This window comes from Pseudomonas putida (genome assembly GCF_005080685.1).
Lineage (GTDB): Bacteria > Pseudomonadota > Gammaproteobacteria > Pseudomonadales > Pseudomonadaceae > Aquipseudomonas > Aquipseudomonas putida_V.
The window spans coordinates 6,289,584-6,495,886 of sequence record NZ_CP039371.1 but is presented as its reverse complement, the minus strand read 5'-3'; the positions used below and the strand labels follow the sequence as shown (position 1 = coordinate 6,495,886).

The window sequence follows — 206,303 nt, the reverse complement described above, 5'->3', positions numbered from 1 at the left end:
GGATATCCCCTGAGTTGAAAGCCGGATGAGGCAAAAACAAACCGCCATTGTACCGGTCGGGAGCGCAGTTATCCACATGTGGAAACGCTAGGAGTCGCGACAAAACAGCCATTTAGCGACCGAAATGTCTTTTAGCCCATGTGAATAAGCTCTGTGGATAACCGACCATAAGGGCTATGCACAACCCTGGGTGCCTGCCTGTTGATAACTGGGCTGTGGATAAACAGCCATTCGATCCACAGGTTCTACCCATGTCCAGCACAAGCGCAGCACCTGTTACCGACAAGGTTTAAAATTTCTGTACAGCTCGTGGATAAAGGGCTACAGCCAGTTATCCACAGAAGGTTATCCACCTAAGATCTATAAGTTCTTCAGAAAAGCTTTTATATGTCTCTTCTTTTTTTAAGTGTTTGTCGATCTGCGTGCTGTCTTCAAGCCCTTCTCGGCCTGATGCCATTCAGCGCTCATCGCTCGCCTTCCCTGTACACCGTCCAGTAAGGAAAGGTTGGTTGGAAATTGACCTATTGGCTTGCTTTCTCTAGAATCGCCGATCTCTTAAAAAGGGGGCCATTCCGGCCCGTAGTCGACAAACCCAGGTAACAACGCCATGAAACGTACTTTCCAACCAAGCACCATCAAGCGCGCTCGCACCCACGGCTTCCGTGCCCGTATGGCTACCAAGAACGGCCGCGCTGTTCTGTCGCGTCGTCGTGCCAAAGGCCGTAAGCGTCTGGCCATTTGATTTTTCGGCACAGGTGGTGAGTCAGGACTTCAGTCGGGAAAAGCGACTGCTTACACCCCGGCACTTCAAAGCGGTCTTCGACTCCCCAACCGGCAAGGTTCCAGGGAAAAACCTGCTGATCCTTGCTCGCGAGAACGGCCTCGATCACCCACGCCTCGGCCTGGTGATCGGCAAGAAGAGCGTCAAGCTCGCTGTTCAACGCAATCGCCTCAAGCGCTTGATGCGCGATTCCTTTCGTCTGAACCAGCAGTCTCTCGCTGGCCTGGACATCGTGATCGTCGCGCGCAAGGGATTGGGTGAGATAGAAAACCCGGAATTGCACCAACACTTTGGCAAGCTCTGGAAACGCCTGGCTCGCAGCCGGCCAAATCCAGAGGCAAGCGCCAATTCCGCAGGGGTAGACAGCCGAAATGCGTAAACTGGCCCTCGTTCCGATCCAGTTTTACCGTTATGCCATCAGTCCCCTGATGGCCAGCCACTGTCGTTTCTACCCCAGTTGCTCCTGTTACGCTTATGAAGCCATCGAAAACCATGGCCTCTTGCGTGGTGGGTGGCTAGCCGTTCGTCGCCTGGGGCGTTGTCATCCGTGGAACGACGGCGGTTTCGATCCCGTTCCACCCGCTCCTTCCTCCCGAACTTCTTCGATAGCCGAGTAATCATGGATATTAAACGCACGATCCTGATCGTCGCCCTGGCAATCGTGTCCTACGTCATGGTCCTCAAGTGGAACCAGGACTACGGCCAGGCTGCTCTGCCGACTCAGAATACTGCTGCCAGCACCAAAGCCCCGGCCTTGCCCGATGGCGTGCCGGCCGGTACCGCCGGCGCCAGCGCCGATGTGCCGAGCGCGAATGCCGAATCCAGCCCTGCTGAACTTGCGCCGGTCGCGACCAGCAAGGACCTGATCCGGGTCAAGACCGATGTCCTGGACCTGGCTATCGATCCGGTCGGTGGCGACATCGTCCAACTGACCCTGCCGAAATACCCACGTCGCCAAGACCATCCGGACATTCCGTTCCAGTTGTTCGACAACGGTGGCGAGCGTGTCTACCTGGCACAGAGCGGCCTGACCGGTGCCAACGGCCCGGACGCACGCCCTTCCGGTCGTCCGCTGTACGCTGCCGAACAACGCAGCTACCAGCTGGCAGACGGTCAGGAACAACTGGTGGTCGACCTCAAGTTCAGTGACAACGGCGTCAACTACATCAAGCGCTTCAGCTTCAAGCGCGGTGAGTACGACCTCAACGTCACCTACCTGATCGACAACCAGAGCACCCAGGCGTGGAACGGCAACATGTTTGCCCAGCTCAAGCGTGACGCCAGCTCCGACCCATCGTCGAGCACCGCCACCGGCACCGCGACCTACCTCGGCGCTGCCATGTGGACCGCTTCGGAGCCGTACAAGAAAGTGTCGATGAAAGACATCGACAAGGGCAGCGTGAAGGAAAGCGTCGCCGGCGGCTGGGTCGCCTGGCTGCAGCACTACTTCGTGACCGCCTGGGTGCCTGCGAAGTCGGACGCCAACCTGGTCCAGACCCGCAAGGACAGCCAGGGCAACTACATCATCGGCTACACCGGCCCGGTAATCAGCGTCCCAGCTGGCGGCAAGGTCGAGACCAGCGCCATGCTGTATGCCGGTCCGAAGATCCAGTCCAAGCTCAAGGAATTGTCCCCAGGCCTGGAACTGACCGTCGACTACGGCTTCCTGTGGTTCATCGCCCAGCCGATCTTCTGGCTGCTGCAACATATCCACAGCCTGCTGGGCAACTGGGGTTGGTCGATCATCGTCCTGACCATGCTCATCAAGGGCCTGTTCTTCCCGCTGTCGGCCGCCAGCTACCGTTCGATGGCGCGCATGCGTGCCGTTTCGCCGAAGCTTGCCGCGCTGAAGGAACGCTTCGGTGACGATCGCCAGAAGATGTCCCAGGCGATGATGGAGCTGTACAAGAAAGAGAAGATCAACCCGCTGGGCGGCTGCCTGCCGATCCTGGTGCAAATGCCGGTCTTCCTGTCGCTGTACTGGGTACTGCTGGAAAGCGTCGAGATGCGTCAGGCTCCTTGGATGCTGTGGATCACCGACCTGTCGATCAAGGATCCGTTCTTCATCCTGCCGATCATCATGGGCGCGACCATGTTCATCCAGCAGCGTCTGAACCCGACCCCGCCGGATCCGATGCAGGCCAAGGTGATGAAAATGATGCCGATCATCTTCACCTTCTTCTTCCTGTGGTTCCCGGCTGGTCTGGTGCTGTACTGGGTTGTGAACAACTGCCTGTCGATCGCACAGCAGTGGTACATCACCCGCAGCATCGAAGCAGCCAGCAAAAAAGCTGCTGCATAACGGGCTACTGCGCTAGCCTGTGAATAAAAACGCCCCTTCGGGGGCGTTTTTGCTATCTGTCGTTTTGTCGTAGAGGCTCTCGAGCATGAACACTGTGCGTGAAACCATTGCTGCCATCGCCACCGCCCAGGGCCGCGGCGGGGTCGGCATCGTCAGGCTGTCCGGACCGCTGGCGAGCCAGGCCGGGCAGTTGATCACTGGCCGTACGCTGACGCCACGCCATGCCCACTATGGGCCGTTTCGCGACGAGCAGGGGTTGGTGCTGGACGAAGGCATCGCGCTGTTCTTCCCGGGGCCCAACTCATTCACCGGCGAAGACGTGCTCGAACTGCAGGGTCATGGCGGCCCGGTGGTCCTGGACATGCTGCTGCAACGCTGTGTACAAGTGGGCTGCCGCCTGGCGCGTCCGGGCGAATTCAGCGAGCGTGCGTTTCTCAACGACAAGCTCGATCTGGCCCAGGCCGAAGCCATCGCCGACCTGATCGAGGCCAGCTCCAGCCAGGCAGCCCGCAACGCCTTGCGTTCGCTGCAGGGCGAGTTCTCCAAGCGTGTGCACAGCCTGACCGAGGCATTGATCGCGCTGCGCATCTACGTTGAAGCGGCGATCGACTTCCCCGAGGAGGAAATCGACTTCCTCGCCGATGGTCACGTGCTGTCGATGCTCGATGCCGTGCGCGCGGAGTTGTCCACAGTCCAGCGTGAGGCAGGCCAGGGCGCCTTGCTGCGTGACGGCATGACCGTGGTCATCGCCGGCCGTCCCAATGCCGGCAAATCGAGCCTCTTGAACCAGCTGGCTGGCCGCGAGGCGGCGATCGTCACCGATATCGCCGGCACCACCCGGGACATTCTGCGCGAACATATCCACATCGACGGCATGCCGCTGCATGTGGTCGACACCGCCGGTCTGCGCGATACCGACGACCATGTGGAAAAAATTGGCGTGGAACGCGCGCTCAAGGCCATTGGCGAAGCGGATCGTGTGCTGCTGGTGGTGGACTCGACGGCGCCCGAGGCCGACGACCCTTTTGCCCTGTGGCCAGAGTTTCTCGACCAACGGCCAGAGGCGGCCAAGGTTACGCTGATTCGCAACAAGGCCGACCTCAGTGGCGAGCAGGTAGGGCTCGAACAGTGCGATGACGGCCATGTCACCATCACCTTGAGTGCCAAGGGCGACGACCAGGGCCTGCAACTGCTGCGCGATCACCTCAAGGCCTGCATGGGTTATGAACAGACCGCCGAGAGCGGTTTCAGCGCCAGGCGGCGGCATCTGGATGCCCTGCGCCAGGCCAGTTCGCACCTGGAGCATGGTCGTGCGCAGCTTACCCTGGCGGGTGCGGGTGAACTGCTGGCCGAAGATCTACGGCAGGCGCAGCAGGCGCTGGGAGAGATCACCGGTGCGTTCAGCTCCGATGACTTGCTGGGACGCATCTTCTCCAGCTTCTGCATCGGAAAATAATCCACAGACGTTGGCTGCCACAGAGCCGCTCCTTCGGGAGCGGCTTTTTTTTGCCTGTGAGTTGTTCACCTGGGAGGTGGAAAGGAAAAGTGCTTCAAGATTTTTCATGCACAGGAGGGAAAAGTCACCCGGGAGGTCTGTGGAAAAGTCGCCTTCAGCCCCGTTGATAACAGGGCTTTTTTTCTGAGGACAATCCTGCCTGTGGGTAAACAGGCATTTAATCCACAGGCTCAACGGCGTTATCCATAGCCCCCAGGGTCACTAGACCACAGGGTTTAATTTCTCTGTACACCATGTTATTAAAGGGATCCAGAGCGTTATCCACAGATAGGCCTGTGCATAAGAATAAACATAAAAATAAAGCTTTTTTAAATTTCTCTTCTTTGATTTCTGTTGTCTGCCATTCATCCACAGCCTGGTCAAATTTTGCGCAGAAGGTTCCTTTGAGGGGGGTTAAGTCCCTATACTTGTCCGCTTATCTTCTCTATTCGCAAAACAGGCACGAGGTGCGTGGTGGATTTCCCTTCCCGTTTTGAAGTGATCGTCATCGGCGGCGGCCATGCCGGTACCGAGGCTGCGCTTGCGTCCGCACGCATGGGTGTGAAAACCCTGCTGCTGACCCACAACGTGGAAACCCTCGGTCACATGAGCTGCAACCCGGCCATCGGTGGCATCGGTAAAAGTCATCTGGTCAAGGAGATCGATGCGCTCGGCGGCGCCATGGCGCTGGCCACCGACAAGAGCGGCATCCAGTTCCGTATCCTGAACAACCGCAAGGGCCCGGCAGTACGTGCCACCCGTGCGCAGGCCGACCGCGCCATCTACAAGGCGGTGGTGCGCGAGATCCTGGAAAACCAGCCCAACCTGTGGATATTCCAGCAGTCCTGCGACGACCTGATCGTCGAGCAGGACCAGGTCAAGGGCGTGGTCACCCAGATGGGCCTACGTTTCTTCGCGCAGTCCGTGGTATTGACCACCGGCACCTTCCTCGGCGGGCTTATCCACATCGGTCTGCAGAACCATTCCGGCGGACGCGCCGGTGATCCGCCTTCGATTGCCCTGGCTCACCGCATGCGTGAACTGCCACTGCGCGTCGGCCGCCTGAAGACCGGTACCCCGCCACGTATCGACGGGCGCTCGGTGGACTTCTCGGTGATGACCGAACAGCCAGGCGACACGCCGATCCCGGTGATGTCGTTCATGGGCAATGCGCAGATGCACCCCCGCCAGGTCAGCTGCTGGATCACCCACACCAATGCGCGCACCCACGAGATCATCGCCTCGAACCTCGATCGTTCGCCGATGTATTCCGGTGTCATCGAAGGCGTGGGCCCGCGTTACTGCCCGTCGATCGAGGACAAGATCCACCGCTTCGCCGACAAGGAAAGCCACCAGGTGTTCATCGAGCCGGAAGGCCTGACCACCCATGAGCTGTACCCCAACGGTATTTCCACTTCGCTGCCGTTCGATGTGCAGCTGGAGCTGGTGCGCTCGATCCGCGGCATGGAAAACGCCCACATCGTGCGCCCGGGCTACGCCATCGAGTACGACTATTTCGACCCGCGGGATCTCAAGTACAGCCTCGAGACCAAGGTCATCGGCGGCCTGTTCTTCGCCGGTCAGATCAACGGCACCACCGGGTACGAAGAAGCCGGCGCCCAGGGCCTGCTGGCCGGGACCAACGCGGCGCTGCGTGCGCAGGGCCGTGATAGCTGGTGCCCGCGTCGTGACGAAGCGTACATCGGGGTACTGGTCGACGACCTGATCACCCTCGGCACCCAGGAGCCGTACCGCATGTTCACCTCGCGCGCCGAATACCGGCTGATCCTGCGCGAGGACAACGCCGACCTGCGCCTGACCGAGAAGGGTCGCGAGCTGGGCCTGATCGACGATGAGCGCTGGGCCGCCTTCTGCGCCAAGCGCGACGGCATCGAGCGTGAGGAACAACGGCTGAAATCCACCTGGGTTCGGCCCAACACCGAGCAGGGCCAGGCCATTGTGGATAAGTTCGGCACGCCGCTGAGCCACGAGTACAGCCTGCTCAACCTGCTGGCCCGCCCGGAAATCGACTACGCCGGGCTGATCGAGGCGACTGGCGCAGAGGTCATCGATCCACAGGTTGCCGAGCAGGTCGAGATCAAGACCAAGTACGCCGGCTATATCGACCGCCAGCAGGACGAAATCGCCCGCCTGCGCGCCAGCGAAGATACCCGCCTGCCTGTGGATATCGACTACACCACGATTTCCGGCCTGTCCAAGGAGATCCAGGGCAAGCTCGGCCAGACCCGTCCGCAAACCCTGGGCCAGGCTTCGCGCATCCCGGGCGTGACCCCGGCGGCGATTTCCCTGTTGTTGATTCATCTGAAAAAACGCGGCGCTGGCCGCGAATTGGAGCAAAGCGCTTGAGTTCCCTGGTCACCCCGCAACACGCCGAAGAGTTGTCCACAGGTGCGCGCCAGCTCGGAGTCGAGCTTGGCGCCGAGCAGCAGGAGAAGCTGCTGGGTTACCTGGCCCTGTTGATCAAATGGAACAAAGCCTACAACCTGACCGCGGTGCGTGATCCGGACGAGATGGTTTCCCGCCACCTGCTCGACAGCCTCAGTGTCATGGCGTTTATCCACAGCGAGCGTGAGCGCTGGCTGGATGTCGGCAGCGGCGGTGGCATGCCCGGCATCCCATTGGCGATCCTGCATCCGCACAAGCAAGTGACGGTGCTGGACGCCAATGGCAAGAAAACCCGCTTCCTGACCCAGGTGAAAATGGAGCTCAAACTGGACAACCTCACGGTTATCCACAGCCGGGTCGAAGCCTTCCAGCCTGCGCAACCGTTCGACGGCATCATCTCCCGAGCCTTCAGCAGCATGGAGAATTTCACCAACTGGACCCGCCATCTGGGCGACACCGGGACGCAATGGCTTGCAATGAAGGGGCTGCATCCTGCCGATGAACTGGTAGCATTGCCCGCAGACTTCACAGTGGAAAGCGAGCAGGCCCTGACCGTTCCGGGTTGCCAGGGCCAGCGCCATCTGCTGATACTGCGCCGCAAGGCATGACTGGGAACACACGCAACAATGGCTAAGGTATTCGCAATCGCGAACCAGAAAGGTGGTGTGGGCAAGACCACCACCTGTATCAATCTCGCTGCATCGCTGGCTGCGACCAAGCGTCGTGTGCTGCTGATCGACCTCGATCCGCAGGGCAACGCGACCATGGGCAGCGGTGTGGACAAGCACGAGCTCGAGCATTCGGTCTACGACCTGCTGATCGGCGAATGCGATCTCACCCAGGCCATGCACTACTCCGAGCACGGCGGCTACCAACTGCTGCCGGCCAACCGCGACCTGACCGCCGCGGAAGTGGTGCTGCTGGAGATGCAGGTCAAGGAGAGCCGCCTGCGCAACGCACTGGCGCCGATCCGCGAGAACTACGACTTCATCCTGATCGACTGCCCTCCGTCGCTGTCGATGCTGACGCTGAACGCGCTGGTCGCCTCCGACGGCGTGATCATCCCCATGCAGTGCGAGTACTACGCACTGGAAGGTCTCAGCGACCTTGTGGATAACATCAAGCGGATTGCCGCCCGTCTGAACCCTGAGCTGAAAATCGAAGGCCTGCTGCGGACCATGTACGATCCGCGTTTGAGCTTGAACAACGATGTTTCGGCCCAGCTCAAGGAACATTTCGGCGAGCAGCTGTACGACACGGTCATCCCGCGCAACATCCGCCTGGCCGAGGCGCCGAGTTTCGGCATGCCGGCCCTGGCCTACGACAAGCAATCGCGCGGCGCGCTGGCCTACCTGGCCCTGGCTGGGGAAATGGTCCGCCGGCAACGCCGTCAGTCACGCACTGCACTAACAACTTAAGGAATCCGCATGGCCGTTAAGAAACGGGGACTCGGACGTGGGTTGGATGCACTGCTCAGTGGTCCTTCCGTCAGCGCGCTCGAAGAGCAGGCTGTCAAGATCGACCAGAAAGAACTGCAACACCTGCCAGTCGAGCTGATCCAGCGCGGCAAATACCAGCCGCGCCGCGACATGGACCCGCAGGCGCTGGAAGAACTGGCGCACTCGATTCGCACCCATGGCGTGATGCAGCCGATCGTGGTTCGCCCCATCGGTGACAACCGCTACGAAATCATTGCCGGTGAACGTCGCTGGCGCGCGACCCAGCAGGCCGGCCTGGACACCGTCCCGGCCATGGTCCGCGAGGTGCCTGACGAAGCCGCCATCGCCATGGCGCTGATCGAGAACATCCAGCGCGAGGACCTCAACCCGCTGGAAGAGGCCTTGGCCCTGCAGCGCCTGCAACAGGAATTCGAGCTGACCCAGCAACAGGTCGCCGATGCCGTGGGCAAGTCCCGGGTCACCGTGGCCAACCTGCTGCGCCTGATTTCCCTGCCGGAGGCGATCAAGACCATGCTCGCCCATGGCGACCTGGAGATGGGGCACGCCCGTGCTTTGCTCGGCCTGGAGGAAGATCGCCAGGAAGAGGGGGCGCGTCATGTTGTCGCACGTGGGCTCACCGTGCGCCAAACCGAGGCACTGGTGCGCCAGTGGCTCAGCGACAAACCTGATCCGGTCGAACCGAGCAAACCTGATCCGGATATCGCACGCCTTGAACAGCGGCTCGCAGAGCGCCTGGGTTCCGCCGTGCAGATTCGCCACGGGAACAAGGGCAAAGGCCAATTGGTTATCCGTTATAACTCGCTTGACGAGTTGCAAGGCGTCCTTGCTCACATCCGCTGAAACAATTCCCGTTGTAGCGCGCAGTCGGAAATCACTACCGAAGAGTTGAATAGGGGTTAATCCACCCCTATACTCTGCGCGCATTTTGTCGGCACAAATTATGCCAAGTCATAGCTGACTTGTTGGTCGACTTCGAAGGAGCAGTTGTGATGGAAATCCGCACGCCAAACCGCTTGCCTTTCCATCGCTGGGCGGTTTTTCCCGTACTGCTGGCCCAATGCATCGTGTTTCTGCTGGCAACCTTGGTGTTGTGGCAGTGGCAAGGGGTGGTCAGTGCTTATTCAGGTCTCTGCGGAGGTCTGATCGCCTGGTTGCCCAATGTGTATTTCGCCTGGAAGGCTTTTCGCTTCAGCGGAGCCCGGGCAGCGCAGGCCATCGTCAAGTCGTTCTACGCTGGCGAGGCAGGCAAGATGATTTTGACGGCAGTGCTGTTCGCACTGACCTTTGCAGGAGTGAAGCCATTGGCGCCGCTGGCAGTATTCGGCGTCTTCGTGCTGACCCTTTTGGTCAGCTGGTTCGCGCCCCTGCTGATGAATAAAAGACTTTCGAGACCTTAGGGCGTTTGAGGCAACCATGGCAGCAGAAACCGCTTCGGGCTATATCCAGCACCACTTGCAGAACCTGACCTACGGTCAACTACCAGACGGCAGCTGGGGCTTTGCCCATTCGGCTGCAGAAGCCAAGGCAATGGGCTTCTGGGCGTTCCACCTGGACACCCTGGGTTGGTCCGTCGCGCTGGGTCTGATCTTCCTGTTCATTTTCCGCATGGCAGCCAAGAAGGCGACTTCCGGCCAACCAAGCGGTCTGCAGAACTTCGTGGAAGTGCTGGTGGACTTCGTCAACGGCAGCGTGAAGGACTCCTTCCACGGCCGCAGCCCGGTGATCGCCCCACTGGCACTGACCATCTTCGTCTGGGTGTTCCTGATGAACGCCATCGACCTGGTACCGGTCGACTGGATTCCTCAGCTGGCCATCCTGATCTCCGGTGATCCGCACATTCCGTTCCGCGCCGTGTCGACCACCGACCCGAACGCGACCCTGGCCATGGCCTTCTGCGTGTTCGCCCTGATCATCTTCTACAGCATCAAGGTCAAGGGCCTGGGCGGCTTCATCGGTGAACTGACCCTGCACCCGTTCGGCAGCAAGAACATCTTCCTGCAGATCCTGCTGATTCCGGTCAACTTCCTGCTGGAATTCGTCACCCTGATCGCCAAGCCGATCTCGCTGGCACTGCGTCTGTTCGGCAACATGTACGCCGGCGAGCTGGTGTTCATCCTGATCGCCGTGATGTTCGGCGCCGGCATCCTCTGGCTCAGCGGCCTGGGTGTGGTGCTGCAGTGGGCGTGGGCTGTGTTCCACATCCTGATCATCACCCTGCAAGCTTTCATCTTCATGATGCTTACCATCGTCTACCTGTCGATGGCTCACGAAGATAACCATTAAGACCGCCTGGCGTGTCTGAATAGCCTTCCCCGCTCGTTTGGGGGGAAGGCTTTATAAAGTCCGCAAGGGCAGCTGTACCAAACGATTTGTTTTACCGCTTCAAACTAAAAACCTAACCAATACGACGTAAAAGTCGGGAGGAAAGATGGAAACTGTAGTTGGTCTGACCGCTATCGCTGTTGCTCTGCTGATCGGCCTGGGTGCTCTGGGTACCGCCATTGGTTTCGGCCTGCTGGGCGGCAAGTTCCTGGAAGGCGCTGCTCGTCAGCCTGAGATGGTTCCGATGCTGCAGGTCAAAATGTTCATCGTTGCCGGTCTGCTCGACGCCGTAACCATGATCGGTGTTGGTATCGCTCTGTTCTTCACCTTCGCGAACCCCTTCGTTGGTCAGATCGCCGGCTAATCACTCGTTACCACGAGTTGATGGCTGTGATGAATTAAGACCGAGCGAGGTGTTGGCGTGAACATTAATGCAACCCTGATTGGCCAATCCGTTGCTTTCCTGATTTTTGTACTCTTCTGCATGAAGTACGTATGGCCTCCGGTCATCACTGCCCTGCAAGAGCGTCAAAAGAAGATTGCCGACGGCTTGGACGCTGCCAACCGCGCAGCTCGCGACCTGGAGCTGGCCCAAGAGAAAGTGGGTCAGCAACTGCGTGAAGCTAAAGCACAGGCAGCCGAAATCATTGAGCAAAGCAAGAAACGCGCTGCTCAGCTTGTCGAGGAAGCCCGTGATCAGGCCCGCGTCGAAGCTGACCGTGTGAAGGCTCAGGCTCTGGCCGAGATCGAACAGGAACTGAACAGCGCTAAAGACGCCCTGCGTGCTCAAGTGGGTGCTCTGGCCGTTGACGGTGCTGAAAAGATCCTTGGCGCCACAATCGATCAAAACGCGCATGCGGAGCTGGTTAACAAACTGGCCGCTGAAATTTAAGCGAGGGCGATCATGGCAGAACTGACCACGTTGGCCCGACCTTACGCTAAGGCTGCCTTTGAGCATGCCCAGGCCCATCAGCAACTGGCCAATTGGTCAGCCATGCTCGGCCTGGCTGCTGCGGTGTCGCAAGACGACACCATGCAGCGCCTGCTCAAGGCCCCGCGACTGACGAGCGCAGAAAAGGCCGCCACGTTCATTGACGTGTGCGGTGACAAGTTCAATGCACAGGCACAGAATTTCATTCATGTTGCCGCGGAAAACGACCGTCTCCTGCTTCTGCCGGAGATTGCCGCCCTGTTCGACCTGTACAAGGCCGAGCAAGAGAAATCCGTGGACGTGGAAGTCACCAGTGCCTTCGCGTTGGACCAAGAACAGCAAGACAAACTCGCCAAGGTTCTCAGTGCACGGTTAGGCCAGGAAGTGCGCCTGCACGCGTCGGAGGATGCCAGCCTGATCGGCGGCGTCGTCATCCGCGCAGGTGACCTGGTAATCGATGGCTCTGTTCGCGGCAAGATCGCGAAACTGGCCGAAGCATTGAAATCTTGAGTTTGAAGGGGCAGCAGAGCAATGCAGCAACTCAATCCTTCCGAAATTAGTGAAATTATCAAGGGCCGCATCGACAACCTCGATGTGAGCTCCCAAGCCCGTAACGAAGGTACCGTTGTTTCGGTATCCGACGGTATCGTGCGCATCCACGGTCTGGCCGACGTCATGTACGGCGAAATGATCGAGTTCCCTGGCGGCGTCTACGGCATGGCCCTGAACCTGGAGCAAGACTCCGTAGGTGCAGTGATCCTGGGTGCCTATGACACCCTCGCCGAAGGCATGAGCGCCAAGTGCACCGGCCGCATCCTGGAAGTTCCGGTTGGTAAGGAACTGCTGGGTCGCGTCGTCGACGCACTGGGCAACCCGATCGACGGCAAAGGTCCTCTGGGCAACACTCAGACCGACGCGGTCGAGAAAGTAGCCCCAGGCGTGATCTGGCGTAAGTCGGTAGACCAGCCTGTACAGACTGGCTACAAATCCGTCGACGCCATGATCCCTGTCGGCCGTGGCCAGCGTGAGCTGATCATCGGTGACCGTCAGATCGGCAAGACCGCCATGGCCATCGACGCCATCATCAACCAGAAAGACTCCGGTATTTTCTGTGTTTATGTTGCTGTCGGCCAGAAGCGTTCCACCGTTGCCAACATCGTTCGCAAGCTGGAAGAAAACGGCGCCCTGGCCAACACCATCGTGGTCGTTGCCAGTGCTTCGGAATCCGCCGCGCTGCAGTTCCTGGCGCCTTACGCCGGCTGCACCATGGGCGAGTTCTTCCGTGACCGCGGTGAAGACGCCCTGATCGTTTACGATGACCTGTCCAAGCAGGCCGTTGCCTACCGTCAGATCTCCCTGCTGCTGCGCCGTCCACCAGGACGTGAAGCGTACCCAGGTGACGTGTTCTATCTCCACTCCCGTCTGCTGGAGCGTGCATCGCGCGTTTCGGAAGAGTACGTCGAGAAGTTCACCAACGGCGCAGTCACTGGCAAGACCGGTTCCCTGACCGCCCTGCCGATCATCGAAACCCAGGCTGGCGACGTTTCCGCGTTCGTTCCGACCAACGTGATTTCCATCACCGACGGTCAGATCTTCCTGGAATCGGCCATGTTCAACTCGGGCATCCGCCCTGCAGTGAACGCCGGTGTTTCGGTATCCCGCGTAGGTGGTGCCGCTCAGACCAAGATCATCAAGAAGCTGTCCGGTGGTATCCGTACCGCTCTGGCTCAGTACCGTGAACTGGCTGCATTCGCCCAGTTCGCTTCCGATCTGGACGAAGCGACCCGCAAGCAGCTGGAACATGGTCAGCGCGTAACCGAGCTGATGAAGCAGAAGCAGTACGCGCCGATGTCCATCGCGGACATGGCCCTGTCGCTGTACGCCGCTGAGCGTGGTTTCCTGACTGACGTAGAAGTCTCCAAGGTCGGCAGCTTCGAGCAAGCTCTGATCGCCTTCTTCAACCGTGATCACGCTGAACTGATGGCGAAGATCAACGTGAAGGGTGACTTCAACGACGAAATCGACGCAGGCCTGAAAGCCGGTATCGAGAAGTTCAAGGCCACCCAGACCTGGTAAGCCGCAGCGGGGGCCCAGGCCCCCGCTTGCTAACCTGATAGGTGATACATGGCAGGCGCAAAAGAGATTCGCAGTAAGATTGCGAGCATCAAAAGCACGCAAAAAATTACCAGCGCCATGGAAAAAGTGGCGGTCAGCAAGATGCGCAGAGCACAACAGCGCATGGCTGCTAGCCGTCCTTACGCGGAGCGTATCCGCCAGGTGATCGGTCATCTGGCCAACGCCAACCCGGAATACCGCCACCCGTTCATGATCGACCGCCCTGTAAAGCGCGCCGGTTATATCGTGGTGAGCAGTGACCGTGGTCTGTGCGGTGGCTTGAACACCAACCTGTTCAAGGCCCTGGTCAAGGACATGAACGCAACCCGCGAACAGGGCGTCGAAATCGACCTGTGCGTGATCGGCAGCAAGGGTGCGGCATTCTTCCGCAACTTTGGCGGCAACGTCGTAGCCGCGATCAGCCAACTGGGCGAAGAGCCATCGATCAACGATCTGATCGGCTCCGTCAAAGTGATGCTGGACGCCTACCTGGACGGCCGTATCGATCGCCTCTCGGTGGTTTCGAACAAGTTCATCAACACCATGACCCAACAACCGACGGTCGAGCAATTGGTACCGTTGGTGGCAACCCCGGATCAGGATCTCAAGCATCACTGGGACTATCTGTACGAACCCGACGCAAAAGAGCTGCTGGACGGCTTGATGGTGCGTTACGTGGAGTCGCAGGTCTACCAGGCGGTGGTCGAGAACAACGCTGCTGAACAAGCGGCCCGGATGATCGCCATGAAGAACGCCACAGACAACGCCGGTGATTTGATCAAAGAGCTGCAATTGATCTACAACAAGGCGCGTCAGGCTGCGATCACCCAGGAGATCTCGGAAATCGTCGGCGGCGCTGCCGCGGTTTAACGGTTCACATATTCAGAGGATCCAGCTATGAGTAGCGGACGTATCGTTCAAATCATCGGCGCCGTCATCGACGTGGAATTCCCACGTGACGTCGTGCCGAGTGTATACAACGCGCTGAAAGTACAAGGCGCGGAAACCACCCTCGAAGTCCAGCAGCAGCTGGGCGACGGCGTGGTTCGTACCATTGCGATGGGCTCCACCGAAGGCCTGAAGCGCGGTCTGGATGTCGTCGACACTGGCGCTGCCATTTCCGTTCCTGTTGGTAAGGCCACTCTGGGCCGTATCATGGACGTCCTGGGCAACCCAATCGACGAAGCCGGCCCGATCGGCGAAGAAGAGCGTCGCGGTATCCACCAGCCAGCGCCTTCGTTCGCTGACCAGGCAGGCGGCAACGACCTGCTGGAAACCGGCATCAAGGTTATCGACCTGGTTTGCCCGTTCGCCAAGGGTGGTAAGGTGGGTCTGTTCGGTGGTGCCGGTGTCGGCAAGACCGTGAACATGATGGAACTGATCCGTAACATCGCCATGGAACACAGCGGTTACTCCGTGTTCGCTGGTGTGGGTGAGCGTACTCGTGAGGGTAACGACTTCTACCACGAGATGAAGGACTCCAACGTTCTCGACAAAGTAGCGCTGGTCTACGGTCAGATGAACGAGCCACCAGGAAACCGTCTGCGCGTAGCGCTGACCGGCCTGACCATGGCCGAGAAGTTCCGTGACGAAGGTAACGACGTTCTGCTGTTCGTCGACAACATCTATCGTTACACCCTGGCCGGTACCGAAGTATCCGCACTGCTGGGCCGTATGCCTTCGGCAGTAGGTTACCAGCCGACCCTGGCTGAAGAGATGGGCGTTCTGCAAGAGCGCATCACCTCCACCAAGGAAGGTTCGATCACCTCCGTCCAGGCCGTATACGTACCTGCGGACGACTTGACCGACCCGTCGCCAGCCACCACCTTCGCCCACTTGGACGCCACCGTCGTTCTGTCCCGTGACATCGCCTCCCTGGGTATCTACCCAGCGGTCGATCCACTGGACTCGACTTCGCGTCAGCTGGACCCGAACGTGATCGGCAACGAGCACTACGAGACCGCTCGTGGCGTTCAGTATGTTCTGCAGCGCTACAAAGAGCTGAAGGACATCATCGCGATCCTGGGTATGGACGAACTGTCCGAAAGCGACAAGCAACTGGTAGCCCGTGCTCGTAAGATCCAGCGCTTCCTGTCGCAGCCGTTCTTCGTGGCCGAAGTCTTCACCGGTTCGCCAGGCAAGTACGTTTCCCTGAAAGACACCATCGCTGGCTTCAGCGGCATCCTCAAAGGTGACTACGACCACCTGCCAGAACAAGCGTTCTACATGGTCGGCAGCATCGACGAAGCGATCGAGAAAGCCAAGAAACTGTAATCCCGGCGCCCCGCAAGGGGCGCTAATCAGGTTGAGGCAAGCAGATGGCTATGACAGTCCATTGCGATATCGTCAGCGCGGAAGGAGAAATCTTCTCCGGTCTGGTTGAGATGGTGGTTGCGCACGGCAACTTGGGCGATCTGGGTATCGCTCCAGGCCACGCGCCGCTGATCACCAATCTGAAGCCAGGTCCGATCACGCTGACCAAGCAGGGTGGCGATCGCGAGGTGTTCTACATCTCTGGTGGCTTCCTCGAAGTGCAGCCGAACGTGGTCAAGGTTCTTGCCGACACCGTGCAGCGCGCTAGCGACCTGGACGAAGCTCAGGCTCAGGCAGCCCTCAAGGCTGCTGAGAACGCCCTGAACGCGAAAAGCTCGGACTTCGACTATGGTGCGGCTGCCGCACGTCTGGCCGAAGCTGCAGCTCAGCTGCGTACCGTCCAGCAATTGCGCAAGGGTAAGTAATCCGGTCCAGGCCGCTTACTTCCGTTGCGATTGAGTTAAAGGGTAGCCTCGGCTACCCTTTTTCTTTTTCTGAATTCTTCTCAGGTCACGTCCCTGACCGCCCAGGATTGGTAGCCAGTCAATGTCCCTTGATATCGTTATTCTCGCCGCAGGCCAAGGCACCCGCATGCGTTCGGCGTTGCCCAAGGTACTGCATCCGGTAGCCGGCAATTCCATGCTCGGCCACGTTATCCACAGCGCGCGCCAGCTTCAGCCCCAAGGCATTCACGTGGTCATCGGCCACGGTGCCGAGCTGGTACGTGAACGCCTGGCAGCCGACGACCTGAATTTCGTCATGCAGGACAAGCAACTGGGCACCGGCCACGCCGTGGCCCAAGCCTTGCCTGCGGTCACTGCCGACACCGTGCTGGTACTCTACGGCGATGTACCGCTGATCGAGGTGGACACCCTGAAGCGCCTGCTGGCCAAGGTCAGCGAGCGGCAACTGGGCCTGCTCACCGTCACCCTGCAGGATCCGACCGGCTATGGCCGCATCGTGCGTGATGCCCAAGGGCAGGTGACCGCGATCGTCGAGCACAAGGACGCCAGCGAGGCGCAGAAGGCGATCAAGGAAGGCAATACCGGCATCCTGGCCTTGCCAGCAGCGCGCCTGGCCGATTGGATGGGCCGCCTGTCCAACGACAACGCCCAGGGTGAGTACTACCTGACCGACGTCATCGCCATGGCCGTGGCCGACGGCCTGGTGGTGGCCACCGAGCAGCCGCACGACCCGATGGAAGTGCAGGGTGCCAACGACCGTCGCCAGCTGTCCGAGCTCGAGCGCCACTACCAGTTGCGTGAAGGCCGCCGCCTGATGGCCCAGGGCGTGACCCTGCGTGACCCGGCGCGATTCGATGTGCGTGGCGAGGTCACGGTCGGTCGCGATGTGCTGATCGACATCAACGTGATTCTCGAGGGCAAGGTGGTCATCGAGGACGACGTGCAGATCGGCCCGAACTGCGTGATCAAGAACAGCACCCTGCGCAAGGGCGTGGTGGTCAAGGCCAACAGCCATCTGGAAGGCGCGGTGATGGGCGAGGGCAGCGATGCCGGCCCGTTCGCTCGCCTGCGCCCGGGCAGCGTGCTGGAGGCCAAGGCCCATGTGGGTAACTTCGTCGAGTTGAAGAATGCCCACCTGGGCGAGGGTGCCAAGGCTGGCCATTTGACCTACCTGGGCGATGCCGAGATCGGTGCGCGCACCAACATCGGGGCCGGCACCATCACCTGCAACTACGATGGCGCCAACAAGTTCAAGACAGTGATGGGCGAGGATGTGTTCATTGGCTCCAACAACTCGTTGGTGGCGCCTGTGGATATCAAGGATGGCGCGACCACGGCAGCGGGTTCGACCGTGACCCAGACCGTGGAAGCGGGCCAATTGGCGGTGGCGCGTGCGCGCCAGCGTAATATCGATGGCTGGAAGCGGCCGGAGAAGATGAAGAAGAGCTGAGTTATACACAGCTGTTTCGATCGAAAGCCGACTTATGTGAATAAGTCGGCTTTTTTGTTGCTTTACCCGGCCCCTGTAGGAGCGGGTTTACCCGCGAAGAAGACGCCTCGGTGTATGGCACGGGCCTTGCCCGTGTTCGCGGGTGAACCCGCTCCTACAAAGGACGAATTCGTCTTTAAACTTATCCACAGCTTGACGAATCGGCGATCTTAGGTTTTGATTGCAACCATTATCTTTCGAATCGAAACTTAAGCGCCCATGTCGAAACGAAACACCCCCCAGCGCCGTCACAACATCCTGGCCTTGCTCTCCGAGCAGGGTGAGGTCAGCGTGGACGCCCTGGCCCGCCGTTTCGAAACCTCGGAAGTGACCATCCGCAAGGACCTCGCCGCCCTGGAGGCCAACGGCCTGTTGTTGCGTCGCTACGGTGGCGCGGTGCCCGTGCCGCAAGAGATGCTCGGCGAAGCCGCCCAGCCGGTGTCGGCCTACAAGAAGGCCATCGCCCGCGCCGCGGTTGCCCGCATCCGCGAACACGCCCGCATCATCATCGACAGCGGCAGCACCACCGCCGCGATGATCCCCGAGCTGGGCCGCCAGCCTGGGTTGGTGGTGATGACCAACTCGTTGAATGTCGCCCGCGCCATCAGCGAACTCGAACACGAGCCGGTGCTGCTGATGACCGGCGGCACCTGGGACCCGCATTCCGAATCGTTTCAGGGCCAGGTCGCCGAGCAGGTACTACGCTCCTACGATTTCGACCAGCTTTTCATCGGCGCGGATGGCATCGACCTTACCCGCGGCACCACCACGTTCAACGAGCTGCTCGGCCTGAGCCGGGTGATGGCCGAAGTGGCCCGTGAAGTGATCGTGATGGTCGAGTCCGACAAGGTCGGGCGCAAGATACCCAACCTCGAGCTGCCCTGGGGCAGCGTGAACACCCTGATCACAGACGAACGCCTGCCCGCAGCGGCACGCGAACAGATACAAGCCCGCGGCATCAACCTGATCTGTGCCGCGATCAGCCAGGAGCAATGACCATGTGTGGAATCGTCGGTGCAGTAGCCGAGCGCAACATCACAGCCATCCTGATCGAAGGCCTCAAGCGCCTGGAGTACCGCGGGTATGACAGCGCCGGCCTGGCCGTCTATACCCAACAAGGCGAACTCCAGCGCCTGCGCCGCATCGGCAAGGTCGCCGAGCTGGAAGCGGCCAATACCGCCAACCCGCTGGTCGGCCAGCTGGGCATCGCCCACACCCGCTGGGCCACCCACGGCGCGCCGACCGAAGGCAATGCCCACCCGCATTTCTCCGGCAACGAAGTCGCCGTGGTGCACAACGGCATCATCGAGAACCACGAAGAACTGCGTGAAGAGCTCAAGGGCCTGGGCTACGTGTTTGCCTCGCAGACCGATACCGAGGTGATCGTCCACCTGATCCACCACACCCTCAAGAGCATTCCGGATCTGGCCAGCGCGCTCAAGGCGGCGATCAAGCGCCTGCACGGTGCCTACGGCCTGGCGCTGATCAGCGTGAAACAACCCGACCGCCTGGTCGCAGCCCGCAGCGGCAGCCCGCTGGTGATCGGCCTGGGCCATGGCGAGAACTTCCTGGCTTCCGACCAATTGGCCCTGCGCCAGGTCACCGACCGCTTCATGTACCTGGAGGAGGGCGACATCGCCGAGATCCGCCGCGACCAGGTGACCATCTGGGACCAGGCTGGTGCCCAGGTACAGCGTGAAGTGGTGCAATACCACGAAGGCGCCGAGGCCGCCGACAAAGGTGCCTATCGTCACTTCATGCTCAAGGAGATCCACGAGCAGCCCGCCGTGGTGCAGCGCACCCTGGAAGGCCGTCTGGGCAAGGATCACGTCTTGGTGCAGGCATTCGGCCCGCAGGCGGCCGAGCTGTTCGCCAACGTGCGCAATGTGCAGATCGTCGCTTGCGGCACCAGTTACCACGCCGGCATGGTCGCCCGTTACTGGCTGGAGAGCCTGGCCGGTATTCCGTGCCAGGTCGAAGTCGCCAGCGAGTTCCGCTACCGCAAGGTGGTGGTGCAGCCCGACACCCTGTTCGTTTCGATTTCCCAGTCCGGCGAAACCGCCGACACCCTGGCCGCCTTGCGCAACGCCAAGGAGCTGGGCTTCCTCGGCAGCCTGGCGATCTGCAACGTCGGCATCAGCTCGCTGGTACGTGAGTCCGACCTGACCCTGCTGACCCTGGCTGGCCCGGAAATCGGCGTAGCCTCGACCAAGGCCTTCACCACCCAGCTGGTGTCGCTGATGCTGCTAACCCTGGCCTTGGGCCAGGTGCGCGGTACCCTCGAGGCTGGCGTGGAAGCCGAGTTGGTCGAAGAGCTGCGTCGCCTGCCGACCCGCCTGGGCGAAGCCCTGGCCATGGACAGCACCGTGGAGAAAACCGCCGAGCTGTTCGCCGACAAGCACCACACCTTGTTCCTCGGTCGCGGCGCCCAGTATCCGGTGGCGATGGAAGGCGCGCTGAAGCTCAAGGAGATCTCCTACATCCACGCCGAAGCCTACCCGGCCGGCGAGCTCAAGCATGGCCCGCTGGCGCTGGTGGACAGCGACATGCCGGTGGTGACCGTGGCGCCGAACAACGAACTGCTGGAGAAGCTCAAGTCGAACCTGCAGGAAGTGCGCGCGCGAGGTGGTGAGCTGGTGGTGTTCGCCGATGAACATGCGGGCATGACCAATGGCGAGGGCACCCATGTGATCAAGGTGCCGCACATCATCGATGCGCTGGCGCCGATCCTGTACACCATTCCGTTGCAGTTGCTGTCGTACTACGTGGCGGTGCTCAAGGGCACGGATGTGGATCAGCCGCGTAATCTGGCGAAGTCGGTGACGGTGGAGTGAGGGACTGGCGTTAGCGTCCCGGTAGGTCGCATCATCGTTTGAAAGCCCCGCAGGTTCTGGCCTGCGGGGCTTTTTCGTTAACGGGTCCTGGCTTGCATCATCCCGATCTCGGCATCGTCGAGCAGTGCCTTGGCCAGGGCATTGAGGTAGTACGAGGCCCAGATCAGCGTGTGGTTTCGCTCCATCAGGCCGTCCAGGGTCATGTCCCGCGCGTAGCCCATCAATTCCGAGGCTTGTTCGCGGGCGAACTGGCAGTGGATGCCCGGTTCGATACGAAACAGCGGTTGGGTTTGGCCTTCGCCTTGGTAGAAACGGGTTTCGCCCGGTGTTACGGCGTCTTTGGTCATTGTCGATCTCCCTTCGAAAATTTGGCTGTCTGGGCGGGGCCCTTTCGCGGGCAAGCCCGCTCCTACAGGTGCCCCACTGTTATTGAGGACTGTGCTGACCCTGTGGGAGGGGCTTGCCCGCGAAAGGGCCCGCCCTGACAACACATCACTTAATGCAGTGTTCGCGGCTCGGCTGGCAGATGCGCTCGCATCTGCGCATGCTCTTCAGCAAACGCCAACAAGGCCTGCACAGTCGCCATCTCATGGATCACGGCTCGCATGATCTTCGAGCTTGGGCTGGCAGGGTTGAGCATCACGGATTGACTGGCCACGGAAAGGGCGCAGATGACGTGCTCTGATGCCTGCGTGAGTGTGTCTTGCAGAGCGATGAAGGATTCGAGGGAGGAAGCGGGTGGATCGGGGATATTCTTGCGCATATACAACTCCGGAGTCGATTGGGCTGCAACCAACGAGCTGTCAAACAAGAGGGTGGCAGCGGTACGCGGGTTGACAGACCGAGGACTCCGGAGGCTCGGCGCACACGAGGTGCCCCACGTACTGCCGCCATGAAGCGTGTACGTGCTCGGAGAGAAGGATCGGCCTGTCAAAGCCGGTCGCCGATTTGGCAGCGACGCCCCGAGACTAGGCCCCCATTCCAGCAGTAGCAATGGTTTGGCAGGCCTAGGAGTATGAATCGGAAATGCCCTACAAGAAATCGGGTTAGTCTGAAATAGAACTGGCGTTTTGTTTAATGTTCAATGGTTTCGAATCTTTGGTGCCGGGTCCGAACGAGTATGAGTGAACCGATTCGTCCAGAGGCGGCTCGGAAACGCTCACGAGCGAGTGAGTCGGCCGATCTGCGACCTTCCTATTGATCTCGTTGTCCTATGCCAAGAAAAGCAGGCCTGATCAATTTAAGGTAAGCGATGCATCCAAAGGACGTAGTGTTCATTGATCCCATTGAGGCAATCGTCTATGGGAATATGGAAGAGAATGCTATCATTTTGATCATGTTGGTGACCTCCCAATTCGATTGAGCCGTCTAAACGCCATCATTTCATCTGCGTATTTACCCACGGAGGGCTGAGCATGACTGACATTCAGAGCATCTATTCCGCCCTCCACAGCTACGGCCTGTCCAAGAGAAATCTGGCGAGTCTTATGCCTGAGTGGTGGTCGGCTGAAATTGAGGCGACTCCCGGGGCTGCCCAGCGAGCTAAGATCTATCTAGCTAAGGCATTGAGCCTCCAGATCAGAGCATTCAGCGAGAATCCCCCTCGGGTGGCGTTCGATTTGCCAAACGAAAAGCGCTTCAAGCTCTCTGCGAAGACTTCAGAGGACGATGTTGCTGTAGCAGTTGCATTAGCTAAGAGTGGTTCCCGTATCGCCCTCAATGCAATGGATGGCAAGTATTCGCCGCTCCCAGCGAGCGCTGCGCAGATTCGTGCTCGGATTCTCGGCGGCGGCGCTCAGTGGGTCGGGCTAAAGCAGATTTTAGATCTGTGCTGGGAGAGTGGAATCCCGGTTCTCCACCTTGCCTCTCCGTTGCTGGGTCGCAAGAAAATGGATGGCATCGCCATGTCGATCAAAGGTCGGCCTTCTATTGTGCTGTCGAACGTTCGCAAGCAGGGATTTCTGTTGTTCCACCTTGCTCATGAATTGGGTCATATCGCATTGGGGCACCTTTCAGAGAACGGTGCAATCGTTGACGATGAGATCAAGAAGCATGAGTCCGAGGAAGGGCGGAACTACCAAGAAATCGAAGCCGACCGATTTGCTATCGAGTTGTTGACAGGGAATGCGGATACACGATTGACACTACCTCGGCTTATGCAGGCCCGCCCGCTTGCTGATACTGCCATCCGTTTCGGAAGGGAGCGTCAAATTGACCCGACTCATGCTGTATTGAACGTTGCCCACAACGCTCCCAAGCTTTTTCCACTCTGTGTGAGCGCAGTGAAAGAAATATCGGGGCAGACCACCGACCAAGATGTGGTACGTGAGCGTGCGCTCGGCAATTTGGCTGATGGACTTGATCCTGACAGCGAGCACCTGCTTCGGAACCTTATCGCATAGATGATCGTGCTCGCTGACAATGATGTCCTGGTAGCACTGGCCCAATGCGATCTTGTCGATGAAGCGTTAACAGTGCTCAATTGCAGCTTTGCGGACTGCTATGTGCTTGGAGATGCCCCGTATTCCCTTTACCTGAACAACCCGGACAAATGCCTGGATAAGCGCCTGGGCAATCCGACTGCTTTTGATCGACTGTGTCAGATGGTCGATTCCTGCCAAAAGCTGGGGGCGGCCCAAGAAAATATCGACTTGCTTGAGCAACTGATGCTTCTTGATGGGGTTCACGACGGGGAGCTGCAGTTGACACTCCACGCTGAAAACTTTCACTCGCAAAGCGAGAACTTTACCCTTACCACGGGGGATAAGAATTTTCTCAGCGCGATTTACAAATCTGATTGCGAGCTTGCCAAGGCTATCCTGTATCAAAGGGTTGAATGCTTGGAGTCGTTGCTAGTGAAGGCCATCGATATGTACGGCCATGGACACATCACTTCGAAGGTCGCTTACGGCAAGGAAACGACCACGAATGCCAAAAAGTTTGATACCGTCCTGAGCATGGCATTCGGCAACGGGCGAGCTGAGCAGCACACCCTTGAGTGCCTGAATAACTACATGCCAGCACGTAGTTTTTTGCGACCCTGAGACGATTGGAATCACCGCTCAACGGGGCGTGCCGGTGGCAATGTGCAGTCTGCATCACCAAATTGACTGATATACGGAGCGCCGCTCGTGTTGAAACAGGGTCATGACTCCATGGAAGGGATTCAGACGCTTGGATATAGCAACTCGACCGGCTCGGGCTCCGGCCAGCCGAAACCAAGACGTCGCGTACACAAGGGAAAACTCGATTCTGTCGCAGTAATGTCGGCGGCCGCCCACTTTGGCAATTTACGCTTCCAACACTTCGTCGAAACCGGCAAGCTTGAGCGCTCCCCTCGCTCTTCAGAAGCTCGTCCGACAGAGCAGCGAGGGTGGCAGGAGCCATCTTTCTAAGTTAGCAATTACTGCGCGCTCAGTGTCAGTACTTTCACCGAGACGTTTAATCAAGGCACTTGGGCATACACAGCCGAAGTGTGCGCTCACATGATGAGCGTCAGAATGCATGCGACGCGTTAGCTGGGACAAAGTAGGTTGTTTGATTGATTTTCCAACGACCATTCCTTCTAATTGATCGCATCCACGCATCAATCGATGAAAATTCAGCGATTATCCTCAACCCCACTTTCGCCGATCATTCCAGCAACAAGCACTTACAAATTTTAAAAAAAGCTGGAGATCCACCATGAGTCTGCCGTCACATCCGGCGCCCAAGGGCACGTCAAAAGCCGGTATGGTCTTCCGGGTCACGTCCGGAAACTTCCTCGAACAGTTCGACTTCTTCCTGTTCGGCTTCTACGCCACCCACATCGCGGCCGCGTTCTTCCCGGCCTCCAACGAATTCGCCTCGCTGATGATGACCTTCGCCGCCTTCGGCGCAGGGTTCCTCATGCGCCCGCTCGGCGCGGTCATCCTGGGCGCCTATATCGATGATGTCGGCCGCCGCAAAGGGCTCATCGTCACCCTCGGCATCATGGCCAGCGGCACCCTGCTGATCGTGCTGGTGCCTGGCTACACCAGTATCGGGCTATGGGCGCCGGCGTTGGTGCTGCTCGGGCGCCTGCTCCAAGGGTTCTCGGCGGGTGCCGAGCTCGGTGGCGTGTCGGTGTACCTGGCAGAAATGGCCACGCCCGGGCACAAGGGCTTCTACGCCAGCTGGCAGTCGGCCAGCCAGCAGGTCGCGATCGTCGTCGCCGCCGCCCTGGGCTTCGGCCTCAATCAGTGGCTGTCGGCCGGCGAGATCGCCGAGTGGGGCTGGCGCGTGCCATTTGGCGTGGGCTGCCTGATCATCCCGATGATCTTCATCTTGCGCCGCAACCTGCAGGAGACCGAAGAGTTCACCGCCCGCAAGCATCGGCCGAGCATGAAGGCCGTGCTCGCCACGCTGTTCGCCAATGCCCGCGTGGTCGTGCTGGGCATGCTGATGGTGGCCATGACCACTACCGCCTTCTACATGATCACCGTGTATGCCCCGACCTTCGGTAAGACCGTGCTGCAGTTGAGCACCAGCGAAGCGCTGATCGTGACCCTGCTGGTAGGGGTGTCCAACTTCTTCTGGTTGCCCATCGGCGGCGCCTTGAGCGATCGTTTCGGGCGTAAGCCGCTGCTCAGCGCCATGTCGCTGCTGACCGTGCTCAGCGCGTATCCGGCGCTGTCGTTCCTGGCCCAGGCGCCGACCTTCGGCCACATGCTCGAAGTCCTGCTGTGGTTCTCGTTCCTGTATGGCCTGTACAACGGCGCGATGATCCCGGCGCTGACCGAAATCATGCCGGTTGAAGTGCGGGTAGCGGGCTTCTCGTTGGCCTACAGCCTGGCGACCGCGATTTTCGGTGGCTTCACCCCGGCCATTTCCACCTGGATGATCCACGCCACCGGCGACAAGGCTGCGCCGGCCTATTGGCTGATGTTCGCCGCGCTCTGTGCATTCGTCGCCACCTGGATGCTCTATCGCCGGCTGGGCAACCGCGCACCGGTGGCAGCATGAGCCGCCCGATGAAAGCGCTGCTGGCCGCTGCCCTGGTCGCCAGTTGCGGTCTCGCCCAGGCTGCGGAACTGACCGTGATGACCTCGGGCGGCTTTACCGCCGCCTACCAGCAACTCGGCCCCCAGTACGCCAAGCGCAGCGGCGACACGCTGGTCACCGTGCTGGGACCCTCCATGGGCAAGGCGCCCGAGGCGATCCCGAACCGGCTGGCGCGTGGCGAGCATGCCGACGTGGTGATCATGGTCGGCTATGCCTTGGACGAGTTGATTCGCCAAGGCAAGGTCGACCCGGCCTCACGTGTGGAGCTGGCCGATTCGCGCATCGGCATGGTGGTCAGGGCAGGGCAGCCCAAGCCCGCGATCGGCACCGCCGCCGAACTGAAGCAGACCTTGCTGGCGGCCAAGTCGGTGGCCTACTCGGACAGCGCCAGCGGCGTGTACATCGAGAAGCAGCTGTACAAGAAGCTGGGCATCGCCGACCAGCTTGTCGGCAAGAGCACGATGGTGGAGCGCATCCCCGTGGCCTCGCAAGTCGCCAAGGGCACCTATGAAGTGGGCTTCCAACAAGTCGCAGAATTGCTCCCGGTGCCTGGCGTGACCTACGTGGGCAAGATACCGGAGAGCCTGCAATCGGTGACGCGCTTCGCTGCGGGTATTCCCAAGGCGGCCGAGCACCCGGCCGAGGCCCGGCAGTTGCTAGACTACCTGGCGTCGCCCGCGGTGCAGCCGGCGGTGCAGGCCACAGGCCTGGACTCAGTCGCCCGCTAGCACGCCGGGCAGCTCGCGGATCAGCCGCACCATTTCCAGCGCCGCCGGTGTCAGCGTGCGGCCGCGGCGCTTGATCAGCCCCATCTTGCGGGTGACCTCCGGCTCGACCAGCGCAACGCTGGCGAGCACCGGGTGGGGCGTCAGCGGCAGGGCGATCGAAGGGACTGCGGCAATGCCCAGTCCCGCTTCGATCAGGCCCAGCAAGGTGGTCACGTGCCTGGCCTCGCACACGCTTTCCTTGGGCACCGGCATACCGGCCAGGGCCCGGTCCAGCACCAGGCGATTGCCCGATGATTTGCCCAGGGTGATGTAGTCATGCTGGTAGGCTTCTGCCCAGCTCACGACCTCGCGCTGCGCCAGTGGGTGATCCTGCCTGCAGGCGATGACGTAGCGTTCCTCGAGCAGGGTACTGAATTCGATCTCCGGAGCCAGGTTGCCGGTGAAGCTCAGGCCGAAGTCCGCTTCGCCCGAGGCTACCGCGGCACTTACCTCGTTTGCGGAAGCGTCATACAGGTTGATCCGCACTTTCGGGTATTGCCCATGAAAAGCGCGGATGGCGTGGGGCATGAAGTAGTAAGCGGCTGATGGGACGCAGGCGATGGTCAGGGTGCCGGTCCGCAGCGCGCCACCGTCGCCGACGCTGAGCAGGGCCAGGTCGAGGTCGTCGAGCAGGCGTTCGACCTGGGGCAGGAAGGCGCGCCCGACATTGGTCAGCGAAACCTTGCGCGTGGTGCGCTCCAGCAGTTTCACCCCCAGTGCCGACTCGAGCTTCTCGATGCGCCGGCTCAGGGCCGACTGGGTGATACGGATGGTGTCGGCGGCGCGGCGAAAGCTGCCTTGCTCGACAACGGCGCGGAAGGCTTTCAGGTCGTTCAGGTCGAAATTGATGCTCACCCAAGGGCTCCGCTGGTTTGATCGAAGGCGCGCACGAATGGTATTGGGAAAACAGCGACCCCGCCAGTTAACGTCCCTTTTGCGCAGGAACCGCTCTAGACCATGGTCTGGTAAGCAGGAAACTCCCTACGAATGAACTACCCTGTTCCGGTGGCGTTCAAAATGCCATGGGTCGTGCCCGTAAATGGATAGGAGGGTCGTTCATGCTTGCGCAACTTCCACCTGCACTGCAGAGCCTGCATCTGCCGCTACGTCTGAAATTGTGGGACGGTAACCATTTCGACCTCGGGCCGAGCCCGCAGGTGACCATCCTGATCAAGGAGCCTCAGCTGATTACCCAGCTGACCCATCCCAGCATGGATGAACTGGGTACCGCCTTCGTCGAAGGCAAGATCGAGCTGGAAGGTGATATCGGCGAAGCCATTCGGGTGTGCGACGAGCTGAGCGAAGCCTTGTTGAGCGACGAGGACGAGGTGCTCCCCACACGTCAGTCGCACGACAAGGACACCGATGCCGAGGCCATCTCGTACCACTACGACGTTTCCAATGAGTTCTACCAGCTCTGGCTCGACCAGGACATGGCCTATTCCTGCGCCTATTTCCGTGAGCCGGACAATACCCTGGATCAGGCCCAGCAGGACAAGTTCGATCACCTGTGCCGCAAGCTGCGTCTGCAGGCCGGCGACTACCTGCTGGATGTCGGCTGTGGCTGGGGTGGGTTGTCGCGCTTCGCTGCCCGCGAATACGGCGCCCAGGTGTTCGGTATCACCCTGAGCAAGGAGCAACTGAAGCTTGGCCGCCAACGGGTGCAGGACGAAGGGCTGGCCGACAAGGTCGACCTGCAAATTCTCGACTACCGCGACCTGCCGCAGGATGGCCGTTTCGACAAGGTGGTCAGTGTCGGCATGTTCGAGCACGTCGGCCATGCCAACCTGGCGCTGTACTGCCAGAAGCTGTTCGGCGCCGTGCGCGAAGGTGGACTGGTGATGAACCACGGCATCACCGCCAAGCACGTCGATGGCCGGCCAGTAGGGCGGGGTGCCGGTGAGTTCATCGATCGCTACGTGTTCCCCCACGGCGAGCTCCCGCACCTGTCGATGATCAGCGCGAGCATCTGTGAAGCCGGGCTGGAAGTGGTGGACGTCGAGAGTCTGCGCCTGCACTACGCCAAGACCCTCCACCACTGGAGCGAGAATCTCGAGAACCAGCTACACCGTGCCGCCGCGCTGGTGCCAGAGAAGACCCTACGGATCTGGCGCCTGTACCTGGCCGGGTGCGCCTATGCCTTCGAGAAGGGCTGGATCAACCTGCACCAGATCCTGGCTGTGAAGCCTTTCGCCGATGGGCACCACGATCTGCCCTGGACCCGCGAAGACCTCTACCGCTGATCCGAACCCCTCGCCGCAAGCCCGCTCCGCACATCCTGTGGAGCCGGCTTGCCGGCGATAGGGCCGCAGAAGCCCGTTAGAGAATCGGCGAAATCAATCGCGCAATGCGCATCCCCAACTGCTGGATCCGATGGGTGTCCTGGCTGTCCTCGGCGGTAATCTCCCTCGCCAGCTCGAAGTCATGAAGCAGCATCGTCTCCACCTGGTCGGCGAACGTCCGGTCGACGGTGAGCAAGGTCATCTCGAAGTTGAGCCGGAACGAGCGGTTGTCCAGGTTGGCACTGCCGATGGCGCTCACCTCGTCATCTACCAACACCACCTTCTGGTGCATGAACCCGGGTTGGTAACGGAACATGCGCACACCCGCGCGCACCGCTTCGAAGGCGAACAGGCTGGATGCCGCATAGACGATCTTGTGGTCCGGCCGGGACGGGATCAGCACCCGTACATCGACCCCGCGCAGCACCGCCAGGCGCAGGGCGGCGAAGATCGCCTCGTCGGGGATGAAGTAGGGGCTGGTGATCCACACCCGTTGGGTCGCGGAATGGATGGCCTCGAGGAAGAACAGCGAACAGGTTTCCTGCGGGTCGGCCGGCCCGCTGGCCAGTGCCTGGCACAGCACGCCGTCGTCGGGGTAGCTATCAGGCAGGATCAACGGCGGCAGCTCCCGCGCCGCCCAGTACCAGTCCTCGGCGAATGATTCCTGCAGGCAGGCCAGTACCGGACCGCTGACCTCGACGTGAGTATCGCGCCAGGGTGACAGGTGCGGGTTGCCACCGAGGTATTCGTCGCCCACGTTCAACCCACCCAGAAAGCCGACCAGACCATCGACCACGACGATCTTGCGGTGATTGCGGAAGTTGACCTGGAAGCGGTTGAACCAGCCGCGTCGGGTGGCGAACGCATGGATCTGTACACCCCCCTCACGTAGCGTCTGGCTGTAGCGTGCTGGCAGGGCATGGCTGCCGACCCGGTCATACAACACGTACACCTTCACGCCCTCGGCCGCCTTGCGCAGCAACAGCTGCTGCAGCGACTTGCCCAGGGCATCGTCGTGGATGATGAAAAACTGCACCAGCACCACTTCACGCGCATCGGCGATGGCGCTGAAAATGGCGTCGAAGGTGGCCTCGCCATCGATCAGCAGCTTGACCCGGTTGTTGGCCAGGCATGGCATCCGCCCCAGTTTCGGCATCGCACGCAGGGCTGCGTAGCTGGCGGACTCGCGGGCGGTGAGCGCTTCCTCGACCCACGGCCGCCAGTTGAGGTTGGCCATGGCCACGTGCATTTCCTGGTTGGCCTGGCGCCTGGCCTGGATGTAGGCATAAAACGAACGGGCGCCGAAAACCAGGTAGGGAATGAGCGTGAAGTAAGGTATGAAGAACAGCGACATCGCCCAGGCGATGGCACCCTGGGCGGTGCGCACGGTGAACAACGCGTGCAGGGCGGCGATGATACCCAGCAGATGAATAAGGCCGAGTACGTAACCGAAGAAATACGGGCTGTGATAATCCATACGCATCCTGCTTGGCGAATACACTATGGGTAACAGAACACGTTCCCGTGACGGCTTGCAACCCACCTGCGGTATTGGCGTCTAAGACTCAGCCCGGCCGGTTGGCCGGCTTATTTCGAGGAGCGTTCATCCATGAAGAATCGTCTGCCCGTGTTGGCATCACTGTTGGCTTTGCCCCTTGGCCTGAGCAGCGCGTTGGTGCAAGCGCAGATGTTGCAACCTGGCTTGTGGGAGCTGACTACCAGCAACATGCAGGTCGATGGAAAGCCATTACCGGACATGGAGTTCATGCTCGGGCAGTTGAAAAATCTGCCGCCCGAGCAACGCGCGATGCTGGAGGGGACCCTGGCCAAGCAGGGTGTCACCGTCGGCGGCAAGGGCGTGCGCTCGTGCCTCACGCCTGAGCAGGTCGCGACCAATGACATCCCGCTCCAAGACCCGCAGTCGGGCTGCACCCAGAAGATCACCGACCGCACGGGCAATGTCTGGAAGTTTCAGTTCAGCTGCCCCAAGGCACAGGGCAGTGGGCAGGCCACTTTCCTCAGCGACAAGGAGTTCACCACTCAGGTCAGCGGCACGTTCAATGCCTCGGGCGTTCAGCAGCAGGGCAGCATGAATACCCGTGCCGTGTGGTTGGGCAATGACTGTGGCACGGTCAAGCCACGAACCTGACCGGCCTCACCACTGCCAGCGGCTGACCGCAACCGCGTCGTGGGCATGCAGGCTCTCTGCATGTTCCACACGCACGGTGAACCCCGTTACCCAGGTTTGCTGGCGCAGGGCATTGTGTACCCGTCTTGCCGCATCTTCGCAAAACATCAGGTTCTGTCCATTGGCCAAGGCGAAGGCCTGCTCGTCGGCGCGCTTCACGGCGGTCTGTACCGCCGTGCCCAGGCTGCCCTCGATCTCATCGATCAAATCAGTGAGCGGCAGTTGGGTCTGATGGTTGCGTAGTCGTACCTGAACCCTGGCCTGGCTGCGCTGGCTATGCGGCGTTGCCACGATGCCTTGGCTGCTGCCCAGCCAATCCAGCACCTTGTCGCGGTCCAGATTTTTTCCGGTGAAATCGGCTTCGAACTGTTGCTGGATCAGTTGTCTGGCGAGAGCCGCCGAGCATGGGCAAGTGGATGAATAGGGAACGTCGACCGATAGTTCCACGTGGAACATTTCATTTTCGATCCTCGCATCTAATGTGACGGCGTAACCTTTCCAGCCTGCCAGCGGACTGACGAGTGCAGGTCTTTTCAGGGGGAAATCGAATGTCAGGCGCACATAGGCCGAGTCGGAAAGCCCCTCATGAGTAGCGAGGAAGTCAGCCAGCAGGTGGCGAAGGCTCAGCGAGGTGAGCGGCTGTTGCTCGATGGATTCGAGCGCGAGATAGAGCCGCGACATATGAATGCCACGCGATTTGCCATCCACCAGGCTGACGCCAGCGTCGGCCTTGGCCAGCACGCTACACCCGTCGATCTGGATGGGTAGCGCGATGCCGCACATGCCGACCCAATCCAGAGGGGTGGCTTGGGCTTGTGACTGGATGGCGATGTCGGGAAGCGTGAGGCTGGTCATCTGGAGTACCGGTAATGAAGGGTCAGCGGCAACCGCCAACCAGGCTGCAATGCAGATTGAAGCGTTGGCCGCTGGAGCTGGAGACGCGGTTAAGCGTGGTCCAGCCAACGCGTCGGCTGTAACCGAACCAGGCTTCGCCATCGCTGGCCAGGCCTGTGAAAAACGTCAGCGTGCCGTAACGGCTGTTGGTTTGTGCCCAGAGCCTGCGGGTCTCGCTGTCGAAGCCGCGCAGGTAAAAGTGGCTGCCTTCGGTGCGCACGCTGTAATAGCTGCCGTTTGCGCCCTGGCATGCCAATAACGTTGCGCTTCGGGTGCAGAGCGCTAAGCCGTTCGCGGGCGCCATTGCCAGAACCGGTAAAGGGCACACGAGCATCAACGACAGGACGGCTCGGACCAGGTGGTTTTGCATGTGCGGATACGCTCGCGACGAATGTGGCTTGGCGAAATTGTATTGTTACTTTATAACATTGTGCAATGCATCGTTTCGAATGCGTCCGCCTGACGAGGTCTTGCCAATGTCCAATCGCCTTCCTGTTACCGTACTGTCCGGCTTCCTCGGAGCCGGCAAGAGCACCTTGCTCAACCACGTCTTGCGCAACCGGGACGCGCTGCGCGTCGCGGTGATCGTCAACGATATGAGTGAAATCAACATCGATGCCAGCGAGGTGCAGCGCGACGTCACCCTTAATCGCGCTGAAGAAAAACTGGTGGAGATGAGCAACGGCTGCATCTGCTGCACCCTGCGTGAAGACCTGCTCGAGGAAGTGGCTCGCCTGGCGCGTGAAGGCCGTTTCGATTACCTGCTGATCGAGTCCACGGGCATATCCGAGCCACTGCCGGTGGCCGAAACCTTCACCTTTCGTGACGAGCAGGGGCGCAGCCTGTCGGACATGGCGCGGCTCGACACCATGGTTACCGTGGTCGACGGCCTGAACTTCCTGCGTGATTACCAGGCCGCCGATGCCTTGGCCAGCCGGGGAGAGACCCTTGGTGAAGACGATGAGCGTTCGATCAGTGACCTGCTCATCGAACAGGTGGAGTTCGCCGATGTGCTGTTGCTGAGCAAGATCGACCTGATCAGCCAGCATGAACGTGAAGAGCTCACGGCGATTCTGCGCAGCCTCAACGCCCGTGCGCAGATCGTGCCGATGGTCATGGGTCAGGTGCCGCTCGCGCGTATCCTCGATACGGGGCTGTTCGACTTCGACCAGGCCGCGCAATCGCCGGGTTGGCTGCGCGAGATGCGTGGCGAACACGTGCCGGAAACCGAGGAGTACGGCATCGCTGCAAGCACTTGGGTAGCGCGCCGGCCCCTGCATCCACAACGCTTCTTCGATTTTATCCACAGGGACTGGAGTAATGGTCGCTTGCTGCGTTCCAAAGGCTTTTTCTGGCTGGCCAGCAAGTTCCAGGAGGCCGGCAGTTGGTCCCAGGCCGGCGGCATGATGCGCCACGGTCTGGCTGGCCGCTGGTGGCGTTTCGTACCGCGTGAACATTGGCCACAGGATGAGCAGGGTAGCGCCGAGATCCTCAAGCACTGGAGCGCCGAAACCGGCGATTGCCGCCAGGAGCTGGTGTTCATCGGGCAAAATATCGACTTAGCAAAGTTATCCACAGAGCTGGATGCCTGCCTGTTGAGCGATGAAGAGATGGAGCAGGGCCCCATGGCCTGGCTGCGCCTGGAAGACCCCTTTGGCCCATGGCTTGCCGAGGAGGCTGCATGAAGCTGGCGCAGCGCCCTGTGGATATCCGCCAGATCTACGGGGAATCGCCGAAGGTGATGGCGGAAATCTTCCACGACGGCGTCAACATGGCTGTTTGGCAGCGACGCCTGCCGGCGCAGCTTGAAGACTTCGCAGCCCTAGTGATCAGCCTCGGCCAGCCACTGGCGGACCAGCGGGTCGTTGAGGTAAGCGAGCATGAACCGGTGCTGCTGCCCGGCTTGCTGCCGGAAGCTGCGGACCTGCACGGTTACGAGGCCTTCGTGGCCGACGTGACCTGGCTGGTTTCGGCCTACACCTACCTGCTCGGCGCCCGGCGCGTTGGCTTGCGCTTGCGCGTACTGCAAGGCGCCATGTGCCCACGCTTCCATGTGGATAACGTCCCTCTGCGGTTGCTGACCACTTATGTCGGCCCTGGCAGCGATTGGTTGGAGGAGGGCGCGGTGGAACGGGTAGGTTTGCACCTGGCTCCAGCGCCTGTGGATAACATTCAACAACTGCAAACCGGCGACGTGGCCTTGCTCAAGGGCGAGAAATGGATCGGTAACGAAGGCGCTGGACTTATCCACCGCTCGCCGCCCAGCCAGCAGCCCCGCTTGCTGCTGAGCCTTGACTGGTTGGCATGACGGGGCATAGTGGGGGCAAATCCGCTGCGAAGTGACCCCATGCTGCAAAACATCCCCACCCACGTGATTGCCGGACCCTTGGGTGCCGGCAAGACCAGCCTGATCCGGCAGTTGATGGCGCAGCGCCCGCAGGGCGAGCGTTGGGCAGTGCTGGTCAACGAGTTCGGCCAGGTCGGGCTGGATGCTGCCTTGCTCAGCCGCGACGAGGACGGGATCGCCATCGGTGAAGTGGCGGGGGGTTGCCTGTGCTGCGTCAACGGCATGCCGTTCCAGGTCGGGCTCGGGCGCCTGTTGCGCAAGGCTCGCCCGGACCGGCTGTTCATCGAGCCGTCGGGGCTTGGGCATCCGTTGCAACTGCTGCGGCAGTTGGGCCAGGCACCGTGGCTGGGCGTGTTGGTGGTGCAGCCTTTGGTGATTGTGCTGGATGCCCAGGCGATGGGACGTGGCGAGCCGCTGCCGGAGGCTCAGCGTGAAGCCCTGGCGGTGGCCGGGATGGCTGTTGTGAACAAGAGCGAGGCTGTGGATGAATGTTCCAAGCTGTTGATAAATAAGCAGATAGGCGATGTTCCAGCGATCTGGACCGAGCAGGGAAAGGTGGAATTCGACCTCCTTCCAGTTTCATCCACAGGTGTTGTCGAAACTGCTGTGGAACCCGCTTGGGCTGTGGATAGCGGCGCAGTGGCTGCCGGCGCCCTGTGGACAAATCCACAGGTGCCGATTTGCCTGGCCGAGGCAGGTGAGGGAGGCTGGAGTATCGGCTGGCGCTGGCACCCGAGTCGGCAATTGGATCCACAGCTGTTGCAAGCGTTTCTGCAGGACTTGCCCTGGAAACGGGCCAAAGGAGTTATCCACAGCGCGGGGGGGTGGCAGTCCTTTAATGGCTTGAATGGAGAGCTACCGGCCTGGCAGTCCAGCGATTGGCGCAGGGATTCGCGCATCGAGCTGATTTTCGATCAAGCTCAGAACCAGCAGGCACTGCAGGATGGGCTAAAGCGCTGCGTACAGGGGTAGCTGCCGCTCCCCACGGCGCGACCTCAGTTGTGCCAGCGGTTGTGCTCTTGTCGCCACTGCTGCATTTCGATCACATTGTCGGCCCGAGGCGGTGTCTTGATCTCGAACGGGTAGGGCGCCAGTTCTATCTGTACGCTATGGGCCCCGAACTGGGTCACCGTGCCTGGATGGCGTTGTTCACCTGTGACGGTGAACTCGAAGGCATAGATGCGCGCCAGGCGCTTGCGGCCATTGGCATCGCGCACGAAGGCGATACGCTTGAGGGCAACGGCATCGTCGAGCAGTTCGAGGTCGAGCTTGGCACAATGTTGCTTGACCCGTTCCAGGGCCTTTTCGCGCAGCCCGTGGTTATGCCATAACCAAGCGCCAGCCGTGGCCACCAGCATCAGGACGAAGAGGTTCTCCAGGGTCAACATTTGCATATGCTCCAAACAGGTTGAACCAGCTTAACTGCGTCCCTGGCCTGTCGTACAGGTGGTAATCGCGTTCATACTGCGCTGCGTACAATCCTTGAAACAGCTTTGGAATCTTCCCACATGAAACGTACCCCTCACCTACTCGCTATCCAGTCTCACGTGGTGTTTGGCCACGCCGGAAACAGCGCCGCGGTGTTCCCCATGCAGCGGATCGGGGTGAACGTGTGGCCGCTCAACACCGTACAGTTCTCCAACCACACTCAGTATGGCCAGTGGGCTGGCGAAGTGCTCGCGCCGGCGCAAATTCCTGCGTTGGTGGAAGGCATTGCCAACATCGGCGAGCTTGGGCATTGCGATGCGGTGCTGTCCGGCTACCTGGGAAGCGCCGAACAGGGCCGGGCGATCCTCGCGGGCGTCGAGCGAATCAAGGCGGTCAACCCGAAGGCCCTTTACCTGTGCGACCCGGTCATGGGGCACGCGCAGAAAGGCTGCATCGTGCCGCAGGAGGTCAGCGACTTCCTGCTCGAGGAGGCTGCCGCCAAGGCAGACATCCTTTGTCCCAATCAACTGGAACTGGACAGCTTCTGTGGCCGCGCCGCGCAATCGCTGGAAGACTGCGTGGGCATGGCCCGCTCGCTGCTCGAGCGCGGGCCGCAGGTGGTGTTGGTCAAGCACCTGGCCTACCCGGGGCGTGGTGAGGATCAGTTCGAGATGTTGCTGGTGACCCGCGAGGCGAGCTGGCACCTGCGTCGCCCGCTGCTGGCGTTCCCGCGCCAGCCGGTCGGGGTCGGTGACCTGACCTCGGGCTTGTTCCTCGGCCGCGTGCTGCTGGGCGACAGCTGGTTGCAGGCGTTCGAGTTCACCGCCGCAGCCGTGCACGAGGTACTCCTGGAAACCCAGGCCTGCGCCAGCTACGAACTGCAGCTGGTGCGTGCCCAGGACCGCATCGCGCACCCGCGGGTGCGCTTCGAGGCGCAGCGCCTGGCGATCTAGACCGCGTCGGTCTTGAGGTTCTGGTAGCGCTGCTCGAGCTCCTGGCGGATCAGGCGGCGCTGCTGGCCTTGCAGGAAGCGACGTTTCTCCTCGCTGCTGTGCGGCTGCAGCGGCGGTACCGCTACCGGACGGCGGTTGTCGTCGACCGCGACCATGGTGAAGAAGCAGCTGTTGGAATGGCGCACCGAGCGTTCGCGGATATTCTCGGTCACCACCTTGATGCCCACCTCCATGGAAGTGTTGCCGGTGTAGTTGACCGACGCCAGGAAGGTCACCAGTTCGCCGACGTGCACGGGCTCGCGGAAGATCACCTGGTCGACGGACAGGGTCACCACGTAACTGCCGGCGTAACGGCTGGCACAGGCGTAGGCCACTTCGTCCAGGTACTTGAGCAAAGTGCCGCCATGTACGTTTCCAGAGAAGTTGGCCATGTCCGGGGTCATCAGGACGGTCATGGTCAGCTGGGCGTTTCCAGGTTCCATAGTGTGCTCACGGTGAGGTTGCGCTGAATCGGGGCGGGTATCTGCGGACACTTCTGTTTCCCCTCTCGAAATCTTTGCCTTCCTGGTACGGGACGTTGGCTGACGGTCCATCGTCACGCTTCGTTACAGGATAAAACGCCGCCTTGATTGGCCGTTTACCTGCCGATCTGTTTCTACATATTGCACCGCCTTTCGCCGGCGAGGTGCGATGTTACCCTGAGTACGCCCATGCAACATGGGCTTTCCTCCATTCAATACAACAAGTACTAGCTGCTCGCCCGGGTTGCCCTGGCTGCGGAGCGGACTGTCCAGGGCCTCGACACAAGGAGTATCGCGCCATGCATGCCATCAGCTTCATCCAGGACCTGGCCGTGATCATGCTGGTGGCCGGGGTGGTGACGATCCTGTTTCATCGGCTCAAGCAACCGGTAGTGCTCGGCTACATCGTCGCGGGCTTCATCATCGGCCCGCATACCCCGCCTTTCGGCCTCATCCATGACGAAGACACCATCAAGACCCTGGCCGAACTGGGGGTGATCTTCCTGATGTTCTGCCTGGGCCTGGAATTCAGCTTGCGCAAGCTGTTCAAGGTGGGTGCAACGGCGTTCATCGCGGCGTTTCTGGAAATCGTCCTGATGATCTGGCTGGGCTTCGAAATCGGCCGCTGGTTTGGTTGGAACACCATGGATTCGCTGTTCCTCGGCGCGATTCTGGCGATTTCCTCGACCACCATCATCGTCAAGGCGCTCAATGACCTGAAGATGAAGAACGAGCGCTTCGCCCAACTCATCTTCGGCGTGCTGATCGTCGAGGACATCCTCGGCATCGGCATCATCGCCCTGTTGTCGGGCATCGCGGTCAGTGGCACGGTGAGTTCGGGCGAGGTGTTCTCGACCGTGGGCAAGCTGTCGCTGTTCATGATCGTCGCGCTGGTCATCGGTATCTTGCTGGTCCCGCGGCTGCTGGCCTACGTGGCGAAGTTCGAAAGCAACGAGATGCTGCTGATCACCGTGCTTGGCCTGTGCTTCGGCTTCTGCCTGTTGGTGGTCAAGCTGGAGTACAGCATGGTGCTGGGCGCCTTCCTGATCGGCGCGATCATGGCCGAGTCGCGCCAGTTGCTGAAGATCGAGCGGTTGATCGAACCGGTCCGCGATCTGTTCAGTGCCATCTTCTTCGTCGCCATCGGCCTGATGATCGACCCCCAGGTACTGGTCGACTACGCCTGGCCCATCGTGGTCATCACCCTGGCGGTGGTGCTGGGCAAGATGCTGTCCTGCGGCATGGGCGCGTTCATCGCCGGCAACGATGGCCGTACCTCGCTACGCGTGGGCATGGGGCTTTCACAGATTGGCGAGTTTTCCTTCATCATCGCGGCGCTTGGCATGACCTTGCAGGTGACCAGCGACTTCCTCTACCCGGTCGCGGTAGCCGTTTCGGCCATCACCACGCTGCTGACGCCGTACCTGATCCGCGCCGCCGACCCGCTGTCGATCAAGCTCGGCAATGTGATGCCAAGCCGCCTGGCGCGGGTGCTGTCGCTGTATGGCGAGTGGTTGCGCAGCATCCAGCCGCAAGGCGAGGGGGCGATGCTGGCGGCGATGATCCGACGCATCCTGCTGCAGGTAGGGGTCAATCTGGCCTTGGTGATCGCGATCTTCTTCAGTGGTGGGTATTTTGCCGGGCGTATCGGCGCCTGGCTCAGCGAGTGGGTCAGTGATGTCAGCCAGCAGAAGGCGCTGATCTGGGGCGCCGCGCTGTTGCTGTCGCTGCCGTTCCTGATTGCTGCGTATCGCAAGCTCAAGGCGCTGTCGATGCTGCTGGCGGAGATGGGCGTCAAGCCGGAGATGGCCGGTCGTCATACCCAGCGGGTACGGCGGGTGGTGGCCGAGGTGATCCCGTTGCTTTCGCTGCTGGTGATCTTCCTGCTGCTGTCGGCGCTGTCGGCCAGCATCCTGCCCACCAGCGAGCTACTGGTGGTGATTGCCGTGGTGGCGGCGGTGGTGGTGGCATCGCTGTGGCGCTGGTTCATCCGCGTGCATTCACGGATGCAGATCGCCTTGCTCGAAACGCTGGAAAACAACCGCGATCATTCGCACTGATCCAGCGGCTTGGCCCCCTGGTACCAGGGGGCCGACTGCAGGTCGTCAGCTTTCCAGCCACACGTCCCGAACCCAATGCCACACCGATTCCCAGCTTTCCTCGGTGACGATCTCTTCTTCGCCGGACCACAGCACGACGGTGCCGTCCTCTTCGACGCAGTAGTAATCGTCGCCATCCTGGCACAGCGGGATCAGGTCGCGCGGCACGCCGGCATCCCAGGCATTGGCAGCGACGTCCGGCAGGTAGGTATGCGATTGCGGGTCGGTGACCGTGACCGGCTCCAGGGAGCCATAGATCACATCACTGACGGTCAGCAGGTATTCCTTGAACACGAACGGAATGTTGATGAACAGCTGTTCCTCGATTTCGACCAGCTGGTCTTCGTCGGGCAGCTCCAGCGGTACCGGTACCGGCTCGTTGGCTTCCCTGAGTTGTTCGATCACTTCTTCCACAGTTCACATCCTCTGACCTTGATGACAACGCTGCGCGTTATACCGTAGTAGCCCGCTCTGGCAAAAGCAAAAACCCCAGGCCAGGCCTGGGGTTTTTTTGACAACGTGCGATGGTTAACCGTTCTGACGGATACCGGCTACCAGCCAAGGCTGGTTCTCGCCCTGGGCGCGAACCATGTGCCAGCTTTCGCTGAACACTTCACCCTGGTCGAAGCGCGAGGTCTTCGACACGCCACGGAAGGTCAGGGTGGCGTCGGTACGGTCTGGGCGATCGTCGACACCGTCCAGTTGCACTTCGAGGTTATCGATGTAGGTGGACTGGAAGCCATCACCCAGGTCGGCCCGCTCGCGCTTGAGGAACTCGAGCATCTGCGGCGTGACGAACTCGGAGATCTTGTCCATCTCGTTGGCGTCCCAGTGCTGCTGCAGCGACTGGAAGTGGTCGCGGGCGGCGGCGAGGAAGCTCTGCTCGTTGAACCAGGCCGGGGCGTTGATGGCCGGGGCCGGGGCGGCGGCAGGTGCGGCCGCGCCACCGAAGATCGACGGCTGGGCAGGCTGGCCGTGGGCTTCACGCTGGAATGGCGCGTGGCCTGGAGCGGCCATTTGTGGCTGCTGCTGGCGGCGGCGCGCGGCGATGAAGCGGAACACCAGGAAGGCGATCAGCGCAACGATCAGGAAGTCCATGATCTGCAGGCCTTCGAAGCCGTCACCCATGAACATGGAAGCCAGCAGGCCACCGGCGGCGAGGCCGGCCAGTGGGCCCAGCCAGCGCGAAGCACCGCTGGCGGCGGCCGGGGCACGGCCTGGCGCGGTTGGCGCGGCGGCCGGCGTGGTTGGCGTAGCCTGGCGGGTCTGGTGGATAGGCGCGGAGCCCGAGCTCTTGCCGCCGCCGAAACGTTTGGCGTTGGCGTCCAGGCTCAGCGTCAGGCCGACGCAGAGCGCCAGTGCGATGCTAAGAAAACGTTGCATAAATGGGATTTCCCCTGTTGTGGATTGCACGCGCGTCATGGTGCACAGGTTCATGTGCACATGACCAGCGACATAATGTTTCGAGCTTTTGCCTGGATGTTACAGGCAGTTGCCGGCGCGGCGCAGCCGAACGCCGGCAACCCTGCCGCTACAGCGCCTCGAGCTTGGCGTAGCCGAGCATCAGCCACTTGCTGCCTTCGGCGAAGTTGACCTGCACCCGCGCCTGAGCGCCGGACCCCTCGAAGTTGAGGATCACGCCCTCGCCAAACACTGCGTGCTGCACGCGCTGGCCCAGGTTGAACTGGGTCTGCGGGATGTTGGCATTGGCGAACAGGTTGCTCGTGGTGGCCTTGGCGCCGCCGAAAGGTCGGCTGACGCTGTTGGAAAGGCGCACTTCCTGAACCAGCCCAGCCGGAATCTCGCGTACGAAACGCGACACCTTATTATAGGTTTCGCTGCCATACAGGCGTCGGGTCTCGGCGTAGGTCATCACCAGCTGGCGCATGGCGCGGGTAATGCCCACGTAGGCAAGGCGTCGTTCCTCTTCCAGGCGGCCGGGTTCTTCCAGGCTCATCTTGTGCGGGAACAGGCCTTCTTCCATGCCCACCAGGAACACGTACGGGAATTCCAGGCCCTTGGCGCTGTGCAGGGTCATGAGCTGGATGCTGTCCTCGTGCTCGTCGGCCTGGGCATCGCCCGCTTCCAGCGAGGCGTGGCCGAGGAATGCCGACAGCGGCGAGAGGTCGGCATCTTCCTCGGTGGACTCGAAGTTGCGCGCCGCGCTGACCAGTTCCTCAAGGTTTTCTACCCGTGCCTGACCCTTTTCACCTTTTTCTTCCTGGTGATAGATGATCAGCCCGGACTGCTCGATGGTGGTCTGGGTCATGGTGTGCAGGGGCATGTCGGCGACCTTGGCGGCCAACCCCTCGATCAGCTCGATGAACGCGCCCAACGCGCTGGCAGCGCGGCCCTTTAGGGCCTTGTTGGCCAGCAGCTGGCACATCGCTTCCCACATCGACACCTGGCTGTGGCGGGCATGCTCGCGGATGCTCTCGACGGTTTTCTCGCCGATCCCACGCGGTGGCACGTTGATTACCCGCTCCAGGGCCGCGTCGTTGCCACGGCCTTCGAGCAAGCGCAGGTAAGCCATTGCGTTCTTGATCTCGGCACGCTCGAAGAAGCGCTGGCCGCCATAGATGCGGTAGGGAATGCGCTCGCGCAGCAAGGCTTCTTCCAGCACCCGTGACTGGGCGTTGGAGCGATAGAGAATGGCCATGTCGTTGCGCGAGTTGCCCTGCTTGATCAGGCTCTCGATGGTCTCGACCACATAGCGCGCTTCGTCGTGCTCGTTGTAGGCGGCGTACAGCGTCAGCGGCTCGCCTTCGCCCAGGTCGGTCCACAACTCCTTGCCCAGGCGCCCGCTGTTGTTGGCGATCAGGGCGTTGGCGGCCTTGAGGATTCCGCCAGTGGAGCGGTAGTTCTGCTCCAGGCGGATCATCTCGGCATCGGGGAAGTCGGCGGTGTACTGGTGGATGTTCTCGATCTTGGCGCCGCGCCAGCCGTAGATCGACTGGTCGTCGTCGCCCACCGCCATCAGACTGCCGCCGTCCCTGCCGGCCAGCAGGCGCAGCCAGGCGTACTGCACGGCGTTGGTATCCTGGAACTCGTCCACCAGCAGGTGGCGGAAGCGCCGCTGGTAATGCTCGAGCAGGCCAGGGTGGTCGCGCCACAGGTCGAGGGCGCGCAGCAGCAGCTCGGAAAAGTCGATGACCCCGGCGCGCTCGCACGCTTGCTCGTAGGCCTCGTAGATGCTGCGCATGGTCGCCAGGAACAGATCGCCACCGGCCTGGATATGCTGCGGGCGCAGGCCTTCGTCCTTCTGCCCGTTGATGAACCACTGGGCCTGGCGCGCCGGCCAGCGTTGCTCGTCGAGGCCGAGTTCGCGGATCACCCGCTTGACCAGGCGCTGCTGGTCGTCGCTGTCGAGGATCTGGAAGTTCTGGTTCAGCCGCGCCTCTTGCCAGTGCGCCCGCAACAGGCGGTGCGCCAGGCCGTGGAAGGTGCCGACCCACATGCCCGCCGGGTTGATGCCCAGCAGTTGTTCGATCCGGTGGCGCATCTCGGCCGCCGCCTTGTTGGTGAAGGTCACCGACAGGATCGAATGCGGCGAGGCCTGCTCCACCTGGATCAGCCAGGCGATGCGGTGCACCAGCACGCGGGTTTTACCGGAACCGGCGCCAGCAAGCACCAGCTGACGCCCGAGCGAGGCCGCGACGGCCTGGCGTTGGGCATCGTTGAGGGAGTTCAGCAGGAGGGAGAGGTCGTCTGTGTGCATCGCGCCATTCTAGGGCGAGGCGGGTGAAGGGGCAAACATCCACTGTATAAATGTTCACCCCGCGGCTGCCTTCCGTCGCCTGGGCAGCGGCTGCGGTCAGCTGTGCCAGTGCCGGCCATGGCGGGCCAGCAGGCCGTTGGCCTGTTCCGGGCCGTTGCTGCCGGCGGCATAGGGGCGCGGCGGCTGGAAGTGCTGCTCCCAGCCGCTGATGATCGGATCGATCCAGGCCCAGGCCGCTTCCACTTCGTCGCGGCGCATGAACAGCGTCGAATCGCCGGCCAGCACGTCGAGCAACAGGCGTTCGTAGGCATCCCAGCGGCGCGTCTGGCTGAACACCTGGGCCAGGTTCAGGTCCAGATCGACCGGCTCCAGGCGCATGCCCTTGCCCGGGCTCTTGGTCATCATGCGCAGGCTGATGCGCTCGTCCGGTTGCAGCTGGATGAGCAACTGGTTGACCTGGCCCCCACTGAACAACTCGTGGGGCACCGGCTTGAACTGGATGACGATCTGCGACGAGCGCCGCGCCATGCGCTTGCCGGTGCGCAGGAAAAACGGCACGCCGGCCCAGCGCCAGTTGTCGATGTGGGCGTGGACGGCGACGAAGGTCTCGGTGTCGCTGTCGTTGTCGACATCCTTCTCGAAGTAGTAGGCCGGCACTTCCTGGCCGCCGATGTGCCCGGCGCCGTACTGACCGCGCACGGTCTTGTCCTGCACGTCCTGGCCGCTGATCGGCTTCAGGGCGCGCAGTACCTTGACCTTCTCGTCGCGCACCGCTTCGGCCTCGAACTGCGCGGGCGGCTCCATCGCCACCAGGCACAGCAACTGCAGCAGGTGGTTCTGCAGCATGTCGCGGGTGGCCCCGGCGCGGTCGTAGTAGCCACCGCGGTTCTCTACGCCGAGGGTTTCGCAGACGCTGATCTGCACGTGGTCGACCTGGCCGTTGCGCCATACTGGCTCGAGCAGCGCATTGGCGAAGCGCAGGGCCATCAGGTTCTGCACGGTCTCCTTGCCCAGGTAGTGGTCGATGCGAAACACCTGCGGCTCGTCGAACGCCAGGCCGATCGCTTCGTTGATGGCAGTGGCCGACTCCAGCGAATGGCCGATCGGCTTTTCCAGTACGATGCGCGCCTCGTGGTCGGCCAGCCCGGCGATGCGTAGGTGGTTGGCGATCGGCACGAACAACTTGGGCGCGGTAGCCAGGTAGTAGATGCGGGTCAGCCCGCCGGGCTCGCCGAGGTAGCGCGCCAGGCGGCCGAAATCGGCGCTTTGCGTGGCGTCCATGGGGAAGTAGTCGAGCCTTGCGGTGAAGCGCCGCCATACGTCTTCGTCGAAGTCGCTGCGGGCGATCTGCGCCCGGCAATGGCGTTCGGCAAGCTTGAGGTAGTCGTCACGCGAGAGGTTGCGCCGGGCCAGGGCGATGATGCGCACGGCGGTGTTCAGGCGCGCCTCGCGATACAGGTGATAGAGCGCCGGCAGGAGCTTGTGCAAGGCCAGGGTGCCCGTGCCGCCGAAAACCACGATGTCGCAAGGAATAGTCAAACCACCACACTCCACGTTCGTTTAACTGGGCGGGTTGGCGTCCATGTAGTATAACTACAAGAAAGCTACATCCCGGCCAGCCGATCATAACCGAGTCCAGACCGTGAATCTGTTGCAACATATCGCTCAATCGCGCCACCTGCTGCGCAAATCGGAACTGAAAGTGGCCGACCATGTGCTGCTGGACCCGGCTGCGGTCATGCACAGTTCAATGGCGGACCTCGCGCACAGCGTGGGCATCAGCGAGCCTACCATCGTGCGCTTCTGTCGCGCGATCGGTTGCTCGGGATTCCAGGATCTCAAGCTCAAGCTGGCGCAGAGCCTGGCGGCCGGGGCCAGTTTCGGCCAGTTCGCGATCCACGAGGACGACTCGGTCGCCGACTATAGCCTGAAGATCTTCGACACCACGCTGCACACCCTGATGGAGGTGCGCGAGCATCTCGACCCGCAGGCGCTGCAACAGGCGGTGACCGCCATGGCCCATGCTCAGCGCGTGGAGTTCTACGGCTTCGGTGCCTCCGGCGCGGTGGCGGCCGACGCCCAGCACAAGTTCTTCCGCCTGCTGCTCACTGCGGCGGCCTATTCCGACCCGCACATGCAGGCGATGTCGGCGGTAACCCTCAAGCCTGGCGACGTGGCCGTGTGCATCTCTCAGTCGGGTCGTTCCAAGGACTTGCTGATCACCGCCAACCTGGTGCGCGAGAGCGGCGCCAACCTGATCACCCTGTGCCCGAGCCAGACGCCGTTGGCGGAGCTTTCGACCGTCAACCTGGCGATCGATGTGCACGAGGACACCGAGATCTATACCCCGCTGACCTCGCGCATAGCCCACCTGGTGGTGATCGACGTGTTGGCCATGGGCGTGGCCATGGCGCGTGGGCCAAGCCTGGTCAACCACCTCAAGAGCGTCAAGCGCAGCTTGCGCAGCCTGCGTTTGTCGCCCAAGTCGATCAAGGCTACAGAAGACTGATTTGCGTGTGGGTCGGCCCTTTCGCGGGTATTGGCCACGCAAATTCATCGATTTGTCACCATTTCACAGCCAAACCGTAAACCCCCGGCGCCAGTCTGAAACTCCCCGCATCCTCTCTGGGAGACAGGCAATGACTCGTGACTTCGACGGTTCGTACCAACCCAGCGCCAAGGCTCGCAAACAACAGGAAAAAGACCAGCGCCGCATGGAATACCGCCGCGCGATCGAATGCTATTGCGACCAGCGACAACTGCTGCGTGACCTGGCGGACTACCCTGACTTGCAGGAACTCACGGCGTGGCGGGCAGCGTCGGCAGCTTCCCAGAAAAGCGCTCAACAAGCCCGCTGATCATTGCACGTTCGCTGCGGATGAACGCAAGAAACGCCAAGGCCACCGGCGACTGCCGCTTGGCCTTGGACTGCACCACGCACCAGCTGCGGTACAGGGGCAGTTCCTCCACCGGCAACTCCTTGAGCACGCCCGTGGCCAACTCCAGGTTCAGCGCATGGCGGGTCAGCAGGGCGATGCCGAGCCCGGCGATCACGCATTCACGCTGGGCATCGGCCGAGGCCACTTCCAGGGTCTGGGTGAAGTGCACGCGCTTGTCCTTGAAGTATTCCTCGCAGGCCTTGCGCGTGCCTGAGCCCTGTTCGCGCACGAGCAGGGTATGAGGTTCCAGGTCCTGCAGGCGCAGGTGCTCGAGCTTGCTCAGCGGGTGATCGGGCGGTGCCACGGCGACGATCGGGTTGTTGAGGAACGGCAGGAACTCCAGGCCCATGTCCTGGGGCACCATGGACATGATGATCAGGTCATCGCGGTTATCGGAAAGCCGGCGGATGGCCTGGGCGCGGTTGACCACCGTGAGCGTCAGGTTGACCTCCGGGTGACGCTGCTTGAAGGCGGCGAACAGGTGTGGCACGAAGTACTTGGCGCTGGACTCGACCGCCAGTTTCAACTGCCCCTGCAGTGAGCCCTGCATGTCCGAAAGCTGCATGTCCAGGCTCTCCAGGCGCCCGAAGATGTCGCGGCTGGCGCGTTGCAGGGCCTCGGCGGCGTCGGTCAGGTAGAGCTTCTTGCCCACGTACTCGAACAACGGCTGGCCAATCAGCTCCTCGAGCTGGCGGATCTGTAGACTTACGGCGGGTTGCGTGAGCGCCATTTCCTCGGCCGCACGGCTGTACGAGCGCAGATCGCACACCTCGTTGAAGATCTGCAATTGACGCAAAGTCATACGCATCAAGGACTTACGCATTTTTATCCGCCCTGCGGCAACAGCTTGTTACCAGACTATAAGCTTTTGCTAATACAGCCCCTAACAAATATTGATTTTTGTTTATCGACCATCGGCGCTAGCTTGAATAGGCGACTGGCCAACAATGTCTGGTCACGCGCCGACCGGTAGAACCGGATCGTCTGTTCCTACGGCTTTGGGAAGACTCCAGTGATAAAAAAAATCCTGATCGCCAACCGGGGTGAAATCGCAGTTCGGATCGTGCGTGCCTGCGCCGAGATGGGCATTCGCTCTGTCGCGATCTACTCCGACGCCGACCGTCACGCCTTGCACGTCAAGCGCGCCGACGAGGCCTACAGCATCGGTGCCGAGCCTCTGGCCGGCTACCTGAACCCGCGCAAGCTGGTGAACCTCGCTGTGGAAACCGGCTGTGACGCCTTGCACCCAGGCTACGGTTTCCTGTCGGAAAACGCCGAACTGGCAGAGATCTGCGCCGAGCGCGGGATCAAGTTCATCGGCCCGGCCGCCGACGTCATCCGCCGCATGGGCGACAAGACCGAAGCCCGCCGCACCATGATCCAGGCCGGCGTACCGGTCACCCCAGGTACCGAAGGCAACGTTGCCGACATCCACGAAGCCCTGAGCGAAGGCGACCGCATCGGTTACCCGGTAATGCTCAAGGCCACCTCCGGTGGCGGCGGCCGTGGTATTCGCCGCTGCAACAGCCGTGAAGAGCTGGAACAGAACTTCCCCCGCGTCATCTCCGAGGCTACCAAGGCCTTCGGTTCGGCGGAAGTGTTCCTCGAGAAGTGCATCGTCAACCCCAAGCACATCGAGGCGCAGATTCTCGGTGACAGCTTCGGCAACGTCGTGCACCTGTTCGAGCGCGACTGCTCGATCCAGCGCCGTAACCAGAAACTCATCGAAATCGCCCCGAGCCCCCAGCTCACGCCCGAGCAGCGCGCCTACATCGGTGACCTGGCGGTGCGTGCGGCCAAGGCGGTGAACTACGAGAATGCCGGTACCGTGGAGTTCCTGCTCGCCGATGGCGAGGTGTACTTCATGGAAATGAACACCCGGGTGCAGGTGGAACACACCATCACCGAGGAAATCACCGGCATCGACATCGTCCGCGAGCAGATCCGCATCGCCTCGGGCCTGCCGCTCTCGGTCAAGCAGGAAGACATCCAGCACCGTGGCTACGCGTTGCAGTTCCGGATCAACGCCGAAGACCCGAAGAACAACTTCCTGCCAAGCTTCGGCAAGATCACCCGCTACTACGCCCCCGGCGGCCCGGGCGTGCGTACCGATACGGCGATCTACACCGGCTACACGATTCCGCCGTTCTACGATTCCATGTGCCTGAAACTGGTGGTCTGGGCATTGACCTGGGAAGAAGCCATGGACCGCGGCCTGCGGGCCCTGGACGACATGCGCGTGCAAGGGGTGAAGACCACCGCCGCGTACTACCAGGAAATCCTGCGCAACCCGGAATTCCGTAGCGGCCAGTTCAACACCAGCTTCGTCGAAAGCCACCCTGAACTGACCAACTACTCGATCAAGCGCAAACCCGAAGAGCTGGCCCTGGCCATCGCCGCCGCCATCGCCGCCCACGCAGGCCTGTGAGGAACCTAATAATGTCCAAGAAAATCCACGTAACCGACACGATCCTGCGCGACGCCCACCAGTCCCTGCTGGCCACCCGCATGCGTACCGAAGACATGCTGCCGATCTGCGACAAGCTCGACAAGGTCGGCTACTGGTCGCTGGAAGTCTGGGGCGGCGCCACCTTCGACGCCTGCGTGCGCTTCCTCAAGGAAGACCCATGGGAGCGCCTGCGCAAGCTGCGTGCCGCGCTGCCCAACACCCGCCTGCAGATGCTCCTGCGCGGCCAGAACCTGCTGGGCTACCGCCACTACAGCGACGACGTGGTCAAGGCCTTCGTGGCCAAGGCTGCGGTCAACGGCATCGACGTGTTCCGCATCTTCGACGCCATGAACGACGTGCGTAACCTGCGCGTGGCCATCGAAGCGGTGAAGGCCGCCGGCAAGCACGCCCAGGGCACCATCGCCTACACCACCAGCCCGGTCCACACCATCGACGCCTTCGTCAAACAGGCCAAGCAGATGGAAGCCATGGGTTGCGACTCGGTGGCGATCAAGGACATGGCCGGCCTGCTGACCCCATACGCGACCGGCGAGCTGGTCAAGGCGCTGAAGGCCGAGCAGTCGCTGCCGGTGTTCATCCACTCCCACGACACCGCTGGCCTGGCCGCGATGTGTCAGCTCAAGGCTGTGGAAAACGGTGCCGACCACATCGACACCGCCATCTCCAGCTTCGCCTGGGGCACCAGCCACCCGGGCACCGAGTCGATGGTCGCCGCGCTCAAGGGTAGCGAGTTCGACACCGGCCTGGACTTGGAGCTGCTGCAGGAAATCGGCCTGTACTTCTACGCCGTGCGCAAGAAGTACCACCAGTTCGAGAGCGAGTTCACCGCCGTGGATACCCGCGTGCAGGTCAACCAGGTACCGGGTGGGATGATTTCCAACCTGGCCAACCAGCTCAAGGAGCAGGGCGCGCTCAACCGCATGAACGAAGTGCTGGCGGAGATCCCGCGGGTGCGTGAAGACCTCGGCTTCCCGCCGCTGGTGACGCCGACTTCGCAGATCGTCGGTACCCAGGCGTTCTTCAACGTGCTCGCCGGCGAGCGCTACAAGACCATCACCAACGAGGTGAAGCTGTACCTGCAGGGTGGCTACGGCAAGGCTCCGGGCGTGGTCAACGAGCAACTGCGCCGCCAGGCGATCGGCAGCGAAGACGTCATCGACGTGCGCCCGGCCGACCTGCTCAAACCAGAGATGGCCAAGCTGCGTGCCGACATCGGTGCCCTGGCCCGTTGCGAAGAAGACGTGCTGACCTTCGCCATGTTCCCGGACATCGGCCGCAAGTTCCTCGAAGAGCGTGAAGCCGGCACCCTCATCCCCGAAGCCCTGCTGCCGATCCCGGAAGCCGGCGCTGTTGCCGCCCCAGGCGGTGAAGGCGTACCGACCGAGTTCGTCATCGACGTGCACGGCGAGACCTACCGCGTCGACATCACCGGCGTGGGCGTGAAGGCCGAAGGCAAGCGTCACTTCTACCTGTCGATCGACGGCATGCCGGAAGAAGTGGTGTTCGAGCCGCTCAACGAGTTCGTCGGCGGTGGCGGCAGCAAGCGCAAGCAGGCCAGTGCCCCCGGCCACGTCAGCACCACCATGCCTGGCAACATCGTCGATGTGCTGGTCAAGGAAGGCGACATGGTCAAGGCCGGCCAGGCCGTACTGATCACCGAAGCCATGAAGATGGAGACCGAAGTCCAGGCGGCCATCGCCGGCAAGGTCGTGGCCATTCACGTAGCCAAGGGCGATCGCGTGACGCCGGGTGAGATCCTGATCGAGATCGAGGGCTGATCGAAGCCCTCATCTACAAACGGTTTACCTCTGGGGGGCGGATGCTCCCCTTTTTTTTTATTGCCTGCCGTAAGGTATTTGGCGCCTGTGAGATCGAGCGCCGCCCGCGCGGCGCTCGATTTACGAACCACCTCAACCTCCAAGACAAGCACCTGGTGGCTCTCACCAACATTCCGTGAAGAACCTTTTTTGTGCAGTAAAATGCATGTGCCACGTCGAAAAGTTGCCCGAATATGCATTAAAATGCATAAATTAGGCTGTTAAGGTGGCAGAGGGCATTACCCGGACGACCAAATGGGCCCCTGGTATCGAACGTGCTGGCGAGATCGACTGGCGTGCGGCGTGCAATAGCCTTGGGGACTTGATCGATCCGCAGCTTGCGTTCGAGCGCCTGAGTCAGGATGCGGCGCGATTGCTGGCACTTCCCGATCTGCTTAGCGCATCCGGCTTACCAGCGACCGTCATGGATCACCCGGCCATTGCTTTGCGGCATCTGGAGAAACGTATGAAAGAGTGGCAACTGATATGAGTCTGACCCCGGAACAACGTGCCCAGATCATTGATGACGTACAGCAGGCCATTGCTCAAGGCACCTGCGAACTGGGCGCGGCCGTGCGGCATTTGCGGGTGACCGTTGCGAACCTGCAGCAGGCCCAGTTCGCGCGTATGTGCAAAGTGTCTTTGCGTACGCTCATCCAGATCGAGCAGGGTGAAGGTAATCCGACACTCAAGTCGTTGAACGCAGTATTTCGCCCTTTTGGCCTGCAAATGGGTGTAGTGAGGCGCCAGCGTCAGGTGATTTGAACGCAGGCACCTTGGCTTTTCAGTGCTGGGCTCGGCAGTGTTCCAATTTGTCGATTTGCCCCCCAGGCCGCTGGTTCTCCTCACTCAACCACCGCTCGAACCCTGCTGCCACCTGTGGCCACTCCTCATCGGTAATCGAGTACCAGGCCGTATCTCGGTTATGGTCCTTGACCACCATGTGCTTGCGGAACACGCCCTCGTAGACGAAGCCGAAGCGCTCGGCCGCACGCTTGGAGCGGGCGTTGTCGTTGTTGCACTTCCATTCCAGGCGTCGGTTGCCCAGTTCGAAGCCCAACTTGCCGAGCAGGTAGATCGCTTCTGTGCCCTTGGGCGTGCGCTGCATGATGGCGCCAAAGGCGATGTGGCCGATTTCGATGCGGCCCTGTTCGGGCACGATCGACAGCAGGCTGAGGATGCCCTGGGCCTGGCCGTTGGCACGGTCGATGACGGTATAGAACAGCGGGTCGCGGCTGGCGGCGTTGCCCTCCAGCCAACGGTCGAACGTACTGCGCTCGGCAAACGGGCCGTAGGGCAGGTAGTCCCACAGGCGCGGGTCGCTGCCTGGACCCTGAAGTACCTGCCAGAGGTCATCGCCATGGCCTGTAGGGTCGAGTTTTTCCAGGCGTATGAAACGGCCTTCAAGGGTTTGCGCCAGTGGTGGCGTAGCGGGCTTCCAGTGCAATGCGTCAGTCATGATCGGCCTACAACCCTTTGCGGAATTGAATGAAGCCAGGGCGCTCGGCAACCTGCTGGTACAGGCTGATGGCGGTGGCATTGGTTTCGTGGGTCAGCCAGTGCACCTTGATGCAGCCGGCAGCCTTGGCCGTGGCGTACACATGTTCGATCAGCTGGCGACCGATGCCCAGGCCGCGCTGCGTGCTGTCCACGTACAGGTCCTGCAGGTAGCAGGAATTCTCGATGCTCCAGTTGGAACGATGGTAGATCCAGTTGACCATGCCGACTGCCTTGCCATCGACCCAGGCCAGGGCCGAATGGGTAGGCTCGTTCGGGTCCAGCAGGCGCTGCCAGGTGCTGGCGCTGACGTCATCGGCCAGTTCGGTTTCATAGAAACGCAGGTAGCCCTGCCATAGGCCGAACCAGGCGGCGTGGTCTTGAGCGGTGACGGGGCGCAGGGTAACGCTGGGCATGGGCTTATCCTTCAGAGTCGGCGCATCTGCGCCGCAAGTTGGTTATCCAGATAGTCGGGGCTGGCGTCCAGGCCGTCGCGCACGCCGGCGATATCCTCGGCAGAGCGGTTCTGGCTGAGTTTTCGCGCACCTTGCAGGCGGGCAATGGGCAGGCGGACGCCGACGATGGCGCGGAGCATTGCGTCGAGGTAGTCGCGGGGAGCGTCGGAAACCTTCCACGGCGTCTCGCGGCCCTGTTCATGACGATCGGTCAGGCGGCTGACGATCTCCAGCAGCGACTCCGGGCTGTGGATAACTTCCGCTGGGCCATAGGCGTGTACCGCCAGATAGTTCCAGGTGGGTACTACCTTGGGATTGTCGGCCTTGCTTGGGTAGTAACTGGGGCTGACATAGGCGTCTGCGCCTGGGAACACCAGCAGCGCTTCGGCGCCTCGCTCGAGGTGCTGCCATTGGCGATTGGCCCGGGCCAGGTGGGCGTAGACGGTGCCGAACTCGCCCTCCTGGGTATCCACCAGCACGGGCAAGTGCGTGGCCAGCAGGCCGTGTTCGCCGTGACTGACCAGCATGGCCAGGCGGGTGCCCTGCATGTGCTGGTGCAAACGCTCGAGGTCGTGTTCCTGATGGGGTTTGCTGTTGTACATGCGGAGTTCCTTGTCGAATGGCTCCATGCTAGGCAGGCTATTGGTCCAGGTTAAGAGCCATTTATGACTGTTTTGACAGGTCCAATCCCATGAGCGAACGCCCCCTCGTATTGCCATTCGACCCTGCCGGGATCGTTCTCGACCGCCGACGCCGCCTCAGCCAGCAGCTTTACCAGGCCTTGCGAGCGCGGGTTCTGGATGGGCGCTTGAGCAGTGGGACGCGACTGCCGGCGACCCGTGAACTGGCGAACATGCTGGGGTTGTCGCGCAACAGCGTGGTGCGCGCCTATGACCAGTTGTATGCCGAGGGCTACATTGAAAGCCGGGTAGGGGATGGCACCTATGTGAGTCGCCTGCCAAAACTATCCACACAACTGTCCACAGGGTTATCCCTGGGGTTATCAACAGGTTTATCCACATTTGAGCAAGAAAATACTGGTGATTTGTCCAGCGGCGCACGTACTAGCGAGCCGCTGCGGCGGCTGAAAAAACACCATTTGGCGCCTCCAAAAAGCGGGGCCCCCCGCGCTTTTCGTGTCGGAATTCCGGCGTTCGATCTGTTCCCGTTCGACGTCTGGGCCAAGCTGCAGGCGGGTTTCTGGCGCAATCCCGATCCTGCGCAACTCGGTTACGGCGATCCGGCGGGTGAGCCGGTATTGCGTGAACTGATCGCCGCTTATTTGCGTCGTTCGCGGGGCTTGTCGTGCGTGGCTGAACAAATTGTGATCACCAGTGGCGCGCAGCAGGCAATCAGCCTTTGTGCACAGTTGCTGTTGCAGCCTGGTGACGCGGTGGCTGTGGAAAACCCGGGTTACCGAGCCGCCGGCCACGCCTTCGCGGTGGCCGGGGCCAAGGTGGTGGGCGTAGCGGTAGACCACGACGGCATGGATTGCAGCCGCCTGGCGCAGGTGGCCGATTGTCGGCTGGCCTATGTCACGCCGGCGCACCAATACCCCACCGGAGTGACCATGAGCCTGGCGCGGCGCCTGGAGTTGCTGGCCTGGGCCGAGCGCGGCGATGGCTGGATCATCGAGGACGACTACGATGGCGAGTACCGCTATAGCGGTGCGCCGCTGTCACCCCTGGCGGCGTTGGACCGGGGAGGGCGGGTGTTGTACGTCGGTACCTTCGGCAAGATCGCCTTTCCGGCACTGCGCCTGGGCTACCTGGTGCTGCCGCCGCGGCTGGTGGAGGCGTTCAGCCAGGGCAGGGCACTGGCGGTTCGACATTCGGAGGTCGGCAGCCAGTGCGTGATGGCCGAGTTCATGGCCCAGGGGCACTTCCAGCGGCATATCCGCCGCATGCGCAAGGCGGCGTTGAGCCGGCGCAACGTGCTCAAGGCGGGGTGGCCGTTTGACGTGGCGGGTCTTGGACCGATGCCGGAGGTGGCGGCAGGGCTGCACGTGAAGGTGGATGTGGATAACTTTGCACGTGAGCAGGAGCTGGTGGCCAGGGCAGAAGAGGTGGGCGTGGAAATGTCGCCATTGAGTGGATACTGGTTGCCGGACAGCGAGGTGCCTGTGGATAAGCGTGCTGGATTGGTGCTGGGGTTTGCAGCGGTGCCTGAAGGGGAGATTGCCGAGGCGTTGATGCGCTTGCGCAAGGCTTGGCGGCGCTGAGAGGGAGCCGCTTTGCGGCCCTTCGCGACGGTTCGGCGCCCCGACAAGCCCGCTCTCATAGAACAAAACATAACTCATTGATTTGGCAGAGATCTGTGGGAGCGGGCTTGTCCCGCGAACACCGGCGAAGCCGGTGCCATCCACCGCGTCGCCCCATTCGCGGGACAAGCCCGCTCCCACAGGGGCCACAGTTCTCTGCGCGACAGCGCAGCGCAGAAGGGCTGGGTGATCTCCCACAGGATCATCGCCAACCTTGAGGCAGCGACCAACCTGTGGGGGCGGGCTTGTCGGGGTGGCGAACCGCCGCGAAGGGCGCGACTCAGGTCCCGGACTTGATCCGCGTCCAGGCCCGGGTCCGCGCCCGCTCGGCATCTCGCGCCAATGGCTTGAGGGTATACAGCTTGGTCATCGCCTCGGCCGTCGGGTACAGGTTCGGGTTGTTGCGAATCGCCGGGCTGACCCTGTCGGTGGCGTCCTTGTTCGGGTTTGGATAACCGACGAAATCACTGATCGGCGCGATCACCTCCGGTCGCAGCAGATAGTTGATGAACGCATGGGCATCCTCCGGGTTGGCCGCGTTCTTCGGAATCGCCAGCATGTCGAACCAGATCGGCGCACCTTCCTTGGGCAACCGCATGTCCACCACCACGCCGTTCTTGGCATCGCGCGCACGGTTGGCGGCCTGCGAGAAGCTGCCGCTGTAGCCCACCGCCACGCAGATATCGCCATTGGCGATGTCGGCCATGTATTTGGAGGAATGGAAGTAGGTGATGTACGGCCGGATCTTGAGCATCAGTTCCTCGGCCTTCTTGTAGTCGGCCGGCTTGTCGCTGTTCGGCGGCAGGCCCAGGTACTGCAACGCCAGTGGCAGGATCTCCGACGGCGAATCGAGCAGCGCCACGCCACATTGCTTGAGCTTGGCAATGTTCTCTTCCTTGAAGATCAGATCCCAGCTGTCCACCGGGGCCTGGTCGCCGAGCGCCGCCTTGACCTTGTCCGGGTTGAAGCCGATCAGCACCGTGCCGTACATGTAGGGCACGGCGAACTTGTTACCGGGGTCGTTGGCTTCGATCAACTTCATCAAGGCCGGGTCCAGGTGCTGCCAGTTGGGCAGCTTGCTGCGGTCCAGCGGCTGGAACACGCCCGCCTCGATCTGCTTGGCGAGGAACACGTTGGACGGCACCACCACGTCATAGCCGGAGTTGCCGGTCAGCAGCTTTGCCTCCAGCGCTTCATTGGTGTCGAAGATGTCGTAGATCAGCTTCACGCCGCTGTCGGCCTGGAAGCCGGTGAGGGTCTGCGGGGTGATGTAGTCGAACCAGTTGTAGACCCGCAACGTACGTTGTTCGGCCTGGGCCGGCAGGGCGCCGGCGACCAAGGCAGTGGCGATGAGCGGGGCGAACAGGCGCTTGAGTCGAACCATTACCGGGCTCCTGGCTGGGCATGCTGGAAACCTTCCAGCACATTGACCGCGTTGATACCGATTTCCTCAACAGCGTAGCCGCCTTCCATCACGAACAGGGTCGGTTTGCCGAGCTGGGCGATGCGCTTGCCCATCTCCAGGTAGTCGGGGCTGTCGAGCTTGAACTGCGAGATCGGGTCATCCTTGAAGGTGTCCACGCCCAGCGATATCACCAGCACGTCGGCATCGTAAGCGGCGATGCGCTGGCAGGCGTCTTCCAGGGCCGCGCTCCAGGCCTGCCAGTCGCTGCCGGCGGGCAGCGGATAGTTGATGTTGCAACCCTCGCCCGGGCCTTCGCCGGTTTCGTCGGCATAGCCGAGGAAGAACGGGAATTCCGCCTGCGGGTCGCCGTGGATCGAGGCGAAGAACACATCGTTGCGGCTGTAGAAGATGTCCTGGGTGCCGTTGCCATGGTGGTAGTCGACATCGAGGATCGCCACTTTGGCGCGGCCCTGGTCGAGGAAGGCCTGGGCGGCGATGGCGGCGTTGTTCAGGTAGCAGTAGCCGCCCATGACCTCGGCGGCGGCGTGGTGCCCCGGTGGCCGGCACAGGGCGAAGGCTGCGTGGGCGCCTTGTTGGATGGCGGCCTGGGCGGTGAGGGCGACCTGCGCGGCGCTGTAGGCGGCCTGCCAGGTGCCGGCGGTGATTGGGGCGCCGGCATCGAAGCTGTAGTAGCCCAATTCGCCATGCAGGCCGGTCGGCTTGACCTGGCGCAGGGTACGCGCCGGCCAGGTGAAGGGCAGCAGGTCGCCTTCCTGGCCCAGGGCCGCCCAGCGCGCCCAGGCGCCTTCGAAGAAGTCGAGGTAGTCGTTGCCGTGGATGCGTTGCAGCGGCGCACGCCCGAAGTCGGTCGGGCCCTCGACCGGGCCGAGGTTGCGTTTGTTGACCCGCTCGAGCACGTGGTCGGCGCGCGAAGGCATTTCGAAGCAGGGCATCAGCTTGCCGTCGATCAGCTCGCAGCGGCCGTGGTGCAGGCGATGATCATCGGAATAGATCGTCAGCATTTTGTTGTTCTCCGGTGGGACTGGCGTAGGGCCATTTTCACGGGTGGGGTGGGGACGGAGAACGACACGAACGGCCAAAAGGGGATCGATGTGGCCAAGATCGGTGGCCGGTCAGTACCGGCCAGTTCGCGCTGAACCGCCGCGAAAGGGCCACAACAGATCAACCGCGAAAATGACTAGGTGCCACCCCACTCCAACGCTGAAACGCATGCCGGAAACTGGCCGTCTCGCTGAACCCCAGCGTCTCGGCAATCCGGTAGATCGGTATCTGCTCGTCGGCCAGCAACTGCTTGGCCCGCTCAAAGCGCAGCTCATCGAGCAACTGTTGATAACTGCTGCCCAGCGCCTGCAGATGCCTTCGCAAGGTGCGCGACGAGCAGTTCATCTGCCGCGCCAGCCCTTCGAGACCCGGTGCCGAATCCAGTTGCTGCAGCAACAACTGACGAATCCGCCCCAGCCAGGCCTGGCGCCCGGTGAACTCCAGGTTCAGGCGCCGGCAGCGTTCGCTCATGGCCTGGTGGGTGATCGGGTCGGCCAGTGGTAACGGCATGTCCAGCCAGCGCCGTTCGAAGGCGAAGGCGTTGTCCTCGGCGGCGAAGCGCAGGGGGCATTGGAAGGCCCCGGCGTACAAGGCGTGGTAGCCCGGGCGTGGGTGCTCGAAGCGTGCGCCGAGCAGCGGCAGGGTGCGGCCCAGCAGGTCGTCGCAGATGACCTTGAGCGACACCAGGCAGAACTCGGCGTTGAAGGCGGCCAGCGCCGGGGCTTCGTGAGATTCGCTGGCGCTGAACCAGACGCGCTGACCATCGTCGATCAGGCGCAGCTTGAAGACTGTTCCCAGCAGTGCCGGATATTGCAGCGCCAAGCGCAAGGCGTCACCCAAAGTGGCACTGGAGAGCAGCGCGTAACCGAGCATGCCATAGCACGACACATGCATGCGCCGGCCCAGTTCCAGGCCGATGTCCTCGCGCCGGGCCACGGCGTTGGCGCACACCTGCAGTTCCTGCTGGGTGGTGATGCGGGCATCGGCATGGCCCAGCTCTGCCGGGCCTATGCCGCTGCCGGCGAGCAGCGACGCGGCCTCGCAGCCTTCCTCGCGGAACACGTTGAGAATCAATGAAACCGCGTTGAGGGTGGTCAGGTGGCTGTGCAGCATGCTCGGTCGTCCCGTTGGGCTGGGAGCATTATGGAGCAAGTTGTGTGCCGATAGCTGGGGCTGGGTGCCAACCTTGAATTGCGCCAGGCAAAAAAAAGGCCCGGAGCTTGGGCTCGGGCCTTTGAAAGGTTGAGAGGTGTCTAGTCCCTCGACCTGGTGAGACGGTTGCAGCGGTCTGGTTTACGCCTTCAGCGGAACCAGACGTGGAGCGATCATGTTTTCCGGACGCAGGATGTCGTTGAGCATCGCTTCGTCCAGCAGGCCTTCCTCACGCACCAGTTCCAGTACGCCGCGGCCGGTTTCCAGGGCGACGCGGGCGATACGGGTGGCGTTTTCGTAGCCGATGTACGGGTTCAGCGCGGTGACCAGGCCGATCGAGTGCTCGACCAGCTCACGGCAGCGCTGTTCGTTGGCGGTGATGCCGACGATGCAGTGCTCGCGCAGCATGTCCATGGCGCGCTGGAGCAGGCGGATCGAGTCGAAGATCTTGTAGGCGATCAGCGGCTCCATCACGTTCAACTGCAGCTGGCCACCTTCGGCGGCGACGGTCAGCGCCAGGTCGTTGCCCATGATGGCGAAGGCCACCTGGTTGACGGCCTCCGGGATCACCGGGTTGACCTTGCCTGGCATGATCGAGCTGCCCGGCTGGCGCGCCGGCAGGTTGATCTCGTTGATGCCGGTGCGTGGACCGCTGGACAGCAGGCGCAGGTCGTTGCAGATCTTCGACAGCTTCACCGCGGTACGCTTGAGCATGCCGGAGAACAGCACGAAGGCGCCCATGTCGGAGGTGGCTTCGATCAGGTCGGCGGCCGGTACCAGCGGCTGGCCGCTGATGGTGGCCAGGCGTTGCACGGCCAGGGCCTGGTAGCCCGGGTCGGCGTTGATGCCGGTACCGATGGCGGTGCCGCCCAGGTTGATCTCGGTGAGCAGCTCCGGCGCCAGCGAGCGCAGGCGCTGCAGGTCTTCGGTCATGGTGGTGGCGAAGGCGCGGAATTCCTGGCCCAGGGTCATCGGCACGGCGTCCTGCAGCTGGGTGCGGCCCATCTTCAGTACGTGGTCGAATTCCTTGCCCTTGGCCGCGAAAGCCTGGATCAGGCTGTCGAGGCTGGCCAGCAGGGCGTCGTGGCCCAGCAGCAGGCCCAGGCGGATGGCGGTCGGGTAGGCATCGTTGGTCGACTGCGCCATGTTCACGTCGTTGTTCGGGTGCAGGTACTGGTACTCACCCTTCTGGTGGCCCATGGCCTCCAGCGCGACGTTGGCGATGACTTCGTTGGCGTTCATGTTGGTAGAAGTACCAGCACCGCCCTGGATCATGTCCACCACGAACTGTTCGTGGAAGTCGCCCTTGATCAGACGTCCGCAGGCCGCGCTGATGGCGGTGTGCTTGGCATCGCTCAGGTGGCCCAGTTCACGGTTGGCGTCGGCAGCGGCCTGCTTGACCATGGCCAGGGCCACGACCAGCTTGGGGTAGTGCGACAGTGGAACACCGGAGAGACGGAAGTTGTTGGCAGCGCGCAGGGTCTGGATGCCGTAGTAGGCATCGGCAGGAACTTCAAGGGTACCAAGCAGATCTTTTTCGACGCGGAACGATGCAGCGGAGGACATGATGGATATCATCTCGATTTTGACCCGGCACATGCCGGAATGGCGCCAATCCTAGGCCTGAAGGAGATTTTGCGGCCAATGCTGTTGCACGCTAACCTATGCACAAACGGCATAATGAACCATGTGACGCCAATTGACATTCGAGCGTGTTCCATTTTGGTGCATGCCGGGAGATCCGCTTCATGAACCTTGAAAGCAAGTGGCTCGAAGACTTCAGCGCGCTCGCCGCCACGCGCAGTTTTTCCCAAGCCGCTGAGCGTCGTTTCGTCACCCAACCCGCCTTCAGCCGGCGCATTCGCAGCCTCGAGGCGGCACTGGGGCTGCAACTGGTGAACCGTTCGCGCACGCCGATCGAGCTGACCGAAGCCGGACAGCTTTTTCTCGTCACTGCGCGCACCGTTGTCGACCAGTTGAGCGAAGTTCTCCGACATTTGCATCATCTTGAAGGCGGGCAGGGCGAAGTGATCCAGGTCGCGGCCGCGCACTCCCTGGCGTCGGGCTTTTTCCCCCGTTGGGTAGCCCAACTTCGCAACGATGGGCTGAACATCGCCACACGCCTGGTTGCGACTAACGTAGGGGATGCCGTGCATGCATTGCGCGAGGGTGGCTGCGACCTGATGCTGGCCTTCTACGACCCGGACGCGGCCTTGCAGATGGATGCCGAGATCTTCCCGTCGCTGCACATGGGCACCACCGAGATGCTGCCGGTGTGCGCCGTGGGCGCCGATGGCAAGCCGATGTTCGACCTCGAAGGCGACGCCAGTGTGCCGTTGCTGGCCTACAGTGCGGGCGCCTTCCTCGGCCGCTCGGTCAGCCTGCTGCTGCGCCAGCGCAATCTGCGCTATACCACGGTGTACGAAACCGCCATGGCCGACAGCCTCAAGAGCATGGCGCTGGAGGGCATGGGCATCGCCTGGGTGCCACGCCTGTCGATGCGCGGCGAGCTGGAACGCGGCGAGCTGGTCATCTGTGGCGGCAGCCAATGGCACGTGCCGCTGGAAATCCGCCTGTACCGCTGCGCCCTGGTGCGCAAGGCCAACGTGCGGCTGTTGTGGCGCAAGCTCGAGGGTGCGGCGACGGTTGACCCAAAAGTCAGCCAAAGCCCCGAAAAATAAGGGGCGACAGTTGGTCGCCGGGGTGCCTTAAACCCACCGCCTTACGGTATACTGCGCGGCCTTTCGACCGGATGCGTCCGGTCCTGATCAGCAAACAAGCCACGCCGGTCGTCCCGCGTGGCTTGTTGTTTTTTGACGCGCCTGCGGGCGCACAAGCGAAAGAGGCTCGACGATGAGTGCACTGGTTGGCGTGATCATGGGCTCCAAGTCCGATTGGTCCACCCTTAGCCACACCGCCGATATGCTGGAAAAACTCGGCATTCCCTACGAAGTGAAGGTGGTTTCCGCCCACCGCACCCCGGATCTGCTGTTCCAGTATGCCGAGGAGGCCGAGGGCCGTGGCATCGAGGTGATCATCGCCGGTGCCGGTGGCGCAGCCCACCTGCCAGGCATGTGCGCCGCCAAGACCCACCTGCCGGTGCTGGGCGTGCCGGTGCAGTCGTCGATGCTGTCGGGCGTCGATTCGTTGCTGTCGATCGTGCAGATGCCTGCCGGCGTGCCGGTTGCCACCCTGGCCATCGGCCGTGCCGGCGCGGTCAACGCCGCGCTGCTGTCGGCCAGCATCCTGGGCGCCAAGCACCCGCAGTTCCACGCCGCGCTCAAGCAGTTCCGCACGGAACAGACCGACACCGTGCTGGACAATCCTGACCCACGCCAGGCCTGAGGCTGACGACCATGAAGATCGGTGTAATCGGTGGTGGCCAACTGGGCCGCATGCTGGCCCTGGCGGGCACCCCGCTGGGCATGAACTTCGCCTTCCTCGACCCGGCGCCTGACGCTTGCGCCGCGCCCCTGGGTGAGCACCTGCGTGCCGACTATGGCGACCAGGACCACCTGCGCCAGCTGGCCGACGAAGTCGACCTGGTGACCTTCGAGTTCGAAAGCGTCCCGGCCGAGACCGTGGCCTTCCTCTCGCAGTTCGTCCCGGTATACCCCAGCGCTGAAGCGCTGCGCATTGCCCGCGACCGCCTGTTCGAGAAGAGCATGTTCCGCGACCTGGGGATTCCGACCCCAGCCTTCGCCGACATCCTCTCCCAGGCCGACCTGGACGCCGCGGTGGCCAGCATCGGCCTGCCGGCCGTGCTCAAGACCCGCACCCTGGGTTACGACGGCAAGGGCCAGAAGGTCCTGCGCACTGCCGAGGACGTGGTCGATACCTTCGCCGAGCTGGGCAGCGTGCCGTGCCTGCTGGAAGGGTTCGTGCCGTTCACCGGCGAAGTGTCGTTGGTGGCCGTGCGTGCCCGCGATGGCGAAACGCGCTTCTACCCGCTGGTGCACAACACCCACGAAAGCGGCATCCTGCGCCTGTCCGTAGCCAGCGACGCGCACCCGCTGCAGGCCCTGGCCGAAGACTACGTCGGTCGTGTGCTCAAGCAACTGGACTACGTTGGCGTGATGGCCTTCGAGTTCTTCGAGGTCGACGGTGGCCTGAAGGCCAACGAAATCGCCCCGCGGGTGCACAACTCCGGGCACTGGACCATCGAAGGCGCCGAGTGCAGCCAGTTCGAGAACCACCTGCGCGCCGTTGCCGGCCTGCCGCTGGGCTCGACCGCCAAGGTAGGCGAGAGCGCCATGCTCAACTTCATCGGCGAAGTGCCGGCGGTGGACAAGGTCGTGGCCATCGAAGATTGCCACCTGCACCACTATGGCAAGGCGTTCAAGGTCGGCCGCAAGGTTGGCCATGCCACCCTGCGTTGCAAGGATTTGCCAACGCTTCGCAGCAAGATCGCCGAAGTTGAAGGCCTGATCACCAACTGATCGAACTTCTCCCCGCCGTTTGCCCTCTGAAATGGCAACAAGCCAGAGCGCTGTCTAGGCTTTGGCTTGTTCCATCTTCACTGCAGAGGGATCGCACATGGGTATCATCGGCACCATCTTCATCGGCCTCATCGTTGGTCTGCTGGCGCGCTTCATCAAGCCGGGCGACGACAGCATGGGCTGGATCATGACCATCCTGCTGGGTATCGCCGGCTCCCTGCTCGCCACCTATGGCGGCCAGGCCCTGGGCATCTACCAGGCTGGCCAGGCTGCAGGGTTCCTGGGTGCACTGGTCGGCGCGGTGATCCTTCTGGTGATCTACGGATTCATCAAGAAGCGCTGATTACTGGTTAGAATGCTCGACAATTCATTCGAGTTGCCGAGCATTGCCATGCGTGCCTTTTTCCTTGTTTCCCTGCTTCTGGCCAGCACCCTGGCCCATGCCGAACTGCCTGAAACCGACTGGTTGGAGCTGATGCCCAAGTCGGACCAGAAGGCCCTCGAGCAGATGCCCGAAATCGATCACAACTCCCCCGAGGCCCAAGGCACCTTCACGGCCAAGGGCGGCCTGAAGCAGAGCAAAGGTCTGCCGGCGGTGATGTATTCGACCAAGACCGTAGCGGCCATGAATGGCAAGCAGATCCGCCTGGGCGGTTATCCGGTGCCACTGGAGAGCGACGCCAAGGGCAATAGCACCCTGTTCTTCCTGGTGCCGTACCCAGGCGCCTGCATCCACGTGCCGCCGCCGCCACCGAACCAGTTGGTGCTGGTGCGCTATCCGAAAGGGTTGAAGATCGACGACATCTACCTGCCGCTGTGGGTCAGTGGCACGTTGAAGGTGGAGAAGGTCAGCAATGACCTGGCCGATGCGGCGTATGCGCTGGATGCCGGGCAGGTGAGGGCGGTGGAGGATGCTGATCTCTGAAGATTCTGTTGCACTTGCTGGCCTCTTCGCGGGTAAACCCGCTCCTACAGGTATTCCACCGTATCTGAAAACGGTGAAGATCCTGTAGGAGCGGGTTTACCCGCGAACAAGCCAGCACCAGATTCAGATCCTTTCGCTCGCAACCCTGACAGCGAGCGCACTGCTCGCCCCAGGCGCGATCGTCACCACATCGTCCCAGACATTGGCCGTCTCGATGCACAGCATCCGCTGCCAGCCATCATCGGCCATGTCCGCAAGCTCCCGTGCCCGCTCGGTCCATGGGTTCCAGATCACCGCCGAGCGCGACCCCGAGGCGGTCAGGGTAATGCGTCGGCCCCATTGCGGGTCGACGATGCTCAACTGCGCTGGCGTGTTCAGGTAGATGCGGTCGGTTTCCCCGGCAAAGCCCAGCGCGCCCTGCTGCTGGCGCTGCTCCCAGTCCGCCAGGGTCTCGATGTAGCCAAGCCCCTCGACGCCTTCGACGCGTGCCTGGCGAACATCACTCACCGCGAAGTAGCTGTGCAGCGCCTGGCTGAGGGTCACCGGGGCGTCGCCCAGGTTGCGGCTGGTCAGGGTCAGCTCGAGGTCGTCGCCCAACACCATCGACAGCTTCAGCTCGACCTTGTGCGGCCAGCCCGGCAACGCGCCCTGGGCCTCGGGCAGCGCGAACTCGATGCGTAGCGTGGCGCCCACTTCCTCGATGCCCAGCAATTGCCAGTCGCGCGTGCGCGCCAGGCCGTGGGCCGGTGCCTGCTCGCCCTGGTACATGGCTTGAACGGTTGCGGGGTTGCGCTGCAGGTTGCCGAACCACGGCCAGCATACCGGCACACCGGCGCGTACCGACTTGCCCTGGCGGAAGATGGCCTGATCGCTCAGCCACAGCAGCGGCGGTTCGCCGATGCGCTGGTAGCTGAGGATCTGCGCACCCTGTTGGGCGATCAGGAGGTCGGCGTGCTCGTTGCTGATGCGCCAGCAGTTGAGTTCGCCGTGTTGCTCGGTTACGACCTGGAAGGTAGCCATTGCAATGGTCTCATTGATTGCTGTGGGCCTTGGACCCACTACCAGCCAATGAGTTTACCGCCGGCAAGGCTCAGCGACGAGGCACCGAGCGGGTGCGGCCACTGCCATCGATGGCGACGAACACGAACACCGCCTCGGTGACTTTGCGCCATTCGCTGGACAACGGGTCGTCGCTCCACACCTCGACCATCATCTGGATCGAGCTACGGCCGATCTCCAGGGTCTGGGTATAGAACGACAGCTGCGCGCCCACGGCTACCGGCACCAGGAAGGCCATGCGGTCGATGGCCACCGTGGCCACTCGGCCACCGGCGACGCGGCTGGCCATGGCGGTGCCGGCGAGGTCCATCTGGGCCACCAGCCAGCCGCCGAAGATATCGCCGAACCCGTTGGTTTCACGGGGCAGCGCGGTGATCTGCAAGGCCAGGTCACCCTGCGGGATAGGATCTTCTTGTTCGAGCTCAATCATGCGATGGGGCCTCTGACCCGTGACGTGGGGAAACTCTGCGAAACCGCCTGACGATAGAGACCGACGTTTTCGCACAACATCCCATATCGAGAGCAACCTTTTCCTACGAATGGGCAGTATATAGAGGCCAACCGCCAGCGACGACCGTACATTGGTGAATATCTGTAGGGATTTTGTACCGCTATCGTCAGATATCGGCTATTTGCTATCTTCGCCGCTCTCCGCAATCCAGAAGCCGCACCTCAAGCGGCCTGCATGACCCACAAAGAGAACAACAGCATGACTTCCGTGCCCAGCAGTATCGAGCAGCCCTCGCGGCCACTGACCCGCAGTGACTACAAGACCCTTTCCCTGTCTGCCTTGGGCGGCGCACTGGAATTCTACGACTTCATCATCTTCGTGTTCTTCGCCACGGTGGTCGGCAAGCTGTTCTTCCCCGCCGACATGCCCGAGTGGCTGCGCCTGATGCAAACCTTCGGCATCTTCGCCGCCGGCTACCTGGCGCGCCCGTTGGGCGGGATCATCATGGCGCACTTCGGCGACCTGCTCGGGCGCAAGAAGATGTTCACCCTGAGCATCTTCATGATGGCCTTGCCGACGCTGATCATGGGCCTGCTGCCCACCTACGCGCAGATCGGCCTGTGGGCGCCGCTGCTGTTGCTGCTGATGCGCGTCATCCAGGGCGCGGCAATCGGCGGCGAGGTGCCAGGGGCCTGGGTGTTCGTCTCCGAGCACGTGCCGGCGCGCAATACCGGCTACGCCTGTGGCACGCTGACCTCGGGCCTGACTGCCGGCATCCTGCTCGGTTCGCTGGTGGCCACGCTGATCAACAGCGTCTACAGCGCCGACGAAGTCGCCGATTACGCCTGGCGGATCCCGTTCCTGCTCGGCGGGGTGTTCGGGCTGTTCTCGGTGTACCTGCGCCGCTGGCTGCACGAGACCCCGGTGTTCGCCGAGATGCAGCAGCGCAAGGCGCTGGCCGAGGAGCTGCCACTGCGTGCGGTGCTGCGTGACCACCGCGGCGCGATCATCCTGTCGATGTTGCTGACCTGGATGCTCTCGGCGGGCATCGTGGTGGTCATCCTGATGACCCCGGCATTGCTGCAGAGCGTCTACCACGTCAGCCCGACCGACTCGCTCAAGGCCAACAGCCTGGCGATCGTACTGCTGAGCGTGGGCTGCATCGCTTCGGGCCGCCTGGCCGACCGGTTCGGCGCCGGCCGGGTGTTCATCATCGGCAGCCTGGCCTTGCTGGCCACTTCCTGGGCGTTCTACCACAGCCTGGCCACCCGCCCCGAGCTGCTGTTCCCGCTGTACGCGGTGACCGGCCTGTGCGTGGGGGTGATCGGCGCGGTGCCTTACGTGATGGTCAAGGCGTTCCCGCCGGTGGTGCGCTTCAGCGGGCTGTCGTTCTCCTACAACGTCGCCTACGCGATCTTCGGCGGCCTGACGCCGATGGTGGTGACCGCGCTGCTCAAGTTCAGCCCGATGGCGCCTGCGTACTACGTCGCTGGGTTGTGCGTGCTTGGTTTGTTCGTGGGCCTGTACCTGCTGGCCAACAAGCGCTGATCGGCTGGAGGCCATGACAGACAATCGAATTGATCGGAGATCTATGTAACGCCTGCACGCGTTAGCTAAACGGCAATTTGCGCCACACAGAAAAGGAGAATCTGTGTGGCTCAAAATACATTCAACGACAACTCAAGGGGCGATGTCGTCATCACCCCTGGCTCCTCCGGTTTTGATGCCGGCGGAGGCGGTTTTTTCAGTATTGGTGGCGGTGGGGGATTCGGTGGGGGCTTTTCCAGCTCCAGCCGACGCCGCGCCAAGAAACGCGCCAGGGCCCGTGCCGCCGCGCTCGCCCAGGCGCAGGCCGAAGAACAGGCGCGCCAGGGCGCCGCAGCGCGGGCGCGTGCCGAGGCGCTGGCCAAGGCCCATCGCCAGCGCGTCGATACCCATGCCCAGGCCCGTGAAGCGCGCCGTGCGCAACTCGACAGCCATTTCGCTGCCCTGAAACGCGGCTTGGCTCACGCCCTGAGCCAAGAGATCGACGCTGCCCGGACCCGCCCCGTCCACGATCCCAGTGAACGCTGGCAGCTCTACCAGATCACCAAGGCGCGTAGCGAAACGCTAGGGCTGATTGCCGCCAAGCAGCGGGAGCTGGCTGGGCGCCAGGCGCTGGCAGGTAAGTTCGCCAGCCATGGCATGACCGCCCAGGCCTACGCTGCACGCCTCGCGGGGCTCCCTACCGCGCCTCAGATGCAGCAGCTGTACCGCGACTGGGAAGCGGCCTATCTGGCGGGCCAGCAGGCAGCACTGCTGCAGGAAGCCATCAAGCAGTTGTCCGCACGCGCAGCGACCCTGCTCGCCGAACATGGGCGGCAAACGCAGCTGTGGCGTGAACGAGAAGCGCAATGGGCTCAGCAGCGGGCGTACGCCGAGCAGCGTGAAGCCCGGATCCGTTTCAAGCAGCAGGCCGATGAGGACCGGCGCTTTGAGCGACTGAAGCAGGCCGCGACACTGACGGCACCGGTTGCTGCCGCTCATGCCGGTGGCGTGTTGCTCACTCAGGCAGGCGCCCAGGTGGCAGCGGACCTGGCCAGAGTGATCGAGCAGGCCATTGGCAATGCCTCCAAGGAGGTGTTCCGGGTCGCGGCGATTCGCGCAGGCCAGACCGTCAGCCTGAGCGCCACGGCCATGCTCTATTCGCCGGAGTTGGGCAATGGCGAACTGACTGACGCGCAACGCAGGCGGCACCTCGAAGGCTTAGGCCTGCGTGCGGACTTGCTGGGCGTCCAAACCGGCCAGAACCTGCAGGCCATCGCCGATGCTGGCGGCTCTGCGCGTTTGAACCAGCGCATCAAGATCGAAGCTGTTGCCGGCGGCAGTGGCGTGGCCGTGGTGTCTACAGGGGCCGGGGTCGCCGCTGAAGTCCCTGTGAGAAATGCCGTTTTCGACCCGCTGACCGATACCTACCGGGTAGAAGCCGAATCGTCTCTGGGCAAATCCATTGTTCTCGGCAGTGGCGCCGCGCGCGGAACTGCTGGGGCCCACGCTGTTACCAGAGGCGCCTACCATTCCGGGGATTCTTCCGGGATCTTCGGTCGAACCCGTACTGCCAGGTATTGAAATACTTCCTGGGGAGAGCCCGGACGAGACGGGTGCGATAATCCCCGGGTTTGGTGGCGAGACGGATCTGCCGGCACCAGGGCTGGTCAACTACGAGCCCGCCAAGCCGTTGGAGGTTGGGAACTATAATGATCTGAGTCGTCGGAGCGTGAATGATCAAATGGACGTTGATCATATTGTGTCTCGGAAGGCGTATTTGCGTTTCTTATCTGTGGATAGACCGCATTTGAAAGCACATGAAATCAAAAAACTTTTGGAGTCGGCGCCGAGCATAGTTATACCGACAGAGGTGCATCGTAAATATAGCGAGACCTATGGTGGTAGGAATTCTAGGTCTAAGCAAGAGCATGACGCCTCCGATTTGCGCGCAGCTGTGGACAGTAATTTAAATGCGTTGAAGCCGGGCTTGTTGGAGTACGGCTTTACCGAAGACGATATTGAACAAGCGCGCCAGCAGTTGCTTGCGCTCCATGACGGTCTGGGATTGAACTAATGAATATTACTCAGCTGAAAACGTACCTTGACAACTTAGGTCGGCCACTTGATGAATTGGTTGCCGAAAGCATATTTCCGTCCGGGCCGATTTTGGAGCCTTTTCCTGAGTCTTTATCCATCTTCATCGAGCCAGTCCCCGGCCTTACGGCAAGTTTCTGGGCTGAGACACGAGCGTTCGAGTCGATCAGCGTACTGTTGGTCGAGGGCTTTTCAGAGGCCCCAGTCTATGCACATGCACTCCCTGAACCATACTCTGTGTGCAAATCGCGTGAGTCGGCCTTAAAGATCTTTGGTGAACCGATGCTTTCGAAAGGCCCATTCAAAATGCCGATAGTGCTGCAGGAACTTGGAGGTTGGGATAAGTTTGCTTTAACAAGCATGGGCTATCCAGAGTTGGCTATTGTTGTAGATTATGATGTTCAACTGAATGTGACCGGCTTTGCTTTTACTGTAAAAGAAACCGGCTATGAACGCGATCGTGCCGAGGCTCAATCACTGATCGCTGCCTCTGAACCTCATCGTTCTTGAACTGGAGAAAGTATTTGCATGGAGCTCAAGAAGCAGTTGAACCACTACGACGAACGCGAATTCTCCGCGTTCGTCCACGCTATTTGGAACGTGGAGGTCGATCAGTCACATCACGATACGCTCATCGCCCACTTCGACAAAATTGTCGGCCACCCCTCAGGCAGCGACTTATTGTTTTATTCGGAGGCAGAGAGAACCGGGAGCATCAATTCACCCGATGAAATCGTCGAAACGATCAAATCATGGCACCGACGAAACGGCCGGGCGGCATTCAAAGGCCAGGCTGCACCGCCAGCGCCACCCGCGCGTCAAACGCTGACCCGCGAGCAGCGTGCGGACCAGACAGCCAAGCGCAATCTGGAACGGGTGCGCAAGCTGGCCGCCGAGATCCAGGCGGGCGAGCGTGATTTCAAGCACAAAGCCACCCTGTTGGAACGCGCACTGTCGCAGGGTCCCATTGCCGGGACACCTGCCCAGCAACTGGCTGCAGCAGTCTCCGTGCTGCGCGTGTTGGAGGCGGCCCAACACCAGGCCAAACAAGCCCTGGGTTCATTAGAGCGCTTGCAGATGTCGGTAAAGTTCGCACTGGATGCGGCAAAGCGGGACGTCAAAAGCCCCTTTTCCAACCCCGCGACCCAGGCTGTGGTTCTGCGTGAAATGACAACGGCCAGTCAGCAGCACGGCGCCGCACTCGCTGCGGCGCTGACGCGGCATCCTCCTTTATACGAGCGAGGCGTAGCCCTGATCGAGCGACTCAAAGCGCAGATCGCACAACTGGCCAAGGCCACGAGATCCGGGCCAGGCCATGGGTCCCTGACCTTGGCGGCCTCTGCCCATGTGGCAAGCCTGTACCCCCAGCTGCTGACGGCCCAGGGGTTGAAGCGCGAGACTGCCGAGTACCAGCGAGGTCTGATCAAGACCTTGCGCTCGGCCGTGGCAGAACTGGAGTGGCAGGGCACCTCCGTGCAGGGCGAGCACCCTGGTAGTTACGCGGATGTGCTGGAGTTCGTGCTGAGCACGCCAAGCGACGACCCGCGCTTCGCCTTCACGGTGCCGCTGACAGCGATCAGTGATTTGGAGCCTCTGGACTGGGCGGCGTTGGCTGCAAGCCGTGCGCAGGTATCCCTGCCGATGCGCCTTTGCTCCAGGGTGAAGGAGCGCAGCACGGGTTTGGTGACGGGTATCAAGCCTTGGACGCGCTACTCCCATGTGGTGATGACGTCGACTCAGGGCTCGGTTGTTCCCTCGCACGTACGTGTCCGGGCAGCTCGCTGGGATGCCTCGCGACAGGCGTTCGCATTCACCAGCGAGGGAGAGGCGCCTGTCAGCGTGGTTTGGCAGACAACGCAGTCTGCCTATGCTGACCGGGACCGCTCCAGGCCAAGCAGTGTCGGGTATCTCAACATCCCGCGAGTACCGCAGCTTGAAAACTTCCCTGCGCTGACCCACGCCCGATTCGACGACTACATCGTGGTATTCCCCGAGGGCTCGGGTATGAGCCCGTTGTACCTGATGTTCAGGGACCGAAGAGAGCTCTAGAATAACGCCCCCGTCGCCTAGACCCGTGCGAAGGCCATCCTCGTTTTCCGATGATGGCCTTTCATCCAACTGTCACATTGAAGTCATATCGTATTCATGCGGCCTGCAGATACTGGGCCCCGTTCCATCCAACCCCAATATTCCTGCTAGGAGCAAGGCATGAAACTGAAGCGTTTGATGGCGGCCCTCACCTTTGCCGCCGCGGGCGTTGCGACCGCCAACGCGGTAGCCGCCGTCGACCCTGCGATCCCGACCTACACCAAGACCACCGGTGTTTCGGGCAACCTCTCCAGCGTCGGTTCCGATACGCTCGCGAACCTGATGACCTTGTGGGCCGAGGCCTACAAGAAGGAATATCCGAACGTAAACATCCAGATCCAGGCGGCCGGTTCCTCCACCGCGCCACCCGCGCTGACCGAAGGCACCGCCAACCTCGGCCCGATGAGCCGCAAGATGAAGGACGTCGAGCTGCAGGCCTTCGAGCAGAAGTACGGCTACAAGCCGACCGCCATTCCGGTTGCCGTCGACGCCCTGGCCGTGTTCGTGCACAAGGACAACCCGATCAAGGGCCTGACCATGGCCCAGGTCGATGCCATCTTCTCCTCGACCCGCCTGTGCGGCGCCAAGGCCGAGGTCAAGACCTGGGGCGACCTGGGCGTGACCGGCGACCTGGCCAACAAGCCGGTGCAGCTGTTCGGTCGTAACTCGGTATCGGGCACCTACGGCTACTTCAAGGAAGAAGCCCTGTGCAAAGGCGACTTCAAGGCCAACGTCAACGAACAGCCCGGCTCGGCGTCGGTCGTACAGTCGATCAGCTCCTCGCTGAACGGCATCGGCTACTCCGGCATCGGCTACAAGACCGCCAGCGTCAAGACCGTGGCCCTGGCCAAGAAAGAAGGCGGCGAGTTCGTCGAGGACAACGAAGCCAACGCCCTGAACGGCTCGTACCCGCTGTCGCGCTTCCTGTACGTCTACGTCAACAAGGCACCGAACAAGCCTCTGGCGCCGCTGGAAGCCGAATTCGTCAAGCTGGTGCTGTCGCAGGCGGGCCAGCAGGTTGTGGTGAAGGATGGCTACATCCCGCTGCCGGCCAAGGTGGTCGACAAGACCCTGGCTGACCTGGGCCTGTCCCACGCCGGTAACGTTGCAAAGAAGTAAGTAACTGAAGAAGTGGGCTGGCATATCGCCAGCCTCCTTCCAGTATTTTCCGGTCCGAGGCCAGGCTTGCTGCGCTTCGGGCTTCGTCGCGTCACTGCATTGTCATGTTTTTGTCATACGGGACCGCTAGGGTGTGCGCATGAATGATCTGGCCAATTCCACAATGACCCAAAATTCCCCGCCCGAGCGGATCGATTTCAACACCCCCGAGCTGCAACGCAAGCGCCGCATGCGCGCCCTCAAGGATCGCCTGACCCGCTGGTATGTACTGGTGGGCGGGCTTGCCGTGCTGGCTGCGATCACCCTGATCTTCTTCTACCTGGCCTACGTGGTGCTGCCCCTGTTCCAGGGCGCCGAGCTGACCAGCAAGAAGGCCCTGGAGCCGACCTGGCTGCAGCAGGATGCCGGCAAGCCGCTGATGATCGCGCTCGAGGAGCAGAATCTGGTCGGCATGCGGGTCTCGGACAAGGGCCAGGCGTTGTTCTTCGATACCAAGAGCGGCGCCGAACTCAAGCGCGTCGACCTGCCGCTGCCGGCAGGCACCCAGGTCAACTCGATCGGTACCGACCAACCGGGCAGCGCACTGGTGGTGCTGGGCCTGAGCAATGGCCAGGCGCTGGTGTTCCACCACACCTACAAGATCACCTACCCGGACAATAAAAAGACCATCACCCCTGGCATCGACTACCCGTATGGCGAGCAGCCGTTCCTGCTCGACGAACAGGGCCGTGCCCTCGACCATGTGAGCGTCAACCTCAACGGCGAGACCTTGGTGCTGGCCGGCTCCACCGGCGCCCAACTGCAGGTGCTGCAGCTGTCGAGCAGCGAGAACATGCTGACCGGCGAGGTCAGCACCGAGCAGAACCGCATCGAGCTGCCGCAGATGACCGAGACGGTGAAGAACATCTTCATCGACCCGCGCCAGCAGTGGCTGTACGTGATCAACGGTCGCGCCACCGCCGATGTCTTCAGCCTGCGCGACAAGCGCCTCAATGGCCGCTACAAGCTCACCGAGAGCGCCGATACCGAAATCACCGCCAGTGGCCAGCTGGTGGGGGGGATTTCGCTGATCCTGGGCGATTCCAAGGGTGGCCTGGCCCAGTGGTTCATGGCCCGCGATGCGGATGGCGAGTCGCGTTTCAAGCAGATCCGCACCTTCCAGCTGGGCAAGGCGCCCATCGTGCAGATCGACGCCGAGGAGCGTCGCAAGGGCTTCATCGCTCTCGACAGTGCCGGCGAGCTGGGCGTGTTCCACAGCACCGCGCACCGCACCCTGCTGGTCGAGCCGGTCGCCGAGGGCGCGGGCGTGCTGGCCCTTTCGCCGCGCGCCAACCGCATCATCATCGAACAGGGTGGCAAGCTGCTGCCGCTGAGCCTACGCAACCCGCACCCGGAAATTTCCTTCAGCGCGCTGTGGGGCAAGGTCTGGTACGAGAACTACGATGAGCCCAAGTACGTGTGGCAGTCGACGGCCTCGAACACCGACTTCGAGCCCAAACTGAGCCTTTCGCCCCTGACCTTCGGGACCCTCAAGGCGGCGTTCTACGCGATGATTCTCGCGGCTCCGCTGGCCGTCGCCGCGGCCATCTACACCGCTTACTTCATGGCCCCGGGCATGCGCCGCAAGGTCAAGCCGGTGATCGAGCTGATGGAGGCGATGCCGACGGTGATCCTCGGCTTCTTCGCCGGCCTGTTCCTCGCGCCGTACCTCGAAGGCCACCTGCCCGGTGTGTTCAGCCTGTTCGTGCTGCTGCCGTTTGGCATCCTCCTGGCCGGCTTCGCTTGGAGCCGCCTGCCGGAATCGATCCGCCTGCGCGTGCCGGACGGCTGGGAAGCCGCGATCCTGATCCCGGTGATCCTGTTCACCGGCTGGTTGGCGCTGACCCTGAGCCCGCACATGGAGAACTGGTTCTTCGGCGGCGACATGCGCTTGTGGATAACCAATGACCTGGGCATCACCTACGACCAGCGCAACGCCCTGGTGGTCGGTATCGCCATGGGCTTCGCGGTCATCCCGAACATCTACTCCATCGCCGAGGACGCCGTGTTCAGCGTGCCGCGCAGCCTGACCCTGGGCTCGCTGGCGCTGGGCGCGACGCCCTGGCAGACCCTGACCCGCGTGGTCATCCTCACCGCCAGCCCAGGTATCTTCTCGGCGCTGATGATCGGCATGGGCCGTGCGGTGGGCGAGACCATGATCGTGCTGATGGCCACCGGCAACACCCCGGTGATGGAAATGAACCTGTTCGAAGGCATGCGCACCCTGGCCGCCAACGTGGCCGTGGAAATGCCCGAATCGGAAGTCGGCGGCAGCCACTACCGCGTGCTGTTCCTCGCCGCCCTCGTGCTGCTGATGTTCACCTTCGTCATGAACACCTTGGCCGAGCTGATTCGCCAGCGTCTGCGCAAGAAATACTCGTCGCTTTGATAGAAAGGTAGAGATCCGTGAAAAAGGATTCCCTCAAGGGCTGGTTCAAGAGCGGCGCACCTGGCGTCTGGGTCAGCGGCGGCGCCGTGGCCATGGCGGTGATCATGACCGTGGGCCTGCTGGCGGTGATCGCCGTGCGCGGCCTGGGGCACTTCTGGCCGGCCGACCTGATCCAGGCCACCTATAAAGTGCCGGGCCAGGCCGACCACGTGGTGATCGGTGAAGTGGTGCAAAAGGAAGAGGTGCCGCGTGCCCGGCTCAAGGGCGCCGGCTTGCCGGTGCCGGACGAAGGCCCGGAATTCATGACCCGCGAGCTGATCAAGGTCGGTAACCGCGACCTCAACGGCAGCGATTTCACCTGGGTGGTCGGCGACTGGCTGGTGGACGAACAGCACCCGGGCGAGCTGATGGCCCTGGAGCGCCGCGAGTGGGGCAACTTCTACGGCTACCTGGTCAGCGTCAAGGAGAACGGCAAGGTGGTCGCCGAAGGCACCACGGCCTGGCCCGAGCTGCAAGCCCGTCTCAAGCGTGCCAGCCAGCTCAACGACCAGCTGACGCAGCTGGAGAAGAAGGATATCGGTGCCATCAACCATGGCCTCGAGCGCCTGCGCCTGCACGCCCGCAAGCTTGAGCTGGACGGCAAGCTGGACGCCCAGGCCCAGGCCGACATGGATGCCGAGCGGGCCGAGCTGACCAGCCGCTACAAGGCCATCGAAGACCGCCTGATGGGCCTGCACCAGGACTTCGCCCGCGATAGCCTGGTAGCCCGCGACGGCAACGGCCGCGAAGTGGAGATCAACCTGAGCAAGGTGGTGCATGCCATCCAGCCGAACGGCATGTCGGCCTTCGCCAAGCTCGGTAACTACTTCGCCAAGGTCTGGGAATTCCTCAGCGACGACCCGCGTGAAGCCAACACCGAGGGCGGGATCTTCCCGGCCATCTTCGGTACCGTGATGATGACCCTGATCATGGCCGTGATCGTCACGCCATTCGGCGTGCTGGCGGCGGTCTACCTGCGCGAGTACGCCAAGCAAGGCCCGGTGACCCGCCTGATCCGCATTGCGGTGAACAACCTGGCGGGCGTTCCGGCGATCGTCTACGGAGTGTTCGGCCTGGGCTTCTTCGTCTACGTGCTGGGCGGCTCGATCGACCGGTTGTTCTTCCCCGAGGCGCTGCCGGCGCCGACCCTGGGCACTCCGGGCCTGCTGTGGGCGTCGCTGACCCTGGCGCTGCTGGCCGTGCCGGTGGTGATCGTGGCGACCGAAGAAGGCCTGGCGCGTATCCCGCGCACGCTGCGCGAGGGCTCGCTGGCGCTGGGCGCGACCAAGGCCGAGACCCTGTGGAAGATCGTCCTGCCGATGGCCAGCCCGGCGATGATGACCGGCATGATCCTCGCCGTGGCCCGCGCCGCGGGCGAGGTGGCGCCGCTGATGCTGGTGGGTGTGGTGAAGCTGGCGCCGTCGTTGCCGCTCGATGGCAACTACCCGTACCTGCACCTGGACCAGAAGATCATGCACCTGGGCTTCCACATCTATGACGTCGGCTTCCAGAGCCCCAACGTCGAGGCCGCGCGGCCGCTGGTGTACGCCACCGCATTGTTGCTGGTGCTGGTGATCGCCACCCTCAACCTCTCGGCGGTGTGGATCCGTAACCACCTGCGCGAGAAGTACAAGGCCCTGGACAGCTGAACCCGATCGCAAGCGCGCCGCTCCAAGCGAGCGGCCCTTTGAAACGAATTGATAGCGTATGGAGTTGACCATGCAGCAAGATTCCCACACCCGCGGCATCGACATGTCTGCCCTGGGTCGCAACAAGCAGGGCCTGCGCCTGGCCGAGGAAACCGTGGCCATCGAAGTACCTGGCCTGTCCCTGTTCTACGGCGACAAGCAGGCCCTGTTCGACGTGCAGATGAACATCCCCAAGCAACGCGTGACCGCTTTCATCGGCCCGTCCGGTTGCGGCAAGTCGACCCTGCTGCGTACCTTCAACCGCATGAACGACCTGGTCGATGGTTGCCGGGTCGAAGGCGCCATCAACCTCTACGGCCACGACATCTACCGCAAGGGCGAGGACGTGGCCGAGCTGCGCCGTCGGGTCGGCATGGTGTTCCAGAAACCCAACCCGTTCCCCAAGACCATCTACGAAAACGTGGTGTACGGCCTGCGCATCCAGGGCATCAACAAGAAGCGTGTACTGGATGAGGCGGTGGAATGGGCGCTCAAGGGTGCGGCGCTGTGGGACGAGGTCAAGGACCGCCTGCACGAATCGGCCCTGGGCCTCTCCGGCGGCCAGCAGCAGCGCCTGGTGATCGCCCGCACCATCGCCGTCGAGCCCGAAGTGCTGCTGCTCGACGAACCGTGCTCGGCCCTGGACCCGATCTCGACGCTGAAGGTCGAAGAGCTGATCTACGAACTGAAATCCAAGTTCACCATCGTCATCGTCACCCACAACATGCAACAGGCGGCCCGCGTTTCGGACTACACCGCGTTCATGTACATGGGCAAACTGGTCGAATTCGGTGATACCGACACCCTGTTCACCAACCCGGCGAAGAAGCAGACCGAAGACTACATCACCGGTCGGTACGGCTGATTGGCGCCCCGATATACCCGCCCGTACCGGGTCGACCGATTCCAACGCTTTGCGGAGCGACAGCATGATCAACAAAGAAAGCCTTACGCACCACATTTCCCAGCAGTTCAACGCTGAGCTCGAGGAAGTGCGCAGCCACCTCCTGGCCATGGGCGGCCTGGTCGAGAAACAGGTCAACGACGCGGTCACCGCACTGATCGAGGCCGACTCGGGCCTGGCCCAGCAGGTGCGCGAGGTCGACGAGCAGATCAACCAGATGGAGCGCAACATCGACGAGGAGTGCTTGCGCATCCTCGCCCGCCGTCAGCCGGCCGCCTCCGACCTGCGCCTGATCATCAGCATCTCCAAGTCGGTGATCGACCTGGAGCGCATCGGCGACGAGTCGACCAAGATCGCCCGCCGCGCCATCCAGCTGTGCGAGGAAGGCGAGTCGCCACGCGGCTACGTCGAAGTGCGTCATATCGGCGACCAGGTACGCAACATGGTGCGTGACGCACTGGACGCCTTTGCCCGCTTCGACGCCGACCTGGCGCTTTCGGTGGCCCAGTACGACAAGACCATCGACCGCGAGTACAAGACCGCGCTGCGCGAGCTGGTGACCTACATGATGGAAGACCCGCGCTCGATCTCGCGGGTGCTCAGCGTGATCTGGGTCCTGCGTTCGCTGGAGCGGATCGGCGATCACGCCCGCAACATCTCGGAGTTGGTGATCTACCTGGTACGCGGTACCGACGTGCGCCACATGGGTCTCAAGCGCATGAAGGCCGAGGTCGAAGGCACTGCGGGCGAGGCAGGCGAAAGCGCTAATGTTCCGGGCGAACCTGACGATAAATAAGGTTGCTCCCGAGCCTCAACGCCCGGCCTTTGCCGGGCGTTTTCGTTTGCGATCGAGCACTGAGCAGGCACCCGCGAACGAACACAGAGGTCCCGGCCTGACCAGGGGTTTGGCAAATGGCCATCAGTCGGCGGTATGCTAGTCGGGATCAAGAGGAGTATCGATGAGTAAAGTGAATGTACTGGTTGTGGATGATGCCCCGTTCATCCGCGACCTGGTCCGCAAGTGCCTGCGCAATGCCTTTCCAGGCATGGTGATCGAAGATGCGGTCAACGGCCGCAAGGCCATGGCCATGTTGGCCAAGGAACGTTTCGACCTGGTCCTGTGCGACTGGGAAATGCCGGAGATGTCCGGCCTCGAGCTGCTGAGCTGGTGCCGTCAGCAGGAAGAGATGAAAGCCATGCAGTTCATCATGGTGACCAGCCGAGGCGACAAGGAGAACGTGATCCAGGCCATCCAGGCCGGTGTGTCCGACTTCGTCGGCAAGCCGTTCACCAACGAGCAGCTGTTGACCAAGGTAAAGAAAGCCCTGACCAAGATCGGCAAGCTCGAAAGCCTGGTGGCCGGTGCTCCGGCACGGGTCAACTCGGCGTTCGCCAACGATTCGCTGAGCGCCCTGACCGGCGGCAAGCCCGAGGCGGCCAAGGTCGCAGCGCCCATGGCCGCGGCCAAGCCGTTGATCAACGCGCCGGCACCCAAGACCGCCGCCGCCCAGGCCCAGGCCGGCCGGGGCCAGGGCCAACTGCGTCTGGCCAGTGGCACGCAACCCTGCGTGATCAAGGCACTGAGCCTCAAGGAGGCGCTGTTGGTGGTGCGCCGTGGCACTGTGCTGCCGCAAGTGCTCGAAGGCGCGGTGCTGGACCTGGAGCAGGGTGAGAATGCCGAGGTGGCGCGCCTGAACGGCTACCTGCACGCCATCGCTGCGTTGGAGCCCAAGCCCGAGAGCGACTGGCTGCAATTGACCTTCAAGTTCGTCGACCAGGATGCACAGAAGCTCGACTACCTGTCGCGCCTGATCGCCCGCGGCACGTCGCAGAAGCATTTCACGCCTGGGGCCTGAACCTCGGCTGCCCCCATCACCGGCCAGCCAGCTCCGACAGACCGATGGGGGCACATCCGACCAACTGCAATCGCGCGTCGAAAACCCGCTGCTAGGCTTCGACAGATACTAACTGTCAAAAAGCCACTATCATGCTCACTCGCCCGCTGCTGTTCTGTGCCTTGCTCACGGCTTCGGCGTCGAGCCTGGGCGTGACCCTTTACACCACCACCGACACCTTCGGCGTGGTGTCCTATTCCTACCGACCCAGCCCCGGTGCCCGAGCCGCCGTGTTGGGAGACCCGGGCCTGACGCCATTTCCGCACGCCTACCGTTACCCATTCCCATGGCGCGGCGGGCCGTTTCGGCTGAGCCAAGGGCCCAATGGTCGCTTCAGCCACAGCGGCCCCAAGGGCCGCTACGCCATGGACATCGCCATGCCCGAAGGCACGCCGATCGTCGCGGCGCGCGAAGGCGTCGTGGTGGAAGTGGAAAACCGCCAGTGGGGCAGGCGCGGCAACCCGGCGGGCAATTTCGTGCGCATCCGTCACCCGGACGGCACCTATGGCGGCTATATGCACCTGCAGCGTGGCTCGGTGCTGGTGCGCAAGGGCCAGCGCGTGGCACGCGGCCAGCCGCTGGCCAGATCAGGCAATACCGGCAACAGCAGCGGGCCGCACCTGCACTTCGTGGTGCAGCGCAGTGCAGGGGAGGACTACGTGTCGATCCCCTACCAGTTCGACCGGCCGCTGGGTGGCTTGCCGGACTTCACCGCCGGTAACCCGTGATGCCGGTCAGTCGAGCTTGAGTACCTTGGCCAGGACGATCTTGGGCCCTTTCATCTTCTTGATGATGATGCGCAGGCCTTCGACTTCCAGCACTTCCTCTTCCTCGGGCACCCGCTTGAGGGTCTCGTAGACCAGCCCTGCCAGGGTTTCCGCCTCGATGTGATCGAGGTCGATGCCGAGCAGGCGCTCGACCTTGAACAGCGGCGTGTCGCCTCGTACCAGCAACTTGCCGGGCTGGTAGGCGAGGATGCCGCGCTCGGTCTTGCGGTGTTCGTCCTGGATATCGCCGACCAGCACTTCCAGTACGTCTTCCATGGTCAGGTAGCCGATGACCTTGCCGTCGGCTTCCTCGACCAGCACGAAGTGCGCGCCACCCTTGCGGAACTGCTCCAGCAGCTGGGCCAGCGGCATGTGCCGGGATACTCGCTCCAGGGGGCGGGCGAGGTCCTCGAGGTCGATGCTTTGCGGCAGGTGTTCGAGCTCGGCCAACTCCAGCAGCAGGTCCTTGATGTGCAGCAGGCCGGTGAACTCTTCGCGCTCGGCGTCGTACACCGGGTAGCGGCTGAACTTGTGGCGGCGCACCAGGGCGAGGATTTCCTTGAGCGGGGCATGGGCGTCGATGCTGACCATGTCCTCGCGCGAATTGGCCCAGTCGACCACTTCCAGCTCACCCATCTCCACCGCCGAGGCCAACACGCGCATGCCTTGGTCGCTCGGGTCCTGGCCACGGCTGGAGTGCAGGATCAGCTTGAGTTCCTCACGGCTGTAGTGGTGCTCGTGGTGCGGGCCGGGCTCGCCTTGGCCGGCGATGCGCAGGATGGCGTTGGCGCTGGCGTTGAGCAGGTAGATGGCTGGGTACATCACCCAGTAGAACAGGTACAGCGGCACCGCCGTCCACAGCGACAGCAGCTCGGGCTTGCGGATCGCCCACGACTTGGGTGCCAGCTCGCCGACCACGATGTGCAGGTACGAGATGACGAAGAAGGCGACGAAGAACGACACCGCCTTGATCAGCTCGGGGGTGTCCACGCCCAGGTAGGCCAGCAGTGGCTCGAGCAGGTGGGCGAAGGCCGGTTCGCCGACCCAGCCCAGGCCCAGGGAGGCGAGGGTGATACCGAGCTGACAGGCCGACAGGTAGGCGTCGAGCTGGTTGTGCACCTTGCGCAGGATGCTGCCGCGCCAGCCGTGCAGTTCGGCGATGGACTCGACGCGGGTGGAGCGCAGCTTGACCATGGCGAACTCGGCGGCAACGAAGAAGCCGTTGAGCAGCACCAGGAACAAGGCAAACAGGATCATGCCGAAATCGGCAAAAACAGAGGCGAGGGTGATACTAGGGGAAGGGTCCATGATGGGGTTTTAACGGGGTCCGTCTTCAGTCAGGAAAAGAAAAAGTGCCAGCGCTTGCTGGCACAAGGGATCCAATGTAGCGGCTGGAGCCCTTCGCGGGCAAGCAGGCCTGTTCTCAACCCTTGCCGTTGGCCAATTGTGCCGGAGCAAAATGACAGGTGAAGGTACTGCCATGGCCCGGCACGCTGCTGATCTCCAGGCGCCCACGGTGGCGCAGCAGCACATGCTTGACGATCGCCAGGCCCAGCCCGGTGCCCCCGGTATTCGACGCGCGGCTGGAGTCCACCCGGTAGAAGCGTTCGGTCAGGCGCGGCAGGTGCTTGGCATCGATGCCGATCCCCGAGTCCTGCACGCTCAGGTGCGCACCTTGCTCGTCGCTCCACCAGCGGATGCGGATGCTGCCCTCGTCAGGGGTGTATTTGACGGCGTTGAACACCAGGTTGGAAAACGCACTGCGCAGTTCCGCCTCGCTGCCCTTGAGGCGCACGCCGGGGGCCACTTCCAGGCTGATGCGTTGGTTGCGTGAGCCGGACAACGCCTGGGCATCGCCCTTGATCGACTGCAATAGCGCGTCGACCATCACCGGCTGGTTGTCCGAGGGATAATCGGTGGCCTCGAGCTTGGCCAGCAGCAGCAGGTCGTTGAGCAGCGTCTGCATGCGCGAGCCCTGCTGGCTCATCTGCTGCAGGGCTCGGGCCCAGCGCGGGTTCACTTCGTCGACGTTGTCGAGCAGGGTTTCCAGGTAGCCGGTGATGACGGTCAGCGGCGTGCGCAGTTCGTGGGACACGTTGGCGACGAAATCCTTGCGCATCTGTTCGAGCTGATGGATGCGGGTGACATCGCGTACCAGCATCAGGTGCTCGCTGTTGCCATAGCGGGTGATGTGCAGTTGCACGCGCAGGCGGTCGTTGATCGGCGAGGGGATTTCCAGCGGCTCGGCGTAGTTCTCGGCCTCGAAATACTCCTTGAAGCGCGGGTGGCGCACCAGGTTGGTGACCGGCTGGCCGCCATCCTGGGGGGTCTTGAAGCCCAGCAGGGTCTCCGCGGCGCGGTTCCACCACTCCAGGTTGCCGTCGCTGTCGAGCATGATCACCGCGTCACGCAGCGCCGCGGTGGACTCCTGCACGCGGTCGATCACCGCCTGCAGGCGACCGCGCACGCGCTGGTCGCGGCGTTGCAGGTGGTAGATGCTGTCGAACACCTCGCCCCACAGGCCGTAGCCGTCGGGAGGTGCTTCATCGGGTTGATGGTTGCGCAGCCAGTGGTGCAGGCGCAGCAGCTGCTTGAGGGTCCAGCCCAGGTAGAGCGCCAGGCCGATGGCCAAGCTCCAGCCGTAGTACCCGCTGACCAGGCCGCCGATCATGCAGACGGTGATCAGCAGCAGCAGGTGACGAATCAGTGTCGCGTGCCAGTTCTGGTTCAATTGACGGTCCTTGTACAACGGCTTGCAGCTTGGCGCTCGAGTACTCGATCAGCTCTTGGTCGAGAAGCGGTAGCCGGTGCCCCGGACGGTTTGTACCAGATTTTCATAGACTTCACCCAACGCTTTGCGCAGGCGACGGATGTGCACGTCGACCGTGCGTTCCTCGACGTAGACGTTGCCGCCCCACACCTGGTCGAGCAGTTGGCCACGGGTGTAGGCGCGCTCCTGGTGGGTCATGAAGAACTGCAGCAGGCGGTATTCGGTCGGGCCCATTTCCGCCGGCTTGCCGTCGATGGTCACGCGGTGGCTGATCGGGTCGAGCAACAGGCCGCCGACTTCGATCGGCGCCTCGCTGTCGTTCGGGCCGGTGCGGCGCAGCACGGCCTTCAGGCGCGCCACCAGCTCGCGTGGCGAGAACGGCTTGGTGATGTAGTCGTCGGCGCCGACTTCCAGGCCCTGGATCTTGTTGTCCTCTTCGCCCTTGGCGGTGAGCATGATGATCGGGATGTCGCCGGTCAGTTCGTCGCGCTTGAGGCGGCGCGCCAGCTCGATGCCCGAGGTGCCCGGGAGCATCCAGTCGAGCAGGATCAGGTCGGGCTTGCGGTCGACGATGATGGCGTGGGCCTGCTGGGAGTTTTCGGCCTCCAGGCAGTCATAGCCGGCCATTTCCAACGCAACGGCGATCATCTCGCGAATGGGCGCTTCGTCGTCGACGATCAGAATGTTCCTGCCAACCATGCTCAAAACCTCTCCTGGGATATCGTGTCTTGGCCCGCATTAGATAACGGAATTATTGCAGCTGTGTGACAGAGTCTTGGCCGATATGGCGACATTCCGTGTCTGAACTAGGCTTCAAAAAGCCACCATTGCGGTGAGCAGAACCTCAATACCCCCGAATTCACGGTGACTCCAATGACACGACATACGCTGAGCTGGATGGCCCTTCTTGCTGCATTCGCGCTACCGGGGGTGGCCTCGGCGCACCATGCCATGGAAAAGGACGGCATGTGGGTCGATCATGCCGGCATGACGCTTTATACCTTCGACAAGGACTCCGGGGGCAAGTCGATGTGTAACGGCGAGTGTGCCAAGAATTGGCCGCCGCTGATGGTCAAGTCCGACGACGAAGCGCCGAAGGACAAGTGGACGGTGGTGATGCGTGACGATGGCAGCAAGCAATGGGCCTACGACGGCAAGCCGCTGTACACGTTCGTCAAGGACAAGAAAGCCGGGGATACCACCGGCGATGGCATGAAGGACGTCTGGCACATCGCCAAGCCTTGAGATTGCCGGGGCCGCTGTGCGGCCCATTCGCGACACGAGGCCGCTCCCACATGGACCTGCACACGCCGACCCCTGTGGGAGCGGCCTCGTGTCGCGAATGGGCTTTACAGCAGCCCCAAAGACCTAGCGCAGTGCGTAATCCAGCACCACCCCGATGAACACCAGCAACCCCGCCCAATGGTTGTGCAGGAACGCCTTGAAACACGACTCGCGGTCCAGCTTGCGCGTCGACCAGAACTCCCAGGCGAAGCACGCCGCCGCACCCAGCACCCCGAGGTGGAACCAGCCACCGAGTTCGAAGCGGCTCCCAGCCAGCAGGAGGCAGCCCAGCGACAGCAGTTGCAGGGTCAGGATGATCACCCGGTCGGCCTCGCCGAACAGGATCGCGGTGGATTTCACCCCGATCTTCAGGTCGTCGTCACGATCGACCATGGCGTAGTAGGTGTCGTAGCCCACCGTCCACAGCAGGTTGGCGATGTACAGCAGCCAGGCACTGGCCGGCAGCTCGCCGCCGGCAGCGGTGAAGGCCATGGGGATGCCCCAGGAGTACGCAGCGCCCAGCACCACCTGCGGGTAATAGGTGTAGCGCTTCATGAACGGGTAGCACGCCGCCAGGGCGACGGCGCCGAACGACAGCCACACGGTGCGGCTGTTGGTGCACAGCACCAGCAGGAAGCTCACGCCGACCAGCAGGGCGAACAGTGCCAGCGCCTCGCGTGGGCGCACCCGGCCGCTGGCCAGGGGACGGTCGGCGGTGCGCTTGACGTGGCCATCGACCTTGCGATCGGCGAAGTCGTTGATGCAGCAGCCGGCGGCGCGCATCAGTACCACGCCGAGGCCGAAGATCAGCACGTTGGCCAGGCTCGGCGAGCCAAGCCCTGCGATCCATACCGCTGACAGGGTCGGCCAGAGCAGCAGGTAGATGCCGATCGGCCGGTCCATGCGGCTGAGCTGGATGAAGTCCCAGGCGCGTGGATGCAGGCGGTTGAACGACTTGAGCAGTTGCAGGTACATCAGCGGGTCTCCTCCTTGGCCGCGTGCCACAGCGTGGGCAGGAACACCTCGGCCACCAGAAGCTCCAGGCCGTCCCGCTCGAAGCGCGAGCGTCGGCCCCATAGGCCAGCATAGGCGTTGTCGGCGGGTAGCCAGGGCTGTGGATAACTGCACACTTCGATGGGGTGGCGGACGAAGGCCTGGTCGCAGAACAGCAGTTCGCCCAACGAGCGGCTACCCAGGGTTTCCAGGTCGAGCCCGCCGCGTTCCAAGGCCTGGCGGCTGGCCACGCTGCGGGCGAACACCCAAGGCTCGCCGTGGCCACGCAGGAATACCTCGCGCACCCAGCCTTCGGCACCGGGGGCGATGCCCAAGGCCTGGCATTCGTCATCGCGCAGCGCCTGCCAGCCCTCGAACAGGGGCGTGACGCTGAAGTGATCATGGGAGAGGCGGGTGAGGCGGCGGGTCAGCGAGCCTTCGTCGAACAGCCAGTCCAGGGTGGGCGGGTCCAGTTCGGTCGCCAGCTGTGAATACGCCAGCCACGCGACAGCGGCTGCTTGCGGGGTTTCGTACGGCACGTCGGTATGCTTGTGACAACCAGAGAGGCGCCGAGCTTAGCATGATTGCCCCGTTCGCTTGCATACTGGGGGCAGGGCCGTTAAAAAGCCCGCACAGATTGCGCGTTGGTCCTTTCGCTGGGCAAGCTCACTCCCATAGGTACGCTGCAGCCCTGATTGGGTATGCAAATTCTGTAGGAGCGGGCTTGCCCGCGAAAGGGCCGTCAGCTGCAACACACAGCCTGAGTCCGTACCGAGGAACAACACCCATGAAAAAGTGGCAATGCATCGTATGCGGCTTGATCTACGACGAGGCCGAAGGCTGGCCTGACGACGGCATCGCCCCCGGCACCCGCTGGGAAGATGTGCCTGAAGACTGGCTATGCCCCGATTGCGGCGTAGGTAAGATCGACTTCGAAATGATCGCCATCGGCTGATTGAGGAATGCCCCACATGACGTCTCCCGTGGTAATCGTCGGTACCGGCCTCGCCGGCTACAACCTGGCCCGCGAATTGCGCAAGCTCGACCAGCAGACCCCGCTGCTGCTGATTACCGCCGATGACGGTCGTTCCTATTCCAAGCCCATGCTCTCCACCGGCTTCGCCAAGCAGAAGGACGCCGATGGCTTGAGCATGGCCGAACCCGGTGCCATGGCCGAGCAGCTCGACGCCGAGATCCGCACCCATACCCGCATCAGCGGCTTCGACCCCGGACACAAGCGCCTGTGGATCGGCGAGGAGGCCGTGAGCTACCGCGACCTGGTGCTGGCGCTGGGCGCCCAGACCGTGCAGGTGCCCATCGAAGGCGATGCGGCCGAGTGGATATTCCCGGTCAACGACCTCGAGGACTACGCCCGCCTGCGTGCAGCCGCTGCAGGCAAGCGACGGGTACTGATTCTCGGCGCCGGCCTGATCGGCTGCGAATTTGCCAACGACATGCGCCTGGGCGGCTTCGAGGTCGATGTGGTGGCGCCTTGCGAGCAGGTCATGCCGACCCTGCTGCATCCAGCAGCCGCGGCAGCGGTGCAGGCCGGTCTGCAAGGCTTGGGCGTGCGTTTTCACCTCGGGCCGGTGCTGACCCGTTTGCAGCAGGTGACAGACGGGCTGGAGGCGCATCTTTCCGATGGCCGGGTGATCGCCTGCGACCTGGTGGTGTCGGCCATCGGTTTGCGACCGCGCACCGAACTTGCCGCGGCAGCCGGTTTGCAGGTCAATCGCGGCGTGGTGGTGGACCGCGAACTGCGCACCAGCCACCAGAACATCTTCGCCCTGGGCGATTGCGCCGAGGTCGATGGCATCAACCTGCTCTACGTGATGCCCTTGATGACCTGTGCCCGCGCCCTGGCCAAGACCCTCGCCGGCAACCCGACGGCGGTCAGCTACGGGCCGATGCCGGTCACCGTGAAAACCCCAGCCTGCCCGCTGGTGGTATCGCCTCCTCCGTTGGGGCGCGAAGGCAATTGGCAGGTCGAAGGGCAGGGCAGCGACCTCAAGGTGCTCTGCCACGGCGCCGATGGGCAGCTGTTGGGTTATGCGCTGACCGGCGAGGCGGTCATGGAGAAGCTGGCGCTGAATCGGCAGTTGCCACCCCTGATGGCGTGAATAGCGGGCGTTCTGTCGGAATTGTCCTGTTATTGCCTGCACAATGGCCGCGCAGATACTGGCGCAGCCCCCGATGGCGTGCCATTCTCAGTCGCGTCTGCCGCAGTTTAGAGCCTGCGGCGCCTTGGACGCCGCCCTTCGGGTGGCACGGCAATAACAACAAGAATTCCCGTCAAAGAGGCTTCACTATGCGTAAACCAGAACTCGCCGCCGTCATCGCCGAAAAGGCCGATCTGACCAAGGAAAAGGCCAATCAGGTGCTGAACGCGATTCTCGACAGCATCACCGGTGCCCTGAACAAGGACACCGTGACCCTGGTCGGCTTCGGTACCTTCGAAAAACGTCATCGTGGTGCCCGCACCGGCAAGAACCCGCAAACCGGCCAGCCGGTGAAGATCAAGGCCAGCAACACCGTCGCCTTCAAGCCGGGCAAGAACCTGCGCGACAGCGTCAACACCCCAGCCAAGCCGGGCAAGAAAGGCAAGTGATCGCCTAGCGGGCCATCCTCCAGCCGACGGGCGCCCCCGGGCGCCTGTTGCAGCTTCATGCAGATAATTCGTTCAAAAAAAGGCTAAACTCCGCGCTTCAGTCATTTTTCAACCGAGGCGCGTTGATGAAGTTTCGTTTCCTGCTCTGGGCCATGGGGCTGTTGATGGCCAGGGCCAGCCGTAACAACCCCGCATTCCAGCAGCAGCTCAAGGACAAGGACCTGGTGTTCCAGATGCAAACGCTGGACGGTAAGGTCGCGCGGCATTTCATCGTCAGTGACGAGCGCGTCAGCAGCAAGGGCGGTACCCATCCGCAACCGGCGTTCGCCATCGCCTTCAAGGACGCCGCCTACGGTTTCGCCACCCTGCAGGCCAGCAACAAGCAGCTGGCGTTCATGCAGGGCATCCAGGACAAGCACATCCAGATCAAGGGCAATCCGGCGTTGGTGATGTGGTTCCAGGGCCTGATGAAGTACCTGAAACCGAAAAAGAAGGGCTGAAATCCCTGGGGCCGCATGGCGGCCCCAATGACCTCACTGCGGGGTGTTGAACTGCGATGCCAGTTCGCGCAGCAGCGCTTCGGCTTCCAGCACCTTGCTCACCACTTCCTCGGCCTTGTCGCGGGTGATTCCCAGGCGATCGAGCAGCTCATCAGGAATCGCCGCCTGCGGCCCCGAGCCGATACCCCGGGCGCGCAGCAGGCGGGTAGCCAGGCACACCAGGTTGGGGAAGGCCGCGTACTCGCCGTCGTAGCTCGGGTCATGCTGGAAGCGCAGGGCCTTGGTGAGTTCCTCGGGCATGTCCCACAGGTTCATCAGCCAGGCGCCGATCTGTTCGCGGCTGATGCCCAGCAGGTGCTGTTCGACGAACGTGTGGCACAGGTGCGGGTTGACCTCCAGGTGCCGGCAGATCAACGAGAAGTGTGGCGGGAACACGTGCGCCAGCAGCAGGTAACCGAAGTTGTGCAGCAACCCGGCGAGGTAGGTCAGGCCCGCTTCCGGCCGCTCTGCGCGTGGCATTGCGCGGGTCAGGCCTTCGATCACGGCGGCCGTGTAGATCGATTGCTGCCAGTACGGGGTGGCCTGTTGCGGGTGATCCTTGGGCAGCGTCAGGGTCTTGTCCAGGGCCAGGCCCAGGGCCAGGTTGATCACCAGGTCGAAACCCAGCACACGCACGATGGCGTCTTCGACCGAGCGGATCTTGCCGGGCGAGGCGTAGTAGGGCGAGGCCGCCCAGCTGACCACCTGGGCGGCCAGGGCCGGGTCGGTCTCGACCACGCCGGTGATGTCGTCGATGCTGGCGTTGGGGTCCACACGCAGCTTGATGATCTTTTGCGCGGTGTCGGCCAGCGGTGGGATCTCGATGGTTTCTTCCAGGCGCTTCTGGATGCGCCGGGCGGTGAATGCCTGCACCGCCTGGGTGATTTCACGCGGGTCGTCATCCGGGCGGTCGAAGTTGGGGCGGATATCGCGAATCGGCTGGCCGAAGCTGCCGGCGCTGGCCTTGCTGAGCATGCGCTGGAAGGCGCTGCGCTCGATCTCGAGCAACAGGCCGGCCTCGCCGGACTCGATCAGCAGTGTTTCTTCTTCCAGCAGCCGGGCCTCGTACAGGCACGGCGAGCTGGTCAGCGCGGGAATCGCCGGCAGGGCCTTGAGGTGGTGCTTTTCCAGCATCTGCTTCAGGCGCGCCACCGGCACGGCCTTGAGCTTGCGGCCGGTCAGTTCTTCCAGGCGCTGCAGGTCCAGCAGTTTGCTGCGCGGGAACAGCACCAGCAAGGCGCCGACCTCATCGTCGACGAGGATCGCCTGGACCCGCGATGCCGCCGGCAAGCCCGGCTGCTCAGGCACCTCGCGGTAGGCGACCTTGAGCTTGTCGAGCAACAAGCGGATGACAGACGGGGCGTGTGGGGTTGCGGTGTCCAGGGCAACTTCAGTCATGGCCTGTATCCAGTGAACGTTTCAAACGCGAAGTATAACCAGCCTGCCCGGCAAGCTGGATCCAATATGAGACGATCCTCACACTTGTCCATATTGCTGCCCATGGCGCAGCCAGCGGTCGAGCAATGGGCTGACGTGGTCGGGCCAGTGCGCCAGCAAAGCTTGTGCGGCATCGCGCACGGCCGGCAACAGGTCGGCGTCGCGCATCAGGTCGGCCACCTTAAATTGCAGCAGACCGGTCTGGCGTGTGCCGAGCATCTCGCCCGGTCCGCGCAGCTCCAGGTCTTTCTCGGCGATGACGAAGCCGTCATTGGTTTCGCGCATGATCCCCAGGCGTTCGCGGCCAATTTGCGACAACGGCGGATGGTAGAGCAGCACGCAGTGGCTGACCGCGCTGCCCCGGCCAACCCGACCGCGTAGCTGGTGCAACTGGGCAAGGCCGAGGCGTTCGGGGTTCTCGATGATCATCAGGCTGGCATTGGGTACGTCCACGCCAACCTCGATGACCGTGGTGGCGACCAGCAACTGCAGGTTGCCCTGCTTGAACTCGGCCATGACCGCGGCCTTTTCCGCAGGCTTCATGCGCCCGTGGATCAGGCCCACACGCAGTTCGCCCAGGGCGCTGCCCAGTTCCTCGTAGGTGCTTTCGGCGGCCTGGCAGGTGAGTTCTTCGGATTCCTCGATCAAGGTGCATACCCAGTAGGCCTGGCGCCCCTCGGCGCAGGCGGCGCGCACCCGCTCGACCACTTCGAAGCGGCGGCTGTCGGCGACCAGCACGGTATTGACCGGCGTGCGCCCCGGCGGCAGTTCGTCGAGCACCGAGGTGTCGAGGTCGGCGTAGGCGCTCATCGCCAGGGTTCGCGGAATCGGCGTGGCGGTCATGATCAACTGGTGCGGGCAGAGCTCGCCGGCCACGCCTTTCTTGCGCAATGCCAGGCGCTGCTGCACGCCGAAACGGTGCTGTTCGTCGATGATCGCCAGGGCCAGGTGCTTGAACTGCACTTCTTCCTGGAACAACGCATGGGTGCCGACCACCATCGGCGCGCCGCCGGCGATCTGTTCCAGCGCACTGGCGCGTGCCTTGCCCTTGAGCTTGCCGGCCAGCCAGGCGACGTCCAGGCCCAGCGGCTCGAGCCAGCGCTTGAAGGTGATGTAATGCTGCTCGGCGAGGATCTCGGTGGGCGCCATCAACGCCACCTGGTAACCGGCTTCCAGCGCCTGCAGCGCTGCGAGGGCGGCGACCACGGTCTTGCCGGCGCCGACGTCGCCCTGCACCAGGCGCATCATCGGCTCGGCCTGGCTCAGGTCGTAGGCGATTTCGTTGGCTACCCGCTGCTGCGCGCCGGTGGGCTTGAAGCCCAGGTTGGCCAGGTACTGGGCCTGCAGGCGGTTGGCCTTGGGCAGCACTGGCGCTCGCAGGCTGCGCAGGCTTTCACGCAGGCGCTGCTGCGACAGCTGGTGGGTCAGCAACTCTTCGAAGGCCAGGCGGTGCTGGGCCCAGTGCTGGCCCTCGGCAAGTTCGTCGAGATCGGCGTCGGCCGGTGGGTTGTGCAGGTAGCGGATAGCATCGTCCAGCGGCGCCAGATGATAGTCACGGGCCAACTGGTCGGGCAGCCAGTCCGGCAGGCTGCGCGGGCCAAGCATGCCCAGGCTCTGCTGGCACAGCATGCGCAGACGCTGCTGAGTGAGCCCCTCGGTGGTCGGGTAGATCGGCGTCAGTGTCTGTTCGACCGGCGGCGCCGGCTCGTCGCCATTCAGGGCACGGTATTCGGGGTGGTAGATTTCCAGGCCCGAGGCGCCTGGGCGGGCCTCGCCATAGCAGCGTAGGTGGGTGCCGCGCTTGAGGCCTTCCTTCTGCGCATTGCTGAAGTGGTAGAAGCGCAGGCTCAGCGTGCCCGTGCCGTCACCCAGGCGCACCACCAGGCTGCGGCGCTTGCCCATGGTCACGTCGGCGCCGCTGACCACGCCCTCGATCACTGCGTCCTGGCCTGGACGCAGGGCTCCGATCGGCACCACGCGGGTGCGGTCCTGATAGCGCAGCGGCAGGTGGAACAGCACGTCCTGCAGGTTCTCCAGGCCGACCTTGGCGAGTTTCTCGGCCATGGCGTCGCCAACGCCCTTGAGGGCCGTCACCGAGACCTTCGACAGCTCACTCATGGGTCAGGCCGGCTGTTCCACGGGCGGCTTGGCGACCGAGCAGAGGCGGATCGAGTCGGCGAGGATCTCGATGGCCTTCGGCCGCGGGAAGCTGGCACGCCAGGCGATGGCTACGGTGCGGAACGGCGCGGGCGGGGTGAGCGGGCGCACTTCGATGACCCCCGGGGCATAGTGATGGCTATGCACGGCCGACAGCGGCAGGATCGAAACGCCCAGACCCGAGGCGACCATGTGGCGGATGGTTTCCAGCGAGCTGGACTCCACCGTGGTGTGCTTGGAGCCTTCGCCGCCCTTGTTCAGGGTTGGGCAGGCTTCGAGCACCTGGTCGCGGAAGCAGTGTCCCTCGCCAAGCAGCAGCAGGCTCTTGTCGTTGAGCATGGCGGTGTCGATGGTTTTTTTCGCGGTCCACGGATGGTCGGCCGGCATCAACGCGCAGAAGGGCTCGTCGTACAGCGGCAGGGTGAGCACGTCGGCTTCATTGAAGGGCAGGGCGATGATCACCGCATCCAGTTCGCCGTTACGCAGCTTCTCGCGCAGCACGTGGGTGAAATTCTCTTCGATGTACAGCGGCATCTGTGGCGCCACCCGGTGCAACTGCGGGATCAGGTGCGGGAACAGATACGGGCCGACGGTATAGATGGCCCCGACCTTCAGCGGCGCGGTGAGCTGATTCTTGCCGGCCTGGGCCAGTTCGCGGATGCCCTGGGCCTGCTCCAGCACCTTTTGTGCCTGGGCGACGATGCTTTCGCCGACCGGCGTCAGGCGCACCGCGCTCTTGCTGCGTTCGAAGATCAGCACGCCAAGCTCGTCCTCGAGCTTCTTCACACCGACCGACAAGGTGGGCTGGCTGACATGGCAACGCTCGGCGGCGTGGCCGAAGTGCTGCTCCTGGGCGAGTGTGACGATGTAGCGTAATTCTGTGAGGGTCATAACGTGCGTCCATGAAGTTGCGGCCCCAGCATAGCGGCTGCAATCGATAGACGCACGTTATCAGACTTGCTGTTGTGTGACAGAAACAAAAGCGTCAGCGACGGTCCAGCGAGTAGACGAACGGCGCTACCACCTCGATCGTGCCATTGGTCAGCAACTCGGGCGGCGGCTTGGGCACGGTACCGGCACGACGGATCATTTCCATCGTGGCGCGATCCAGCGCTGCGCTGCCGGAGCCTCCGGCCATCGAATACGACACCACCTTGCCTTCGGCGTCGACCACGAAGCGCAGTCGGTTGATGCCTTGCAGGCCGCGACGGCGTGCGTCTTCCGGGTAACGCTTGTACTTCGCCAGGTGGCGCAGCAGATCGCTCTGCCAGGTCGGCAGGGCCTTGCTGTTGGACGCGATGCTCGGCGCCGGCGCCGCGGATTTCTGCGGTGGCTCGTTGCTGGGCGGTGCGTCGACCACGTCCTCGGTCGGCGGCGCTTCCTTCGGCGGCTCAGGCTTTTTCTCGGGCTTGGGCGGCTGGGGCTTGGCCTTCGGCTTGGGCGGCTTGGGGATGGCGATCTTGGGCTTCGGGGCTTCCGCAAGCTTGGGCAGCGGAGGTTCCTCGACCGGTGCCGGTGGCTGTGGGGCCGCTTTCGGGGGAGGCGGTGGCGCAGGCTCCGGCAGGGGTGCCAGTTCGACCATCATGGCCGCCGGAGGCAGCTCGACGGCTTGTGGCACCGACCAGTTGAGCGTGAGCAGCACAGCGACAACATGGACACCCAGCACGAGCGCCAGGCTGCCGCTGTAACGCGCCAGATTGTGCCGCGTCTTCGTCATTTCTTGGCTGCCGTCTCGAGACCTACCAGACCGACCTTGAGGTAGCCGGCCGCGCGCATGGTGTTCATCACTTCCATCAGGTCACCGTAGTCCACGCCTTTGTCGGCCTGGAAGAAGATGGTGGTTTCCTTGTCTCCCTTGGTCTTGGCGTCGAGCATCGGGCCAAGCTGTTCGGTGGCAGGTACCTGATCGTCGCCGACGTACAGCTTCTTGTCGGCCTTGACGCTGACGAACACCGGTTTCTCGGGCCTCGGCGCCGGCTTGGCGGTCGAGGCCGGCAGGTCGACCTTGATGTCGACCGTGGCCAGTGGGGCTGCGACCATGAAGATGATCAGCAGTACCAGCATCACGTCGATGAACGGTGTGACGTTGATTTCGTGGTTCTCGGCGAGGTCGTCGCCACCTTCGTTGAGATGCAGGCCCATGGTTTACCCCACTTTCACCATGTGCGGGGCAGCGCGCTCGCTGCCCTGGTGGTCGAGGTCGCGGCTGACCAGCAGCAGCACCTGTGCCGAAGCGTCGGAGACCTGAGCCTTGTAGCCGGCGATGGAGCGGGCGAAGACGTTGTAGATGACCACGGCCGGGATCGCTGCGACCAGGCCCAGGGCGGTGGCCAGCAGGGCTTCGGCGATGCCCGGGGCAACCACTGCGAGGTTGGTGGTCTGGGTCTTGGCGATACCGATGAAGCTGTTCATGATGCCCCAGACGGTACCGAACAGACCGACGAACGGCGCGGTGGAACCGATGGTGGCGAGCACGCCGGTGCCGCTGCTCATGGTGCGGCCGCTGGCAGCTACCAGGCGCTCGAGGCGGAAGCTGACACGCTCCTTGATGCCTTCCTTCTCGCGGGCGTTGGCCGACAGGCGCATTTCCTCGAGGGCGTCATGCACCAGGGTGTGGGCCAGGGTGCCTTCCTTCTTGGAGGCGTCGCTGGCGTCCTTGAGGGTGGCGGACTTCTTCAGGACCTCGATTTCACCGCGCAGGCGACGCTTGGCGCCCATCAGCTCGAAGCCCTTGGCGATCCAGATGGTCCAGGTGATGATCGAGGCGATGGCCAGGCCGATCATCACGGCCTTCACGACGATGTCGGCGTTCTTGTACATGCCCCATGGGGACAGGTCGTGGGCCATGCCCAGCGAGGTGTCCTCGACCAGCGCTTGGACGTTCTCGGCGGCTGGCGCCTCTGCACCTTCTACCGGCGCCGGGGCGTCGATGCCCTGGGCGGGTGCCTGCGCATCGGCGGCTGGCGCTGCCGGGGCGGCTGGCGCGCTGGCGGCTACCGGAGCGGCTGCGGCGTTGGCGGTTGGTTCATCCGCCATCGCGACCGGGGCCAGCGCCAGGCTGAGGGTCAGCGCGGCGATGGCGCGCCAGGCGCGCGGCATGGTTGGCGAAGCGGAAGGTTGAGTACGTGTCATGCTGGCCGGACCTGATGAAGAAGTAGAAAGGGTTAGCGTTCTTCAAGGCCTCGAAGCAGGCCGAGAACAAAATAGGGTGCCATTATTGCAAGTAATTCTTGTTAACAAAAGTAATGATGTTGCTTTTTTCGTTATTGGTGTACCCGCCTATCGTGTAATCCTGCTGGTCTGATCCTTTGGTCTAGGGAGTTTTTCGATGTCAGACCTTTCGGCAATGATCGTGGGTTGTGGTGATGTAGGTGGTCGTCTGGCCCGTCAGCTGTTGGCACGTGGCTGGCAGGTGAGCGGCCTGCGGCGCTCGGTTTCGCAGCTACCCGAGGGGGTCGCGCCCGTGGCCGCCGACCTCGGCCAGCCTGAGATTCCCGCCGCGTGGCCGCAGCGTGCGCCGGACTATCTGGTGTATTGCGTGGCTGCCAGCCAGCACGACGAGGCCGGCTACAAGTCGGCCTATGTCGAAGGCTTGCGGCATGTGCTGGGTTGGTTGGCCGAACGCGGCCAGCGACCGCGTCGCTTGCTGTTCGTGTCCAGCAGCAGTGTGTTCGCGCAAAAGGATGGCGAGTGGATCGACGAGACCGCCGCCACGGACCCCGAGGGTTATTCCGGACGGGTCATGCTCGAAGCCGAGGGCCTGGCACTGGCCGGCGGCATTCCTGCCAGCGTGGTGCGCCTGACCGGTATCTACGGGCCAGGCCGCGAGTGGCTGTTGAGCCAGGTGCGCCAGGGCTACCGGGTGGTCGAGGAGCCGCCTTTGTATGGCAATCGCATCCACGCCGAGGACGCGGCAAGCCTGCTGGCTTTCCTGCTGCAAGCCGATGTCGAGGGCGTGGCGCTGGAGGATTGCTACATCGGCGTCGATGACGATCCGGCGCCCCTGGCCGATGTAGTTGCCTGGTTGCGTGGGTACATGGGCGTCACCCAGTGGTCCGATGAGCAGCGGGTGCGGCGTACTGGCAGCAAGCGCTGCAGCAATGCTCGGGCGCGGAAGTTGGGCTGGGCGCCGGTGTATCCGAGTTACAAGGAAGGGTACGCGGCGATTCTGGCCGGCGAGGGCTGAGCTAGGGCCGCTCCCACAGGGTGCGTGCCGGGTTGGCGGATCAATCCCGCTCCAGCACCCACTGCTTGGCACCGGCCGCCAACTGTGGAATATCGTTGGCCTGTGCGGTATTGACCGCCTTGAAGATCTCCAGCGTGTCGCCATCGCGCTTGAAGATGAACGGCGCACCGCGCTGGTTGCGCTCCAGCCACAGGCTGTCATTGCTGCCGCCCATGCTCGCGCAGTCGCCGGCCAGGCACAGGGCATAGCGGTCCGGGCCAGGCAGGCCGGTCACGCCGCCATTGTCGGCAAAGCGCACCACGGCGCCTTTGCCTTCGCCTTCGACGATCTTCCAGTCACCGCCCAGATAGGCCTGGTACAGCGCCTTTTCGAAGCTGCTGCCCAACGGCGCATTGGCGGCGGGTGCCTGCTTGGCGCGGACGAAGCTCCGCTTGGCGCCCGAAGTGTCGGTGGCGACCAGTTCATCGCCGTCGAGCGCGAGCTGCTCGGTCTGGCCGTCGCCGAAGCTGGCTTGCCATTGCTTCTGGTTGGCGCTCAACTGGCCGTCGGCGGCCTCGAAGCCATTGCTGTAGCTGGCGCGTTGGTCGGTCACGTTCAGCTGCCATTCGAACACCGGGCCATGTTCGTCGAGGGCCTGGCGCAGACTGTCACCTTTGACGGCTGCAGAGATGGCGTCCTGGTTGATCCAGGTGCCGTTGTAATCTTCGGGTTTGTGGCTGGCGCAACCGCCCAGGAGCAGGGCCGCCAGCGCGAGAGGCAAGGCATGACGCATGGTGGGATAACCTTGGGGCAGGAGGTGACGGGCAGATGGCCCGTCACCGGAGGCATCATTCGATGACCAGAATGGCGTCCATTTCGACCTGGGCGCCTTTCGGCAGGGCAGCAACGCCAATGGCGGCGCGAGCCGGATACGGCTGCTCGAAGTAGCGGCCCATCACTTCGTTGACCTTGGCGAAGTGGCTCAGGTCGGTGAGGAAGATGTTCAGCTTGACGATGTCCTTGAACGAACCGCCGGCGGCTTCGGCCACGGCCTTGAGGTTCTCGAACACCTGGACGGTCTGGGCTTCGAAGCCCTCGACCAGCTCCATGGTCTTCGGATCCAGCGGGATCTGGCCGGACATGTACACGGTGTTGCCGGCCTTGATCGCCTGGGAATAGGTGCCGATGGCGGCAGGGGCCTTGTCGCTGTTGATGACGGTCTTGCTCATGATGACTCCTTGCGGTTGGCGGACTACGTACGCATCCGGGTGATGCGGACCACGCCGGTCAGCGTACGCAGTTTCTTGATCACACGAGCCAGGTGCACGCGGTCATGCACGCTGACCACCAGCTGGACCACGCTGATACGGCCGTCGCGTTCGTCCATGCTGATCTTCTCGATGTTGCCGTCGGCGGCGTTCACGCTGCTGGCGAGCAGGGCGATCAGGCCGCGCTGGTGTTCAAGTTCGACGCGCAGTTCGACGTTGAATTCGCCAGTGATGTCCTTGGCCCAGGAGAGCTGCACGCACTTCTCCGGGTTATGGCGAATTTCACTGATGTTGCGACAGTTTTCCAGGTGCACGACCATGCCCTTGCCCGCCGACAGGTGGCCGACGATCGGGTCGCCCGGGATCGGCGTGCAGCACTTGGCGTAGCTGAGCACCAGGCCTTCGGTGCCGCGGATGGCCAGCGGGCCTTCCGGGGCAGGCAACTGCTCGCCTTCGGCCGACAGCAGGCGCCGCGCGACCACGTAGGCCATGCGGTTGCCCAGGCCGATGTCCTCGAGCAGGTCTTCGATCAGTTCCACCCGGTACTCGGCGAGCACGGCCTGGACGCGCTCCTGCGGGATCTTCTCCAGGCTGCTCTCGAAGCCAGTGAGTACCTTGTTCAGCAGGCGCTCGCCGAGGCTGATCGACTCGGAGCGACGTTGCTGCTTGAGGGCGTGGCGGATGTGCGTGCGCGCCTTGCCGGTGACCACGAAGTTGAGCCAGGCCGGATTCGGTCGTGCCCCCGGTGCGCTGACGATTTCCACCGTCGAGCCGCTTTGCAGCGGTTCGGACAGCGGCGCCAGGCGGCGGTTGATGCGGCAGGCGATGCAACTGTTGCCGACGTCGGTGTGCACCGCATAGGCGAAGTCGACGGCCGTGGAGCCTTTGGGCAGCTCCATGATCCGCCCCTTGGGCGTGAACACATAGACCTCGTCCGGGAACAGGTCGATCTTCACGCTCTCGATGAATTCCAGCGAGTTGCCGGCGCGCTGCTGCAGCTCGAGGATGCCCTTGACCCACTGGCGGGCACGGGCATGGCTGCCCTTGGGCTGCTCGTCGTCGTTGGACTTGTACAGCCAGTGCGCGGCGATGCCGTTGTTGGCCATCTCTTCCATTTCGCGGGTGCGGATCTGGATCTCGATGGGCACGCCATGCATGCCGAACAGCGTGGTGTGCAACGACTGGTAGCCGTTGGCCTTGGGGATCGCGATGTAGTCCTTGAAGCGACCGGGCAGGGGCTTGTACAGGTTGTGCACGGCGCCGAGCACGCGATAGCAGGTGTCGACCTTGTCGACGATGATGCGGAAGGCGTACACGTCCATGATCTCGTTGAAGGCGCGACGCTTGCCGCGCATCTTCTTGTAGATGCCATAGAGGTGTTTCTGCCGGCCGCTGACCTCGCCCTCGATGCCATCGGCGGCCAGGCAGTTGGCCAGCGAGTGCTCGATCTTGGCGACGATTTCCTTGCGGTTGCCGCGTGCGCTCTTGACTGCCCGGTGGATCAGCGCCGAGCGCATCGGGTGCATGGCCTTGAAGCCGAGGTCCTCGAACTCCACGCGCACGGTGTGCATGCCCAGGCGGTTGGCGATGGGGGCGTAGATCTCGAGGGTTTCCTTGGCGATGCGCCGGCGTTTTTCACCGGACAGCACTTCCAGGGTGCGCATGTTGTGCAGGCGGTCGGCGAGCTTGACCAGGATCACGCGGATGTCGCGTGCCATGGCCATGGCCATCTTCTGGAAGTTCTCGGCCTGGGCCTCGGCCTTGGTCTCGAAGTTCATCTGGGTCAGCTTGCTGACCCCATCGACCAGCTCGGCCACGGTCTCGCCAAATTGCTGGCTGAGGGCTTCCTTGGCGATGCCGGTGTCTTCGATCACGTCGTGCAGCATGGCGGCCATCAGGCTTTGATGGTCCATGTGCATGTCGGCGAGGATGCTGGCCACGGCCAGGGGATGGGTCACGTAGGGCTCGCCACTGCGGCGGCGTTGCCCATCGTGTGCCTGTTCGGCGTAGAAATAGGCCCGGCGAACCAGGTTGACCTGTTCGGGGCCCAGGTAGGTCGACAGCCGTTCGGCTAAGGCTTCTATGCCCGGCATGACTTCACCTCTTGCCGAGGAAGAGGGCCATTTGCCGCGCGACGTCGACCAGGCATCAATCAGACAGCCTCGTTGGACTCGTCCTCGAACGCGGCGAAGACCGGATCCTCGGTAACGATCTCTTCGGCGGCGATGAATTCAGGGGTAACGATGCCTTCGGCGATCTCGCGCAGGGCGACGACGGTCGGCTTGTCGTTTTCCCACGCTACGCGTGGCTCCTTGCCGCCGGTAGCCAGCTGGCGGGCGCGCTTGGTCGAGAGCATGACCAGCTCAAAGCGGTTATCCACGTGTTCCAGGCAGTCTTCAACAGTTACGCGGGCCATGGTCTTCCTCAGTAGCAAATGCGGTAGGCGTGCAACCCAATATGGGCAGGCGGACTCGATAGTTTAAAAAATCACCAGCCAATAGGGAAGCGCTGTTTTGTCGGGAGGCTCCGTGCAGGTTTCTTCGCGGGTAAACCCGCTCCTACAGGAACTGCGTCGTCCTCAGGCACACAATCGCACCTGTGGGAGCGGGTTTACCCGCGAAAGGGCCGTAGCAGACACCCTGAACGCCTGGTTCCGACGATAACGCCAGCAGCCCCTGAAACACAACACCCTCAGAGCATCGCGCCACGCAACCGTGGGGTCAGCTCCTCGAACAGCGTCTGCACCGAACGCAATGCCCGGCAATCGGGGCGGGTCAGTAGCCACAGCTGGGTGTCGCAGCCGGCCAGAGGGCCGCTCAGCGCATCGACCCCAGGCAGGGCATCGACCATGTAGTCGGGCAGCGCCGCCACGCCCAGGCCGGCGCTCACCAGTTGGGCGATGGTCGACATGCCGCTGCACTGGTAGCGCGGGCTGAGCCCGGGGTATTGCTGGTTGCGCCAGACCACCGTGGGGTGGTCCTGCATCGAGTCGTCCGGGGCGATCCACGGCACGCTGGCGGCGGCTTCGGCCAGGCGCTCGCGCCACTGCGGCTGGCCGCAGATCACGTACGAGGTGGAGCCCAGGCAGCGCCCCACGAGGTGTTCGGGCGGCGTGTTGGTCAGGCGCAGGGCGATGTCGGCGTCGCGTCGGCTGAGGTTGGCGAAGGTGTTGGAGGTGCCCATTTCCAGCGACAGCGCCGGGTAATTGGGCATGAATTCGGCCAACGCCGGCAGCAGCAGGCTGTGCATCACGGCCTCGGTGCAGGTCAGGCGCACCGTGCCGCTGACCACCTGTTCGCCACTGCTCATGGCGATGCGCGCCGCCTCCAGCGCCTGCTCGGCGCGCTCGGCCTGCTCGGCCAGGGCCTGGGCGGTGTCGGTCGGCAGGTAGCCCTTGCGGCTCTTGACGAACAGCGCCGTGCCCAGTGCCGACTCCAGGCGACGGATCGAGCGGAACACCGTCGAGACGTCGACCTTGAGCAGTTCGGCGGCCTTGGCCAATGAGCGACCGCGTTCCAGGGCCAGGACCAGGGAGAGGTCGGCATGGGTGATCTGATATTGCATTGGTGCACGCTCTGCTTGCCGAATTGCCAATGTCTGTTGCGTTGGGGCCATTTTATAGTGAAACGGCCCCCGGGAATCAATGCATCCGGTCGGGCGACCAATCCCCACGATGGGAAAGTGAAAAGAACAACAGCTGCAACCATCGTCGCCCGTGAGGCGCCAGCCGTATCCCCCCACATCGCCGCAGCACATCAAAGGATGTACACCATGACGTCGGTCACCCCGTGCGCCAGTTCCTCCAGCGAGATGAATGACTTCCTCCAGGCCCATCCGGATACGCAGTACGTCGACCTGCTGATCTCCGACATGAATGGCGTGGTACGCGGCAAGCGCATCGAGCGGGCCAGCTTGCACAAGGTGTACGAAAAAGGCATCAACCTGCCGGCGTCGCTGTTCGCCCTGGATATCAACGGCTCGACTGTGGAAAGCACTGGCCTTGGCCTGGACATCGGCGATGCCGACCGCATCTGTTTCCCGATTGCCGGCACGCTGTCGGACGAGCCTTGGCAGAAACGCCCCACCGCCCAGCTGCTGATGACCATGCACGAACTGGACGGCGCACCGTTCTTCGCCGACCCGCGCGAGGTGCTGCGCCAGGTGGTGAGCCGGTTCGACGACCTGGGCCTGGACATCTGCGCGGCGTTCGAGCTGGAGTTCTACCTGATCGACCAGGACAACCTCAACGGTCGGCCGCAGCCGCCGCGCTCGCCGATTTCCGGCAAGCGCCCGCAGTCGACCCAGGTGTACCTGATCGACGACCTCGACGAATACGCCGACTGCCTCCAGGACATGCTCGAAGCCGCCAAGGAGCAGGGCCTGCCGGCCGATGCCATCGTCAAGGAAAGCGCCCCGGCGCAGTTCGAGGTCAACCTCCATCACGTGGCCGATCCGTTGAAGGCCTGCGACTACGCGATCCTGCTCAAGCGCCTGATCAAGAACGTCGCCTACGACCACGAGATGGACACCACCTTCATGGCCAAGCCCTACCCGGGCCAGGCCGGCAACGGCCTGCACGTGCACATCTCGCTGCTCGACAAGAAAACCGGCAAGAACATCTTCGCCAGTGCCGACCCGCTCGAAAGCGACGCGCTGCGCCACGCCATCGGCGGTGTGCTGGAAACCATGCCGGCGTCGATGGCGTTCCTCTGCCCGAACATCAACTCGTACCGCCGCTTCGGTGCGCAGTTCTACGTACCCAATGCGCCAAGCTGGGGCCTGGACAACCGCACCGTGGCGGTCCGCGTGCCGACCGACAGCAGCGACAACGTGCGCATCGAGCACCGGGTGGCGAGCGCCGATGCCAACCCGTACCTGATGCTCGCGTCGATCCTGGCCGGCATCCATCACGGCCTGACCCGCAAGATCGAGCCCGGCGCGCCGATCGAAGGCAACGCCTACGAGCAACTGGAGCAGAGCCTGCCGAACAACCTGCGCGACGCTCTGCGTGCGCTGGACGACAGCGAAGTGCTCAACCAATACATCAGCCCGGACTACATCGACATCTTCGTGGCCTGCAAGGAGAGTGAACTGGCCGAGTTCGAAGTCTCGATCTCGGACCTCGAGTACAACTGGTACCTGCACACGGTGTAAGCCCATGAGCGCAAATGCGGTCCCCTTGATCGGTGTCAGCGCCTGCCGCCAGCAGGTGGGCAAGAACCCGTCGCACACGGTCGGCGACAAGTATGTGGAGGCCGCGGCGTTCGCCGGGTTGCCGCTGATCCTGCCGGCCCGTGATGGCGGCAGCGATAGCCAGGCGTTGCTGGCGCGGCTCGATGGCATTCTTTTCACAGGTTCCCCTTCAAATGTCGAACCGCATCATTACAATGGCGCCCCCAGCGCGGAAGGGACCCGGCACGACCAGGCGCGTGACCGCCTGACCCTGCCGCTGCTGCGCGGCGCGATTGCCGCCGGCGTGCCGGTGATGTGCATCTGCCGTGGCTTCCAGGAGCTCAATGTGGCCCTGGGCGGCAGCCTGCACCAGCGCGTGCAGGACCTGCCGGGCTACCTGGATCACCGCGAACCTGAGGATGCACCCCTGGAGGTGCAGTATGGCCCTCGTCATGCCGTCAGCGTCGAAGCTGGTGGACTGTTCGAGCGCCTTGGCCTGGCCGCGCAGTTCGAGGTCAACTCGCTGCACAGCCAGGGCATCGACCGCTTGGCCGCTGGCCTGCGTGTCGAGGCACGGGCCCCGGATGGCCTGATCGAAGCGGTGTCGATGCCTGATGCGCCGGGCCTGGTGCTCGGCGTGCAGTGGCACCCGGAATGGCGTTTCACCGAAAACCCGGTCTCGCTGCGCCTGTTCCAGGCGTTTCGCGAGGCCTGCATTGCCCATGCTGCGCGGGTCGACCGGGCAGCGAGCCTTCAATGAGTGGAAGCGGGTCCTGAGTCTGAGACCCGTGAAAACAATTCCAATAGTTACGGTTTACTCATGAGCGATTACACAGAAGCCGGCCGGCCACCAGACGCGGCCGACTCGGGCACTACCCAGCGCAGCAAAGGCCTGGCCAAGGGTCGGCTTGGCCTGTTGGCCAGCGTGGTGCTGGGCATTTCCACCATTGCCCCGGTCTACACCCTGACCGGCGCCCTTGGCCCCACCGTGCGCGAAGTCGGCGCGCACTTGCCAGCGGTATTCATCGTCGGTTTCCTGCCCATGTTGCTGGTCGCCCTCGGCTACCGCGAGCTGAATGCGGCGGAGCCGGACAGCGGCACCTCGTTCACCTGGTCGGCGCGTGCCTTCGGCCCGATGATCGGCTGGATCGGCGGTTGGGGCCTGGTGGTCGCCACCACCATCGTGCTGTCCAACCTGGCCGGGGTCGCGGTCGACTTCTTCTACCTGTTCATCGCCCAGATCACCGGCCAGCACGAACTGGCGGCGCTGGCCGACAACCTGTTGATCAACATCACCACCTGTTGCGTGTTCATCGCCATGGCGGTGTGGATCTGTTGCCGCGGCATGGCCACCACCATGACCGTGCAGTACGGCCTGGTCGCCTTGCAGTTGCTGGTGCTGATCGGCTTTGCCTTCGCCGCCTTCAGCGAAACCACCGCGCCGCCGCCGCTGGCCTTCGACCTGGCCTGGTTCAACCCGTTCGGTGTCGAATCGTTCTCGGCCTTTGCTGCCGGGCTGTCGCTGTCGATCTTCATTTTCTGGGGTTGGGATGTGTGCCTGACGGTCAGTGAGGAGTCGATCGGCAGCGACGAGGTGCCGGGCAAGGCCGCCACCTGGACGGTGCTGCTGATTCTTGGCCTGTACCTGCTGACGGCCATCGCCACCTTGCAGTTCGCGGGTATCAGCGAGGATGGCCTGGGGCTGAACAACCCGCGCATCCAGGAAAACGTCTTCGCCCACCTGGCCGGCCCGGTCATGGGGCCGCTGGCGATCCTGATGTCCATCGCGGTGCTGGCCAGCACCGCGGCCTCGCTGCAGTCGACCTTCGTCTCGCCAGCGCGCACGTTGTTGGCGATGGGGTACTACGGCGCCGTGCCGCAGCGTTTCGCCACGGTCTGCCCGCGTTCGCAGACGCCGCGCTACGCGACCATCTGCGCCGGGGTCGCCGCGGGGCTGTTCTACGTGACCATGCGCACCTTGAGCGAGAACGTGTTGGCCGACACCATCACCGCGTTGGGCATGATGATCTGCTTCTACTATTCGCTGACCGCGTTCGCCTGCGTCTGGTACTTCCGCCACAGCCTGTTCGCCAGCCTGCGCCACTTCTTCATGCGTGGCCTGTGCCCGTTGGTGGGTGGGGTGATCCTGTCGGTGATCTTCGTGCGCACGGCGATCGACAGCGCGTCGCCTGAGTTCGGCAGCGGCTCGCATGTGGCGGGGGTGGGGTTGGTGTTCGTGATCGCGGCGATCATCTCGGCGCTGGGGATCGTGCTGATGATGCTTTCGCGGATGCGGGCGCCGGCGTATTTCCTCGGGGCTACCTTGCGCCAGCAGGCGACCTTGCAGTTGCAGGAATGAAGCTTGGGGCTGCGTTGCAGCCCTTCGCGGGACAAGCCCGCTCCTACAGGTTCAGCGCCGGTTTCGGATTCAGCGCTGTACCTGTAGGAGCGGGCTTGTCCCGCGAAGGGCCGCAACGCGGCCCCCTACGATGCCTCAGGAAAGCAGTTCCTTGAGCAGCGCCCCATGGCGCCGCTGCTGTTTCTTCAGCAGCAACCGATTGGCCACGAACACCGCCTTCAACTCCTCCAGCGCCGCGCCGAAGTCGTCGTTGATGATGACGTAGTCGTACTCGTCGTAATGCACCATCTCGCTGACCGCTTCCTTCATGCGCCCGGCGATGATCTCGTCGCTGTCCTGGCCGCGGTTGTCCAGGCGCTCGCGCAGTGCCTGTTGGCTCGGCGGCAGGATGAACACCGACAGCGCCTCGGGCATCAACTGGCGCACCTGCTGGGCGCCTTGCCAGTCGATTTCCAGGATCAGGTCGAAGCCCTGGTCGAGGGTCTGCTGCAATGCGCTGCGCGAGGTGCCGTAGAAGTTGCCGAATACCTCGGCATGCTCGAGGAAGTCGCCCTGCTGGATCAGGCTCTTGAACTCCTCGTGCACCACGAAGTGGTAGTTCACCCCGTGCTGCTCGCCCGGGCGCATGGCGCGAGTGGTGTGCGAGACCGAAACGCGGATCTGCTGGTCGGCCTTGGTCAGGGCCGTCACCAGGCTGGTCTTGCCGGCGCCGGAGGGGGCCGAAACGATGTAGAGGGTGCCGCTGCTGTGGTTCATGGTAGGGGTGGCCTTACTCGATGTTCTGTACTTGTTCACGCATCTGTTCGATCAACACCTTGAGGTTGACCGCCGCTTGCGTGCTGCGCGGGTCGAATGCCTTGGAGCCGAGGGTGTTGGCCTCGCGGTTGAGTTCCTGCATCAGGAAGTCCAGACGCCGGCCGGCGGCGCCGCCGGACTTGAGCACCCGGCGCACTTCGGTAACGTGGGTGTTCAGGCGGTCGAGCTCCTCGGCCACGTCGCTCTTCTGCGCCAGCAGGACCATCTCCTGCTCCAGGCGCTGCGGGTCGAGTTCGGCCTGCATGTCGCCGAAGCGGTCGAGGATCTTCTGCCGCTGGGCCGCCAGCATCTGCGGCACCAGGGCGCGCAGGGTAGTGACCTCGGTGGTCATGGCGTCGAGTCGTTCGTTGATCAGCCGGGCCAGTTCCTGGCCTTCGCGCAGGCGGCCGGCCTTGAGCTCGGCCAGGGCTTCGTCGAACAAGGCCATGGCTTCGGCGTTGAGCGCCTGCGGGTCGCTGGCGTCGGCCACCAGCACACCGGGCCAGGACAGCACCTCGAGCGGGTTGAGCGGCGCCGGCTGCTTGATCAGGCCGGCGACTTCCTCGGCGGCGGCCACCAGTTGCGCAGCGCGCTCGCGGTCGACCTTGAGCGGCTTGCCGTTGCTGTCCTCGTGCAGGCGCAAGGTGCATTCCACCTTGCCGCGCGACAGCCCCTGGCGCAGGCCCTCGCGCACTGGCCCTTCGAGGTCGCGCAGGGCGTCGTGCAGGCGCAGGTGGGGCTCGAGGTAGCGATGGTTGACCGAGCGCAGCTCCCAGACCAGGGTGCCTTGGCTGCCGGCGCGCTCGACTCGAGCAAAAGCGGTCATGCTGTGCACCATGGGGAGTACCTCGCGTTGGATGATGTGAACGGGGAAGCCTTCCGGCTGCAAGGCGCAGGATTGTAGCGCAGTGGGTGCGCCAGGCCCAATCCACCCATGTTACAGATCCCCCCCGATCACGTTCGGAAAAGGCGACAGGCGTGGCCGGGTGCGACGATAGGCATGTCCTCATGGGGCGGCGGGCTTTATAATGCTCGCCAGATTCAAAGTCCCGGTACAGGTATCCCAGATGAAACGTCCAAGTGGTCGCGCCGCCGATCAGCTCCGCTCGATCCGCATCACCCGCAACTACACCAAGCACGCCGAAGGGTCGGTACTGGTCGAGTTCGGTGACACCAAGGTCATCTGCACGGTCAGTGTGGAAAACGGCGTCCCGCGCTTCCTCAAGGGGCAGGGCCAAGGCTGGCTGACGGCCGAGTACGGCATGCTGCCGCGCTCCACCGGCGAGCGTAACCAGCGCGAAGCCAGCCGTGGCAAGCAGGGTGGCCGCACCCTGGAAATCCAGCGCCTGATCGGCCGTTCGCTGCGCGCCGCGCTGGACATGAGCAAGCTCGGCGACATCACCCTGTACGTCGACTGCGACGTGATCCAGGCCGATGGCGGCACCCGCACCGCCTCGATCACCGGTGCCATGGTCGCCCTGTGCGATGCCCTGGCGGTGATCAAGAAGCGCGGCGGCCTCAAGGGTGGCAACCCACTCAAGCACATGATCGCCGCAGTGTCGGTGGGCATGTACCAGGGCGAGGCGGTGCTTGACCTCGACTACCTCGAAGACTCCGCTGCCGAGACCGATCTCAACGTGGTCATGACCAGCGCCGGTGGCTTCATCGAAGTGCAGGGCACTGCCGAAGGCGCGCCGTTCCAGCCGGAAGACTTCAATGCCATGCTAGCCCTGGCGCAAAAGGGCATGAACGAAATCTTCGAGCTGCAGCAGGCGGCACTCGCCGACTGACCCAACCAAGGAGGTGCGGGGCATGAGCGATTCGAACCTGTCGATCACCCCGCCCAACGCCGACGTGCGGCAATGGGCGATGTTCTGTCACCTTGCCGCGCTGCTTGGCCTGGTGGTGCCCCTCGGGCACCTGCTGGGCCCGCTGGTGCTGTGGCACCTCAAGCGTGAGCAAGATCCCTTCATCGATGCCCAGGGCAAGGAGGCGCTGAACTTTCAGATCAGCGTGACCATCGCCGGATTCGTCTGCTTCCTGCTGATGTTCGTGTTCATCGGGCTGGTGCTGTTCGCCATGCTGATGGTGGCGGTGCTGATCCTGATCATCCTGGCAGGGGTCAGGGCCAATGAAGGGAAGGCGTATCGGTATCCGCTGATCTGGCGGCCGATCAAATAGCATTGGGGCCGCTGGGTGCCCATTCGCGGGACAAGCCCGCTCCCACAAGATGTATGCATGGCTGGAAAGGTGCACAAATCTTGTGGGAGCGGGCTTGTCCCGCGAATGGGCTGCGCAGCGGCCCCAATGCTTTAAATGGTCAACGTCCAGTCATAGTCGACGATCAGCGGCGCATGCTGCGAGAAGCGCGGCTGACGCGGCAGGCGGGCATTGCGCACGAAGCGACGCAGGCCCGGGGTGAGGATCTGGTAGTCGAAGCGATAGCCCAGGTTGAGCATCTCGGCCTGTTCGTTGTCCGGCCACCAGCTGTACTGATCGCCTTCGCGGCTGACTTCGCGCAAGGCATCCACGTAGCCCATGTCGCCGGTGATCGCGTCCATCCAGGCGCGTTCTGGCGGCAGGAAGCCTGGCGACTGCTGGCTGTCACGCCAGTTCTTGATGTCGAGCTTCTGCTGCGCCACGTAGAACGAGCCGCAATAGATGTATTCGCGACGCTTGCGACGCTGTTTGTCCAGGTACTTGGCGAAGTCGTCCATCAACTTGAATTTCTGGTTCAAGTCTTCGTCGCCGTTCATGCCCGAAGGCAGCAGCAAGCTGGCAATACTGACTTTGTCGAAATCTGCTTGCAGATAACGCCCGTAGCGGTCGGCTGTCTCGAAGCCCAGGCCGGTGATGACTGCCTTGGGCTGCATGCGCGAGTAAAGTGCCACGCCACCTTGGGCGGGTACCTCCGCGTCGCAGGCATAAAGGAAATAGCCATCGAGCTGGAAAGCTGGGTCGTCGAGTTCAAAGGCCGAGGCGCGGGTATCCTGAAGGCAGATGACGTCGGCATTCTGGGCTTGCAACCAGCTGAGCAATCCTCGCTCGGCCGCAGCCTGAATGCCATTAACGTTCACACTGATGATCCGCATAAATGGCCCCATAAATCTCGTGCGTGTATGATACCCGAGCTCAACCCATTTAGCTAAATCCGTGGTGTCCGGGACTTTCCATGCAGCCGTATCAGCGCGACTTTATCCGTTTTGCCATCGATCGCGGGGTCCTGCGTTTCGGTGAATTCACTCTGAAATCGGGGCGTACCAGCCCGTATTTCTTCAATGCCGGCCTGTTCAGCAGCGGTTCCGCCCTGGCCCAGTTGGGGCGTTGCTACGCCGCGGCCATCGTCGACAGCAAGATCCCCTTCGACGTGTTGTTCGGCCCGCGTACAAGGGCATTCCCCTGGCGGCGGCCACTGCCGTGGCCCTGGCCGAGCAGCATGAGCTCGACGTGCCATGGTGTTTCAACCGCAAGGAAGCCAAGGATCACGGCGAAGGCGGCAGCCTGGTCGGCGCCCCGCTGGCCGGTGACGTGCTGATCATCGACGACGTGATCACCGCTGGCACCGCCATCCGCGAGGTCATGCAGATCATCAACGCCCAGCAGGCCAAGGCCGCTGGCGTGCTGATCGCGCTGAACCGCGAAGAGCGTGGCAACGGCGAGCTGTCGGCGATCCAGGAAGTGGAGCGCGACTTCGGCATTCCGGTGGTGAGCATCGTCTCGCTGACCCAGGTGCTGGAGTTCCTCGCCGACGATCCGCAGCTCAAGCAGCACCTGCCGGCTGTCGAAGCCTATCGGGCGCAGTACGGGATCTGATCCTGGCCCGGTAATGAGAAAGGCGACCTCTGCAGGTCGCCTTTTTCGTATCGCCTGTCCCGGCCTCTTCGCGGGCAAGCCCGCTCCCACAGGGTCATCACTCTTCTCAAGTGCGGCGATGTATCTGTGGGAGCGGGCTTGTCCCGCGAAAGGGCCGGTAAGGTCCTGCTCAGTCAGTGCCGTACTTCGGCGACCGCGGTCCATACAGCAGCCCGCCGTTGGCATGCGGCGTCAGCAGCCGGGCGCTGGTCATGCCGGCGATCGGGTAGCCCGCGTCGTCCTGCACGCTGCTGATGATCTGGTTCACCGCCGCGGTGATCAGCATGCCGATGAGCCCGCCCTGGTTCTGCTGGTTCTCCTGGCTGGAGGCCGTGGCGCTGCCAGTCCACAGGGTGGTGCCGGTCTTCAGGTCGACCAGCTTGGCGTTGGCGGTGACGATGGTCGCGCTGCTCAGCACCATGTAGCGGGTGCCGTAGTCCGATACCGTCACGTACAGACCTGCGTCGGCACCGAAGATCTCGTGCAGCTTGGCCGTTGGCAACTGGTGGATGTCGGCGGGCGTGGTCATGCCGTTCTGGCGGAAGGTTTCATCCACCAGCGCCACTGGCATCACGTAGTAGCCGGCCTCGGCCAGCGGGTAGGTGACCTGCGACAGCATGCTGTAGGTCGCCTTGACGTCCGGCGAATCGTTGAGCGGCGGCAGGATCAGGATCGACTTCGGCCGGGCTTGCTTGTAGGCCGAGTAGTCGATGGTCTTGCGCTCGGCGCAGCCGGCGAACAGGGCCAGGACGCAGGCGCCGACCAGCAGCTGGGTGAGGCGCTTGATCATTGCTTGGCTCCCTTGCTGGCGTTGCTCATCAGAAAGTCCATGTAGGCCGCCGATTCCGGGAACAGCGCTTTTTCGGTGCGAAACTGCTGCATCATCTGGTCATCCTTGCCCAGGCTGGAATACAGCAGGCCCAATTGCGCGTGGTAACCCGGCGGCACGGCGCCATTCTTGGCCTTGATCTTCTCCAGGTCGCGCTCCAGCGCGGTGACCTGTTCCTCTTTCGAGTCGCCCTTGAGGTAGCCGTAGACCTGGGGCTGATAGCTTTCCCACTGGTACAGGGGCTTGGGTGCGTTGCAGCCGGCCAGCAGCAGGCTGCCCAGCAGGAGGCCGGCGCAGGCGCGCATGGCCGGGAGAGTAATGCTCATGGGGAATCTTCCTTGAACGAGTGACTTATTGCAGTTGTGGCTTCCACTGGCCGCTTTCCACGGCGCCGACCAGCTTGTTCACCGCCTCGCGCATGGCCAGGTCGAGGACCTTGCCGTTGAGGGTCGAGTCGTAGCTGGCGGTACCGCCGAAGCCAATGATCTCGCGGTTGGACAGGGCGTACTCGCCTGCGCCCTGGCTCGAGTAGACCACCTCGGAGGTGCTGATGTTGACGATGTTCAGTGCCACCTTGGCGTAGGCGACCTGGGTCTTGCCGCGGCCGAGGAGGCCGAACAGTTGCTGGTCGCCCACTTCCTTGCGGCCGAACTCGGTGACGTCGCCGGTGACCACGAAGTCGGCACCCTTCAAGCGCTGGGCCTGGCCCTTGATGGCGGCTTCCTGCTGGATCTCGCTCATGTTGTCGCGATCGAGCACGTTGAAGCGGTTGGTCTGCTGCAGGTGGGTGATCAGGATGGTCTTGGCCTGGCCGCCGAGGCGGTCGACGCCATCGGAGAAGATGCCACGCATGTAGCTGGAGCGGTTGTCGAACTTGCCCACGGCGATGGGGGCGCGTACGCCGCTGTAGGGGCGGTTGACGCTTTCGACCTGTTGCACGGCAACGGCGGTGGAGGTTTCGGTAGCACAGCCGGCGATCGACCCGAACGCAACGGCAGCTGCCAGCACGAGTCCTTGTGAAGCGTATTTCACGCGATTTCTCCAATAGATAGATCAAGGTATTGCGGCGGGCATTTTGCCATGTCCGAGGCAAAAAAAATCGCCGGCAAGCCAGCTCCTACGTGTAGGAGACGTCTTGCCGGCGATTGGGACCGGTGTCAGCTGCGGGTTAGCGCTGCTTGCGGTTGGTGATCAGGGTGCCGACACCGCTGTCGGTGAAGATCTCCAGCAACACCGCGTTCGGCACGCGGCCGTCGATGATGTGGGAGCTGTTGACGCCGCCCTGGACCGCTTCCAGTGCGCATTTGATCTTCGGCAGCATGCCGCCGTAGATGGTGCCATCGGCGATCAGCTCGTTGACCTGCTCGGTGGTCAGGCCGGTCAGGACCTGGCCCTGCTTGTCCATCAGGCCGGCGATGTTGGTCAGCAGCATCAGCTTCTCGGCCTGCAGCGCTTCGGCCACCTTGCCGGCCACCAGGTCGGCGTTGATGTTGTACGACTCGCCGTCGGCGCCCACGCCAATCGGTGCGATCACCGGAATGAAGTCGCCCTTGACCAGCATGTTGATCAGGTCGGTGTTGACGCTGACCACTTCGCCGACGTGGCCGATGTCGATGATTTCCGGCTGGGTCATCTCCGGGGTCTGGCGGCTGACGGTGAGCTTGCGCGCACGGATCAGCTCGGCGTCCTTGCCGGTCAGGCCGATGGCGCTGCCGCCATGGCGGTTGATCAGGTTGACGATGTCCTTGTTGACCTGGCCGCCGAGGACCATCTCCACCACGTCCATGGTGGCCGCATCGGTGACGCGCATGCCGTCGATGAAGTGACTCTCGATCGACAGGCGCTTGAGCAGGTCACCGATCTGCGGGCCGCCGCCGTGCACCACCACCGGGTTGATGCCCACGGCCTTCATCAGCACGATGTCGCGGGCGAAGCCGGTCTTGAGCTCCTCGCTCTCCATCGCGTTGCCGCCGTACTTGATCACCAAGGTCTTGCCGACAAAGCGGCGAATGTAAGGCAGTGCTTCGGACAAAACCTCGGCTACATGGGAAGCGGCATCGCGATCGAGGGTCATGCAGGGGCTCCTGTAAGGAACAGTTAGTCGGTCAGAACGGCAGTTGCAGATCAGGGGCGACCCGCAGCAGCTGCGCGCGGAAAACATCCTGGATACGTTGCAACTCGACGTCGCTGTCGGCCTCGAAGCGCAGCACCAGCACCGGCGTGGTGTTGGATGCGCGCACCAGGCCCCAGCCATGGGCATAGTCGACCCGCACACCGTCGATGGTGGTCAGGTTGGCGTCCCCCCAGTCGGCGTCGCGTTGCAGTGCATCAATGATGCTGAATTTACCCTCGTCGGTCACATCAATGTTGATTTCCGGCGTGGAAATATCGTTCGGGAACGCGGCGAACAGGCTTTCGGCGTCCTGGCCGGCCTTGCTGAGGATCTCCAGCAGGCGCGCGGCGCTGTAGATGCCGTCGTCGAAACCGTACCAGCGTTCCTTGATGAAGATGTGGCCGCTCATCTCGCCGGCCAGCAGCGAACCGGTCTGTTTCATCTTCTTCTTGATCAGCGAGTGGCCGGTCTTCCACATCAGGGCGCGGCCACCGTGCTGTTCGATCAGCGGGGTCAGGCGGCGGGTGCATTTGACGTCGAAGATGATCTCGGCACCCGGATTGCGCGACAGCACGTCCTGGGCGAACAGCATCAGCAGGCGATCGGGGTAGACGATGCTACCGGTGTTGGTCACCACGCCCACGCGGTCGCCGTCGCCGTCGAAGGCCAGGCCCAGGTCGGCGCCGGTTTCCTTGACCTTGGCGATCAGGTCTTCGAGGTTTTCCGGCTTGCCCGGGTCCGGGTGGTGGTTGGGGAAGTTGCCGTCCACCTCGCAGAACAGCGGGATGACTTCGCAACCCAGGGCTTCGATCAGTTGCGGGGCGATGACGCCAGCGGCGCCGTTGCCGCAATCGACCACGACCTTGAGCTTCTTGGCCAGCTTGACGTCGGCGACGATCTGCTGGAAGTAGCGGTCGAGGATCTCGACCTTTTCCACACGGCCTTCGCCGCGAGGCACGTCGTCGGTCTTCAGGCGGGTCAGCAGGGCCTGGATCTGCTCGTTGGCCAGGGTGTCGCCAGCGATGACGATCTTGAAGCCGTTGTAGTCGGACGGGTTGTGGCTACCGGTGAGCATCACCCCGGACTTGCCGGCCAGCACGTTGGCCGCGTAGTACAACGCAGGGGTGGGCACCAGGCCGACGTCGCTGACCTGGCAACCGGCATCGACCAGGCCCTGGATCAGTTGTTCGACCAGCATCGGGCCGGACAGGCGACCGTCGCGGCCTACGCAAACCTGCGGTTCGCCCTGGGCCAGGCTCTGCGCGCCGATGGCGCGGCCGATCCAGTAGGCGGTTTCGCCATGCAGCGTCTTGCCGACCACGCCGCGGATGTCATAAGCGCGGAAAATACTGTCGGGCAGTGCGGGTACCAGCTGGGCCATGTCGTTCATCTCTTTGGGAGCTCCGTTAGTCAAAGGCTGTCTGGGCAGGCGCAAACTGCACGCTTGGACGGTGGTTTCGCCAGAGAGTTCGCCATCCATGGCCCGAACGGTCGCTTGATCGACTCAGTGGCTGCCGGAATGGCCAAAGCCGCCGGTGCCGCGCTGGCTCTCGTCGAACTGCTCGACGATGTCGAAATGCGCTTGTACCACCGGCACCAGCACCAGCTGGGCGATACGCTCGCCAACGGCGATGGTGAATGGGGTGTTGCCGCGGTTCCAGCACGACACCATCAGCTCGCCCTGGTAGTCCGAGTCGATCAGGCCGACCAGGTTGCCGAGCACGATGCCGTGTTTGTGGCCCAGGCCCGAGCGCGGCAGGATCATCGCCGCCAGGCCCGGGTCGCCGATGTAGATCGACAGGCCGGTGGGAATCAGCAGGGTCTGGCCGGGCTCGAGAACGGTGTCCTGCTTGAGCAGGGCGCGCAGGTCGAGGCCCGCCGAGCCTGGGGTGGCGTATTGCGGCAGGGGGAATTCGGTACCCAGGCGCGGGTCGAGGATCTTGGCTTGAAGAGCGTGCATGTAACTATTGAACCTGGTTGAGCCGTTCGGCGATGAAGGCAACCAGCTGGCGGGCGATCTTGCCCTTGCTGGTCTGCGCAAAGAGGGTCTGGTGCTGCTGGCGGTCGATCACGGTCAGGGCGTTCTCCTCGCTGTTGAAGCCGATGCTGGGGTTGGCCACATCGTTGGCGACGATCAGGTCGAGGTTCTTGTCCTTGAGCTTGCGCGTGGCGTAATCGAGCAAGTGTTCGGTCTCGGCGGCGAAGCCGACGCTGAACGGGCGGTCGGCACGGCCAGCAATGGTGGCAAGGATATCGGGATTGCGCACCATCTGCAGCAACATGCCGTCACCCGTCGTAGGGTCTTTCTTGAGCTTCTGCGGGGCGACCACCTCAGGGCGGTAGTCCGCGACCGCAGCGGAGGCGATGAACAGGTCGCACGGCATCGCCGCCTCGCAGGCCGCGAGCATGTCCCGCGCGCTGACCACGTCGATGCGGTTGACCCGGTCGGGCGTCGACAGGTGCACCGGGCCGGTGACCAGGGTCACCCGAGCACCGGCCTCGGCGGCCGCCTCGGCCAGGGCGAAGCCCATCTTTCCGGAGCTATGATTGGTGATGTAGCGCACCGGGTCGATGTTTTCCTGGGTCGGGCCTGCGGTGATCAGCACGTGCTTGCCGGTGAGCGCCTGGCGCTTGAAGCTTTCCGCGGCGCACCAGGCCAGGTCAGTGGCTTCGAGCATGCGCCCCAGGCCCACGTCGCCGCAGGCCTGGCTGCCCGATGCCGGGCCGAACACCTGGATGCCACGGCTTTTGAGCAGGTCGAGGTTGGCCTGGGTGGCCGGGTCGCGCCACATCGCCTGGTTCATTGCCGGGGCCACGGCCACGGTGGCGTCGGTGGCCAGCACCAGGGTGGTCAGCAGGTCATCGGCCATGCCCTGGGCCAGTCGCGCCATGAGGTCGGCGGTGGCGGGGGCGATGAGTACCAGGTCGGCCCACTTGGCCAGTTCGATATGGCCCATGGCCGCTTCGGCGGCAGGGTCGAGCAGATCCATGTGCACCGGGTGGCCGGACAGCGCCTGCAGGGTCAGCGGGGTGATGAACTCGGCACCCCCGCGGGTCATGACGACGCGCACCTGCGCGCCGTGCTCCAGGAGTCGGCGGATCAGCTCGGCACTCTTGTAGGCGGCGATGCCACCCCCTACGCCGAGAACGATGCGCTTGCGATACAGCCGCTGCATAGGCTTGCCTTTTTCCAGTGAGAGCGGGCGGCGACGAAAAGACTGCCTGCGGCAGAACGTCGCATGTACGAGGCGAAATAGATTAACACAGGGCCGAAACGTGCCGCAGCAGGACCAGGGAGTGGGGATGAATATCAGGGAGTGGCCGGCGCAAGAGCGGCCGAGGGAGAAGTTGTTGCAGCGTGGGGCGGCTGTGCTGTCGGATGCCGAGTTACTGGCCGTGTTGCTGGGGTCGGGGGTTGCCGGTCGCAATGTGCTGGACCTTGCACGGGGGCTTTTGGCGCGCTTTGGTGGGCTCAGGCAGTTTCTGGAGGCTGACCGCGAGGCTGTGCTGCGCGAACCGGGACTGGGGTTGGCGAAGTATGCGCAGTTACAGGCGCTGCTTGAGATTGGCAGGCGTTATCTGGAGGAGTCCATCGAGCGCGGCCCGGTCCTGGACAGCCCAGCTTCTGTGCGACGTTACCTGAAATCCATGCTGCGACATGAAGCCTGCGAGGTATTCGGTTGCCTGTTCATGGATACCAAGCACAGGCCGATTGCGTTCGAGATCCTGTTCAGGGGCACCATCGACCGGGCCAGCGTCTATCCACGGGAGGTGGTGCGGCGTGCGCTGGTACACAATGCCGCGGCGTTGATCCTGTGCCATAACCATCCTTCGGGGCACAGCGAGCCGAGCCAGGATGACGTGCACCTGACGTTGTCGTTGAAGCGGGGGCTGGGGTTGATCGATGTGCGGGTGCTCGATCACATCATCATTGGCGATGGGGAGCCGTTGTCGATGGTCGAGCAGGGGTGGGTGGTGGCCTAGGCTTTTGCGCTATCTGAGCCGGCCTCTTCGCGGGCAAGCCCGCTCCCACAGGTACCGCACCCACCTTGAGTGTTGTGCTGTCCCTGCGGGCTTGCCCGCGAAGAGGCCGGTGCAGGTTTCAGCGGGTTGTCGACACCTTACTGAAATCCAGCCGCCCGAACGGGCTCACCTGATACCCCTCGACGCCCTTGCGCAGCAACGTCGCTGCAGTCGGATGCGCCAGCGGCACCCACAGCGCCTGCTGCTGGATCAGGGTCTGCGCCTGCTGGTACAGCCGGCTGCGCACGCTCTGGTCGTTGGTCGTGCGCCCGGCGCTGATGAGTTGGTCCAAACGGTTGTCGCAGAACCGCGCGAAGTTGGTCCCCGACTTCACCGCGGCGCAGGAAAACTGCGGGCTGAGGAAGTTGTCCGGGTCGCCGTTGTCACCGGCCCAGCCCATGAACAGCAGGTCGTGCTCGCCAGCCTTGGCGCGACGGATCAGCTCGCCCCACTCGATCACGCGGATCTCGGCCTTGATGCCGACCTTGGCAAGGTCGGCCTGGAGCATCTGCGCGCCCAGGCTCGGGTTGGGGTTGAGCAGGCTGCCCGAGGGGCGGGTCCAGATCGTCGTGCTGAAGCCCTCGGCAAGGCCTGCCTTGGCCAGCAGGGCCTTGGCCTTGGCCAGGTCCAGCGGATAGCCCGGCAGGTCCTTGGCGTAGCTCCAGGTGTTGGCTGGGTAAGGACCGTTGGCTGCAGTGGCGGTACCTTCGAACACCGCCTTGAGATAGGCCTGCTTGTCGAACGCCAGGTTGATCGCCTGGCGGACCTCGGGCTTGTCCAGCGGCGGGTGCTCGCTGTTGATGGCGACGAAGGCGGTCATGAAGGCCGGGGTCTGGGCGACCTGGAGGTTGCTGTCCTGGGCCGCTTCGGCGATGTCCAGCGGCTTGGGCGAAAGGGCGACCTGGCATTCGCCACGCTTGAGCTTCTGCAGGCGCACGTTGGCGTCGGTGGTGATGGCGAAGATCAGCGGGTCGACGGCAGGCTTGCCAGCGAAGTAGTCGGGGTTGGCGCGGTAACGCACCACCGCGTCCTTCTGGAAACGCTGGAAAACGAACGGGCCGGTGCCGATTGGCTGGCTGTTGAGCTTTTCCGGGCTGCCGGCCTTGAGCAACTGGTCGGCGTATTCGGCCGAATAGATCGAGGCGAAGCCCATGCTCAGGGTGGCGAGGAAGGTGGCATCGGCGTGGCTCAGGGTGAAGCGCACGGTCTGCGGGTCAGGGGCCTCGATAGCCTTGATCAGGCTGCCCAGTTGCAGCGACTGGGCGTGCGGGTAGCCGCCCGGTGCGGTCTTGTGCCAGGCATGGGCCGGATAGAGCATACGCTGGAAGCTGAACAGCACGTCGTCTGCGTTCAGTTCGCGGGTCGGCTTGAAGTAGGCGGTGGTGTGAAACTTCACCCCATCGCGCAGCTTGAAATCATAGGTGAGGCCATCGGCCGAGACGCTCCAGCTCTGCGCCAGGCTCGGCACCACCTTGCCCTGTGCGGCATCGAACTCGACCAGCCGGTTCATCAGCACGTCCGCCGAGGCATTGGTGGTGGTGAGCGAGTTGTACTGGACGACGTCGAAGCCCTCGGGGCTGGCTTCGCTGCACACGCTCAAAGGGGCGGCCTGGGCGATTCCTGCGGCGAGCAAGGAGGTGAACAATAAGGAAAGGGCGGCGGCGCGCATTGGAGCTCCTTGGAGGGTCAGTGACCTATCTGACCGGTGCAGTCTGGAAACGTCCTACCCTAGTGTGGGATAAAGCAAATGACTACCTTCTTTTTACCTCAGTTGGCGACGAGCGGTCGACACGGCGCCGGGCGAGTCGCTATGCTGCTCGCGCGCATTTTGCAGCGTGCGGATGCTCATCATCTGTTGTTGTGGCGTAGTCTTTCTGGTATAAAGCAGCGCTCTTTTCTAGGGGCTCGGCCTGTCGCATAAGCGGATCCGGTCGATAAGACCTCCAGAATCACGGCGCCTGGCGCCAAAGACTGAGAGATTAAGCGGCCAACCCATGCCGGGTTGGGCATGTGGTTTTAGAGGGCTGAGTCATGTCGAGAGTCTGTCAAGTTACTGGTAAGGGTCCAGTAACCGGGAACAACATTTCCCACGCAAACAACAAAACCCGTCGTCGTTTCCTGCCGAACCTGCAGCACCACCGTTTCTGGGTTGAATCCGAGAAGCGCTTCGTGCGTCTGCGCGTTTCCGCCAAAGGCATGCGTATCATCGACAAGCGCGGTATCGACGCCGTTCTGGTTGACATCCGCAAAGCTGGCGCCAAGGTTTAAGGGAGAACATCATGCGTGAATTGATCCGTCTGGTTTCGAGTGCCGGTACCGGCCACTTCTACACCACCGACAAGAACAAGCGCACCACCCCGGACAAAATCGAGATCAAGAAATACGATCCGGTTGTTCGCAAGCACGTGGTGTACAAGGAAGCCAAGATCAAGTAATTGATCGGCAACCTGAAAAAAGCCCGCATCCGCAAGGACGCGGGTTTTTTTTGCGCATGAAAAAAGGCGCCTCGACAGGCGCCTCTTCGTCCCCGGGGGGCTTACTGGATTTTCAGGCCGGTGATGATGCCATTGTCATCGACGATGATCATCACGCGGTCACTGCGGATGTCCTTGGTGGTGATGTCATTCGGGCCGGCGGCCGTGGTCAGGCCGGTCAGTTCGAGGATGTACGGCTTGACGGTTTCGACGTAGCAGCTGGCAACGACGTGACGGGCAGGGGCGAGGATATCGGTGGTCATGGTGTTTCTCCGTGATTGAGTGTCCGGACTGGACGGCACGATGATCCAGTGGCTGCCCCGCTGGCTGGCGTTAGCCGGATACCACCCGCGCCAATGTTCACTTGCTCTCGAACATCACATAGATCTTGCGGCAAGGCTCCAGCACCTCCCAGGTACCCTTGAAGCCGGCCGGGATGACGAAACGGTCACCAGCGCGCAATGTCTTGGCGTTACCTTCCTGGTCACGCAGCACCGAAACGCCCTGGACGATCTCACAGTACTCGTGCTCGGTGTAGTTCACTGTCCATTGCCCTACTTCACCTTCCCACACGCCGGCAGCGAACTGTTCGCATGGGCTGGAGTAATGGTTGTAGACGGCCTGGTCCGGCTCGCCCTTGAGGATTTTTTCCGCCGCTGGGCGGTAGCGTTCGACCTGGGTTTGCGCCTGGGCGAAATCGACGATGCTGGCAATGCTCATGGTGCGGCTCCTGTTATTGTTTAATAAAATGAACATCAGTAGGCTTTTGAGCCTTTCGTGTCAAATATATTGATAGTTTACACTGCCTGGTTTAGGGTATCGCTTGCCAGTGTGCGCTCGTCGCCCGGCCAGAATTCCGACAACGCCAGTGAGTCCTCAGTGCGGCGTTGCACTTAAACAAGAGGAGGAGTTTCGTATGACCACCCTGACTCGTGCGGACTGGGAACAACGTGCCCAGCAATTGAAGATCGAAGGTCGCGCCTTCATCAACGGCGAATACACCGATGCCGCATCCGGTGAAACCTTCGACTGCCTGAGCCCGGTCGACGGACGCTTCCTGGCCAAGATCGCCAGCTGCGACCTGGCCGATGCCAACCGCGCCGTGGAAAACGCCCGCGCTACCTTCGATTCCGGCGTCTGGTCGCAGCTGGCTCCAGCCAAGCGCAAGGCCAAGCTGATCCGCTTCGCAGACCTCTTGCGCAAGAACGTCGAAGAGCTGGCGCTGCTCGAAACCCTGGACATGGGCAAGCCGATCGGCGACTCCTCCAGTATCGACGTTCCAGGCGCGGCCAATGCCATCCACTGGACCGCCGAGGCCATCGACAAGGTCTACGACGAAGTCGCCCCGACTCCACACGACCAGCTGGGCCTGGTCACCCGTGAGCCAGTTGGCGTAGTCGGTGCCATCGTACCGTGGAACTTCCCGCTGCTGATGGCCTGCTGGAAACTCGGCCCAGCCCTGGCCACCGGTAACTCGGTGGTGCTCAAGCCGTCCGAAAAATCGCCGCTGACGGCCATCCGCATCGCCCAGTTGGCCATCGATGCCGGCATCCCGGCCGGCGTGCTCAACGTGCTGCCAGGCTATGGCCACACCGTGGGCAAGGCCCTGGCCCTGCACATGGACGTCGATACCCTGGTGTTCACCGGCTCCACCAAGATCGCCAAGCAACTGATGATCTACGCGGGCGAGTCGAACATGAAGCGCATCTGGCTGGAAGCCGGTGGCAAGAGCCCGAACATCGTCTTCGCCGACGCCCCGGACCTGCAAGCCGCCGCCGAATCCGCCGCCAGCGCTATCGCCTTCAACCAGGGCGAAGTCTGCACCGCCGGTTCCCGCCTGCTGGTCGAGCGCTCGATCAAGGACAAGTTCCTGCCCATGGTGGTCGAGGCCCTCAAAGGCTGGAAGCCAGGCAACCCGCTGGACCCACAAACCACTGTCGGTGCCCTGGTCGACACCCAGCAGATGAACACCGTGCTGTCGTACATCGACGCCGGCCACAAGGATGGCGCCAAGCTGCTGGCCGGTGGCAAGCGCACCTTGGAGGAAACCGGCGGCACCTACGTTGAGCCGACCATCTTCGACGGCGTCACCAACGCCATGAAGATCGCCCAGGAAGAGATCTTCGGCCCAGTGCTGTCGGTGATCGCCTTCGACACCGCCGAAGAAGCCATCGCCATCGCCAACGACACCCCGTATGGCCTGGCCGCCGGCATCTGGACCTCGGACATCTCCAAGGCGCACAAGACCGCCCGTGCCGTGCGCGCTGGCAGCGTCTGGGTCAACCAGTACGACGGCGGCGACATGACCGCGCCGTTCGGTGGCTTCAAGCAGTCGGGCAACGGCCGTGACAAGTCGCTGCACGCACTGGAGAAGTACACCGAGCTGAAGGCGACCTGGATCAAGCTGTAAGTCGCTGGGGCCGCTTTGCGGCCCATTCGCGGGACAAGCCCGCTCCCACAGGTTCTCCACGGCTTTCGATGCCGGTGGTAAACCTGTGGGAGCGGGCTTGTCCCGCGAATGGACCTGGAAAAATCTGCCTGGGAGGCCGCTATGCGTTGGGGAACCTACTTTGCCGTGCTGGCGTCGGTGCTCAGTGTCGGGCTTGCGCTCGGCGTGAGCATGCCGCTGGTGTCCTTGCGCCTGGAGGGCTGGGGCTACGGCGGGTTCGCCATTGGCGTGATGGCGGCGATGCCGGCCATCGGCGTGCTGCTCGGCGCCAGCCTGGCCAGCCGCCTGGCCGGCTGGGTCGGCGTGCCTTCAGCGATGCGCCTGTGCCTATGGGGCGGGGCGCTGTCGATCGGCTTGCTGGCATTGCTGCCGAGCTACCCGCTGTGGCTGGCGCTGCGCCTGTTGATCGGTATGTCGCTGACCGTGGTGTTCATTCTTGGCGAGAGCTGGATCAACCAGCTGGTGGTCGAGCAGTGGCGCGGTCGCCTGGTGGCGCTTTACGGCAGCAGCTATGCCTTGAGCCAACTGGCCGGGCCGCTGGTGCTGGGCTTTCTCGGCTCTGACGACGACTTCGGCTTCTGGGCCGCGACCGGCCTGCTGCTGCTCGCACCTTTGTTGCTGCTGGGCCGCGGCGGGGCGCCCAGCACCGAAGCGTGCAGCGTCACCTTCGCCGACCTGTTCGGCTTCTGCCGACGGCTGCCGGTGATCGCCTGGGCCATCGCCCTGTTCGCCGCGTTCGAGGCGATGATTCTCACCCTGCTGCCGGTTTACTGCTTGCAACAGGGCTTCAGCACCGAAATCGCGCTGTTCATGGTCAGCACCGTGGTGGTCGGCGATGCGGTGCTGCAATTGCCGATCGGCGCCCTGGCCGACCGCATGTCGCGGCGTACCCTGTTCACCGGATGCGCGGTGGCGTTGCTGGGCTCCAGCCTGGCGATCCCGCTGCTGCTGCAGACCCCGCTGATCTGGCCGTTGTGGGTGCTGTTCGGGGCCAGCGCGGGCGGGTTGTTCACCTTGTCGTTGGTACTGATCGGCGAGCGTTATCGGGATGACGCGCTGGTGCGCGCCAATGCCCACGTGGCGCAGCTGTGGGGTATCGGTTGCCTGCTCGGGCCGCTGCTGGCCGGGGCCGGCAGCCAGTGGATCAGCGGCCATGCGTTGCTGTGGCTGATGGCGGCGGGGGCGGCGGGGTTGGTGGTCTTGACCCAGCGGCGTGGGGCGTTCGAGCCGGCTTCTGCCTGACAGATCTTGGGGCCGCTTTGCGGCCCGATCCGACCGGTCCGGCGCTCCGGCAAGGCCGCTCCCACATCGGTCGCCGGGTACCGGCGATGATGGCTACAACATCTTCTCCAACCCGACTGCCTTGCTGACCCAGGCATTGAACTGCCGCCACAGCCCACCCGGCTCCGAGGTGAGCATGTGCCGGTGGCCGTCGTCTTCGGTGGCCCAGACCATCTTGTCGTCCACCAACTTGACCTGATAGCTCAGCGCCGGCGCCATGCCCTGCAAGGCCAGCTCGCGGGTGTACTCGGCCAGTTCCGGGCTGTCCACCATCACGCCCACTTCGGTGTTCCACAACACCGAGCGCGGGTCGAAGTTGAACGAGCCGATGAAGGTCTTGCGCCTGTCCAGCACGATGGCCTTGCTGTGCAGGCTCGAGTCGGAACTGCCGCGAAAGCTCAAGCGCCCGGCGCTGGGGTCGCCGGGCTGGCGGCGCAATTCATACAGTTGCACGCCATGTTCGAGCAGTGCACGGCGATAGGGCGCGTAGCCGCCATGCACGGCAGGCACATCGGTCGCTTCCAGCGAATTGGTCAGCAGCTTCACCGAGGTCCCCCGGTCAGCGCGCCCGGTGAGGTACAGCAGCCCGGACTCGCCGGGCACGAAGTACGCCGACACCATGATCAGTTCGCGGTGCACGCTGTTCAGGTCCGGTGCCAGTTGTTGGGTCATCAGCAACTGAGGGTCCGGTTCGTCGTCGGCCAGGACCTTGCTCGGTGCATCCCACAGGGCCTGGCTATGGGCCCAGATCAACTCGTTGCGCCAGATGTCCAGGCGTGGCTGCGATTGATAGGCCATCAGGCGGTCGTACAGGGCCTTGCGTTGGGTGCGCGCCTCGGCCAGCGACACCTCCAGGCGTCGACGGCTGGCGTGCAGGTCGTCGGCATCGGGCTTGTGCCAGAGGAATTCACCTATCGGTCGGCTCAGGGCGCTGTTCCAGTACTGGTCGAAACCGTGCCCGAGCTGCTCGGCCACCGGCCCCACGCCCAGCAGGTCGATGTCGGTGAAGTTGAGGTTGGGCTCGGCGTCGAAGTACTCGTCACCCAGGTTGCGCCCGCCGACGATGGCCATGGCGTTGTCCACCACGAACAGCTTGTTGTGCATGCGTCGATGCTGGCGCGACAGGTTGAACAGCCGACCCATGGCGCGGGTGGCGCCGGTGCTGCGCCCCAGGTGCAGCGGGTTGAACAGGCGGATATGGATGTTGGGATGGGCATCGAGGGTGCCGATCAAGGTGTCCAGGCCGTCGCTGGTGGTGTCGTCGAGCAGAATGCGGATGCGCACGCCGCGGTCTGCGGCGCGCAGCAGCTCGTGCACCAGGGCGCGGGTGCTGAGGCCGTCGTGGACGATGTAGTACTGCAGGTCGATGCTCGCCTGGGCGTTGCGGATCAGCTCGGCGCGGGCGCGGAACGCCTCGTTGCTGTTGGGCAGCAGGCGAAAGCCCGAGCGCCCTTGGTAGGGCGCGGCCTGGCGCAGTACCGAGCGGCCGAGGGCCGAGTCGCTGGCGGCCAGCGCCTGGCTGACCTTGCGCGGGCCGTCGGTGCTGGCGCAGCCACTCAGGGCAAGCAGCAGTGCCAGCAAAATAGGCAGAGCTCGCGGGAGTCTCAAGGGGGCAGGGTCCTGTGCGGCACGGTCTTGGAAGGTTGGACTGTCGAGGGCGGCGCAAAGTTACGCCTGGTTTGCATCTTGCTCCAGTAGACGAAGGGCGGTTTCACCGACCTTGCGCACGGCCTCCTCGATCTGCGGGGTCGGCCGCGCCGCGAAGTTCATGCGCAGGCAATGGCGGAACTTGCCCGAGGCCGAGAAGATGCTGCCCACGGCAACCTGCACGTTCTGCTCAAGTAAAGCGCGGTTCAGCCGCAGCGTGTCGAAATGTTCCGCAAGCTCCACCCATAGCATGAACCCGCCCTGGGGCCGACTGATACGGGTGCCGGCGGGAAAGTAGCGGGTCACCCAGTCGCTCATCAGATCGCGGCTGCGCTGGTACTGGCTGCGCATGCGGCGTACGTGGGGCTGGTAGTGGCCGCCCTGGATGAAGTCGGCGATGGCCAGTTGCGGCTGGCTGGCGGTGCTGCCGGTGCTGATGTACTTCATGTGCAGCACCCGCTCCAGGTAGCGTCCGGGGGCGACCCAGCCGATGCGCAGGCCTGGGGCCAGGGTCTTGGAGAACGAACTGCAGAGCAGGACCCGGCCATCGTCGTCGAACGACTTGAGGGTGCGCGGGCGAGGGTAGGTGTAGGCCAGGTCGCCATACACGTCGTCTTCCAGAATCGCCACGTCGTAGCGCTGCGCCAGGTTGAGCAGGGCCTTCTTGCGCGCCTCGGGCATGATGTAGCCCAGGGGGTTGTTGCAGCTGGGGGTGATCTGGATGAGCTTGATCGGCCACTGTTCGAGCGCCAGTTCCAGGGCTTCGAGGCTGATCCCGGTGACCGGGTCGGTGGGGATCTCCAGGGCTTTCATGCCAAGGCCTTTCAGGGTTTGCATGGCGCCGTGGAAGCTGGGCGAGTCCACCGCGACGATATCGCCTGGCTCGCATACCGCGCGAATGCTGCACGACAGCGCTTCGTGGCAGCCGGTGGTCACCACCAGATCGGCCGGGCCCAGGCGGCAGCCGGAGTCGAGCATCAACCGGGCGATCTGTTCGCGCAGCGCCAGGTTACCGTGGATGTTGTCGTAGTACAGGCCGGGCATGTCCTGGCGCCGGCTGAGTTGGGCGAGGCTGCGCAGCAACGGCTTGAGGGTGGGGCTGTCGATGTCGGGCATGCCCCGGCCGAGCTGGATCACGTTCTGGCGCGGGGTACTGCGCACCAGCTCCAGCACCTGTTCCCACTGGGAGATATCCACAGGGCGCTGGACCGGGCGGCTGATGGCGGGTAGGGCGGGGAGGTGGCGGTTTTCACTGACGAAGTAGCCGGATTTTGGCCGGGGCGAGACCATGCCGCTGTCTTCGAGCATGCGGTAGGCCTGCTGCACCGTGCTCAGGCTGACGCCATGCTCGACGCTCAGGGCGCGTACCGATGGCAGGCGCTGGCCGGGGCGGTAGAGGCCCTGCTCGATGCGGGTGCCGAGCAGTTCGGCGAGGTTGAGGTAGAGCGTCACGGCATACTCCTGGGCGGCAGGGTGGCGCGGACCAGTACAGTTAGGCCGAAAATTGGGCATTCAGCTGCCTGGCTGTCAGATCTGTATGGAAATATTACTCCGGTAGTGGATCTGTATTGTAGTACTTGTCGGCGGCATGCTTTCTCCCACGGTAACTACGCAATGGGAGAGCAGCGATGGGTGGCATGAGCGATGTGCGATTGCAATTGTTGGCCAGGGAACTGGAAGCCGAGCAGCACAACCAGGTCTTCGACGCGCCGGTGGGGCTTGGGCGTTGGGGGCTGATGCTGCATCGCTGGCACACCCGCAGGGCGCTGTTGGAGTTGAGCGATGACGCGCTGTGCGATATCGGGCTGAGCAAGGAGCAGGCCCGTACAGAAGGGCGAAAACCCTTCTGGAAGGACTGATCAAGTCCGCTTGTGGGAGCGGCCTTGTGTCGCGAAAGGGCTGCGCAGCAGCCCCAGGGTTTCAGCGTAGATGCACAAATTGCTGGGGCCGCTTTGCGGCCCTTTCGCGACACAAGGCCGCTCCCACAAGGAGAGCGATGTGAGCTTTCAGGTCAGTTCCTTGAGCCGGTGCCAGAGCATGCCCAGCGCCAGCAGCGGCGAGCGCAGGTGCTTGCCGCCGGGGAAGGTGATGTGCAGGGCGCTGTTGGAGTTGAGCGATGACGCGCTGTGCGATATCGGGCTGAGCAAGGAGCAGGCCCGTACAGAAGGGCGAAAACCCTTCTGGAAGGACTGATCAAGTCCGCTTGTGGGAGCGGCCTTGTGTCGCGAAAGGGCTGCGCAGCAGCCCCAGGGTTTCAGCGTAGATGCACAAATTGCTGGGGCCGCTTTGCGGCCCTTTCGCGACACAAGGTCGCTCCCACAAGGAGAGGGGTGTGAGCTTTCAGGCCAGTTCCTTGAGCCGGTGCCAGAGCATGCCCAGCGCCAGCAGCGGCGAGCGCAGGTGCTTGCCGCCGGGGAAGGTGATGTGCAGGGCGCTGTTGGAGTTGAGCGATGACGCGCTGTGCGATATCGGCCTGAGCAAGGAGCAGGCCCGTACAGAAGGGCGAAAACCCTTCTGGAAGGACTGATCAAGTCCGCTTGTGGGAGCGGCCTTGTGTCGCGAAAGGGCTGCGCAGCAGCCCCAGGGTTTCAGCGTAGATGCACAAATTGCTGGGGCCGCTTTGCGGCCCTTTCGCGACACAAGGCCGCTCCCACAAGGAGAGGGGTGTGAGCTTTCAGGCCAGTTCCTTGAGCCGGTGCCAGAGCATGCCCAGCGCCAGCAGCGGCGAGCGCAGGTGCTTGCCGCCGGGGAAGGTGATGTGCGGCACTTTCGCGAACAGGTCGAAGCGCCCGCTTTCCTGGCCGCTGATCGCCTCGCCGAGCAAGCGTGCGGCCAGGTGCGTGGCGTTGAGCCCGTGCCCCGCGTAAGCCTGGGCGTAATAGACGTTGGGCTGGCTGGCCAGGCGACCGACCTGCGGCAAGCGGTTGGCGCCAATGCCGATCATGCCGCCCCACTGGTAGTCGATGCGCACGTCGGCCAGTTGCGGGAATACCTTGAGCATTTTCGGTCGCATGTAGCCGGCGATGTCCTTCGGGTCGCGGCCCGAGTAATGGCAGGCGCCGCCGAACAGCAGCCGGTGGTCGGCGGACAGGCGATAGTAGTCCAGGGCCACGCGCTGGTCGCACACCGCCATGTTCTGCGGCAGCAACTGGCGCGCACGTTCTTCGCCGAGCGGCTCGGTGGCGATGATGTAGCTGCCGGCGGGCAATACCTTGCCGCCCAGCTCGCGGTTGAGGCCGTTCAGATAGGCATTGCAGCACAGCACCAGGGTCTTGGCGCGTACCCGGCCCTGGGCAGTGTGCACCTGCACCTGCGGGCCGTAGTCGATGCCGGTGACCTCGGACTGCTCGAACAGCTTCACGCCCAGGCGGCTGGCCACGGCCGCTTCGCCCAGGGCGAGGTTGAGGGGGTGCAGGTGGCCCGAACCCATGTCGATCAGGCCGCCGACATAGCGGTCGGAGCCGACCACGCTGTGGATGTCGTCCTGGCCGACCAGGCGTACGTCGTGGCGGTAGCCCAGGCTGCGCAGTTCTTCGGCATCTTCGGCGAAGCCTTGCAGCTCGGCGGGCTTGTTGGCCAGGTCGCAGTAGCCCCAGGTCAGGTCGCAGGCGATGGCGTGGCGCTCGACGCGCTCGCGTACGATGTCCACGGCCTCGAGGCCCATCAGCTTCAGGCTGCGCACGCCTTGCTCGCCGATCACCGGGAGGAATTGTTCGAGGCCATGGCCCACGCCACGGATCAGTTGCCCGCCATTGCGTCCGCTGGCGCCCCAGCCCAGCTTGCGGGCTTCCACCACGATGACCGAGAAGCCGCGCTCAGCCAGCTCGATGGCGGTATTGAGGCCCGAATAGCCACCGCCGACGATGCACACGTCGGCGGCGTGCTCGCCTTGCAGAAAGGAATGGTCCGGGTGTGGCGCGCTGCTGGCGGCATAGTAGGAGGCGGCGTGCTGCGCGCTCTGGGTCATGGGGCGGGCCTGCTGGCTGTGGGCTGGGGAAAGGAGGATAAGCCGCGGTATTGGGGGCGGCAACAGGCCAATCGCCGGCTTGCCGGCGATTGGCCCTATAATTCAACCTCAATCGCCGATGTGTTACCCGTCATGTCCTGCAACCGCCACAAGATCCACTTCCTGCGCGAACTCATCCCCTCCTTCGAGTGCGAGCCCGGCTGCCACGACTGCTGCGGCCCGGTCACCACTTCGGCCGAGGAAATGGCGCGCCTGCCGCGCAAATCGCAGGCCGAACAGGACGCGGCCCTGGAGCGTCTGGACTGCGTGCACCTGGGCCCCAACGGTTGCACGGTGTACGAAGAGCGCCCGATGATCTGCCGGCTGTTCGGCACCACCCCGCGCCTGGCCTGCCCACGTGGTCGTGGCCCGGAACAGCCGATCGAGCCCGAGGCCGAACAACTGGTGCACCAGTTCATCGCCAGCACCCGCCAGGTGCTGGTCTGAATCAATCCGGAATCGGCAGGCAGAGGCTCTCTTTCACCTCTTCCATGACGATGTAGCTCTTGGATTCGCGCACGTGCGGCAGCTTCAACAGGATGTCGCCGAGCAGCTTGCGGTACGAGGCCATTTCCGAAATGCGCGCTTTCACCAGGTAGTCGAAGTCACCCGAAACCAGGTGGCACTCCAGCACATGGGGCAGCTTGAGCACCGCGCGGCGGAACTCCTCGAAGGTGTCGCCGGACTTGTAGTCCAGGCTGATCTCGACGAACACCAACAGGCTGCCCTTGAGGTGCTGCGGATTGAGCCGGGCGTTGTAGCCCATGATGATGCCCTCGCGTTCCAGGCGGCGAACGCGCTCGGTGCAAGGGGTGGTGGAAAGCCCAACTTTCTCGCCCAGTTCGGTGAAGGAAATACGCCCGTCATTCTGCAGGATTCGCAGGATGTTGCGGTCGATCTTATCCAGTTCACGCTTGCTCTGGTGCTGGGTTCTCATAGGGGATGCCCCTCCGTGAAAGGCGATTTTGCCGAGAATTCTCGCCAATAATAGGTTTTTATATAGTGAATTGCACTGGTGTTGTCTTCTTATACTGCGCCCATCCATGCCATTTCAATAAACAGGCCGTGTAGCCGGTGCGAGGATTAGACGATGCGAGTTCTGGTATTAGGTAGCGGTGTGATCGGGACCGCCAGTGCCTACTATCTGGCGCGACAAGGCTTCGAAGTCACGGTGGTCGACCGCCAACCAGCGGTCGCCATGGAAACCAGCTTCGCCAACGCCGGCCAGATCTCGCCCGGCTATGCCTCGCCCTGGGCCGCCCCAGGCGTGCCGCTCAAGGCCATCAAGTGGCTGCTCGAACGCCATGCGCCGCTGGCCATCAAGCTCACCGGCGATGTTGACCAGTACCTGTGGATGGCGCAGATGCTGCGCAACTGCACCGCCAGCCGCTACGCGGTGAACAAGGAGCGCATGGTGCGCTTGTCCGAGTACAGCCGTGACTGCCTCGACGAACTGCGCCGCGAAACCGGCATCGCCTACGAAAGCCGCACCCTGGGTACCACCCAGCTGTTCCGCACCCAGGCGCAACTGGATGCCGCGGCCAAGGACATCGCCGTGCTCGAACAGTCCGGCGTGCCCTACGAACTGCTCGATCGCGACGGCATCGCCCGTGTCGAGCCGGCTCTGGCCGGGGTCAAGGATATTCTTGCCGGCGCCCTGCGCCTGCCCAACGACCAGACCGGCGACTGCCAGATGTTCACCACCAAGCTGGCCGACATGGCCGTCAAGCTGGGTGTCGAATTCCGCTTTGGCCAGGACATCCAGCGCCTGGACTTCGCCGGCGATCGCATCAATGGCGTGTGGATCGACGGCAAGCTCGAAACCGCCGACCGCTACGTGCTGGCGCTGGGCAGTTACTCGCCGCAGATGCTCAAGCCGCTGGGCATTCGCGCGCCGGTGTATCCGCTCAAGGGTTACTCGCTGACCGTGCCGATCACCAACGGCGACATGGCGCCGACCTCGACCATTCTCGACGAAACCTACAAGGTGGCGATCACCCGTTTCGACAACCGCATCCGTGTGGGTGGCATGGCCGAGATCGCCGGCTTCGACCTTTCGCTAAACCCGCGTCGACGCGAAACGCTGGAGATGATCGTCAACGACCTTTATCCTCGCGGCGGCGATCTGAGCCAGGCCAGTTTCTGGACCGGCTTGCGCCCGGCCACTCCGGACGGCACGCCGATCGTGGGTGCTACCGCGTTCCGCAACCTGTTCCTCAACACCGGCCACGGGACGTTGGGTTGGACCATGGCGTGCGGTTCCGGTCGCCTGCTGGCTGACCTGATCGCGCGCAAGAAGCCGCAGATCAGTGCCGAAGGGCTGGACATTTCGCGCTATGGCAACGAGCGGGAAGTGGCCAAGCACGGTCGGACCGAGCCTGCCCACCAGCAGTAAGGTCGTCTGCACCGGCCTCTTCGCGGCGGTTCGGCGCCCCGACAAGCCCGCTCCCACAGGGTTTGCGCAGACCCACAGGTTGCGCGGTACCTGTGGGAGCGGGCAAGCCCCGCGAAGAAGCCAATACCGTTTTCAACTTGTGAACCAGCATAAGGCACCCCCCATGCGCCCCGCCCGCGCCCTGATCGACTTGCAAGCACTCCGTCACAACTACCGCCTGGCCCGCGAACTGTCCGGTGCCAAGGCCCTCGCCGTGGTCAAGGCCGATGCCTACGGCCATGGCGCCGTGCGTTGCGCCCTGGCGCTGGAGCCCGAGGCCGATGGCTTCGCCGTGGCCTGCATCGAGGAAGCGCTGGAGCTGCGCGCTGCTGGCATCAAGGCGCCGATCCTGCTGCTGGAAGGCTTTTTCGAGGCCAGCGAGCTGGCGCTGATCGCCGAGCACGACCTGTGGTGCGTGGTGCACTCGCTGTGGCAGCTCGAGGCCCTCGAAGCCACCGCCGTGCACAAGCCGCTCACCCTCTGGCTCAAGCTCGACACCGGCATGCACCGGGTCGGCCTGCACCCCAAGGACTACCACGACGCCTACCAGCGCCTGCTGGCCAGCGGCAAAGTGGTGCGCATCGTGCTGATGAGCCATTTCGCCCGTGCCGACGAGCCGGATGCCGATACCACCGAGCAACAGATCGCCGTGTTCCAGGCCGCACGTGAAGGCCTCAGCGCCGAATGCAGCCTGCGCAACTCCCCTGGCGTGCTGGCCTGGCCACAGGCCCCGAGCGACTGGGTGCGCCCGGGCATCATGCTGTACGGCGCCACGCCGTTCGAGCAACCGCAGGCCCAGGCCGAGCGCTTGCAACCGGTGATGACCCTGCAATCGCGGGTGATCAGCGTGCGTGAACTGCCGGCCGGCGAGCCGGTGGGTTATGGCGCCAAATTCGTCGGCCAGCGCCCGACCCGCGTTGGCGTGGTCGCCATGGGCTATGCCGACGGCTACCCGCGTCACGCCCCAAGCGGCACCCCGGTGGTGGTCGCCGGCAAGCGTGCCGAACTGATCGGCCGAGTGTCGATGGACATGCTCTGCATCGACCTCACCGACGTGCCCGAGGCCACTGTCGGCAGCCCGGTCGAACTGTGGGGCAAGCAGGTGCTGGCCAGCGACCTGGCCCAGCGCGCCGGCAGCATTCCTTACCAGCTCTTCTGCAACCTCAAGCGCGTGCCGCTGGACTATTTCGGCGAATGAGCCGCTGAAGCGGACAGGTTGAGGCGTGGTGTGTTGTAAATACTGAACGGCGTTGCCATGATATCGTTCACATCCACCCCGCCCATCCCTACCGATTCAGGAGGCTCCAGCTTTGGACGTCGGCGAACGACTGCAAGCGATCCGCAAGCTCAAGGGCCTGTCCCAGCGTGAGCTAGCCAAGCGTGCGGGTGTCACCAACAGCACCATCTCGATGATCGAGAAAAACAGCGTGAGCCCGTCGATCAGCTCGCTGCGCAAGGTGCTGAGCGGCATTCCCATGTCCATGGTCGAGTTCTTCTCGGTGGAGCTGGAGGCCGAAAGCCCGGCGCAGATCGTCTACAAGGCCCACGAGCTGATCGATATCTCCGACGGTGCGGTGACCATGAAGCTGGTCGGCAAGTCGCATCCCAATCGGGCCATCGCCTTCCTCAATGAAGTCTACCCACCGGGTGCGGACACTGGCGAAGAGATGCTCACCCACGACGGCGAAGAGACCGGCATCCTGCTCGAAGGCCGCCTGGAACTGGTGGTCGGCACCGAGACCTTCATCCTCGAAGAGGGCGACAGCTACTACTTCGAGAGCAGCCGTCCGCACCGTTTTCGCAATCCGTTCGATGAGCCGGCACGTTTGATCAGCGCGGCCACGCCTTCGAACTTTTGATCCAGCGCAGTGCATTGACGCGGCAATACCCCTTTCCCGAGTAGGGTCGTTTCACGGCCTCCGGGTTCCCGCTATACTTTTCAACGCTCGCAATACCGTGGCCGCGGGCGTGATTAGCCACCATGAGGGTGTACGCGTGAACCAAATCAAGAAGATGCTGGCCGTACCAGCAGCCGTTTTCGCCCTCTGGGCAATGAGCGCAACCGCCGCTACCAACGATGACCTCGCCAAGCGCCTCGAGCCCGTTGGACAGGTGTGCGTGCAGGGTCAGGAGTGCAAGGGCATGGAGGTGGCCGCCTCGGCGGGCGGTGGCGGTGCCAAGACGCCGGACGACATCATTGCCAAGCACTGCAACGCCTGCCATGGCAGTGGGCTGCTGGGCGCGCCGAAGATCGGCGACACGGCGGCCTGGAAGGAGCGTGCCGACCACCAGGGTGGTCTCGATGGCATTCTCGCCAAGGCCATCACCGGCTTGAACGCCATGCCGCCGAAGGGGACCTGCGCCGATTGTTCGGATGAAGACCTCAAAGGGGCGATCAAGAAGATGTCGGGGTTGTGAGTCAGCACTGAATGAGTCAGCACTGAATCGCACCAAGCCCGCCCCCGATGGCGGGCTTTGTTTTTGGGTTGCCAGTACCGGCCCTTTCGCGGGTAAACCCGCTCCTACAGGGATTGTGGTGGTCCTGTAGGAGCGGGTTTACCCGCGAACGGGCCAGTACTGGCAACCAACCCGCCCAACCTCGTGTCCAACCCCTGAACCCACGGATGTCTCAGGAGGCCCGGATGCACCTGTGTTCCCTCGAACAAGCCGTCGAGCAGGCCCTGGCACGTTTGCCGGCCCATATCCGCATGGGCCTGCCGCTGGGCCTGGGCAAGCCCAACGCCTTCGTCAACGCCCTCTATGCCCGTGTGCGCGAGCTGCCCGAGCGCCGCCTGACTATCTACACCGCCCTATCCCTCGGCCGCCCGCCCCTGGGCGATGGCCTGCAGCGGCGCTTTCTCGAACCTTTCGTCGAGCGCGTCTTCGCCGACTACGAAGAACTCTCCTACCTCGCCGACCTGCGCAACGACAGCCTGCCGCCCAACATCCGCGTCGAGCAGTTCTTCATGCAGCCCGGCAGCCTGCTGCACAGCCAGGCCGCGCAGCAGGACTACGTCAGCAGCAACTACAGCCACGCCGCCCGCGACATCAATGCCAAGGGCCTGAACCTGATCGCCCAGCTGGTGGCCGCCACGCCGGAGAGGCCCGTTCACCTGAGCCTGGCCTGCAACCCCGACATCACCCTCGACTTGCTGCCGATGATCGCCAAGCGTCGCGCCGCCGGCGAAACCATCCTGATGCTCGGGCAGGTGCACAGCGAACTGCCTTACATGCCCGGCGATGCGGAACTGGGCATCGAGGCTTTCGACCTGCTGATCGACGAAGCCGAGCAGCGCCGGCTGTTCTCCACGCCCAACATGCCGGTCAGCCTTCAGGACCATTGCATCGGCCTGCACGCCAGCACCCTGGTGCGCGATGGCGGCACCCTGCAGATCGGCATCGGCGCCATGGGCGATGCCGTGGCGGCGGCGCTGCTGGCCCGCGAACGCGACAACGCCGGCTACCAGGCCCTGCTCTGGGCACTGGACATCGCCCCGTGGCAGGCGCTGATCGCACGTGAAGGCGGCCTCGAGCCCTTTGCCGAAGGCCTTTACGGCTGCAGCGAGATGTTCGTCAACGGCCTGTTGGCACTGGCCGAGGCCGGTGTGGTGCGGCGCCCGGCGGACGAGCAGGGCGCCCTGGTGCATGGCGGCTTCTTCCTCGGGCCGCAGGCGTTCTATCAGCGTCTGCGGGACATGCCGCTGGCGCTACGGGCACGGTTCGCCATGACTGGCATCAGCTTCATCAACGAGCTCTATGGCGACGAGGCGCTCAAGCGCCGCCAGCGCCGCGACGCGCGCTTCGTCAACACCGTGTTCGGCATGACCCTGCTCGGCGCCGGGGTCGCCGACCAACTCGAAGACGGGCGTGTGCTCAGTGGTGTGGGCGGGCAATACAACTTCGTCGCCCAGGGCCATGCGCTGGAGGGCGGGCGCTCGATCCTGCTGCTGCGCAGCTGGCGCGAGGCCGGGGGCGAGGTAACCTCCAACCTGTTCTGGCAGTACGGCCACTGCACCATTCCCCGTCATTTGCGCGACATCGTGGTGACCGAATACGGCATCGCCGATCTGCGCGGGCAGACCGACAGCGAGGTGATTGCGCGGTTGTTGGCGATCAGCGATTCGCGCTTTCAGGGCGAGCTGATGGAGCAGGCCAAGGGCGCGGGCAAGCTGGCCAAGGATTTCCAGCTCGATGAGCGGTTTACCGACAACACGCCGCAGCGTCTGCAGGCCATCGAGGCGCAGCATGGGCGGTTGTTTCCGGAGTATCCACTGGGGACCGACTTCACCACGCAGGAGCAGGACCTGCTACGCGCGCTGAACTGGTTGAAGAGCAAGTTCAAGCTCAGCGAGGTGCTGGAGTTGGGCAAGGCTACGCTGGAGGCGCCGGGGCCGGAAGGGTACGAGGCGCATCTGCTGCGGATGGGGTTGGAGGATCCGCAGGGGCTCAAGGAGGAGTTGTACCAGCGGTTGCTGTTGGCGGGGTTGGCGGCGACTTGACGATTGCCGGGGCCGCTGCGCGACGCAAGGCCGCTCCCACAAGTACCCCACTGTTTTCAAATGCTGTGGGGGTACATGTGGGAGCGGACTTGCCGGGGCGTCGGACCGGTCGGATGGGGCGCGAAGCGGCCCCAATGGCGATCACTCGATGAAGCTGACCACACCGCCTTCCAGCGACTTCACCCGCGCCAGCGATTCGACGCGATAGCCCTGGCTATCGAGCTCGGCACGGCCGCCCTGGAACGACTTCTCGATGACGATACCCAGGCCAGCAACGGTGGCGCCGGCCTGCTTGATGATCGAGATCAGCGCCTGCGACGCCTTGCCGTTGGCCAGGAAATCGTCGATCACCAACACGCGGTCGCTGCTGTTGAGATGGCGCGGCGAGATGGCCACGGTGTTCTCGGTCTGCTTGGTGAAGGAGTACACCGTGGCAGTCAGCAGGTTCTCGGTCAGGGTCAGCGACTGGTGCTTGCGTGCGAAGATCACCGGTACGCCCAGCTTCAGGCCGGTCATCACCGCCGGGGCGATCCCCGAGGCTTCGATGGTGACGATCTTGGTCACGCCGGCATCGGCGAACAGGCGGGCGAACTCGTCACCGATCTTTTGCATCAGCGCCGGGTCGATCTGGTGGTTCAGAAACGCGTCGACTTTGAGAACCTGATCGGAAAGCACGATGCCTTCTTCGCGAATCTTCTGCTGCAGTGCTTCCACTGTGTATCTCCGATGTAGCAAAGGTGGCCGCACGAAGCGGCAAAGTTAAAGAGTAATGGTTGATCAGCGTTTGAGCATTGCCCGGATATCGGCCAGGGCGTTGTTGCCGCGTGCCGCTTTGACTTCCACGGGCGCATCGTCCAGGCCTTCCCAGGCCAAGTCGTCCGGCGGCAGTTCGTCGAGGAACCGGCTGGGCGTGCAGTCGATGATCTCGCCGTACTGCTTGCGCTTGGCGGCGAAAGTGAAGGCCAGGGTCTGGCGTGCGCGGGTGATGCCCACGTAGGCCAGGCGGCGCTCCTCCTCGATGGTGTCGGCCTCGATGCTGGAGCGGTGGGGGAGGATCTCCTCCTCCATGCCCATGATGAACACGTAAGGGAATTCCAGGCCCTTGGAGGCGTGCAGGGTCATCATCTGCACACCCTCGGCGTTCTCTTCCTCTTCCTGCTGGCGCTCGAGCATGTCGCGCAGCACCAGCTTGCCGATGGCGTCCTCGATGGTCATGTCACCCTCTTCGTCCTTTTCGAGGGTGTTCTTCAGCGCTTCGAGCAGGAACCAGACGTTGCTGATACGAAACTCCGCGGCCTTGTCGCTGGCGGTCTGCTGGCGGATCCAGTTCTCGTAGTCGATGTCGCGGATCATTTCGTGCAACGCGGCGATCGGGTCTTCCAGGGCGACCTTGTGGCGCACCCCGTCGAGCCAGTGCTTGAAGCGCTGCAAGCGTTCGGTGTAGCGCGCGTCGAGGTGCTCGCCCAGGCCCATTTCCTCGCTGGCGGCGTACATCGAGATGCGCCGCTCGGTGGCGTAGTTACCGAGCTTTTCCAGGGTCGTCGAGCCGATTTCCCGGCGCGGTACGTTGATCACCCGCAGGTAAGCGTTGTCATCGTCCGGGTTCACCAGCAGGCGCAGGTAGGCCATCAGGTCCTTGACCTCCTGGCGGCCGAAGAAGCTGTTGCCGCCCGACAGGCGATACGGCACCTGGTGGTGCTGCAGCTTCAATTCGATCAGCTTGGCCTGGTAGTTACCCCGGTAGAGGATGGCGAAGTCGCTGTACGGGCGGTTGGTGCGAAGGTGCAGGGTGAGGATTTCCATGGCCACGCGTTCGGCCTCGGCTTCCTCGTTCTTGCAGCGGATCACGCGGATCTCGTCGCCCACGCCCATCTCGCTCCACAGCTGTTTCTCGAAGGCGTGCGGGTTGTTGGCGATGAGTACGTTGGCGCAGCGCAGGATGCGACTGGTGGAGCGGTAGTTCTGCTCCAGCATCACCACCTTCAGGGAGGGGTAGTCCTCCTTGAGCAGCATGAGGTTTTCTGGCCGGGCGCCACGCCAGGCGTAGATCGACTGGTCGTCGTCGCCGACCACGGTGAACTGGTTGCGCATGCCGATCAGCATCTTCACCAGCAGGTACTGGCTGGCGTTGGTGTCCTGGTATTCGTCGACCAGCAGGTAGCGCACGCGATTCTGCCAGCGTTCGAGCACGTCCGGGTTTTCCTGGAACAGCTTGACCGGCAGCAGGATCAGGTCGTCGAAGTCCACCGCATTGAACGCCTTGAGCGTGCGCTGGTAATGGGTGTAGACGATGGCGGCGGTCTGCTCGCGGGGGTTGCGGGCGTTTTCCAGGGCCTCGGCGGGCAGGATCAGGTCGTTCTTCCAGGCACCGATCATGTTCTTGATCTCGTCGATGCCGTCGTCGCCGGAGTATTCCTTCTGCATGATGTCCGACAGCAACGCCTTGATGTCGGATTCATCGAAGATCGAGAAGCCCGGCTTGTAGCCGAGGCGCTCGTGCTCCTTGCGGATGATGTTCAGGCCCAGGTTGTGGAAGGTGCACACCGTCAGGCCGCGGCCTTCCCCGGACGCAGCAGGGTGCCGACCCGCTCCTTCATCTCGCGCGCGGCCTTGTTGGTGAAGGTCATCGCGACGATGTACTGGGCACGGATGCCGCAGTTCTGGATGAGGTGGGCAATCTTGCGCGTGATCACGCTGGTCTTGCCGGAGCCTGCACCGGCGAGCACCAAAAGAGGGCCGCCGACGTAGTCACGGGCTTCCTGTTGCCGGGGATTGAGTCGGGACATGCTAGAAACCGGGGGTCGCCAGAAAATAGCCGCGCATTCTAACAGGCATGGGGCGGTTGTGGCGCGACCGTCTGACGCGTGAGTCAGACTTTTGCAGGCAGAGGGCTATTACCCGCGCCTTGCGGACCTGGCAAAATCGCATTGCCGGGCGGCCCCGTTTCGCGCAGGATGCACGTCAGAATGCGTCGGGAGCCATTGTTGCGCTAGCATGCCCCGCCTTGAACGTTTCCCGTCCACGCCCTAAGGAGCCCGCTTGTCCACGCCTGTCGAACCTGTGCGTTTGCTGCTGTTGGCTGATGAGCCGGAATGGGCTGCCCTGTTGCGCCAATGCCTGCTGCCCCTGGAGGGCCGCGCGGTGCTGTTGACCGCGCCGAACTGGGAGGCGGTGGACAGCATTTTCAGCCATGACCGCCAGGCAGTGATCCTCGCCACCCCCGCCTTGCAACCTGCCCCCGGGCGCTGCGAGCTGCCAACCATCCTGCTGCTCGAAGACGAACCGGAAAAGCCGCCGACCGCGGTCAGCGACTGGCTGGTGCGTGAACAACTGACGGCCGATGCCCTGCGCCGTTCGCTGCGCCATGTGCGTGAGCGTGGCGTGCTGGTGGCCACCTTGCAGCGCCTGGCCGAGCAGGACCCGCTCACCGGCATCGCCAACCGCCAGGGCTTCCAGGCTCTGCTCAGCGCACGCCTGGCCGAGCACGATGGCCGCGGCGTGGCCTTGGGCCACCTGGACCTGGACAACTTCCGCCATGTCAACGATGCCCTCGGCCACCAGGGCGGTGACCGCCTGATCCTGCAGGTGGTGGCGCGGCTCAAGCAGCAGTTGGAGGCCGGCGACCAGCTGGCGCGCCTGGGCAGCGACGAGTTCGCCCTGTTGATCGACACGCGCCGCGATGCCAGCCGCGCCGAGTGGGTCGCCGAGCGCATCGTCGAGGTGCTCACCGAACCCTACTGGATCGACGGCGAGAGCCTGCTGCTGGGCTGCAGCCTGGGCCTGGCCCATGCTCGCGCCCATGCTGGCCCCGACCCGTTGATGTGGCACGCGCACATTGCCATGCGCCAGGCCAAGGCCAACCAGGGCTGCACCTTCCATGTCTTCGATGAGCGCATCAACCGCAACGCCCGCAGCCTGGCCGACCTCGAAGGCGAGTTGCGCCGGGCGCTGCGCCGCGACGAACTGGAGCTGCATTACCAGCCCCGACTGAACCTGGCCGATGGTGCCATCGTCGGCCTGGAGGCGCTGGTGCGCTGGCGCCACGCCGAGCGCGGCCTGTTGCCGCCCAGCGAGTTCGTGCCCCTGGCCGAGCAGAGCGGGTTGATCGTACCGCTGGGCTATTGGGTCATCTCCCGTGCCCTGCGCGACATGCAGGCGCTGCGCGAAAGTGGCCTGGCGCCGCTGCACATGGCGGTGAACCTGAGCTTCCGTCAGTTCCAGGACAGCCAGCTCCTGGCGACGCTGAGCCGGCTGATCATCGAACATGGCGTGGATGCCCGCTGGCTGGAGTTCGAACTGACCGAAACCGCCGTGATGCGACGCAACGAGCTGGTGCGTCAGACCATGGATGCGTTGGGGCGACTCGGCGTGCGTTTCTCGCTCGACGATTTCGGCACCGGGTTCTCCTCGTTCGTGCACCTGAACAGCCTGCCGATCGCCTTGCTCAAGGTCGACCGCAGCTTCGTCGCCGAGATGGAGATGCGCGAAGAGAACCGCAAGCTTGTCCATGCCATGATCAACCTGGCCCACAACCTCAACCTCGAGGTGGTGGCCGAGGGCGTCGAGAGCCCGGAGCAGATGGCGTTGCTGCGCGAATTCGGTTGTGACCAGGTGCAGGGCTTCCTGGTGAGCAAGCCGCTGCCGGTGGAGGAACTGGTGGGGTATTTACGGCAGGTGCCCGAGCGGGATCTGGTGGCTGCGCTCTAGGGCCTCTTCGCGCCGAACCGCCGCGAAGAGGCCATGGCGTCAGGCCGAAACGGCAGCTCCAGCGCGCCTCTGCGCCTTGCGCATCATCCGCTTCACCCGCCACTCGAACCCAACCGTCAGCGCCACCGCCGCGCAAGCCAGCCCCAGCGCCAACCCCCACCACACGCCCAGCGCGCCGCCGCCCAGGGTGAAGGTGAACAGCCAGGCGCTCGGCGCGCCCACCAGCCAGTAGCAGACCAGGCCGATCAGGAACGTGGTCTTGGCGTCCTTGAGCCCGCGGATCGAGCCCATGGCGATGGTCTGCATGCCATCGAACAGCTCGAACCAGGCGGCCACCATCAGCAATTGCACCGCCAGCTGGAAGATCGCCGCGAAGGCCGGGTCGTCACGGTCGATGAACAGCCCCACCAGCGCCTCCGGCAGCAGCCAGAACAGCGCCGCGAAGCCGAACATGATCATCGCGCCAAAGGCGATCCCCACCCGCCCGGCGCTGCGTGCTGCCAGCAGGTTGCCGCCGCCGTAGTACAACCCCACGCGCATGGTCACCGCGTACGAAAGGCCGGTGGGCACCATGAACGCGGTCGAAACGATCTGCAGGGCGATCTGGTGCGCCGCCAGCTGGGTGCTGCCGAGCACGCCCATGCACAAGGCGGCGAAGGCGAACAGGCCGACCTCGACCATGTAGGTGCCGCCGATCGGCAGGCCCAGCCGCCACAGCTCGCGCAGCGCGGTGAGCGATGGGCGCCACAGCCCCTGGCGCAGCGGGTAGGCGTCGTAGGTGCGGTGCCAGCGGATGTAAAGGGCCAGGGCGATGGCCATGCCCAGCGAAACCACCGCCGTGACCAGGCCGATGCCCATCAGGCCCAGCTTGGGCAGGCCGAACATGCCTTCGATCAAGGCATGGTTGAACAGGTAGTTGAGCACCGTGCCGACCAGGCTGATGACCATCACCGGGGTCGAGTGGCCGAGCGCGCTGGTGAAGCCGCGCAGGGCCATGAAGGTCAGGTAGCTGGGCAAGGCCAGCGGCAGCAGGGTGAGGAACTCGGCCGCCGCCTCGACGTTGTCCGGCTGCTGGCCGAACAGCAACAGCACCGGCTTGAGGTTCCACAGCACCAGCGTCGCCATCAGCGCCAGGCCCCAGGCCAGCCACACGCCGTTCTGCGCCAGGCGGGTGGCGCCGGCGACATCGTTGGCGCCCTTGCGGATAGCCACCAGGGTGCCGACCGCAGCGATCACGCCGAGGCAGAAAATCGACACGAACGAATAGCTCGCCGCGCCCAGGCCACCCCCGGCCAGTGCCTGCGGGCTGATGCGGGCCATCATCAGGGTGTCGGTGAGCACCATCAGCATGTGCGCCAGCTGCGAGGCCACCAGGGGACCGGCCAGGCGCAGCAAAGCCTTGAGTTCTGTGGCGGGCGCGACGTGCATGGTGAAGTCCTTGTGCCTGGATCTGAGCGAGGCGACGATTCTGAGGCTTCGGTCAGCTTTGCACAAAAGGATAAAAGCGATGGTTGGCATGAGTTGAACTCATGCATATATGATCACAGGCGTTCGATCAGCCTCCCCGTTTCACAGGTGCCCCATGTCCAGACAGCTACCCCCGTTGTATGCCTTGCGCGCATTCGAAGCGGCCGCCCGGCTGAGCTCGTTCACCCGCGCCGGGGAGGAATTGTCGATCACCCAGAGCGCGGTCAGCCGGCATATCCGCACACTCGAGGAGCACTTCGCCTGCCGCCTGTTCGTGCGCAGTGGCCGCAGCCTGCAACTGACCGAGGCGGCGCGGGTGCTGCTGCCCGGTGTGCGCGAGGGCTTCGCCGCCCTGGAGCGGGCGTGCGATACCTTGCGTGGTGAAGACGACATCGTGCGCATGAAAGCGCCTTCGACCCTGACCATGCGTTGGTTGCTGGCGCGCCTGAGCCGCTTTCGTCACTTGCAGCCGGGCAACGAAGTGCAGTTGACCAGTGCCTGGATGGACGTCGACCACGTCGACTTCAACCAGGAGCCGTTCGACTGCGCGGTACTGCTCAGCGATGGCGTGTTCCCGCCGGACTGGGAAGTACGCCGGCTGTTCGCCGAACTGCTGATCCCGGTCGGCGCACCGGACCTGCTCGACGAAGGCCCGTGGGACGAGCGCCGGCTGGCCGGCATCGAGTTGCTGCACCCGACCCCGGACAAGCGCGACTGGCGCGAATGGCTCGAGCGCATGGGGCTCGGCGACAAGGTCTCGCTCAAGGGCGGGCAGGTGTTCGATACCCTGGAGCTGGGCATGATCGCCGCAGCACGCGGGTACGGGATTTCCATGGGCGACTTGTTGATGGTGGCCGAGGACGTCGCCCAGGGGCGCCTGAGCCTGCCGTGGCCGACCGCCGTGCCCAGCGGCATGGACTATTACATGGTGTGGCCACGGACTCGACCCGGTGGTGAGCGCCTGAGGCGGCTGAGCCTGTTCCTGCAGGAAGAAGCCGCTGCCGTGGCATTGCCGGTGGTAAGTATCCTGCCCCGGTTGTGATGGAGTATCGCAAAGGTTTGCGAATACCCAGGCCAGGCACTCAAGTATTGCTCCATCAAGCCGATCCATTGGCACCAGCGTCCCGCAAGAGGACGCGCTTTCCCGTCGATAAGAAAAGCGGGTGGTCAGCGTGATCAGGACGATCCCGGCCTCTTGCCTGGAGCTTCCACATGTCTAAACCGCGTGCCCGCATCGCCTCCCAGCTCGGTGTCGCCCTCGCCATCGTGCTGGCGCTGGTGATCACCGGCAGTACCTTGTTCGCCCTGCGTGCGCTGGACGACGCCAACTTCGCTACCCGCGAGCAACACCTGGGCAGCGAGGCGCGGCTGCTGGCCGACCAGCTGACCACCTTCCACAGCTCGCTCAAGGACAACACCCAGCGCCTGAGCGGTTTGTTCGAGCGCCGTTTCGCCTCGGGCCTGACGCTGCATGCCGACGAGCGCGTCGATGTTGCAGGCGTGGCGACCCCGGCCCTGTACCTGGGCGACCACCTGCTCAACAACGACTTCGAGCAGGTCGACGAATTCCAGCAGATGACCGCTGGCATCGCGACGCTGTTCGTGCGCAGCGGCGACGACTTCGTCCGCATCACTACCAACCTGAAGAAGCAGGACGGCAGCCGCGCCATCGGCACCCAGCTCGACCGCCAGCACCCGGCCTATGCCAAGCTGATGGCCGGGCAGATGTACGTGGGCCGCGCGGTACTGTTCGAACGCAACTACATGACCCGCTACGTGCCGGTCAGCGATGCCGCTGGCCGGGTGATCGCGGTGTTGTTCGTCGGCTTCGACTACACCGACGCGCAGAACACGCAGTTCGCCAACCTCAAGCGCTTCCGCATCGGCCAGACCGGCTCGTTGGCCCTGCGCGACGAGCAGGGCCAATGGCTGGTGCCGCCGGCCAATGCCGCGCAGGACCTGTTCAGTATCTCCGCACCGTTCGCCGAAGGCCCCTGGACCGTGGTGGCGAGCATGCCCAAGGCCGAAATCCGCGAGGTGACCTGGAGTGTCGGCCTGCGCCTGGCCATCGGTAGCCTGCTGGCCATGCTCCTGGCGGTGGCCGCCACCCTGTGGCTGCTGCGGCGCAAGCTGCGCCCGCTCGATGATCTGGTGCGCCAGGCCGAGGCCCTGGGCGCTGGCGACCTGAACGCACGTCTGACGGTGACCAGCCACGACGAGATCGGCCAACTGGCGGGCAGCTTCAACAGGATGGGCGAGGCCCTGGCGGCCATGGTCGAGCACATCCGTGGCGCCTCCGAGCAGGTCAGCGGCCGTGCTCGATCCCTGGCGGGGTTGTCGGCCGGTGCGTGCGAGGGCATGGATCAGCAGTCCGGCGAAATCACCAGCATGGCCGGTGCGGTGGAGGAGTTCAGCGCCACTTCGATGAACATCGCCGACAACATGGCCGGCACCGAGCGCATGGCCCGCGACAACGCCCAGCAGACCCGCATTGGCCGCAGCGCCATGGACGAGGCGTCGCGCTCGCTGCACCAGATCGCCGAGGCGCTGGGCGGTACGGCGACGGTGATGGACAGCCTGGGCGCGCGCTCCCAGGAGATCGGCGGGATCATCAGCGTGATCACCGCGATTGCCGAGCAGACCAACCTGTTGGCGCTCAATGCCGCCATCGAGGCGGCGCGGGCAGGCGAGCAGGGCCGGGGGTTCGCCGTGGTCGCCGACGAAGTGCGTGGGCTTGCGGCGCGTACCCGCCAGGCCACCGATGAGATTTCCGGAATGATCGGCAGCATCCAGCAGCAGACCGGGCATGCGATCACCACGTTGGAGCAAGGTAACCAGCTGATGCGCGAAGGGCTGGAGCGCAACGACAAGGTGGCCGAGGCGCTGGCGCGCATCGACGAACAGAGCCGGGCGGCGGGGGAGCAGTTTGCCGTGATCAGTACTGCGACCCAGGAGCAGAGCAGCACCGCCACGGTGCTTAGCCGCAACCTGCAGAGCATTGCCCAGGCCAACAGCGAGCAGCGCGACGTGGCCAATGAGCTGGCCTTTACTGCGCGGGAGCTGGAAGGGTTGGCGGCGCAGTTGCGTCAGGAAGTGGATCGGTTTCGTTGAGATTGCCGGGGCCGCTGCGCGGCCCTATCGCGACACAAGGCCGCTCCCACAGGTACGGCACAGGCCCTGACAGCGGCGAAGATCCTGGAGCGGGCTTGCCCGCGAAGCAGACGCCGCGGTGAATGGCACCGGCTTCGCCGGTGTTCGCGGGCGAGCCCGCTCCCACAGGGGGCGCACCCGCTTGTAGAAATTGAGCAAGACAGTTGCTCCTACAAGATGCCACCAGCCAGAAGCTGGGCAGGACGCTGTGGGAGCGGCCTTGTGTCGCGATAGGGGCGCAAAGCGCCCCCGGCATTCTCGGATCTTAAAGCGACACCAGCCCCAACGCCCGCGCACAGGCCTGCACCGACCGCTGCTCGCTCTGCGCATACAACGCCAGCTCATCCTGCACCTGCAGCCCCAACGCCGCCTCGAAGGCCTCGCGGTTGGCATTGCTGCCGTACTCGGCCTGGGCATCGTCGCCCAGGTTGGACTGGAAGATCCCCGCCGCGCTCACCGGCAGGAAGTCTTCGTACACCAATGCCTCGAAATGCACATGGCCGGCCTCGATCAGGCCCTCCAGGGTCGCCGGACGGTCTTGCTCGCCGCGGGCGGCCAGGCCCTTGTCCGTGGGGAAATAACGGAAGTACGCCAGGCCCTGTTCACGCATCTGCGCGAGGTCGTCGGGGAACGCGGCGAAGCTTTCCTGCAGCAGCCCCATGTAGCGCTCGGCATTGGCCTCGGCCGGTGCACCGCCAAGGGCGGCCCGGGTGGCATCGAGCAGCCTGTCGTACAGCTGACGGCCTTTGGGCGTCAGGGCCGCGCCGCGTTGCTCGATCTCGCCGAAACGTGCGGTGTGGCTGCCTTCGTGGCCTTGCTGGCCGCTGAAGGCGACCTTTTCCTGCAGCGCCTTGAAGCTGGTCTGGCGTAGCAGGATCGGGTGACGGCGGGTGGGCGGGCCTTCGACCACGGCCTTGGGTGGAATGCCCTTGGCCGGCATGCCGCGCTGGATGGCGTCGATGTCCAGGGTGCGCGGGGTCAGGTGGTTGATGTGCGGGCCCTTGAAGGCCACCACGTCGGCGATCAGGCGGTGCTGGTCGTGCAGTTGCTGGTACTGCTCGGCACTGACCGTGGCGTCCTGGTGCCAGCGGAACGTGTGCAGGGCTTCCTGCACGAAGGCGTCGGCGTCCTCGGCGTTCAGGCCGCCGTCGCGTTCGCCCTGGGCGATCAGTTCGAGCACGCGGGGGGTGAAGATCTGGCGCTTGGCCAGGATGCCTTCGGCCAGTGCGCGCAATTGTGGGTTGTCGATCAGTTCCAGGCGCAGCAACGAGGTGAATACACGGAACGGGCTGACGTGCAGCGCTTGCTCGTGCACGGCGCGGAAGGCGGTGGAGTGCACCGGCACGCCGGCCGAACTCAAGTCGTAGTAGCCGACCGGCTGCATGCCCATGACCGCGAACAGGCGGGCGATGGTGGCCAATTCCTCGGGCGTGCCGACGCGGATGGCGCCGTGGCGCTCCTGGTCGAGGCGCTCGATCTCGCCGGTCCAGCGCAGGGCCTGGGCGATCTCGGGCTGCTCGGCCATGACCTGCTGGTTTATTTCGCTCACCAGCTCCAGCAGCGTGCCGTACAGCGGCACTTCCTGTTTGTACATGAGCGACATGGCGGCAGAGAACTGCGCGCGGATGCTGTCGGGGCTGACGAAATCGTGGGCGGGCATCGCAAGCTTCCTGGTTGGGTTCGGACGCTTACATGAAAGCTGGGAATGCACTTTGGCCACAAGCGAAAAAAAGTGTGTGAGTCATTCCTTTTATGATCGACCTTGAGGGCCTCTTCGCGGGACAAGCCCGCTCCTACAGGTACCCCATGGTCTTCAAAGGCTGTGGAGTACCTGTGGGAGCGGGCTTGTCCCGCGAAGAGGCCATCAGGGCTGCAACTGCTCGCGAATCCACTCCACCAACGCCCGCACCTTCGGCACTTCGGCCGCATGCTCGGCATACGCCAGGTAATGCGCCCCGGCGCTGCGCATCGGATGATTCCAGGGTATGACCAGGCTCCCCTCGGCCAGCTCCTTGGCCGCCAGGTAACGCGGCACCAACGCTACCCCGCAGCCGGACTGCGCCGCGCTCAGGGCCATGTAGAAGGTGTCGAAGCGCGGCCCGTGGTAGGCGCTGACGCTGTGCAGCCCCAACTCCAGGAACCACTCGTGCCAGGCCTGCGGCCGTGAGGTGCTCTGCAGCAGCACCAACTCGGCCAGCTGCGTGGCATCGCCCAGTTCACGTCCGGCCAGCAACTCCGGCGCGCACACCGGCACCACTTGCTCACCGAACAATTCCACGCAGGTGGCGCCCGGCCAGGTGCCCTGGCCATAGAAGAACACCACGTCGGCCGAGCCTTGCAGCAACGCGAACGGCTCCATCTCGTTGCGGATGTCCAGATGGATGTTCGGGTGGCGCTTGCCAAACCCCTTGAGGTGCGGGATCAGCCAGCGCACGCCGAAGCTCGGTTGGGTGGCTACCTTCAATATCTCGGTCTGCTCGCCGTAGGTCAGCACGTAGCGACTGGACATATCGACCTGGGTGAGGATCTTGTTGACCTCGGCCAGGTACAAGCTGCCGGCCGGGGTCAGCTGCAGGCGCCGGCGAATGCGCAGGAACAGGTGATGGCGCAGCATCTCCTCGAGCTGCGCCACCTGCTTGCTGACCGCGCTCTGGGTCAGGTGCAGTTCTTCGGCGGCACGGGTAAAGCTCAGGTGACGGGCTGCGGCCTCGAAGCATTGCAGCGCGGTCATGGAAGGCACCAGGCGTTTGGACATAGCGGTCTCTGCGGCTCGAATCATTACCTGACGGAATGATATGCGGAATAAAGGTCGTTTGTTGCACGGGTGTGATCGGATTAATACTGATCCACATCATTTTCCACCCCATCACCCGATGTAGGAGATGCACAAATGGTTGCTGGATTGCTCGAGCGCCTTGGCGTTGCCGCCGAGGCTTACACCCAGGGCGACTACCCTGTTCACACGCCGATCGACGGCAGCCAGATCGCCTCGGTGAAACTGCTTGGCAAGGCCGAGACCACCGCCCGCATCGATCAGGCCCACAGCGCCTTCGAAGCCTGGCGCAGTGTGCCGGCCCCGCGTCGTGGCGAGTTGGTGCGCCTGTTCGGCGAGGTGCTGCGTGCGCACAAGGCCGACCTTGGCGAGCTGGTCTCGATCGAAGCCGGCAAGATCACCCAGGAAGGCCTGGGCGAAGTTCAGGAAATGATCGACATCTGCGACTTTGCCGTCGGCTTGTCGCGCCAACTGTACGGCCTGACCATCGCTTCCGAGCGCCCAGGCCACCACATGCGTGAAACCTGGCACCCGCTGGGCGTGGTCGGGGTGATCAGCGCCTTCAACTTCCCGGTGGCCGTGTGGGCCTGGAACACCGCGCTGGCGCTGGTGGCCGGCAACGCGGTGGTGTGGAAGCCTTCGGAGAAGACCCCGCTGACCGCGCTGGCCTGCCAGGCACTGTTCGACAAAGCCCTGAAGGCCTTCGGTGATGCGCCGGCAGGCTTGGCGCACCTGGTGATCGGTGGCCGCGAAGCCGGCGAAGCCCTGGTCGACGACCCGCGTGTCCCGCTGGTCAGCGCTACCGGCAGCACCCGCATGGGGCGCGAAGTCGGCCCACGGGTGGCGGCGCGCTTCGGCCGCAGCATCCTCGAGCTGGGTGGCAACAACGCCATGATCCTGGCGCCGAGCGCCGATCTCGACCTGGCCGTACGCGGCATCCTGTTCTCCGCCGTCGGCACCGCCGGCCAGCGCTGCACCACCCTGCGCCGGCTGATCGTGCACCGCTCGATCAAGGACGAGGTAGTGGCCCGGGTCAAGGCCGCCTATGGCAAGGTGCGCATCGGCGACCCACGCAAGGACAACCTGGTCGGCCCGCTGATCGACAAGCAGTCGTTCGATGCCATGCAGGGCGCGTTGGCCAAGGCGCGTGACGAAGGCGGCCAGGTGTTCGGCGGCGAGCGCCAACTGGCCGAGCAGTACCCGAACGCCTACTACGTGTCGCCGGCCATTGCCGAGATGCCGGCGCAGAGCGACGTGGTGCGCCACGAGACCTTCGCGCCGATTCTCTACGTACTGGCCTACGATGACTTCGAAGAAGCCCTGCGCCTGAACAACGAAGTGCCACAGGGCCTGTCGTCGTGCATCTTCACCACCGATATCCGTGAGGCAGAGCGCTTCCAGAGCGCTTCGGGCAGCGACTGCGGCATCGCCAACGTCAACATCGGCACCAGCGGCGCCGAGATTGGCGGTGCGTTCGGCGGCGAGAAGGAGACAGGCGGTGGGCGTGAGTCCGGTTCCGATGCGTGGAAAGGCTACATGCGTCGTCAGACCAATACCGTGAACTACTCGCGTGAGCTGCCGCTGGCGCAGGGGATCGTGTTCGACTGATCGATTGATGCTGCATGGCCGGGGGCAGTGCCCCCGGTTCGCGGGCAAGCCCGCTCCCACAGGGGATCGAGGTCGCCTGTAGGAGCCGGCTTGCCGGCGATGGGCCGCAGGGCGGCCCCAACAAGAACAATGTGCTGGAGCCGGGCCATGTCCGAACTGCGTCAACAATGCTTGTGGGAATTTGTCAGCAAACCGGCCGTTACCGCCCAGGCCCTGGCCGGTGAACACAAGGCCGACGTATGCGTCATCGGCGGCGGCATCACGGGCCTGTCGGCAGCTATCCACCTGCTCGAACAGGGCAAGTCGGTGATTCTGCTGGAGGCCTGGCAGATCGGCCATGGTGGCTCCGGGCGTAACGTCGGGCTGGTCAACGCCGGCACCTGGATCCGCCCCGACGATGTCGAGGCCACGCTTGGCCAGCAGCAGGGCAGCCGCCTGAACAAGGTGCTCGGCGATGCGCCTGGCGAGGTGTTCGCCATGATCGAGCGCCTTGGCATCGACTGCCAAGCGCAGCACAAGGGCACCCTGCACATGGCGCACAACGCCACCGGCATCGCCGACCTCGAGGCGCGCCACGCCCAGTGGAGCCGTCGCGGCGCCGACGTCGAACTGCTGACCGGCGCCCAGTGCCAGGAATATTGCGGTACCGACAAGATCTCCGCCGCGCTGCTCGACCGCCGCGCCGGCACCATCAACCCCATGGGTTACACCCAAGGCCTGGCGGCTGCCGTGGTGCGCCTGGGTGGCAAGCTGTTCCAGCAGTCCGCGGTCGAGGGCCTGACCCGTGAAGGCGATGCCTGGCGGGTGAAGACCGCACGCGGCTCGGTGCACGCCGACAAGGTGGTGATTTCCACGGGCGCCTACACCGAAGGCGACTGGAGCAACCTGCAGAAGCAGTTCTTCCGCGGTTACTACTATCAGGTGGCTTCCAAGCCGCTGCACGGCTCTGCCGCCGACAAGGTCTTGTCCCATGGCCAGGGCTCGTGGGACACGCGCACGGTACTGAGCAGCATCCGCCGCGACGATCAGGGCCGCCTGCTGCTCGGCAGCCTCGGCCGGGTCGACAACAAGCCGGCGTGGTTCGTGCGCAGCTGGGCCGACCGGATCCAGAGTCATTACTACCCGGAACTGGGCAAGGTCGAATGGGAAATGCATTGGACCGGCTGCATCGACTTCACGCCGGACCACCTGATGCGCTTGTTCGAGCCGGCGCCGGGGCTGGTGGCGGTGACGGGCTACAACGGGCGCGGCAATACCACGGGGACCGTGATCGGACGGGCGTTCGCCGAGTTCCTGCTCAAGGATGATCCCGACGGGCTGCCGATTCCGTTCTCGCCGATGAAGGGCGTGAGCGCGCCTTCGTTGCGCACGGCGTTCTATGAATCGGGGTTCTCGCTGTATCACGCGGGGCAGTGTTTGCGGGTGGTGCTCTAGAGCGCTGTGGGAGCGGCCTTGCGTCGCGAAAGGGGCGCGCAGCGGCCCTAGGGTTTGTGCGGCGCCTCCAATGCCCTGGGACCGCTGCGCGGTCCGTTCGCGACGCAAGGCCGCTCCCACAGGGTCCATGCCATGAGCTGCGATCCTATCGATGCAACCAGCTGAGAAAGCCGCCTTTCTTGACTGAAGCTGGCTTCTGCAACAACAACGACTCTCGGTTCTGACGGCGAAACCGCTGCAGCTTGTTCAATGCCACCTGCACTTCGCCCCGCTGCTCCAGGCAGCTCTTCACCTGTGCCTTGTCGATGCGATACAGCACGCAGCTGGTCAGCGTCCTGAACTCGGCCAGCGAATCATCCTCGTCGACGATGCCCTCGATCCCCAGCACCTCGCCCGGCCCCATGCGCCCGGCTTCGAGCAGTTTGTCGCCATCGCGCACCGAGGCCGACACCACGCCGCTGCCGATCACCAGCAGAGAGTCGGAGTGCGCGCCCACTTCGAGGATCACCTGGTCGGCCAGGTACTCCACGGCGGTCATGCGCTGGCTCAGGGCATCGCGCTCGTCCTCGCTCAGCGAGCGGAACACCCGCACTTCGTCCAGCACCTCGCGCTGGCGGCTGCGTGGTGGCATCGCCAGGTCGACGTTCCACACCACGCCGCTGGCCTCCAGGTGGCGGTGCGCCAGGTCGAACAACTGGTTGCGTGCATCGCCCTTGCCGGCCATGTCGGCGATGAAACCGCTGGCCTCGTATTCCACCGCGTCCAGGGTCGAGCTTTTCACCGAGACCCTGGGCGGCGGCGAGGAGAGGATCGCCCGAGTACCCTGCAGGGCCTTTTCCAAGGCATCGAACACCCGCCTGGGGCGTACCTTGGCCGGCACCACCACGCTGATCGAAACCCCGTGCACATCGGGTGGGCGGCTGTGGTTGAGCAAGCGTGCCTTGGCCGCCACCGAGTTGGGGATCACCGCCAGGCTGCCGGTGCCGGTCAGCAGGCGGGTGGCGCGCCAGTCGATGTCCAGCACCTTGCCCTCGGTGCCGTCGATGGAGATCGAATCGCCGATCTGGTAGGGCCGCGTGGTGTTCAGCACGATGCCGCTGAACACGTCGGCCAGGGTGCTCTGCAACGCCAGGCCGATGACGATGGCCATCACCCCGGAGGTGGCCAGGAGGCCCTTGACCGGCAGCTGCATCACGTAGCCAGCGGCGGCGACCACGGCCGCCAGGAAGATCAACGCCCCCAGTACATCCTGCAGCAAGCGCCCGCCATGGCTGCCACGGGCGCCGAGCAACAGCCCGAACACCACGGTCACCGTGCGTGCGCCGAACAACCACCAGCCGATGGCCAGGACCGTGGCCATGAGATTGCGGGCCATGTCATCGGGCCAGGGGGGCGGTTGCAGCGGGCTCATTCCGGCGGCCAGCAGCACCACGCTGAACAGCAGGAAGATCGCCAGCCGCGCACCGATGCGCCAGGCCCGCTGGTGGATGGGAATGAGCTGCCAGAGGATGAGGTCGAGCAGGATCAGGGAAGTGCCGAGCAACAACGGGGACGACTGGATGAACGCCAGCATGATGGTCTCGGGGCAGGGGGAGGGCTGTGGGTAGTAATAGAGCAGGTTCGTGCGCCGGGCAACAGAGATTGCGCAGTGCTTCAACTCCTGTGGGAGCGGGCTTGCCCGCGAAGCATCCACCACCAATCCACCGTTCACAAAATAGAACGCTAAAGCCAAAAAACACCGTCTACCGCTCCAAAGGTCCAGGTTTTAATCTTCTCCCATCAACGCGAAACACCCAACTTACTGAAGATCGAAACCTTAGGAGCTACGACCATGACCCACTTCAAATACAACCGCCTGAACAAAGACGACGCCGCTGTTCTGCTGGTGGACCACCAGGCTGGCCTGCTGTCCCTGGTGCGTGACATCGAGCCGGACGCATTCAAGAACAACGTGCTGGCCCTGGCCGATCTGGCCAAGTTCTTCAACCTGCCGACCATCCTCACCACCAGCTTCGAGCAAGGCCCCAACGGCCCGCTGGTGCCGGAGCTCAAAGCGCTGTTCCCGGATGCCCCCTACATCGCCCGCCCAGGCCAGATCAACGCCTGGGACAACGAAGACTTCGTCAAGGCAGTGAAGGCCACCGGCAAGAAGCAGCTGATCATCGCCGGCGTAGTGACCGAAGTGTGCGTGGCCTTCCCGGCGCTGGCGGCCCTGGAAGAAGAGTTCGATGTGTTCGTGGTCACCGATGCTTCCGGCACCTTCAACGAAATGACCCGCGACGCCGCACACAACCGCATGAGCCAGGCCGGCGCGCAACTGATGACCTGGTTCGGCGTGGCTTGTGAGCTGCACCGCGACTGGCGCAACGATATCGAAGGTCTGGCGGCGCTGTGCTCCAACCACATCCCCGACTACCGCAACCTGATGACCAGCTACAACGCCTTCAACGCCGGCAAGTAAACCGAACCTGCCCCGGGCACGCCTGGGGCAGCACACCCCTCTGAATCCCAGCCCGTCTGCCGTTGCACCGTGGATGCGGGCACGCTCATCCCAAGGAACGCCGATGAACACCGCACTCCAGAACAACCGCGAAGTGGTAACCGTATGCCTGCAACACCAGGTTCTTGAAAGCCCGCCCGGCACTACGGCGGCGCAACCGCCGCGCTGGAAGCAGGCGCTGCTGACCTACCTGGTGATCTGTCCGATGACCATGGTCGTCCCGCAACTGCTGGCGCCGCTGTTCGCCCGCTTCCCACAACTCGGCGGCCCGATTGCCGGCAACCTGATCGTCAACGTGTTCGTCATCTTGCCCGTGGTCTTCTACATCATGCCCTGGGTAACCCGACGCAGCGCGAAGTGGTTGCAAGGCTAAGCTTGCACCACCTGCACCGCACATCCATTCAATCCCTGACTGCACCGCAACCGGCATGCTCCGCGGTTGCACCAGCCGCCGGCGTACACATAAGGAGATGACCATGTCCCAGGACCCCAACGACAAGAGCCGTCGCCAGTTCCTCGCCACCAGCACCGTGCTCGGTGCCGCCGGCGCGCTCTGGTCCGCATTGCCCTTCGCCGGCTCAGCCGGTTCCGCCCATGCATCCGCCCAAGGAGGCTCCATGACCGCCGACCTCATCCTGTTCAACGGTAAACTGCACACCGTTGACCGCGAAAAGCCCACTGCCACCGCCGTTGCCATCAAGGACGGGCGTTTCATCGCCGTGGGCAACGATGCCGAGGCCATGGCCCACAAGGGCGCAGCCACGCAGATCGTCGACCTCAAGCAACGCACGGTCATTCCCGGCCTCAACGACTCGCACCTGCACCTGATCCGCGGCGGCCTCAACTACAACCTCGAATTGCGCTGGGAAGGCGTGCCGTCGGTGGCCGATGCCCTGCGCATGCTCAAGGACCAGGCCGCACGTACGCCGACCCCGCAGTGGGTCCGCGTGGTCGGCGGCTGGAACGAATTCCAGTTCGCCGAAAAGCGCATGCCGACCCTGGAGGAAATCAACCAGGCGGCGCCCGACACCCCGGTGTTCCTGCTGCACCTGTATGACCGTGCGCTGCTCAACCGCGCTGCGCTCAAGGCGGTCGGCTACGACAAGAGCACGCCGAACCCACCGGGTGGCGAGATCCAGCGTGACAAGTTCGGTAACCCGACCGGCATGCTGATCGCCCGCCCCAACGCGATGATCCTCTACGCGACCTTGGCCAAAGGGCCGAAGCTGCCGTTGGAATATCAGGTCAATTCCACCCGCCAGTTCATGCGTGAGCTCAACCGGTTGGGCCTGACCAGCGCCATCGATGCTGGCGGCGGCTACCAGAACTTCCCTGACGATTACTCGGTGATCCAGGAGCTGGCCGACAACAACCAGTTGACCGTGCGCATCGCCTACAACCTGTTCACTCAAAAGCCCAAGGAAGAGCTGGACGACTTCCGCAAGTGGACCTCCAGCGTCAAGCTGCACAGCGGAACCGACTTCCTGCGCCACAACGGTGCTGGCGAGATGCTGGTGTTCTCTGCCGCCGACTTCGAGGACTTCCTCGAACCGCGCCCGGACCTGCCGCAGACCATGGAAGAAGAACTGGAGCCGGTGGTGCGCCACTTGGTCGAGCAGCGCTGGCCGTTCCGCCTGCACGCCACCTACAACGAATCGATCACCCGCATGCTCGACGTGTTCGAGAAGGTCAACCGCGACATTCCGTTCAATGGTCTGCCGTGGTTCTTCGACCACGCCGAAACCATCACCCCGCAGAACATCGAGCGTGTGCGCGCCCTGGGCGGCGGCATCGCGATCCAGGACCGCATGGCCTTCCAGGGTGAGTATTTCGTCGACCGCTATGGTGCCAAGGCCGCCGAGCAGACCCCGCCGGTCAAGCGCATGCTCGAGATGGGCGTACCGGTCGGGGCCGGCACCGACGCTACCCGCGTGTCCAGCTACAACCCGTGGACTTCGCTGTACTGGTTGGTCAGCGGCAAGACCGTGGGTGGCATGGAGCTGTATCCGGAAGGCCTGGACCGGGATACCGCGCTGCAGTTGTTCACTCAGGGCAGCGCCTGGTTCTCCAGCGAGCAGGGCAAGAAGGGGCAGATCAAGGTAGGCCAACTGGCCGACCTGGCGGCGTTGTCGCTGGACTTCTTCAGCGTCGAGGAAGAAGCGATCAAGGGCATCGAGTCGGTGCTGACCATCGTCGACGGCAAGGTGGTGTACGCCGCCGGCGAGTTCGACCGTCTCGGCCCACCGCAGGTGCCGGTGCTGCCGGAGTGGTCGCCGGTGGCCAAGGTGCCTGGGCACTGGCGTGTGGGTACGCCGTCGCTGGCTGCAATGGCGCACCAGTGCGTCGGGCCTTGCGGGGTGCATGCGCACAGCCATGAGAAAGCGCGGCATTCGAGTGTGCCGGTGAACGACTTCCAGGGCTTCTGGGGCGCGTTGGGTTGTTCGTGCTTCGCGTTCTGACCTGAGCCCAGGGCTGGCTGGGCCGGCCCCATCGCCGGCAAGCCGGCTCCTACAGGTGCAGCACCTAGCCCCCTGTAGGAGCCGGCTTGCCGGCGATGAGGCCTTCAAAACCGCCTCTACTTTCTTGCAACACCTCTAAAACCGGACGCCACCCATGACCCCCACCCTCCAAGGCCCAGGCCGTGCCCTGCTGGCCACCCTGGCCCTGTGCCCGGTGCTTGGCCATGCGCAGGACGCCGAATGGTCGCTGCTCAGCCGCAACTACTTCCTGCACAGCGACTTCCGCTCACCGGCGGGAGCCCGGCAGAACTACCGCCAGGAATGGGCCCAGGGCTTCATCGGCGAAATCCGCTCCGGCTTCACCGAAGGCACCGTGGGCGTGGGTCTGGACGCACACGGTTTCATCGGCATCAAGCTCGACGGCGGCCGCGGCCATGCAGGCACTGGCCTGTTGCCGCGCGATAGCGATGGGCGCGCTGAGTCAAGTTATTCAAGTGCCGGCGCTGCGCTGAAACTGCGCTTGGGTGAAACCCAACTGCGCCTGGGCGAAATGACCGTGGAAACACCCGTGTTCGACACTGGCGACAAGCGCCTGCACCCCGAATACGCCACCGGCTGGCTGCTGGAGAACACCAGCCTGCCTGGCTGGCGCTTGCAGGCCGGGCGCTTCACCGCCTTCAACAACCAGGACAACAGCGCCACCCGCGGCGATTTCAGCGGCTACGGCGCCACCACCGAAGGCCGCGCCATGAGCCTGGCCGGAGCCACCTTCGCACCCGGCGGCCCGTTCGGCGGCGCGCTGTACGCCGGCCAGTTGCAAGACACCTGGCGCCAGGCCTACCTCAACCTGAACTGGGCCCAGGGCCGCTGGCGCCTCGACGGCAACCTGTACCAGACCCGCGACACCGGCGCCGCCAGCGCAGGGGCCATCGACACCCTGGCCTACAGCGTCGCCGCCAAGTACCTGGCCGGTGCCCAGGCACTGACGCTTGCCTACCAGAAGATCGAAGGCGACACCCCATTCGACTTCGTCGGTGGCGACTCCATCTACCTGGCCAACTCCATCAAGTACGCCGACTTCAACGGCCCCGGCGAGCGTTCGTGGCAACTGCGCTACGACCTCGACTTCGCCACCCTGGGCGTACCCGGGCTTAGCCTGATGGGACGCTACGTCAGTGGCAGTGGCATCGACGGCAGCCATGCCCCGGCCGGTGGGGCATACGTGGGCCAGCAAGGGCAGGGCGGGCGGCATTGGGAACGGGATATCGACCTCAAGTACGTGGTACAGGCCGGGGCCGCCAAGGACCTCAGCCTGTCGTTTTCCCACGTCAGCCACCGCGCCAACCAGGCCCAGGCGGGGGACGACATCGACCGCATCTACCTGATCGTCGAGTATCCGCTCAAAGGGCGATTTTGAAGAGGCCTGCGTCGGCCTAGTCCGCAAATGCCTCGGCAATCGCTTCGATCACCGCCCGTACGCGCGCCGTATGCCGCACATCCTGGTGCGTTACCAGCCATACATCATACGGTTTGCGGGTTTGCCACACCTTGCACAGGCCGTCGCGCTCCCCCAGCGGCACCGGCAATTCGCCGAGGCCAAGACCCTGGGCAAGCGCCTGGCGCACCATCAAGCCTGAGGTACAGGTCAGGGCGATTCGCCCCTGGGCGATGGGCTCGCCTACCAGGCCCACCTCCTTGCCGCTGTCCAGGTATGGCTGGTAGATCACCAGATCATGCCCGGCGAAGGCAGTGCCTTGCGCGGGTTCGCCTTGGCGTTCGAGATAGGCGCGCGAGGCGAACAAGCCGCTGTGCCAGCGTGCCAGGCGACGCACCACCAGTTCGGGGTTGTCCGGCTTATGCGTGCGCACGGCGATGTCCGCCTCGCGCTTGCTCAGATTGAGCATCTGCGTCGAGGCCTGCAGTTGCACTTCGATGGACGGATGCTCCAAGCGCAACCTGGCCACGGCTGGAATGATGAAGTCCAGTGCGAACGAGTCGGTGGTGGTCACCCTCACCACGCCGCTCAGGCGCTCGTCCAGGCCGAGAATCTGTCGCTCCAGACTGGAGGCGGATGCCTCCATGTCCAACGCCGCACGCATGACCACCTCGCCGGCTGCGGTCAGTACGTAGCCGTTCGAGGCGCGCAGGAACAGGGTCGCGTCCAGGGCGGCTTCCAGCGAAGCGAGGCGGCGACCCACGGTGGCCTGGTCGACACCGAGGCTGCGGGCGGCGGCGCGTAGGGTCTGTGCACGGCATAGGGCGAGGAATACGCGGGTGTCGTCCCAGTTCATCGCAGGTGTCCTTGGTGATGCAAAAGTGCAGTGCAGCGATGAGAACTCGCTGCGTTTATTCATCGAGCGGTGACTTTATGCTTTTCCCATCTTCATCGACAAGCGCCGTACCGGCGCAAGGGAACCTCATGAACGCCTCACGTCAACGTGCGCCTTGGTTGCTGATCTGGGCTGGGCTATGTGCCAGCCTGGTCGGCATCGGCCTGGCGCGGTTTGCCTATACCCCGCTGGTGCCGGCGCTGATCGACGCACGTTGGTTCACCAGTGCGGCGGTGGTTTACCTCGGAGCGGCCAACCTGGCTGGCTATCTAATCGGAGCCTTGGTTGGCCGACCGCTGGCGGTGCGCTGGTCGAGCCGGGCAGTGCTGCGTGGCATGATGGTGCTTGTCGCGCTGGCGTTCCTGGCGTGTGCCTGGCCGCTATCGGTAGCCTGGTTTTTCGGCTGGCGGCTGCTGTCTGGTGTGGCGGGTGGGGTAATCATGGTGTTGGCAGCCGGTTCGATCCTTCCTCACGTACAGGCCTCGCGCCGCGGCCTGGCCAGCGGTGCGATCTTCCTGGGTATCGGCTTGGGTATCGCCGTTGCCGCGAGCCTGGTGCCGTGGTTGTTGGGTCGGGGAGTGCAGCAGACCTGGCTGGGGCTCGCTGCGCTGTCGCTGGTGTTGACTGCCAGCAGTTGGGCGGGCTGGCCGGATGACCCTATACCCGACCAGCCGACGCATACGCCCTGCGCAACCGTGACATCGCCGGCGATTATCGTGCTGTTTGGCCAGTATGCATTGATGGCGACGGCACTGGTGGCTCCGATGATGTTCCTGGTCGACTACGTCAGCCGGGGGCTCGGTGCGGGCAGTCACGGCGCGGCGGTGATCTGGGGGTTATACGGCTTGGGCGCGATTGTCGGCCCGGTGTTGTACGGATCGCTTGCCGACCACCTGGGCGCTCGTGGCGGTATCCGCCTGGTACTGTTGGCGCAACTGATCGCCCTCGGCGTATTGCTGGGCAGTCATGACTTGCGTGTGCTTGGCGGTGCGGCGTTGATTATCGGTTCATTTCCGCCAGGCATCGTGCCCCTGGCACTGGCCCGTGTGCATCAGTTGGTGGAGGGGCATGCCCGGCAGAATGCGATCTGGAGCCGAGCGACGGTGTCGTTCGCCAGCTTCCAGGCCATTGCCGGATACGCTTATTCGGCGCTGTTCGCCGCTACCGCTGGCGGCTACGGCGTCCTGTTCGCCGTGGCGGCGGGGGCGATAGTACTGGCCCTGGTCGCCGACCTGCTGCTGCGTGGCGAGCCACGCAGCGCAGCCGTCCGGGTTTGATTCAGGCCATGTCGCTGACGACGAACTCCTCGGCGAGATGATCGATCAGCGAGCGTACCGAGGGCAGCAAGCCGCGCCGCGACGGGAAGATCGCATGGACGATGCCGCAACGTGGGTGCCAGTCGGGCAAGAGCTCGACCAGCCGGCCGGCGGCCAGGTCTTCGCGTACCGCGACCCGAGGCAGGTGCGCGATACCGAGGCCGGCGACCACGAAGTGGCGCAAGGCGAACAGGTCGTCGGTCACCACCCGCGGGGTGTGTGCGATGACGATGCTGCGGCTGGAGTCCTCGCCCTGGAACAGCTCCCACTGGTAATCACGCTGTGCGCCGCCCCAGTGCAGGCTGGGCAGTTGGCCGAGCAGCTGCGGGTCGAAGCCCTTGGGCAACTGTTCAAGGTACTGCGGATGGCCGACCAGGCACTGGGTGCTGTTGCTCAGCACCTTCATCACCATGTCGGTGTTCTCCAAGGGTGGAAAACGCACCCGCAGCGCCACGTCGAAGCCTTCGTGCAGCAGGTCGACCCGGCGGTTGGTGCTTTCGATGAACAGTTCGACCTGGGGGTACTTGGCCATGTAGCGGGCCAGCATCGGGCCGACCCAGGCGTTGAGCAACGTGGTGGGGCAACTGATGCGCACCAGCCCGCGCGGTTCGCTGCGGTTGCGCTCGATGATTTCCGCCGCGCCCTCGGCCTCGACGCGCATGGCCAGGCAACGGTTGTAGTAGGCCTGGCCGATCTCGGTGAGCGAGCAAAGCCGGCTGGTGCGGTGCAGCAGGCGTACACCGAGGCGGTCTTCGAGGTCGGCGATACGTCGGCTGAGTTTCGACTTGGGCATGTTCAGCGCCCGACCCGCCGGGGCGAAGCCGCCGTGCTCGACTACCTGGGTGAAGAAGTAGAGGGAGTTGAGGTCTTCCAATGATCGCTCTCCGCATCGTTCATAAAATAGAACGCTAAGGCTGAATTTTGCTGTCTACCGCTTCAAAGGTCCAGGTTTTAATCTTCTCCCATCAACGCGAAACACCCAACTTACTGAAGATCGAAACCTTAGGAGCTACGACCATGACCCACTTCAAATACAACCGCCTGAACAAAGAAGACGCTGCTGTTCTGCTGGTCGACCACCAGGCTGGCCTGCTGTCGCTGGTGCGTGACATCGAGCCGGACAAGTTCAAGAACAACGTGCTGGCCCTGGCCGACCTTGCCAAGTTCTTCAACCTGCCGACCATCCTCACCACCAGCTTCGAGCAAGGCCCCAACGGCCCGCTGGTGCCGGAGCTCAAAGCGCTGTTCCCGGATGCCCCCTACATCGCCCGCCCAGGCCAGATCAACGCCTGGGACAACGAAGATTTCGTCAAGGCAGTCAAGGCCACTGGCAAGAAGCAGCTGATCATCGCCGGCGTAGTGACCGAAGTGTGCGTGGCCTTCCCGGCCCTGGCGGCCCTGGAAGAAGAGTTCGATGTGTTCGTGGTGACCGATGCCTCCGGCACCTTCAACGAAATGACCCGCGACGCTGCGCACAACCGCATGAGCCAGGCCGGCGCGCAACTGATGACCTGGTTCGGCGTGGCTTGTGAGCTGCACCGCGACTGGCGCAACGACATCGAAGGGCTGGCGGCGCTATGCTCGAATCACATTCCGGACTACCGGAATCTGATGACCAGCTATAACGCGCTGACGGCTGGGAAGTAAGCGCTGCGTGAATCTAGCAGGTTAAGGCCGGCTCCTATTGGGGTCGGCCTTTTTGTTTGTGCGGATTTTTTTTGGGGGGGGATGTGCCTGGCGGGAGATTTAAGGTGGTGCGCGCAGGTGTAAGCCTGGAGATTTCTAGTGGCATTGAGATCGAGCGCCGCGCGGGCGGCGCTCGATCTTGAGGGCGCCATAGGCCTCCCGGCATGCGCCTGGAGGCCTCGAATAGGATTCACGTCATACATCAAACCGAGCAGGCCGGTCTGCACGCCCTGCCCAGCGAATCTGTGTCACAACCTCACGTCACGGGTTGTGACTCAATGCCATCCAACAGCACCTCGACCCATACATCTGCCAATTCCACTGCGTGCGGATTGACCTGCATCGCAGCGGTCGAGAGCGTGTTGGGTGGTTGGGCGAAGCGGGGGATCTGGAACGATTTTTTTCAAGGTCAAACTCCGATAGATGATGTTGACCGGCAACTTTCGTTTCCACACGAAGGGTGGCGGCTGTACGCGGAGTGGAAAGCCGGGCTATCGGAACCCCGGCAGGCCATTTGGCCTCCCGCGTACAGCTGCCATAGCGACAACCGTTCCGATTAGTACTCGGGTTTCCACACCCGATCGCTGAACCAACAGCGACCAGGTCAGCCTAGAGATCAGGCTTCCCCTGGACAATCAGACGGGCGTCGACACGGTTTGTAGGGTAAATCGCGGGGCAAATCGATTCCGTAAGAAAGTGTGCGTGGTTATGTAGGATGCTGCTGAACGAGTGGCGAACTGGGCCGATGCAGATGGGCCTGACCGGAAATCGGGCTGGGCGGGCATGTGCCTGGCTCAGGTGATGTGGACAGGCAGACATCGAGCGCCGCCCGCGCGGCGCTCGATCTTGAGGCCGCTAAAAATCTACCGCCATGCCCCCTCAATCCACATCCGCCTCGAACAACCGCTCCAACTCCACCCGCGCCTCCTTGGCCGTCTGCATCACCTTGGCCCGGTCATCGCGCACCTGCCCCTGTACCACCAGCACTTCTTCATCGTGCTGGGTAAAGCGCGCGATGCGATCAGCCGCCTGTTCATCGCTCAAGCCCAACCCAACCAAGGCACGGCGGGTCAGCTCAAGGCTGGAATAGAACGTCTCGCGAATCGGCTCGGCGCCCACGTCCACCAGTTTGTGCACATGCTGGCGGTTACGCGCACGGGCCAGCACCTTCAGGTGCGGGTACTGGCGCTTGACCTGCTCGGCGGTGCGCGTGGTCAGCTCGGGGTCGTCGGTGGTGATGACGAAATACTCCGCCTCGCCGACCTTGGCCGCATGCAGCACCTCCGGACGTAGCGGGTCGCCGTAGAACACCGGTACCTGTTCGAACATGCGCGTCATTTCAATGTTGTCGACCGAGGTTTCCAGGGCAATGAACGGAATTTTCTGCGCCCGCAGGATCCGTGCGACGATCTGGCCCATGCGGCCCATGCCGACGATCACCACCCGCGGCGCATCGGCCTGGATCTGCTTGTACTGCTCGGGCACTTCACGCGGGGCCGGTTGCGGGCGCTTGAGGGCGCGGGCGCAGCCAAGCATCAGCAGCGGCGTGATGGCCATCGACAGAGTGATGGTCATCAGCAGCAGGTCGTAGGTCTGGGTGTCGAACAATCCCTGGTCCTTACCCAGCTTGAACACCACGAAGGCAAACTCACCGCCCGCCGCCAGCACCATGCCCAGGCGCAGGGCGCTGGCCTTGTTCAGGCCGCCGGCCAGGCGCCCTACCAGAATCAGCAGGGTCAGTTTGACCAGGATCAGCAGCAGCGTCAGGCCCAGCAACACCAGTGGCATTTCCAGCAGCAGGCTCAGGTTGGCGCCCATGCCGACACTGATGAAGAACAGCCCCAGCAGCAGCCCCTTGAACGGCTCGATCTGCGACTCAAGCTCGTGGCGGTACTCCGAATCGGCCAACAGCAAACCGGCCAGAAACGCACCCAGCGCCATGGAAATACCCGCCTCTTCCATCAGCCAGGCAGTGCCGATAACCACCAGCAGCGCGGTGGCGGTGGACACCTCCGGCAGGCCGGTACGCGCCACCGTGCGGAACACCGGGCGCAATAGATAGCGACCACCGACGATCACCACGGCGATGCTGGCGAAGACCTTCAGGCCATGCTGCAGGCTGTCGCCGTGGCTGGTGTCCGGGCCGCTCGCGGCCAGCAGGGGGACCAGGGCGATCAGCGGAATCGCGGCAATGTCCTGGAACAGCAGGATGGCGAAGGCCAGGCGGCCATGGGGCGCGTTGAGCTGCTTGCTCTCGGCCAGGCTCTGCAAGCCCAGCGCGGTGGACGACAGCGCCAGGCCCAGGCCAAGCACGAGGGCGGCTGGCAGGGACTGGGCGAAGCCGAACAGGGCGATGGCGCCGATGACCGCACCGGTCAGCAACACCTGCGCGCTACCGACGCCGAATACCGACTTGCGCATCAGCCACAGGCGCTTGGGCGATAGCTCCAGGCCGATGATGAACAGCAGCAGGACCACGCCCAATTCAGAGATGTGCGCGACGCTTTCGGTATCGCGGATCAGGCCCAGGGCCTGGGGGCCGATGGCAACGCCGGCCAGCAGGTAGCCGATCACGGCGCCCAGTTGCAGGCGCTTGGCCAGGGGGACGGCGAGGACTGCGGCGAGCAGGAAGATCACCGCGGTTTGCAGAAGGCTGCCTTCATGTGGCATTGGCTCGTACTCCATGAGCTGCCGGGGCAGCGTTTGAACAGTTTGACGGACAATTCTGGGGAATGGAGATGGAACAGACAATCTGCTGATCGGGAGAAATATTGTCCTGTTTCAAGTGACAGTTGGGCTGGCGCTATCGCCGGCAAGCCGGCTCCTACAGGGATAGCAGAGCGTTCAGGCTCCGCCAAATTGGGCACGGTATTGCGCCGGCGTCATGCCGATTCGCTCGCAGAACACCTTGCGCATGTGCCGATCGCTACCAAACCCACATTGCGCCGCCACCACCTTCAAGGGCAAATCGCTGCCTTCGAGCAGCCTGCGTGCCTGGTCGATGCGGGCGTTCTGCAAGTACTGCAACGGCGTGATGCCAACCTCACGCTGGAAGATCCGGGCGAAATTGCGGCTGCTCATCGCGACCAGATCGGCCATCTTCTGCACGGTGAAGGCCTGGTCGATGTGGTCGACGATGTAGGCCTGCACCCGCGCCACCGGCGAGCCATCGCGTGGCACCGCGGCCAGCAGCGGGCCGTACGGCGTCTGACCACCCTGACGGTGGCGGGCGACCAGCAGCACCTTGGCCACTTCCAGAGCGAGGGACTTGCCGTGATCTTCGGCAACCACGGCCAGCGCCAGGTCGATGCCTGCGGTAATGCCGCCGGAGGTGATCAGGTTGCGGTCCACCACGTAGATCTGCTCGGTCTCGACCTTCGCCTGGGGGAAGCTACTGGCCAGCCGCTGCACGTAATTCCAGTGCGTGGTGCAACGGTAACCCGCCAGCAACCCGGCCCGGCCAAGCAGGAACACCCCGGTACAAATGGCGCCGAACCGTTTGGCCGAGCGCGCCGCTGGGCCGAGCCAGTTTTCCAGCGCCGGCAGGGCGACGTCATACGCGCCTGGCCCGCCTGGCACCAGCAGCAGGTCGACGGCCGTGGGCAATTCGCTCAAGCACAGGTCTGCCAACACCTTCAGCCCGCATGAACTGCGCACCGCCTCGGCACCGTCTGCCACCGAAACCAGGCGGTACTGGCGCTCGGGCGGCAAAAAGCGGTTGGCGATGGCGAAGGCGTCCATCGGCCCGGTCACATCCAGCAACAGCACATCGTTGAACAACACCATGGCCACGGTGCGATGTGCGCGACTCTCCTGCATAACTTCTCTCGCCCTGGTCTGGGCCGCTGCCGCGGCCTGAAGCGGAACACGTCAGACATCTTACGGCACAGTCCATCGCAATTAAGAACTTTTCAGCTTTGGCTCAGGACTTCGTCATCGCCTGCGCGGCAGACTTCGGGCATTCCACAGGAGGACCGCGATGACCACAGGTACGGCCCGGGAACGCACGCCCAGCCCTGGCGGACTCACCCCTGTGCGGCTGCGGCGGGCCAAGGAACTGATGCTCCACAACGGTTTTTCGATCATCGAGATTGCCGCCCTGTGCAACCTCACCCGCAGCCATTTCTCGCGTGCGTTCAAGGTGGCGACCGGGCTGTCGCCGCAAGCCTGGCGGCTATTGGCGCGGATGGAAAAAGCCAAGCGCCTGCTGGCCACCGATGCACCGCTCACCGATGTTGGCCTGGAATGCGGATTTTGCGATCAGGCCCATTTCACCCGCGCCTTCAGCCGCCTGGTTGGCCAGCCACCCAAGGCCTGGCGCCTGGCCGCACGCGCCAGCGTCTGAGCGCTTGCAGGGGTTGTACGAGGACGGGTGCCGAGAACGGTCAAGATGGTTCCCGATTCTGCCAAGCCGTCCGCGCCTGGGCTGGGCAGCGAGCGCTGCTGCGTATACTCGTAGGCCATGAAGCCCGCAGTAGAGCAGCCCGACGCTGTGGGGGTGCCAACCTGGAAGGTGTGAAAAGCATGATCGGATCAGGCAATGTCCGGGTGTCGCTGGAGCGCCGCGAAGCCTTTCTCGATGGCCAGCCCGTGGCGCTTGGCGGAAGGGCCTTCGAAGTGTTGGCGGCGTTGATCCGGGCCAAAGGCCAGGTGGTCGGCAAGGAGCAGCTGCTGCGCGAAGTGTGGGCCGGCACCGTGGTCGAGGACAACAACCTGCAGGTGCAGGTGTCGTCGCTGCGCAAGGCCTTTGGTGATCGTGGCTTCATCCAGACGGTGGCGCGGCGCGGCTATCGCCTGGCGCGCACGGTGGCGCTGGAGCCCCCCATCCAAGGCGTGGCAGTTGAGGATGACGCCACCGTGGAAGTCACGATCAAGGTGCGCGACAGGGAGCTCGTCACCACGCTCCAGGCGCGCGTATTGCTGGAGCTGCTGGCTTCCTGTCAGATCGAGTAGCCGGCGTGATGCCGGCAAGCTGGGCTTGCCGGCGATGCTGGTTCAGGTCGGACTCAGGCAAGCAGCTCCATGCCCAGCTGGAACGCGACCCACAGCGCAAGGCCGGTGGCAAAGGCCAGGGCGATGTTCTCGAACAGGTTGTTGCGATACTCCTTTTTGAGCAGCGACTTCTGGTTGGACATGATCAGCAGCCCCAGCGAAATCACCGGCAGGCCGATGATGTTCAAGGCGTTCACACCGATGGTCAGGGTCACGAAGTCAGGCATGCCGGGCACCGACCAGATCAGTGGCGTCACCAGGATGAACAGCATGAACCACTTGTGCATCGGGTCGCGGTGGAACTCCTTGCCATAGCGTTCGCGGCGCTCCGGGCGCACATGCTGGAAGGCGTCGGTGATCAGCATCGGGAAGGCGGTGGTCTTGCCAGAGATGCTGGCGAACAGGGTGGCGAACACGCCGATGAAGAACACGTACCAGCCGATCGAGCCGAAGTACATTTCCAGCGCCTTGCCCAGGTCGCCGAGGGTGTTCACTTCGATGCCGTTGGGGCGCAGGATTTCCGCGCCGACGATCCAGATAGCCAGGTTGATGACGATGCCGACGAACACCGCGAACAGCAGATCGTTACGCTGGATGCGCTTGTGCTGTGGGCCGACCCAGCCTTTTTCACGCATCACGTAGGGGTGCACGAAGTTGGCCACCGAGCCTGCCACCGCGCCGATCACCGATACCGCCACCAGCAGCGCGCCATGCACGCCCTCGTCGGGCGGGATGCTGAAACCGATGGTGCCTTTGACGATGCCGGCCACGTCCGGGCCGGACATCACCGCCAGGGCCAGGAAGGCCAGGGTCATGATCGCCAACAGGGCCTTCATCACGCCCTCGATCATCGAGTAGATGTTGCGCCCCACCAGCAGCCACACCGCCAACACCACGGCGGTGGAACACAGCAGCGGATAATCGATGCGCAACAGCATCGCCAACGCCTCGCCGGCGCCCTTGATCATGTAGGCATTCATCAGGTGGCCCATCAGCAGCGCGTAGGCCAGCAGGAACCAGGCGAATACCGGGTGCAGTTGGGCATAGCCCTGGAGGATGGTCATGCCCTGGTTGTTGCACAGCTGGAAGCGGGCAATGATGTTGACGATCAGGTAACGCAGCAGCAGCGAGACCGCCAGTACCCACATCATGGCGTAGCCGTAGTTGGCGCCCGCCACCGACGAGGTGATCAGATCACCTGCGCCTAGCCACGAGAGCACCGCGATGATGCCTGGGCCAAGCAGTTTTACCAGCCGCACGAAGCGGTTTTGAGAGCGTGCGGCAGCACTGCCCTCGACCGAAGGAATACTCGACATCGGGTGTCTCCATTGTTGTTTTTGTGAGATCGAGGCGTAGTCGAACACGGTAGGTAGGACATCGTACAACCAATATTTGTTGCGGGTTGTGACAAAATATTTCTCGGCAGGCCGGCATTACGTTTGGCCAGGCAGTGCCATCGCGTTTTCGTTCAGCTACCAGGCCGGTACTGCAGGGCTTCTGCCAGATGTGCTCGGGCTATAGAAGGTGCGCCTTCCAGGTCGGCGAGCGTTCGCGCCACCTTGAGCAACCGATGAGCGGCGCGCAGGGATAGCGTCAGGCGCTCGCAGGCACTTTCCAGCCAAGCCTGGTCGGCTTGCTCCAGGGCGCAGTGCCGGCGCAGGCCGTGCAGGTCGAGGAAGGCATTGGCGCAGCCCTGGCGGCGCTGCTGCAGCTCTCGTGCCTCGGCGACCCGGGCGCCGACGGCGGCGCTGGTATCGCCACTGGGCGCGCAGGCCAGGGTCGTGCTTTCGCGGGCGACGGTCAGGTGCAGGTCGATGCGGTCGAGCAGCGGGCCGGACAGCTTGTTGCGATAGCGCTGGATTTGTTCGGGGCTGCAGCGGCAGCGCCCGGAGGGATCGCCCAGGTAGCCGCAGGGGCAGGGGTTCATCGCCGCCACCAGCTGGAAGCGGGCCGGGAAGCGCACCTTGTCGCGAGCCCTGGCGATAACGATCTCACCCGATTCCATGGGCTCACGCAGCACCTCAAGCACGCGCCTTTCGAACTCGGGCAGTTCGTCGAGAAACAGCACGCCATGGTGGGCGAGGGTGATCTCGCCGGGTTGCGGTCGGCTGCTGCCGCCCACCAGTGCAGGCCCCGACGCCGAATGATGAGGGTGACGAAACGGCCGCTGCGGCCAGCTTCGCAACGGCGCGCCACCGCACACCGAGCGGATGGCCGCGACTTCCAATGCCTCGTGTTCGTCCAGCGGCGGCAACAACCCCGGCAGCCGGCTGGCCAGCAAGGTCTTGCCGGTGCCCGGTGGCCCGGTGAACAACAGGTTGTGTGCTCCCGCTGCAGCCAGCAGCAGCGCACGCTTGGCGGCTACCTGGCCCTGTACCTCGCTGAGGTCGGGATAGGGCCGTTGTTGCAGCAGCAGGCCGTTGGCAGCATAGGGCGCCAGCGGCACCTGGCCGTTAAGGTGGGCCACCAGCTCCAGCAAGTGGCCCACGGCATAGACCACCAGCCCACCGGCCAGGCTCGCTTCCTCGGCGTTTTCCGTGGGCACCACCAGGGCGCGCCCGGCCTCCCGCGCCGCCAATGCGGCGGGGAGCACGCCCTGGACTGGCCGCAGCTTGCCGGACAGCGCCAGCTCGCCGAGGCATTCGAGGTCGGCCAGGCTGGCCACCGGCACCTGGCCGCTTGCCGCAAGAATGCCCAGGGCGATGGCCAGGTCGTAGCGCCCGCCGTCCTTCGGCAGGTCGGCGGGGGCGAGGTTCTGGGTAATGCGCCGGGCGGGGTAGTTCAGGCTTGAGTTGACGATGGCGCTGCGCACCCGGTCCTTGCTTTCCTTGACCGTGGTTTCCGGTAAACCCACCAGGGTGAGGTGGGGCAGGCCGTTGGCCAGGTGGGTTTCGACGCTGACAGCCGGCGCCTGCACGCCTACCTGGGCGCGGCTGTGGACGAGGGCGAGGGACATGGACGCTCCGTTGTCGCTGTTGGGGGCACCGCTTCCTGCGGCTTGCTCCCAAGCTTAGTTGCCGGCTGCTGGGGGGCCGGCAGAAGAGTGCGTCAACGTTTTGCAGGCATGCAGGCGGTCCTGGTCAGCTGGGCTGATCCCTCGCCAACAGGCTCAGGCCTTGGCGCCTCGAATGATATGCGAGGCCTTGATCAACGCAGTAGCCTTGCCCCCCGGCGCCAGGCCCAGCTCCTGCACGGCTTCGCGGGTGACGATGGCGTATACCTCGGTGCCGCCGGCCAGCTTGAGCACCACGTCGGCGTTCACCGCGCCATCACCTGCGCGCACCACTTCGCCTGCGAGGGCGTTGCGCGCCGAGAGCTTGTAGCCGGCAGCGTCGGTCAGCAGCACCACCCAGGGAGCCTTGACCAGGGCCACGGCCTCGTTGCCGACGTTGATGTTGAGGTTGTGCAGGCTGGCCATGGTGACGACCGCCACCCGTTTCTCGCCGCCGCCCAACGTCAGCTCCACCTCGGCATTGACCGCGCCGGGTTGGACGCTGGTGACCGTGCCTTCGAAAACGTTGCGTGCACTGACGTTCTTGGCGAAACACGCCATGTGTGGCGGGGGTTATTCCTGGGCGCTGGGCGCCATCCGGGCTTCCATCTCGGCGACCTGTTTCTCCAGGGCTTCGAGACGTGCACGGGTGCGGGCCAACACGACCATCTGGCTGTCGAATTCTTCCCGGCTGACCAGGTCCAGCTTGCTGAAGGCGCCTTGCATCAGCACCTTGAACTGGCTTTCCAGTTCGGCGCGAGGCTGGGCGGTATCGCTGCTGAACAGGCGCGAGGCCTGGTCGCTCAGGGCGTCGAGAAGGGCTTTGGGCGCGAGCATGTTCGGCGGTCCACGGCAAAATGAGAAATGGCTCGCAGTGTAGCACGGGCTGCGTTTGCCTTTCGGCTGCCCATGGCGCGGGCGAGTTGCACATTTTTCGAGCAGGTCAGCGGATGTGCACGCACCGAAATTGTGCATCTTCTTCATGCTGGCGACTTGCCAATCCCGACAATCACGCTCAACCCCTTGTTTTTTGGTGTTTTCACCAACCTGGCAAGGTTTCTGCAAATACCTTGGCGAGCCATGCACTGATGCAGTTCCTTGTGACCAAGCAGTGCGCACGCGGAGCCGGATGCCGACGACGCGTTACAAAGCCAACCGCTGCGCTTAGACTTGAGACGGGTTTGTTTTCCTGGGGCAAGTCCACCAAATCGGGAGAGAGTTTCATGAAGCTAGTCACAGCCATCATCAAGCCGTTCAAGCTGGACGACGTGCGCGAGTCGCTGTCGGAAATCGGCGTGCAGGGCATCACCGTCACCGAAGTCAAAGGCTTCGGCCGGCAGAAGGGCCATACCGAGTTGTATCGCGGCGCGGAATACGTGGTCGACTTCCTGCCCAAGGTCAAGATCGATGTCGCCATCGATGACAAGGACCTCGACCGGGTGATCGAAGCCATTACCAAAGCGGCCAACACCGGCAAGATCGGTGACGGCAAGATCTTCGTGGTGAATCTGGAGCAGGCGATCCGCATCCGTACCGGCGAAACCGATACCGACGCGATCTAAGCGACAACAAAAGCCTCACCAAACCCAACGCCCCAGGAGAAAACAACATGACTCTGCGTAAGATCGCAGGGCTAGGAGCCCTATTGTCCCTCGTAATGCCTGGGCTCGCCCTGGCAGACGAAGCTGCCCCAGTGCTGAACTCCGGCGACACCGCCTGGATGCTGACTGCAACTGCGCTGGTGCTGTTCATGACCATTCCGGGTCTTGCGCTGTTCTACGGCGGCATGGTGCGTTCCAAGAACGTGCTGTCGGTGATGATGCAGTGCTTCGCCATCACCGGTCTGATGAGCATCCTGTGGATGGTCTACGGCTACAGCATGGCCTTCGATACCACCGGTATGGAAAAAGGCGTGCTCAACTTCAATTCCTTCGTCGGCGGCTTCTCCAAGGCCTTCCTCAGTGGTGTCACCCCTGACAGCCTGACCTCCGCCGCCGCGCTGTTCCCGGAGGCTGTGTTCATCACCTTCCAGATGACCTTCGCCATCATCACCCCGGCGCTGATCGTCGGTGCCTTCGCCGAGCGCATGAAGTTCTCCGCCATGCTGGTGTTCATGGGTATCTGGTTCACCCTGGTCTATGCGCCGATCGCGCACATGGTCTGGAGCGGTGACGGTGCACTGATGTGGGACTGGGGCGTGCTCGACTTCGCCGGCGGCACCGTGGTGCACATCAACGCCGGTATTGCGGGCCTGGTCTGCTGCCTGGTGCTGGGCAAGCGCAAAGGCTACCCGACCACCCCGATGGCGCCGCACAACCTGGGCTACACCCTGATGGGCGCAGCCATGCTGTGGATCGGCTGGTTCGGCTTCAACGCAGGTTCCGCCGCTGCCGCCAATGGCACCGCGGGCATGGCCATGCTGGTCACCCAGATCGCCACCGCTGCCGCCGCGCTGGGCTGGATGTTCGCCGAGTGGATCGGCCACGGCAAACCAAGCGCCCTGGGCATCGCCTCGGGTGTGGTCGCCGGCCTCGTCGCCATCACCCCGGCAGCCGGCACCGTCGGCCCGATGGGCGCCCTGGTGATCGGCCTGGTCTCGGGTGTGGTCTGCTACTTCTGCGCCACCACCCTCAAGCGCAAGCTCGGCTATGACGACTCGCTGGACGCCTTCGGCGTACACGGTATCGGCGGCATCATCGGCGCGATCCTCACCGGTGTGTTCGCAGCTCCCGCCCTGGGCGGCTTCGGCGCGGTCACCGATATCGGTGCACAGGTCTGGATCCAGGCCAAGGGCGTGATCTTCACCGTGGTCTACACCGCCATCGTCACCTACGTGATTCTCAAGGTGCTGGACGTGGTGATGGGCCTGCGGGTCAACGAAGAAGAAGAGTCGGTCGGCCTCGACCTGGCTCAACACAACGAACGCGGCTACAACCTGTAACTGCGACGCTGGAAAAACTTGCCCGGTTCGCCGGGCATTTTTTTGCCTGAAATTCGCCTTTTGCCGACGCGCAAACGGTTGATCACATCTGTTCGTGACGTAGGTTGAAAACTTACAACTATTGGCGCCTTTATGGAGCTTTGCTTTTTCTGCAAGCGCGCTAGAATGCGCGCCGAAGGTGTTTGAGAAGCAGTCCACACGCTTCGCCAGCCTTTGCTAGGCTTGCCAATGGCGCGTGGCCAGCAAGGTATCAAGGATTTCGTCAGGCTCTGCCAGGAGCAGGGCCTGCAGGGCGGCAGCTCCCACCAGGAGCGCAGCTCAAGGGCAGTGGCCTAACCCACGGCCAGTTGAATTTTCACTGGTGGTCGCCGGTCTACGGCACCACTGGTCTATAACTAACCTGCTTTTCGCAAGTCATGAGGTAGAACATGAGCGACGACGATCTGGAAAATGATGACCTCGAAGTAGGCGACGAAGACGAGGGTGATGAAGGCCTCGAAGCCGCCGCTGACGACAGCGTCGAAGACGCTGGCGACGACGACAGCAGCCCCGCCCCGGCTGCCAAGGGCAAATCCAAGGCGGCGGTCTCGGTAGACGAGATGCCGAGCATGGAAGCCAAGCAGAAGGAGCGTGACGCCCTGGCCAAGGCCATGGAAGAGTTCCTGGCCCGTGGCGGCAAGGTTCAGGAAGTCGAGGCCAACGTGGTCGCCGACCCGCCCAAGAAGCCGGACAACAAATACGGCAGCCGCCCTATCTGAGTGGATGCATGCAAAAAAGCCCGCCGTCGCTGCGGGCTTTTTTGTGCCTGGCGCCATCGCTGTGGGAGCGGGGATCTGTGGGAGCGGGCTTGTCCCGCGAACACCGGCGAAGCCGGTGCCATCCACCGCGTCGCCCCATTCGCGGGGCAAGTCGGGGCGCCGAACCGCCGCTCCCACAGTGGCCACAGTTCTCTGCGCGACAGCGCAGCCCAGAAGGGCTGGGTGATCTCCCACAGAGGTCGCGCCAGCTTTTAGAAATTGAGCAAGACAGTTGCTCCCACACTGTCAGCGCCAGCGTGCGATCACATCGGGCAATTGCGACAGCCGCTGGATCTCGGCATCGGGCGCCTGCTCGCCAGCCCAGGCCTTGCCCTGCGGGTTGAACCACACCGCGCGCAGTCCTGCGCGCTGGGCGCCGGCGATGTCGTCGCCGGGGTGGTCGCCGATGTGTACCGCCGCGCCGGCCTCGACCTCGCCACGCTTGAGCGCCTCCATGAACGGCGCCGGGTCCGGCTTGCCGATGCCAAGGTCTTCGGCACACAGGGCGAACTTGAAGTAATCGGCCAGCCCCAGGCGACTCACATCCGCGTTGCCGTTGGTGACCACACCCAAGGTGTAGTGATGGCGCAGGATCTCCAGCACCGGCTGCACTTCGGGGAACACCTCGACCTGATGGCGGGCGTGGAGGAACACTTCGAAGCCCTCGTTGGCCAGCTCCTGGGCGTGTTTCTCGCTGTAGCCGACCTCTTCCAGGGCGTGGAACAGGACCCGCCGGCGCAGGGCACTGATGCGATGCTTGAGCCCCGGCTCGGCCTGTACCAGGCGCTCGCGGATGGCGAACAGGTGTTCCACCGGCACGCCGCCGAGGATCGGTGCGTTGGCCTCGAGCCAGTCGCGCAGGACGACCTCGGCGCTGGCGATGACCGGCGCGGTATCCCATAGGGTGTCGTCGAGGTCGAAGGTGATCAGCTTGATGCTCATGATTCTGTGCCTTTGCTGCGTTTGGCCCGGGGGTGGGCGCTGTCGTACACCTCGGCCAGGTGCTGGAAGTCCAGGTGGGTGTAGATCTGCGTGGTGCTGATGTCGGCATGGCCGAGCATCTCCTGCACCGCGCGCAGGTCCTGGGACGATTCCAGCACATGGCTGGCGAAGGAATGGCGAAGCATGTGCGGGTGCAGGTGCTGGCCCAGCTCGCGCTCGCCGGCAGTCTTCACCCGTAGCTGGATGGCCCGTGGGCTCATGCGCTTGCCCTGGCGGGTGATGAACACCGCGCTGTCACGCGGGCCGCCGATGCCGCGCAGCTTGAACCACGCCTGCAGCGCCTCGCGGGCCTTGCGCCCGACCGGCAGCACGCGTGCCTTGCCGCCCTTGCCGAGTACCTGCACCAGGCCGGCGGCGAGGTCGAGCTGCTGGAGGTCGAGATTGGTCAGCTCCGACAGGCGCAGGCCGGAGGAATAGAACAGTTCGAGAATGGCCTGGTCACGGCGGGCGATGAAGTCGTCATCGACGCCGCCATCGAGCAGCTGCAGGGCGCGGTCGGTGTCCAGCACCTTGGGCAGTCGGCGCTCGCCCCGTGGGGCGCTCAGGCCGGTGGCCGGGTCGTGTTGGCAAACGCCCTCGCGAATGAGATAGCGGTACAGGCCGCGCACCGCCGACAGCAGGCGCGCCAGGCTGCGGGGCGACTGGCCGTGGTGATGTTGGCGGGCGACCAGTTGGCGCAGTTGCTGGATCTGCAGGGCGCCCCAGCCGGCGATACCCTGGCTGTTGCAGTATTCGATGACCTTTGCCAGGTCGCGCCGGTACGCCAGCAGGGTGTGCTCGGACACCTGGCGCTCGTTGCGCAGGTGTGCGCAATAAGCGTCCAGTTGGCCTTCCATCAGCGCACCGGACGCAGGGTCTGGGTCACACGCGGGACGACGCGGCCGAGCACTTCGGCGATATAGCCGAGGAACAACGTGCCGACGCTGCTCTTGTAGTGTTGCGGGTCGCGGCTGCCGATCGCCAGCACGCCGTGCAAGCCCTGGTGTTCCAGGGCAGCGACGGCGCTGGAACCGACCTCGTGGCGCTGCTGCTCGCCGAACAGGAAGGCCAGCTCGTGCTCGCGCAGGTTGCCACTGACCGTCTTGCCGCCGCCGAGCAGCCCGCCGATGGCTTGCTGCGCCTCGGCCCCGCTGACCCAGCGCCCCACGGGCGCCGCGTTGTCGCCAAACAGGATGAGGCTGACGAAGGGCACCTGGAATTCCTGACGCAGGCTGTCTTCGACGGCCATCACCACTTCTTCCAGGGTGGTGGCATCGAGCAGGTCGAGGATCAGCCGGCGGGTCTTGTCGAACAGCCGGTCGTTGTCGCGGGCCACGTCCATCAGTTGCGACAGGCGATGGCGCATCTCGATGTTGCGGTCACGCAGCAGCTTGAGCTGGCGCTCCACCAGCGACACGCTGTCGCCGCGCTGGTGGGGAATGCGCTGCTCGATGAGCAGTTCGTCGTGCTCGGCGAAGAAGGTCGGGTGGGCGCGCAGGTACGCGACCACCGCCTCGGCGTCGAGGTCATCGGGTTGCGGTACAACCTTTGGCTGATCGGTCATGGCGGTTACTCGCTTAGAGACGAACCTGTCCTTCGTAGACGCGCACGGCCGGGCCGGTCATCAACACGGGCTTGCCGGGGCCGGCCCATTCGATGTTCAGGCGCCCGCCGGGCAGGTCGAGGGAAACCGGGGAATCCATCCAGCCCTGGCTGATTGCCGCCACGGCCGCGGCGCAGGCGCCGGTGCCACAGGCCTGGGTCTCGCCAGCGCCACGCTCCCACACCCGCAGGTTGGCGCGGTGGCGGTCGATGACCTGGAGGAAACCGGCATTCACCCGCTGCGGGAAACGCGGATGGTTTTCGATTTTCGGGCCCAGCGTGTGCACCGGGGCGCTGGCCACGTTGTCGACGCGCAGCACCGCGTGCGGGTTGCCCATCGACACTGTGGCGATCGGGTAGACCTGGCCGTCGACCTCCAGCGGGTAGCTGGTGGCCTGTTCGTCGGCGACGAAGGGGATGTCGGCCGGGTTCAGACGCGGCGCGCCCATGTCGACACACACCTGGCCGTCGTTCTGCACGTCCAGCACGATGATGCCGCCCTTGGTCTCGACGCGGATGCGCTTCTTGGCGGTCAGGCGCTTGTCGAGCACGAAACGCGCGAAGCAACGCGCGCCGTTGCCGCATTGCTCGACTTCCGAGCCGTCGGCGTTGAAGATCCGGTAGCGGAAATCCACTTCCGGATTGCTTGGCGCCTCGACGATCAGCAGCTGGTCGAAGCCGATCCCGGTGTGCCGATCACCCCATTGCTTGGCGTGCTTGGGCTGGATATGCGCGTGCTGGCTGACCAGGTCGAGGACCATGAAGTCGTTGCCCAGCCCATGCATCTTGGTAAAGCGCAGCAGCATGGGTTCACTCCGGCAGCAGGCTTTCGCCGGCGAACAGTTCGGCAATGGTCTCGCGGCGGCGTACTTCGAAGGCCTGGTCACCGTCGACCAGCACCTCGGCGCAACGGCCACGGGTGTTGTAGTTCGAGCTCATGACGAAACCATAGGCGCCCGCGGACTGCACGGCCAGCAGGTCGCCCTCGGCGAGGTTCAGCTGGCGGTCCTTGGCCAGGAAGTCGCCGGTCTCGCAGATCGGCCCGACCAGGTCGTAGGCACGGCCTTCGCCTTCGCGCGGGGTCACGGCGCTGACGCCCATCCAGGCCTGGTACAGCGCCGGGCGGATCAGGTCGTTCATCGCCGCGTCGACGATGGCGAAGTCCTTGTGTTCGGTGTGCTTGAGGTATTCCACGCGGGTCAGCAGCACGCCGCCATTGGCGACGATGTAGCGGCCAGGTTCGAACACCAGGGCCAGGTCGCGCTCGCCGACGCGTTCGCGGATGGCCTGGATGTAGTCGGCAACCAGCGGCGGCTCTTCGTCGCGGTAGCGCACGCCGACGCCGCCGCCCAGGTCCAGGTGGCGCAGGTGGATGCCGCATTCGGCGAGGCGGTCGACCAGGGCCAGCAGGCGGTCGAGGGCATCGAGGAATGGCGCGACGGTGGTCAGCTGCGAGCCGATGTGGCAGTCGACGCCGACCACGTCCAGGTTCGGCAATTGCGCGGCGCGCACGTAGATGGCCTCGGCGTCGGCGATGGCGATGCCGAACTTGTTTTCCTTGAGGCCGGTGGAGATGTACGGGTGGGTACCGGCATCGACGTCCGGGTTGACCCGCAGCGAAACCGGCGCGACCTTGCCCATCTCGGCAGCCACCACTTGCAGGCGTTCCAGTTCGTCGGTGGACTCGACGTTGAAGCAGTGCACGCCCACTTCCAGGGCACGGCGCATGTCTTCGCGGGTCTTGCCGACGCCGGAGAACACCACGCGATCGGCACGCCCGCCGGCGGCCAGCACGCGCTCCAGCTCACCGCCGGAGACGATGTCGAAGCCTGCGCCCAGGCGTGCCAGCAGGTTCAGCACGGCGAGGTTGGAGTTGGCCTTGACCGCGAAGCACACCAGGTGCTCGGCGCCTTGCAGGGCATCGGTGTAGCTGAGGTACTGGGCCTCGATGTGGGCACGCGAGTACACGTAGGTGGGGGTGCCGAAGCGTTCGGCGATGGCCGACAGGGCCACGCCTTCCGCGAACAGTTGGCCGTCGCGGTAGTTGAAAGCGTTCATCTGGTTTCCTTACTGCGCTGGCGACTGCTCGGGCTCGGCATCGAGCTCAGGCTGCTGTTCTTGCGGCTCGGCCTGTTGCACAGGCTGGGCGTGCTGGTGCTGGTGCGACGTGTGGCTGCCCTTGCCGTCCTTGCCGTCTTCCGGCAGGTACAGCGGGCCTTTCTGGCCACAGGCCGAGACGAGGCAGGCGACAGCGACCAGCGCCGCGAAGGAGGAAATCAGGCGCTTCATTGGTGAAATCCTTTGAAATAAGCAGTATTGCGCCCGAGTATACCGAGCGACCGGCGGATTGCCTACGCAAGAGCCGGTCCGTCGGGCGGGCTATCCTTGTGCACTGCCCGGTTCTGGCTAAAGCTTTGCATTCGTGGCCAAGCGCCCGTATCTTGCCCGGCTTGCTAGTCACGCAGCCAATTTCGAGGTTCTTGCAATGAGTTTGAGCGAAGCGCGTTTTCATGACCTGGTCGACGCTACCCAGCAGGCACTGGAAGACCTGTTCGACGAGAGCGGCCTGGACCTGGACATGGAAAACTCCGCCGGTGTCCTGACCGTCAAGTTCGAAGGCGGCGCCCAGCTGATCTTCAGCCGCCAGGAACCCCTGCGCCAGCTGTGGCTGGCCGACCGCTCCGGCGGCTTCCACTTCGACTACGACGAGGAAAGCGGCAAGTGGGTCTGCGAGAAGAGCGAAGAGCTGCTCGGCGAGATGCTCGAGCGCATCGTCTGGGAGCGGGCCGGCGAGAAGCTGGACTTCGACGAGATCTGACATGAGCACCCAACCGCGGCCACCCAAGCCGCTGTACAGCAACGTCAGCCCGGCTGTGCCGTCGCCATGCATCAGTGTGTGCCGGCTGGACGAGCAGCGGGTCTGCACCGGCTGCCACCGCCACGTCGAGCACATCCGCGAGTGGCGCTCGGCGGACGACCCGCGGCGCCGGCAGATCTGCGCCGAGGCCCAGGCATTGCGCGACAAGGCACGCGCCTGACGGCACAGGCTTGAGTATTTGTCTGGCTGTGGTAGTGTCGGCTCATGCGTCGGTGACGCCAAAAGCATCCACAAACCCCGCCCTTGGGCGGGGTTTTGCTTTATCTGCCCACGGAAAACCGTTCGAAGGAGCCTGACTGGATCATGAGCACCAAGCCTTCCCTCATCCTCACCCGCTTGGACGTGCAACGTCTGGAGCGCCTGATCGACAGCCTCGACGAATCGACGCCGGGCGTGCTCGCCCTGCAGGACGAGCTGGACCGTGCCGAGCAGGTGGTCGGCCATGAGGAAGTGCCAGCGGGCGTGGTCACCATGAACTCGCGCGTGCACTGCCGCGAAGAAGCCAGCGGCAAGGACTACCACCTGACCCTGGTGTATCCGAAAGATGCCGGCGGCGAGGGCAAGGTCTCGATCCTGGCGCCGATCGGGTGCGCGCTGCTGGGCCTGTCGGTGGGCGAGCAGATCGACTGGCCGGCGCCGGGCGGCAAGACCTTGAAGCTGAAGCTGCTCGAGGTCGAGTACCAGCCAGAAGCGGCGGGCGATTTCGATCTCTGACCGCCCGCCCTTGGCTCAAGGCATGTTCAGCGCCCTGAGGTGGCAGGCATGAATGCAATTGTCGACGATCCGGCTGCGCAGCGACCAGTCGGTGTTGACGATGTGAAAGCCCTGGATATAGCTCTGCAGGTCTTCTGAGGCGAACCACTCATCGATCTTGTCGGAGAAGTCGTCCGGGGTGAAGAGGACCTTGTTGTACTTGGCACACTGGATGGACCGCAGGAGGTAGTCAGGTTTGTAACTGCCCGCCAGCGTGTCCATGAAGGCCTTCAACATGTCGGTGGACGGTGTGTTTTCCCCGATCCAGTCTTGTCTTACGCCATCCCAGTGTTCGCCGCGCGCACGGTTGTTGTACGCCACCACCACGGTTCTGCCGGGATGGTCCTGCCACAGCTCGTCCAAGGTCAGCCGGCGCAACGCCCAGGGGATGATGCGTTGACCCAGGTGCCTTTCCACCAGCTCGAGCAACCAGTGATGTTCCTGGGGGCTGAAATTGTCGAATTGATGGAAATCGAGAATGATGATTTCCCGCGCGTTGTCAGGCTCGTCGTAGAAGCGGTTCAGCTCCAGTAGCACGTCGCCCAGCACGGTGCGGCCGGATGTGCTCATGTGGTAGAGCTTGTAGCGATAGGGCGAGGCAGGCGGGTATTCGCGGTTGGCCCGCACGCGCAGATCGAGGACGCGGATACCGCCGCGGACTTGCTCGATGCAGGAGACGTCCTGGGTGACTTCCTGCGGCGCAACGATATTGTCTGCCTGTTTATCCATGCCGGAATCGTGGCTGCCCGGAAGGATCAACTGATCGATGCGCAGGCGGCCCAGTGCAGGCAGGGCGCCCATCCAGTTCTTCTTGTTCATGATGCGCTCCAGTGGTGTGTGGAGTGCAGAGCATGGTTGCACGGCGGCTGGTGGGGCAGGGGGAAGCGCCAGCCTGGGTTATTGGGTCCGCATGGCCTGCAATTGCTCCAGCCCCTGGTTCAAGGCATGTTCCAGCTCGCGCTTGTAGCGCAGGTAGAGCAGGGTCGAGCCCTGCTCGTCGTCGAGCAGCTCCGACAGGTCCAGGTCGGTGATGTAGCAGCGGTAGTGCCCGGCGCTGCGCCGTCGGCCGAGGATCTGCCGGGCAACCGTTTCGTACAGTTGGTCGCCATGCTCCAGTTCGGAAAACTCCTGCTGGTCGCAATACAGCGTGACATGCACTTCGCCTTGGGCGCCGGCCTGCAGAATCGCCTGCACCTCGTAATAGGGTTGATCGACGCCGGCGTGTGGCAATGCCCGTGGCTCGATGCTGCGCGCCTTGCCCGGCCCGGAAGGCAGAAGCTGGGCGTAGCGGATGTCAAAAGACCCCTGCTGCAGGCTGTCCAGCGCGAGCCGTGCGTCGTGACGCATCACCACCGAGCGCAGGAAGCGCTGCAGCGGCAGCAGCAGGTGGTTCTCGTCGTGCAGCGGCAGGCGCTGCTGCCACAGGGCATTGTGCTCGTCCAGCACATACAGGTCGGCCCAGCCATCGAGCAGGCGATAGAACACCTGGATGCAGCCGGGCACTGCCTGCTCCAGCAGCAGCGGCAGGTCGTGGTCCTGCAGCGCCTGAGGGTCCAGGTGCAGAGGGCTGTAGCGGGTGCGCGCCTGGCCGAGGTGATCGAGCACGGCATCGTGGTCGGCCAGGGTGGTCAGGGCAACCTGGCCGGGCAGCAGTTCCAGCACATGGGTGTACTGCGCCACCTGTACCAGGTAACGGTGGCCCAACCCTTGGTCGAGCAGCCGCTGCGCGGTGATGAACAGGTCCTCGACACGCTGGGTGATGGCCTGGGCACGGTTATGGCAGAAGCAGCGCACCCGCAGCCGTGGTCGGTGGCTGCGCTGGCCGAGGCTATTGAGGTAGTCGCGCAGGCAACGCAGCAATGCGTGCTCGCCGTCGAAGCGTTGCACCAGCACCTCGTTCCAGCTGTTGAGGGTGACCTGGTCGACGGTCAGCACCAGGTTTTCCCGCACCCCGGCATAGCTCAACGAGTCGGTACGCTCGGTGGTCATCAGGATGTTCAGGTCGCGGTGATGGCGCAGTGGGTCGACCCCGACGTTGACCAGTAGCAGGATCTCGTCCGCCACGCTCGGCTGCAGCAGGCGCGCCTCGCTGACCGGCGGCAAGGGCAGGGGGATGCTCTGCTGCAGGCTGCCGAGCAGGTTGAACAGCTCGAACTCGCTCAACTCGCTGGCGCCTGGGTGCAGGGCCAGCCGGGTGCTGCTGTCGATCACGCCGTTGCGGTGGGCCCAGGTGAGCAGTTCGAGCAGTTCGCGGCAGCGCTTGATCGGGCTGAAGTGCTCCCATTCGTGCACGCCCAGGTTGCCGTTGTACAGGCCCCAGTGATGGCTGCCCGGCTCCTTGCGGTTGGGCGACTGGACCAGGGTCAGGGTGTCTTCGGCGAGGTCTGGAGCGATGCCGGGGTTGATCACCTCGATCTTGCCGGCGCGCCGTTCGAAGGCCGCATACAGGCGCCGGCCCAGGACGTTGAGGTCGCGCTGGTCGGCGCGACTGCTGGCGCTTAGATGCTGGGCGAACTGGCCGAGGAAGCGATAGCTGTGGTTGAGCTCGGCGACCAGTTCGCGGCGCTCGACGGCGACCTGGGCGACCTTCCACTGGCTGCGGCTGTCGAGCAGGGCCAGTTGCCGTTCATCCCAGCCCCATTCATCGGCCAGGCGCTGCAGCAACCGGCGCTGCCAACCGCTGGCGCGGGCATTGCCCAGGCCGCTGAGCTTCTTGTTGACCTTCAGGTACAGGCTGCGTCGCACCAGCTCCAGTCGCGCGGTTTCGCCGCGTTGCTGCAGGTAGCGCTCGATGCGCCGGTACACCATCACGTAGGGGTCCAACTCGTCGAGGTCGAGCCGGTTGGCGAACACGGCCTGTTTGTAGTCCAGGCTCAGGCAGCGCACGGTGGGGTGCTCGCTGGCGTAGACCTCGGTCAGCAGCAGCTTGAGCAGCGACTTGTGGGGCGAGTCGATGCCCTTGAACAACTGCCACAGCCCGGCGCCGACATACTCCCCCGGCGGGACGTGCGCCAGGTGGCCGAGGTCGAGGTCGTCCTGGCCGCGGATGAAGCGCTTGGACAGCAAGGTCTGGGTGTAGGCCTGGTAGTTGTGCTCTTCGTAGACCGGTACCAGCCACCACAGCGGCGTGCGCCCGGCGAGCCAGATGGCGGTGCGGTAGAACTCGTCGAGCAGCAGGTAGTGCTGGGTGGTGCCGCAGTCGTCGGAGCTGAGCTGGCTGTCGCGTTCGCCCTGGGCGAAGCCCTGGGTGTCGATCAGGAAGAAGTGCGCTTCGGTACCCATGCTGTCGGCCCACGCCTCGAGCAACTGGCACTTGCGGCGTAGCTCGGCCAGCGGCCCCTCGCCCAAGCCAGGGGCATGGCAGACCCACAGGTCCATGTCGCTTTGTTCGGCCTGGGCCAGTGAGCCGAGGCTGCCCATGAGGAACAGACCGTGGATGGGCCTTGGCGGGTTGCCCAGACGCGTTTTGTAGGAAAACGAACGAGCCAGCCGCTGGCCTTCGGCGATCAGGTCGGCGTCGGGCTCGAAGTTCGACACCCCGGCAGGGGTGGTGCCCGAGACGTAGCCGGGAAGCAGCGGGTGGTTGACGTGGAACAGCAGTGGCAGCAGGGTCAACACCTGCAGCTGGCGCGTCGACAGCCCCTCCATTGCCCGCTGCCGACGGCCCTGGTTGAGCTGCATGAACCGCGCACGCAGCTTGGTCAGCTCCTTGCGGTCGATGCCTTGGCCCAGGTCGGGGCGGATTTCATGGGGGTGGTTCATTGCGCGCTCAGGGTGGCCACGGGGGAGCTGCGGCGAGTTTAGCCTGAGTGGAGCAGTCGGATAAGCACTCTATGGCTTTTTGACGTCATTTTTATAGCGCTGCGGACGGCCCTTTCGCGGGGCAAGCCCGCTCCCACAGGACATGCAGTGTCATCAGAACCTGTGGGAGCGGGCTTGCCCCGCGAAAGGGCCAGTGCGAATTCACGCCGGCTGCGGCTCGCGCAGAATGTTCAGCAACAGTTGCACGCTTTCCACCGCATCATGGCCGAGGCTGGTCAAATAACCCCCATCGGGCTGGTCGGTAAGCTGTTTGTCGAACAGGCGTTGCGCGGCGGCAACCAGGGCGGGCGAGGCGTTGTTGTGGATCTTGATGCCTTCCTGGCTGCTGTCCAGGTTGAACAGGGCAAGCACTTCAAGTTCTGCGATCAACTCGGGGGTGAAGGACATGGCGACTCCTGACGTCTGGACAAGGATGGCGGCACCGCCAAGGGTGCCTGATCCTGGAGTGTAGTCAGGCTTCGTCGTTGTCGCCTTGATCTGCCTCAGGTGGCAGCTCGGGCAGTGCACGCAGGGCGGTTTCGTACCACTGGCCGTCGAACGGGCGGTCCTCGTCGAGCATGTTGTCGATCTCGATGGCCAGCACGTGGGCCATCAGGTTGAGGATGTCCTCGCGCTCGTAGCCGACCAGGGTCAGCTTGTTGAACACGGCCTTGGCCGCGGCAGGTTCGCCGCTTTCGATCTGGTTTTCGATGGCCTGGGTCAGCGTCGCCTCGGCGAAGGCTTCGTCGTCGTCGTTGTCGATGTCGGTGGGCTCGCTCATGGCGGTACTCCTGTAGGTGGGCTCACAGTGTGCCATGCCGGCAATGGTGGGTCATCGACCGGGTGCATGAAGCTGGCCAGGGGCGTTCGACCGGTCTATAAAGGGCCGGCCATCCCCACACGGCCTGGAGGCTGTTAAACCATGCTCAAGCTTCACGGATTTTCTGTCAGCAACTACTACAACATGGTCAAGCTGGCGCTGCTGGAAAAGGGTCTGCCGTTCGAGGAAGTGACTTTCTACGGCGGCCAGGCACCGAATGCGTTGGAAGTCAGCCCGCGGGGTAAGGTGCCGGTGCTGGAGACCGAGCAGGGCTTTCTCAGCGAGACCAGCGTGATCCTCGACTACATCGAGCAGACACAGGGCGGCAAGGCGTTGCTGCCGCCTGATGCCTTCGGCCAGGCCAAGGTCCGCGAGTTGCTCAAGGAAATCGAACTGTACATCGAACTGCCGGCGCGCACCTGCTACGCCGAGTCGTTCTTTGGCGCGGCGGTGGAGCCGCTGATCAAGGAGCGTGCCCGCGTCGAATTGCTGGCCGGTTTCGCCACGCTCAAACGCAACGGCCGCTTCGCGCCGTATGTGGCGGGCGAGCAACTGACCCTGGCCGACCTGATGTTCTGCTTCTCGGTGGACTTGGCCTGTGCGGTGGGCAAGAAGGTACTGAACATCGACTTCCTGGCGGACTTCCCGCAGGCCAAGGCGTTGCTCGACCTGATGGCGGAAAACCCGCACATGGCGCGCATTCGGGCGGACAAGGAGGCGGCGATGCCGGCGTTCATGGAGCTGATTCGCAGCGGCAAGCGCTGACCCTGTGGGAGCGGGCTTGCCCGCGAACACCGGCGAAGCCGGTGCCATGCACCGAGGTGTCTGCTTCGCGGGCAAGCCCGCTCCTACAGGGGATCTCTGCGGGTTCGGGAACCCATAGGGTTCTGGAATCGTGGGGCTTTTCTGATCTTGAGACCCAATGCTTCAGCTCAGATTGGCAATCGAACTATCCTATAGCCCCTGTCGAATGCTGCTGACTATCCTCCGGAAATTGCCGCGATCCCTGTGGGAGCGGGCTTGCCCGCGAACACCGGCGAAGCCGGTGCCATGCTCCGAGGTGTCTGCTTCGCGGGCAAGCCCGCTCCTACAGGGGATCTCTGCGGGTTCGGGAACCCATAGGGTTCTGGAATCGTGGGGCTTTTCTGATCTTGAGACCCAATGCTTCAGCTCAGATTGGCAATCGAATTATCCTACAGCCCCTGTCGAATACTGCTGACTATCCTCCGGAAATTGCCGCGATCCCTGTGGGAGCGGGCTTGCCCGCGAACACCGGCGAAGCCGGTGCCATGCTCCGAGGTGTCTGCTTCGCGGGCAAGCCCGCTCCTACAGGGGATCTTTGCGGGCTCGGGAAACCATAGGGTTCTGGAATCGTGGGGCTTTTCTGATCTTGAGACCCAATGCTTCAGCTTAGATTGGCAATCGAATTATCCTACAGCCCCTGTCGAATGCTGCTGACTATCTAGGCCAGTGCCTCGGGACTACTGTCGTCGGGTCGCCTTGAAAGGCGATCGGGCGTGAGACACCCGGTTAACATTCGGTAAGCGTCGCCTCATGGCGGTCGTGTGCGGACAGGCTTCGGCCTGGCCGGGGTTACCGTATGTCCCGGGTCTCACACCGCGCACGACTGCCGCCCTAATCCGTGAGACGAAACGGATGGCAGCTCCTAGCCTTCATACGGAGTTTCGCCATGAAAAAGATAGTCCCCGATCCACCCGACCTTCTCCTGACCGACGCCCCCACCGTCACCCTCGCATTCCCCAACACCATCGCCGATGGCCCAGTTCTGCAGGACGCCCTGCTTCTGACCATCACCCAGACCGGCGAGGTGCTTCGTGAAACCGAGCCAGGCTTACGCCGTGACGCCCTCTGCATGGCCATCCGCGTGATGTGCGCGGTGCTCGATGCCGTGACCGACCACTGCACCGCCATGCGCAGGAAGGAGCTGGCACCATGACCGAGCCCAACCACGGCGTTACCGTCGGCAAGGAAACCTTCGACCTGTTCCGCCTGCAATCAGGCGTCCCTTTCGATCACGCCTTCTCGCAGCTATCGACGTTGCTCGGCTGCATCCGCCACCTGACCACCGAAGCGGAAATGGAAAACGACCGCATGGCCGGCAGCGCAGCGCGGATCCTCAGCGAGATGGCCAAGGCGCTGATTGATGACATGGAGCGGGGGATGGGTGTTGAGGGTGCGCGCACGCTTTAATTAATTCGCAGGTGTCGAAATCGAGCGCCGCCCGAGCGGCGCTCGATGCGCTGCGCTACAACCCTCCAATCGACCGTGCGTTAAACGAGCAAACCAGTCGATTTCCCAAGATTTTCCTCACTTCAGCCAGAAAATCCTCATTTCTGGCTTTCTTGCTGTTTTTTTCCTCTCATCTTCCCAGAATGGTTTGTTTCAAAATTTTTCATGAAACCACCCCGCCCCCCTTGAGGGAAAACAAGTGGAAGTAAACAATGTTCTCTTTCGCATTCCCTCCGAGACCGGCCATGAATTCCCATTCCCGTCCGTTCGCCTGGTTGCCGGCCTTGCTGCTGGCCCAGGCGCTGGCGCTGTGCAGCACCTTCGCCCAGGCCGAAGCACCCGCCGAGGCCACCAAGGCCCTGCATTTGCTCGACTACATCGGCGCCGACTACCCACCGACCGTACAGGGCGGCAAGGTCATCGACGAGGGTGAATACCGCGAGCAACTGGAGTTCAGCGCGGTCTTGGCCGACCTGGTCAAGCACCTGCCGGCGCACGCCGAGCAGGGTGCCCTGAGCCAGGGCGTCGAAACCCTGCGCCAGGCCGTCGATCAGCGCCAGGACGGCGCCAGCGTGGCCAAGCAGGCGCGCCAGCTGGGCGCTCGCCTGGCCGTGGCCTACGAGGTCAGCCAGGCTCCGGTGATTACCCCCGACCCTGCGCGCGGCGCCTCGCTGTATGCCCAGAACTGCGCCATCTGCCACGGCGACAGCGGTGCCGGCGATGGCCCGGCAGGCGTCGGCCTGGAGCCTGCGCCTGCCAACCTGCGCAATACCGAGCGCCTCGACCAGCTGAGCCTGTTCGACCTCTACAACACCCTGGGTCTGGGCATCGATGGCACCGAGATGCCGTCGTTCGCCGACCAGCTTGATGAACGCCAGCGCTGGGACGTGGCCGCCTATGTGGCGAGTTTCACCGCCAACCCTGAAGCGGCCAGGGGCGACAAGACCTGGAACATCGCCGACCTGGCCCGCCAGACCCCGGCCGAGGTGAGCGCCAACGAAGGCGAGGCGGCGCTCGGGGCCTTCCGTGCCCAGCGTGCCAAGCCTGCGCAGGTCAAGCGTGGCCCGGCGCAGTTGCTCGAATACACCGCAACCACCCTCGACAAGAGCCTGGCGGCCTACCGCGAAGGCGACCACGACCAGGCCTATGACCTGTCGGTAGCCGCCTACCTGGAAGGCTTCGAGCTGGTGGAAAGCTCGCTGGACAACATCGACACCGAGGCCCGCAAGGACACCGAGAAAGCCCTGATGGCCTACCGTCAGGCGCTGCAGGATGGCCTGCCGGCAGCCCAGGCCGAACAGCGCCTGGCCGAAGCCAAGACGAAGCTGGACCAGGCCGCCAAACTGCTGGGCAGCGATGGCCTGAGCTGGTCGCTGAGCTACATCTCCGGGTTGCTGATCCTGCTCCGCGAAGGCCTCGAGGCGATCCTGGTGCTGGCGGCGATCCTCGCGTTCCTGCGCAATACCGGCCAGCAATCGGCGGTGCGCAGCGTCAACATGGGTTGGGCCCTGGCCCTGGTCGCCGGTTTCGCCACCTGGGCGCTGGCGGCCTATGTGATCGATGTCGGCGGCGCCCAGCGTGAACTGCTCGAAGGCTGCACGGCGCTGTTCGCCGCAGTGATGGTGCTGTGGCTGGGCGTGTGGATGCACGACCGCCGGCATGCCGCGGCCTGGCAGGACTACATCAAGAGCAGCCTGGTCAGTGGCGGCGGGCGCTTTGGCTTTGCCGTGCTGGCGTTCTTCTCGGTGTACCGCGAGCTGTTTGAGGTAATCCTGTTCTACGAGACCCTGTGGCTGCAGGCCGGCCCGGCTGGGCACCAGGCGGTGCTGGCCGGTGGCGCCACCGCACTGGTGCTGCTGGTGGGCCTGGCCTGGGTGATTCTGCGGGGTTCGGCGAAGCTGCCGCTGTCGCTGTTCTTCGGCATCAACGCCGCGTTGCTGTGCGCCTTGTCGGTGGTGTTCGCCGGGCATGGCGTCAAGGCGCTGCAGGAGGCCGGGGTGCTGGGCACGCGTCCGCTGGCGTTCTTCGAGTTCGACTGGCTGGGGATTCATGCCGATGCCTACTCGCTCGGGGCGCAAGCGGTGGCATTGTTGGCGATTGTGGTGTTGTATGGGCGCAGTCGCCTGGCCGAGAAGCGTCGGGCTGCGGTTTAAGCTGTGAAGCTGCTGGCCCCATCGCCGGCAAGCCGGCTCCTACGGGATTTATGCTGTAGGAGCCGGCTTGCCGGCGATGGGGCCGGTGCAGACAAACGAGAGAGAATTGCTACATGCGCATCTGGATCGACGCCGACGCCTGCCCCAAACCGGCCAAGGACCTGATCGTCAAGTTCGCCCTCAAGCGCAAGCTGGAGGTGGTGATGGTCGCCGGCCAGGCCGTGGCCAAGCCGGCCTTCGCCATCGTGCGGCTGATCGTGGTGCCCAGTGGCATGGACGCCGCCGACGATTACCTGGTCGAGCATGCCGAGCCGGGCGAATTGGTGATCTGCAGCGACGTGCCGCTGGCCGACCGCTTGATCAAGAAGGGTGTCGCCGCCCTCGACCCGCGTGGGCGTGAATTCGATGAACGCAACATGGGCGAGCGCTTGGCAGTTCGCAACCTGTTCACCGAGTTGCGCGAGCAAGGCCAGGTCGGCGGCGGGCAGGCGCCTTATGGCGAGCGCGAGAAGCAGGCGTTCGCCAATGCCCTGGATCGGATCCTGACGCGCCTGTCGAAAGGGTGATGGGGCCCGCGACGCAGGCCCAGAGGGATTACTGCTCGCCTTCGTGGGTCAGCTCGAGTACCCGGTCCACCAGCTTGTAGATACCGCTGGCCGCTTCGCTGATCGACTTGGCTTCCATGTAGGCCGGGGTGGTCACCAGCTTGCGCTGGGTATCCTCGACGATGTCATGCACGTCGCACTCTTCATGCTTGCCGCCCATCTCGGTCACCGCGGCCGCGGTGGCGGCGTCGGTGCCGATGGTGCAGACCACTTCCGGGCCGTAGATCTTGGCAGCCAGGGCTGGCGAGATGCAGATCAGGCCGACCGGCTTGCAGGCCTCGGCAAAGGCTTCGGCCAGGGCCAGCACGTCGGGTTGCACGCTGCACTTGGCGCCTTCGACGGCGAAGTTGGAGAGGTTCTTGGCTGCGCCAAAACCACCGGGGACGATCAGCGCGTCGAACTCCTCGACCTTGGCTTCGCGGATGTCCTTGACCTCGCCGCGGGCGATGCGGGCCGACTCGACCAGCACGTTGCGCGATTCGGGCATCTCCTGGCCGGTCAGGTGGTCGATCACGTGCAACTGCGCGATGTTCGGCGCGAAGCATTGCACCTGCGCACCGCGTTGGTCGAGGCGCAGGAGGGTGATCACGCTTTCATGGATTTCCGCGCCGTCGTACACGCCGCAGCCCGAAAGAATCACCGCTACTTTTTTGGTCATGCTCGTTACTCCTGTGTCGAGGCGCTAAAGCTTTGAACGCAGCCAGGGCGGGGTGTTCATTTATCGGCGGGCTGATCCGGTGCGGTAGCCGCCTTGCGCTCGGCCCGCAGGGCGCGGAAGCGTCGGCGCAACCAGAGCAGGCCGCCCAATACCAACAGCCCCCCTAGTACCCATAGCTCATAGCGTTTGACGTTGCCCAGCAAGCCTTCGAGGATGGCGCCGAAGTGATAGGCGGCAGCGCCCAGGGCCAGCGCCCAGATCGCGGCGCCGATGCCATTGAGCAGCAGGTAGCGGCGTGGCGGGTAGCCCGACAGGCCGATCGCCACTGGCATCACCGTGCGCAGGCCGTAGACGAAGCGGAAGCTCAGCACCCAGATGTCGGGGTGGCGGCGAATGTGCCCCAGGGCCTTGTCGCCCATGGCCTGCCAGCGCGGCTTGCGGGCGAGGATCCGGCGCCCATGACGGCGGCCCATGAAATACCACAATTGATCGCCCGCGTAGCTGCCGAGAAAGGCCACCAGGCATACCAGCTTGATGTCCATGTAGCCGCGGAACGCGAGGAAGCCTGCAAGCACCAGGATGGTCTCGCCTTCAAAAAAGGTGCCTAGAAAAAGGGCGAAGTAGCCGAAATCCTGCAGGAATTGTTGAAGCATTTTCTGAGATGCTGGCGAAATGAACGCGCAGCCTACCCCTTCACGCGCATTCATGAAAGTGTCCAAATGTGTCTTGGCGTGAACAATGGCAGTCATGACAATAGCGGCGGCTATAAGACGCAGGCTTGCCACGGGGTGTAACACAGTCGTCATAATGGCCGCTTATCGTGCCGCTAAATTGTACAGAGAGCGTATCCGCCCTCCAGGAACGTCAGATGAATAATGAAGTGCTAACCCCTGTCGCGATCAAGGAAGCCCAGGCTGTCCCCGAGGAGCTGGTGCAGACCCCTCCGGACCTGCCGCCTGAGCCCGAGCCCGTGGTCGAGACGCCGGCCCCCGCACCGACGCCGGCCATCGTCGTGCCGAGCCTGGACGACAGCAGCCTGTACATTCATCGCGAGCTTTCGCAGCTGCAGTTCAACATCCGTGTGCTGGAACAGGCGCTGGACGAGTCCTACCCGCTGCTGGAGCGTTTGAAGTTCCTGCTGATCTTCTCCAGCAACCTCGACGAGTTCTTCGAGATCCGCGTCGCGGGCCTGAAGAAGCAGATCAATTTCGCCCGTGAACAGGCCGGTGCCGACGGCCTGCAGCCGCACCAGGCGCTGGCGCGCATCAGCGAGCTGGTGCACATCGAGGTGGAACGCCAGTACGCGATCCTCAACGACGTGCTGCTGCCGGAGCTTGAAAAGCACGCCATCCGCTTCATCCGTCGCCGCTACTGGACGCCCAAGCTCAAGACTTGGGTACGCCGCTATTTCCGCGACGAGATCGCGCCGATCATCACCCCGATCGGCCTCGACCCGACCCACCCGTTCCCGCTGCTGGTGAACAAGAGCCTGAACTTCATCGTCGAGCTCGAAGGGGTCGACGCCTTCGGCCGCGACTCGGGCCTGGCGATCATCCCTGCGCCGCGCCTGCTGCCGCGCGTCATCCGCGTGCCGGAAGACGTGGGCGGCGCGGGCGACAACTTCGTATTCCTGTCGTCGATGATCCACGCCCACGCCGACGACCTGTTCCAGGGCATGAAGGTCAAGGGCTGCTACCAGTTCCGCCTGACCCGCAACGCCGACCTGGCGCTGGACTCCGAGGAGGTCGACGACCTGGCCCGTGCCTTGCGCGGCGAGCTGTTCTCGCGCCGTTATGGCGATGCCGTGCGTCTGGAAGTGGCCGACACCTGCCCCAAGCACCTCTCCGACTACCTGCTCAAGCAGTTTAGCCTGAGCGAGAGCGAGCTCTACCAGGTCAATGGCCCGGTCAACCTGACCCGCCTGTTCAGCATCACTGGCCTGGACAGCCATCCGGAGCTGCAGTACACGCCATTCACCCCGGCGATCCCGAAACTGCTGCAGAACGCCGACAACATCTTCAGCGTCATCGGCAAGCAGGACATCCTGCTGATGCACCCGTTCGAGTCCTTCACGCCGGTCGTCGACCTGCTGCGCCAGGCCGCCAAGGACCCGCACGTGCTCGCCGTGCGCCAGACCCTGTACCGTTCCGGGGCCAACTCGGAGATCGTCGACGCCCTGGTGGACGCGGCGCGTAACGGCAAGGAGGTCACCGCGGTGATCGAGCTGCGCGCGCGTTTCGACGAAGAATCCAACCTGCAGATGGCCAGCCGCCTGCAAGCGGCGGGTGCGGTGGTGATCTACGGCGTGGTCGGCTTCAAGACCCACGCCAAGATGATGCTGATCCTGCGCCGCGAGCAGGGCGAGATCGTGCGTTACGCGCACCTGGGTACTGGCAACTACCACGCCGGCAATGCCCGCCTGTACACCGACTACAGCCTGCTGACCTCCGACGATGCCCTCACCGAGGACGTCGGCAAGCTGTTCAGCCAGCTGATCGGCATGGGCAAGACGCTGCGCATGAAGAAGCTGTTGCATGCGCCGTTCACCCTGAAGAAGGGCATGCTCGACATGATTGCCCGCGAGACCCAGTTCGCCCTGGAAGGCAAACCGGCGCACATCATCGCCAAGTTCAACTCGCTGACCGACGCCAAGGTCATCAAGGCCTTGTACAAGGCCAGCCAGTCGGGCGTGAAGATCGACCTGGTGGTGCGTGGCATGTGCTGCCTGCGCCCTGGCATCCCGGGGGTATCGCACAATATCCAGGTGCGCTCGATCATCGGCCGCTTCCTGGAGCACACCCGGGTGTTCTATTTCCTCAATGGCGGCGAAGAGCAGATCTACCTGTCCAGCGCCGACTGGATGGAGCGCAACCTCGACAAGCGCGTCGAGACCTGCTTCCCGGTCGAGGGCAAGAAGCTGCTGTTGCGGGTCAAGAAGGAACTCGAGGGTTACCTCACCGACAACACCCACGCCTGGACCCTGCAGCCCGATGGACGCTACGTGCGCATCAGCCCCACCGGCAACCAGAACCCGCGCAGTGCCCAGGCGACCCTGCTGGAGCGCCTGAGCAACCCGGTCCTCAACGTACGCTGAGGACGAAACCGACCCGGGTCAGCCACTCCGCTTCGTTGGCGAAGTCGGCCTGGGTCAGTTGGTTCTGCTCCAGCCAGCCATCCGGGAACACCACATTGAGGCTGTCTTCACCGGCCTGCAGCTCCACGGTCGGCATCTGCTGGGTGCCGCGGATGTGGTGGAACAGGATGGCGAAGCGCAGCAGAACGCACAGGCGGATCAACTGCTGGCCTTCGGCGCCGAATTCGGCGAAGCGGTCCTTGGGGATGTTGCGGCGGTGGCCGCGCACCAGCAGCGCGAGCATCTGCTGATCCTCGCGGGAGAACCCCGACAGGTCGGAGTGCTCGATCAGGTAGGCGCCGTGCTTGTGGTAGTGGTAATGAGCGATGTCCAAGCCGATTTCATGGATTTTCGCCGCCCATCCCAGCAGATCGCGCCAGTTTCCATCTTTGAGCCCCCACGCGTCGGCCACCTGGTCGAAGGCGTGCAGCGCCTTGCGTTCGACCCGTGCCGCCTGGCCCTGGTCGACATGGTAGCGCTCCATCAACGAATTCAAGGTGCGCTCGCGAACGTCCTCGTGGTGGTGGCGGCCGAGCAGATCGAACAGCACGCCTTCACGCAGGGCGCCGTCGCAGTGGTCCATGCGTTGCAGTTCGAGGGCGTCGAAAATCGCCTCGAGGATGGCAAGGCCGGCCGGGAAGATGGTGCGGCGGTCCGGCTTGACGCCGTCGAAGTCGATCTTGTCGACCTCGCCCAGCTTGAACAGCTTGCGCTTGACCGTGGCCAGGCCTTCGGCGTTGACCTCGCCGTTGCCCAGGCCGCAGGCCTTGATGGCGGCGCCGATGGCGCGAATGGTGCCCGACGAGCCGATGGCCTCGTCCCAGGTCAGGCGGTGCAGGGCGTGCTCGATGCTCATCAGCTCCAGGCGTGCGGCGGTGTAGGCCTGGGCGTAGCGCGCCGGGGTGATCTTGCCGTCGCGGAAGTAGCGCTGGGTGAAGCTGACGCAGCCCATCTGCAGGCTTTCGCGCAGCAGCGGTTCGAAGCGCTGGCCGATGATGAACTCGGTGCTGCCGCCGCCGATGTCGGCGACCAGGCGCTTGCCGGGGGTGTCGGCCAGGGTGTGCGACACGCCCAGGTAGATCAGGCGCGCTTCTTCACGACCGGAAATGACCTCGACCGGGTGGCCGAGAATGGCTTCGGCGCGCTGGATGAAGGCGTTGCGGTTGCGCGCTTCACGCAGGGCGTTGGTGCCGACGATGCGCACGGCACCGGCGGGCATGCCGTTGATCAGCTGGGCAAAGCGCTTGAGGCACTCCAGGCCTCGTTCCATGGCCTCTTCGCTGAGCATGCGGGCGTCGTCGATGCCGGCTGCCAGCTGCACCTTTTCCCCCAGCCTTTCGAGAATGCGGATCTCGGTGTGGTGGGCCTTGGCGACTACCATGTGGAAACTGTTGGAGCCCAGGTCGATGGCAGCGATCAGAGACAGGTTCTTCGCGGTGGTATGCGGCATGGTCGATGTGTTCTCGGTCGTTAACCCGGCAATCGTGCCACGATCCATGGCTGTCGCCAACGCGTGACGCTCCGGGGCATGATGCAAGGCAATGTGCCATTCGATGCTATGACACGTGTGTGACAGTTTCGATTCGCAGCGTCTTGCACCACTATAGTTACACTCAATCGTCTGTGACTTCCTGTGGGGCGTGGGTGCGGCTATCATGGGCCACGTTTTTTTGCTTACGACCCTGGAGATATCCATGAGCAGCGATCTGATCAAACACGTCACCGACGCCACCTTCGAAGCCGAAGTTCTTCAGGCTCAAGGCCCGGTGCTGGTCGACTACTGGGCTGAATGGTGCGGTCCATGCAAGATGATCGCTCCGGTTCTGGACGACATCGCTTCCACCTACGAAGGCAAACTGACCGTCGCCAAGCTGAACATCGACGAGAACCAGGAAACTCCAGCCAAGCACGGCGTGCGTGGTATCCCGACCCTGATGCTGTTCAAGAATGGCAACGTCGAAGCCACCAAGGTCGGCGCTCTGTCCAAGTCGCAGCTGGCCGCGTTCCTCGACGCCCACCTGTGATGTGAAAATGCCCCGCAAATGCGGGGCTTTTCTTTTTCAGAGCACTAGACGCAGAAAAAAGCAAGTGTTACATTCGGCCTCGCACTGCTTCTCCAGTGCCCTCTACACGCCGTCGCCGAAGCATCCCCAATTCGAATCAGTACGCGATCCTGTCGCCATCTAGCGGCGCGGCCTCATTAAGCCAGAAGCTTAATTCTCCCTTCTTACATGATTACGTCACTCCCCTTATGAACCTGACTGAACTCAAGCAAAAGCCGATTACCGATCTGCTGGAAATGGCCGAACAGATGGGCATCGAAAACATGGCCCGTTCGCGCAAGCAGGACGTGATTTTCGCCCTGTTGAAGAAGCACGCGAAAAGCGGCGAAGAGATCTCGGGTGACGGCGTGCTGGAGATTCTCCAGGATGGTTTCGGTTTCCTGCGTTCGGCTGATGCGTCCTACCTGGCCGGCCCAGACGACATCTACGTCTCGCCCAGCCAGATCCGCCGCTTCAACCTGCGTACCGGCGACACCATCGTCGGCAAGATCCGCCCGCCGAAGGAAGGGGAGCGTTACTTCGCCCTGCTGAAGGTCGATACCATCAACTTCGACCGTCCGGAAAACGCCAAGAACAAGATCCTGTTCGAGAACCTGACGCCGCTGTTCCCCAACGAGCGCCTGAAGATGGAAGCCGGTAACGGCTCCACCGAAGACCTCACCGGCCGCGTCATCGACCTGTGCGCTCCGATCGGCAAGGGCCAGCGTGGCCTGATCGTCGCTCCGCCGAAAGCGGGCAAGACCATCATGCTGCAGAACATCGCGGCCAACATCACCCGCAACAACCCCGAGTGCCACCTGATCGTCCTGCTGATCGACGAGCGCCCGGAAGAAGTGACCGAGATGCAGCGCACCGTGCGCGGTGAAGTGGTCGCCTCGACCTTCGACGAGCCGCCGACCCGCCACGTGCAGGTCGCCGAGATGGTCATCGAGAAGGCCAAGCGCCTGGTCGAGCACAAGAAGGACGTGGTCATCCTGCTCGACTCCATCACCCGTCTGGCCCGTGCCTACAACACCGTGATCCCGAGCTCCGGCAAGGTGCTGACCGGTGGTGTCGATGCCCACGCCCTGGAGAAGCCGAAGCGTTTCTTCGGTGCCGCGCGTAACATCGAGGAAGGCGGTTCGTTGACCATCATCGCCACCGCGCTGGTCGAAACCGGCTCGAAGATGGACGAAGTGATCTACGAAGAGTTCAAGGGTACCGGCAACATGGAGCTGCCCCTGGACCGCCGCATCGCCGAGAAGCGTGTGTTCCCGGCCATCAACATCAACCGTTCCGGTACTCGCCGCGAAGAGCTGCTGACCGCCGACGACGAACTGCAGCGCATGTGGATCCTGCGCAAGCTGCTGCACCCGATGGACGAAGTCGCGGCCATCGAGTTCCTGGTCGACAAGCTCAAGCAGACCAAGACCAACGACGAGTTCTTCCTGTCGATGAAGCGTAAGTAAGCGTTTCAGGTCGGAATTGATTGGGGCTGCTTCGCAGCCCATCGCGGCACAAGGCCGCTCCTACAGGGGATCTCGCTGAATCCTGTAGGAGCGGCCTTGTGCCGCGATGGGGCGCGAAGCGGCCCCATTTCATTTTTGCCCCCAAACCAGGCCCGAACGGCGCTACACTCTGCAACCCCGACCGATACGGCCAACACGAGGCTCTTGCATGCAGTATCGCGATTTGCGCGACTTCATCCGTGGCCTGGAGCAGCGCGGCGAACTCAAGCGCATCCAGGTTCCGATCTCCCCCGTCCTGGAAATGACCGAGGTCTGCGACCGCACCCTGCGCGCCAAGGGCCCGGCGCTGCTGTTCGAAAAGCCCACGGGCTTCGACATTCCGGTGCTGGGCAACCTGTTCGGCACGCCGGAGCGGGTGGCCATGGGCATGGGTGCCGAATCGGTCGATGAGCTGCGCGAAATCGGCAAGCTGCTGGCCTTCCTCAAGGAGCCCGAGCCGCCGAAGGGCTTGAAGGACGCCTGGTCGAAGCTGCCGATCTTCAAGAAGGTCGTGTCGATGGCGCCCAAGGTGGTCAAGGACGCGGTGTGCCAGGAAGTGCTGGTGGAGGGCGACGACGTCGACCTGTCCCAGTTGCCGATCCAGCACTGCTGGCCAGGCGACGTGGCGCCGCTGATCACCTGGGGCCTGACCGTCACCCGGGGCCCGAACAAAGAGCGCCAGAACCTGGGCATCTATCGCCAGCAGGTGATTGGCCGCAACAAGGTCATCATGCGCTGGCTCAGCCACCGTGGCGGCGCGTTGGACTACCGCGAGTGGTGCGAGAAGCACCCTGGCCAGCCATTCCCGGTCGCCGTCGCCCTCGGCGCGGACCCTGCGACCATCCTCGGCGCCGTGACCCCGGTGCCCGACACCTTGTCCGAGTACGCCTTCGCCGGCCTGCTGCGCGGCAACCGCACCGAGCTGGTCAAGTGCTGCGGCAGCGACCTGCAGGTGCCGGCCACCGCCGAGATCATCCTCGAAGGCGTCATCCACCCAGGTGAAATGGCCCCCGAAGGGCCTTACGGCGACCACACCGGCTACTACAACGAGGTGGACAGCTTCCCGGTGTTCACCGTCGAGCGCATCACCCACCGGCACAAACCGATCTACCACAGCACCTACACCGGCCGGCCACCGGATGAGCCGGCGATCCTTGGCGTCGCGCTGAACGAAGTGTTCGTGCCGATCCTGCAGAAGCAGTTCCCCGAGATCGTCGACTTTTACCTGCCGCCCGAAGGCTGCTCCTATCGCATGGCGGTGGTGACCATCAAGAAGCAGTACCCGGGCCACGCCAAGCGCGTGATGCTGGGGGTGTGGTCGTTCCTACGACAGTTCATGTACACCAAGTTCGTTATCGTCACTGACGACGATATCAACGCCCGCGACTGGAACGACGTGATCTGGGCCATCACCACGCGCATGGACCCCAAGCGTGATACGGTGATGATCGACAACACGCCGATCGACTACCTGGATTTCGCTTCGCCAGTGTCGGGCTTGGGGTCGAAGATGGGCCTGGATGCCACCCACAAGTGGCCGGGCGAGACTACACGCGAATGGGGCCGTGCCATCGTCAAGGACGAGGCCGTCACCCGCCGTATCGACGAGTTGTGGGATCAGTTGGGAATAGATTGATGCAGGTAACGTTGCAGCCGTCCGGGGCAGTGCTGACGCTTCAACCCGGGGAACGGATCCTCGATGGCGCCCGGCGCCTGGGCTATGACTGTCCCAACAGCTGCCGCAATGGCAATTGCCATGTCTGCGCCGCCTTGCTGGTCGAAGGGCGCGTGCGCCAGGACGGCGAGGTGCGTGACCATGGTGAGCTGTTCACCTGTATCGCCGAACCGCTGGAGGACTGCGTGTTGCTCTGGGACGGTGTGCTGGCACTGGGCGAACTGCCGGTGCGCAAGCTGGCGTGCACGGTAAGCGAGTGCGTCGAAGTCGGTGGCGACGTCTGGCGCGTGCGCTTGCGTGCGCCGGCTGGCAAGCCGCCGCGCTACCATGCCGGGCAGTACCTGATGATCGAGCGCGAGGGAGGCAAGCCGGCAGCGTTCTCGCTGGCCTCGGCGCCGCACAGCGGGCGTGATCTGGAGCTGCACGTACTGGCCCGTGAACCCAGCGCGCTGCAGCTGATCGATCAGTTGCGCCAGGATGGCCTGGCGCGTATCGAGATGCCCTTTGGCGATACCCATCTGGCCGAGCTGCCCGAGGGGCCGCTGGTGCTGATCGCCGCAGGCACCGGCATGGGGCAGATGCACAGCCTGGTCGAGCACTGCCGAGCCCAAGGCTTCAAGCACCCGGTGCACCTGTACTGGGGCGTGCGCCGCCCGGAAGACTTCTACGCCATCGAACACTGGGACGAATGGCAGAAGTTGCCGAACCTGTTCCTGCACAAGGTGGTCAGCGACCTGTGTGGCTGGGAAGGGCGCTGCGGCATGCTGCACGAGGCGGTCTGCGAAGACGTGGCCGATCTGAATACGGTGCACGTGTACGCCAGTGGCTCGCCGAACATGATCTACGCCACGCTCGATGCACTGGTCGAGGCGGGGATGGATGCACACCGTATGCGCGCCGATGTGTTCGCCTACGCGCCACGGGGCTAATAACGTAAGTTGCCGGAAGTGGTTATAAGGCGGTAATTGTTACCGCCTTGGTTAATAACTTTATCGGCCTTTGGAATAATGGTCTCCAATCGTCGGAAGGCGTTATACAATTTCCCGCATATACTTGTGAATAGTGTGCCGCTTGGCTTAGGTTAGCTACCAAGGCCCCGCATTGGCGGCGCCAGAGGCAGTCTGGCACGGCTGCCTCGCGTGGTGAGGGCCACATTCGTAGTTCACAGGGAATATGGCGGCAGCTTATGTCGGCAATTGAAAGTCTTTCCTTCGAAGTTACCTATCCACCCGCGCTCGACTTTGGCTTGCAACACACGCGCGAGCAACTGTTGGATTCGATGCAGCTGACCATGTCGCGTCATGAGGGCGGGCCGGTCTGGTTGTTTGCCTATGGCTCGTTGATCTGGCGGCCGGAGTGCAACTCGGTCGAGCGTCGGCGCGCACGTGTGCATGGTTATCACCGTGGGTTGTACCTGTGGTCGCACGAGCACCGCGGCACGCCGGAGATCCCGGGCCTGGTGTTCGGCCTCGACCGCGGCGGTTCTTGCAGCGGCTTTGCCTACCGGCTGGATGACAGCGACCTCGAAAATTCGCTGCTGGCGTTGTGGCAGCGGGAGATGCCATACCCGGCCTACCGTCCGCATTGGTTGAGTTGCAAACTGGATGATGGCAGCCGCGTGCAGGCCCTGGGCTTCGTGCTGGAGCGCCATCTGCCGTGCTATGCGGGCAACCTGCCTGACAGCCTGTTGAGCCAGATCCTGGCCAGTGCCAAGGGGCGCTATGGCACCACCCGCGATTACGTGGAGCAGACGCTCAATGCGCTGCGCAGCCACCAGATGCCGGACCGCAACCTGGAGGCGCGCTTCAGGCGCTGCCATAACCTGCGCGAGGTCTGAGCCGGCCGTGACGACCTCATCGCCGGCAAGCCGGCTCCTACAGGAATGTTGTCGGTCCAGCCCTTGTAGGAGCCGGCTTGCCGGCGATAGGGCCAGAATAGCCAGTCCCTTTATCTGACTAGCACCACCAACTTACCCACAGCCCGCCGCTGCGCAAGTGCTTCGATCGCCGCGCCGGCCTCGGCCAGTGGATAAGTCTGCGACACCAGCGGCTTGAGTTTCCCCCCGGCATGCCAGGCGAACAGCTGCTGGAAGTTCGCCGCGTTATCCTCGGGCTGACGCTGGGCGAACGAGCCCCAGAACACGCCCATCACCGCAGCGCCCTTGAGCAACACCAGGTTCGCCGCCATTTGCGGGATGCTGCCACTGGCGAAACCCACCACCAACAACCGGCCATTCCAGGCCAGCCCGCGCACGGCCTGGTCGAACAAGTCACCGCCGACCGGATCGAAGATCACGTCAGCGCCCTGGCCGCCGGTCAGCCGCTTGATTTCATCCTTGAGGCTCGCCTGGCTGTAGTCGATCAACTCATCGGCCCCGGCGGCCTTGGCCACCGCCAGCTTGTCGGCATTGCTGGCCGCGGCGATCACCCGCGCGCCCATGGCCTTGCCGATCTCCACCGCCGCCAGGCCCACGCCACCGGATGCACCCAGCACCAGCAAGGTCTCGCCCGGCTGCAATTGCGCGCGCTGGCGCAGTGCATGCATCGAGGTGCCGTAGGTCATGGAGAAGGCAGCAGCGGTGGTGAAGTCCATGGTCGCGGGGATCGGCAGCACGTTGTAGCCAGGTACTGCCACCTGCTCGGCGAACGCACCCCAGCCGGTCAGGGCCATCACCCGGTCACCGACCTTGAACGGCCCTGCCTTGTCGCCCACCGCCGCTATCACTCCGGCTGCTTCGCCGCCAGGCGAGAACGGCATGGGCGGCTTGAACTGGTATTTGCCTTCGATGATCAGGGTGTCGGGGAAGTTGACCCCTGCGGCCTGCACGTCGAGCAGCACTTCGTTGATCTTCGGCTGCGGGCTGGCGGCTTCTTCGAGCACCAGGTCGCGAGCCGGACCGAGGGTTTTGCACAACACAGCTTTCATCGGGGCTATTCCTTTGCGCGTAGTGGCCGATAAGTGTAGGAGGGTCGCCTGCCGGGTCAATCAGCATGGCCTGCCCTGATGTGCTGGCATAAGTGTCGGCACAAGCCTGGGCTTGGGTTTGAGCGACGTGCTGGTTAAGCTGGCGCCAATTGTTTTGAGGAGTGAATTCGTGAAAGCGTGGATCTTGATGGTGCTGGCCCTGATGCTGCCGGCCGTGGCGGCGGCCGAAGAGAGCAAGGAAGGCGAGCCGAAGGTGGCCTACATCAGCCTGAGCCCACCCTTCGTGGGCAACTATGCCCTTGACGGCGGCCCCAAGCTGCGCGTGTACAAGGCCGACGTGGCCCTGCGCGTGACCGGCGATGCCGCCGCCGCCGCGGTCAAGCACCACGAGCCGTTGATTCGCAACCAGCTGGTGGCGCTGTTCGCCCAGCAGAGCGTGGATAACCTGAGCAATGTTGAGGCCAAGGAAAAACTGCGCCAGGAAGCTTTGAAGCAGGTGCAGCAGGTGATGGAAGGCGAAGAGGGCAAGCCGATCGTCGAGGATTTGTTGTTCAACAACCTGATTGTGCAGTGAGCCTGTAGGAGCAACTGTCTCGCTCAATTTCCAGAATCTTGCGCGACTCCTGTGGGAGCGGGCTTGTCCCGCGAATACGGGCGAAGCCCGTGCCATCCACCAATGGAGTCCCATCATTTTGATGCAGTAAAAGGCGCAGTGGTCGGCTCCTTGGGCTTCAAACATCTGGCAACAGAGCAGCGGGTTGTCACTCGAAGCCCCGATGTCTCATACTGACCCTGTTCCCGAAAGGGGCTTGTGAGACTCTGCGGATCCTGGTCCAACCAGCAATTACAGAGCCGGGCAGGTAGATGGCGATGACAAGCCGACCTGTCTGTGAGTAGGGCGCCGAAAGGCGCCCTTTGTCGTTATGGCAACAGCATCGTCAGGCTTCTTGCGTTCAGCGCGCCAGCGCCACGATCGCAGCCCATTGCTCAGCCGTCACCGGCATCACCGACAACCGGCTGCCTTTCTGAACCAGCGGTAATTCCTCCAGTGCGCTCTGCTGCTTCAGCAAACCCAACCCCAGCACTTGGCCGAAGGTCTTCACGTGGGCCACGTCCACGGCACTCCAGGGATTTTTTTCGCTGCTGGCCTTGGCGTCGAAGTAATGGCTCTGAGGGTCCAGCGCAGTAGGGTCGGGGTACGCTGCCCGAATGATCTTGGCCACGCCTGCAATGCCCGGCTGTGGGCAGCTTGAGTGGTAGAAGAAGAATTCATCGCCTACGCTCATGCCCCTCAGGAAGTTACGTGCCTGATAGTTGCGCACGCCATCCCAGCGGGCTTCGCCCAGACGGCCCAATCCTTCGATCGAGAGCTCGTCTGGCTCGGATTTCATCAGCCAATAGGCCATGCAAGGTGCTCCTGACAAAGTCTGTAATAACTAGTTGCATGAAACCGACATACGGCTGACGCCAAGGTTTGCGTGTCGTCGCAGGTTGTCGGAAAATGCGCCCGTTTTAATGCTAGATGCTCCGGCGACACCCTAAGAAGGTCGCCGAGCCGGAACAATTGCCTAGGGGGGCAATCTTCGATGAATCAACGCAAACCGGATCTGCTGTGGATCCTGGTCTTCATCTTTGGTCTTGGTGTGGTCACCACCGGTTACGCCCAGGGTTTCTGGGAGCGTAAGCTCGACACCGCAGCCTATCAGGCTCCGTCCGACGCCAATCCGCAGCGCTGATACCTCTCACTTCGTCGCCAGGTACCAGCCACGGTCCGAGACCGTGCCTTGCAGGGGTACGTCCCAACTGGCCTGCGCCAGCCGCTCGACCTTCTGGCATTCATGGGCCAGCCCCAGCAGCAACGGTTTCTTCCAAGCCTTGCGCCGCGCCTGATAAGCCAGGCTGCGATCATAGAAGCCGCCGCCCATGCCCAGTCGGCCCCCCACTTCATCGAAGCCCACCAGCGGCAGCAGGATCAGGTCCAGTGCCCAGATCGGCCGCTGGCGCTTGCGCTCGATCATTGGCTCGGGAATGCGGAAGCGGTTGCGGCGCAGTTTTTCGCCCTGTTCGAAACGCTGGAACACCATACGTGTGCGCGGCCAGGCATGCAGCACCGGCAGGTAGGTGCGTTTGCCACGGCGTTGGGCCTCGCGCAGCAACAGGCGTGGGTCGATTTCGCCGTCATTGGGCAGGTACAGAGCAATGTGCCGGGCGCGACGGAACAGCGGGTGCTGCGCCAGTTGGCGATACAGTCCCTGAGCGGCCCGGCGTTGCTGGGCAGGCGTGAGAGCGCGGCGGGCATTGCGGAGCAGGCGGCGAAGCTGAGGGCGGGTGAGCGGCGCGGTGTCGGTCATGGCACGAGCGATCCCAGGTGTGCTGGCCGGCGCTACCGGCCAAACGAAATTGCCCGCCGGGGGAGGCGGGCAAGAGCAATCAGGCTCCCCGATAAGACCGCTATCGGTGTAGCCCTTGAACCCGAAAGTTCAAGGTGGAGATTGCAGGGGGCGTTAAGGCTTTCCGTCGGGCGGACATGCACACCGGCCCCAGCGTGCAACCCCCGTGGTTGTGCGTATCGGCTCAGGGACATAACCGACTGGCGCATCCCCCAGGGAGTGGCGCCAGTATACCAACCTCAGCTGTTTTTGGTACCCGGGTCGTCGGCTAATGCGATATCCACCCGTTCCAGCAGGTCGCGAACCTGCTCGCGGGTGGCGCCGCCGGCTGGCGTGGCCGGGGTTTCCTGGCGGTGCAGCAATTCGTGGGTGATGTTCAGCGCGGCCATCACGGCAATACGGTCGGCACCGATCACCTTGCCGCTGCTGCGGATCTCGCGCATCTTGCCATCGAGGTAGCGCGCGGCGCCGACCAGGTTGTTGCGCTCTTCCGGCGGGCAGATGATCGAGTATTCCTTGTCGAGTATCTGCACGGTGACGCTATTGCTTGAACTCATGAGTCTTGCTCCAGGGCCTTGAGGCGTAAAATCATCGACTCGACCTTGCGCCTCGCGATCTCGTTCTTTTCGATGAGGTGGGCGCGCTCCTCGCGCCAGGATTTTTCCTGAGCTAGTAGGAGTGCATTTTGCCGTTTAAGTTGCTCGACGCGTTCGATCAGCAACTCGAATCGGCTCATCAGCGCTTGCAGGTCGTTCTCTTGCGTGGGTTGCACTCGATTCGCTCCGTCGTTGACTCACCCGGCAATGATGCCTGTCCCTGAACGGCAACGGCCAGTGCAGATGGTCTTGGCGCGCCTGCCGGTGCTAGGATACAAGGTCTTCATTCTAGTCAAATGCGCCGCCTGGCGCCTAGCAGCCCATGCCTAATACCCAATCGCCTTATACCGCCTTCGCCGCGTTGCTCTCGAGCAATGGTCACCCTGTTTCCCCTGCCGAGCTGCATGGCCTGCTGATCGGCCGCAGTTGCGCCGGTGCTGGCTTCGATGCCGACGCCTGGCTGGCCGATGCCGCCGGCGCGCTGGAGAGCGAGCCGCAGGACAACGTCCGCGCCGCCCTGATCGGCCTGCAGGAGATGGTCAAGACCGAACTGACCGGCGAAGACATCGCCATCGTCCTGCTGCTGCCGAGCGACGACGCTCCGCTGGGCGAGCGGGCCATCGCGCTGGGCCAGTGGTGCCAGGGCTTCATTACCGGCTTCGGGCTGAACGCCGGTGGCAAGGACCTGTCCACCGAAGCCAAGGAAGTGCTCCAGGACCTGGTCGCCATCTCCCAGGTGCAGGACGCGCTGGAAGAGTCCGAAGACGGCGAGAGCGACTACATGGAAGTCATGGAGTACCTGCGAGTCGCGCCGCTGCTGCTGTACACGGAGCTGGCCGCGCCGGTCGCGCCCGCGCCAAAACCATCGCTGCACTGATCAACCGGGGGTAGTCCTGCCCATGAGCCACATACCCAAGGCCGAGTATGCCCGTCGGCGCAAGGCGCTGATGGCGCAGATGGTCCCCAACAGCATCGCTATCCTGCCGGCTGCCGCGGTTGCCATTCGCAACCGCGACGTAGAGCATGTCTATCGCCAGGACAGTGACTTCCAGTACCTCAGCGGCTTCCCCGAGCCCGAGGCGGTGATCGCGCTGATCCCGGGCCGCGAGCATGGCGAGTACGTGCTGTTCTGCCGTGAGCGCAATGCCGAGCGTGAGCAGTGGGATGGCTTGCGTGCCGGCCAGGAAGGCGCGATCCGCGACTTCGGTGCCGACGATGCCTTCCCCATCACCGACATCGACGAGATCCTCCCGGGCCTGATCGAAGGCCGCGAGCGGGTCTACAGCGCCATGGGCAGCAACCCCGAGTTCGACCGCCGGCTGATGGACTGGATCAACGTGATCCGGTCCAAGGCGCGCCTCGGTGCCCAGCCGCCGAACGAATTCGTTGCCCTGGATCATCTGCTGCACGACATGCGCCTGTATAAATCGGCGGCGGAAGTGAAAGTGATGCGGGCCGCCGCGCAGATTTCCGCACGGGCCCACGTGCGGGCCATGCAGGCCTGCCGGGCGGGGCTGCACGAATACAGCCTGGAAGCCGAGCTGGACTACGAGTTCCGCAAGGGCGGGGCGAAGATGCCGGCGTACGGCTCGATCGTCGCGGCCGGGCGCAACGGCTGCATCCTGCACTACCAGCAGAACGACGCCACGCTCAAGGACGGCGACCTGGTGCTGATCGATGCGGGCTGCGAGATCGACTGCTATGCCAGCGACATCACCCGCACCTTCCCGGTCAGCGGGCGCTTTTCGCCGGAACAGAAGGCCATCTACGAGCTGGTGCTCAAAGCCCAGGCCGCGGCCTTTGCCGAGATCGCGCCGGGCAAGCACTGGAACCACGCCCACGAGGCGACCGTGCGGGTCATCACCGAGGGCCTGGTGGAGCTGGGGCTGCTCAAGGGTGAGGTGCAGGCGTTGATCGACAGCGAGGCCTATCGGGCCTTCTACATGCACCGCGCCGGGCATTGGCTGGGCATGGACGTGCACGATGTCGGCGAGTACAAGGTCGGCGGCCAGTGGCGCGTGCTGGAACCGGGCATGGCGTTGACCGTTGAGCCCGGCATCTACATCGCTGCCGACAACCAGGCCGTGGCCAAGAAGTGGCGCGGCATCGGCATCAGGATCGAGGACGACGTGGTAGTGACCAGGCAAGGCTGTGAAATTCTGACCTCGGGCGTGCCGCGGACGGTGGCCGAGATCGAGGCACTGATGCAGGCTGCGCGCCAGGACGCCGCATGAGCCGGGTCAACCTGGCGATCATCGGCGGCGGGCTGGTCGGTGCGAGCCTGGCCCTGGCCCTGCAGGCCGGGGCCAAGGCGCGTGGCTGGAAGATCCTGTTGATCGAGCCGTTCGCCCCCGGCGACAGCTTCCAGCCCAGCTACGATGCGCGTTCGTCGGCGTTGTCCTTCGGCACCCAGCAGATCTACCAGCACCTGGGCCTGTGGCAAGCCATTGGCCGCCGCGCCGAGCCGATCCGCCAGATCCACGTGTCCGATCGCGGTCGTTTCGGCGCCACGCGCCTGGATGCCCTGGAAGAGGGCGTGCCGGCGCTGGGCTACGTGGTCGAGAACGCCTGGCTCGGGCAATGCCTGTGGCAGGGCCTGGACAGCGAAGTGGTGAGCTGGCGTTGCCCGGCCGAGGTCGGGGCGATGCAAGCCATCGAGGGGGGCTACCGACTGCAACTCGATGACGATACCCACCTGGAGTGCGACCTGGCGGTGCTGGCCGACGGTGGCCGCTCGGGCCTGCGCGAGCAGCTGGGCATCCACGTGCGCCGCACACCTTACGAGCAAAGCGCGCTGATTGCCAACATCACGCCGGGCGAGGCCCATTGCGGCCAGGCCTTCGAGCGCTTCACGGAGCAGGGCCCGATGGCCTTGCTGCCATTGCCCGACAACCGCTGCGCGTTGGTCTGGACCCGCCAGGGGATGGACGCCCAGCGCCTGGCCGAGATCGACGAGCGGGCATTCCTGCGTGAGCTGCAAGCGGCCTTCGGCTACCGCCTGGGGGCGTTGCGCCAGGTCGGTGCGCGGCACCTCTACCCACTGGCGCTGGTCGAGGCCGAGGAGCAGGTACGCCCGCACCTGGTGGTGCTGGGCAATGCGGCGCACAGCCTGCATCCCATCGCCGGCCAGGGGTTCAATCTGTCGCTGCGCGACGTGCAGGCGCTGGCCGAGGCCTTGCTGGCCGGCCCGCAGCAGCCTGGCGACCTGGCGACCTTGCAGGCCTACCAGCAGCGCCAGCGCTTGGACCAGTCGCTGACCATCGGCTTCTCCGACCAGGTCACCCGGCTGTTCGGCAGTGGCCAGCCGCTGTTGGCAGCAGGGCGCAACATCGGCCTGCTCGGGCTCGACCTGCTGCCGCCGGCCAAAAGCTGGTTCGCCCGCCAGGCCATGGGCCTGGGCACCCGCCCCGATGCGCGGGGCAGGGCATGAGCAACCCACGCCGGCTGGCGCGCCGGGCCCGCATGCTGCGGTGGCTGCTGAACCTCTATCCGCCGTACCTGGGCGCGGGCATCCGCATCCAGCACATCGGTGCCGACATGCGCACCGCCAGGGTTCGCATGAAGCTTGCGCGCTGGAACCGCAACTACGTCGGCACCCAGTTCGGCGGCAGCCTGT

The 206,303-nt window shown here is 63.5% G+C and carries 199 protein-coding genes, 1 other RNA gene and 10 pseudogenes (1 of these 210 only partly in view); 120 read left to right on the top strand and 90 right to left on the bottom strand.

All coding sequences use genetic code 11. The annotated features are described in order from the left end of the window. Positions 1-607 precede the first annotated feature (607 nt). The 21 genes from rpmH (at position 608) to glmS (ending at position 20,912) form a co-directional block, all read left to right on the top strand. Positions 608-742: a 50S ribosomal protein L34 gene (gene rpmH / locus E6B08_RS30140; protein ID WP_003253163.1), complete on the top strand. Its 135-nt coding sequence runs from the start codon at positions 608-610 to the stop codon at positions 740-742. 13 nt (positions 743-755) lie between these two features. Continuing rightward, the gene (rnpA, locus tag E6B08_RS30135) at positions 756-1,160 is read left to right on the top strand and encodes a ribonuclease P protein component (protein WP_136917513.1); all 405 of its coding nucleotides are present in this window, start codon (positions 756-758) and stop codon (positions 1,158-1,160) included. Then, on the top strand, positions 1,153-1,398 hold the full coding sequence (gene yidD / locus E6B08_RS30130; RefSeq protein ID WP_011536514.1) for a membrane protein insertion efficiency factor YidD: 246 nt from the start codon (positions 1,153-1,155) through the stop codon (positions 1,396-1,398). The genes rnpA and yidD overlap by 8 nt, the downstream gene beginning before the upstream one ends. A gap of 2 nt (positions 1,399-1,400) precedes the next feature. Further along, positions 1,401-3,083, top strand: coding sequence for a membrane protein insertase YidC (gene yidC / locus E6B08_RS30125; protein ID WP_136917302.1), 1,683 nt, complete (start codon positions 1,401-1,403; stop codon positions 3,081-3,083). Positions 3,084-3,168: 85 nt separating this feature from the next. Next, a complete protein-coding gene (gene mnmE, locus E6B08_RS30120) occupies positions 3,169-4,539 on the top strand; it encodes a tRNA uridine-5-carboxymethylaminomethyl(34) synthesis GTPase MnmE (RefSeq protein ID WP_136917301.1) in 1,371 nt (456 codons plus the stop codon). A 513-nt stretch (positions 4,540-5,052) separates the two neighbouring features. Beyond that, entirely contained in the window at positions 5,053-6,945 is a 1,893-nt protein-coding gene (mnmG, locus tag E6B08_RS30115; RefSeq protein ID WP_136917300.1) for a tRNA uridine-5-carboxymethylaminomethyl(34) synthesis enzyme MnmG, read from the top strand. Further along, positions 6,942-7,592 carry a 16S rRNA (guanine(527)-N(7))-methyltransferase RsmG gene (rsmG, locus tag E6B08_RS30110; RefSeq protein ID WP_136917299.1) on the top strand — a complete coding sequence of 217 codons (651 nt, stop codon included), beginning with the start codon at positions 6,942-6,944 and terminating at the stop codon, positions 7,590-7,592. Before mnmG ends, rsmG begins: the two co-directional genes overlap by 4 nt. A gap of 18 nt (positions 7,593-7,610) precedes the next feature. After that, complete coding sequence (locus E6B08_RS30105) at positions 7,611-8,402, top strand: ParA family protein (RefSeq protein ID WP_133325648.1); 792 nt, start codon at positions 7,611-7,613, stop codon at positions 8,400-8,402. 9 nt (positions 8,403-8,411) lie between these two features. Beyond that, a complete protein-coding gene (locus E6B08_RS30100) occupies positions 8,412-9,284 on the top strand; it encodes a ParB/RepB/Spo0J family partition protein (RefSeq protein WP_136917298.1) in 873 nt (290 codons plus the stop codon). A 149-nt stretch (positions 9,285-9,433) separates the two neighbouring features. Beyond that, complete coding sequence (locus tag E6B08_RS30095) at positions 9,434-9,841, top strand: F0F1 ATP synthase subunit I (protein WP_136917297.1); 408 nt, start codon at positions 9,434-9,436, stop codon at positions 9,839-9,841. Between the two features lie 16 nt (positions 9,842-9,857). Beyond that, positions 9,858-10,727 carry a F0F1 ATP synthase subunit A gene (gene atpB / locus E6B08_RS30090; protein WP_136917296.1) on the top strand — a complete coding sequence of 290 codons (870 nt, stop codon included), beginning with the start codon at positions 9,858-9,860 and terminating at the stop codon, positions 10,725-10,727. 145 nt (positions 10,728-10,872) lie between these two features. Continuing rightward, a complete protein-coding gene (gene atpE, locus E6B08_RS30085) occupies positions 10,873-11,130 on the top strand; it encodes a F0F1 ATP synthase subunit C (protein WP_003097235.1) in 258 nt (85 codons plus the stop codon). A gap of 57 nt (positions 11,131-11,187) precedes the next feature. Then, on the top strand, positions 11,188-11,658 hold the full coding sequence (locus E6B08_RS30080) for a F0F1 ATP synthase subunit B (protein ID WP_136917295.1): 471 nt from the start codon (positions 11,188-11,190) through the stop codon (positions 11,656-11,658). A 12-nt stretch (positions 11,659-11,670) separates the two neighbouring features. Next, positions 11,671-12,207, top strand: coding sequence for a F0F1 ATP synthase subunit delta (locus tag E6B08_RS30075; protein WP_133325642.1), 537 nt, complete (start codon positions 11,671-11,673; stop codon positions 12,205-12,207). Positions 12,208-12,228: 21 nt separating this feature from the next. After that, positions 12,229-13,773, top strand: a complete 1,545-nt coding sequence (gene atpA, locus E6B08_RS30070) for a F0F1 ATP synthase subunit alpha (protein WP_133325640.1) — start codon at positions 12,229-12,231, stop codon at positions 13,771-13,773. Between the two features lie 48 nt (positions 13,774-13,821). Then, on the top strand, positions 13,822-14,682 hold the full coding sequence (gene atpG / locus E6B08_RS30065) for a F0F1 ATP synthase subunit gamma (RefSeq protein WP_136917294.1): 861 nt from the start codon (positions 13,822-13,824) through the stop codon (positions 14,680-14,682). 27 nt (positions 14,683-14,709) lie between these two features. Next, a complete protein-coding gene (gene atpD, locus E6B08_RS30060; RefSeq protein ID WP_009684662.1) occupies positions 14,710-16,086 on the top strand; it encodes a F0F1 ATP synthase subunit beta in 1,377 nt (458 codons plus the stop codon). Between the two features lie 44 nt (positions 16,087-16,130). Then, entirely contained in the window at positions 16,131-16,550 is a 420-nt protein-coding gene (locus E6B08_RS30055; RefSeq protein WP_136917293.1) for a F0F1 ATP synthase subunit epsilon, read from the top strand. A 121-nt stretch (positions 16,551-16,671) separates the two neighbouring features. Further along, positions 16,672-18,039 carry a bifunctional UDP-N-acetylglucosamine diphosphorylase/glucosamine-1-phosphate N-acetyltransferase GlmU gene (gene glmU / locus E6B08_RS30050; RefSeq protein ID WP_136917292.1) on the top strand — a complete coding sequence of 456 codons (1,368 nt, stop codon included), beginning with the start codon at positions 16,672-16,674 and terminating at the stop codon, positions 18,037-18,039. 258 nt (positions 18,040-18,297) lie between these two features. Beyond that, complete coding sequence (locus E6B08_RS30045; protein ID WP_136917291.1) at positions 18,298-19,074, top strand: DeoR/GlpR family DNA-binding transcription regulator; 777 nt, start codon at positions 18,298-18,300, stop codon at positions 19,072-19,074. Between the two features lie 2 nt (positions 19,075-19,076). Next, positions 19,077-20,912 carry a glutamine--fructose-6-phosphate transaminase (isomerizing) gene (glmS, locus tag E6B08_RS30040; protein ID WP_136917290.1) on the top strand — a complete coding sequence of 612 codons (1,836 nt, stop codon included), beginning with the start codon at positions 19,077-19,079 and terminating at the stop codon, positions 20,910-20,912. A 77-nt stretch (positions 20,913-20,989) separates the two neighbouring features. On the opposite strand, the gene E6B08_RS30035 is transcribed toward glmS, so the two are convergent. Next, positions 20,990-21,259 carry a DUF3077 domain-containing protein gene (locus E6B08_RS30035; protein WP_136917289.1) on the bottom strand — a complete coding sequence of 90 codons (270 nt, stop codon included), beginning with the start codon at positions 21,257-21,259 and terminating at the stop codon, positions 20,990-20,992. 149 nt (positions 21,260-21,408) lie between these two features. Continuing rightward, positions 21,409-21,675 (bottom strand): hypothetical protein, encoded by a 267-nt coding sequence (locus E6B08_RS30030; RefSeq protein ID WP_136917288.1) that lies wholly within the window; start codon positions 21,673-21,675, stop codon positions 21,409-21,411. A gap of 652 nt (positions 21,676-22,327) precedes the next feature. On the opposite strand from E6B08_RS30030, the gene E6B08_RS30025 reads away from it, so the two are divergent. From E6B08_RS30025 to E6B08_RS30010, 4 genes are all read left to right on the top strand, one after another. Next, positions 22,328-23,314, top strand: a complete 987-nt coding sequence (locus E6B08_RS30025) for an ImmA/IrrE family metallo-endopeptidase (RefSeq protein WP_136917287.1) — start codon at positions 22,328-22,330, stop codon at positions 23,312-23,314. Then, positions 23,315-23,956 carry a hypothetical protein gene (locus E6B08_RS30020; protein WP_136917286.1) on the top strand — a complete coding sequence of 214 codons (642 nt, stop codon included), beginning with the start codon at positions 23,315-23,317 and terminating at the stop codon, positions 23,954-23,956. A gap of 640 nt (positions 23,957-24,596) precedes the next feature. Further along, a complete protein-coding gene (locus E6B08_RS30015) occupies positions 24,597-25,895 on the top strand; it encodes an MFS transporter (RefSeq protein ID WP_136917285.1) in 1,299 nt (432 codons plus the stop codon). Beyond that, positions 25,892-26,662: a substrate-binding domain-containing protein gene (locus E6B08_RS30010; RefSeq protein ID WP_136917284.1), complete on the top strand. Its 771-nt coding sequence runs from the start codon at positions 25,892-25,894 to the stop codon at positions 26,660-26,662. The genes E6B08_RS30015 and E6B08_RS30010 overlap by 4 nt, the downstream gene beginning before the upstream one ends. Here the strand turns inward: E6B08_RS30010 and E6B08_RS30005 are convergent. Then, a complete protein-coding gene (locus tag E6B08_RS30005) occupies positions 26,648-27,556 on the bottom strand; it encodes a LysR family transcriptional regulator (protein WP_136917283.1) in 909 nt (302 codons plus the stop codon). The two genes, E6B08_RS30010 and E6B08_RS30005, sit on opposite strands and share 15 nt — an antisense overlap. 203 nt (positions 27,557-27,759) lie before the next feature. On the opposite strand from E6B08_RS30005, the gene cfaB reads away from it, so the two are divergent. Next, positions 27,760-28,944, top strand: coding sequence for a C17 cyclopropane fatty acid synthase CfaB (cfaB, locus tag E6B08_RS30000; RefSeq protein WP_136917282.1), 1,185 nt, complete (start codon positions 27,760-27,762; stop codon positions 28,942-28,944). A 76-nt stretch (positions 28,945-29,020) separates the two neighbouring features. Here the strand turns inward: cfaB and cls are convergent, their stop codons facing one another. Beyond that, a complete protein-coding gene (gene cls, locus E6B08_RS29995) occupies positions 29,021-30,460 on the bottom strand; it encodes a cardiolipin synthase (protein WP_136917281.1) in 1,440 nt (479 codons plus the stop codon). A gap of 132 nt (positions 30,461-30,592) precedes the next feature. Here cls and E6B08_RS29990 point away from each other — a divergent pair, with 132 nt between their 5' ends. Then, entirely contained in the window at positions 30,593-31,132 is a 540-nt protein-coding gene (locus E6B08_RS29990) for a DUF3617 domain-containing protein (RefSeq protein ID WP_136917280.1), read from the top strand. Between the two features lie 6 nt (positions 31,133-31,138). Here the strand turns inward: E6B08_RS29990 and folE2 are convergent, their stop codons facing one another. Then, on the bottom strand, positions 31,139-32,026 hold the full coding sequence (folE2, locus tag E6B08_RS29985) for a GTP cyclohydrolase FolE2 (protein WP_136917279.1): 888 nt from the start codon (positions 32,024-32,026) through the stop codon (positions 31,139-31,141). Between the two features lie 22 nt (positions 32,027-32,048). Next, positions 32,049-32,435 carry a glutamine synthetase gene (locus tag E6B08_RS29980; RefSeq protein WP_136917278.1) on the bottom strand — a complete coding sequence of 129 codons (387 nt, stop codon included), beginning with the start codon at positions 32,433-32,435 and terminating at the stop codon, positions 32,049-32,051. 106 nt (positions 32,436-32,541) lie between these two features. On the opposite strand from E6B08_RS29980, the gene zigA reads away from it, so the two are divergent. The 3 genes from zigA to E6B08_RS29965 are packed head-to-tail and all read left to right on the top strand — an operon-like array spanning position 32,542 to position 35,384. Beyond that, positions 32,542-33,750 carry a zinc metallochaperone GTPase ZigA gene (gene zigA / locus E6B08_RS29975; protein ID WP_136917277.1) on the top strand — a complete coding sequence of 403 codons (1,209 nt, stop codon included), beginning with the start codon at positions 32,542-32,544 and terminating at the stop codon, positions 33,748-33,750. Next, the gene (locus E6B08_RS29970) at positions 33,747-34,373 is read left to right on the top strand and encodes a DUF1826 domain-containing protein (RefSeq protein ID WP_136917276.1); all 627 of its coding nucleotides are present in this window, start codon (positions 33,747-33,749) and stop codon (positions 34,371-34,373) included. Before zigA ends, E6B08_RS29970 begins: the two co-directional genes overlap by 4 nt. Positions 34,374-34,412: 39 nt before the next feature. Further along, positions 34,413-35,384 (top strand): CobW family GTP-binding protein, encoded by a 972-nt coding sequence (locus tag E6B08_RS29965; RefSeq protein ID WP_136917275.1) that lies wholly within the window; start codon positions 34,413-34,415, stop codon positions 35,382-35,384. Positions 35,385-35,407: 23 nt separating this feature from the next. Here E6B08_RS29965 and E6B08_RS29960 read toward each other — a convergent pair whose 3' ends face one another. After that, the gene (locus E6B08_RS29960) at positions 35,408-35,800 is read right to left on the bottom strand and encodes a DUF3301 domain-containing protein (protein WP_136917274.1); all 393 of its coding nucleotides are present in this window, start codon (positions 35,798-35,800) and stop codon (positions 35,408-35,410) included. A 120-nt stretch (positions 35,801-35,920) separates the two neighbouring features. Between E6B08_RS29960 and pdxY the strand changes: the two genes are divergently transcribed. Continuing rightward, positions 35,921-36,793 (top strand): pyridoxal kinase PdxY, encoded by an 873-nt coding sequence (gene pdxY / locus E6B08_RS29955; RefSeq protein ID WP_136917273.1) that lies wholly within the window; start codon positions 35,921-35,923, stop codon positions 36,791-36,793. On the opposite strand, the gene E6B08_RS29950 is transcribed toward pdxY, so the two are convergent. Continuing rightward, positions 36,790-37,275, bottom strand: coding sequence for an acyl-CoA thioesterase (locus tag E6B08_RS29950; RefSeq protein WP_136917272.1), 486 nt, complete (start codon positions 37,273-37,275; stop codon positions 36,790-36,792). The two genes, pdxY and E6B08_RS29950, sit on opposite strands and share 4 nt — an antisense overlap. A 338-nt stretch (positions 37,276-37,613) precedes the next feature. Between E6B08_RS29950 and E6B08_RS29945 the strand changes: the two genes are divergently transcribed. Next, the gene (locus E6B08_RS29945) at positions 37,614-39,374 is read left to right on the top strand and encodes a cation:proton antiporter (RefSeq protein ID WP_136917271.1); all 1,761 of its coding nucleotides are present in this window, start codon (positions 37,614-37,616) and stop codon (positions 39,372-39,374) included. A gap of 45 nt (positions 39,375-39,419) precedes the next feature. Here E6B08_RS29945 and E6B08_RS29940 read toward each other — a convergent pair whose 3' ends face one another. From E6B08_RS29940 to zwf, 4 genes are all read right to left on the bottom strand, one after another. Continuing rightward, a complete protein-coding gene (locus E6B08_RS29940; RefSeq protein WP_136917270.1) occupies positions 39,420-39,827 on the bottom strand; it encodes an SMI1/KNR4 family protein in 408 nt (135 codons plus the stop codon). 114 nt (positions 39,828-39,941) lie between these two features. Beyond that, complete coding sequence (locus E6B08_RS29935; RefSeq protein ID WP_136917269.1) at positions 39,942-40,796, bottom strand: Tim44 domain-containing protein; 855 nt, start codon at positions 40,794-40,796, stop codon at positions 39,942-39,944. A gap of 148 nt (positions 40,797-40,944) precedes the next feature. Continuing rightward, the gene (gene uvrD, locus E6B08_RS29930) at positions 40,945-43,131 is read right to left on the bottom strand and encodes a DNA helicase II (protein WP_136917268.1); all 2,187 of its coding nucleotides are present in this window, start codon (positions 43,129-43,131) and stop codon (positions 40,945-40,947) included. A 96-nt stretch (positions 43,132-43,227) separates the two neighbouring features. Beyond that, complete coding sequence (zwf, locus tag E6B08_RS29925; RefSeq protein ID WP_136917267.1) at positions 43,228-44,670, bottom strand: glucose-6-phosphate dehydrogenase; 1,443 nt, start codon at positions 44,668-44,670, stop codon at positions 43,228-43,230. Between the two features lie 103 nt (positions 44,671-44,773). On the opposite strand from zwf, the gene hexR reads away from it, so the two are divergent. After that, on the top strand, positions 44,774-45,640 hold the full coding sequence (hexR, locus tag E6B08_RS29920) for a transcriptional regulator HexR (RefSeq protein WP_136917266.1): 867 nt from the start codon (positions 44,774-44,776) through the stop codon (positions 45,638-45,640). Between the two features lie 130 nt (positions 45,641-45,770). Continuing rightward, positions 45,771-45,989, top strand: a complete 219-nt coding sequence (locus tag E6B08_RS31245; RefSeq protein WP_136917265.1) for a PA3496 family putative envelope integrity protein — start codon at positions 45,771-45,773, stop codon at positions 45,987-45,989. Here E6B08_RS31245 and E6B08_RS29910 read toward each other — a convergent pair. Continuing rightward, a complete protein-coding gene (locus E6B08_RS29910) occupies positions 45,931-46,893 on the bottom strand; it encodes a LysR family transcriptional regulator (RefSeq protein WP_136917264.1) in 963 nt (320 codons plus the stop codon). The two genes, E6B08_RS31245 and E6B08_RS29910, sit on opposite strands and share 59 nt — an antisense overlap. A gap of 189 nt (positions 46,894-47,082) precedes the next feature. Here E6B08_RS29910 and E6B08_RS29905 point away from each other — a divergent pair, with 189 nt between their 5' ends. The 4 genes and pseudogenes from E6B08_RS29905 (at position 47,083) to E6B08_RS29890 (ending at position 51,122) form a co-directional block, all read left to right on the top strand. Then, on the top strand, positions 47,083-48,498 hold the full coding sequence (locus E6B08_RS29905; RefSeq protein ID WP_054884776.1) for an acetyl-CoA carboxylase biotin carboxylase subunit: 1,416 nt from the start codon (positions 47,083-47,085) through the stop codon (positions 48,496-48,498). Between the two features lie 11 nt (positions 48,499-48,509). Beyond that, positions 48,510-50,318, top strand: a complete 1,809-nt coding sequence (oadA, locus tag E6B08_RS29900; RefSeq protein WP_136917263.1) for a sodium-extruding oxaloacetate decarboxylase subunit alpha — start codon at positions 48,510-48,512, stop codon at positions 50,316-50,318. A 271-nt stretch (positions 50,319-50,589) separates the two neighbouring features. After that, positions 50,590-50,847, top strand: a pseudogene (locus tag E6B08_RS29895) (type II toxin-antitoxin system HipA family toxin); the annotation flags it as partial. Then, positions 50,844-51,122 (top strand): helix-turn-helix domain-containing protein, encoded by a 279-nt coding sequence (locus E6B08_RS29890; RefSeq protein ID WP_136917261.1) that lies wholly within the window; start codon positions 50,844-50,846, stop codon positions 51,120-51,122. The pseudogene E6B08_RS29895 and the gene E6B08_RS29890, both read left to right, overlap by 4 nt. A 19-nt stretch (positions 51,123-51,141) precedes the next feature. On the opposite strand, the gene E6B08_RS29885 is transcribed toward E6B08_RS29890, so the two are convergent. Genes E6B08_RS29885 through E6B08_RS29875 form a run of 3 tightly spaced genes read right to left on the bottom strand, consistent with a single transcriptional unit; the run spans position 51,142 to position 52,911 of the window. Next, positions 51,142-51,816 carry a GNAT family N-acetyltransferase gene (locus E6B08_RS29885; RefSeq protein ID WP_136917260.1) on the bottom strand — a complete coding sequence of 225 codons (675 nt, stop codon included), beginning with the start codon at positions 51,814-51,816 and terminating at the stop codon, positions 51,142-51,144. A gap of 7 nt (positions 51,817-51,823) precedes the next feature. Further along, entirely contained in the window at positions 51,824-52,270 is a 447-nt protein-coding gene (locus E6B08_RS29880) for a GNAT family N-acetyltransferase (protein ID WP_136917259.1), read from the bottom strand. Positions 52,271-52,281: 11 nt separating this feature from the next. After that, on the bottom strand, positions 52,282-52,911 hold the full coding sequence (locus E6B08_RS29875) for an FMN-binding negative transcriptional regulator (protein ID WP_136917258.1): 630 nt from the start codon (positions 52,909-52,911) through the stop codon (positions 52,282-52,284). An 89-nt stretch (positions 52,912-53,000) separates the two neighbouring features. Between E6B08_RS29875 and E6B08_RS29870 the strand changes: the two genes are divergently transcribed. Further along, positions 53,001-54,530 carry a PLP-dependent aminotransferase family protein gene (locus E6B08_RS29870; RefSeq protein WP_136917257.1) on the top strand — a complete coding sequence of 510 codons (1,530 nt, stop codon included), beginning with the start codon at positions 53,001-53,003 and terminating at the stop codon, positions 54,528-54,530. A 319-nt stretch (positions 54,531-54,849) separates the two neighbouring features. Here the strand turns inward: E6B08_RS29870 and E6B08_RS29865 are convergent, their stop codons facing one another. The 4 genes from E6B08_RS29865 to aspA all read right to left on the bottom strand — a co-directional run bounded on the left by E6B08_RS29865 (position 54,850) and on the right by aspA (position 59,754). After that, positions 54,850-55,953, bottom strand: coding sequence for a polyamine ABC transporter substrate-binding protein (locus E6B08_RS29865; RefSeq protein ID WP_136917256.1), 1,104 nt, complete (start codon positions 55,951-55,953; stop codon positions 54,850-54,852). Further along, positions 55,953-56,996, bottom strand: coding sequence for a histone deacetylase family protein (locus tag E6B08_RS29860; protein ID WP_136917255.1), 1,044 nt, complete (start codon positions 56,994-56,996; stop codon positions 55,953-55,955). Before E6B08_RS29860 ends, E6B08_RS29865 begins: the two co-directional genes overlap by 1 nt. 160 nt (positions 56,997-57,156) lie before the next feature. Further along, the gene (locus tag E6B08_RS29855; protein ID WP_136917254.1) at positions 57,157-58,149 is read right to left on the bottom strand and encodes an AraC family transcriptional regulator; all 993 of its coding nucleotides are present in this window, start codon (positions 58,147-58,149) and stop codon (positions 57,157-57,159) included. Positions 58,150-58,329: 180 nt separating this feature from the next. Beyond that, complete coding sequence (aspA, locus tag E6B08_RS29850) at positions 58,330-59,754, bottom strand: aspartate ammonia-lyase (RefSeq protein ID WP_136917253.1); 1,425 nt, start codon at positions 59,752-59,754, stop codon at positions 58,330-58,332. Between the two features lie 182 nt (positions 59,755-59,936). On the opposite strand from aspA, the gene E6B08_RS29845 reads away from it, so the two are divergent. From E6B08_RS29845 to E6B08_RS29825, 5 genes are all read left to right on the top strand, one after another. Continuing rightward, positions 59,937-60,869 (top strand): LysR substrate-binding domain-containing protein, encoded by a 933-nt coding sequence (locus E6B08_RS29845; protein WP_136917252.1) that lies wholly within the window; start codon positions 59,937-59,939, stop codon positions 60,867-60,869. 172 nt (positions 60,870-61,041) lie between these two features. Next, positions 61,042-61,533: a 5-(carboxyamino)imidazole ribonucleotide mutase gene (purE, locus tag E6B08_RS29840; protein WP_038411454.1), complete on the top strand. Its 492-nt coding sequence runs from the start codon at positions 61,042-61,044 to the stop codon at positions 61,531-61,533. An 11-nt stretch (positions 61,534-61,544) separates the two neighbouring features. Further along, positions 61,545-62,627: a 5-(carboxyamino)imidazole ribonucleotide synthase gene (locus tag E6B08_RS29835; protein WP_136917251.1), complete on the top strand. Its 1,083-nt coding sequence runs from the start codon at positions 61,545-61,547 to the stop codon at positions 62,625-62,627. A 97-nt stretch (positions 62,628-62,724) separates the two neighbouring features. Beyond that, positions 62,725-62,970, top strand: a complete 246-nt coding sequence (locus E6B08_RS29830; protein WP_003260079.1) for a GlsB/YeaQ/YmgE family stress response membrane protein — start codon at positions 62,725-62,727, stop codon at positions 62,968-62,970. A 48-nt stretch (positions 62,971-63,018) separates the two neighbouring features. After that, entirely contained in the window at positions 63,019-63,552 is a 534-nt protein-coding gene (locus E6B08_RS29825) for a DUF3299 domain-containing protein (protein ID WP_416194364.1), read from the top strand. A gap of 123 nt (positions 63,553-63,675) precedes the next feature. Here the strand turns inward: E6B08_RS29825 and E6B08_RS29820 are convergent, their stop codons facing one another. Both E6B08_RS29820 and E6B08_RS29815 read right to left on the bottom strand, forming a co-directional pair. Next, positions 63,676-64,572 carry a D-hexose-6-phosphate mutarotase gene (locus E6B08_RS29820; RefSeq protein WP_136917250.1) on the bottom strand — a complete coding sequence of 299 codons (897 nt, stop codon included), beginning with the start codon at positions 64,570-64,572 and terminating at the stop codon, positions 63,676-63,678. A 70-nt stretch (positions 64,573-64,642) separates the two neighbouring features. Beyond that, entirely contained in the window at positions 64,643-65,041 is a 399-nt protein-coding gene (locus E6B08_RS29815; RefSeq protein ID WP_003253317.1) for an acyl-CoA thioesterase, read from the bottom strand. Between the two features lie 279 nt (positions 65,042-65,320). Here E6B08_RS29815 and E6B08_RS29810 point away from each other — a divergent pair, with 279 nt between their 5' ends. The 12 genes from E6B08_RS29810 (at position 65,321) to E6B08_RS29760 (ending at position 79,572) form a co-directional block, all read left to right on the top strand. Beyond that, a complete protein-coding gene (locus E6B08_RS29810) occupies positions 65,321-66,610 on the top strand; it encodes an MFS transporter (RefSeq protein ID WP_136917249.1) in 1,290 nt (429 codons plus the stop codon). A gap of 105 nt (positions 66,611-66,715) precedes the next feature. Continuing rightward, entirely contained in the window at positions 66,716-68,170 is a 1,455-nt protein-coding gene (locus E6B08_RS29805; RefSeq protein ID WP_238349274.1) for an S-type pyocin domain-containing protein, read from the top strand. A gap of 160 nt (positions 68,171-68,330) precedes the next feature. Further along, positions 68,331-68,663, top strand: coding sequence for a hypothetical protein (locus E6B08_RS31240; protein WP_238349273.1), 333 nt, complete (start codon positions 68,331-68,333; stop codon positions 68,661-68,663). Beyond that, the gene (locus tag E6B08_RS29800; RefSeq protein ID WP_136917248.1) at positions 68,663-69,193 is read left to right on the top strand and encodes a DUF6392 family protein; all 531 of its coding nucleotides are present in this window, start codon (positions 68,663-68,665) and stop codon (positions 69,191-69,193) included. Before E6B08_RS31240 ends, E6B08_RS29800 begins: the two co-directional genes overlap by 1 nt. Positions 69,194-69,211: 18 nt before the next feature. Further along, a complete protein-coding gene (locus tag E6B08_RS29795) occupies positions 69,212-70,732 on the top strand; it encodes an S-type pyocin domain-containing protein (RefSeq protein WP_136917247.1) in 1,521 nt (506 codons plus the stop codon). A gap of 159 nt (positions 70,733-70,891) precedes the next feature. Next, positions 70,892-71,890 (top strand): phosphate ABC transporter substrate-binding protein PstS, encoded by a 999-nt coding sequence (locus tag E6B08_RS29790; RefSeq protein ID WP_136917246.1) that lies wholly within the window; start codon positions 70,892-70,894, stop codon positions 71,888-71,890. Between the two features lie 139 nt (positions 71,891-72,029). Then, positions 72,030-74,318, top strand: coding sequence for an ABC transporter permease subunit (locus E6B08_RS29785; protein WP_136917245.1), 2,289 nt, complete (start codon positions 72,030-72,032; stop codon positions 74,316-74,318). 17 nt (positions 74,319-74,335) lie between these two features. Beyond that, positions 74,336-76,006, top strand: coding sequence for a phosphate ABC transporter permease PstA (gene pstA / locus E6B08_RS29780; protein WP_136917244.1), 1,671 nt, complete (start codon positions 74,336-74,338; stop codon positions 76,004-76,006). Between the two features lie 70 nt (positions 76,007-76,076). Beyond that, entirely contained in the window at positions 76,077-76,910 is an 834-nt protein-coding gene (pstB, locus tag E6B08_RS29775; RefSeq protein WP_136917243.1) for a phosphate ABC transporter ATP-binding protein PstB, read from the top strand. A 64-nt stretch (positions 76,911-76,974) separates the two neighbouring features. Next, entirely contained in the window at positions 76,975-77,745 is a 771-nt protein-coding gene (gene phoU, locus E6B08_RS29770) for a phosphate signaling complex protein PhoU (protein ID WP_136917242.1), read from the top strand. Positions 77,746-77,908: 163 nt separating this feature from the next. Then, a complete protein-coding gene (locus E6B08_RS29765; RefSeq protein WP_136917241.1) occupies positions 77,909-78,805 on the top strand; it encodes a response regulator in 897 nt (298 codons plus the stop codon). Between the two features lie 131 nt (positions 78,806-78,936). After that, the gene (locus E6B08_RS29760) at positions 78,937-79,572 is read left to right on the top strand and encodes a M23 family metallopeptidase (RefSeq protein WP_136917240.1); all 636 of its coding nucleotides are present in this window, start codon (positions 78,937-78,939) and stop codon (positions 79,570-79,572) included. Between the two features lie 6 nt (positions 79,573-79,578). On the opposite strand, the gene E6B08_RS29755 is transcribed toward E6B08_RS29760, so the two are convergent. The 3 genes from E6B08_RS29755 to phoB all read right to left on the bottom strand — a co-directional run bounded on the left by E6B08_RS29755 (position 79,579) and on the right by phoB (position 83,080). Then, entirely contained in the window at positions 79,579-80,919 is a 1,341-nt protein-coding gene (locus E6B08_RS29755; RefSeq protein WP_136917239.1) for a hemolysin family protein, read from the bottom strand. Between the two features lie 115 nt (positions 80,920-81,034). Beyond that, positions 81,035-82,282: a phosphate regulon sensor histidine kinase PhoR gene (gene phoR, locus E6B08_RS29750; protein WP_238349373.1), complete on the bottom strand. Its 1,248-nt coding sequence runs from the start codon at positions 82,280-82,282 to the stop codon at positions 81,035-81,037. 108 nt (positions 82,283-82,390) lie between these two features. Then, positions 82,391-83,080, bottom strand: a complete 690-nt coding sequence (gene phoB, locus E6B08_RS29745; RefSeq protein WP_133325506.1) for a phosphate regulon transcriptional regulator PhoB — start codon at positions 83,078-83,080, stop codon at positions 82,391-82,393. A 174-nt stretch (positions 83,081-83,254) separates the two neighbouring features. Between phoB and E6B08_RS29740 the strand changes: the two genes are divergently transcribed. Then, positions 83,255-83,626 (top strand): hypothetical protein, encoded by a 372-nt coding sequence (locus E6B08_RS29740; RefSeq protein WP_136917237.1) that lies wholly within the window; start codon positions 83,255-83,257, stop codon positions 83,624-83,626. Positions 83,627-83,749: 123 nt separating this feature from the next. On the opposite strand, the gene ubiA is transcribed toward E6B08_RS29740, so the two are convergent. Together ubiA and E6B08_RS29730 are read right to left on the bottom strand one after the other, a co-directional pair. After that, positions 83,750-84,640: a 4-hydroxybenzoate octaprenyltransferase gene (ubiA, locus tag E6B08_RS29735; RefSeq protein ID WP_136917236.1), complete on the bottom strand. Its 891-nt coding sequence runs from the start codon at positions 84,638-84,640 to the stop codon at positions 83,750-83,752. Beyond that, positions 84,640-85,197: a chorismate--pyruvate lyase family protein gene (locus E6B08_RS29730; protein ID WP_136917235.1), complete on the bottom strand. Its 558-nt coding sequence runs from the start codon at positions 85,195-85,197 to the stop codon at positions 84,640-84,642. The genes ubiA and E6B08_RS29730 overlap by 1 nt, the downstream gene beginning before the upstream one ends. Before the next feature lie 248 nt (positions 85,198-85,445). Here E6B08_RS29730 and E6B08_RS29725 point away from each other — a divergent pair, with 248 nt between their 5' ends. From E6B08_RS29725 to E6B08_RS29710, 4 genes are all read left to right on the top strand, one after another. Then, the gene (locus E6B08_RS29725) at positions 85,446-85,613 is read left to right on the top strand and encodes a rubredoxin (protein ID WP_128321935.1); all 168 of its coding nucleotides are present in this window, start codon (positions 85,446-85,448) and stop codon (positions 85,611-85,613) included. A 16-nt stretch (positions 85,614-85,629) separates the two neighbouring features. Beyond that, positions 85,630-86,778, top strand: a complete 1,149-nt coding sequence (locus tag E6B08_RS29720; protein ID WP_136917234.1) for an NAD(P)/FAD-dependent oxidoreductase — start codon at positions 85,630-85,632, stop codon at positions 86,776-86,778. Positions 86,779-86,966: 188 nt separating this feature from the next. Continuing rightward, entirely contained in the window at positions 86,967-87,266 is a 300-nt protein-coding gene (locus E6B08_RS29715; protein ID WP_136917233.1) for an HU family DNA-binding protein, read from the top strand. A gap of 125 nt (positions 87,267-87,391) precedes the next feature. Beyond that, a complete protein-coding gene (locus E6B08_RS29710; RefSeq protein WP_136917232.1) occupies positions 87,392-87,766 on the top strand; it encodes an SCP2 sterol-binding domain-containing protein in 375 nt (124 codons plus the stop codon). 33 nt (positions 87,767-87,799) lie between these two features. Here E6B08_RS29710 and E6B08_RS29705 read toward each other — a convergent pair whose 3' ends face one another. The 6 genes from E6B08_RS29705 to exbB form a co-directional block, all read right to left on the bottom strand. Further along, positions 87,800-89,203 carry an HDOD domain-containing protein gene (locus E6B08_RS29705; protein WP_136917231.1) on the bottom strand — a complete coding sequence of 468 codons (1,404 nt, stop codon included), beginning with the start codon at positions 89,201-89,203 and terminating at the stop codon, positions 87,800-87,802. 78 nt (positions 89,204-89,281) lie between these two features. Next, positions 89,282-91,360, bottom strand: a complete 2,079-nt coding sequence (gene recG / locus E6B08_RS29700; RefSeq protein WP_136917230.1) for an ATP-dependent DNA helicase RecG — start codon at positions 91,358-91,360, stop codon at positions 89,282-89,284. A gap of 3 nt (positions 91,361-91,363) precedes the next feature. After that, positions 91,364-92,290, bottom strand: a complete 927-nt coding sequence (locus tag E6B08_RS29695; RefSeq protein ID WP_054884745.1) for a hydrogen peroxide-inducible genes activator — start codon at positions 92,288-92,290, stop codon at positions 91,364-91,366. 94 nt (positions 92,291-92,384) lie between these two features. After that, the gene (locus E6B08_RS29690) at positions 92,385-93,116 is read right to left on the bottom strand and encodes an energy transducer TonB (protein WP_136917229.1); all 732 of its coding nucleotides are present in this window, start codon (positions 93,114-93,116) and stop codon (positions 92,385-92,387) included. After that, complete coding sequence (exbD, locus tag E6B08_RS29685; RefSeq protein ID WP_136917228.1) at positions 93,113-93,541, bottom strand: TonB system transport protein ExbD; 429 nt, start codon at positions 93,539-93,541, stop codon at positions 93,113-93,115. The genes E6B08_RS29690 and exbD overlap by 4 nt, the downstream gene beginning before the upstream one ends. Before the next feature lie 3 nt (positions 93,542-93,544). Further along, positions 93,545-94,531, bottom strand: a complete 987-nt coding sequence (gene exbB, locus E6B08_RS29680) for a tonB-system energizer ExbB (RefSeq protein ID WP_136917227.1) — start codon at positions 94,529-94,531, stop codon at positions 93,545-93,547. Here exbB and E6B08_RS30935 point away from each other — a divergent pair. Next, positions 94,530-94,703, top strand: a complete 174-nt coding sequence (locus E6B08_RS30935) for a hypothetical protein (RefSeq protein ID WP_192938604.1) — start codon at positions 94,530-94,532, stop codon at positions 94,701-94,703. The two genes, exbB and E6B08_RS30935, sit on opposite strands and share 2 nt — an antisense overlap. A 24-nt stretch (positions 94,704-94,727) precedes the next feature. Continuing rightward, positions 94,728-95,585 (top strand): NAD-dependent epimerase/dehydratase family protein, encoded by an 858-nt coding sequence (locus E6B08_RS29675; protein WP_136917226.1) that lies wholly within the window; start codon positions 94,728-94,730, stop codon positions 95,583-95,585. A gap of 40 nt (positions 95,586-95,625) precedes the next feature. Here the strand turns inward: E6B08_RS29675 and E6B08_RS29670 are convergent, their stop codons facing one another. The 5 genes from E6B08_RS29670 to E6B08_RS29650 form a co-directional block, all read right to left on the bottom strand. After that, on the bottom strand, positions 95,626-96,357 hold the full coding sequence (locus tag E6B08_RS29670; protein WP_136917225.1) for a hypothetical protein: 732 nt from the start codon (positions 96,355-96,357) through the stop codon (positions 95,626-95,628). A gap of 55 nt (positions 96,358-96,412) precedes the next feature. Next, positions 96,413-96,793, bottom strand: coding sequence for a RidA family protein (locus tag E6B08_RS29665; RefSeq protein WP_009684531.1), 381 nt, complete (start codon positions 96,791-96,793; stop codon positions 96,413-96,415). A gap of 23 nt (positions 96,794-96,816) precedes the next feature. Next, positions 96,817-98,925: a bifunctional GTP diphosphokinase/guanosine-3',5'-bis pyrophosphate 3'-pyrophosphohydrolase gene (gene spoT, locus E6B08_RS29660; RefSeq protein ID WP_136917224.1), complete on the bottom strand. Its 2,109-nt coding sequence runs from the start codon at positions 98,923-98,925 to the stop codon at positions 96,817-96,819. A 59-nt stretch (positions 98,926-98,984) separates the two neighbouring features. Further along, entirely contained in the window at positions 98,985-99,248 is a 264-nt protein-coding gene (rpoZ, locus tag E6B08_RS29655; protein WP_016394025.1) for a DNA-directed RNA polymerase subunit omega, read from the bottom strand. Between the two features lie 275 nt (positions 99,249-99,523). Then, complete coding sequence (locus tag E6B08_RS29650; RefSeq protein ID WP_136917223.1) at positions 99,524-100,396, bottom strand: LysR family transcriptional regulator; 873 nt, start codon at positions 100,394-100,396, stop codon at positions 99,524-99,526. A 207-nt stretch (positions 100,397-100,603) separates the two neighbouring features. Between E6B08_RS29650 and E6B08_RS29645 the strand changes: the two genes are divergently transcribed. The 3 genes from E6B08_RS29645 to E6B08_RS29635 are packed head-to-tail and all read left to right on the top strand — an operon-like array spanning position 100,604 to position 104,363. Then, entirely contained in the window at positions 100,604-101,986 is a 1,383-nt protein-coding gene (locus E6B08_RS29645; protein ID WP_136917222.1) for a glutamine synthetase family protein, read from the top strand. Positions 101,987-101,990: 4 nt separating this feature from the next. After that, positions 101,991-102,764: a gamma-glutamyl-gamma-aminobutyrate hydrolase family protein gene (locus E6B08_RS29640; protein ID WP_136917221.1), complete on the top strand. Its 774-nt coding sequence runs from the start codon at positions 101,991-101,993 to the stop codon at positions 102,762-102,764. A 60-nt stretch (positions 102,765-102,824) separates the two neighbouring features. Next, positions 102,825-104,363, top strand: a complete 1,539-nt coding sequence (locus E6B08_RS29635) for an APC family permease (protein ID WP_136917220.1) — start codon at positions 102,825-102,827, stop codon at positions 104,361-104,363. A gap of 135 nt (positions 104,364-104,498) precedes the next feature. On the opposite strand, the gene gmk is transcribed toward E6B08_RS29635, so the two are convergent. Beyond that, positions 104,499-105,119, bottom strand: coding sequence for a guanylate kinase (gene gmk, locus E6B08_RS29630; protein ID WP_136917219.1), 621 nt, complete (start codon positions 105,117-105,119; stop codon positions 104,499-104,501). Positions 105,120-105,132: 13 nt separating this feature from the next. Next, complete coding sequence (locus E6B08_RS29625; protein ID WP_136917218.1) at positions 105,133-105,996, bottom strand: YicC/YloC family endoribonuclease; 864 nt, start codon at positions 105,994-105,996, stop codon at positions 105,133-105,135. Positions 105,997-106,225: 229 nt separating this feature from the next. Between E6B08_RS29625 and rph the strand changes: the two genes are divergently transcribed. Both rph and E6B08_RS29615 read left to right on the top strand, forming a co-directional pair. Next, positions 106,226-106,948: a ribonuclease PH gene (rph, locus tag E6B08_RS29620; protein WP_136917217.1), complete on the top strand. Its 723-nt coding sequence runs from the start codon at positions 106,226-106,228 to the stop codon at positions 106,946-106,948. A gap of 22 nt (positions 106,949-106,970) precedes the next feature. Next, the gene (locus E6B08_RS29615) at positions 106,971-107,339 is read left to right on the top strand and encodes a DUF4870 domain-containing protein (RefSeq protein WP_136917216.1); all 369 of its coding nucleotides are present in this window, start codon (positions 106,971-106,973) and stop codon (positions 107,337-107,339) included. A gap of 131 nt (positions 107,340-107,470) precedes the next feature. On the opposite strand, the gene E6B08_RS29610 is transcribed toward E6B08_RS29615, so the two are convergent. Beyond that, the gene (locus E6B08_RS29610; protein ID WP_008091582.1) at positions 107,471-108,250 is read right to left on the bottom strand and encodes an exodeoxyribonuclease III; all 780 of its coding nucleotides are present in this window, start codon (positions 108,248-108,250) and stop codon (positions 107,471-107,473) included. An 80-nt stretch (positions 108,251-108,330) separates the two neighbouring features. Between E6B08_RS29610 and pyrE the strand changes: the two are divergent. Next, positions 108,331-108,971: pseudogene (gene pyrE / locus E6B08_RS29605) on the top strand (orotate phosphoribosyltransferase). Between the two features lie 169 nt (positions 108,972-109,140). Here the strand turns inward: pyrE and E6B08_RS29600 are convergent. The 7 genes and pseudogenes from E6B08_RS29600 to coaBC all read right to left on the bottom strand — a co-directional run bounded on the left by E6B08_RS29600 (position 109,141) and on the right by coaBC (position 115,128). Further along, on the bottom strand, positions 109,141-109,800 hold the full coding sequence (locus tag E6B08_RS29600; protein ID WP_136917215.1) for a DUF799 domain-containing protein: 660 nt from the start codon (positions 109,798-109,800) through the stop codon (positions 109,141-109,143). Then, positions 109,797-110,165: a DUF4810 domain-containing protein gene (locus E6B08_RS29595; RefSeq protein ID WP_136917214.1), complete on the bottom strand. Its 369-nt coding sequence runs from the start codon at positions 110,163-110,165 to the stop codon at positions 109,797-109,799. The genes E6B08_RS29600 and E6B08_RS29595 overlap by 4 nt, the downstream gene beginning before the upstream one ends. Positions 110,166-110,190: 25 nt before the next feature. Further along, positions 110,191-110,871: a CsgG/HfaB family protein gene (locus E6B08_RS29590; protein ID WP_136917213.1), complete on the bottom strand. Its 681-nt coding sequence runs from the start codon at positions 110,869-110,871 to the stop codon at positions 110,191-110,193. A 136-nt stretch (positions 110,872-111,007) separates the two neighbouring features. Continuing rightward, positions 111,008-111,913, bottom strand: coding sequence for an acetylglutamate kinase (gene argB, locus E6B08_RS29585; protein WP_136917212.1), 906 nt, complete (start codon positions 111,911-111,913; stop codon positions 111,008-111,010). A gap of 31 nt (positions 111,914-111,944) precedes the next feature. Further along, positions 111,945-113,318 (bottom strand): annotated as a pseudogene (locus E6B08_RS29580) (phosphomannomutase/phosphoglucomutase); the annotation flags it as partial. 138 nt (positions 113,319-113,456) lie between these two features. Beyond that, on the bottom strand, positions 113,457-113,912 hold the full coding sequence (gene dut, locus E6B08_RS29575) for a dUTP diphosphatase (RefSeq protein WP_136917210.1): 456 nt from the start codon (positions 113,910-113,912) through the stop codon (positions 113,457-113,459). 4 nt (positions 113,913-113,916) lie between these two features. After that, complete coding sequence (gene coaBC / locus E6B08_RS29570; RefSeq protein ID WP_136917209.1) at positions 113,917-115,128, bottom strand: bifunctional phosphopantothenoylcysteine decarboxylase/phosphopantothenate--cysteine ligase CoaBC; 1,212 nt, start codon at positions 115,126-115,128, stop codon at positions 113,917-113,919. Positions 115,129-115,255: 127 nt separating this feature from the next. On the opposite strand from coaBC, the gene radC reads away from it, so the two are divergent. Beyond that, on the top strand, positions 115,256-115,936 hold the full coding sequence (gene radC / locus E6B08_RS29565) for a RadC family protein (protein ID WP_136917208.1): 681 nt from the start codon (positions 115,256-115,258) through the stop codon (positions 115,934-115,936). A 118-nt stretch (positions 115,937-116,054) separates the two neighbouring features. Here radC and E6B08_RS29560 read toward each other — a convergent pair whose 3' ends face one another. Further along, positions 116,055-117,644, bottom strand: a complete 1,590-nt coding sequence (locus tag E6B08_RS29560) for an ABC transporter substrate-binding protein (protein WP_136917207.1) — start codon at positions 117,642-117,644, stop codon at positions 116,055-116,057. A 362-nt stretch (positions 117,645-118,006) separates the two neighbouring features. Here E6B08_RS29560 and rpmB point away from each other — a divergent pair, with 362 nt between their 5' ends. Beyond that, a complete protein-coding gene (gene rpmB, locus E6B08_RS29555; protein WP_003253504.1) occupies positions 118,007-118,243 on the top strand; it encodes a 50S ribosomal protein L28 in 237 nt (78 codons plus the stop codon). Between the two features lie 11 nt (positions 118,244-118,254). Beyond that, positions 118,255-118,410, top strand: a complete 156-nt coding sequence (gene rpmG, locus E6B08_RS29550) for a 50S ribosomal protein L33 (protein ID WP_003253507.1) — start codon at positions 118,255-118,257, stop codon at positions 118,408-118,410. Positions 118,411-118,511: 101 nt separating this feature from the next. Here rpmG and E6B08_RS29545 read toward each other — a convergent pair whose 3' ends face one another. Continuing rightward, on the bottom strand, positions 118,512-118,712 hold the full coding sequence (locus E6B08_RS29545) for a hypothetical protein (protein ID WP_136917206.1): 201 nt from the start codon (positions 118,710-118,712) through the stop codon (positions 118,512-118,514). Positions 118,713-118,809: 97 nt separating this feature from the next. Further along, entirely contained in the window at positions 118,810-119,169 is a 360-nt protein-coding gene (locus E6B08_RS29540; protein WP_136917205.1) for a cupin domain-containing protein, read from the bottom strand. A gap of 196 nt (positions 119,170-119,365) precedes the next feature. On the opposite strand from E6B08_RS29540, the gene E6B08_RS29535 reads away from it, so the two are divergent. Continuing rightward, on the top strand, positions 119,366-120,859 hold the full coding sequence (locus tag E6B08_RS29535; protein WP_136917204.1) for an aldehyde dehydrogenase: 1,494 nt from the start codon (positions 119,366-119,368) through the stop codon (positions 120,857-120,859). Between the two features lie 141 nt (positions 120,860-121,000). After that, entirely contained in the window at positions 121,001-122,140 is a 1,140-nt protein-coding gene (locus tag E6B08_RS29530) for an MFS transporter (RefSeq protein ID WP_136917203.1), read from the top strand. Positions 122,141-122,233: 93 nt separating this feature from the next. On the opposite strand, the gene E6B08_RS29525 is transcribed toward E6B08_RS29530, so the two are convergent. Further along, positions 122,234-123,787, bottom strand: coding sequence for a phospholipase D family protein (locus tag E6B08_RS29525; protein ID WP_136917202.1), 1,554 nt, complete (start codon positions 123,785-123,787; stop codon positions 122,234-122,236). Between the two features lie 60 nt (positions 123,788-123,847). Next, positions 123,848-125,278 carry a PLP-dependent aminotransferase family protein gene (locus E6B08_RS29520; RefSeq protein WP_192938603.1) on the bottom strand — a complete coding sequence of 477 codons (1,431 nt, stop codon included), beginning with the start codon at positions 125,276-125,278 and terminating at the stop codon, positions 123,848-123,850. Positions 125,279-125,454: 176 nt separating this feature from the next. On the opposite strand from E6B08_RS29520, the gene E6B08_RS29515 reads away from it, so the two are divergent. Continuing rightward, positions 125,455-125,685 (top strand): DUF1127 domain-containing protein, encoded by a 231-nt coding sequence (locus E6B08_RS29515; protein WP_136917200.1) that lies wholly within the window; start codon positions 125,455-125,457, stop codon positions 125,683-125,685. A gap of 147 nt (positions 125,686-125,832) precedes the next feature. On the opposite strand, the pseudogene E6B08_RS31645 reads toward E6B08_RS29515, so the two are convergent. Continuing rightward, positions 125,833-125,919: pseudogene (locus E6B08_RS31645) on the bottom strand (hypothetical protein); the annotation flags it as partial. Position 125,920: 1 nt separating this feature from the next. Between E6B08_RS31645 and E6B08_RS31640 the strand changes: the two are divergent. Continuing rightward, positions 125,921-126,019 (top strand): annotated as a pseudogene (locus tag E6B08_RS31640) (DUF1127 domain-containing protein); the annotation flags it as partial. A 147-nt stretch (positions 126,020-126,166) separates the two neighbouring features. Here E6B08_RS31640 and E6B08_RS31635 read toward each other — a convergent pair. Further along, a pseudogene (locus tag E6B08_RS31635) lies at positions 126,167-126,253 on the bottom strand (hypothetical protein); the annotation flags it as partial. A gap of 1 nt (position 126,254) precedes the next feature. Between E6B08_RS31635 and E6B08_RS31630 the strand changes: the two are divergent. Beyond that, a pseudogene (locus E6B08_RS31630) lies at positions 126,255-126,353 on the top strand (DUF1127 domain-containing protein); the annotation flags it as partial. A 147-nt stretch (positions 126,354-126,500) separates the two neighbouring features. On the opposite strand, the gene E6B08_RS29485 reads toward E6B08_RS31630, so the two are convergent. Next, positions 126,501-127,793, bottom strand: a complete 1,293-nt coding sequence (locus tag E6B08_RS29485) for an NAD(P)/FAD-dependent oxidoreductase (RefSeq protein WP_136917196.1) — start codon at positions 127,791-127,793, stop codon at positions 126,501-126,503. A 132-nt stretch (positions 127,794-127,925) separates the two neighbouring features. Here E6B08_RS29485 and E6B08_RS29480 point away from each other — a divergent pair, with 132 nt between their 5' ends. Continuing rightward, entirely contained in the window at positions 127,926-128,279 is a 354-nt protein-coding gene (locus E6B08_RS29480; protein ID WP_136917195.1) for a YkgJ family cysteine cluster protein, read from the top strand. 1 nt (position 128,280) lies between these two features. On the opposite strand, the gene dadR is transcribed toward E6B08_RS29480, so the two are convergent. Then, positions 128,281-128,769, bottom strand: a complete 489-nt coding sequence (gene dadR, locus E6B08_RS29475) for a transcriptional regulator DadR (RefSeq protein WP_003258963.1) — start codon at positions 128,767-128,769, stop codon at positions 128,281-128,283. A gap of 153 nt (positions 128,770-128,922) precedes the next feature. Here dadR and dadA point away from each other — a divergent pair, with 153 nt between their 5' ends. The 5 genes from dadA (at position 128,923) to E6B08_RS29450 (ending at position 134,765) form a co-directional block, all read left to right on the top strand. Next, entirely contained in the window at positions 128,923-130,227 is a 1,305-nt protein-coding gene (gene dadA, locus E6B08_RS29470) for a D-amino acid dehydrogenase (protein WP_136917194.1), read from the top strand. Between the two features lie 163 nt (positions 130,228-130,390). Then, positions 130,391-131,464, top strand: a complete 1,074-nt coding sequence (gene alr, locus E6B08_RS29465; RefSeq protein ID WP_136917193.1) for an alanine racemase — start codon at positions 130,391-130,393, stop codon at positions 131,462-131,464. Between the two features lie 112 nt (positions 131,465-131,576). Then, the gene (locus tag E6B08_RS29460; protein WP_136917192.1) at positions 131,577-132,125 is read left to right on the top strand and encodes a cupin domain-containing protein; all 549 of its coding nucleotides are present in this window, start codon (positions 131,577-131,579) and stop codon (positions 132,123-132,125) included. A gap of 154 nt (positions 132,126-132,279) precedes the next feature. After that, positions 132,280-132,684: a c-type cytochrome gene (locus tag E6B08_RS29455; protein WP_136917510.1), complete on the top strand. Its 405-nt coding sequence runs from the start codon at positions 132,280-132,282 to the stop codon at positions 132,682-132,684. A 224-nt stretch (positions 132,685-132,908) separates the two neighbouring features. After that, complete coding sequence (locus E6B08_RS29450; protein ID WP_136917191.1) at positions 132,909-134,765, top strand: acetyl-CoA hydrolase/transferase C-terminal domain-containing protein; 1,857 nt, start codon at positions 132,909-132,911, stop codon at positions 134,763-134,765. 141 nt (positions 134,766-134,906) lie between these two features. On the opposite strand, the gene E6B08_RS29445 is transcribed toward E6B08_RS29450, so the two are convergent. After that, a complete protein-coding gene (locus tag E6B08_RS29445) occupies positions 134,907-135,479 on the bottom strand; it encodes a xanthine phosphoribosyltransferase (RefSeq protein WP_136917190.1) in 573 nt (190 codons plus the stop codon). A gap of 63 nt (positions 135,480-135,542) precedes the next feature. Further along, positions 135,543-137,551, bottom strand: a pseudogene (gene rep, locus E6B08_RS29440) (DNA helicase Rep). 253 nt (positions 137,552-137,804) lie between these two features. On the opposite strand from rep, the gene E6B08_RS29435 reads away from it, so the two are divergent. Beyond that, entirely contained in the window at positions 137,805-139,472 is a 1,668-nt protein-coding gene (locus tag E6B08_RS29435; protein WP_136917189.1) for a putative bifunctional diguanylate cyclase/phosphodiesterase, read from the top strand. 39 nt (positions 139,473-139,511) lie between these two features. On the opposite strand, the gene E6B08_RS29430 is transcribed toward E6B08_RS29435, so the two are convergent. Continuing rightward, a complete protein-coding gene (locus tag E6B08_RS29430; protein WP_136917188.1) occupies positions 139,512-140,900 on the bottom strand; it encodes a NorM family multidrug efflux MATE transporter in 1,389 nt (462 codons plus the stop codon). Positions 140,901-141,054: 154 nt separating this feature from the next. Between E6B08_RS29430 and E6B08_RS29425 the strand changes: the two genes are divergently transcribed. The 3 genes and pseudogenes from E6B08_RS29425 to E6B08_RS31620 all read left to right on the top strand — a co-directional run bounded on the left by E6B08_RS29425 (position 141,055) and on the right by E6B08_RS31620 (position 144,050). Continuing rightward, positions 141,055-141,981, top strand: coding sequence for a LysR substrate-binding domain-containing protein (locus tag E6B08_RS29425; protein ID WP_136917187.1), 927 nt, complete (start codon positions 141,055-141,057; stop codon positions 141,979-141,981). A 170-nt stretch (positions 141,982-142,151) separates the two neighbouring features. Next, a pseudogene (locus E6B08_RS31625) lies at positions 142,152-143,195 on the top strand (Cache 3/Cache 2 fusion domain-containing protein); the annotation flags it as partial. Continuing rightward, positions 143,190-144,050: a methyl-accepting chemotaxis protein gene (locus E6B08_RS31620; protein ID WP_416194418.1), complete on the top strand. Its 861-nt coding sequence runs from the start codon at positions 143,190-143,192 to the stop codon at positions 144,048-144,050. The pseudogene E6B08_RS31625 and the gene E6B08_RS31620, both read left to right, overlap by 6 nt. A gap of 304 nt (positions 144,051-144,354) precedes the next feature. Here E6B08_RS31620 and E6B08_RS29410 read toward each other — a convergent pair whose 3' ends face one another. Both E6B08_RS29410 and E6B08_RS29400 read right to left on the bottom strand, forming a co-directional pair. After that, entirely contained in the window at positions 144,355-145,749 is a 1,395-nt protein-coding gene (locus E6B08_RS29410; protein WP_136917185.1) for a VOC family protein, read from the bottom strand. Between the two features lie 204 nt (positions 145,750-145,953). Beyond that, a complete protein-coding gene (locus E6B08_RS29400; protein WP_136917184.1) occupies positions 145,954-146,844 on the bottom strand; it encodes a LysR family transcriptional regulator in 891 nt (296 codons plus the stop codon). A 135-nt stretch (positions 146,845-146,979) separates the two neighbouring features. On the opposite strand from E6B08_RS29400, the gene E6B08_RS29395 reads away from it, so the two are divergent. After that, positions 146,980-148,470 (top strand): aldehyde dehydrogenase family protein, encoded by a 1,491-nt coding sequence (locus E6B08_RS29395; protein ID WP_136917183.1) that lies wholly within the window; start codon positions 146,980-146,982, stop codon positions 148,468-148,470. A gap of 147 nt (positions 148,471-148,617) precedes the next feature. Continuing rightward, entirely contained in the window at positions 148,618-149,904 is a 1,287-nt protein-coding gene (locus E6B08_RS29390) for an NAD(P)/FAD-dependent oxidoreductase (RefSeq protein WP_136917182.1), read from the top strand. Between the two features lie 145 nt (positions 149,905-150,049). Here E6B08_RS29390 and E6B08_RS29385 read toward each other — a convergent pair whose 3' ends face one another. Next, the gene (locus E6B08_RS29385; RefSeq protein ID WP_136917181.1) at positions 150,050-151,477 is read right to left on the bottom strand and encodes a mechanosensitive ion channel family protein; all 1,428 of its coding nucleotides are present in this window, start codon (positions 151,475-151,477) and stop codon (positions 150,050-150,052) included. 258 nt (positions 151,478-151,735) lie between these two features. On the opposite strand from E6B08_RS29385, the gene ycaC (E6B08_RS29380) reads away from it, so the two are divergent. The 4 genes from ycaC (E6B08_RS29380) (at position 151,736) to E6B08_RS29365 (ending at position 156,280) form a co-directional block, all read left to right on the top strand. Further along, positions 151,736-152,365 (top strand): isochorismate family cysteine hydrolase YcaC, encoded by a 630-nt coding sequence (ycaC, locus tag E6B08_RS29380; protein ID WP_136917180.1) that lies wholly within the window; start codon positions 151,736-151,738, stop codon positions 152,363-152,365. A gap of 103 nt (positions 152,366-152,468) precedes the next feature. Continuing rightward, positions 152,469-152,777: a hypothetical protein gene (locus tag E6B08_RS29375; protein WP_136917179.1), complete on the top strand. Its 309-nt coding sequence runs from the start codon at positions 152,469-152,471 to the stop codon at positions 152,775-152,777. Positions 152,778-153,021: 244 nt separating this feature from the next. After that, positions 153,022-154,863, top strand: a complete 1,842-nt coding sequence (locus E6B08_RS29370) for an amidohydrolase (protein WP_192938712.1) — start codon at positions 153,022-153,024, stop codon at positions 154,861-154,863. Between the two features lie 154 nt (positions 154,864-155,017). Then, positions 155,018-156,280, top strand: coding sequence for an OprD family porin (locus E6B08_RS29365; RefSeq protein WP_136917177.1), 1,263 nt, complete (start codon positions 155,018-155,020; stop codon positions 156,278-156,280). A gap of 16 nt (positions 156,281-156,296) precedes the next feature. Here the strand turns inward: E6B08_RS29365 and E6B08_RS29360 are convergent, their stop codons facing one another. Further along, positions 156,297-157,154: a LysR family transcriptional regulator gene (locus E6B08_RS29360; RefSeq protein ID WP_136917176.1), complete on the bottom strand. Its 858-nt coding sequence runs from the start codon at positions 157,152-157,154 to the stop codon at positions 156,297-156,299. A gap of 128 nt (positions 157,155-157,282) precedes the next feature. Between E6B08_RS29360 and E6B08_RS29355 the strand changes: the two genes are divergently transcribed. Next, positions 157,283-158,470, top strand: a complete 1,188-nt coding sequence (locus E6B08_RS29355; RefSeq protein ID WP_136917175.1) for a YbfB/YjiJ family MFS transporter — start codon at positions 157,283-157,285, stop codon at positions 158,468-158,470. 1 nt (position 158,471) lies between these two features. On the opposite strand, the gene E6B08_RS29350 is transcribed toward E6B08_RS29355, so the two are convergent. Next, positions 158,472-159,383, bottom strand: coding sequence for a LysR substrate-binding domain-containing protein (locus E6B08_RS29350; RefSeq protein ID WP_136917174.1), 912 nt, complete (start codon positions 159,381-159,383; stop codon positions 158,472-158,474). 143 nt (positions 159,384-159,526) lie between these two features. Here E6B08_RS29350 and ycaC (E6B08_RS29345) point away from each other — a divergent pair, with 143 nt between their 5' ends. Then, on the top strand, positions 159,527-160,156 hold the full coding sequence (gene ycaC / locus E6B08_RS29345) for an isochorismate family cysteine hydrolase YcaC (RefSeq protein ID WP_136917173.1): 630 nt from the start codon (positions 159,527-159,529) through the stop codon (positions 160,154-160,156). A gap of 918 nt (positions 160,157-161,074) precedes the next feature. On the opposite strand, the gene E6B08_RS29340 is transcribed toward ycaC (E6B08_RS29345), so the two are convergent. Continuing rightward, positions 161,075-162,865, bottom strand: coding sequence for a monovalent cation:proton antiporter-2 (CPA2) family protein (locus tag E6B08_RS29340; protein ID WP_136917172.1), 1,791 nt, complete (start codon positions 162,863-162,865; stop codon positions 161,075-161,077). A 174-nt stretch (positions 162,866-163,039) separates the two neighbouring features. Beyond that, positions 163,040-164,014 carry a GlxA family transcriptional regulator gene (locus tag E6B08_RS29335; RefSeq protein WP_136917171.1) on the bottom strand — a complete coding sequence of 325 codons (975 nt, stop codon included), beginning with the start codon at positions 164,012-164,014 and terminating at the stop codon, positions 163,040-163,042. A 160-nt stretch (positions 164,015-164,174) separates the two neighbouring features. On the opposite strand from E6B08_RS29335, the gene E6B08_RS29330 reads away from it, so the two are divergent. Then, entirely contained in the window at positions 164,175-164,540 is a 366-nt protein-coding gene (locus tag E6B08_RS29330; protein WP_136917170.1) for a helix-turn-helix domain-containing protein, read from the top strand. 179 nt (positions 164,541-164,719) lie between these two features. Beyond that, positions 164,720-165,031, top strand: a pseudogene (locus E6B08_RS29325) (winged helix-turn-helix domain-containing protein); the annotation flags it as partial. Positions 165,032-165,201: 170 nt separating this feature from the next. On the opposite strand, the gene E6B08_RS29320 reads toward E6B08_RS29325, so the two are convergent. The 4 genes from E6B08_RS29320 to E6B08_RS29305 form a co-directional block, all read right to left on the bottom strand. Beyond that, positions 165,202-166,503, bottom strand: a complete 1,302-nt coding sequence (locus tag E6B08_RS29320; protein WP_136917168.1) for an Nramp family divalent metal transporter — start codon at positions 166,501-166,503, stop codon at positions 165,202-165,204. A gap of 152 nt (positions 166,504-166,655) precedes the next feature. Next, positions 166,656-168,143, bottom strand: coding sequence for a YifB family Mg chelatase-like AAA ATPase (locus E6B08_RS29315; protein WP_136917167.1), 1,488 nt, complete (start codon positions 168,141-168,143; stop codon positions 166,656-166,658). Positions 168,144-168,296: 153 nt separating this feature from the next. Then, complete coding sequence (locus E6B08_RS29310) at positions 168,297-168,740, bottom strand: TOBE domain-containing protein (RefSeq protein ID WP_136917166.1); 444 nt, start codon at positions 168,738-168,740, stop codon at positions 168,297-168,299. Positions 168,741-168,752: 12 nt separating this feature from the next. After that, positions 168,753-169,016 carry an accessory factor UbiK family protein gene (locus E6B08_RS29305; RefSeq protein ID WP_136917165.1) on the bottom strand — a complete coding sequence of 88 codons (264 nt, stop codon included), beginning with the start codon at positions 169,014-169,016 and terminating at the stop codon, positions 168,753-168,755. 386 nt (positions 169,017-169,402) lie between these two features. Here E6B08_RS29305 and glnK point away from each other — a divergent pair, with 386 nt between their 5' ends. The 3 genes from glnK to sutA all read left to right on the top strand — a co-directional run bounded on the left by glnK (position 169,403) and on the right by sutA (position 171,878). Further along, entirely contained in the window at positions 169,403-169,741 is a 339-nt protein-coding gene (glnK, locus tag E6B08_RS29300; RefSeq protein ID WP_002555808.1) for a P-II family nitrogen regulator, read from the top strand. A 47-nt stretch (positions 169,742-169,788) separates the two neighbouring features. Further along, positions 169,789-171,120, top strand: a complete 1,332-nt coding sequence (locus E6B08_RS29295) for an ammonium transporter (RefSeq protein WP_136917164.1) — start codon at positions 169,789-169,791, stop codon at positions 171,118-171,120. A 428-nt stretch (positions 171,121-171,548) separates the two neighbouring features. Then, the gene (gene sutA, locus E6B08_RS29290; RefSeq protein ID WP_133325359.1) at positions 171,549-171,878 is read left to right on the top strand and encodes a transcriptional regulator SutA; all 330 of its coding nucleotides are present in this window, start codon (positions 171,549-171,551) and stop codon (positions 171,876-171,878) included. A 285-nt stretch (positions 171,879-172,163) separates the two neighbouring features. Here the strand turns inward: sutA and E6B08_RS29285 are convergent, their stop codons facing one another. Genes E6B08_RS29285 through lptM form a run of 6 tightly spaced genes read right to left on the bottom strand, consistent with a single transcriptional unit; the run spans position 172,164 to position 176,789 of the window. Then, positions 172,164-172,859: an HAD family hydrolase gene (locus E6B08_RS29285; protein WP_136917163.1), complete on the bottom strand. Its 696-nt coding sequence runs from the start codon at positions 172,857-172,859 to the stop codon at positions 172,164-172,166. Then, positions 172,856-173,755, bottom strand: coding sequence for a tyrosine recombinase XerC (xerC, locus tag E6B08_RS29280; RefSeq protein ID WP_136917162.1), 900 nt, complete (start codon positions 173,753-173,755; stop codon positions 172,856-172,858). The genes E6B08_RS29285 and xerC overlap by 4 nt, the downstream gene beginning before the upstream one ends. After that, entirely contained in the window at positions 173,755-174,462 is a 708-nt protein-coding gene (locus E6B08_RS29275) for a DUF484 family protein (protein ID WP_136917161.1), read from the bottom strand. The genes xerC and E6B08_RS29275 overlap by 1 nt, the downstream gene beginning before the upstream one ends. A 13-nt stretch (positions 174,463-174,475) precedes the next feature. Further along, on the bottom strand, positions 174,476-175,306 hold the full coding sequence (dapF, locus tag E6B08_RS29270; RefSeq protein WP_136917160.1) for a diaminopimelate epimerase: 831 nt from the start codon (positions 175,304-175,306) through the stop codon (positions 174,476-174,478). Between the two features lie 4 nt (positions 175,307-175,310). Next, positions 175,311-176,558: a diaminopimelate decarboxylase gene (gene lysA / locus E6B08_RS29265; RefSeq protein WP_136917159.1), complete on the bottom strand. Its 1,248-nt coding sequence runs from the start codon at positions 176,556-176,558 to the stop codon at positions 175,311-175,313. Positions 176,559-176,567: 9 nt separating this feature from the next. Continuing rightward, positions 176,568-176,789, bottom strand: coding sequence for an LPS translocon maturation chaperone LptM (gene lptM, locus E6B08_RS29260; RefSeq protein ID WP_136917158.1), 222 nt, complete (start codon positions 176,787-176,789; stop codon positions 176,568-176,570). A gap of 196 nt (positions 176,790-176,985) precedes the next feature. On the opposite strand from lptM, the gene cyaY reads away from it, so the two are divergent. The 3 genes from cyaY to rnk all read left to right on the top strand — a co-directional run bounded on the left by cyaY (position 176,986) and on the right by rnk (position 178,092). Further along, on the top strand, positions 176,986-177,318 hold the full coding sequence (cyaY, locus tag E6B08_RS29255) for an iron donor protein CyaY (RefSeq protein WP_016489767.1): 333 nt from the start codon (positions 176,986-176,988) through the stop codon (positions 177,316-177,318). A gap of 1 nt (position 177,319) precedes the next feature. Next, on the top strand, positions 177,320-177,538 hold the full coding sequence (locus tag E6B08_RS29250) for a DUF1289 domain-containing protein (RefSeq protein WP_136917157.1): 219 nt from the start codon (positions 177,320-177,322) through the stop codon (positions 177,536-177,538). A 143-nt stretch (positions 177,539-177,681) separates the two neighbouring features. Continuing rightward, a complete protein-coding gene (gene rnk, locus E6B08_RS29245; RefSeq protein ID WP_136917156.1) occupies positions 177,682-178,092 on the top strand; it encodes a nucleoside diphosphate kinase regulator in 411 nt (136 codons plus the stop codon). 15 nt (positions 178,093-178,107) lie between these two features. Here the strand turns inward: rnk and E6B08_RS29240 are convergent, their stop codons facing one another. From E6B08_RS29240 to E6B08_RS29225, 4 genes are all read right to left on the bottom strand, one after another. Continuing rightward, positions 178,108-178,950: a hypothetical protein gene (locus E6B08_RS29240; RefSeq protein ID WP_136917155.1), complete on the bottom strand. Its 843-nt coding sequence runs from the start codon at positions 178,948-178,950 to the stop codon at positions 178,108-178,110. Between the two features lie 78 nt (positions 178,951-179,028). Further along, positions 179,029-181,893: a class I adenylate cyclase gene (locus E6B08_RS29235; RefSeq protein ID WP_136917154.1), complete on the bottom strand. Its 2,865-nt coding sequence runs from the start codon at positions 181,891-181,893 to the stop codon at positions 179,029-179,031. Between the two features lie 201 nt (positions 181,894-182,094). After that, a complete protein-coding gene (locus E6B08_RS29230) occupies positions 182,095-182,340 on the bottom strand; it encodes a TIGR02647 family protein (protein ID WP_136917153.1) in 246 nt (81 codons plus the stop codon). Between the two features lie 64 nt (positions 182,341-182,404). After that, positions 182,405-182,713, bottom strand: coding sequence for a hypothetical protein (locus tag E6B08_RS29225; protein WP_136917152.1), 309 nt, complete (start codon positions 182,711-182,713; stop codon positions 182,405-182,407). A gap of 141 nt (positions 182,714-182,854) precedes the next feature. On the opposite strand from E6B08_RS29225, the gene E6B08_RS29220 reads away from it, so the two are divergent. The 5 genes from E6B08_RS29220 to E6B08_RS29185 all read left to right on the top strand — a co-directional run bounded on the left by E6B08_RS29220 (position 182,855) and on the right by E6B08_RS29185 (position 187,721). Next, complete coding sequence (locus tag E6B08_RS29220) at positions 182,855-183,517, top strand: glutathione S-transferase (RefSeq protein ID WP_136917151.1); 663 nt, start codon at positions 182,855-182,857, stop codon at positions 183,515-183,517. Positions 183,518-184,442: 925 nt separating this feature from the next. Further along, the gene (locus tag E6B08_RS29200; protein ID WP_136917148.1) at positions 184,443-184,709 is read left to right on the top strand and encodes a hypothetical protein; all 267 of its coding nucleotides are present in this window, start codon (positions 184,443-184,445) and stop codon (positions 184,707-184,709) included. Next, a complete protein-coding gene (locus E6B08_RS29195) occupies positions 184,706-184,963 on the top strand; it encodes a DUF3077 domain-containing protein (protein ID WP_136917147.1) in 258 nt (85 codons plus the stop codon). Before E6B08_RS29200 ends, E6B08_RS29195 begins: the two co-directional genes overlap by 4 nt. 251 nt (positions 184,964-185,214) lie before the next feature. Next, on the top strand, positions 185,215-187,155 hold the full coding sequence (locus E6B08_RS29190) for an FTR1 family protein (protein WP_136917146.1): 1,941 nt from the start codon (positions 185,215-185,217) through the stop codon (positions 187,153-187,155). 113 nt (positions 187,156-187,268) lie between these two features. Further along, positions 187,269-187,721, top strand: a complete 453-nt coding sequence (locus tag E6B08_RS29185) for a YaiI/YqxD family protein (RefSeq protein ID WP_136917145.1) — start codon at positions 187,269-187,271, stop codon at positions 187,719-187,721. A gap of 28 nt (positions 187,722-187,749) precedes the next feature. Here E6B08_RS29185 and elbB read toward each other — a convergent pair whose 3' ends face one another. After that, entirely contained in the window at positions 187,750-188,418 is a 669-nt protein-coding gene (gene elbB, locus E6B08_RS29180) for an isoprenoid biosynthesis glyoxalase ElbB (RefSeq protein WP_136917144.1), read from the bottom strand. Between the two features lie 56 nt (positions 188,419-188,474). Then, the gene (locus E6B08_RS29175) at positions 188,475-189,071 is read right to left on the bottom strand and encodes a DedA family protein (RefSeq protein WP_136917143.1); all 597 of its coding nucleotides are present in this window, start codon (positions 189,069-189,071) and stop codon (positions 188,475-188,477) included. Positions 189,072-189,286: 215 nt separating this feature from the next. Here E6B08_RS29175 and ppk1 point away from each other — a divergent pair, with 215 nt between their 5' ends. Then, positions 189,287-191,512, top strand: coding sequence for a polyphosphate kinase 1 (gene ppk1 / locus E6B08_RS29170; protein ID WP_136917142.1), 2,226 nt, complete (start codon positions 189,287-189,289; stop codon positions 191,510-191,512). On the opposite strand, the gene ppx is transcribed toward ppk1, so the two are convergent. Further along, positions 191,499-193,001, bottom strand: coding sequence for an exopolyphosphatase (gene ppx, locus E6B08_RS29165; RefSeq protein WP_136917141.1), 1,503 nt, complete (start codon positions 192,999-193,001; stop codon positions 191,499-191,501). The genes ppk1 and ppx overlap by 14 nt on opposite strands. A 244-nt stretch (positions 193,002-193,245) precedes the next feature. Between ppx and trxA the strand changes: the two genes are divergently transcribed. The 5 genes from trxA (at position 193,246) to E6B08_RS29140 (ending at position 198,613) form a co-directional block, all read left to right on the top strand. Then, positions 193,246-193,575 carry a thioredoxin TrxA gene (trxA, locus tag E6B08_RS29160; protein ID WP_136917140.1) on the top strand — a complete coding sequence of 110 codons (330 nt, stop codon included), beginning with the start codon at positions 193,246-193,248 and terminating at the stop codon, positions 193,573-193,575. Positions 193,576-193,802: 227 nt separating this feature from the next. Then, complete coding sequence (gene rho / locus E6B08_RS29155) at positions 193,803-195,062, top strand: transcription termination factor Rho (RefSeq protein WP_023382978.1); 1,260 nt, start codon at positions 193,803-193,805, stop codon at positions 195,060-195,062. A 208-nt stretch (positions 195,063-195,270) separates the two neighbouring features. Then, positions 195,271-196,737, top strand: coding sequence for a 4-hydroxy-3-polyprenylbenzoate decarboxylase (gene ubiD, locus E6B08_RS29150; RefSeq protein ID WP_136917139.1), 1,467 nt, complete (start codon positions 195,271-195,273; stop codon positions 196,735-196,737). Then, positions 196,737-197,705, top strand: coding sequence for a CDP-6-deoxy-delta-3,4-glucoseen reductase (locus E6B08_RS29145; RefSeq protein ID WP_136917138.1), 969 nt, complete (start codon positions 196,737-196,739; stop codon positions 197,703-197,705). The genes ubiD and E6B08_RS29145 overlap by 1 nt, the downstream gene beginning before the upstream one ends. Positions 197,706-197,962: 257 nt before the next feature. Further along, a complete protein-coding gene (locus tag E6B08_RS29140) occupies positions 197,963-198,613 on the top strand; it encodes a gamma-glutamylcyclotransferase (RefSeq protein WP_136917137.1) in 651 nt (216 codons plus the stop codon). Positions 198,614-198,723: 110 nt separating this feature from the next. Here the strand turns inward: E6B08_RS29140 and E6B08_RS29135 are convergent, their stop codons facing one another. Continuing rightward, on the bottom strand, positions 198,724-199,701 hold the full coding sequence (locus tag E6B08_RS29135) for an NADPH:quinone oxidoreductase family protein (RefSeq protein ID WP_136917136.1): 978 nt from the start codon (positions 199,699-199,701) through the stop codon (positions 198,724-198,726). A 169-nt stretch (positions 199,702-199,870) separates the two neighbouring features. Here E6B08_RS29135 and E6B08_RS29130 point away from each other — a divergent pair, with 169 nt between their 5' ends. Then, entirely contained in the window at positions 199,871-200,275 is a 405-nt protein-coding gene (locus tag E6B08_RS29130) for a flagellar basal body-associated protein FliL (protein WP_136917135.1), read from the top strand. A gap of 379 nt (positions 200,276-200,654) precedes the next feature. Here the strand turns inward: E6B08_RS29130 and E6B08_RS29125 are convergent, their stop codons facing one another. Beyond that, positions 200,655-201,107 carry an EVE domain-containing protein gene (locus E6B08_RS29125; protein ID WP_136917134.1) on the bottom strand — a complete coding sequence of 151 codons (453 nt, stop codon included), beginning with the start codon at positions 201,105-201,107 and terminating at the stop codon, positions 200,655-200,657. A 180-nt stretch (positions 201,108-201,287) separates the two neighbouring features. Between E6B08_RS29125 and E6B08_RS30920 the strand changes: the two genes are divergently transcribed. Beyond that, entirely contained in the window at positions 201,288-201,437 is a 150-nt protein-coding gene (locus tag E6B08_RS30920; RefSeq protein WP_192938600.1) for a hypothetical protein, read from the top strand. 6 nt (positions 201,438-201,443) lie between these two features. Here E6B08_RS30920 and E6B08_RS29120 read toward each other — a convergent pair whose 3' ends face one another. The 4 genes from E6B08_RS29120 to E6B08_RS29105 form a co-directional block, all read right to left on the bottom strand. Next, the gene (locus E6B08_RS29120) at positions 201,444-202,052 is read right to left on the bottom strand and encodes a 5-formyltetrahydrofolate cyclo-ligase (RefSeq protein ID WP_136917133.1); all 609 of its coding nucleotides are present in this window, start codon (positions 202,050-202,052) and stop codon (positions 201,444-201,446) included. Between the two features lie 81 nt (positions 202,053-202,133). Further along, a non-coding RNA gene (ssrS, locus tag E6B08_RS29115) (6S RNA) lies at positions 202,134-202,313 on the bottom strand. Positions 202,314-202,330: 17 nt separating this feature from the next. Further along, on the bottom strand, positions 202,331-202,648 hold the full coding sequence (locus E6B08_RS29110; RefSeq protein WP_136917132.1) for a cell division protein ZapA: 318 nt from the start codon (positions 202,646-202,648) through the stop codon (positions 202,331-202,333). Continuing rightward, positions 202,645-202,827 (bottom strand): TIGR02449 family protein, encoded by a 183-nt coding sequence (locus E6B08_RS29105; RefSeq protein ID WP_102081456.1) that lies wholly within the window; start codon positions 202,825-202,827, stop codon positions 202,645-202,647. The genes E6B08_RS29110 and E6B08_RS29105 overlap by 4 nt, the downstream gene beginning before the upstream one ends. A 182-nt stretch (positions 202,828-203,009) precedes the next feature. Here E6B08_RS29105 and E6B08_RS29100 point away from each other — a divergent pair, with 182 nt between their 5' ends. The 4 genes in view from E6B08_RS29100 to E6B08_RS29085 are tightly spaced (at most 22 nt apart) and all read left to right on the top strand, a layout consistent with a single transcriptional unit that may run on beyond the window. Next, entirely contained in the window at positions 203,010-203,564 is a 555-nt protein-coding gene (locus tag E6B08_RS29100; protein WP_136917131.1) for a YecA family protein, read from the top strand. A 22-nt stretch (positions 203,565-203,586) separates the two neighbouring features. Further along, on the top strand, positions 203,587-204,921 hold the full coding sequence (pepP, locus tag E6B08_RS29095) for a Xaa-Pro aminopeptidase (RefSeq protein WP_136917130.1): 1,335 nt from the start codon (positions 203,587-203,589) through the stop codon (positions 204,919-204,921). Further along, on the top strand, positions 204,918-206,117 hold the full coding sequence (gene ubiH, locus E6B08_RS29090) for a 2-octaprenyl-6-methoxyphenyl hydroxylase (protein ID WP_136917129.1): 1,200 nt from the start codon (positions 204,918-204,920) through the stop codon (positions 206,115-206,117). Before pepP ends, ubiH begins: the two co-directional genes overlap by 4 nt. Beyond that, positions 206,114-206,303: the start of a DUF4442 domain-containing protein gene (locus E6B08_RS29085; RefSeq protein ID WP_136917128.1), read on the top strand. 293 nt of this gene lie beyond the right edge of the window; the window shows 190 of its 483 coding nt (coding positions 1-190); its start codon is at positions 206,114-206,116; its stop codon lies beyond the right edge, outside the window. Before ubiH ends, E6B08_RS29085 begins: the two co-directional genes overlap by 4 nt.

Excerpts from the sequence above, each read along its gene's own strand:
- atpG (WP_136917294.1), top strand. The coding sequence starts at position 13,822 with ATGGCAGGCGCAAAAGAGATTCGCAGTAAGATTGCGAGCATCAAAAGC.
- E6B08_RS29410 (WP_136917185.1), bottom strand. The coding sequence starts at position 145,749 with ATGCCCGCCCACGATTTCGTCAGCCCCGACAGCATCCGCGCGCAGTTC.
- E6B08_RS29295 (WP_136917164.1), top strand. The coding sequence starts at position 169,789 with ATGACTCTGCGTAAGATCGCAGGGCTAGGAGCCCTATTGTCCCTCGTA.
- E6B08_RS30030 (WP_136917288.1), bottom strand. The coding sequence starts at position 21,675 with ATGCGCAAGAATATCCCCGATCCACCCGCTTCCTCCCTCGAATCCTTC.
- glmS (WP_136917290.1), top strand. The coding sequence starts at position 19,077 with ATGTGTGGAATCGTCGGTGCAGTAGCCGAGCGCAACATCACAGCCATC.
- E6B08_RS29375 (WP_136917179.1), top strand. The coding sequence starts at position 152,469 with ATGAACACCGCACTCCAGAACAACCGCGAAGTGGTAACCGTATGCCTG.
- purE (WP_038411454.1), top strand. The coding sequence starts at position 61,042 with ATGAGTGCACTGGTTGGCGTGATCATGGGCTCCAAGTCCGATTGGTCC.
- E6B08_RS29640 (WP_136917221.1), top strand. The coding sequence starts at position 101,991 with ATGAGCGCAAATGCGGTCCCCTTGATCGGTGTCAGCGCCTGCCGCCAG.
- E6B08_RS29965 (WP_136917275.1), top strand. The coding sequence starts at position 34,413 with ATGCTGCAAAACATCCCCACCCACGTGATTGCCGGACCCTTGGGTGCC.
- E6B08_RS29195 (WP_136917147.1), top strand. The coding sequence starts at position 184,706 with ATGACCGAGCCCAACCACGGCGTTACCGTCGGCAAGGAAACCTTCGAC.
- E6B08_RS29855 (WP_136917254.1), bottom strand. The coding sequence starts at position 58,149 with ATGCTGCACAGCCACCTGACCACCCTCAACGCGGTTTCATTGATTCTC.
- E6B08_RS29870 (WP_136917257.1), top strand. The coding sequence starts at position 53,001 with ATGAGCGAACGCCCCCTCGTATTGCCATTCGACCCTGCCGGGATCGTT.
- E6B08_RS29670 (WP_136917225.1), bottom strand. The coding sequence starts at position 96,357 with ATGCGTCATGCCTTGCCTCTCGCGCTGGCGGCCCTGCTCCTGGGCGGT.
- cyaY (WP_016489767.1), top strand. The coding sequence starts at position 176,986 with ATGAGTTTGAGCGAAGCGCGTTTTCATGACCTGGTCGACGCTACCCAG.
- E6B08_RS29790 (WP_136917246.1), top strand. The coding sequence starts at position 70,892 with ATGAAACTGAAGCGTTTGATGGCGGCCCTCACCTTTGCCGCCGCGGGC.
- ubiD (WP_136917139.1), top strand. The coding sequence starts at position 195,271 with ATGCAGTATCGCGATTTGCGCGACTTCATCCGTGGCCTGGAGCAGCGC.
- ppx (WP_136917141.1), bottom strand. The coding sequence starts at position 193,001 with ATGCCGCATACCACCGCGAAGAACCTGTCTCTGATCGCTGCCATCGAC.
- E6B08_RS29235 (WP_136917154.1), bottom strand. The coding sequence starts at position 181,893 with ATGAACCACCCCCATGAAATCCGCCCCGACCTGGGCCAAGGCATCGAC.
- rnk (WP_136917156.1), top strand. The coding sequence starts at position 177,682 with ATGAGCACCAAGCCTTCCCTCATCCTCACCCGCTTGGACGTGCAACGT.
- rpmB (WP_003253504.1), top strand. The coding sequence starts at position 118,007 with ATGTCGAGAGTCTGTCAAGTTACTGGTAAGGGTCCAGTAACCGGGAAC.
- E6B08_RS29650 (WP_136917223.1), bottom strand. The coding sequence starts at position 100,396 with ATGCAATATCAGATCACCCATGCCGACCTCTCCCTGGTCCTGGCCCTG.
- pepP (WP_136917130.1), top strand. The coding sequence starts at position 203,587 with ATGAGCCACATACCCAAGGCCGAGTATGCCCGTCGGCGCAAGGCGCTG.
- phoR (WP_238349373.1), bottom strand. The coding sequence starts at position 82,282 with ATGATCGGCGGCCTGGTCAGCGGGTACTACGGCTGGAGCTTGGCCATC.
- E6B08_RS30020 (WP_136917286.1), top strand. The coding sequence starts at position 23,315 with ATGATCGTGCTCGCTGACAATGATGTCCTGGTAGCACTGGCCCAATGC.
- E6B08_RS29595 (WP_136917214.1), bottom strand. The coding sequence starts at position 110,165 with ATGAGCATTACTCTCCCGGCCATGCGCGCCTGCGCCGGCCTCCTGCTG.
- mnmE (WP_136917301.1), top strand. The coding sequence starts at position 3,169 with ATGAACACTGTGCGTGAAACCATTGCTGCCATCGCCACCGCCCAGGGC.
- E6B08_RS29105 (WP_102081456.1), bottom strand. The coding sequence starts at position 202,827 with ATGAGCCGATTCGAGTTGCTGATCGAACGCGTCGAGCAACTTAAACGG.
- E6B08_RS29285 (WP_136917163.1), bottom strand. The coding sequence starts at position 172,859 with ATGAGCATCAAGCTGATCACCTTCGACCTCGACGACACCCTATGGGAT.
- rpoZ (WP_016394025.1), bottom strand. The coding sequence starts at position 99,248 with ATGGCCCGCGTAACTGTTGAAGACTGCCTGGAACACGTGGATAACCGC.
- cfaB (WP_136917282.1), top strand. The coding sequence starts at position 27,760 with ATGCTTGCGCAACTTCCACCTGCACTGCAGAGCCTGCATCTGCCGCTA.
- E6B08_RS29385 (WP_136917181.1), bottom strand. The coding sequence starts at position 151,477 with ATGCTGGCGTTCATCCAGTCGTCCCCGTTGTTGCTCGGCACTTCCCTG.
- E6B08_RS29485 (WP_136917196.1), bottom strand. The coding sequence starts at position 127,793 with ATGACCCAGAGCGCGCAGCACGCCGCCTCCTACTATGCCGCCAGCAGC.
- E6B08_RS29845 (WP_136917252.1), top strand. The coding sequence starts at position 59,937 with ATGAACCTTGAAAGCAAGTGGCTCGAAGACTTCAGCGCGCTCGCCGCC.
- E6B08_RS29710 (WP_136917232.1), top strand. The coding sequence starts at position 87,392 with ATGAAGTTTCGTTTCCTGCTCTGGGCCATGGGGCTGTTGATGGCCAGG.
- uvrD (WP_136917268.1), bottom strand. The coding sequence starts at position 43,131 with ATGCACACAGACGACCTCTCCCTCCTGCTGAACTCCCTCAACGATGCC.
- oadA (WP_136917263.1), top strand. The coding sequence starts at position 48,510 with ATGTCCAAGAAAATCCACGTAACCGACACGATCCTGCGCGACGCCCAC.
- E6B08_RS29455 (WP_136917510.1), top strand. The coding sequence starts at position 132,280 with ATGCTGGCCGTACCAGCAGCCGTTTTCGCCCTCTGGGCAATGAGCGCA.
- E6B08_RS30035 (WP_136917289.1), bottom strand. The coding sequence starts at position 21,259 with ATGACCAAAGACGCCGTAACACCGGGCGAAACCCGTTTCTACCAAGGC.
- E6B08_RS29705 (WP_136917231.1), bottom strand. The coding sequence starts at position 89,203 with ATGACTGAAGTTGCCCTGGACACCGCAACCCCACACGCCCCGTCTGTC.
- E6B08_RS29175 (WP_136917143.1), bottom strand. The coding sequence starts at position 189,071 with ATGCTTCAACAATTCCTGCAGGATTTCGGCTACTTCGCCCTTTTTCTA.
- E6B08_RS29390 (WP_136917182.1), top strand. The coding sequence starts at position 148,618 with ATGTCCGAACTGCGTCAACAATGCTTGTGGGAATTTGTCAGCAAACCG.
- sutA (WP_133325359.1), top strand. The coding sequence starts at position 171,549 with ATGAGCGACGACGATCTGGAAAATGATGACCTCGAAGTAGGCGACGAA.
- E6B08_RS30045 (WP_136917291.1), top strand. The coding sequence starts at position 18,298 with ATGTCGAAACGAAACACCCCCCAGCGCCGTCACAACATCCTGGCCTTG.
- E6B08_RS29910 (WP_136917264.1), bottom strand. The coding sequence starts at position 46,893 with ATGCGTAAGTCCTTGATGCGTATGACTTTGCGTCAATTGCAGATCTTC.
- ycaC (WP_136917173.1), top strand. The coding sequence starts at position 159,527 with ATGACCCACTTCAAATACAACCGCCTGAACAAAGAAGACGCTGCTGTT.
- E6B08_RS29225 (WP_136917152.1), bottom strand. The coding sequence starts at position 182,713 with ATGAGCGAGCCCACCGACATCGACAACGACGACGACGAAGCCTTCGCC.
- E6B08_RS29305 (WP_136917165.1), bottom strand. The coding sequence starts at position 169,016 with ATGCTCGCGCCCAAAGCCCTTCTCGACGCCCTGAGCGACCAGGCCTCG.
- E6B08_RS30920 (WP_192938600.1), top strand. The coding sequence starts at position 201,288 with ATGAATCAACGCAAACCGGATCTGCTGTGGATCCTGGTCTTCATCTTT.
- E6B08_RS29860 (WP_136917255.1), bottom strand. The coding sequence starts at position 56,996 with ATGCTGACGATCTATTCCGATGATCATCGCCTGCACCACGGCCGCTGC.
- atpD (WP_009684662.1), top strand. The coding sequence starts at position 14,710 with ATGAGTAGCGGACGTATCGTTCAAATCATCGGCGCCGTCATCGACGTG.
- coaBC (WP_136917209.1), bottom strand. The coding sequence starts at position 115,128 with ATGCAGCGGCTGTATCGCAAGCGCATCGTTCTCGGCGTAGGGGGTGGC.
- dut (WP_136917210.1), bottom strand. The coding sequence starts at position 113,912 with ATGCACGCTCTTCAAGCCAAGATCCTCGACCCGCGCCTGGGTACCGAA.
- E6B08_RS29135 (WP_136917136.1), bottom strand. The coding sequence starts at position 199,701 with ATGAAAGCTGTGTTGTGCAAAACCCTCGGTCCGGCTCGCGACCTGGTG.
- E6B08_RS29830 (WP_003260079.1), top strand. The coding sequence starts at position 62,725 with ATGGGTATCATCGGCACCATCTTCATCGGCCTCATCGTTGGTCTGCTG.
- E6B08_RS29140 (WP_136917137.1), top strand. The coding sequence starts at position 197,963 with ATGTCGGCAATTGAAAGTCTTTCCTTCGAAGTTACCTATCCACCCGCG.
- E6B08_RS29425 (WP_136917187.1), top strand. The coding sequence starts at position 141,055 with ATGTCCAGACAGCTACCCCCGTTGTATGCCTTGCGCGCATTCGAAGCG.
- E6B08_RS29720 (WP_136917234.1), top strand. The coding sequence starts at position 85,630 with ATGACGTCTCCCGTGGTAATCGTCGGTACCGGCCTCGCCGGCTACAAC.
- E6B08_RS30015 (WP_136917285.1), top strand. The coding sequence starts at position 24,597 with ATGAGTCTGCCGTCACATCCGGCGCCCAAGGGCACGTCAAAAGCCGGT.
- E6B08_RS29340 (WP_136917172.1), bottom strand. The coding sequence starts at position 162,865 with ATGCCACATGAAGGCAGCCTTCTGCAAACCGCGGTGATCTTCCTGCTC.
- yidD (WP_011536514.1), top strand. The coding sequence starts at position 1,153 with ATGCGTAAACTGGCCCTCGTTCCGATCCAGTTTTACCGTTATGCCATC.
- E6B08_RS29945 (WP_136917271.1), top strand. The coding sequence starts at position 37,614 with ATGCATGCCATCAGCTTCATCCAGGACCTGGCCGTGATCATGCTGGTG.
- E6B08_RS29625 (WP_136917218.1), bottom strand. The coding sequence starts at position 105,996 with ATGGTGCACAGCATGACCGCTTTTGCTCGAGTCGAGCGCGCCGGCAGC.
- E6B08_RS29785 (WP_136917245.1), top strand. The coding sequence starts at position 72,030 with ATGAATGATCTGGCCAATTCCACAATGACCCAAAATTCCCCGCCCGAG.
- E6B08_RS29125 (WP_136917134.1), bottom strand. The coding sequence starts at position 201,107 with ATGGCCTATTGGCTGATGAAATCCGAGCCAGACGAGCTCTCGATCGAA.
- rpmH (WP_003253163.1), top strand. The coding sequence starts at position 608 with ATGAAACGTACTTTCCAACCAAGCACCATCAAGCGCGCTCGCACCCAC.
- E6B08_RS29875 (WP_136917258.1), bottom strand. The coding sequence starts at position 52,911 with ATGTACAACAGCAAACCCCATCAGGAACACGACCTCGAGCGTTTGCAC.
- argB (WP_136917212.1), bottom strand. The coding sequence starts at position 111,913 with ATGACCCTCGATCGCGATGCCGCTTCCCATGTAGCCGAGGTTTTGTCC.
- E6B08_RS29480 (WP_136917195.1), top strand. The coding sequence starts at position 127,926 with ATGTCCTGCAACCGCCACAAGATCCACTTCCTGCGCGAACTCATCCCC.
- alr (WP_136917193.1), top strand. The coding sequence starts at position 130,391 with ATGCGCCCCGCCCGCGCCCTGATCGACTTGCAAGCACTCCGTCACAAC.
- zigA (WP_136917277.1), top strand. The coding sequence starts at position 32,542 with ATGTCCAATCGCCTTCCTGTTACCGTACTGTCCGGCTTCCTCGGAGCC.
- E6B08_RS29515 (WP_136917200.1), top strand. The coding sequence starts at position 125,455 with ATGGGTGGCATGAGCGATGTGCGATTGCAATTGTTGGCCAGGGAACTG.
- rho (WP_023382978.1), top strand. The coding sequence starts at position 193,803 with ATGAACCTGACTGAACTCAAGCAAAAGCCGATTACCGATCTGCTGGAA.
- lptM (WP_136917158.1), bottom strand. The coding sequence starts at position 176,789 with ATGAAGCGCCTGATTTCCTCCTTCGCGGCGCTGGTCGCTGTCGCCTGC.
- ppk1 (WP_136917142.1), top strand. The coding sequence starts at position 189,287 with ATGAATAATGAAGTGCTAACCCCTGTCGCGATCAAGGAAGCCCAGGCT.
- E6B08_RS30095 (WP_136917297.1), top strand. The coding sequence starts at position 9,434 with ATGGAAATCCGCACGCCAAACCGCTTGCCTTTCCATCGCTGGGCGGTT.
- E6B08_RS29980 (WP_136917278.1), bottom strand. The coding sequence starts at position 32,435 with ATGCAAAACCACCTGGTCCGAGCCGTCCTGTCGTTGATGCTCGTGTGC.
- E6B08_RS29275 (WP_136917161.1), bottom strand. The coding sequence starts at position 174,462 with ATGACCGATCAGCCAAAGGTTGTACCGCAACCCGATGACCTCGACGCC.
- rph (WP_136917217.1), top strand. The coding sequence starts at position 106,226 with ATGAAACGTCCAAGTGGTCGCGCCGCCGATCAGCTCCGCTCGATCCGC.
- E6B08_RS29360 (WP_136917176.1), bottom strand. The coding sequence starts at position 157,154 with ATGAACTGGGACGACACCCGCGTATTCCTCGCCCTATGCCGTGCACAG.
- E6B08_RS29330 (WP_136917170.1), top strand. The coding sequence starts at position 164,175 with ATGACCACAGGTACGGCCCGGGAACGCACGCCCAGCCCTGGCGGACTC.
- pstB (WP_136917243.1), top strand. The coding sequence starts at position 76,077 with ATGCAGCAAGATTCCCACACCCGCGGCATCGACATGTCTGCCCTGGGT.
- phoB (WP_133325506.1), bottom strand. The coding sequence starts at position 83,080 with ATGGTTGGCAGGAACATTCTGATCGTCGACGACGAAGCGCCCATTCGC.
- E6B08_RS29230 (WP_136917153.1), bottom strand. The coding sequence starts at position 182,340 with ATGTCCTTCACCCCCGAGTTGATCGCAGAACTTGAAGTGCTTGCCCTG.
- E6B08_RS30935 (WP_192938604.1), top strand. The coding sequence starts at position 94,530 with ATGCTGGCCGGACCTGATGAAGAAGTAGAAAGGGTTAGCGTTCTTCAA.
- E6B08_RS30010 (WP_136917284.1), top strand. The coding sequence starts at position 25,892 with ATGAGCCGCCCGATGAAAGCGCTGCTGGCCGCTGCCCTGGTCGCCAGT.
- E6B08_RS30055 (WP_136917293.1), top strand. The coding sequence starts at position 16,131 with ATGGCTATGACAGTCCATTGCGATATCGTCAGCGCGGAAGGAGAAATC.
- E6B08_RS29695 (WP_054884745.1), bottom strand. The coding sequence starts at position 92,290 with ATGACCCTCACAGAATTACGCTACATCGTCACACTCGCCCAGGAGCAG.
- E6B08_RS29190 (WP_136917146.1), top strand. The coding sequence starts at position 185,215 with ATGTTCTCTTTCGCATTCCCTCCGAGACCGGCCATGAATTCCCATTCC.
- E6B08_RS29610 (WP_008091582.1), bottom strand. The coding sequence starts at position 108,250 with ATGCGGATCATCAGTGTGAACGTTAATGGCATTCAGGCTGCGGCCGAG.
- E6B08_RS29835 (WP_136917251.1), top strand. The coding sequence starts at position 61,545 with ATGAAGATCGGTGTAATCGGTGGTGGCCAACTGGGCCGCATGCTGGCC.
- ycaC (WP_136917180.1), top strand. The coding sequence starts at position 151,736 with ATGACCCACTTCAAATACAACCGCCTGAACAAAGACGACGCCGCTGTT.
- E6B08_RS29820 (WP_136917250.1), bottom strand. The coding sequence starts at position 64,572 with ATGGCTACCTTCCAGGTCGTAACCGAGCAACACGGCGAACTCAACTGC.
- E6B08_RS29600 (WP_136917215.1), bottom strand. The coding sequence starts at position 109,800 with ATGATCAAGCGCCTCACCCAGCTGCTGGTCGGCGCCTGCGTCCTGGCC.
- exbD (WP_136917228.1), bottom strand. The coding sequence starts at position 93,541 with ATGGGCCTGCATCTCAACGAAGGTGGCGACGACCTCGCCGAGAACCAC.
- E6B08_RS29815 (WP_003253317.1), bottom strand. The coding sequence starts at position 65,041 with ATGATTGAGCTCGAACAAGAAGATCCTATCCCGCAGGGTGACCTGGCC.
- E6B08_RS29645 (WP_136917222.1), top strand. The coding sequence starts at position 100,604 with ATGACGTCGGTCACCCCGTGCGCCAGTTCCTCCAGCGAGATGAATGAC.
- E6B08_RS29725 (WP_128321935.1), top strand. The coding sequence starts at position 85,446 with ATGAAAAAGTGGCAATGCATCGTATGCGGCTTGATCTACGACGAGGCC.
- E6B08_RS29200 (WP_136917148.1), top strand. The coding sequence starts at position 184,443 with ATGAAAAAGATAGTCCCCGATCCACCCGACCTTCTCCTGACCGACGCC.
- E6B08_RS29825 (WP_416194364.1), top strand. The coding sequence starts at position 63,019 with ATGCGTGCCTTTTTCCTTGTTTCCCTGCTTCTGGCCAGCACCCTGGCC.
- E6B08_RS29755 (WP_136917239.1), bottom strand. The coding sequence starts at position 80,919 with ATGGACCCTTCCCCTAGTATCACCCTCGCCTCTGTTTTTGCCGATTTC.
- radC (WP_136917208.1), top strand. The coding sequence starts at position 115,256 with ATGAATATCAGGGAGTGGCCGGCGCAAGAGCGGCCGAGGGAGAAGTTG.
- trxA (WP_136917140.1), top strand. The coding sequence starts at position 193,246 with ATGAGCAGCGATCTGATCAAACACGTCACCGACGCCACCTTCGAAGCC.
- rpmG (WP_003253507.1), top strand. The coding sequence starts at position 118,255 with ATGCGTGAATTGATCCGTCTGGTTTCGAGTGCCGGTACCGGCCACTTC.
- E6B08_RS29315 (WP_136917167.1), bottom strand. The coding sequence starts at position 168,143 with ATGTCCCTCGCCCTCGTCCACAGCCGCGCCCAGGTAGGCGTGCAGGCG.
- E6B08_RS29535 (WP_136917204.1), top strand. The coding sequence starts at position 119,366 with ATGACCACCCTGACTCGTGCGGACTGGGAACAACGTGCCCAGCAATTG.
- elbB (WP_136917144.1), bottom strand. The coding sequence starts at position 188,418 with ATGACCAAAAAAGTAGCGGTGATTCTTTCGGGCTGCGGCGTGTACGAC.
- E6B08_RS29540 (WP_136917205.1), bottom strand. The coding sequence starts at position 119,169 with ATGAGCATTGCCAGCATCGTCGATTTCGCCCAGGCGCAAACCCAGGTC.
- E6B08_RS29675 (WP_136917226.1), top strand. The coding sequence starts at position 94,728 with ATGTCAGACCTTTCGGCAATGATCGTGGGTTGTGGTGATGTAGGTGGT.
- E6B08_RS29890 (WP_136917261.1), top strand. The coding sequence starts at position 50,844 with ATGAGTCTGACCCCGGAACAACGTGCCCAGATCATTGATGACGTACAG.
- xerC (WP_136917162.1), bottom strand. The coding sequence starts at position 173,755 with ATGGAAGGCCAACTGGACGCTTATTGCGCACACCTGCGCAACGAGCGC.
- aspA (WP_136917253.1), bottom strand. The coding sequence starts at position 59,754 with ATGTCCTCCGCTGCATCGTTCCGCGTCGAAAAAGATCTGCTTGGTACC.
- folE2 (WP_136917279.1), bottom strand. The coding sequence starts at position 32,026 with ATGACCAGCCTCACGCTTCCCGACATCGCCATCCAGTCACAAGCCCAA.
- E6B08_RS29715 (WP_136917233.1), top strand. The coding sequence starts at position 86,967 with ATGCGTAAACCAGAACTCGCCGCCGTCATCGCCGAAAAGGCCGATCTG.
- E6B08_RS29935 (WP_136917269.1), bottom strand. The coding sequence starts at position 40,796 with ATGCAACGTTTTCTTAGCATCGCACTGGCGCTCTGCGTCGGCCTGACG.
- E6B08_RS29545 (WP_136917206.1), bottom strand. The coding sequence starts at position 118,712 with ATGACCACCGATATCCTCGCCCCTGCCCGTCACGTCGTTGCCAGCTGC.
- ubiA (WP_136917236.1), bottom strand. The coding sequence starts at position 84,640 with ATGTACCTGCAACTGCTCAAGTCGTTCAACCGCCTGCATCCACGCGCC.
- E6B08_RS29220 (WP_136917151.1), top strand. The coding sequence starts at position 182,855 with ATGCTCAAGCTTCACGGATTTTCTGTCAGCAACTACTACAACATGGTC.
- E6B08_RS29885 (WP_136917260.1), bottom strand. The coding sequence starts at position 51,816 with ATGACTGACGCATTGCACTGGAAGCCCGCTACGCCACCACTGGCGCAA.
- dadA (WP_136917194.1), top strand. The coding sequence starts at position 128,923 with ATGCGAGTTCTGGTATTAGGTAGCGGTGTGATCGGGACCGCCAGTGCC.
- E6B08_RS31245 (WP_136917265.1), top strand. The coding sequence starts at position 45,771 with ATGACTCGTGACTTCGACGGTTCGTACCAACCCAGCGCCAAGGCTCGC.
- E6B08_RS29365 (WP_136917177.1), top strand. The coding sequence starts at position 155,018 with ATGACCCCCACCCTCCAAGGCCCAGGCCGTGCCCTGCTGGCCACCCTG.
- atpE (WP_003097235.1), top strand. The coding sequence starts at position 10,873 with ATGGAAACTGTAGTTGGTCTGACCGCTATCGCTGTTGCTCTGCTGATC.
- gmk (WP_136917219.1), bottom strand. The coding sequence starts at position 105,119 with ATGAACCACAGCAGCGGCACCCTCTACATCGTTTCGGCCCCCTCCGGC.
- glnK (WP_002555808.1), top strand. The coding sequence starts at position 169,403 with ATGAAGCTAGTCACAGCCATCATCAAGCCGTTCAAGCTGGACGACGTG.
- exbB (WP_136917227.1), bottom strand. The coding sequence starts at position 94,531 with ATGACACGTACTCAACCTTCCGCTTCGCCAACCATGCCGCGCGCCTGG.
- E6B08_RS29100 (WP_136917131.1), top strand. The coding sequence starts at position 203,010 with ATGCCTAATACCCAATCGCCTTATACCGCCTTCGCCGCGTTGCTCTCG.
- E6B08_RS29110 (WP_136917132.1), bottom strand. The coding sequence starts at position 202,648 with ATGAGTTCAAGCAATAGCGTCACCGTGCAGATACTCGACAAGGAATAC.
- E6B08_RS29990 (WP_136917280.1), top strand. The coding sequence starts at position 30,593 with ATGAAGAATCGTCTGCCCGTGTTGGCATCACTGTTGGCTTTGCCCCTT.
- E6B08_RS29765 (WP_136917241.1), top strand. The coding sequence starts at position 77,909 with ATGAGTAAAGTGAATGTACTGGTTGTGGATGATGCCCCGTTCATCCGC.
- E6B08_RS29970 (WP_136917276.1), top strand. The coding sequence starts at position 33,747 with ATGAAGCTGGCGCAGCGCCCTGTGGATATCCGCCAGATCTACGGGGAA.
- phoU (WP_136917242.1), top strand. The coding sequence starts at position 76,975 with ATGATCAACAAAGAAAGCCTTACGCACCACATTTCCCAGCAGTTCAAC.
- E6B08_RS29690 (WP_136917229.1), bottom strand. The coding sequence starts at position 93,116 with ATGACGAAGACGCGGCACAATCTGGCGCGTTACAGCGGCAGCCTGGCG.
- E6B08_RS29795 (WP_136917247.1), top strand. The coding sequence starts at position 69,212 with ATGGAGCTCAAGAAGCAGTTGAACCACTACGACGAACGCGAATTCTCC.
- pdxY (WP_136917273.1), top strand. The coding sequence starts at position 35,921 with ATGAAACGTACCCCTCACCTACTCGCTATCCAGTCTCACGTGGTGTTT.
- E6B08_RS29865 (WP_136917256.1), bottom strand. The coding sequence starts at position 55,953 with ATGGTTCGACTCAAGCGCCTGTTCGCCCCGCTCATCGCCACTGCCTTG.
- E6B08_RS29615 (WP_136917216.1), top strand. The coding sequence starts at position 106,971 with ATGAGCGATTCGAACCTGTCGATCACCCCGCCCAACGCCGACGTGCGG.
- cls (WP_136917281.1), bottom strand. The coding sequence starts at position 30,460 with ATGGATTATCACAGCCCGTATTTCTTCGGTTACGTACTCGGCCTTATT.
- glmU (WP_136917292.1), top strand. The coding sequence starts at position 16,672 with ATGTCCCTTGATATCGTTATTCTCGCCGCAGGCCAAGGCACCCGCATG.
- lysA (WP_136917159.1), bottom strand. The coding sequence starts at position 176,558 with ATGAACGCTTTCAACTACCGCGACGGCCAACTGTTCGCGGAAGGCGTG.
- E6B08_RS29355 (WP_136917175.1), top strand. The coding sequence starts at position 157,283 with ATGAACGCCTCACGTCAACGTGCGCCTTGGTTGCTGATCTGGGCTGGG.
- E6B08_RS29400 (WP_136917184.1), bottom strand. The coding sequence starts at position 146,844 with ATGTCCAAACGCCTGGTGCCTTCCATGACCGCGCTGCAATGCTTCGAG.
- E6B08_RS29450 (WP_136917191.1), top strand. The coding sequence starts at position 132,909 with ATGCACCTGTGTTCCCTCGAACAAGCCGTCGAGCAGGCCCTGGCACGT.
- atpA (WP_133325640.1), top strand. The coding sequence starts at position 12,229 with ATGCAGCAACTCAATCCTTCCGAAATTAGTGAAATTATCAAGGGCCGC.
- E6B08_RS29960 (WP_136917274.1), bottom strand. The coding sequence starts at position 35,800 with ATGTTGACCCTGGAGAACCTCTTCGTCCTGATGCTGGTGGCCACGGCT.
- E6B08_RS29250 (WP_136917157.1), top strand. The coding sequence starts at position 177,320 with ATGAGCACCCAACCGCGGCCACCCAAGCCGCTGTACAGCAACGTCAGC.
- E6B08_RS29370 (WP_192938712.1), top strand. The coding sequence starts at position 153,022 with ATGACCGCCGACCTCATCCTGTTCAACGGTAAACTGCACACCGTTGAC.
- spoT (WP_136917224.1), bottom strand. The coding sequence starts at position 98,925 with ATGCCGGGCATAGAAGCCTTAGCCGAACGGCTGTCGACCTACCTGGGC.
- E6B08_RS29560 (WP_136917207.1), bottom strand. The coding sequence starts at position 117,644 with ATGCGCGCCGCCGCCCTTTCCTTATTGTTCACCTCCTTGCTCGCCGCA.
- E6B08_RS30075 (WP_133325642.1), top strand. The coding sequence starts at position 11,671 with ATGGCAGAACTGACCACGTTGGCCCGACCTTACGCTAAGGCTGCCTTT.
- E6B08_RS30105 (WP_133325648.1), top strand. The coding sequence starts at position 7,611 with ATGGCTAAGGTATTCGCAATCGCGAACCAGAAAGGTGGTGTGGGCAAG.
- E6B08_RS29145 (WP_136917138.1), top strand. The coding sequence starts at position 196,737 with ATGCAGGTAACGTTGCAGCCGTCCGGGGCAGTGCTGACGCTTCAACCC.
- recG (WP_136917230.1), bottom strand. The coding sequence starts at position 91,360 with ATGAGTGAGCTGTCGAAGGTCTCGGTGACGGCCCTCAAGGGCGTTGGC.
- E6B08_RS29120 (WP_136917133.1), bottom strand. The coding sequence starts at position 202,052 with ATGACCGACACCGCGCCGCTCACCCGCCCTCAGCTTCGCCGCCTGCTC.
- E6B08_RS29395 (WP_136917183.1), top strand. The coding sequence starts at position 146,980 with ATGGTTGCTGGATTGCTCGAGCGCCTTGGCGTTGCCGCCGAGGCTTAC.
- E6B08_RS29880 (WP_136917259.1), bottom strand. The coding sequence starts at position 52,270 with ATGCCCAGCGTTACCCTGCGCCCCGTCACCGCTCAAGACCACGCCGCC.
- E6B08_RS30100 (WP_136917298.1), top strand. The coding sequence starts at position 8,412 with ATGGCCGTTAAGAAACGGGGACTCGGACGTGGGTTGGATGCACTGCTC.
- E6B08_RS29335 (WP_136917171.1), bottom strand. The coding sequence starts at position 164,014 with ATGCAGGAGAGTCGCGCACATCGCACCGTGGCCATGGTGTTGTTCAAC.
- E6B08_RS31240 (WP_238349273.1), top strand. The coding sequence starts at position 68,331 with ATGGACGTTGATCATATTGTGTCTCGGAAGGCGTATTTGCGTTTCTTA.
- dadR (WP_003258963.1), bottom strand. The coding sequence starts at position 128,769 with ATGAGAACCCAGCACCAGAGCAAGCGTGAACTGGATAAGATCGACCGC.
- E6B08_RS29760 (WP_136917240.1), top strand. The coding sequence starts at position 78,937 with ATGCTCACTCGCCCGCTGCTGTTCTGTGCCTTGCTCACGGCTTCGGCG.
- E6B08_RS29810 (WP_136917249.1), top strand. The coding sequence starts at position 65,321 with ATGACTTCCGTGCCCAGCAGTATCGAGCAGCCCTCGCGGCCACTGACC.
- dapF (WP_136917160.1), bottom strand. The coding sequence starts at position 175,306 with ATGCTGCTGCGCTTTACCAAGATGCATGGGCTGGGCAACGACTTCATG.
- E6B08_RS29320 (WP_136917168.1), bottom strand. The coding sequence starts at position 166,503 with ATGTCGAGTATTCCTTCGGTCGAGGGCAGTGCTGCCGCACGCTCTCAA.
- yidC (WP_136917302.1), top strand. The coding sequence starts at position 1,401 with ATGGATATTAAACGCACGATCCTGATCGTCGCCCTGGCAATCGTGTCC.
- E6B08_RS29665 (WP_009684531.1), bottom strand. The coding sequence starts at position 96,793 with ATGAGCAAGACCGTCATCAACAGCGACAAGGCCCCTGCCGCCATCGGC.
- E6B08_RS29950 (WP_136917272.1), bottom strand. The coding sequence starts at position 37,275 with ATGGAACCTGGAAACGCCCAGCTGACCATGACCGTCCTGATGACCCCG.
- E6B08_RS29635 (WP_136917220.1), top strand. The coding sequence starts at position 102,825 with ATGAGCGATTACACAGAAGCCGGCCGGCCACCAGACGCGGCCGACTCG.
- E6B08_RS29310 (WP_136917166.1), bottom strand. The coding sequence starts at position 168,740 with ATGGCGTGTTTCGCCAAGAACGTCAGTGCACGCAACGTTTTCGAAGGC.
- E6B08_RS29430 (WP_136917188.1), bottom strand. The coding sequence starts at position 140,900 with ATGCACGTCGCGCCCGCCACAGAACTCAAGGCTTTGCTGCGCCTGGCC.
- atpB (WP_136917296.1), top strand. The coding sequence starts at position 9,858 with ATGGCAGCAGAAACCGCTTCGGGCTATATCCAGCACCACTTGCAGAAC.
- E6B08_RS30025 (WP_136917287.1), top strand. The coding sequence starts at position 22,328 with ATGACTGACATTCAGAGCATCTATTCCGCCCTCCACAGCTACGGCCTG.
- E6B08_RS29740 (WP_136917237.1), top strand. The coding sequence starts at position 83,255 with ATGACACGACATACGCTGAGCTGGATGGCCCTTCTTGCTGCATTCGCG.
- ubiH (WP_136917129.1), top strand. The coding sequence starts at position 204,918 with ATGAGCCGGGTCAACCTGGCGATCATCGGCGGCGGGCTGGTCGGTGCG.
- E6B08_RS31620 (WP_416194418.1), top strand. The coding sequence starts at position 143,190 with ATGGGCGAGGCCCTGGCGGCCATGGTCGAGCACATCCGTGGCGCCTCC.
- E6B08_RS29530 (WP_136917203.1), top strand. The coding sequence starts at position 121,001 with ATGCGTTGGGGAACCTACTTTGCCGTGCTGGCGTCGGTGCTCAGTGTC.
- E6B08_RS29240 (WP_136917155.1), bottom strand. The coding sequence starts at position 178,950 with ATGAACAAGAAGAACTGGATGGGCGCCCTGCCTGCACTGGGCCGCCTG.
- E6B08_RS29185 (WP_136917145.1), top strand. The coding sequence starts at position 187,269 with ATGCGCATCTGGATCGACGCCGACGCCTGCCCCAAACCGGCCAAGGAC.
- E6B08_RS29800 (WP_136917248.1), top strand. The coding sequence starts at position 68,663 with ATGAATATTACTCAGCTGAAAACGTACCTTGACAACTTAGGTCGGCCA.